227 protein-coding genes, 2 tRNA genes, 1 pseudogene and 2 riboswitches are annotated in these 230,686 nt (G+C 38.3%); of the genes and pseudogenes, 182 read left to right on the top strand and 48 right to left on the bottom strand.

The genetic code is table 11. The features are described from left to right. Positions 1-281: 281 nt before the first annotated feature. Entirely contained in the window at positions 282-590 is a 309-nt protein-coding gene (locus I2E21_RS01150; RefSeq protein ID WP_195410132.1) for an AzlD domain-containing protein, read from the bottom strand. Continuing rightward, a complete protein-coding gene (locus I2E21_RS01145; protein ID WP_022235199.1) occupies positions 580-1,323 on the bottom strand; it encodes an AzlC family ABC transporter permease in 744 nt (247 codons plus the stop codon). Before I2E21_RS01145 ends, I2E21_RS01150 begins: the two co-directional genes overlap by 11 nt. A gap of 318 nt (positions 1,324-1,641) precedes the next feature. Between I2E21_RS01145 and eno the strand changes: the two genes are divergently transcribed. The 5 genes from eno to I2E21_RS01120 all read left to right on the top strand — a co-directional run bounded on the left by eno (position 1,642) and on the right by I2E21_RS01120 (position 7,238). Then, positions 1,642-2,937 carry a phosphopyruvate hydratase gene (gene eno / locus I2E21_RS01140; protein WP_195410131.1) on the top strand — a complete coding sequence of 432 codons (1,296 nt, stop codon included), beginning with the start codon at positions 1,642-1,644 and terminating at the stop codon, positions 2,935-2,937. 727 nt (positions 2,938-3,664) lie between these two features. After that, a complete protein-coding gene (locus tag I2E21_RS01135; protein WP_195410130.1) occupies positions 3,665-3,892 on the top strand; it encodes a DUF3343 domain-containing protein in 228 nt (75 codons plus the stop codon). Further along, on the top strand, positions 3,889-5,043 hold the full coding sequence (locus I2E21_RS01130; RefSeq protein ID WP_195410129.1) for an aminotransferase class V-fold PLP-dependent enzyme: 1,155 nt from the start codon (positions 3,889-3,891) through the stop codon (positions 5,041-5,043). The genes I2E21_RS01135 and I2E21_RS01130 overlap by 4 nt, the downstream gene beginning before the upstream one ends. A 64-nt stretch (positions 5,044-5,107) precedes the next feature. Next, positions 5,108-5,986 (top strand): diadenylate cyclase CdaA, encoded by an 879-nt coding sequence (gene cdaA / locus I2E21_RS01125; protein WP_195410128.1) that lies wholly within the window; start codon positions 5,108-5,110, stop codon positions 5,984-5,986. Continuing rightward, entirely contained in the window at positions 5,973-7,238 is a 1,266-nt protein-coding gene (locus tag I2E21_RS01120; RefSeq protein WP_195410127.1) for a CdaR family protein, read from the top strand. Before cdaA ends, I2E21_RS01120 begins: the two co-directional genes overlap by 14 nt. A gap of 551 nt (positions 7,239-7,789) precedes the next feature. Here the strand turns inward: I2E21_RS01120 and I2E21_RS01115 are convergent. The 4 genes from I2E21_RS01115 to ylxM form a co-directional block, all read right to left on the bottom strand. Beyond that, positions 7,790-8,023 carry a KH domain-containing protein gene (locus I2E21_RS01115; protein ID WP_022235346.1) on the bottom strand — a complete coding sequence of 78 codons (234 nt, stop codon included), beginning with the start codon at positions 8,021-8,023 and terminating at the stop codon, positions 7,790-7,792. A 23-nt stretch (positions 8,024-8,046) separates the two neighbouring features. Next, positions 8,047-8,292: a 30S ribosomal protein S16 gene (gene rpsP, locus I2E21_RS01110; RefSeq protein WP_022235347.1), complete on the bottom strand. Its 246-nt coding sequence runs from the start codon at positions 8,290-8,292 to the stop codon at positions 8,047-8,049. 63 nt (positions 8,293-8,355) lie between these two features. Continuing rightward, the gene (ffh, locus tag I2E21_RS01105) at positions 8,356-9,732 is read right to left on the bottom strand and encodes a signal recognition particle protein (RefSeq protein ID WP_195410126.1); all 1,377 of its coding nucleotides are present in this window, start codon (positions 9,730-9,732) and stop codon (positions 8,356-8,358) included. A 12-nt stretch (positions 9,733-9,744) separates the two neighbouring features. Next, a complete protein-coding gene (ylxM, locus tag I2E21_RS01100; protein WP_195410125.1) occupies positions 9,745-10,095 on the bottom strand; it encodes a YlxM family DNA-binding protein in 351 nt (116 codons plus the stop codon). A 307-nt stretch (positions 10,096-10,402) separates the two neighbouring features. On the opposite strand from ylxM, the gene I2E21_RS01095 reads away from it, so the two are divergent. The 10 genes from I2E21_RS01095 (at position 10,403) to I2E21_RS01050 (ending at position 18,509) form a co-directional block, all read left to right on the top strand. After that, positions 10,403-11,338, top strand: a complete 936-nt coding sequence (locus tag I2E21_RS01095) for a PhoH family protein (protein ID WP_022235350.1) — start codon at positions 10,403-10,405, stop codon at positions 11,336-11,338. Positions 11,339-11,396: 58 nt separating this feature from the next. Then, positions 11,397-11,909 carry an rRNA maturation RNase YbeY gene (gene ybeY, locus I2E21_RS01090; protein ID WP_022235351.1) on the top strand — a complete coding sequence of 171 codons (513 nt, stop codon included), beginning with the start codon at positions 11,397-11,399 and terminating at the stop codon, positions 11,907-11,909. Positions 11,910-11,916: 7 nt separating this feature from the next. After that, entirely contained in the window at positions 11,917-12,417 is a 501-nt protein-coding gene (locus tag I2E21_RS01085; RefSeq protein WP_022235352.1) for a diacylglycerol kinase family protein, read from the top strand. A gap of 41 nt (positions 12,418-12,458) precedes the next feature. After that, positions 12,459-13,367, top strand: a complete 909-nt coding sequence (gene era / locus I2E21_RS01080) for a GTPase Era (protein ID WP_195410124.1) — start codon at positions 12,459-12,461, stop codon at positions 13,365-13,367. Beyond that, on the top strand, positions 13,367-13,852 hold the full coding sequence (locus I2E21_RS01075) for a GNAT family N-acetyltransferase (protein ID WP_117705881.1): 486 nt from the start codon (positions 13,367-13,369) through the stop codon (positions 13,850-13,852). Before era ends, I2E21_RS01075 begins: the two co-directional genes overlap by 1 nt. Before the next feature lie 58 nt (positions 13,853-13,910). Further along, positions 13,911-14,084 carry a hypothetical protein gene (locus I2E21_RS01070; protein WP_022235354.1) on the top strand — a complete coding sequence of 58 codons (174 nt, stop codon included), beginning with the start codon at positions 13,911-13,913 and terminating at the stop codon, positions 14,082-14,084. Continuing rightward, positions 14,035-14,778 (top strand): DNA repair protein RecO, encoded by a 744-nt coding sequence (gene recO / locus I2E21_RS01065; RefSeq protein ID WP_195410123.1) that lies wholly within the window; start codon positions 14,035-14,037, stop codon positions 14,776-14,778. The genes I2E21_RS01070 and recO overlap by 50 nt, the downstream gene beginning before the upstream one ends. A gap of 15 nt (positions 14,779-14,793) precedes the next feature. Continuing rightward, a complete protein-coding gene (locus I2E21_RS01060) occupies positions 14,794-17,154 on the top strand; it encodes an endonuclease MutS2 (protein WP_195410122.1) in 2,361 nt (786 codons plus the stop codon). 128 nt (positions 17,155-17,282) lie between these two features. Then, positions 17,283-18,059 (top strand): Cof-type HAD-IIB family hydrolase, encoded by a 777-nt coding sequence (locus I2E21_RS01055; RefSeq protein WP_195410121.1) that lies wholly within the window; start codon positions 17,283-17,285, stop codon positions 18,057-18,059. A 21-nt stretch (positions 18,060-18,080) separates the two neighbouring features. Then, positions 18,081-18,509: an NUDIX domain-containing protein gene (locus I2E21_RS01050; protein WP_022235358.1), complete on the top strand. Its 429-nt coding sequence runs from the start codon at positions 18,081-18,083 to the stop codon at positions 18,507-18,509. Positions 18,510-18,593: 84 nt separating this feature from the next. Here I2E21_RS01050 and I2E21_RS01045 read toward each other — a convergent pair whose 3' ends face one another. Further along, entirely contained in the window at positions 18,594-20,243 is a 1,650-nt protein-coding gene (locus I2E21_RS01045; protein WP_195410120.1) for a DUF1653 domain-containing protein, read from the bottom strand. A gap of 171 nt (positions 20,244-20,414) precedes the next feature. On the opposite strand from I2E21_RS01045, the gene I2E21_RS01040 reads away from it, so the two are divergent. Further along, the gene (locus I2E21_RS01040; RefSeq protein WP_195410119.1) at positions 20,415-20,897 is read left to right on the top strand and encodes a hypothetical protein; all 483 of its coding nucleotides are present in this window, start codon (positions 20,415-20,417) and stop codon (positions 20,895-20,897) included. Between the two features lie 58 nt (positions 20,898-20,955). On the opposite strand, the gene I2E21_RS01035 is transcribed toward I2E21_RS01040, so the two are convergent. After that, positions 20,956-21,963: a DUF2804 family protein gene (locus I2E21_RS01035; protein WP_195410118.1), complete on the bottom strand. Its 1,008-nt coding sequence runs from the start codon at positions 21,961-21,963 to the stop codon at positions 20,956-20,958. Positions 21,964-22,106: 143 nt separating this feature from the next. Between I2E21_RS01035 and I2E21_RS01030 the strand changes: the two genes are divergently transcribed. From I2E21_RS01030 to I2E21_RS00965, 14 genes are all read left to right on the top strand, one after another. Beyond that, positions 22,107-22,460, top strand: a complete 354-nt coding sequence (locus tag I2E21_RS01030) for a hypothetical protein (RefSeq protein ID WP_195410117.1) — start codon at positions 22,107-22,109, stop codon at positions 22,458-22,460. A 122-nt stretch (positions 22,461-22,582) separates the two neighbouring features. Then, positions 22,583-23,095 (top strand): crossover junction endodeoxyribonuclease RuvC, encoded by a 513-nt coding sequence (ruvC, locus tag I2E21_RS01025; RefSeq protein ID WP_022235363.1) that lies wholly within the window; start codon positions 22,583-22,585, stop codon positions 23,093-23,095. Next, complete coding sequence (ruvA, locus tag I2E21_RS01020; protein ID WP_195410116.1) at positions 23,092-23,682, top strand: Holliday junction branch migration protein RuvA; 591 nt, start codon at positions 23,092-23,094, stop codon at positions 23,680-23,682. Before ruvC ends, ruvA begins: the two co-directional genes overlap by 4 nt. A gap of 3 nt (positions 23,683-23,685) precedes the next feature. Then, positions 23,686-24,777 carry a Holliday junction branch migration DNA helicase RuvB gene (gene ruvB, locus I2E21_RS01015; RefSeq protein WP_186934561.1) on the top strand — a complete coding sequence of 364 codons (1,092 nt, stop codon included), beginning with the start codon at positions 23,686-23,688 and terminating at the stop codon, positions 24,775-24,777. Between the two features lie 41 nt (positions 24,778-24,818). Continuing rightward, positions 24,819-26,168: a phosphoglucosamine mutase gene (glmM, locus tag I2E21_RS01010; protein WP_195410115.1), complete on the top strand. Its 1,350-nt coding sequence runs from the start codon at positions 24,819-24,821 to the stop codon at positions 26,166-26,168. Continuing rightward, entirely contained in the window at positions 26,168-27,031 is an 864-nt protein-coding gene (locus I2E21_RS01005) for a class I SAM-dependent methyltransferase (RefSeq protein ID WP_178586389.1), read from the top strand. The genes glmM and I2E21_RS01005 overlap by 1 nt, the downstream gene beginning before the upstream one ends. A 3-nt stretch (positions 27,032-27,034) precedes the next feature. Next, positions 27,035-27,880 (top strand): energy-coupling factor transporter ATPase, encoded by an 846-nt coding sequence (locus tag I2E21_RS01000; protein ID WP_195410114.1) that lies wholly within the window; start codon positions 27,035-27,037, stop codon positions 27,878-27,880. After that, complete coding sequence (locus I2E21_RS00995) at positions 27,877-28,737, top strand: energy-coupling factor transporter ATPase (protein ID WP_195410113.1); 861 nt, start codon at positions 27,877-27,879, stop codon at positions 28,735-28,737. The genes I2E21_RS01000 and I2E21_RS00995 overlap by 4 nt, the downstream gene beginning before the upstream one ends. After that, a complete protein-coding gene (locus I2E21_RS00990) occupies positions 28,737-29,549 on the top strand; it encodes an energy-coupling factor transporter transmembrane component T (RefSeq protein ID WP_195410112.1) in 813 nt (270 codons plus the stop codon). The genes I2E21_RS00995 and I2E21_RS00990 overlap by 1 nt, the downstream gene beginning before the upstream one ends. Further along, complete coding sequence (truA, locus tag I2E21_RS00985) at positions 29,519-30,286, top strand: tRNA pseudouridine(38-40) synthase TruA (protein ID WP_195410111.1); 768 nt, start codon at positions 29,519-29,521, stop codon at positions 30,284-30,286. Before I2E21_RS00990 ends, truA begins: the two co-directional genes overlap by 31 nt. 30 nt (positions 30,287-30,316) lie before the next feature. Beyond that, positions 30,317-31,666, top strand: a complete 1,350-nt coding sequence (locus tag I2E21_RS00980) for a DUF5711 family protein (protein ID WP_195410110.1) — start codon at positions 30,317-30,319, stop codon at positions 31,664-31,666. A 12-nt stretch (positions 31,667-31,678) separates the two neighbouring features. Beyond that, positions 31,679-32,344: a CvpA family protein gene (locus I2E21_RS00975; RefSeq protein ID WP_195410109.1), complete on the top strand. Its 666-nt coding sequence runs from the start codon at positions 31,679-31,681 to the stop codon at positions 32,342-32,344. A 21-nt stretch (positions 32,345-32,365) separates the two neighbouring features. Beyond that, positions 32,366-32,974, top strand: a complete 609-nt coding sequence (locus tag I2E21_RS00970; protein ID WP_195410108.1) for a CDP-alcohol phosphatidyltransferase family protein — start codon at positions 32,366-32,368, stop codon at positions 32,972-32,974. Positions 32,975-33,141: 167 nt separating this feature from the next. Further along, complete coding sequence (locus tag I2E21_RS00965; RefSeq protein ID WP_186934568.1) at positions 33,142-35,487, top strand: ATP-dependent Clp protease ATP-binding subunit; 2,346 nt, start codon at positions 33,142-33,144, stop codon at positions 35,485-35,487. Between the two features lie 125 nt (positions 35,488-35,612). Here the strand turns inward: I2E21_RS00965 and I2E21_RS00960 are convergent, their stop codons facing one another. Then, positions 35,613-36,989 carry a glycine--tRNA ligase gene (locus I2E21_RS00960; RefSeq protein WP_195410107.1) on the bottom strand — a complete coding sequence of 459 codons (1,377 nt, stop codon included), beginning with the start codon at positions 36,987-36,989 and terminating at the stop codon, positions 35,613-35,615. A 256-nt stretch (positions 36,990-37,245) separates the two neighbouring features. On the opposite strand from I2E21_RS00960, the gene I2E21_RS00955 reads away from it, so the two are divergent. The 4 genes from I2E21_RS00955 to I2E21_RS00935 all read left to right on the top strand — a co-directional run bounded on the left by I2E21_RS00955 (position 37,246) and on the right by I2E21_RS00935 (position 43,554). Then, on the top strand, positions 37,246-39,003 hold the full coding sequence (locus I2E21_RS00955) for a dockerin type I domain-containing protein (RefSeq protein ID WP_195410106.1): 1,758 nt from the start codon (positions 37,246-37,248) through the stop codon (positions 39,001-39,003). Between the two features lie 661 nt (positions 39,004-39,664). Next, the gene (locus I2E21_RS00945) at positions 39,665-39,964 is read left to right on the top strand and encodes a DUF1292 domain-containing protein (protein ID WP_022235377.1); all 300 of its coding nucleotides are present in this window, start codon (positions 39,665-39,667) and stop codon (positions 39,962-39,964) included. 106 nt (positions 39,965-40,070) lie between these two features. Further along, positions 40,071-41,396, top strand: a complete 1,326-nt coding sequence (locus I2E21_RS00940; RefSeq protein WP_195410105.1) for an MATE family efflux transporter — start codon at positions 40,071-40,073, stop codon at positions 41,394-41,396. A 10-nt stretch (positions 41,397-41,406) separates the two neighbouring features. Beyond that, on the top strand, positions 41,407-43,554 hold the full coding sequence (locus I2E21_RS00935; protein ID WP_195410104.1) for a Tex family protein: 2,148 nt from the start codon (positions 41,407-41,409) through the stop codon (positions 43,552-43,554). Between the two features lie 91 nt (positions 43,555-43,645). Here the strand turns inward: I2E21_RS00935 and I2E21_RS00930 are convergent, their stop codons facing one another. Beyond that, positions 43,646-45,589 (bottom strand): leucine-rich repeat protein, encoded by a 1,944-nt coding sequence (locus tag I2E21_RS00930; protein WP_195410103.1) that lies wholly within the window; start codon positions 45,587-45,589, stop codon positions 43,646-43,648. 129 nt (positions 45,590-45,718) lie between these two features. Here I2E21_RS00930 and I2E21_RS00925 point away from each other — a divergent pair, with 129 nt between their 5' ends. Beyond that, positions 45,719-45,931: a helix-turn-helix transcriptional regulator gene (locus I2E21_RS00925; protein WP_186934574.1), complete on the top strand. Its 213-nt coding sequence runs from the start codon at positions 45,719-45,721 to the stop codon at positions 45,929-45,931. 52 nt (positions 45,932-45,983) lie between these two features. Here I2E21_RS00925 and I2E21_RS00920 read toward each other — a convergent pair whose 3' ends face one another. The 3 genes from I2E21_RS00920 to I2E21_RS00910 form a co-directional block, all read right to left on the bottom strand. Continuing rightward, positions 45,984-47,705, bottom strand: a complete 1,722-nt coding sequence (locus I2E21_RS00920; protein ID WP_195410102.1) for a phospho-sugar mutase — start codon at positions 47,703-47,705, stop codon at positions 45,984-45,986. Between the two features lie 220 nt (positions 47,706-47,925). Beyond that, on the bottom strand, positions 47,926-49,083 hold the full coding sequence (locus tag I2E21_RS00915) for an acyltransferase family protein (RefSeq protein WP_195410101.1): 1,158 nt from the start codon (positions 49,081-49,083) through the stop codon (positions 47,926-47,928). A gap of 72 nt (positions 49,084-49,155) precedes the next feature. Then, positions 49,156-50,100, bottom strand: coding sequence for a glycosyltransferase family 2 protein (locus I2E21_RS00910; protein ID WP_195410100.1), 945 nt, complete (start codon positions 50,098-50,100; stop codon positions 49,156-49,158). A gap of 236 nt (positions 50,101-50,336) precedes the next feature. On the opposite strand from I2E21_RS00910, the gene pfkA reads away from it, so the two are divergent. The 4 genes from pfkA (at position 50,337) to I2E21_RS00890 (ending at position 54,133) form a co-directional block, all read left to right on the top strand. Beyond that, positions 50,337-51,305 (top strand): 6-phosphofructokinase, encoded by a 969-nt coding sequence (pfkA, locus tag I2E21_RS00905; protein ID WP_022235384.1) that lies wholly within the window; start codon positions 50,337-50,339, stop codon positions 51,303-51,305. Between the two features lie 99 nt (positions 51,306-51,404). Next, positions 51,405-52,889, top strand: coding sequence for a hypothetical protein (locus tag I2E21_RS00900; protein WP_195410099.1), 1,485 nt, complete (start codon positions 51,405-51,407; stop codon positions 52,887-52,889). Between the two features lie 4 nt (positions 52,890-52,893). After that, positions 52,894-53,700 carry a mechanosensitive ion channel family protein gene (locus tag I2E21_RS00895; RefSeq protein ID WP_195410098.1) on the top strand — a complete coding sequence of 269 codons (807 nt, stop codon included), beginning with the start codon at positions 52,894-52,896 and terminating at the stop codon, positions 53,698-53,700. 82 nt (positions 53,701-53,782) lie between these two features. Then, the gene (locus tag I2E21_RS00890; protein ID WP_195410097.1) at positions 53,783-54,133 is read left to right on the top strand and encodes a hypothetical protein; all 351 of its coding nucleotides are present in this window, start codon (positions 53,783-53,785) and stop codon (positions 54,131-54,133) included. Positions 54,134-54,255: 122 nt separating this feature from the next. On the opposite strand, the gene sigE is transcribed toward I2E21_RS00890, so the two are convergent. From sigE to I2E21_RS00875, 3 genes are all read right to left on the bottom strand, one after another. Then, positions 54,256-54,957 carry an RNA polymerase sporulation sigma factor SigE gene (sigE, locus tag I2E21_RS00885; RefSeq protein ID WP_022235388.1) on the bottom strand — a complete coding sequence of 234 codons (702 nt, stop codon included), beginning with the start codon at positions 54,955-54,957 and terminating at the stop codon, positions 54,256-54,258. A 14-nt stretch (positions 54,958-54,971) separates the two neighbouring features. Next, the gene (locus I2E21_RS00880) at positions 54,972-55,769 is read right to left on the bottom strand and encodes a sigma-E processing peptidase SpoIIGA (protein ID WP_195410096.1); all 798 of its coding nucleotides are present in this window, start codon (positions 55,767-55,769) and stop codon (positions 54,972-54,974) included. A 214-nt stretch (positions 55,770-55,983) separates the two neighbouring features. Further along, positions 55,984-56,856 (bottom strand): DegV family protein, encoded by an 873-nt coding sequence (locus I2E21_RS00875; RefSeq protein WP_022235390.1) that lies wholly within the window; start codon positions 56,854-56,856, stop codon positions 55,984-55,986. Between the two features lie 88 nt (positions 56,857-56,944). On the opposite strand from I2E21_RS00875, the gene I2E21_RS00870 reads away from it, so the two are divergent. From I2E21_RS00870 to tsf, 4 genes are all read left to right on the top strand, one after another. Next, entirely contained in the window at positions 56,945-57,232 is a 288-nt protein-coding gene (locus tag I2E21_RS00870) for a YlmC/YmxH family sporulation protein (protein WP_022235391.1), read from the top strand. A 286-nt stretch (positions 57,233-57,518) separates the two neighbouring features. Continuing rightward, complete coding sequence (locus tag I2E21_RS00865) at positions 57,519-58,340, top strand: hypothetical protein (RefSeq protein WP_195410095.1); 822 nt, start codon at positions 57,519-57,521, stop codon at positions 58,338-58,340. Between the two features lie 179 nt (positions 58,341-58,519). Beyond that, positions 58,520-59,254 (top strand): 30S ribosomal protein S2, encoded by a 735-nt coding sequence (gene rpsB / locus I2E21_RS00860; RefSeq protein ID WP_022235393.1) that lies wholly within the window; start codon positions 58,520-58,522, stop codon positions 59,252-59,254. Between the two features lie 45 nt (positions 59,255-59,299). After that, positions 59,300-60,211: a translation elongation factor Ts gene (gene tsf / locus I2E21_RS00855; protein ID WP_195410094.1), complete on the top strand. Its 912-nt coding sequence runs from the start codon at positions 59,300-59,302 to the stop codon at positions 60,209-60,211. A 396-nt stretch (positions 60,212-60,607) separates the two neighbouring features. Here the strand turns inward: tsf and I2E21_RS00850 are convergent, their stop codons facing one another. The 3 genes from I2E21_RS00850 to I2E21_RS00840 all read right to left on the bottom strand — a co-directional run bounded on the left by I2E21_RS00850 (position 60,608) and on the right by I2E21_RS00840 (position 62,411). Next, on the bottom strand, positions 60,608-61,273 hold the full coding sequence (locus tag I2E21_RS00850; RefSeq protein WP_195410093.1) for a YcxB family protein: 666 nt from the start codon (positions 61,271-61,273) through the stop codon (positions 60,608-60,610). Positions 61,274-61,428: 155 nt separating this feature from the next. Then, a complete protein-coding gene (locus tag I2E21_RS00845) occupies positions 61,429-61,974 on the bottom strand; it encodes an NADH peroxidase (protein ID WP_186934991.1) in 546 nt (181 codons plus the stop codon). 53 nt (positions 61,975-62,027) lie between these two features. Continuing rightward, on the bottom strand, positions 62,028-62,411 hold the full coding sequence (locus I2E21_RS00840; protein ID WP_022235397.1) for a transcriptional repressor: 384 nt from the start codon (positions 62,409-62,411) through the stop codon (positions 62,028-62,030). 126 nt (positions 62,412-62,537) lie between these two features. Between I2E21_RS00840 and I2E21_RS00835 the strand changes: the two genes are divergently transcribed. The 3 genes from I2E21_RS00835 to I2E21_RS00825 are packed head-to-tail and all read left to right on the top strand — an operon-like array spanning position 62,538 to position 64,725. Next, positions 62,538-63,398, top strand: coding sequence for a polysaccharide deacetylase family protein (locus I2E21_RS00835; protein ID WP_195410092.1), 861 nt, complete (start codon positions 62,538-62,540; stop codon positions 63,396-63,398). A 59-nt stretch (positions 63,399-63,457) separates the two neighbouring features. Further along, complete coding sequence (locus I2E21_RS00830) at positions 63,458-64,000, top strand: N-acetylmuramoyl-L-alanine amidase (protein WP_195410091.1); 543 nt, start codon at positions 63,458-63,460, stop codon at positions 63,998-64,000. Between the two features lie 53 nt (positions 64,001-64,053). Continuing rightward, positions 64,054-64,725, top strand: a complete 672-nt coding sequence (locus I2E21_RS00825; RefSeq protein WP_186934589.1) for a lactate utilization protein — start codon at positions 64,054-64,056, stop codon at positions 64,723-64,725. Positions 64,726-64,868: 143 nt separating this feature from the next. Here I2E21_RS00825 and I2E21_RS12395 read toward each other — a convergent pair whose 3' ends face one another. Continuing rightward, a complete protein-coding gene (locus I2E21_RS12395) occupies positions 64,869-65,003 on the bottom strand; it encodes a hypothetical protein (protein WP_022235401.1) in 135 nt (44 codons plus the stop codon). 54 nt (positions 65,004-65,057) lie between these two features. On the opposite strand from I2E21_RS12395, the gene I2E21_RS00820 reads away from it, so the two are divergent. The 6 genes from I2E21_RS00820 (at position 65,058) to I2E21_RS00795 (ending at position 71,592) form a co-directional block, all read left to right on the top strand. Beyond that, positions 65,058-66,380: an RsmF rRNA methyltransferase first C-terminal domain-containing protein gene (locus tag I2E21_RS00820; protein ID WP_195410090.1), complete on the top strand. Its 1,323-nt coding sequence runs from the start codon at positions 65,058-65,060 to the stop codon at positions 66,378-66,380. Continuing rightward, positions 66,380-67,240 carry a 16S rRNA (adenine(1518)-N(6)/adenine(1519)-N(6))-dimethyltransferase RsmA gene (gene rsmA, locus I2E21_RS00815; RefSeq protein WP_195410089.1) on the top strand — a complete coding sequence of 287 codons (861 nt, stop codon included), beginning with the start codon at positions 66,380-66,382 and terminating at the stop codon, positions 67,238-67,240. Before I2E21_RS00820 ends, rsmA begins: the two co-directional genes overlap by 1 nt. Beyond that, on the top strand, positions 67,240-67,485 hold the full coding sequence (locus I2E21_RS00810) for a hypothetical protein (protein ID WP_022235404.1): 246 nt from the start codon (positions 67,240-67,242) through the stop codon (positions 67,483-67,485). Before rsmA ends, I2E21_RS00810 begins: the two co-directional genes overlap by 1 nt. A 200-nt stretch (positions 67,486-67,685) precedes the next feature. Beyond that, the gene (locus I2E21_RS00805) at positions 67,686-70,289 is read left to right on the top strand and encodes a cation-translocating P-type ATPase (protein ID WP_195410088.1); all 2,604 of its coding nucleotides are present in this window, start codon (positions 67,686-67,688) and stop codon (positions 70,287-70,289) included. Between the two features lie 156 nt (positions 70,290-70,445). Beyond that, on the top strand, positions 70,446-70,982 hold the full coding sequence (locus I2E21_RS00800; protein ID WP_022235406.1) for an inorganic diphosphatase: 537 nt from the start codon (positions 70,446-70,448) through the stop codon (positions 70,980-70,982). Between the two features lie 13 nt (positions 70,983-70,995). Beyond that, entirely contained in the window at positions 70,996-71,592 is a 597-nt protein-coding gene (locus I2E21_RS00795) for a sugar O-acetyltransferase (protein ID WP_302192791.1), read from the top strand. Between the two features lie 78 nt (positions 71,593-71,670). Here I2E21_RS00795 and I2E21_RS00790 read toward each other — a convergent pair whose 3' ends face one another. After that, entirely contained in the window at positions 71,671-71,880 is a 210-nt protein-coding gene (locus I2E21_RS00790; protein ID WP_243237668.1) for a hypothetical protein, read from the bottom strand. A gap of 78 nt (positions 71,881-71,958) precedes the next feature. Between I2E21_RS00790 and pgeF the strand changes: the two genes are divergently transcribed. Further along, entirely contained in the window at positions 71,959-72,789 is an 831-nt protein-coding gene (pgeF, locus tag I2E21_RS00785; RefSeq protein ID WP_022235409.1) for a peptidoglycan editing factor PgeF, read from the top strand. Positions 72,790-72,792: 3 nt separating this feature from the next. On the opposite strand, the gene I2E21_RS00780 is transcribed toward pgeF, so the two are convergent. Further along, positions 72,793-73,752: an RluA family pseudouridine synthase gene (locus I2E21_RS00780; RefSeq protein WP_195410087.1), complete on the bottom strand. Its 960-nt coding sequence runs from the start codon at positions 73,750-73,752 to the stop codon at positions 72,793-72,795. Positions 73,753-74,023: 271 nt separating this feature from the next. Between I2E21_RS00780 and spoVM the strand changes: the two genes are divergently transcribed. The 14 genes from spoVM (at position 74,024) to I2E21_RS00710 (ending at position 87,945) form a co-directional block, all read left to right on the top strand. Then, entirely contained in the window at positions 74,024-74,113 is a 90-nt protein-coding gene (spoVM, locus tag I2E21_RS00775) for a stage V sporulation protein SpoVM (RefSeq protein WP_186934596.1), read from the top strand. A 176-nt stretch (positions 74,114-74,289) separates the two neighbouring features. Continuing rightward, the gene (locus tag I2E21_RS00770) at positions 74,290-74,631 is read left to right on the top strand and encodes a dockerin type I repeat-containing protein (protein ID WP_195410086.1); all 342 of its coding nucleotides are present in this window, start codon (positions 74,290-74,292) and stop codon (positions 74,629-74,631) included. 128 nt (positions 74,632-74,759) lie between these two features. Further along, entirely contained in the window at positions 74,760-76,292 is a 1,533-nt protein-coding gene (locus tag I2E21_RS00765; protein ID WP_195410085.1) for an SPOCS domain-containing protein, read from the top strand. Between the two features lie 11 nt (positions 76,293-76,303). Then, positions 76,304-77,782 carry a stage IV sporulation protein A gene (gene spoIVA, locus I2E21_RS00760; protein ID WP_186934598.1) on the top strand — a complete coding sequence of 493 codons (1,479 nt, stop codon included), beginning with the start codon at positions 76,304-76,306 and terminating at the stop codon, positions 77,780-77,782. A gap of 162 nt (positions 77,783-77,944) precedes the next feature. Continuing rightward, complete coding sequence (locus tag I2E21_RS00755; protein ID WP_195410084.1) at positions 77,945-78,391, top strand: OadG family transporter subunit; 447 nt, start codon at positions 77,945-77,947, stop codon at positions 78,389-78,391. 30 nt (positions 78,392-78,421) lie between these two features. After that, positions 78,422-79,660 (top strand): sodium ion-translocating decarboxylase subunit beta, encoded by a 1,239-nt coding sequence (locus tag I2E21_RS00750; protein ID WP_195410083.1) that lies wholly within the window; start codon positions 78,422-78,424, stop codon positions 79,658-79,660. Positions 79,661-79,820: 160 nt separating this feature from the next. Continuing rightward, positions 79,821-80,471: a Wzz/FepE/Etk N-terminal domain-containing protein gene (locus tag I2E21_RS00745; protein ID WP_186934600.1), complete on the top strand. Its 651-nt coding sequence runs from the start codon at positions 79,821-79,823 to the stop codon at positions 80,469-80,471. 13 nt (positions 80,472-80,484) lie between these two features. Further along, the gene (locus I2E21_RS00740) at positions 80,485-81,207 is read left to right on the top strand and encodes a CpsD/CapB family tyrosine-protein kinase (protein WP_022235417.1); all 723 of its coding nucleotides are present in this window, start codon (positions 80,485-80,487) and stop codon (positions 81,205-81,207) included. Positions 81,208-81,393: 186 nt separating this feature from the next. Next, entirely contained in the window at positions 81,394-82,674 is a 1,281-nt protein-coding gene (locus tag I2E21_RS00735; RefSeq protein ID WP_195410082.1) for an aminotransferase class I/II-fold pyridoxal phosphate-dependent enzyme, read from the top strand. 213 nt (positions 82,675-82,887) lie between these two features. Next, a complete protein-coding gene (gene secD, locus I2E21_RS00730) occupies positions 82,888-84,285 on the top strand; it encodes a protein translocase subunit SecD (protein WP_195410081.1) in 1,398 nt (465 codons plus the stop codon). Then, positions 84,278-85,288, top strand: coding sequence for a protein translocase subunit SecF (secF, locus tag I2E21_RS00725; protein ID WP_195410080.1), 1,011 nt, complete (start codon positions 84,278-84,280; stop codon positions 85,286-85,288). Before secD ends, secF begins: the two co-directional genes overlap by 8 nt. A gap of 146 nt (positions 85,289-85,434) precedes the next feature. After that, positions 85,435-86,361: a metal ABC transporter substrate-binding protein gene (locus I2E21_RS00720; RefSeq protein ID WP_195410079.1), complete on the top strand. Its 927-nt coding sequence runs from the start codon at positions 85,435-85,437 to the stop codon at positions 86,359-86,361. Then, the gene (locus I2E21_RS00715) at positions 86,361-87,101 is read left to right on the top strand and encodes an ABC transporter ATP-binding protein (RefSeq protein WP_195410078.1); all 741 of its coding nucleotides are present in this window, start codon (positions 86,361-86,363) and stop codon (positions 87,099-87,101) included. Before I2E21_RS00720 ends, I2E21_RS00715 begins: the two co-directional genes overlap by 1 nt. Before the next feature lie 13 nt (positions 87,102-87,114). Further along, positions 87,115-87,945 (top strand): metal ABC transporter permease, encoded by an 831-nt coding sequence (locus tag I2E21_RS00710; RefSeq protein ID WP_022235423.1) that lies wholly within the window; start codon positions 87,115-87,117, stop codon positions 87,943-87,945. Here the strand turns inward: I2E21_RS00710 and I2E21_RS00705 are convergent, their stop codons facing one another. Together I2E21_RS00705 and I2E21_RS00700 are read right to left on the bottom strand one after the other, a co-directional pair. Beyond that, positions 87,946-88,326, bottom strand: a complete 381-nt coding sequence (locus tag I2E21_RS00705; RefSeq protein ID WP_195410077.1) for a DUF4363 family protein — start codon at positions 88,324-88,326, stop codon at positions 87,946-87,948. Position 88,327: 1 nt separating this feature from the next. Continuing rightward, a complete protein-coding gene (locus I2E21_RS00700; protein ID WP_195410076.1) occupies positions 88,328-88,999 on the bottom strand; it encodes a DUF421 domain-containing protein in 672 nt (223 codons plus the stop codon). A gap of 94 nt (positions 89,000-89,093) precedes the next feature. On the opposite strand from I2E21_RS00700, the gene I2E21_RS00695 reads away from it, so the two are divergent. The 33 genes from I2E21_RS00695 to I2E21_RS00535 all read left to right on the top strand — a co-directional run bounded on the left by I2E21_RS00695 (position 89,094) and on the right by I2E21_RS00535 (position 120,328). Then, positions 89,094-90,563, top strand: a complete 1,470-nt coding sequence (locus I2E21_RS00695) for a spore germination protein (protein WP_195410075.1) — start codon at positions 89,094-89,096, stop codon at positions 90,561-90,563. Further along, a complete protein-coding gene (locus tag I2E21_RS00690) occupies positions 90,553-91,593 on the top strand; it encodes a GerAB/ArcD/ProY family transporter (RefSeq protein WP_195410074.1) in 1,041 nt (346 codons plus the stop codon). The genes I2E21_RS00695 and I2E21_RS00690 overlap by 11 nt, the downstream gene beginning before the upstream one ends. Continuing rightward, positions 91,586-92,161: a hypothetical protein gene (locus I2E21_RS00685; RefSeq protein ID WP_195410073.1), complete on the top strand. Its 576-nt coding sequence runs from the start codon at positions 91,586-91,588 to the stop codon at positions 92,159-92,161. Before I2E21_RS00690 ends, I2E21_RS00685 begins: the two co-directional genes overlap by 8 nt. Before the next feature lie 325 nt (positions 92,162-92,486). Continuing rightward, positions 92,487-93,452 (top strand): HPr(Ser) kinase/phosphatase, encoded by a 966-nt coding sequence (gene hprK, locus I2E21_RS00680; RefSeq protein WP_022235429.1) that lies wholly within the window; start codon positions 92,487-92,489, stop codon positions 93,450-93,452. Positions 93,453-93,467: 15 nt separating this feature from the next. Next, positions 93,468-94,187 carry a phosphatase gene (locus I2E21_RS00675; RefSeq protein ID WP_347708271.1) on the top strand — a complete coding sequence of 240 codons (720 nt, stop codon included), beginning with the start codon at positions 93,468-93,470 and terminating at the stop codon, positions 94,185-94,187. 13 nt (positions 94,188-94,200) lie between these two features. Further along, positions 94,201-95,106, top strand: a complete 906-nt coding sequence (murB, locus tag I2E21_RS00670) for a UDP-N-acetylmuramate dehydrogenase (protein WP_195410072.1) — start codon at positions 94,201-94,203, stop codon at positions 95,104-95,106. Between the two features lie 49 nt (positions 95,107-95,155). Next, a complete protein-coding gene (rapZ, locus tag I2E21_RS00665; protein ID WP_022235432.1) occupies positions 95,156-96,019 on the top strand; it encodes an RNase adapter RapZ in 864 nt (287 codons plus the stop codon). Positions 96,020-96,032: 13 nt separating this feature from the next. Continuing rightward, positions 96,033-96,953, top strand: coding sequence for a DNA-binding protein WhiA (whiA, locus tag I2E21_RS00660; protein ID WP_186934611.1), 921 nt, complete (start codon positions 96,033-96,035; stop codon positions 96,951-96,953). Continuing rightward, the gene (xseB, locus tag I2E21_RS00655; protein ID WP_186934612.1) at positions 96,953-97,174 is read left to right on the top strand and encodes an exodeoxyribonuclease VII small subunit; all 222 of its coding nucleotides are present in this window, start codon (positions 96,953-96,955) and stop codon (positions 97,172-97,174) included. The genes whiA and xseB overlap by 1 nt, the downstream gene beginning before the upstream one ends. After that, on the top strand, positions 97,174-98,046 hold the full coding sequence (locus I2E21_RS00650) for a polyprenyl synthetase family protein (protein ID WP_022235435.1): 873 nt from the start codon (positions 97,174-97,176) through the stop codon (positions 98,044-98,046). Before xseB ends, I2E21_RS00650 begins: the two co-directional genes overlap by 1 nt. A gap of 37 nt (positions 98,047-98,083) precedes the next feature. After that, positions 98,084-99,961: a 1-deoxy-D-xylulose-5-phosphate synthase gene (gene dxs / locus I2E21_RS00645; RefSeq protein WP_195410071.1), complete on the top strand. Its 1,878-nt coding sequence runs from the start codon at positions 98,084-98,086 to the stop codon at positions 99,959-99,961. Beyond that, a complete protein-coding gene (locus I2E21_RS00640) occupies positions 99,961-100,764 on the top strand; it encodes a TlyA family RNA methyltransferase (RefSeq protein WP_195410070.1) in 804 nt (267 codons plus the stop codon). Before dxs ends, I2E21_RS00640 begins: the two co-directional genes overlap by 1 nt. A 42-nt stretch (positions 100,765-100,806) precedes the next feature. Further along, a complete protein-coding gene (locus tag I2E21_RS00635; protein WP_022235438.1) occupies positions 100,807-101,664 on the top strand; it encodes an NAD(+)/NADH kinase in 858 nt (285 codons plus the stop codon). Continuing rightward, positions 101,664-102,110 (top strand): arginine repressor, encoded by a 447-nt coding sequence (gene argR, locus I2E21_RS00630; RefSeq protein ID WP_022235439.1) that lies wholly within the window; start codon positions 101,664-101,666, stop codon positions 102,108-102,110. The genes I2E21_RS00635 and argR overlap by 1 nt, the downstream gene beginning before the upstream one ends. Positions 102,111-102,126: 16 nt before the next feature. Then, positions 102,127-103,800, top strand: a complete 1,674-nt coding sequence (recN, locus tag I2E21_RS00625) for a DNA repair protein RecN (protein WP_195410069.1) — start codon at positions 102,127-102,129, stop codon at positions 103,798-103,800. Positions 103,801-103,835: 35 nt separating this feature from the next. Then, entirely contained in the window at positions 103,836-105,878 is a 2,043-nt protein-coding gene (gene recJ, locus I2E21_RS00620; protein ID WP_195410068.1) for a single-stranded-DNA-specific exonuclease RecJ, read from the top strand. Beyond that, positions 105,878-108,076 (top strand): bifunctional (p)ppGpp synthetase/guanosine-3',5'-bis(diphosphate) 3'-pyrophosphohydrolase, encoded by a 2,199-nt coding sequence (locus I2E21_RS00615; RefSeq protein ID WP_186934616.1) that lies wholly within the window; start codon positions 105,878-105,880, stop codon positions 108,074-108,076. Before recJ ends, I2E21_RS00615 begins: the two co-directional genes overlap by 1 nt. 1 nt (position 108,077) lies before the next feature. Next, complete coding sequence (gene dtd / locus I2E21_RS00610) at positions 108,078-108,533, top strand: D-aminoacyl-tRNA deacylase (RefSeq protein WP_022235443.1); 456 nt, start codon at positions 108,078-108,080, stop codon at positions 108,531-108,533. A gap of 21 nt (positions 108,534-108,554) precedes the next feature. Next, the gene (locus I2E21_RS00605; protein WP_186934617.1) at positions 108,555-109,181 is read left to right on the top strand and encodes an MBL fold metallo-hydrolase; all 627 of its coding nucleotides are present in this window, start codon (positions 108,555-108,557) and stop codon (positions 109,179-109,181) included. Position 109,182: 1 nt separating this feature from the next. Next, the gene (gene hemZ / locus I2E21_RS00600) at positions 109,183-110,622 is read left to right on the top strand and encodes a coproporphyrinogen dehydrogenase HemZ (protein ID WP_195410067.1); all 1,440 of its coding nucleotides are present in this window, start codon (positions 109,183-109,185) and stop codon (positions 110,620-110,622) included. A gap of 69 nt (positions 110,623-110,691) precedes the next feature. Further along, complete coding sequence (locus I2E21_RS00595; protein ID WP_178586454.1) at positions 110,692-111,081, top strand: zinc ribbon domain-containing protein; 390 nt, start codon at positions 110,692-110,694, stop codon at positions 111,079-111,081. 42 nt (positions 111,082-111,123) lie between these two features. Next, positions 111,124-112,920 (top strand): polysaccharide biosynthesis protein, encoded by a 1,797-nt coding sequence (locus I2E21_RS00590; RefSeq protein WP_022235447.1) that lies wholly within the window; start codon positions 111,124-111,126, stop codon positions 112,918-112,920. Positions 112,921-112,998: 78 nt separating this feature from the next. After that, positions 112,999-113,793, top strand: a complete 795-nt coding sequence (gene mazG / locus I2E21_RS00585; RefSeq protein WP_195410066.1) for a nucleoside triphosphate pyrophosphohydrolase — start codon at positions 112,999-113,001, stop codon at positions 113,791-113,793. A 17-nt stretch (positions 113,794-113,810) separates the two neighbouring features. After that, complete coding sequence (locus I2E21_RS00580) at positions 113,811-114,086, top strand: HU family DNA-binding protein (RefSeq protein WP_022235449.1); 276 nt, start codon at positions 113,811-113,813, stop codon at positions 114,084-114,086. A 54-nt stretch (positions 114,087-114,140) separates the two neighbouring features. Further along, the gene (locus I2E21_RS00575; protein ID WP_186934620.1) at positions 114,141-114,383 is read left to right on the top strand and encodes an RNA-binding S4 domain-containing protein; all 243 of its coding nucleotides are present in this window, start codon (positions 114,141-114,143) and stop codon (positions 114,381-114,383) included. A 67-nt stretch (positions 114,384-114,450) separates the two neighbouring features. Further along, complete coding sequence (gene yabP / locus I2E21_RS00570; RefSeq protein ID WP_022235451.1) at positions 114,451-114,723, top strand: sporulation protein YabP; 273 nt, start codon at positions 114,451-114,453, stop codon at positions 114,721-114,723. A 7-nt stretch (positions 114,724-114,730) separates the two neighbouring features. Continuing rightward, entirely contained in the window at positions 114,731-115,231 is a 501-nt protein-coding gene (gene yabQ, locus I2E21_RS00565; protein ID WP_022235452.1) for a spore cortex biosynthesis protein YabQ, read from the top strand. Continuing rightward, positions 115,200-115,568: a septum formation initiator family protein gene (locus I2E21_RS00560; RefSeq protein ID WP_022235453.1), complete on the top strand. Its 369-nt coding sequence runs from the start codon at positions 115,200-115,202 to the stop codon at positions 115,566-115,568. Before yabQ ends, I2E21_RS00560 begins: the two co-directional genes overlap by 32 nt. A 50-nt stretch (positions 115,569-115,618) precedes the next feature. Next, entirely contained in the window at positions 115,619-116,131 is a 513-nt protein-coding gene (locus tag I2E21_RS00555; protein WP_022235454.1) for a S1 RNA-binding domain-containing protein, read from the top strand. Between the two features lie 25 nt (positions 116,132-116,156). Continuing rightward, complete coding sequence (gene raiA / locus I2E21_RS00550) at positions 116,157-116,690, top strand: ribosome-associated translation inhibitor RaiA (protein WP_022235455.1); 534 nt, start codon at positions 116,157-116,159, stop codon at positions 116,688-116,690. A 118-nt stretch (positions 116,691-116,808) separates the two neighbouring features. Further along, a complete protein-coding gene (locus I2E21_RS00545; RefSeq protein ID WP_347708270.1) occupies positions 116,809-117,921 on the top strand; it encodes a class I SAM-dependent RNA methyltransferase in 1,113 nt (370 codons plus the stop codon). A gap of 77 nt (positions 117,922-117,998) precedes the next feature. Continuing rightward, positions 117,999-118,877 carry a DUF5640 domain-containing protein gene (locus I2E21_RS00540; protein ID WP_195410064.1) on the top strand — a complete coding sequence of 293 codons (879 nt, stop codon included), beginning with the start codon at positions 117,999-118,001 and terminating at the stop codon, positions 118,875-118,877. Between the two features lie 155 nt (positions 118,878-119,032). Next, on the top strand, positions 119,033-120,328 hold the full coding sequence (locus tag I2E21_RS00535; protein WP_195410063.1) for a dockerin type I domain-containing protein: 1,296 nt from the start codon (positions 119,033-119,035) through the stop codon (positions 120,326-120,328). A 1-nt stretch (position 120,329) separates the two neighbouring features. Here the strand turns inward: I2E21_RS00535 and I2E21_RS00530 are convergent, their stop codons facing one another. Next, positions 120,330-121,067, bottom strand: coding sequence for a YebC/PmpR family DNA-binding transcriptional regulator (locus I2E21_RS00530; RefSeq protein ID WP_195410062.1), 738 nt, complete (start codon positions 121,065-121,067; stop codon positions 120,330-120,332). A gap of 206 nt (positions 121,068-121,273) precedes the next feature. Here I2E21_RS00530 and I2E21_RS00525 point away from each other — a divergent pair, with 206 nt between their 5' ends. From I2E21_RS00525 to I2E21_RS00450, 16 genes are all read left to right on the top strand, one after another. After that, positions 121,274-122,158, top strand: coding sequence for a YicC/YloC family endoribonuclease (locus I2E21_RS00525; RefSeq protein ID WP_022235460.1), 885 nt, complete (start codon positions 121,274-121,276; stop codon positions 122,156-122,158). Positions 122,159-122,167: 9 nt separating this feature from the next. Beyond that, on the top strand, positions 122,168-122,425 hold the full coding sequence (locus I2E21_RS00520; protein WP_022235461.1) for a DUF370 domain-containing protein: 258 nt from the start codon (positions 122,168-122,170) through the stop codon (positions 122,423-122,425). After that, positions 122,415-122,984 carry a guanylate kinase gene (gene gmk / locus I2E21_RS00515; RefSeq protein WP_022235462.1) on the top strand — a complete coding sequence of 190 codons (570 nt, stop codon included), beginning with the start codon at positions 122,415-122,417 and terminating at the stop codon, positions 122,982-122,984. Before I2E21_RS00520 ends, gmk begins: the two co-directional genes overlap by 11 nt. A gap of 46 nt (positions 122,985-123,030) precedes the next feature. Further along, on the top strand, positions 123,031-123,246 hold the full coding sequence (gene rpoZ, locus I2E21_RS00510; protein ID WP_022235463.1) for a DNA-directed RNA polymerase subunit omega: 216 nt from the start codon (positions 123,031-123,033) through the stop codon (positions 123,244-123,246). Continuing rightward, positions 123,224-125,665, top strand: a complete 2,442-nt coding sequence (gene priA, locus I2E21_RS00505) for a primosomal protein N' (protein WP_195410061.1) — start codon at positions 123,224-123,226, stop codon at positions 125,663-125,665. Before rpoZ ends, priA begins: the two co-directional genes overlap by 23 nt. Positions 125,666-125,677: 12 nt before the next feature. Continuing rightward, the gene (def, locus tag I2E21_RS00500; protein WP_022235465.1) at positions 125,678-126,163 is read left to right on the top strand and encodes a peptide deformylase; all 486 of its coding nucleotides are present in this window, start codon (positions 125,678-125,680) and stop codon (positions 126,161-126,163) included. Positions 126,164-126,177: 14 nt separating this feature from the next. Next, the gene (gene fmt / locus I2E21_RS00495; protein ID WP_195410060.1) at positions 126,178-127,095 is read left to right on the top strand and encodes a methionyl-tRNA formyltransferase; all 918 of its coding nucleotides are present in this window, start codon (positions 126,178-126,180) and stop codon (positions 127,093-127,095) included. Between the two features lie 25 nt (positions 127,096-127,120). After that, the gene (locus tag I2E21_RS00490) at positions 127,121-127,819 is read left to right on the top strand and encodes a zinc metallopeptidase (RefSeq protein WP_022235467.1); all 699 of its coding nucleotides are present in this window, start codon (positions 127,121-127,123) and stop codon (positions 127,817-127,819) included. A gap of 16 nt (positions 127,820-127,835) precedes the next feature. Next, the gene (gene rsmB, locus I2E21_RS00485) at positions 127,836-129,167 is read left to right on the top strand and encodes a 16S rRNA (cytosine(967)-C(5))-methyltransferase RsmB (RefSeq protein ID WP_195410059.1); all 1,332 of its coding nucleotides are present in this window, start codon (positions 127,836-127,838) and stop codon (positions 129,165-129,167) included. A gap of 4 nt (positions 129,168-129,171) precedes the next feature. After that, entirely contained in the window at positions 129,172-130,212 is a 1,041-nt protein-coding gene (gene rlmN / locus I2E21_RS00480) for a 23S rRNA (adenine(2503)-C(2))-methyltransferase RlmN (RefSeq protein WP_195410058.1), read from the top strand. Position 130,213: 1 nt separating this feature from the next. After that, the gene (locus tag I2E21_RS00475) at positions 130,214-130,939 is read left to right on the top strand and encodes a Stp1/IreP family PP2C-type Ser/Thr phosphatase (protein ID WP_022235470.1); all 726 of its coding nucleotides are present in this window, start codon (positions 130,214-130,216) and stop codon (positions 130,937-130,939) included. 20 nt (positions 130,940-130,959) lie between these two features. After that, complete coding sequence (pknB, locus tag I2E21_RS00470; RefSeq protein WP_195410057.1) at positions 130,960-133,056, top strand: Stk1 family PASTA domain-containing Ser/Thr kinase; 2,097 nt, start codon at positions 130,960-130,962, stop codon at positions 133,054-133,056. A gap of 5 nt (positions 133,057-133,061) precedes the next feature. Then, complete coding sequence (rsgA, locus tag I2E21_RS00465; RefSeq protein ID WP_195410056.1) at positions 133,062-133,949, top strand: ribosome small subunit-dependent GTPase A; 888 nt, start codon at positions 133,062-133,064, stop codon at positions 133,947-133,949. Between the two features lie 12 nt (positions 133,950-133,961). Beyond that, the gene (locus tag I2E21_RS00460; protein WP_022235473.1) at positions 133,962-134,591 is read left to right on the top strand and encodes a thiamine diphosphokinase; all 630 of its coding nucleotides are present in this window, start codon (positions 133,962-133,964) and stop codon (positions 134,589-134,591) included. A 53-nt stretch (positions 134,592-134,644) separates the two neighbouring features. Next, positions 134,645-134,720, top strand: a tRNA-Ala gene (locus tag I2E21_RS00455). Between the two features lie 158 nt (positions 134,721-134,878). Then, on the top strand, positions 134,879-136,507 hold the full coding sequence (locus I2E21_RS00450; protein ID WP_195410055.1) for a PASTA domain-containing protein: 1,629 nt from the start codon (positions 134,879-134,881) through the stop codon (positions 136,505-136,507). A 128-nt stretch (positions 136,508-136,635) separates the two neighbouring features. Here I2E21_RS00450 and I2E21_RS00445 read toward each other — a convergent pair whose 3' ends face one another. After that, a complete protein-coding gene (locus I2E21_RS00445; protein WP_195410054.1) occupies positions 136,636-137,304 on the bottom strand; it encodes a helix-turn-helix transcriptional regulator in 669 nt (222 codons plus the stop codon). Positions 137,305-137,376: 72 nt separating this feature from the next. Between I2E21_RS00445 and I2E21_RS00440 the strand changes: the two genes are divergently transcribed. From I2E21_RS00440 to I2E21_RS00420, 5 genes are all read left to right on the top strand, one after another. Further along, complete coding sequence (locus tag I2E21_RS00440; protein WP_186934633.1) at positions 137,377-138,006, top strand: histidine phosphatase family protein; 630 nt, start codon at positions 137,377-137,379, stop codon at positions 138,004-138,006. A 137-nt stretch (positions 138,007-138,143) separates the two neighbouring features. Further along, on the top strand, positions 138,144-139,214 hold the full coding sequence (gene leuB / locus I2E21_RS00435) for a 3-isopropylmalate dehydrogenase (protein WP_186934634.1): 1,071 nt from the start codon (positions 138,144-138,146) through the stop codon (positions 139,212-139,214). Positions 139,215-139,238: 24 nt separating this feature from the next. Next, a complete protein-coding gene (locus tag I2E21_RS00430; protein WP_186934635.1) occupies positions 139,239-139,958 on the top strand; it encodes a CpsB/CapC family capsule biosynthesis tyrosine phosphatase in 720 nt (239 codons plus the stop codon). A 99-nt stretch (positions 139,959-140,057) separates the two neighbouring features. Beyond that, on the top strand, positions 140,058-141,020 hold the full coding sequence (locus I2E21_RS00425; RefSeq protein WP_195410053.1) for an alpha/beta hydrolase: 963 nt from the start codon (positions 140,058-140,060) through the stop codon (positions 141,018-141,020). A 44-nt stretch (positions 141,021-141,064) separates the two neighbouring features. Next, positions 141,065-141,589, top strand: coding sequence for a methylated-DNA--[protein]-cysteine S-methyltransferase (locus I2E21_RS00420; protein ID WP_195410052.1), 525 nt, complete (start codon positions 141,065-141,067; stop codon positions 141,587-141,589). Positions 141,590-141,868: 279 nt separating this feature from the next. On the opposite strand, the gene groL is transcribed toward I2E21_RS00420, so the two are convergent. The 6 genes from groL to I2E21_RS00385 form a co-directional block, all read right to left on the bottom strand. Beyond that, a complete protein-coding gene (gene groL / locus I2E21_RS00415) occupies positions 141,869-143,497 on the bottom strand; it encodes a chaperonin GroEL (protein WP_195410051.1) in 1,629 nt (542 codons plus the stop codon). A 36-nt stretch (positions 143,498-143,533) separates the two neighbouring features. Continuing rightward, positions 143,534-143,818 (bottom strand): co-chaperone GroES, encoded by a 285-nt coding sequence (locus tag I2E21_RS00410; protein WP_022235482.1) that lies wholly within the window; start codon positions 143,816-143,818, stop codon positions 143,534-143,536. Positions 143,819-144,008: 190 nt separating this feature from the next. After that, entirely contained in the window at positions 144,009-145,163 is a 1,155-nt protein-coding gene (locus I2E21_RS00405) for an Mbeg1-like protein (protein ID WP_186934639.1), read from the bottom strand. A gap of 465 nt (positions 145,164-145,628) precedes the next feature. Further along, on the bottom strand, positions 145,629-146,813 hold the full coding sequence (metK, locus tag I2E21_RS00395; RefSeq protein ID WP_195410050.1) for a methionine adenosyltransferase: 1,185 nt from the start codon (positions 146,811-146,813) through the stop codon (positions 145,629-145,631). Between the two features lie 53 nt (positions 146,814-146,866). Continuing rightward, a riboswitch (SAM riboswitch) is annotated at positions 146,867-146,963 on the bottom strand. Positions 146,964-147,061: 98 nt separating this feature from the next. Continuing rightward, the gene (gene nrdD, locus I2E21_RS00390) at positions 147,062-147,361 is read right to left on the bottom strand and encodes an anaerobic ribonucleoside-triphosphate reductase (protein WP_022235485.1); all 300 of its coding nucleotides are present in this window, start codon (positions 147,359-147,361) and stop codon (positions 147,062-147,064) included. A 368-nt stretch (positions 147,362-147,729) separates the two neighbouring features. After that, a complete protein-coding gene (locus I2E21_RS00385) occupies positions 147,730-148,788 on the bottom strand; it encodes a glycoside hydrolase family 25 protein (protein ID WP_195410049.1) in 1,059 nt (352 codons plus the stop codon). Positions 148,789-148,974: 186 nt separating this feature from the next. On the opposite strand from I2E21_RS00385, the gene I2E21_RS00380 reads away from it, so the two are divergent. Further along, positions 148,975-149,505 carry a nitroreductase family protein gene (locus I2E21_RS00380; RefSeq protein WP_022235487.1) on the top strand — a complete coding sequence of 177 codons (531 nt, stop codon included), beginning with the start codon at positions 148,975-148,977 and terminating at the stop codon, positions 149,503-149,505. Between the two features lie 76 nt (positions 149,506-149,581). On the opposite strand, the gene I2E21_RS00375 is transcribed toward I2E21_RS00380, so the two are convergent. The 4 genes from I2E21_RS00375 to ybaK all read right to left on the bottom strand — a co-directional run bounded on the left by I2E21_RS00375 (position 149,582) and on the right by ybaK (position 155,228). Further along, on the bottom strand, positions 149,582-149,893 hold the full coding sequence (locus I2E21_RS00375; protein WP_022235488.1) for a YbjQ family protein: 312 nt from the start codon (positions 149,891-149,893) through the stop codon (positions 149,582-149,584). Positions 149,894-149,908: 15 nt separating this feature from the next. Next, entirely contained in the window at positions 149,909-153,952 is a 4,044-nt protein-coding gene (locus I2E21_RS00370; RefSeq protein WP_195410048.1) for an efflux RND transporter permease subunit, read from the bottom strand. A gap of 75 nt (positions 153,953-154,027) precedes the next feature. Further along, positions 154,028-154,639 carry a TetR family transcriptional regulator gene (locus I2E21_RS00365; RefSeq protein WP_022235490.1) on the bottom strand — a complete coding sequence of 204 codons (612 nt, stop codon included), beginning with the start codon at positions 154,637-154,639 and terminating at the stop codon, positions 154,028-154,030. Positions 154,640-154,751: 112 nt separating this feature from the next. Beyond that, positions 154,752-155,228, bottom strand: coding sequence for a Cys-tRNA(Pro) deacylase (gene ybaK / locus I2E21_RS00360; protein ID WP_195410047.1), 477 nt, complete (start codon positions 155,226-155,228; stop codon positions 154,752-154,754). A gap of 324 nt (positions 155,229-155,552) precedes the next feature. Between ybaK and I2E21_RS00355 the strand changes: the two genes are divergently transcribed. Further along, entirely contained in the window at positions 155,553-155,963 is a 411-nt protein-coding gene (locus I2E21_RS00355) for a BlaI/MecI/CopY family transcriptional regulator (RefSeq protein WP_022235492.1), read from the top strand. 131 nt (positions 155,964-156,094) lie between these two features. Here the strand turns inward: I2E21_RS00355 and hisF are convergent, their stop codons facing one another. Together hisF and hisH are read right to left on the bottom strand one after the other, a co-directional pair. Continuing rightward, the gene (gene hisF, locus I2E21_RS00350) at positions 156,095-156,850 is read right to left on the bottom strand and encodes an imidazole glycerol phosphate synthase subunit HisF (protein WP_022235493.1); all 756 of its coding nucleotides are present in this window, start codon (positions 156,848-156,850) and stop codon (positions 156,095-156,097) included. Positions 156,851-156,861: 11 nt separating this feature from the next. Next, positions 156,862-157,479 (bottom strand): imidazole glycerol phosphate synthase subunit HisH, encoded by a 618-nt coding sequence (hisH, locus tag I2E21_RS00345; RefSeq protein WP_022235494.1) that lies wholly within the window; start codon positions 157,477-157,479, stop codon positions 156,862-156,864. 231 nt (positions 157,480-157,710) lie between these two features. Between hisH and I2E21_RS00340 the strand changes: the two genes are divergently transcribed. From I2E21_RS00340 to I2E21_RS00210, 27 genes are all read left to right on the top strand, one after another. Beyond that, positions 157,711-158,616, top strand: coding sequence for a MurR/RpiR family transcriptional regulator (locus I2E21_RS00340; protein WP_178586192.1), 906 nt, complete (start codon positions 157,711-157,713; stop codon positions 158,614-158,616). Then, complete coding sequence (locus tag I2E21_RS00335; RefSeq protein ID WP_243240563.1) at positions 158,525-159,841, top strand: NAD(P)/FAD-dependent oxidoreductase; 1,317 nt, start codon at positions 158,525-158,527, stop codon at positions 159,839-159,841. Before I2E21_RS00340 ends, I2E21_RS00335 begins: the two co-directional genes overlap by 92 nt. 15 nt (positions 159,842-159,856) lie before the next feature. Beyond that, positions 159,857-160,525, top strand: a complete 669-nt coding sequence (cmk, locus tag I2E21_RS00330) for a (d)CMP kinase (protein ID WP_195410045.1) — start codon at positions 159,857-159,859, stop codon at positions 160,523-160,525. Next, positions 160,525-161,142 (top strand): lysophospholipid acyltransferase family protein, encoded by a 618-nt coding sequence (locus I2E21_RS00325; protein WP_022235498.1) that lies wholly within the window; start codon positions 160,525-160,527, stop codon positions 161,140-161,142. Before cmk ends, I2E21_RS00325 begins: the two co-directional genes overlap by 1 nt. Further along, the gene (locus tag I2E21_RS00320) at positions 161,139-163,112 is read left to right on the top strand and encodes a bifunctional 4-hydroxy-3-methylbut-2-enyl diphosphate reductase/30S ribosomal protein S1 (RefSeq protein WP_195410044.1); all 1,974 of its coding nucleotides are present in this window, start codon (positions 161,139-161,141) and stop codon (positions 163,110-163,112) included. Before I2E21_RS00325 ends, I2E21_RS00320 begins: the two co-directional genes overlap by 4 nt. A gap of 83 nt (positions 163,113-163,195) precedes the next feature. Further along, a complete protein-coding gene (locus I2E21_RS00315) occupies positions 163,196-163,771 on the top strand; it encodes a hypothetical protein (protein WP_022235500.1) in 576 nt (191 codons plus the stop codon). A 70-nt stretch (positions 163,772-163,841) separates the two neighbouring features. Then, complete coding sequence (ligA, locus tag I2E21_RS00310; protein WP_195410043.1) at positions 163,842-165,824, top strand: NAD-dependent DNA ligase LigA; 1,983 nt, start codon at positions 163,842-163,844, stop codon at positions 165,822-165,824. Between the two features lie 226 nt (positions 165,825-166,050). Further along, on the top strand, positions 166,051-167,001 hold the full coding sequence (locus I2E21_RS00305; protein ID WP_195410042.1) for an ATPase, T2SS/T4P/T4SS family: 951 nt from the start codon (positions 166,051-166,053) through the stop codon (positions 166,999-167,001). After that, positions 166,991-167,488: a stage III sporulation protein AB gene (locus I2E21_RS00300; protein ID WP_195410041.1), complete on the top strand. Its 498-nt coding sequence runs from the start codon at positions 166,991-166,993 to the stop codon at positions 167,486-167,488. The genes I2E21_RS00305 and I2E21_RS00300 overlap by 11 nt, the downstream gene beginning before the upstream one ends. A 10-nt stretch (positions 167,489-167,498) precedes the next feature. Beyond that, complete coding sequence (gene spoIIIAC, locus I2E21_RS00295) at positions 167,499-167,693, top strand: stage III sporulation protein AC (protein WP_022235504.1); 195 nt, start codon at positions 167,499-167,501, stop codon at positions 167,691-167,693. A 9-nt stretch (positions 167,694-167,702) separates the two neighbouring features. Beyond that, the gene (locus I2E21_RS00290) at positions 167,703-168,095 is read left to right on the top strand and encodes a SpoIIIAC/SpoIIIAD family protein (RefSeq protein WP_178586477.1); all 393 of its coding nucleotides are present in this window, start codon (positions 167,703-167,705) and stop codon (positions 168,093-168,095) included. Positions 168,096-168,105: 10 nt separating this feature from the next. After that, positions 168,106-169,257 carry a hypothetical protein gene (locus I2E21_RS00285; protein ID WP_186934654.1) on the top strand — a complete coding sequence of 384 codons (1,152 nt, stop codon included), beginning with the start codon at positions 168,106-168,108 and terminating at the stop codon, positions 169,255-169,257. Next, a complete protein-coding gene (locus I2E21_RS00280) occupies positions 169,254-169,727 on the top strand; it encodes a stage III sporulation protein AF (protein WP_022235507.1) in 474 nt (157 codons plus the stop codon). Before I2E21_RS00285 ends, I2E21_RS00280 begins: the two co-directional genes overlap by 4 nt. 12 nt (positions 169,728-169,739) lie before the next feature. Then, the gene (locus I2E21_RS00275; protein ID WP_022235508.1) at positions 169,740-170,189 is read left to right on the top strand and encodes a hypothetical protein; all 450 of its coding nucleotides are present in this window, start codon (positions 169,740-169,742) and stop codon (positions 170,187-170,189) included. A 7-nt stretch (positions 170,190-170,196) separates the two neighbouring features. Continuing rightward, entirely contained in the window at positions 170,197-170,745 is a 549-nt protein-coding gene (locus I2E21_RS00270; protein WP_195410040.1) for a SpoIIIAH-like family protein, read from the top strand. Between the two features lie 68 nt (positions 170,746-170,813). Further along, positions 170,814-171,287 (top strand): transcription antitermination factor NusB, encoded by a 474-nt coding sequence (gene nusB / locus I2E21_RS00265; protein ID WP_022235509.1) that lies wholly within the window; start codon positions 170,814-170,816, stop codon positions 171,285-171,287. After that, on the top strand, positions 171,287-172,225 hold the full coding sequence (locus I2E21_RS00260) for a peptidase M22 (protein ID WP_195410039.1): 939 nt from the start codon (positions 171,287-171,289) through the stop codon (positions 172,223-172,225). The genes nusB and I2E21_RS00260 overlap by 1 nt, the downstream gene beginning before the upstream one ends. A 53-nt stretch (positions 172,226-172,278) precedes the next feature. Further along, positions 172,279-173,493, top strand: coding sequence for an exodeoxyribonuclease VII large subunit (xseA, locus tag I2E21_RS00255; protein WP_195410038.1), 1,215 nt, complete (start codon positions 172,279-172,281; stop codon positions 173,491-173,493). 2 nt (positions 173,494-173,495) lie between these two features. Then, entirely contained in the window at positions 173,496-177,017 is a 3,522-nt protein-coding gene (locus tag I2E21_RS00250; RefSeq protein ID WP_195410037.1) for a DNA polymerase III subunit alpha, read from the top strand. Positions 177,018-177,187: 170 nt separating this feature from the next. Continuing rightward, a complete protein-coding gene (locus I2E21_RS00245) occupies positions 177,188-178,198 on the top strand; it encodes an ABC transporter substrate-binding protein (RefSeq protein ID WP_195410036.1) in 1,011 nt (336 codons plus the stop codon). Between the two features lie 79 nt (positions 178,199-178,277). Further along, positions 178,278-179,258, top strand: a complete 981-nt coding sequence (locus I2E21_RS00240; protein ID WP_195410035.1) for an ABC transporter permease — start codon at positions 178,278-178,280, stop codon at positions 179,256-179,258. After that, a complete protein-coding gene (locus I2E21_RS00235; RefSeq protein ID WP_186934661.1) occupies positions 179,251-180,057 on the top strand; it encodes an ABC transporter ATP-binding protein in 807 nt (268 codons plus the stop codon). Before I2E21_RS00240 ends, I2E21_RS00235 begins: the two co-directional genes overlap by 8 nt. Before the next feature lie 259 nt (positions 180,058-180,316). Continuing rightward, positions 180,317-180,886, top strand: coding sequence for a response regulator (locus I2E21_RS00230; RefSeq protein ID WP_195410034.1), 570 nt, complete (start codon positions 180,317-180,319; stop codon positions 180,884-180,886). A 32-nt stretch (positions 180,887-180,918) separates the two neighbouring features. After that, entirely contained in the window at positions 180,919-181,998 is a 1,080-nt protein-coding gene (locus I2E21_RS00225; RefSeq protein ID WP_186934663.1) for a carbamoyl phosphate synthase small subunit, read from the top strand. 57 nt (positions 181,999-182,055) lie between these two features. Then, the gene (gene carB, locus I2E21_RS00220; RefSeq protein WP_195410033.1) at positions 182,056-186,108 is read left to right on the top strand and encodes a carbamoyl-phosphate synthase large subunit; all 4,053 of its coding nucleotides are present in this window, start codon (positions 182,056-182,058) and stop codon (positions 186,106-186,108) included. 3 nt (positions 186,109-186,111) lie between these two features. Continuing rightward, the gene (locus I2E21_RS00215; protein ID WP_022235519.1) at positions 186,112-187,734 is read left to right on the top strand and encodes a CTP synthase; all 1,623 of its coding nucleotides are present in this window, start codon (positions 186,112-186,114) and stop codon (positions 187,732-187,734) included. Positions 187,735-187,809: 75 nt separating this feature from the next. Then, positions 187,810-188,991 carry an LL-diaminopimelate aminotransferase gene (locus I2E21_RS00210; protein ID WP_195410032.1) on the top strand — a complete coding sequence of 394 codons (1,182 nt, stop codon included), beginning with the start codon at positions 187,810-187,812 and terminating at the stop codon, positions 188,989-188,991. A gap of 466 nt (positions 188,992-189,457) precedes the next feature. Here I2E21_RS00210 and I2E21_RS00205 read toward each other — a convergent pair whose 3' ends face one another. The 3 genes from I2E21_RS00205 to I2E21_RS00195 all read right to left on the bottom strand — a co-directional run bounded on the left by I2E21_RS00205 (position 189,458) and on the right by I2E21_RS00195 (position 191,297). After that, positions 189,458-190,708: a chloride channel protein gene (locus I2E21_RS00205; RefSeq protein ID WP_195410031.1), complete on the bottom strand. Its 1,251-nt coding sequence runs from the start codon at positions 190,706-190,708 to the stop codon at positions 189,458-189,460. Then, entirely contained in the window at positions 190,705-190,983 is a 279-nt protein-coding gene (locus I2E21_RS00200; protein WP_195410030.1) for a hypothetical protein, read from the bottom strand. The genes I2E21_RS00205 and I2E21_RS00200 overlap by 4 nt, the downstream gene beginning before the upstream one ends. 80 nt (positions 190,984-191,063) lie before the next feature. After that, a complete protein-coding gene (locus tag I2E21_RS00195) occupies positions 191,064-191,297 on the bottom strand; it encodes a hypothetical protein (protein WP_195410029.1) in 234 nt (77 codons plus the stop codon). Positions 191,298-192,058: 761 nt separating this feature from the next. Here I2E21_RS00195 and I2E21_RS00190 point away from each other — a divergent pair. The 16 genes and pseudogenes from I2E21_RS00190 to I2E21_RS00120 all read left to right on the top strand — a co-directional run bounded on the left by I2E21_RS00190 (position 192,059) and on the right by I2E21_RS00120 (position 206,538). Then, complete coding sequence (locus tag I2E21_RS00190) at positions 192,059-192,685, top strand: sugar transferase (protein ID WP_195410028.1); 627 nt, start codon at positions 192,059-192,061, stop codon at positions 192,683-192,685. Further along, positions 192,675-193,769 (top strand): glycosyltransferase family 4 protein, encoded by a 1,095-nt coding sequence (locus I2E21_RS00185; protein ID WP_195410027.1) that lies wholly within the window; start codon positions 192,675-192,677, stop codon positions 193,767-193,769. Before I2E21_RS00190 ends, I2E21_RS00185 begins: the two co-directional genes overlap by 11 nt. A 31-nt stretch (positions 193,770-193,800) precedes the next feature. Continuing rightward, on the top strand, positions 193,801-194,892 hold the full coding sequence (locus I2E21_RS00180) for a glycosyltransferase family 1 protein (RefSeq protein ID WP_195410026.1): 1,092 nt from the start codon (positions 193,801-193,803) through the stop codon (positions 194,890-194,892). A 2-nt stretch (positions 194,893-194,894) separates the two neighbouring features. Next, positions 194,895-195,803, top strand: coding sequence for a glycosyltransferase family A protein (locus I2E21_RS00175; RefSeq protein WP_195410025.1), 909 nt, complete (start codon positions 194,895-194,897; stop codon positions 195,801-195,803). 3 nt (positions 195,804-195,806) lie between these two features. Then, on the top strand, positions 195,807-196,937 hold the full coding sequence (locus I2E21_RS00170) for an EpsG family protein (protein WP_195410024.1): 1,131 nt from the start codon (positions 195,807-195,809) through the stop codon (positions 196,935-196,937). Between the two features lie 20 nt (positions 196,938-196,957). Beyond that, entirely contained in the window at positions 196,958-197,497 is a 540-nt protein-coding gene (locus I2E21_RS00165; RefSeq protein ID WP_243240562.1) for a serine acetyltransferase, read from the top strand. Positions 197,498-197,522: 25 nt separating this feature from the next. After that, positions 197,523-198,194: a glycosyltransferase gene (locus I2E21_RS00160; protein WP_195410023.1), complete on the top strand. Its 672-nt coding sequence runs from the start codon at positions 197,523-197,525 to the stop codon at positions 198,192-198,194. Between the two features lie 5 nt (positions 198,195-198,199). Beyond that, a complete protein-coding gene (locus I2E21_RS00155) occupies positions 198,200-198,748 on the top strand; it encodes an acyltransferase (protein WP_195410022.1) in 549 nt (182 codons plus the stop codon). Next, on the top strand, positions 198,745-199,938 hold the full coding sequence (locus tag I2E21_RS00150; protein WP_195410021.1) for a glycosyltransferase: 1,194 nt from the start codon (positions 198,745-198,747) through the stop codon (positions 199,936-199,938). The genes I2E21_RS00155 and I2E21_RS00150 overlap by 4 nt, the downstream gene beginning before the upstream one ends. 20 nt (positions 199,939-199,958) lie before the next feature. After that, positions 199,959-200,969, top strand: coding sequence for a glycosyltransferase (locus tag I2E21_RS00145; protein WP_195410020.1), 1,011 nt, complete (start codon positions 199,959-199,961; stop codon positions 200,967-200,969). A gap of 4 nt (positions 200,970-200,973) precedes the next feature. Beyond that, complete coding sequence (locus I2E21_RS00140; RefSeq protein WP_195410019.1) at positions 200,974-201,951, top strand: glycosyltransferase family 2 protein; 978 nt, start codon at positions 200,974-200,976, stop codon at positions 201,949-201,951. Between the two features lies 1 nt (position 201,952). Beyond that, the gene (locus tag I2E21_RS00135) at positions 201,953-203,113 is read left to right on the top strand and encodes a polysaccharide pyruvyl transferase family protein (RefSeq protein ID WP_195410018.1); all 1,161 of its coding nucleotides are present in this window, start codon (positions 201,953-201,955) and stop codon (positions 203,111-203,113) included. Then, entirely contained in the window at positions 203,106-203,783 is a 678-nt protein-coding gene (locus I2E21_RS00130) for a glycosyltransferase family 2 protein (protein WP_195410017.1), read from the top strand. The genes I2E21_RS00135 and I2E21_RS00130 overlap by 8 nt, the downstream gene beginning before the upstream one ends. Before the next feature lie 184 nt (positions 203,784-203,967). Further along, positions 203,968-205,503: an oligosaccharide flippase family protein gene (locus tag I2E21_RS00125; RefSeq protein WP_195410016.1), complete on the top strand. Its 1,536-nt coding sequence runs from the start codon at positions 203,968-203,970 to the stop codon at positions 205,501-205,503. 47 nt (positions 205,504-205,550) lie between these two features. Continuing rightward, positions 205,551-205,700, top strand: a pseudogene (locus tag I2E21_RS12160) (UDP-glucose 6-dehydrogenase); the annotation flags it as partial. Between the two features lie 31 nt (positions 205,701-205,731). Further along, on the top strand, positions 205,732-206,538 hold the full coding sequence (locus I2E21_RS00120) for a hypothetical protein (RefSeq protein WP_195410015.1): 807 nt from the start codon (positions 205,732-205,734) through the stop codon (positions 206,536-206,538). 844 nt (positions 206,539-207,382) lie between these two features. Here the strand turns inward: I2E21_RS00120 and I2E21_RS00115 are convergent. Further along, positions 207,383-207,458 (bottom strand) — tRNA-Thr (locus I2E21_RS00115). 188 nt (positions 207,459-207,646) lie between these two features. Here I2E21_RS00115 and I2E21_RS00110 point away from each other — a divergent pair. The 3 genes from I2E21_RS00110 to I2E21_RS00100 all read left to right on the top strand — a co-directional run bounded on the left by I2E21_RS00110 (position 207,647) and on the right by I2E21_RS00100 (position 210,917). Then, on the top strand, positions 207,647-208,030 hold the full coding sequence (locus I2E21_RS00110) for a helix-turn-helix domain-containing protein (protein ID WP_022233877.1): 384 nt from the start codon (positions 207,647-207,649) through the stop codon (positions 208,028-208,030). Between the two features lie 219 nt (positions 208,031-208,249). Continuing rightward, positions 208,250-208,513 (top strand): 30S ribosomal protein S15, encoded by a 264-nt coding sequence (gene rpsO / locus I2E21_RS00105; RefSeq protein WP_022233876.1) that lies wholly within the window; start codon positions 208,250-208,252, stop codon positions 208,511-208,513. Between the two features lie 196 nt (positions 208,514-208,709). Continuing rightward, on the top strand, positions 208,710-210,917 hold the full coding sequence (locus I2E21_RS00100; RefSeq protein WP_195410014.1) for a polyribonucleotide nucleotidyltransferase: 2,208 nt from the start codon (positions 208,710-208,712) through the stop codon (positions 210,915-210,917). 175 nt (positions 210,918-211,092) lie between these two features. Here the strand turns inward: I2E21_RS00100 and I2E21_RS00095 are convergent, their stop codons facing one another. Further along, entirely contained in the window at positions 211,093-212,454 is a 1,362-nt protein-coding gene (locus I2E21_RS00095; RefSeq protein ID WP_195410013.1) for a sodium-dependent transporter, read from the bottom strand. Positions 212,455-212,664: 210 nt separating this feature from the next. Between I2E21_RS00095 and I2E21_RS00090 the strand changes: the two genes are divergently transcribed. Continuing rightward, positions 212,665-213,615 (top strand): L-lactate dehydrogenase, encoded by a 951-nt coding sequence (locus I2E21_RS00090; RefSeq protein WP_186934687.1) that lies wholly within the window; start codon positions 212,665-212,667, stop codon positions 213,613-213,615. A 166-nt stretch (positions 213,616-213,781) separates the two neighbouring features. Here I2E21_RS00090 and I2E21_RS00085 read toward each other — a convergent pair whose 3' ends face one another. Then, positions 213,782-214,441, bottom strand: a complete 660-nt coding sequence (locus tag I2E21_RS00085; RefSeq protein ID WP_195410012.1) for a Crp/Fnr family transcriptional regulator — start codon at positions 214,439-214,441, stop codon at positions 213,782-213,784. 88 nt (positions 214,442-214,529) lie between these two features. On the opposite strand from I2E21_RS00085, the gene I2E21_RS00080 reads away from it, so the two are divergent. Then, entirely contained in the window at positions 214,530-215,228 is a 699-nt protein-coding gene (locus I2E21_RS00080; RefSeq protein ID WP_195410011.1) for a 4Fe-4S binding protein, read from the top strand. Positions 215,229-215,386: 158 nt separating this feature from the next. On the opposite strand, the gene spo0A is transcribed toward I2E21_RS00080, so the two are convergent. Further along, positions 215,387-216,157, bottom strand: coding sequence for a sporulation transcription factor Spo0A (spo0A, locus tag I2E21_RS00075; protein WP_022233870.1), 771 nt, complete (start codon positions 216,155-216,157; stop codon positions 215,387-215,389). Positions 216,158-216,306: 149 nt separating this feature from the next. Continuing rightward, on the bottom strand, positions 216,307-217,326 hold the full coding sequence (spoIVB, locus tag I2E21_RS00070) for a SpoIVB peptidase (protein WP_195410010.1): 1,020 nt from the start codon (positions 217,324-217,326) through the stop codon (positions 216,307-216,309). 174 nt (positions 217,327-217,500) lie between these two features. Here spoIVB and I2E21_RS00065 point away from each other — a divergent pair, with 174 nt between their 5' ends. Together I2E21_RS00065 and I2E21_RS00060 are read left to right on the top strand one after the other, a co-directional pair. After that, positions 217,501-219,831 carry an HAD-IC family P-type ATPase gene (locus I2E21_RS00065; RefSeq protein ID WP_195410009.1) on the top strand — a complete coding sequence of 777 codons (2,331 nt, stop codon included), beginning with the start codon at positions 217,501-217,503 and terminating at the stop codon, positions 219,829-219,831. Between the two features lie 16 nt (positions 219,832-219,847). Beyond that, on the top strand, positions 219,848-221,188 hold the full coding sequence (locus I2E21_RS00060) for a CCA tRNA nucleotidyltransferase (protein ID WP_195410008.1): 1,341 nt from the start codon (positions 219,848-219,850) through the stop codon (positions 221,186-221,188). Between the two features lie 57 nt (positions 221,189-221,245). On the opposite strand, the gene I2E21_RS00055 is transcribed toward I2E21_RS00060, so the two are convergent. Then, the gene (locus tag I2E21_RS00055) at positions 221,246-221,851 is read right to left on the bottom strand and encodes a DUF308 domain-containing protein (protein ID WP_195410007.1); all 606 of its coding nucleotides are present in this window, start codon (positions 221,849-221,851) and stop codon (positions 221,246-221,248) included. 15 nt (positions 221,852-221,866) lie between these two features. Continuing rightward, the gene (gene pyrB, locus I2E21_RS00050; protein ID WP_022234149.1) at positions 221,867-222,934 is read right to left on the bottom strand and encodes an aspartate carbamoyltransferase; all 1,068 of its coding nucleotides are present in this window, start codon (positions 222,932-222,934) and stop codon (positions 221,867-221,869) included. Between the two features lie 270 nt (positions 222,935-223,204). On the opposite strand from pyrB, the gene I2E21_RS00045 reads away from it, so the two are divergent. From I2E21_RS00045 to thiC, 9 genes are all read left to right on the top strand, one after another. Continuing rightward, a complete protein-coding gene (locus tag I2E21_RS00045) occupies positions 223,205-223,822 on the top strand; it encodes a PH domain-containing protein (protein WP_186934695.1) in 618 nt (205 codons plus the stop codon). Then, on the top strand, positions 223,815-224,744 hold the full coding sequence (locus I2E21_RS00040) for a PH domain-containing protein (protein WP_195410006.1): 930 nt from the start codon (positions 223,815-223,817) through the stop codon (positions 224,742-224,744). Before I2E21_RS00045 ends, I2E21_RS00040 begins: the two co-directional genes overlap by 8 nt. A 65-nt stretch (positions 224,745-224,809) precedes the next feature. Then, positions 224,810-224,914: riboswitch (TPP riboswitch) on the top strand. A gap of 81 nt (positions 224,915-224,995) precedes the next feature. After that, a complete protein-coding gene (gene thiS, locus I2E21_RS00035) occupies positions 224,996-225,193 on the top strand; it encodes a sulfur carrier protein ThiS (protein ID WP_195410005.1) in 198 nt (65 codons plus the stop codon). A 36-nt stretch (positions 225,194-225,229) separates the two neighbouring features. Beyond that, entirely contained in the window at positions 225,230-226,000 is a 771-nt protein-coding gene (locus I2E21_RS00030) for a thiazole synthase (RefSeq protein WP_195410004.1), read from the top strand. A 10-nt stretch (positions 226,001-226,010) separates the two neighbouring features. Next, positions 226,011-227,168: a 2-iminoacetate synthase ThiH gene (thiH, locus tag I2E21_RS00025; protein ID WP_195410003.1), complete on the top strand. Its 1,158-nt coding sequence runs from the start codon at positions 226,011-226,013 to the stop codon at positions 227,166-227,168. Next, complete coding sequence (locus I2E21_RS00020; protein WP_195410002.1) at positions 227,161-227,760, top strand: thiamine phosphate synthase; 600 nt, start codon at positions 227,161-227,163, stop codon at positions 227,758-227,760. Before thiH ends, I2E21_RS00020 begins: the two co-directional genes overlap by 8 nt. Before the next feature lie 6 nt (positions 227,761-227,766). Continuing rightward, on the top strand, positions 227,767-228,408 hold the full coding sequence (thiE, locus tag I2E21_RS00015) for a thiamine phosphate synthase (protein WP_195410001.1): 642 nt from the start codon (positions 227,767-227,769) through the stop codon (positions 228,406-228,408). Position 228,409: 1 nt separating this feature from the next. Next, positions 228,410-229,201, top strand: a complete 792-nt coding sequence (thiD, locus tag I2E21_RS00010; protein WP_195410000.1) for a bifunctional hydroxymethylpyrimidine kinase/phosphomethylpyrimidine kinase — start codon at positions 228,410-228,412, stop codon at positions 229,199-229,201. A 15-nt stretch (positions 229,202-229,216) separates the two neighbouring features. Then, positions 229,217-230,521 carry a phosphomethylpyrimidine synthase ThiC gene (thiC, locus tag I2E21_RS00005; RefSeq protein ID WP_022234158.1) on the top strand — a complete coding sequence of 435 codons (1,305 nt, stop codon included), beginning with the start codon at positions 229,217-229,219 and terminating at the stop codon, positions 230,519-230,521. The last annotated feature ends 165 nt before the right edge of the window (positions 230,522-230,686 follow it).

Here is a 230,686-nt window from a genome sequence, read left to right as displayed (position 1 = left end):
TATATTACTTCCTTTCATAGTAGGCAAATTGTGTTATAAGTATATATTATACTTATTATCGTAATTTGTCAACAATTAAAGTCGGATTATTAGCGTATAAAAGTATATTTTGTACCAATTTTTTAAAATCATAAAATTACAATTCCTTTATCGAATTAAAGCAGTAAAATTTTATAAAACAACTTCCGTTTTCATTAATTTATGCAAAACGAAAAGGTTTGAAATCTATTTACATTTTTTACCAAAATGCAATTTACAAACTTCAAACCTTCATTTTAAATTCAGCAAATTATAAATTCACAAACAAATACAAGTAAGCAACAGATTACCGATACCTTAAACAGTCCTGCATCAAACCAAGCCGCCACAAGACCTGCCGCAAAGGCTATTGCTCCCGCTATCGGACTTTGCGTAGCATTGATAATTGCGGGAAAAGTCATAACCGAAAGCGTTACATACGGCACATAGTAGAGAAATGATTTTACAAATTGATTTGTGAATTGTTTTTTTACAACGGTCAGAGGCAACACTCTGATTAAAAATGTAACACCTGCCATTATAAATATGTAGATATAAGGATTATGCGACATTTTCACTGCCCTCCTCATCTTTTACAGGGAACAGCAAAGCTGCAGCTGCGGATATAATAACAGTTAAAATTATTGTTCTTGTACCCTCTGAAATCTCGCTTATCACAGGCAGATAAGCAAATGCAAGGCTTGCAATAAAGCTGAAAATAACTATTCCCATAAGAGGTTTATTGCTCTTTGTCGGCGGCACGATAATCGCAAGAAACATTCCGAACAGCGCTACGCTTAACGCACTTACAACTCTAAGCGGCAAAACATTACCCGCTATTGTACCGAGCGCCGTACCTACCGCCCAACAAGGTCCCGCAAAGATTATTGCTCCGTATGTATAATACGGATTTACACTGCCTTTTCTTGATATTGTAATTCCGAAAAATTCATCGGTTATAAAAAAGCCGAGCAACAATCTGTGAATCAGTGAAGTGCCGCTTTTTATTCTCTGACTTAGCGCACAACTCATCAGCAAATATCGTGCATTTGCAATAAGCGTTACTACCGCCATTTCAAAATATGTTGCATCCGCAGCAATAACCGTAAAACCCGAATATTCACCCGCAGACGCATTACATAACAAACTTGCAAGAAAACTTTGAAAAAAGTTAAGTCCTGCATTTTTTGCCGCAATACCTAACGAAAACGACACCGCAAGATAACCGAGTCCAATAGGAACACCGTCACGCAATCCCTCAGCTATAACCTTTCGGTTAGATTTTATTATATTTTTCCTACCCATTTTTTTACTCCGTAACTTTTAATACAAAAACAATCTGTCACATAAAAGACTGTTTTTACTTTTGTTATAATAAACAGCACTGATTATTATAACATATACAAGAATTAAATTAAACTGTAATTTATTAAAATTTATAAAATTGTAAAAAAATACTTGATTTTATTTTGAGTGTAGTATATAATGTATTCAGTTAGTTAAAACTAACCAATTGAATAAATCATGTGGACTTCCTATGAATCCTCTACTTCTATTCGCCGGAGGGCACTGCTGACCTTCCGGAAGGAAGTCTGCGAATAAGATGATAAGGAGATTGTAAAAATGGCTTATTGGGAAATTGAAAAAGTTGTTGGCAGAGAAATTCTTGATTCTCGCGGAAACCCTACTGTAGAAGCAGAGGTTACTCTTATTGACGGTACTGTTTCAAGAGGTACTGCTCCAAGCGGTGCGTCAACAGGTGAGTTCGAGGCTCTTGAGCTTCGTGACGGTGACAAGAGCAGATATCTCGGTAAGGGTGTTTCTAAGGCAGTTGAAAATATTAATACAGTAATTAACGATACTATTACAGGTATGGACGCTTCTGACATTTATGCTGTTGACAAAGCGATGATTGAAGCTGACGGTACAAAAGACAAGTCAAATCTTGGCGCAAATGCTATTCTTGCCGTTTCTATTGCAACTGCAAGAGCAGCAGCTACTGCTCTTGACATTCCGCTTTACAGATTCCTCGGCGGTATTTCAGGCAACAGACTTCCTGTACCTATGATGAATATTCTCAACGGCGGCGCACACGCCGCAAACACTGTTGATGTTCAGGAATTTATGATTATGCCTGTCGGCGCTCCGAGCTTTAAGGAATGTTTGCGCTGGTGTGCAGAGGTTTTCCATGCACTTGCCGCTTTACTTAAATCTAAAGGACTTGCTACTTCTGTTGGCGATGAGGGCGGCTTTGCTCCTGACCTTGCAAGTGACGAGGAGGCTATTCAGTATATTCTTGAGGCTGTTAAAAATGCAGGCTATGAGCCGGGTAAGGACTTTATGATTGCTATGGACGCAGCATCTTCCGAGTGGAAGGGCAGCAAGAAGGGCGAGTATGTTCTTCCAAAGGCAGGCACAAAGTTTACTTCTGCAGAGCTTATTGAGCATTGGAAAAAGCTTGTTGAAAAGTATCCGATTATCTCTATTGAAGATGCTCTTGACGAAGAGGACTGGGAAGGCTGGCAACAGCTTACTAAGGAGCTCGGCGACAAAGTCCAGCTCGTTGGTGACGACCTCTTTGTTACAAATACAGAAAGACTTGCAAAGGGCATTGAGCTTGGTTGCGGTAACTCAATTCTTATTAAACTTAACCAGATCGGTTCGGTTTCAGAAACACTTGAGGCAATCAAGATGGCTCACAAGGCAGGCTATACTGCAATTTCTTCACACCGCAGCGGTGAAACAGCAGATACAACAATCGCTGACCTTGCGGTAGCACTTAACACTTGCCAGATTAAAACAGGTGCTCCAAGCCGTTCAGAGCGTGTTGCAAAGTACAATCAGCTTTTAAGAATTGAGGAAGAGCTTGGCGACAGCGCAGTTTATCCACAGATGAAAGCTTTTAATGTTAAAAAGTAAAATTTTTATCTTGCATTAATAGTAATTAAGAGAGAGCAGGTAGCATGCAGCTGTCTGCTCTCTCTGTTTGTGAGGATTATATGGCAAGAATGTTTTGTTATGTTTAATGCCGAAGAAGTATTTTAAATTGTGGTTTAGCGGAGTGTCGGTTGGGCATTGAAATTTAGCTAACGCTAAATTATCCTCCAAAAAACAAAAAAAGTTTACTCAATTTTTTCAAAAATTGCGGGTTTGGGCAGCGCCCATAAAATCGTCCGATATAACAATTTATCAGGCGCAAACAGCCACGCTGTTTGCGTGTTAAGACTTAGTTTGTTAAAACAGGCGACAGCCATTATAAACAGAAACGCTAAAAACATTGTCAACGCATTGCGTTGACTATGAAAATGAAGTGTATTTCCTTTTGTTGCTCTCGCAAGGGCTTTCGCCTGTTTGTTCAAGCCGCCAAACAGCGAGCTGTTTGGCTATCGTCAGATTGCATAAACGGAAAGTATTTGTGGAGTTTACCCACACCCACGACCTTTGAAAAGGTCGACCAAACTTTTATAATTGCCTTGTGAAGTATTCCGCTAAACCATAATTTAACTGAAATTATTTGTTAATCAAAACATTTTGATCAGCTAAGATTCAAAATATTTGAAACATTATAAGATAACCATATAACAAGAAATTCATATTATATAGCAGGGAGATATTAAAAAATAAGATTTATAAAGTGGTGAATAATATGAAAAAAGCAGTATTTGTTTTAGGTACTTTAACTTATACTCAAAGGGGAAGAGAGGCATTGCGACGGCGTGGAATTCTTACAAAAATTATTCGTACTCCCGTGCAATATCGCAATGGTTCATGCGGTTACAGTTTGTTGGTTATAAACAGAGTCGATGAAAGCGTAGAAATACTAAGGGCAATGAATATACCTGTGCAGGGAGTTTATCCTGCTGATTTAGAATGATTTATTTCGATAACGGTGCAACAACTTTTCCAAAACCAAAATCCGTGGTAAATGCAGTTAATTATGCGATTACAAAAATCGGAGCTAACCCGGGACGAGGCGGCCATAATATGGCTATAAAAGCCTCTGATGTGCTTTTTGAATGCAGAAACAATGCGGCAAAACTCTTTGATATTGAAAATCCCGAAAATGTTATTATCACAAACAATTGCACAACAGCACTTAATACTGTTATAAAAGGAATTTTAAAACCCGGCGATCATGCGGTAATATCATCATACGAGCATAATGCTGTCGTGCGGCCTTTGGAGTATTTAAAAAGTAATGGAGTAGAATACTCTGTTGCCGATGTTGATTATAATGACACAGAAAAGACAATTGGTAATTTCAGAAAAGCTTTTAAAGAGAACACTAAACTTGTAGTGTGCACCCATGCATCAAATGTATTTGGTATAAAATTACCTATTCAACGAATAGCGGCCCTGTGCAAATTAAACGGAATACTTTTTTGCACAGACGCAGCTCAAACTGCAGGTATAATTCCGATTTCGCTAAAAAATTCCGATATAGATTATTTATGTACAGCAGGGCACAAAGGTTTGTACGGTCCTATGGGTACAGGTTTGCTTGTTATTAACAGCGATACTATTCCCGAAAGTCTTATTCAAGGCGGAACAGGCAGCCTTTCTGCACAAGTAAATCAACCCGAAATTTTACCTGACAAATTTGAAAGCGGAACTCATAATTTACTTGGAATAGCGGGACTTAACGAAGGCATAAAATATGTTATGAATAAATCACCGCAAAAAATATTTGACTATGAAATTAGTCTTGCAAAAAATCTTTATGACGGTTTGTCTAAAATTAAAGATATTGAATTATATACATCAAAACCCGATGATGACGGATTTGTACCGGTAGTTTCGTTTAATATAAAAAATACGGACAGCGAAAAAACGGCGCAAATTCTTAATGATAAATTTAATATTGCAGTGCGTGCCGGACTACATTGCGCACCGCTCGCTCATAAATGCTTTGGCACGCTTGAAAAAGGTACTGTTCGTGCAGTTATTTCCTCGTTTTCGACACAGTTTGAAGTTAACTATCTTATTAAATCAGTCAGTCAAATTAATTATTACAAAAGAATGTAAAAAAGGTTGCAATTCAATGCTGTTGTGTGTTAAAATAAAGTAATGAAAAACAGAGGAGGTTAAAATGATGGAATGGATACAAAGCGTATTTGCTGTATTAAAAACCATTGAAATTCGAGATATTATTGATATTCTTGCTATTGCATTCATTATTTTCAGCCTTTTCAAGCTTGTAAAAGAAACCCGTGCGGCTCAGCTTTTAAAAGGTGTTGTTGCACTTCTTATTATATATTTAATATCATCACTTTGCGGATTGATGATGCTTACGACACTTCTCAGAACATTTTTTGAGGCATCAGTTATACTTGTTGCTATTATTTTTCAGCCTGAAATCCGAAAATATTTGGAACAAATGGGTAGAAATAATACTTATAAAAAGTATATAAAACTTATTACTCATCGAGAAAAAAGTGATGAGTGGAAAATGGCTGTTAAAAAATCAATAATAGATGCCGCCGATACAGCTTTGCTGTTTTCACATTCAAAAACAGGTGCATTGCTTGTTTTTGAAAGAGAAACAAAACTTTCCGATATAGCCGCAACAGGCACAATAGTTAATGCAGATACTTCAGTTGCACTTTTCGGAAACATATTTTTTAACAAAGCTCCGCTACACGACGGCGCAAGTATTGTGCGTGACGGTAAACTTTTTGCGGCAGGATGTATATTACCGCTTACAGATAACAAAAATGTTGATATAAATCTTGGAACAAGACACAGAGCAGGACTTGGCATCAGTGAGCAAAGCGATGCTGTGGTTTTGATTGTCAGTGAAGAAACAGGTGTTATTTCGCTCGCAATTAACGGCGTACTTTACCGCAATTTTACACGCGACAGACTTATCGATAAGCTTGAGGCATTGTTACTTGAAAATACTGATGATGATTCGGCAGCTGCCGGTTTACTCCAAAAGATAAGGAGGAAGTCGGATGAAGGAAAATAAAAGCAAAAGATCAAGATTCAGGGCTTTTGTACAGAGTACAAACTTTTTATTTATCGTATCAATTGTAATTTCGCTTGTGATTTGGATTTATATGAGTATAAGTACAGGAAACGATACAAGTTTGACTATTTCGGATATACCTGTTCAGGTTGAATTGTCCGAAGACGCTGTTAATAACGGTCTGCAAGTTTTTTCGGGCAGTGATTATAAAGCCTCACTTACAGTTACAGGTAACAGAGCTGTTGTGGGTTCGTTACAGGCGTCTGATATTACCGTCAAAGCAGCTGCCAACTATGTTGATTCTGCGGGCAATTACACATTGTATCTTAATGCCTCAAAGAATGACCCTTACAGCGATTTTCAGATTTCATCTGCGATAAAACCGTCTACGATTGATGTTTTTATTGATTATCTGCGAGAGGCTACATTTGATATTCAAGAAAATGTTGTTTATAAAGTTGACGACGGTTATTATGCGTCAACCACACTGTCTTCAAAAACCATATATATTACAGGTCCGCAGTCTGAAGTATCTAAGATTTCTAAGGTTGTGGCTGCTGCGAATATAGACGGTACGCTTAATTCGTCACGCAAAGTTAATGCAGATATTATTTTGTACGATGCTGACGGTAAAGAAATTAATACGGATTTACTTTCTCTTGATTTTAAAACTGTGGAGGCTGCGATTTCTGTACTTCCCGAAAAAGAAGTTTCTTTAAAGCCGACATTTACAAACTTACCGTCAGGTTTACAAATTACCGACGATATGATTTCTGTTGAGCCTTCGTCAATACTGCTTGCAGGTACTGACGATGTATTGAATAAGACCGATTCGGTAAATCTTGCACCGATTGATTTTACATCACTTACAAATACAAAATCAATATTTGACCTTGCTGTTGAAATTCCAACCGATTGCAAGAATATCAGTAATACTTCAACTGCTAAGGTAACTCTTGATTTGTCGTCATTGTCAAGCAAAAAGCTGACAGTTGAAAAATTTATGGTACAGGGTCTTGCATCGGGATATTCTGCGGAGGTAACGCAAAAGAATCTTGAGGTTACAGTTTATGGCACAAGCAGTCAGATTGACTCCCTTAGTGCTTCGGATATAACCGCTGTTATTGATGTATCGTCTTCCGACGGTATGAAAGGCTCGGTTTCAATGCCTGTAACATTTAACATTGATAACGGTTCTTCGTGTTGGGTTTCTGGTTCTTATAAAGCAAATCTTACAATTTCAGAATCATAAAAATACCCGTGGCTGTTGCCACGGGTTTATTTTTGCTCATTGTCAAAGGTTGTGGTGAATATGGTTTAGCAAAATGATTTACCAACAATTATAAAAGTTTGGTAGACCTTTTCAAAGGTCGTGGGTATGGGCAAAGCCCACAAATACTTTCCGATTACGCAATCTGACGATAGCCAAACAGCTTGCTGTTTGGCGGCTTTAACAAATAGGCGCAAGCCTTTGCGAAAGCAATAAAAGAAAATACAATTTATTTTCATAGTCAACGCATTGCGTTGACTATGGTTTTAGCGTTTCTGATTACAATGACTGTCGCCTGCTTTAACAAACTTAGTCTTAGCACGCAAACAGCGTAGCTGTTTGCGCCCGACAAATTGTAACATTGGAAGATATTATGGACTCTGCCTAAACCTGCAAGCCTTTTTAAAGGCTTGACTTAAATTTTTAAATTATTCAGTTTAAGCTGTGAGCTAAACCAAAATTTACTACGACTTTTAATAAACAACAAAAAATAAAACCTCCGACAAAAGCCGAAGGTTTTAAAGTTTTAGTTATCAGTCGATTTCAACCATAATCTTTTCTTCGTAACGGATAGCTGCGCTGCGAGCAATTGTGCGGATAGCTTTGGCAATTCTGCCCTGCTTACCGATAATTCTGCCCATATCAGCCTCTGCTACAGAAATGTGATATACGATTGTGCCGTCCTCATTTGGTTCATCGGCAGTAACCTTTACAGCAGACGGATCATCAACAAGACCCTGTGCTATTACAGTAAGTAATTCCTGCATTTTGGTTTCCCTTTCGTGACTGATTATTCAATAATGCCGTTCTTCTTAAGAAGAGCCTTAACTGTGTCAGTTGGCTGAGCACCGTTAGCAATCCACTTCTTAACAGCTTCTGCGTCAACATTGAACTCTGATGGCTTCTTAAGAATATCGTATGTGCCGATTTCTTCAATGAAACGACCGTTTCTTGGATATCTTGAATCTGCTACTACTACTCTGTAAAAAGGTGCTTTCTTTGAACCCATTCTTCTAAGTCTGATTTTAACTGCCATTTTCTTTACCTCCGTAAATGTTATAAATCTATATTCACCAAATTTTATTTGGTTGAATGTGTGTTAGTTTTTTGGAAGATTGCTCATAGGCATTCCGCCAAGACCCGGGAGCTTTTTCATTTTTCTTTTTTTGCCGCCCTTAGTGCCTTTTGTTTTGTTTTTAAGTTGTTTCATCATCTTTTGCATTTGCTCAAGCTGTTTGATAAGTCTGTTGACTTCTTCAACACTTCTGCCTGAACCGGCTGCAATTCTTCTTTTTCTTGAAGGATTGAGCAGGGAAGGATTTGATCTTTCTTCAGGTGTCATCGAAAGTATGATAGCCTGTGTCCAGTCAATCTGTCTGTCATCAATATTTATGTTGTCAAGCTGATTTGCAATGCCGGGGATTTTTGCCAAAATACCTTTTAAAGGGCCCATCTTTTTGATTTGAGCAAACTGATCATTAAGATCATTGAAATCAAACTTATTGCTCATCATCTTTTTAGCCATTTCTTCGGCTTTGTCCTGATCAATCTTGTTTTGAGCGTCTTCAATAAGGGTAAGAACATCACCCATACCGAGAATACGGCTTGCCATACGATCAGGATGGAATACTTCAATATCTTCAAGTTTTTCGCCCGTACCTGCAAATTTAATAGGCTTGCCTGTTACGGCCTTTACCGAAAGTGCTGCACCGCCACGGGTATCACCGTCAAGTTTTGTAAGAATTACACCTGAAATCTCAAGTTTTTCGTTAAATGATTTTGCAACATTAACCGCATCCTGACCTGTCATTGAGTCGATAACGAGTAAAATCTCGTTAGGCTCAACTTCAGCCTTTACATTCTTAAGCTCATCCATAAGCTCTTCGTCAATGTGCAAACGACCTGCGGTATCAAGAATAACGACATCATTGCCGTAGTCTTTGGCGTTTCTGATTGCCTCTTTGGCTGTCTTTACAGGATTTTGAGTACCTCTTTCAAATACAGGCACTCCTGCCTTTGCACCTACAACCTTTAACTGGTCAATAGCGGCAGGTCTGTAAATATCACAAGCGACAAGCAACGGTCTGTGATTCTGATTTTTAAGCATAAGTGCAAGTTTTGCGGCGTGGGTAGTTTTACCTGAACCCTGCAAGCCGCAGAGCATAATTACTGTTGGCGGTTTAGATGCAAACTCAATTCTTGCATTGTCGCCGCCCATAAGTTCTGTAAGCTCTTCGTTTACAATTTTAACAACCATCTGACCCGGAGTAAGGCTTTCCATTACATCCTGACCAACGGCTCTTTCTGTGATTTTTGCGGTAAGTTCTTTAGCTACTTTGTAGTTTACATCAGCCTCGAGCAAAGCAAGTCTGACTTCTCGCATAGCTTCCTTAACATCGTTCTCTGAGAGCTTACCTTTATTCTTTAATTTTTTAAAAGCATTACTTAGCTTTTCTGAAAGTCCTTCAAAAGCCATAAATACACTCCTTCATTCTTTGAGTGTGCCTGCCGTTCGATTGATTTCGAGTGCAAGCTTTTTTGTTATGTCATCAGCAGAGTTTTTATAAATCTGTTCCGAAAGAGATGCGATTTTGTCAAGTCCGTTCTCAAGCTGAACAAATCTTTTAAAAAGTCCGAGCTTTTCTTCGAGTTCAAAAAGCTTTTCTTCACTGCGTTTTATACTGTCACGCACACCCTGACGGGTAATGCCTGTCTGCGCAGCAATCTCTGCAAGCGACAAATCTTCGTTGTAATACAGGTCAATTGCCTGTCTGCATGACGGTTTAAGCAATTCACCGTAGAAATCAAAAAGTAAGGATACTTCTACATTTTTTTCCATAATAAATGCTCCCACCGCTTCAAACTGTGTTTAGGTGTAAAGCTGTTTTCTTTACACTTGTGCTATTATATACTATAAAATACTTTTTGTCAAGTAATTATCAAATATAACTAATTGTAAAAAGTGAAAAAATACAAATAATGCATAAATACCGACTTGTATATTCGTCAAATCTAACAAAATTTAATTTTTTAGTAAAAAAAGCTATATTTAATAAGTTTTTTTATAAATATTGTGTTATAATTTAAATATAAATTTTGTTTATCGAGGGTTTGATTTTACGGAACAAATAATAAGCATTGACAGAATGGAAAATGCCGTTGCACTTTTTGGCAGTTTTGACGAAAATATTAAACTGATTGAAAAAGAATTTACGGTAAAGGTTGTCAGTCGTGACAGCGAGCTTAAAATAGACGGAGAAGCTGAAAATGTATCTAAAGCCGGTAAGGTAATAGACAGCCTTTTACAGCTTATCAACAGAGGAGAAGCGCTTTCCGAGCAGAATGTACGCTATTGTATTTCGCTCGTCAACGAAGGCAGCGAAGATAAGATTGAACAGCTTGCTGGCGACTGTATTTGTATTACTTCAAAAGGTAAACCGATTAAACCTAAAACCATAGGTCAGAAAAAATATTGCACAACTATTGCGAATAACACAATAACTATAGGTGTAGGACCTGCCGGTACAGGTAAGACTTACCTTGCGGTTGCTATGGCAGTAACGGCTTTTCGCAGTAAGATTGTAAACAGAATTATTCTTACAAGACCTGCGGTTGAGGCGGGTGAGAAGTTGGGATTTTTGCCCGGCGATTTGCAAAGCAAAGTTGACCCGTACTTAAGACCTTTATATGACGCTTTGTTTGATATGCTCGGTGCCGAAACCTATCAAAAGTATGTAGAGCGTGGCAATATTGAGGTTGCGCCTCTTGCTTATATGCGAGGCAGAACTCTTGATGACAGCTTTATAATTCTTGATGAGGCGCAGAACACCACTTGCGAGCAGATGAAGATGTTTTTAACAAGACTCGGCTTTAACTCAAAAATGGTAATCACAGGTGATATTACCCAGATCGACTTACCGAGGGGTGCTAAAAGCGGTCTTAAGGATTGTATAAAAATCCTTAAAAATATTGACGGCATAGGTTGCTGCCGCTTTGACGAAAAAGATGTTGTGCGTCATAAACTTGTTCAGGATATTATTAAAGCCTATGCAAAGTATGAGAACACGAGAGATCGTGACTGATAAACAAATTTAATTTATTTTAATAAATTGAAAAATAATACGGAAGGATTTGAGCAAAATGCCAGATAACAAAATCAGAGTAGTAATCACAAACAAACAAAAAGCTGTTAAAATTCCAACAGGTATCCGAATGCTTGTAAGACGCTGCTGTAACGCCGTATTAAAACTTGAAAAATTTGAAGGACCGGCTGAAATCAGCGTAACATTTGTTGATAATGCACAGATTAAGGAGCTTAACAAGCAGTACAGAGATAAAGACATTGAAACTGATGTACTTTCTTTCCCAATGGGTGAAAACGGTGTGTATGACAAAGATATTGAAACAGGCGCACAGATTCTCGGCGATGTTGTAATTTCTATGGAAAAAGCAAGAGATCAGGCTGAGCTTTACGGCCACAGCTTCCAGCGTGAGGTAGGTTATCTTACAGCACACAGTGTACTTCATCTTCTCGGTTATGACCATATTGATAATATGGAGAGAGTTCGTATGCGTGAGAAAGAGGAGCTTATTATGGAACAGCTCGGACTTCCAGCATCTTCAAGCTACATAGTTGATGACGATATGGCTTGATTAAACTATGAAGAAACAGATTTTCGGTTTTAAATGTGCGTTTAAAGGAATTATAAGAACAATAAACAGCGAGTCGCATATGAGATTTCATATTGTGGCAGGAATTTATGTTATGCTGTTTTCAATGTTTTATTCCTTTTCGCCTACGCAATACGCTGTACTTGTTTTGCTGATAACTTCGGTTATGGCGCTTGAAACGGTCAATACTTGCGTAGAGGATTTGTGCGGTCTTGTTGCCGACAGATACGAACCTCTTGTTAAGTTTGCCAAGGATGCGGCTGCCGGAGCAGTGCTTACAGTTGCGTTGGGTGCGGCAGTGATTGCGTGTATATTTTTTCTTGATTTTAATGTAATTAACACTATATTTACCTTTTTTGCCGAAAATTTGCTTTACCTTATATTTCTTTTGATTTCTGCGGTGATTTCAGCATTTTTTGTTGTGCTTGGACCTGTGGGAATTAAAGAAAAATTTATAAAATTAAAAAACAGACATTTAACAAAGGGGTAATGCATTTTGCTTGCCCCTAATTTTTTAAAACGGAGAAATTTATGAATACAAATGATAAATCAGCTTTTATTGCCATAGTCGGCAGACCGAATGTCGGTAAAAGTTCAATATTAAACAGACTTCTCGGCACGAAAATTGCAATTGTGTCAAGCAAACCACAGACTACAAGAAACAGAATTACAGGTGTTCTTACAGAGGGCGAGTATCAGATTGTTTTCTTTGATACACCGGGTATGCACAAGCCGAAAAATTCACTTGGCAAGTATATGGTTCGTTCCGTAAACGAGTCTGTCGGAGGCGTTGACTGCTGTATGCTTGTTGTTGAGGCGGATAAAAGCCCCGTACAGACCGAACTTGACTTTATTGATAAATTTAAGGCTCTCGGTATGCCCGCAATCCTTGTTATCAATAAAATTGATATGATTAAGGATAAAGAAATATTGATGAAACAAATTCTTGAGTACAGCAAACTCTATGATTTTGAGGCTATTGTTCCTGTCAGCGCAAGTGACGGCAACGGTATGAACGAATTGCTTGAAGAGCTTAAAAAGCAGGCAAGCGAGGGTGGTCATTTCTTTGAAGACGATACTCTTACAGACCAACCTGAAAGAGTTATTGCCTCTGAAATTATCAGAGAGAAAATTTTAAGACTTTGCAATGCCGAAATTCCGCACGGTACAGCCGTTGTTATTGAAAAAATGAAAACAAGAGATAACGGCATACTCGACATTGACGCAACAATTTTCTGCGAAAAAGAGTCGCATAAGCGTATTCTTATCGGCAAAAACGGTGCAATGCTAAAGAAAATCAGCACATTTGCAAGACAGGATATGGAAAGATTTTTTGATTGCAAAGTATTTTTGCAGGTGTGGATAAAAGTAAAAGAAGATTGGCGTAATCGTGCCCAGCTTTTGCAGAACTTTGGCTTTGACGAAAGTAATTTTGACTGATGAGCATATATATAAAATTAGCGGATTTTGCAGATTGCCAAAAAATTTGTGATATGCAAAGAATAGCTTTTTATGATATTTTAACAAGGTATCGTGATTATGATACAAACCCTGCTTGTGAAACGGTAGAAGTAATACAGAACAAATTTCGGCAACCTTTTACAAAATATTATTTTATTATGAAAGATGAAGAAATAATAGGTGCTGTAAGGATTGTTGAAATTGATAAAAGCACAAGGCGAATTTCACCTTTGTTTATACTTCCGCAATTTCAAAATTACGGTTATGCACAGCTTGCTATGAAGTGCATTGAGGAAGCTTATAAAAATATCAGTTGCTTTACACTTGATACCATAAAGCAAGAGAAAAAATTGTGCTATTTATATGAAAAGCTCGGATATTTGAGAACAGGCAAAGAAGAACAGCTGCATGATAATATGACTATTGTTTTTTATGAGAAAAAATTCCAAAAAACACAGTTGTAATAATTTTCATAATATAAATTCGTTCATTTGTGAAACACTACAATCGGAGGTGTTTTTTATGGATGAATGGTATATGTGGAATGCATTTTTTACAACAGGCAATGTGCTCGATTATTTAAGGTATAAAAGTATTCAGGATACCAAAGATTTGGGCGCAGATACAATTCTCAGGGAGGAAACCGATGAAATTCCAGACGATGGGGCTGATAGTGAAAGAGCAAAATATAGGTGAACAGGATAAACTCGTTCACGCTCTGACCGCAACCAACGGCATTATCAAGGCTTTTGTCCGTGGCGCTAAAAATATTAAAAATCAAAAGTGTGCGGCTACCTCCTTACTCACATACTCCCGACTTACCGTGTATAAAGGTCGGGAGAGCTACATAATCGGTGATGCGATTCCCGAAAGGATTTTTTCAAAACTTAGGGGAGATGTTGTAAAAACCTGCCTTGCACAGTATTTTTGCGAGCTTGCAATTACAATTTGTCCCCGTGAGCAAAATTCGGAGGAATTTTTGAAATTAATTTTAAATTCCTTATATCTTTTGTCGGAAAATAAGCGTTCGCCACAGCTTATTAAACCGTGCCTTGAAATGCGCCTTGCAAGTCTTGCGGGATATATGCCTGACCTTAGAATGTGCAGAATTTGCGGCGAATATTTGTGTGACAATATGCTTTTTCTTCCCAAAAGCGGTACTATTGAATGTGCGGATTGTCACCGTGAAAACGGAGATATGAAGATTTTGCTAAACCGTTCATCTCTCACGGCTTTAAGGCATACTGTTTATGCCGATGACAATAAACTTTTTTCTTTTGCATTACCTGAAAGCGACCTTGATGTACTTAACGAGGCGAGCGAAAATTATTTAAAATATATGTTTGAAAAGGATTTTTCAACGCTTAATTTTTATAAAACTATAAGTTAATTTAGGTATGATTATATGAACAGACATTATAAAACTCTTGAACTTGACAAGATTTTAAAATTACTTGCGGATCAGACAAGTATTGATGACGCTAAAGAAATGGCGTTGTCGCTTGAACCGCAGTTTGAACTTGAAAAAGTTAAAAAATTGTTAAAACAAACCGATGATGCGGTTGTTTTAAGCGGAAAATACGGCACACCGTCCTTTGGCGGTGCAAAAAATTGTGCAAATGCATTACGCAGAGCAGAGGCGGGCGGCTGTCTTTCTACAGGCGAGCTTTTACAGATTGCCGAAACGCTTAGAATTATCCGTTCCGTAAAGGAATGGCATTCAAAATTTGCATCTACGGAAACTACACTTGACGGATATTTCAGCGGTCTTGTGTCGAATAAATTTCTTGAAGAGAAAATTACAAACGCTATTATAAGCGAGGACGAAATTTCCGATAAAGCAAGTTCAACGCTTGCGGATATACGCAGAAAAATTCGTACAGCATCCTCAAAGGCAAGAGAAGTGCTTGATAAAATTATTCACAGCACACAATATCTTAAGTATTTGCAGGACGCTATCGTAACTCAGCGTGACGGCAGATATGTTGTGCCTGTAAGAAGTGAATGCAGGGGCAATGTTCCGGGACTTGTGCACGATACTTCGGCAAGCGGTGCTACGGTATTTATTGAACCGATGGGCGTTGTGCAGGCAAATAATGATATAAAACTTTTGCGTTCAAAGGAAGATGACGAAATCGAAAGAATTTTGTTTGAGCTTTCCGCAAATGCAGGAGATTTCGCAGACGCAATCATAGCAAGCTACAAAAACCTTGCTATACTTAATTTTGTATTTGCAAAGGCAAACCTTGCGTATAATATGAGAGCCTCAATGCCGATTATGAATGACAGAGGTATTGTAGATTTAAAGCAGGCAAGACACCCGATTATAGATAAAGATAAGGTTGTGCCTGTTGATATTGTTCTCGGAAAGAATTTTGATACACTTGTAATCACAGGCCCTAATACAGGCGGTAAGACCGTTACATTAAAAACTCTCGGTTTGCTCACACTTATGGCTATGTGCGGACTTCTTGTGCCGTGCGCAGACAACAGCGAGCTTTCGGTATTTCGAAGGGTGCTTGTAGATATAGGCGATGAGCAGAGTATTGAGCAGTCGCTGTCTACATTCTCGGCACATATGACAAATATTATTCAGATTATAAAAATCGCAAATGCAGGTTCGCTTGTACTGATAGATGAACTCGGTGCTGGTACCGACCCTGTCGAGGGTGCGGCGCTTGCAATTTCAATTCTTGAAAAATTAAGGGATAAACACGCAAAAATTGCGAGCACTACTCACTATGCAGAGCTTAAGGAATATGCTTTGCGTACCGAGGGCGTAGAAAATGCTTGCTGTGAATTTGATGTTACAACTTTAAGACCGACATACAGACTTTTGATTGGCGTGCCCGGTAAGAGTAATGCTTTTGCAATCACAAAAAGGCTCGGTATGGATGATGAAATTGTTGAGAGAGCAAAAGAACTTGTTTCAAGCGAAAGCCGACAGTTTGAAGATGTTGTCGGTACTCTTGAAAAACGCAGACAAAGCCTTGAAAAGCAGATTGAAAACGCAAACCGCCTCACCGCAAAAGCAAACACAGAAAAGCAAAAGGCGGAAAATGAAATTCGCAGAGCAAAAGAGAATGCCGAGCGTGAAATTGAGAGAGCAAAACAAGAGGCACAGCGCATTATTTCGAGGACAAGAGCGCAGGCTGACGCTTTGGTGGAAGAACTTGATAAGGCACGAAAGGCAAAAGAGATGTCTGCCGAGGCTCGTGCAAAGCTCAAAAAGAATCTCAATACAATGGAAAATAATGCTGACCCTGTTATGAAAAAACAGTCGGACGGCGAAAAGTACAAATTGCCAAGGCCGCTTAAGGTAGGCGACAGTGTGCTTATTTTTGACATTGACAAAAACGCAACCGTACTTGCGCCGCCGACAAAAGACGGAATGGTTCTTGTGCAGGCAGGCATTATAAAAACAAGAGTGAAAATTGATAATCTCCGACTTATTAAAGAGAAAAAGCAACAGCCACCGCAGTATTCCGCAAAAAGAAATGTACACAGTACTCTTGATGTTCGCCCGACTACGGAAGTGGATGTTCGTGGCGAAACCGCCTTTGACGCAATTATGATTGTTGATAAGGCAATCGACAATGCGGTGCTTATGAATATTAACCAACTTACTATTATTCACGGCAAGGGTACAGGCGTATTAAGAAGAGAAATTCAATCATTCCTTAGAACTCATAAAGCCGTCAAAAGTTTTAGACTCGGAGTTTTCGGCGAGGGCGAAAGCGGCGTAACTATTGTTGAGTTGAAATAATGGATTAAAATGCCGAAAACCTAAATTTATGCGAGTTTCCGGCATTTGCTTTATCAAATGACTCTGTTTGTGGGAGAGAGTAATTAATGCAAATGTAATTATTGAGAAGAACGGAAAGGAAAAATGATATGAAGAAATGCAAACTTCTATTATTTGATTTAGACGGAACTTTATTACAGAGTGACAAAACAATGTCAAGTAAAACATTATTAGCTCTAAAAAAATGCAAGGAAAATGATATATTGATAGGTGTCTCTACCTCTAGAAGTGAACAGAATTCTTTAGTGTATTTAAATGAATTAATGCCCGATATTTTAATATCGAGTGGAGGGGCATTGGTAAAATACAAAACAGAATATATTTATAGGGCAGAATTTTCCGAAGAAGAAACGAATGTGATGATTGACATGGCAAGAAATATTTGTGGAAATGATTGCGAAATTACGATAGACACAATAGATGCACATTATTGGAATTATAAAATAGATCCTAAGAAGTTGGATAAGAGCTGGGGAGATAGTATTTATACAGATTTTTCGGATTTTAACGAATGTTCATTGAAAATGTGTGTTGAAATATTTAATCAAGATAAAGCAGATGAATTAGCTCATAGACTCTCTGATTGTGATTGTATTCGTTTCTCTGATGGATTTTGGTACAAGTTCACAAAAAAGAATGTGACGAAAGAAAACGCAATTATAAAGATTACGGAAGTATGTGGATTTAGTATAGATTCAATTATTGTTTTTGGAGATGACTATGCGGATATTGGGATGCTGGAATTATGTGGAATAGGTGTTGCAATGGGGAATGCAATTGACGAAGTGAAAGAGAGAGCTGATATTGTAATTGGTTCAAATGATGAAGATGGTATTGCGGATTTTATTGAGAATGAAATATTATAGATATGTAAATGGAGAGAAAATATGTTGAAAGTAAAATTTTATGATACAGTTAATGATGAACTATTGAGATTTGCAGTAGTAATCTCACAGAGTAACGGCAAGTGGGTATTTTGCAAGCATAAAGAAAGAGATACATATGAAGTACCGGGAGGACATAGAGAAGCCGGTGAGAATATTCTTGAAACTGCTAAAAGAGAATTGCAGGAAGAAACAGGTGCAGTCAGATTTGAGATAAAGCCAATCTGTGTTTATTCAGTAACAGGTAAAACCAGAGTAAATGATACAGGTGAAGAAACGTTTGGACTGCTTTGTTTTGCAGAGATAACAGAGTTTGCGAAAGAATTACATAGTGAAATGGAGAAAGTGGTTCTTATGGACGAATTGCCTGAGAACTGGACATATCCGTTGATACAACCGAAATTGATAGAAAAGTATTTACAGGAAAAATAATTCTATAATATGCAAAAAAGTCAATTTTAAAGCCGACCAATAAGCAATTATAAGCTTGTTGGTCGGCTTAGTTTTTATAAAGTATTAATCAATCGGAGTGAATCTCTGAATTTTTTTGCCGTCTTTTTCAATGATTTCTTTGAACATATCGTAAGGTCTTACCCAAAGTCCGCCGTCATTGTAAAGCGCTTTGTAAACTACGAGTTTTTCTCCTGTTTCGCTGTGCAGAGCAGTACCGATAACTTCATATTCATTTCCCTTGAAATGTCTGTATTTACCCGGCTTTACTTCTGTGTAAAAATGCTGTTCCTCAACCTGTGCATCTGTTGATTCTGTATTTTCGACAGGTTTTGTAATTTCTTCTGTAGAATTATCAGAAAAATCAACTTTAAAGCTGCCGTCGTTTACAACCAAAATTCTTGCAGAATACGGTTTCATATAAAGATTGTAGTAACCGTTTACATCAATAACCTCGTTATCGTTTAAAACATCTGTAAGTTTTGCGTTGCAGCCTGTGTCAAAATCTATCCATTCATCATGGTCTGTAAGGTTGAATGCAACAAATACAGTCTGATTATTTGTCCATCTTTTATAAACGAGCTTTTCGTTCATAATTTTTACATTTGCAAAGTCGCCGTACTTCAAAGCCTCAAGTGCAAGTCTGATTTTGCCGAGTTTTACAATATGGTCAAATAGCTGATAGTTTGGATTCGGAATACTGTCAAGGTCAAGACAAGGACGAAGTTCGTAATCGCTGTGGTTTGTTCTCATACCCTCAATGCCGTATTCACTGCCATAGTAAATTGACGGTACACCCGGCATTGTGTACATAAGGGTATAAACATTATTAAGGTGATTTTTGTCCTTTAATGAGCTTGCAATTCTGTTTACATCGTGGTTATCTACAAAGTTGTAGGTGTAAATGTTTCTGTAAATACCGCCGTTTGCAAACTGACGGTTAAGCGAATGTGCAATTTCAAAATAATTATGGTCGTTGTGGCTTGAATAAATACCCTTGTAACACTCGTAGTTTGTTGCGGAATCAAGGGTTTCACTGTTTGCCCAATGATTGTAGTCGCCGTGTGTAAGTTCACCGTAAAGCCAAAAATCAGGCTTTTTAGATTTGCAGGTATTTCTTAATTTTTTGAAAAATTCTATGTCAATTACATCGGCAGCGTCAAGACGAAGTCCGTCAATGTCAAATTCGTCAATCCAAAATTCAGCCGCACCGAGAAGGTAGTTTACTACATCCTGATTCTGCAAATTGAGTTTAACAAGGTCATAGTGACCTGCCCAACCCTCATATGTGAACGGATCTCCTTTTGGACTTGAACCCCAAAATCCGAGATTTTGGAACCAGCCGCAATACTGTGAATTTTGTAAATTCTGCTGTACATCTTTAAAAGCAAAGAAATCTCTGCCAACATGGTTAAATACACCGTCAAGAATGATTTTGATGCCGTTTTCGTGCAATGTTTTACAAATTTTTTTAAAGGATTCATTATCACCCAAACGACAGTCAACCTTTTTGTAGTCGATTGTATCGTATCCGTGAAAACTGCTTTCAAAAAGCGGATTAAAAACAATGCAGTTAATGCTCATTTTTTTTAAATGAGGAATCCAATCATAAATCTTGTCGAGTCGGTAAACAAGCTGACCGTCATTTTGTTTTGGTGCTCCGCACCAGCCGAGTGGATATATATTGTAAATTACTGATTCGTTAATATAGCTCATAAATAGGCTCCTTTCAGTTCTGTTTTGCAGGACTTTGTACAAAACTGTATTAAGTATATCACAAAATTGTCTATTGTGCAACTGAAAATTATGTGTTATAATTAATTTTACAACAATAAATTGAGGTGTTCGGCACTGTGTGTTTGAATACTCGTATTTCGGAGGATATAAATGCTTAAAATTCCTGAAAACAAAACAAGAAAAAGATTTAGAATTGCACAATGTATTTTTTATGCATTATTAGTTATGTTATGTTCTATGCCGTATATTCAGGGTGCAACTACAGACGGCAAATTTTTCTCTTACTCGGTGCTTGACCTTATGTCATTTATCGGCGGTACTGCAGACGGTACTCTCGGAGATGCATTTTTAAATTATGTAATGTACACTCCTATTTTAATTATTATACCGGTAATCGGATTTTTCTTTTGCCTTTTTGACAGAGAGAGAAACATAAAAAATATAGTATCTTTACTTTGTTGTGCGGCAGGCATTGTGGCCATACTTGCTATTGCAGGTGTTGCAATGAGCCTTGGTGCCATACTTTCAATTCTCATTTATCTTCTTATCTCATTTTTGACAACCATTGCTATAGTTGCACGATTTACAAAAGATTCTTCTGACGACAACAAAAAGCAGAACATAAGAAAATAATTTAAAAAAATTACAGCCTTGATTGTATGTGAAAATACGGTCAAGGCTGTTTTTGTTATTAAAATTCATTAAATACCATATGTGCGGGAATATTGTCAAGTACAAGCGGTGCGTCATAATCGTAACGCTTAAGTTTGCCGAACAATACGCCGAATGTGACGGAAGTGTTGTCCATCTGTGCAACCATAGCTTTATCGCCGATTTTGTTAGGTTTAAATGTTATGTCGACTGCTTCAATTCCGCCTTTAAAGTACCACGGACGGTCAATTCTGCCGTCATTATTTTTTACTTCGATTTTATATAACTTGTGCAATTCTCCGTTAAGGAAAAAGCTGTTCTCACTGCCGTTGCGGTTGTCGCCGACTCTGCTTGCGAGATTAAGCGAAAAACGGTTTTCGCCTCTCATATAATCTGCTGTAAGTCGCTGGTAGCTGTGAAGTCTTGGCTTTGAATAATATGTGCTGTCAATATAAACAGAGGTGTTTTCTTCTTTTAGCGTATATTGTGATTTGCCGACTTTTATTGTGCCGCTTGCGCTGAATACAGGCATAAAGCGTTTGAAATAAAAGTACTTTCTGTCACGCTCAAACGGTGCAACCTGTTCTAAAATATCACCGCTTTTGTCATCTATATTAAATTCAAAACTTAAATCTGCCTTTCCGCCGAAGTCGTAGAAGTTACATTTTACGGTGCGTTCGTTTTTAACCTTTACTACGGCAAATTCAATGCGCTTGTCTGAAAAAACAAGCTGTCCGCTCTCTTTGCTTTCGGGAAGTTCTGTTCTGCCGAGAAGTTGTTTTTTGTAGGCAAAATCGGAAATTACATTGCCGTTTTTTAAATTTGCAAGCGCTATTTTTATGTAAAAATCAAGACCTGAGTTTTCTGTGGAAATATAAAGCGAAACTTCTCCCGTACTTAAAAAATAACTTACGCTTTCTTTTATGTGTTTATTCTGTTTACTTAGTTCTTTGTTAAAATTAAAATAAGGTTTTTTGGCCCAACCGGCACACATTACCTCTCCGTTTTCTTCAAAAATATTTTGTGGCATGGTATATTCATACTGCAAAATTATCCCTCCAAGTTTTTATGTGCATACAAATATACTATATCATAAACAGATAATGCTTTTCAAGAAAAATAACAAATTTGTAAGACGGTTATATAAAATATTTTTTGTAATATATTTTGTAAGAGAAGGGAGAGGTGTTTGTGAAAAAGTTTTTTGCTGTTTTTGTCTGTATAATTTGTTTTATTTTTTGCTCGTGTACTGCCGATACCTCCGGAGAAAGCTACGAGCTTACAAGTGAAAATTGGCACGGCGTGCTTAAAGGTGGTGCGGAGGTGAGTTTGAGCTTTTCTGATAATACCGCCAAACTTACTCTGAAATCGGGTGAGGACGAAATCACAATTGACGGTTTATATGTAATTGATGAAAACAGTTTTATTATATTTAATCAGGAGTTTAAGCAGAGCTACAATTTTGATTATACGGTAAGCGGAGATAAACTTACTCTCAGTTATTGCGGAAATCAAATTGAAATTGAAAAACAGGTCGAAAATTAATTTATATTTTTCAAATTAAAGAGCATTTTTATTGATAATTAGATTGTTTTGTGATATAATGCTAATTATTATGCGGTAGTATAGGCTAAAATGACGATACTGCGATTTTGGGAGGTAGTGCCTTGGTTATTTTCGGGATTGACCCCGGCTATGCAATAGTCGGTTGGGGTGCAATCGGTTTTAAATCAAATACCTATAAGGCACTCGGCTTTGGTGCGGTTGAAACGCAGGCAGGTATGGATTTTAATTACAGACTTGAGTATATTTATGATGAAATCTTTAATGTGCTTAATCGTTGCCGCCCCGATGCGCTTGCAATAGAAAAACTGTATTTTCAAAACAATCAGAAAACGGCAATTATGGTTGCGGAGGCAAGAGGAGTTATTCTGCTTGCCGCACAAAAACTGAAAATACCGATTTACGAATACACGCCGTTGCAGGTAAAAACTGCCGTTACAGGTTACGGCAAGGCAAAAAAGCCGCAGGTTATGGAAATGACACGCAAACTTTTACATTTGTCGGAAGTGCCGAAACCCGATGATACGGCGGATGCACTTGCGATAGCTATTTGCCACGCTCAGGCGGCAGGTTCGGCACTTAGAAGAACGATGTTTGAAAGGAGAATAGGGGAATGATTTATTCGGTAAGAGGAAAACTTATACATACGGAAAATTCTGCGGCAGTAGTTGAGTGCGGCGGAGTAGGTTACCTTTGTCAGACTACAATGAATACCCTAAAAACGCTCAAACTTAATTCCGAGGTAACTCTTTATACCTACCTTAATGTGCGTGAAGATGCAGTCGATTTGTTCGGATTTGCAACTCAAAACGAACTTGCAACCTTTAAAACACTTATAAGCGTAAGCGGAGTCGGTCCTAAAGCGGGACTTTCTGTTTTGTCCGAACTTACCGCAGAACAGGTCGCTATGGCTATAGCGACCGATGATATAAAAACAATTACAAGAGCGCAAGGCATCGGCAAAAAAATTGCCCAGCGCATTATACTTGAACTTAAGGACAAGCTTGCAAAATCAGAACAGACTCAATCGGGCAATGTACAAATGCCGCAGACTGCCGGCGGAAATGTTGCGAAGGCAATAGAGGCACTCGGTGTGCTTGGCTATACACCTGCCGATGTTTCGCCTGTTCTTGCAAATTTTGACGCAGGTTTGCCTGTTGAACAGCTTATAGCAATGACATTAAAACAGATGGGAAGAAATTGATAAATGAGTAAACCGGAGTTTTCGGATGAATTTGACTTTGAAAACAGAATACTTGATACATCAGAAATCCCTGAAGACAATATAGAGGGAGATAATCCTTTGCGTCCGAAAACCCTTTCGGAGTATATCGGACAGGAAACCGCAAAGGAAAATCTTAAGGTTTTTATTGAGGCTGCAAAAATCAGAGGAGAGTCGCTTGACCATGTACTTTTATACGGCCCTCCCGGACTCGGTAAAACAACACTTGCGGGAATTATTGCAAACGAACTCGGAGTTTCTTTAAGAATCACCTCCGGTCCTGCAATAGAAAAACCGGGTGACCTTGCCGCCTTACTTACAAACCTCAATCAGGGCGATGTGCTTTTTATAGATGAAATTCATCGTTTGAGCCGTTCGGTAGAGGAAATACTCTATCCGTCAATGGAAGATTTTTCAATAGATATTATTACGGGTAAGGGTCAGATGGCAGCTTCGTATCACTTGCCTTTGCCTAAATTTACGCTTGTAGGCGCTACAACAAGAGCGGGACAGCTTACAGCGCCCTTGCGTGACCGTTTTGGCGTAATTTTAAGACTTGAATTATACACGCCGCAGGAACTTGCGGAAATTGTAACACGAAGCGCAGGTATTCTTGATATAGAAATCAAACCTGACGGTGCGCTTGAAATTGCGTCACGCTCAAGAGGTACACCACGAATTGCAAACAGACTTTTAAAGCGTGTGCGTGATTTTGCACAGGTTATGTCTGACGGAATTATTACCTGCGATACGGCTCGTCTTGCTCTTGAAAGACTTGAGATAGACGAACTCGGACTTGACAGGAATGACCGACGACTTCTTGAGGCGATACTGAATTTCTATAACGGCGGTCCTGTTGGTGTTGAAACTCTCGCAGCGGCTATCGGCGAGGAAGCAGTAACCATTGAAGATGTTTATGAGCCGTACCTGCTGCAAATCGGTTTTTTAAGCAGAACACCGAGAGGCAGATGTATTACGGCGGCGGCTTGCCGTCACCTCGGATATGATTTTCCGAAAGGTGCTGTAAATGCAATGCCGACACAACCTAATCTTTTTGATAAAAACTCACAAAATTAATAAATACAACTTTAAATACAAAACTTGGAGGAAAAACTATTATGGGAAGACTTTTTGGTACAGACGGCGCAAGAGGCGTGGCTAATACAGAGCTTACAGCCGAGCTTGCAATGAATATAGGCAGAGCAGCCGCAATGGTGCTTGTAAACGATGAAGTTAAGCATCCGACGATTCTTATCGGTAAAGACACAAGACTTTCGGGCGATATGCTTGAGGGTGCGCTTATTGCAGGTCTTTGCTCGGTAGGTGCAAATGTTAAACTTTTAGGTGTAGTTCCTACTCCGGCAGTTGCTTATCTTGTAAAGAAATACAATGCAGATGCAGGTGTAATGATTTCTGCATCTCACAACCCGTTTGAATTTAACGGAATCAAAATTTTCAGTTCAGAGGGATACAAACTCCCTGATGACCTCGAAAACAGAATCGAAGAAATCGTACTTGACCACGCAGTTCCTTATGCGACAGCAAATGACGGCGAAATCGGCAGAGTAGATACTCTTGAGTCTGCAGTTGATGATTATATTAATCATGTTGCAGAGGCTGTCGGCGAAGATTTAAGCGGTATGGAAGTTGCTCTTGACTGCTCAAACGGTTCATCTTCAAGAACCGCCGAAAAGCTTTTTACAAAACTCGGCGTTAAGGTTCATATGCTTTTTGACGAGCCTGACGGTATTAATATCAACAAAGACTGCGGTTCAACCCATACAAAGAAATTACAGGAATATGTAAGCAAAAATAAGCTTAGTGCAGGTCTTGCTTTTGACGGTGATGCAGACAGATGTCTTGCGGTTGACGAAAACGGTAATCTTGTTGACGGTGACTTCCTCATTGCTATTTGTGCAAACGATATGATGAAGAACGGCAAACTTAAAAAGAATACAGCCGTAGGCACTGTTATGACTAATATGGGCTTTTCAAAATTCTGCGAGGCTAACGGCATTGATTTTGTTTCCACAAAGGTCGGCGACCGTTATGTACTTGAGTCAATGCTCCAGAACGGCTATAATATCGGCGGCGAGCAGAGCGGACATATTATTTTCCTCGACCACTCAACAACAGGTGACGGTGAACTTTCGGGTGCTATGCTGCTTTCAATTATGAAACGCACAGGCGAAAAACTAAGCGACCTTGCAAAGATTATGGAGCGTTATCCGCAGGTACTTATCAATGTTAAGGTAAGCAACGAGGGCAAACTTTCTTTCTATACGGATAAGGAAGTTAAAGCGGAAATTAATCGTGTAACGGAAATTCTTGGCGACACAGGCAGAATTTTAGTTCGTGTATCAGGTACGGAACCACTCGTAAGAGTTATGCTTGAGGGCGAAAATCTTGAGCAGATTCAGACTCTTGCAGAAGAGGCAGCACAGGTAGTAAGGGAAAGATTGGCATAATGCGTTTATCTGAAAATTGGAAGGATTATGAGCTTATTGACGCTTCTGACGGAGAGCGACTTGAGCGTTGGGGCAATATTATTTTAATTCGTCCCGATCCGCAGATTATCTGGTCAACAGAAAAGGAAAATCCGCTTTGGTATTCGGCTCACGCACGCTATCACCGCAGCAACAAAGGCGGAGGCAGCTGGGAGCAATACAAAAAAATCCCCGCACAATGGAGTATAAATTACGGCAGTCTTACATTTAACATAAAGCCTATGGGATTTAAACACACGGGTGTTTTTCCCGAACAGGCTGTGAATTGGGACTTTGCCGCAGAAAAAATAAAAAAAGAGGGCAGACCTCTTAAAATATTAAACCTTTTCGGCTACACCGGCTGTGCAACGCTTGCGTGTATGAAAGCAGGTGCAAGCGTATGTCATGTAGACGCTTCAAAAGGTATGGTACAGTGGGCAAAGGAAAACGCTGTATCAAGTAATATTGCCGACAAACCCGTAAGATGGCTTGTTGACGATTGTGCAAAATTCGTTCAGCGTGAAATCAGAAGAGGCAACCGATATGACGGTATCATTATGGATCCGCCGTCATACGGAAGAGGTCCGGGCGGTGAAGTTTGGAAACTTGAGGAACAGCTCTATCCGTTGGTTGAACTTTGCAGACAGGTTATGTCAGATGACCCTGCTTTCTTTATTCTTAATTCCTACACAACAGGTCTTTCGCCTGCGGTTATGGAGTATTTGCTCGGTGTTTTGCTGAAAACAAAATTCGGCGGTAAGGTTTCAAGCAGTGAAATCGGATTGCCTGTAACTGACACAGGACTTGTTCTGCCGTGCGGCTCAACAGCTATCTGGGAGAAGTAATTAATGAAGTTTATCTCTATTCAAAATATATTTTTTTCTTATATGTCCGAAGACGAGGGTCAGCCTATAGTAAATGCAGTTGACGGTGTGTCTTTGGAAATAGAAAAGGGCGAGTTTGTAGCCTTGCTTGGTCATAACGGATGCGGAAAATCAACTGTCGCCAAACATCTGAATGCAATGCTTGTTCCCGACAAAGGAAAAGTATTTGTTGACGGTGACGATACGGCAGATGAAGAAAAAACTCTTGATATTCGTAAAAAGGTAGGTCTTGTACTGCAAAATCCCGACAATCAGCTTGTAGCAAGCGTTGTTGAAGAAGATGTTGCGTTTGGTCCGGAAAACCTCGGAGTTGAACCGTCTGAAATAAGGCGTAGGGTTGATGACGCACTGAAAGCCGTTGATATGTACGATTTCAGAAAAGACGCACCTTACAAACTTTCGGGCGGTCAGAAACAAAGAGTTGCTATTGCAGGCATACTTGCAATGCAGCCTGACTGCATCGTACTTGACGAACCTACCGCAATGCTTGACCCGAACGGCAGAGAAGAGGTTATGTCAACCCTTTTAAAATTGAATAAAGAAAAAGGTATTACCGTTGTGCTTATTACACATTATATGGATGAGGCGGTACTTGCCGACAGAGTAATTGTAATGGACAGCGGTAAGGTGCTCACAGAGGGAATACCCGACAATGTTTTTTCACAGGTTGAACTTTTGAAAAAGCACAGACTTGATGTTCCGCAGGCAACAGAGCTTGTCTACAGACTTATCGGCTGCGGAGCGAAAATTGACAAAATGCCGCTTGACAGTGACGAATGCGTCGATTTGCTTATGGAGGTGTTGAAATGAGTATCCTTGAACTAAAGAATATTTGCTACACCTACGGAGTAGGAACACCTTTTGAAAAAAAGGCGGTTAATGATGTCAGTTTTTCCGTAAATAAGGGCGAGCTTATCGGAATTATCGGTCATACCGGTTCGGGTAAGTCAACGCTTGTGCAAATGCTTAACGGACTTATGAAACCGACAAGCGGTCAGGTTTTGCTTGACGGAGTTGATATATGGGACAAGCCAAAGGAAATTCGTAAAATACGCTTTAAAGTGGGTATGGTTTTTCAGTATCCCGAATATCAGCTTTTTGAAGAAACCGTATATAAAGATATTTCTTTCGGCCCTTTCAACAAAGGACTTTCACAAGAAGAAATTGATAAAGAAGTTCGCAGAGCCGCAAAATTTACGGGCATAAAGGACGAACTTTTGTATAAATCACCTTTTGACTTGTCGGGCGGAGAAAAGCGCAGAGCGGCTATTGCCGGTGTAATAGCAATGGACCCTGATGTACTCGTGCTTGACGAACCGACGGCAGGACTTGACCCGATGGGCAGAGATGTACTTTTAAGTCAGATAGTACGCTATCACAAAGAAAGACAGAACACGGTTCTGCTTGTTTCTCACAGTATGGAGGACATTGCCCGTGTGGCAGACAGAATTGTGGTTATGAATAAATCAAAGCTCGTTATGTTTGACGAAACTCAAAAGGTTTTTGCGAGAGGTGACGAGCTTGAAAAAATAGGTCTGCGTATTCCGCAGATAACAAAAATAATGTCACAGCTCAGAAAAAGGGGAGTAGATGTACCTGAGGGCATACTGACTGTTGATTCAGCGGTTGATTACCTTCTTCCTCTTATAAAAAAGGAGGCAAGGTAATGGTAAGAGATGTAGCTTTCGGTCAGTATTTCCCCGCAAAGAGCCTTATACACAAACTTGACCCACGAGCAAAAATCATTATGCTTATTGCTTTTCTGGCGCTTGTGTTCTGCACATTTAACTATGCCGCTCTTGCCGTTGTGGCAGTATGCACAGCCGCTATAGTTCTTATGAGCGGAGTGCCTGTAAAGTTTTATTTTAAAAGTTTAAAAATTATTATTTTCATAGTAATAGTAACTTCAATATTAAATCTGTTTTACGGTACGGGAGATCCGATATGGCAGTGGGGAATAATTAAAATTACGGTCAACGGAATTAACCGTTCCGTGTTTGTAACGGTTAGAATTATTTGTCTTATTCTCGCAAGCTCTGCACTCACCTTTACAACATCTCCTACAGAGCTTACAGACGCAATCGAAAGATTGATGAAGCCTTTAAATAAAGTACATTTTCCTGTACACGAAATTGCTATGATGATGTCGCTTGCACTGCGATTTGTGCCTACTTTGCTTGAAGAAACCGATAAAATTATGCAGGCGCAGAAAGCAAGAGGAGCAGATCTTGAGGGCGGTAATGTCATTGCACGAATAAAAGCATTGATTCCTATTCTTGTTCCGTTGTTTGTTTCATCGTTCAGAAGAGCGTATGACCTTGCAACAGCTATGGAATGTCGTTGCTATCACGGCGGCGATGGCAGAACAAGAATGAAGAGTATTCATATGGCAAAACGAGATGTTATCGGTTTGATAACAGTTGGACTTGTAATTTGCGGAGTGGTTATATGCAACATATTGATTCCGGCAGCACTTTAAGGAATTTTAAACTTACAATTTCATATGACGGCAGGCAGTTCCACGGTTGGCAGATTCAGAACAACGCAATGACTGTGCAGGAGGCTTTTCAGACTGCATTGTCTAAAATTATCGGTGATGATTTTGATTTAAAAGGGTGCAGCCGTACGGACAGCGGAGTTCACGCAAATATGTACTGTATAAGCCTTAAAACTTCACATCCGATTGCCGATGTAAGGTTAAAAGCGGCATTAAACCGATGGTTGCCGCTTAGTATTGCGGTGCTTGACTGTGAAGAGGCAGACATTGATTTTCACGCAAGATACAGTTGCACAAGCAAGGAATATATTTATAAAATATGGAACACCGAAGTGCGAAATCCGTTTCTTGACGGTTATGCTCTTCATTACAGATATAAGCTTGACGAAGATATGCTTAACAGTGCGGCGCAGGCTTATGTGGGTACTCACGATTTTACTTCTTTTTGCACTCTCGACAGCAGAGAAAAAGGAGATATGACACGAACAGTAAAAGCTTTTTCGGTTACAAGAGAGGGCAATCTTGTAACTATGAAAGTAGAGGCTGACGGATTCCTTTATAATATGGTAAGAATTATGGTCGGTACTCTTTTAAGGATTCAGCAGGGAAAGATACCTGTTGACGGAATTGCGGGTATAATCGAAAAAAAAGACAGAAAATTTGCAGGCCCTACAGCACAGCCCTGTGGTCTGTATCTTAACAGGGTTAATTACGATTAAGGGGTTATTTACCTGAAGGAGTGAACAGAAATGTTTTCCGGTAAATTTGAGAAATCTAAAGATAATTCAAAAACAAAATCAAAACCAAAGTCAAAAGGTCATCGCTTTGCCGAAACAAAAGCAAAAAAGACTGACCGTGATGTTATAAGTTACGAAGATGTACCGCTTGAGGACTATGAACTTGAAAAAACAGAAATGTCGCCTGCGGCAGTCAAGAAAATAATTATTTCCGTATGTGTGGTACTTGCGGCAGGACTTGTAGTATTTGCTTTTGCCAACAGAGACAGACTTTCGCCCGAAAGTATTGCAAACTGGTGGACATACGATGTACTCGGCAATGCGGGTAACGGATATCCCGTAGCTATTACGGGAACAGAGGTTAATACAAATAACTTTGTGCTTTCTGACGGACACATAGCTTATACATCTGACACTTCCTTTGTCACTTTAAATTCATCGGGAAGTGATATATTCAGTACACAGCTTAAGTATTCAAAGCCGATTCTCGTAAGCAACAAAAATATGTTCCTTACATATGACCTCGGCGGCAAAGGATACGAAGTAAATTCGCTTGATAAGCAGCTTTTTGCATCAAATACGGATGATGATATTTACACTGCCGATATTGCATCTAACGGTGTATATGCAATTGTTACCGAGGGCAACGGTTATCTTTCTACACTTTTGGCTTTTAATAAAGATAATAACAGAATTTTCAAATATTCTTTTTCGGAATATTATATTACTTCGGTTACATTAAACAGTAACGGTACAGGCTGTGCCGCAACGGGTATAACTACTGAAAACGGTAAAGTTATTTCCGCAGTATATATGCTCGATTTTTCAAAGCAAGAGCCTGAACAGGTTATAAAAATTGACGGCGATGTAATTATCGCATCAAAATATTTGACCGACAACAGAGTTGCACTTGTGGGCAATACAGCGTCTTATGTTGTAAAAAAAGGCGATGAGAATTTTGTAACAAATTCTTATGAGTCAATGACACTTTCAAATTATTATTTTAATATGGATACATTGACATATGCGGTTGCACTCTCAAGAAGCGGCGACGGCAGAAGTTGCTCGGTTTATACATATGATTCAAACGGCTCTCAAAAATCTAAAATCGATACAGACAGCAAAGCTGACGCCATTTCGGTTTACAAGGACAAAATCGCTTTGCTTGACGGAAATACCGCAAATGTTTACAATACAAAGGGCGATAAAGTATTCGCAACCGAAACGGGCGCAGGTTCTAAAAATATAATTCTTTCTTCCGATACTACAGCTTATGTGCTGAGTGTAAATCAGATAAGATTTATTGAACTTAACAATAATCAGAAAGCAACCGAGAAAGTTGCGACTGATGATAAAGCCTAAAGAGGGGAATTTATGATACTTGACATAATTTTTCTTGCTGTTATAATTATCTTTATTATCAGCGGAGCAATCAGAGGCTTTGCAAGAGCAATTATGAATATAGCTGCGGTTGTAGCATCGGCTATACTCTCAAATTTGCTTTCGGGTGTAATATCAGACTGGATTTTTAATTCTTTCGTCAGAAATGATTTAATAGCAAACCTCAACAATGCGGTAACAAATACAGAAATTTCCGTAAACAGTGCACTCGGCGATTTGCCGGGATGGGTGTCTTCTGTAGTTTCTTTTTTCTGCAACCTGTTTAATTTTGATGAACAAAGACTTGTAGATTGCTTTGTGGGAACGGCATCAACAGCTAAACTTACAGCCGTTCAGGTTACCGATAATTTTGTAAAACCGATTGTAACGGGTATATTCTCATTTTTTATTGCAATAATATTATTTATACTTCTGATAATTATTTTTAAATTGATTATTAAACTTGTAAATAAATTATTTGAATTACCTGTAATAAGTCCGATTAACAGAGTGCTCGGCGGTGTTTTCGGTGCTGCCGAGGGTATAGTTGTTGCTTTAATATGCCTTGCAGTGCTTGCGGTAATAATGGACTTTACAAATTCAACCGCTGTGCTCAATGAGGGAATAAGCGGAGTTGCTTTTTCAATTTTCAAACGCTGAATATAATAAAGGGGAATGAAAATGGACAACGAAAATAAAAAGATAATTAAGCAAAAATCAGATTTATGGACAGTACCGAACATACTTACATATTTGAGATTTGCACTTGTCGTACCGTTTGTTATTTTGTTTTTAAATGAAAAATATTTGGAGTCAGCAATATGTATTGGTTTGTCGGGTATTTCGGATTGTCTTGACGGATTTTTTGCAAGAAAATTAAATCAGGTAACTCAACTCGGAAAGCTGCTTGATCCTATTGCAGATAAAATCACTTTAATTTCGGTTATGTTTTGTATGGCTTTTTATGCGCCTAATGTAATACCGATTCTTGTAGTCTTAATAGCAAAAGATGTGACAATGCTGATTGGCGGTGTTTCTCTTTTAAAAAGGAAAATAACTCCTCCTGCCGCCGAATGGTTTGGTAAACTTGCAACAATAGTTTTTTATTTTGCTGTATGTATAATAGTCTTTTTAAAGGCGGTTATTAATTACGAAAATTTGTTAATAGACGATATTTTACTTTCGATTACAGCTGTTGTTATGCTTTACGCTCTTTACAGATATGCTAAAATATTTATGGCACTTATAAAAGAGGACAAGGCAAAAAAGAAAGAAAAAAGCAAACAATAATCTCATTTTACTAAAAAATTTAGAAAAAACGACAAAAAAGAATTGCAAAATTTTCTGTTATGATATATTATATATGGTAACAGATTTAAATAGTGTTTAATTTTAACGATGTTTAAACTTGCGGTATTGTTTATCGCTTAAATAATTTATGTATAAAGGAGCAGACTATGCTTTGTAGCAGATGCGGAAAACGACCTGCTGTCGTTTTTGTTTCAACAAACAATCCACAGGATGAAGCCACAAAGGGTTATTGCCTTACTTGCGCAAAAGAGCTTGGCATAAAGCCTGTTGAGGACTTAATAAATAAGATGGGAATTTCAGATGATGATCTTGAAAATGTGCAGGATCAGATGGATTCCCTTATGGAGAATATGGGTGAAAACGGCGACCTTTCTCAACTTATGCAGCAGCTTGGTGCAGACAACCTTGCTGAAAGTATGGGCGAGTTAGGCGAAGACGGAGGCAGTGAGGACGATGATTTCTCACACGGCGCACCGACATTCCCGGCTTTCTTCAATAATATTTTCGGTGCTAAAAACGGTGAAAACAATACCGACGGTTCCGCTAAGAGCGGCGGCAAAAAGAAAGAGAAAAAAGATAAAAACAGAAAGCACCTTAACCTTTATTGTGAGGATCTTACCAGAAAGGCAAGAGAGGGCAAAATTGACAATATTGTCGGCAGAGATAAAGAAATTGAGCGTGTTATTCAGATTCTTTCACGCCGTACAAAGAATAACCCTTGTCTTATCGGTGAGCCGGGTGTAGGTAAAACAGCGATTGCAGAGGGGCTTGCTTTAAGAATTGCAGACGGCAATGTTCCGCAGCGCCTTAAGAATAAAGAAATTCATCTTCTTGACCTTGCTTCACTTGTTGCGGGAACACAGTTCAGAGGACAGTTTGAAAGCCGTATTAAAGGACTTGTTGCCGAAGTTAAGGAAAACGGAAATATTATTCTTTTCATTGATGAAGTACATACACTTGTCGGTACAGGTGATAATGAGGGAACAATGAATGCTGCCAATATTCTTAAACCCGCGCTTTCAAGGGGCGAGGTTCAGGTTATCGGCGCAACCACATTTAACGAATACAGAAAATATATTGAAAAAGACTCTGCGCTTGAGAGGCGTTTCCAGCCTGTAAAGGTAGGCGAGCCTACTATTGCGCAGACTGTTGACATTATTGCAGGTGTAAAAGGATATTATGAACAGCATCACCATGTTACTGTTGATAATGAAATTGTACGCAAGACTGTTGTGCTTTCAGAGAGATACATTACAGACAGATTCTTACCTGATAAAGCAATCGACCTTCTTGACGAAAGCTGTGCGTGTGCCGCTCTCCGTAATAAAAATATGGAAAAACACGACAAACTTATTGACGAACAGCAAAAACTTAATTTGCAGAAAGAGGCAATCTCCACTGCTGATGAAATCGACTACGAAAAACTTGCAAATGTAAATACCGCTCTTGCAAGAGTTGATTCTGAACTTTCAAAAATTGACCCTGAAACCCTTGTTTCTAAGGTTACAGAAGAAGATATTGCTACAGTAATCGAATTGTGGACAGGTATCCCTGCATCAAGAATCAGAGAAAACGAACTTGCTAAACTTGCAGGTATTGAAGATGCTCTTAAAAAGAAAATTATCGGTCAGGACGAGGCGGTGGAAGTTCTCGCATCTGCAATTAAACGCAGCAGAGTGCAGATTTCTCCAAGACGCAGACCTGCATCGTTTATTTTCGTAGGTCCTACAGGCGTCGGTAAAACCGAACTTGTAAAGGTACTCAGTCAGGAACTTTTCGATACTCCCGAAACTCTCATACGACTTGATATGTCGGAATTTATGGAGAAACACTCCGTGTCTAAGATTATCGGTTCACCTCCGGGATATGTAGGTTATGACGAGGCAGGACAGGTTACGGAAAAAGTAAGACGCAGACCGTACTCCGTACTTCTTTTCGATGAAATCGAAAAAGCACATCCTGATGTACTCAACATTCTTCTTCAGATTCTCGATGAAGGTAAAGTTACAGATGCGCACGGCAGAGCAGTAAACTTTGAGAATACTGTAATTGTAATGACTTCTAATGCAGGTTCGGCAAATAAAGAGAATGCTCTCGGCTTCGGTAAGTCATCAGAAGAGGCGTCTAAAGAAAAGGTAATGAAGGCTCTTTCAGAGTTTCTTCGCCCAGAGTTTATTGCCCGTGTTGATGAAATCATTGTATTTAACAGCCTTAAGGAAGATGATTTTGTAAAGATAGCCAACCTTATGCTTTCAGAGTATGTTCCTACAATGGAAGAAAAGCACATCAAGTTTAGCTTTGATGAAAAGGCTTGCGAGTACCTTGCAAAAAAATCTTGCAACGGCAGCAGTGGTGCAAGAGATCTTAGAAATACTATCAGAAGAGAAGTAGAAGAAAAGATTGCCAACGCAATGATAGAGGCAGGCTCGGCATCGCTTTCAGCAATTAATATTACATCTGACGGCGAAAGCATTAAACTTGAGTCGGTTTAATAAATTTATTTATAGTTAATAATTAAAGGAGCTGTAAAAAACAGCCTAAATAAAAAATGACTGCATTTCTACCTTTCGGTTATAATGCAGTCGTTTTTTTTATTTGATCTTATTTGCTAAGAAAATCAGAATTTAATTTTTTCTGCAATGTACTCGTTAAGTTTGTCGATAGCAACTCTTTCTTGAGCCATTGTGTCACGATCACGGACTGTCACGCAGCCGTCATCAACTGATTCAAAGTCATATGTGATGCAGAACGGTGTACCGATTTCGTCCTGTCTTCTGTAACGCTTACCGATTGAACCTGCATCATCGTAATCAACCATAAAGTCTTTGGCAAGCATATCATAAACTTCCTGTGCTTTATCGTTGAGCTTTTTAGAAAGAGGAAGAACAGTTGCCTTGAACGGTGCAAGTGCAGGGTGGAGGTGGAGAACAACTCTTGTGTCTTTCTCGTCGATAACTTCTTCATCGTAAGCCTCAACCACAATTGCAAGGAACAGACGCTCAACACCGAGTGACGGTTCAATTACATATGGAATGTACTTTTCATTTGTCTGTGGGTCAAAGTATTCAAGTGACTTGCCGCTTGTGTTCATATGCTGTGTAAGGTCATAGTCGGTTCTGTCAGCAACGCCCCAAAGTTCGCCCCAACCGAATGGGAAGAGGTATTCAAAGTCTGTAGTAGCTTTTGAATAGAAGCAAAGCTCTTCTTTTGCATGGTCACGAAGTCTTAAGTTTTCGGCTTTCATACCAAGTGAGTAGAGCCAGTCACGGCAGAAACCTCTCCAGTATTCAAACCACTCAAGGTCTGTACCCGGCTTGCAGAAGAACTCAAGTTCCATCTGCTCAAATTCACGAACACGGAAAATAAAGTTGCCCGGTGTAATCTCGTTTCTGAAAGACTTACCGATCTGCGCAACGCCGAAAGGTACTTTCTTACGGCTTGTTCTCTGAATGTTTGCAAAGTTTACGAAAATACCCTGTGCAGTTTCCGGACGAAGATAAATTTCGTTTTTGCTGTCCTCTGTAACACCCTGGAATGTTTTAAACATAAGGTTGAACTGACGGATATCTGTAAAGTTGTGCTTACCGCACTGTGGGCAAGGAATTTGCTTTTCTTTAATATATTCAGTCATTTTCTCGTTTGACCAGCCGCTTACATTTGTACCGTCAAAATCTTCGATAAGGTTGTCTGCACGGTGACGGGTTTTACATTCCTTACAATCCATAAGCGGGTCAGAGAAACCGCCGAGGTGACCCGAAGCTACCCATGTCTGCGGATTCATAAGAATTGCAGAGTCAAGCCCTACATTATACTTGTTTTCCTGAACAAACTTTTTAAGCCAAGCCTGCTTGATATTATTCTTGAGAGCCATACCGAGTGGGCCGTAGTCCCATGTGTTTGCAAGTCCGCCGTATATTTCCGAACCCGGATATACAAAGCCTCTGCCTTTACAAAGAGCAACAATTTTGTCCATAGTCTTTTTTGAATTGTCCATATCTGTAACCTCATTTCAAATATTTACAAAATCATATACATAAAATTATACTATTAAATAATACTACAAACTGCCGCTTATGTCAATTAAAATGTGGTAATATACTTTTATTTAGTTGTTAAAATAGTTGTTAAAATAGTTGTTAAAATTTTGATAAAAAATTTATTAATTTATATAAAATACCTTGCATTTCTTTAAAAAATAGTGTATAATAATAATACTCACAAATTTGAGTAAATAAAAGGAGGATTTTCCAATGAGAAAAACAAATAAGGTTCTCAGTCTTACAGTTGCAGGACTTATGGCATTTTCTACATCTGCCGTAACCGCTTTTTCAGTATCAGCAGCTGAAGATGTAACCGAAACAAAAATTTATTTTGAAGTTCCGACCGAGATTTGGGCAGACGCTTTAGTAAAAACAGATGTAAGTAAACTTAAGGTTTACGCTCATACATATGCAATTGCCGGGGATCCTGATTATAAGGAAACGTCATGGCAGACAAAGGGTGAGGTTTGTAAATATGTCAGTGGCAACATCTATTCGTACGATATTGATGCAAAATATAAAAGAACGCTTAAAGATGGTGCGGATTATGTAGCTATTTTCTCAATTGTAGGCGACAAGGGCTATCAGACATGTAATGTAACCATGGGCAAGTCATGCTACGGCGATACAATCGTTGTTACAGGCGAAACATACGAAAACTCTCAAGACTCACAGAAAAAGGACTATAGATCAGTTTGGAAGAGCGAAGCTAATGCCGCTGTTTACGGTCCTAAGCTCGAAATCACATCAACAGGTCGTGTAGTAGGCGAGAGCATTCCTACAAGTATCACAGCTGAAGAAATGGTAGCTCAGTTCCTCCATGACTATGGTGTAAAGAATGCTTCTATCCTTACTCCTGAAAAGGTACAGGAGACTTGTGCAAACGAGTTCATCAATGCAGCTCCTAAGGATGTTTACGATTTATATGTATCTAAGTATGCCGACGAGCTTGCTGATCCTGAAGCATATCCTAACACAGCATCTGCTGAAAAAATTGCTGAATACCTCGGCGTTACACCTGAAGCTGAATCTACATATGTAGTAGCAGGTTCAGAAGAGATTTGTGGTGTTTTATGGAAGGGTAGTCCTGCTGAAGCACCTGAAAATGTAATGACAAAGAATGCTGACGGTACATATACAAAGGTATTTAGCGGAGTTGCTCCTGCTGAAAAGCTCCAGATTAAAGTTGTAGAAAATACAGCTGACGGCGAGCAGAACTGGATTGGCGATGCTACAGGCAATAATATAACATTTGATGTAACAGATACATGTGATGTTACTGTTACATACAACCCATCAACAAGCGAAATTACAGTAACAGGCGATGCAGTAAAGCTTGTTACAGATATTGTAATCACAAGTATGCATGCTGTTGGTAACGGTGATCCTGATGATGAATCATGGTTAAACGGTGCAGCTTGGGATGAGACAGCTAATGAGATGGAGCAGGTTGCAGATAAGGTTTATGAGATTACATATCACAATGTAACTGCGTTTGACAACTACCAGGTTAAGTTCGCAGCTAACGGCACATGGGCTGACAGCTGGGGCGGTGCAGAAGAGAAATTCACACCTGAATCCGGCGTTGCATTTGACGCTGTATACAATGGTGAGAACCTCACTGTAAATGTACCATATGAGCTTGCTGATGTAACACTCAGAATTGACCTTTCAAACTTCAACTATGCTACAAAGGCAGGTGCAGTTGCAACTGTTACTGTTACAGATGCTGTACCTAAGACATATATTGGCGATGTAAACGGCGACGGCAAGATTGATGCTAACGACGTCACAACTCTCCAGATGTTTATTGCTAAATATGCTGATGTAACTGTTAATGAGGCAGTTGCTGATGTTGACGGCAATGGCAAAATCAATGTTCTTGATGTAACTGCTACCCAGAAGTATGTTGCAGGTGGTTTTGACGGAACAGGCAATGCAGGCAAGGTTCTTGAGAATATTGCTTAATCTGCTGATTAAATAAAATAATTTATTAAATTTCAGGCGATGGCTCAGGCTGTCGCCTGTTTTTTTATAAAAAAATAATACATTTAAAATAATCTCTTGATTTAAAGTTAACTTTAAGTTGAAATATAATATTGTAAAAATAAAGTATATTATATCTATCATATTGGTGATACTTATGTCAAAGATTTTAACTGTATATTATTCGCAAATTGTAAAATGAAGATGAAAGAATATCCATAGAAACGATTTCGTAGTAGAATTAACTTACCACACAAAAATCCGAAAGGAATCGTCACTATGGATACACTTAATTTTACACCATCACAAGAAAGGTCAACATTTAATAAGAGAAGAACGATACTATATATCAATCAGGCTTAATATAGACCACCGTTCGGTTTACAAAATAGCAAAAGAACTTCATCGTCCATACAATACAATCAAACAAGAGGTACAGCGTGGAGCGGAGTATTTGCATACAGGAACGAATTTTATGTGTGACGGCGGAGCAACCGCAAGTTATTACTACGGCCCTTTAAAACCGAATAATTGATAAAAACACAGCTGTCAAAAAGATAGCTGCGTTTTTTATATTTTACTTGATTTTATCGGCATTTTAGGCTATACTTTTATTAAATGAAAAAAAGACAGGGTGATATTTTTGGCTGATAAGAATAAATCTGTTCAGAACGAATTTAACGAAGACGGCGCTTTGATTGCTTTGACAGACGAAAACGGCAAAGAAGTTGTTTTTGAAATTCTCGGCGTTGTTGATTATGACAATGATGAATTTGCTGTTTTGATTGAGAACAGCGCAAATGCTGATGAGGTTGTTATTTTCAAGATTCAATCTCTTGATGATGAAAACGAAGAATTTGTCAGCATTGAGGACGAAGAGCTTTTGAATAAGGTTTTTGAGCTTTTTAAAGCTCAGTATGACGGCTATATGAAATTTGAATAATGCCAATTATTAAACAGATTTTTAATAATTGAAAATGTATTGATTCTGACTTGCCAAAAGCCGATTTTTATCTGACTGTTGGCAAGTTTTTTGTATGGAGGTCATTGTGGATTTATTAAAGGACAGTGTAAAAAATTTATATTTCAGGTATCTTTTTCCATCAATGGGCAGTGCTGTTGTAGCGTCTGTATATTTGATGACTGACGCTGTTGTAATAGGCAAAGGAATTGGCGATAACGCACTTGCGGCGCTCAATATGACAACCCCGATAATCAGCTTTATGCTGTCAATCGGTATATTGTTTGGTATTGGCGGCTCGGTGTTATTCAGTGTACATAAGGGTACGGGTGATGACGAAAAAGCAAATAAATGCTTTACCACAGCTTTGCTCGGTGTTTTGACGGCTGCGATAATTATTTGCGTGTTATTTAATATTTTTGACAAGCAAATACTTTCGCTTATGGGTGCAAAAGACGAACTTTTTGATTTGGCTTTTGATTATGTACGGTTTTATTACTATTTTGCAATTCCGAGTGTGTTGGTCAATTTTTGTTCTGCTTTTGTACGAAGTGATAAAGACCCTAACCGTGCCATGATTGCTGTTACAGCCGGCGGAATTGTCAATGTAGTGTTCGACATTGTTCTTGTTTATCCTGCGCAGATGGGAATGGCAGGTGCGGCTATTGCGTCGGTATCGGGTATTACGGTGCAGTTGTTGGTTTGTCTTACTCATTTTCTTTCAAAGAAAAATACAATCAGAATATCTAAACCGATTAAGGTATTAAAAAATACTTTTCAAATTCTAAAAGGCGGTTTGTCAGGATTTATTACCGAACTTTCAAATGCGATTATTATATTTGTATTTAATTTACAATTGTTAAATTATTGCTCAAATGCGGAGCTTGCCGTGTATGGTGTTCTTGCAAACTGTGCAATACTTTTCAATGCTTTGTTTGTGGGTGTAGGTCAGGCTGTACAGCCTGTTTCGGCATTCAACTTTGGTGCAGGGCAGAACGGCAGAATAGCAAAATTGCGTAAATATGCCTACTCAACAGTGCTTATAATGGGCGTTGTTTTTGCATTATCGGGAATACTTTTCCCTGAATTTGTTGCATCGTGCTTTATCGACCTTACAGATGCAACACGAGAGGTAACTAAAACCGCAATGCCGATTTACTTTATTGCGTTCCTTGCAATGGGTGTAAATGTGCTTTCAACCTACTATTTCCAGTCATTGATGAAAGGCGGTTATTCGCTTGCGGTGTCAATGCTTAGAAATATTATTATAAGTTCGGTTTTGCTTATTACATTGCCTATGCTTTTCGGTGGTTTTGCAATATGGTTTGCAATTCCGATTACCGAGGCAGTTGTTGCGGTTATAAGTTTTATATTGCTAATTAAGAATAATAAAGAAATGAAATCAAAAGTATAATGGAGAAAATATGGACTATTCAAAAGTATTATCACAACAGTTTCAAATTAAAGAAGAGTATGCAAATAACATAATTTCTTTGCTTGATGACGGCAATACAATTCCGTTTATTGCCCGCTATCGTAAAGAAATGCACGGCTCAATGGACGACCAGCTTATTCGTGAATTCAGCGAAAAACTTGAGTATCTGCGTTCTCTTGATAAAAGGAGAGAGGAAATTCGCACCCTTATTGACGGTCAGGAAAAACTTACCGACGAAATAAGTCTTGCGCTTGACAAGGCTGAAACTCTAAGCGAGCTTGAAGATATTTACAGACCTTATCGACCAAAGAGAAAGACAAGAGCCTCTGTGGCTAAGGAAAAAGGACTTGAGCCGCTTGCCGAAATTATCCTTAAGCAGGAGAGCAAATGTGACCCTGTTGCTGTGGCAGAGGAGTATGTTGATGAGGAAAAAGGCGTTGCAAATGTTGAAGACGCATTGCAAGGCGCAATGGATATTATTGCGGAAACGGTTTCGGATAATGCGGAAATCAGAAAGCGCATAAGAAACCTTGCGAATGTGAACGGTGTAATTTCTTCCGTTGCCGTAGATGCAGAAAAGGACAGCGTTTACAGACAGTATTACGACTACAAAGAGCCTGTTAAAAAGATTGCCGACCACCGTTTGCTTGCTGTAAACAGGGGCGAGAAAGAGGGCTTTTTAAAAGTCAGCGTTGAAATGGATACCGAAAGACCGCTTAATTCCATTGCAAAGGTTATGATTACCAATCCTGCCTGTGCGTGTGCAGACATTGTAAAAACCGCTTGCGAGGATGCATACACAAGACTTATTTTCCCGTCTATTGAGCGAGAAATCAGAAATGATTTAACGGAAAATGCCTGCGAAAATTCAATGAAAGTTTTTGGTGTAAATCTTCGTCAGCTGCTTATGCAGCCGCCTGTTAAGGGCAAAACTGTACTCGGACTTGACCCGGGCTACCGTACAGGCTGTAAAGTAGCGGTTGTTGACGGCACGGGAAAGGTACTCGACACAGCGGTAATTTATCCTACACATTCAGAGGCAAAGGTCAGAGAATCAAAGCAAAAACTTTTGCAGCTTATTAAAAAGCACAATGTAGATATTATTTCAATCGGCAACGGCACAGCCAGTAAGGAAACCGAAATGTTTGCGGCAGATGCAATCAAAGAGGCTGACCACCCCGTTTATTATATGGTAGTCAGCGAGGCAGGCGCTTCGGTTTATTCGGCATCAAAACTTGCGGCAAAGGAATTACCGCAGCTTGACCTTACACTCAGAAGTGCGGTTTCCATTGCAAGAAGATTACAAGACCCGCTCGCAGAGCTTGTAAAAATTGAACCAAAGGCAATCGGAGTCGGACAGTATCAGCACGATATGCCGCAGAAAAGACTTGGCGAAACACTTGACGGTGTGGTTGAGGGTTGCGTAAACTCTGTAGGCGCCGACCTTAACACAGCATCTCCTGCATTGCTTTCAAGAATTTCAGGTCTTAACAGTACGGTTTGCAATAATATTGTTGCTTATCGTGAGAAAAACGGTGCGTTTACTTCTCGTGCCGAATTAAAGAAAGTTCCAAAGCTCGGACCAAAGGCTTTTGAGCAGTGCGCAGGATTTTTAAGAGTGCCTGAAAGCAAAAATCCACTCGATAACACAGGTGTTCACCCTGAAAGTTATAAAAGTGCAAAAGAGTTGCTTGCACTTCTTGATTATTCGGATAAAGAAATTAAAGCGGGCAAATTTACCGATTTGGCAAACAGAGTTGCGGCAAAGGGAACTAAAAGCCTTGCCGATACACTTAAAATCGGTTTGCCTACTCTTGACGATATTGTAAAGGAGCTTTCAAAGCCAGGCAGAGATCCCCGTGACGAACTGCCTGCACCAATGCTCCGTTCCGATATTCTCGACATCAAAGACTTAAAGCCTGATATGGTACTCAAGGGAACTGTCAGAAATGTAATTGACTTCGGTGCATTTATCGACATCGGTGTTCATCAGGACGGACTTGTTCATATCTCGCAGATTTGCGATAAGTACATTAAGCACCCGTCGGAGGTTCTCAAGGTTGGCGATGTGGTAGATGTAAAAATCATAAGCGTTGACCCCGAAAAGAACAGAATCAGCCTTACAATGCGCTTCTAAGCATAACAAATAAGCCACTTTATCGTATGATAAGGTGGCTTTAATAATTTGCAAACGGCTGTCAAAACAAGTGACAGCCGTTTAAGTTTGGTTATTTAGTTGTGTTTTGTGCAAGGTAGGTTTGCAGCGCTGTAACATCATTAACAGTCAGTTTACCGTCATTGTTCATATCAATACTGTCAAATAATTGCTTGTTTGTTTCGTCAATAAGCGGTGAACCGTCAGTATTCTTGTTGCCTGCAATATGCATTTGCAGGTATGTAACATCTTTAATATTTACGGTACCGTCTTGGTTAGCGTCACCTGTGAGAATTTGCTCGCCCAACGAAATAAATTCAAAACCGTTTTCCTTTGCATATGTTTCGGCGGCAGTGTTTGAATATCCTGTTATTTTAAAATCTCGTATTGAATTCTCTTCGCCGTATTCATAATCTTCTTCATCAAAAATGTTTCCTTGGTAGCCGAATGCATTTTTACCAATTTCTTTAACTTTTGCAGGTATAGCAACCGTATTTAATTTAGGACAATTATAAAAAGCTCTGTTATTAATGTTAACTTCTTTATTAGGTATAGTTACTTCCTGCAAATTTTGACAATCATTAAAAGCGTATTCTCCTATACTTTCAAGACTTGCAGGCAATTCGATTTTCTGAATAATTGTTGATTGAAAAGCACCTTTACCTATTGATGTTACATTATTTGAAATATTAATGTCTGAAAGATTATAACACGCAGAAAAAGCGTAATCTCCGATATGTTTTATATGATTGTCTATGGATACACTTTTTAGTTGCATACAACGGTAAAAAGTACCTTCTTCAATAGTTGTTATTCCTTTTGGAATATGTATTGTTTCGATACCGGATAAATCAAATGCATATCTACCAATATATTCTACACTTTCCGGAATAGATAAACTTTTTAATGAAATTCCTTGAAATGCACTTTCGTCTATATATTTTAAATTGTCAGGTAAATTTAGTTTACTTAATTTGCAATCGTTAAATGAAACTTTAGCTAATTTTGTTACTGTGCTTGGAACAGTATATATGGTATCTTCTTTTCCAAATGGATAGTAAATTAATTCCGTTTTATTTTTATTAAATAATACTCCGTTCTCAGACGAAAAATTTTTATTTGCCTTTGATACTGTTATACTCTTTAGTTTACCATCAATACTAAAGTTTAATAAGGCACAATCACCTATTATCTCGACACTTGCAGGAATTGTTATGCTTTCTAAATTTTCAATTCCACGAAGAGCACTGTCGGCTACAAGTCTTGTACCATCTTTTATAGTAAAATTACCATTTATTTCATTATCGGCGCCAATTAAGCAATTACTGATATAGTATCCGTTATTTACCTTTGAACAAACAGAGAAATCAAAAGCATCTCTGCCAATACTTTTTACACTTGTTGGTATTGAAACATTTTTTAAGTTACTCCATAAATAGAAAGCATTTTCTTTTATGGTCGTTACACCGTCAGGTATAACAATGTTGTTTAAATTACTTGCTCCCATAAAAGCAGTAGATTCAATAATTTTAACACCGTCAGGTATTATATAAGATGTAGCGGAGTTTTCTTTTGGATAAGCAAAAAGTACAGTTTTATCTTTACTGAATAAAACTCCGTTTATAGAGGTATAATTTGAATTGTTTTTGTCAACCTCTATTTTATTAAAGCCACTAAGTTTAAATGCGTTGGGTTTTATATCTGTTATGCTTGCAGGAATATTTAAACTTCCCATACCTGTTTGAACAAACGCACCTTTACCAATAGTTGTAACAGTCAGACCGTTAATTTTTGCCGGAATTGTAATATTTTCTTCTTCACCGATATATCTTGAAATGCAGATTGTATTATCATCAAGCACCTTATATTGATAATTGCCACTTGTTAAAGTTGAATTTACCGACACAACAGCCGTATCATTTCCGACTGTAGCCGCACTTACAGGCAAAATTGAAAATGAACTTGACAATATAAGTGCCGACAGCAGAATTGCTGCAAATTTCTTTGTTTTTCTCATTAATTATACCACTCCTTATGGAAAAAATAATTGTAACAACTGTCAATTGTTTATTTATATTTTAAGACTATTTGTCCTAAATGTCAATAGGTTATAATGTCCTATTTTATAATTGAATCGGTGATAAAAGTGAAACTAAGAATTAAGGACTTGCGTGAAGATCATGACCTAACGCAAAAGCAGATTGCAAATGTACTTATGTGCGACCAATCGTTATATTCAAAATACGAAAGGGGAGAGCGTGAAATTCCGTTGTCCCTGCTTATTGTGCTTGCCGATTTCTATAAAACAAGTCTTGATTATCTTACCTGTCGCACCAATAATCCCAAAATCTTAAAATGAACAGCAAAAGCGGTATCGAAAAATGATACCGCTGAATTTTTATGCTATATTATTACTCAATACCGAGGAGCTTTTTAGATGCGTCTACAAGACTGTCTTTAATGCTTTCTGCATCGTTGAAGTCTTTTCCGACTGCTGTGATATAAGCCTTAATCTTTGGCTCTGTACCGCTCGGACGGATAATAACGCCGTTGTCGCCCTCAAGACTAAATGAAATTACATTTGAAGTCGGGAGGTCAATAGCAGTCTTTTCACCTGTTACTGTGTCAAGCTCATACTTAAGGAGATAGTCGGAAACCTTAACAACCTTTTTGCCGTCAATTTCAGTAGGAATATTCTCTCTGATTTCAGCCATAATGTTGTTCATTTTTTCCATACCTGCCGCACCGTCAAATTCAAATGCAGATGTATGGTTGAGGTAGTAGCCGTACTCCTCATAAAGTGAGTCAATAACCTGTGCAAGTGACTTGCCATGTTTCTTATAGAAAGCAGCCATTTCACAAACAAGCATTGATGCAACTACTGCGTCCTTATCACGAACATAAGTACCTGCAAGGTAGCCGTAGCTCTCTTCAAAGCCGAACACATATCTGTCCTCTTCGCCTTTCTTTTCAAGGTTGAGGATAACTTCACCGATGTACTTAAAACCTGTAAGAACATTTTTAAGTTCACAGCCGTACTTTTCACAAAGCTTGTTGATAAGTTTTGTTGTAACGATTGTCTTAACCAAAACAGGTTTTTCGGGAAGTGTGCCGTTTGCCTTGCGTGAAGAAAGAATATAGTCTGTAAGCATAATGCCGTCTTCATTACCTGAAATAAGGCGGTAGCTGCCGTCGTAATCTTTAACCGCAATACCTACACGGTCTGCGTCAGGGTCTGTTGCAAGAAGAAGGTCAGGCTGTACTTTTTCGCAAAGTTCAATACCTTTTTGGAGAGCCTCTTTGATTTCAGGGTTCGGGTATGGGCAAGTTGTAAAGTTACCGTCCGGGAGCTCCTGCTCTGGGACTACTGTAATTTCCTCAACGCCGATTTCCTTAAGAACTTTTCTTACAAGCTTGTTGCCTGTGCCGTTGAGTGGGGTATAAACTACCTTTAAGCCTGCACCCTCGCAAACGCCCGGGTTTATCTGCTGTTCCATAACTTTTTCAAGGTAGCTGTCATAAACATCATCGGAAACATATTCAATAAGACCGCTCTTAACAGCCTCGTCAAGGTCAGCAATCTTTACATCTTTAAACATATCAAGTTTGCAGATTTCGTCATATACAATACCTGCGGCAACATCTGTCATCTGACAACCGTCTTCGCCGTATGCCTTGTAACCGTTGTACTTAGCAGGGTTGTGGCTTGCTGTAACCATAATACCTGCCTGACACTTGAAGTAACGAACAAGGTATGAAAGTACAGGTGTAGGCTGTAATTCAGATGTGATGTAAACCTTAATGCCGTTGCCTGCAAGAACTCTTGCAGCCTCAAGCATAAAGAGGTCGGCCTTGATTCTGCTGTCATGAGAAATTGCAACAGAACCCTTACCGTACTTCTGGATAATGTAGTTTGCAAGTCCCTGTGTAGCCTGACGAACAACATAGATGTTCATTCTGTTAGTACCTGCACCGATTACACCTCTAAGACCTGCTGTACCAAAGGTGAGAGCCTTGTAAAAGCGATCATAGATCTCGTCCTCGTTGCCCTTTATGCTCTCAAGCTCAGCAATAAGGTCAGCGTCTTCGGTAGCGCTTTCTAACCATTCGTTGTAAAGTTTCATAAAATCCATAAATAACCCCCGAGATATACTTTCACAGCACAAATATTGTGTGTAAAAATGGTATAAATTTATTTATTTTAAAAATTTTCACTATTTAGTATAGCATAATTGCAATGGAAATTCAAGTATATTATTAATGCCCGACTATTTTTTGAAAAGTCGGGCATTAATTGTTAAAAATTTATTTGCTGATAAAAATTAATTGAGAAAATCTGCAAAAATTTGTCGATTAATGTTTAAACTGCTTTGGCTCGTCAATATGCTTTTTGCTAAATTTTTCCTTGCATAAATTGCATATTTTTTTGTAACAGAATTCTATGCCTGCGGCTATCAGATTTATTATGCCTGAGCTTATCAAAGCGCTGACAAACACGCATAAAATCATAAGCGGCATAAACGGAAATCTCGCATAAAAATCGGTTGTGTTTTTATTTAAAAATTCATAGTAGTAAATTGCATCGAAAATAAACGACAGCAGGTAAGTGCCGAGCACCAAATCCGAAATTTTCCAAAGTACAAATTTTGTTTTTACATTAATATTTTCGAGTTTGAGCTTGCTTATTATCAAGAAAATCAGAACAGACATTACATACGGTTCAATACCGTACCAATACACATAGTTTGAAGTTGAAAACGGCATGCCGTAGCATCTGTAAAAATTGAAAGTGCCAAATCCGAAAACGGCAACCACAAGAGCAATTATAAGGTAAATGTTTTTAATTTTTGTGCCGTACTCACGAATGTAGCATCCTGTAAAATAGTAGGTGATAGGATAAATGCCAACCCACCAGCTCGGTATCAGCTTTTGTGTTTCTGTATTTGATGCAGGATTTGCCCACCACTCCAAGGAGTCAAATCTAAACTCATTGAAAAGTGACGGCAAAATGGTAATAGCAATTAATGTGATAAGCAAAATATTCTTTTGCTTGCGGCTGTCAAGATTTTTGTAAATAATATTAAGAAACGGAACAAGCAAAAACAAGCCTATATACATTTCTATGTACCACGAGTAGTTAGCGCCTGTAAAATCTAAAATACCTGTAAAAAAGGTAAGCGGAGTAAGTGTGTAACTTCCGACAATGGATTTATAAATCATACAGGCAATCGCCACAAGAATGTAGACTATTATGGTTTTTCTTATGCCCGAATAGTAACCCTTTTTCAGCGTTTTGTTGCACAAAAGGAAACCCGACAAAATCATAAACAGCGGTACGCAAACAGAACACAATGTGCGCAGAACAGTTGCAAAATACATTACCGCATTATCGTTTGTTGTGTAATAGTAGCCCGAATGGTAAAAGAAATGAATACCGATTACACAAAGCACTGCTATAATTCTAAGAATATCCATATTAGGATTTCTTACTTTTAATTTTTCAAGATTCATTGCTACCCTCTCATTAAATGCCTTTCGCAAATTACGAAAGACATTGACTGTAAATTTAATATAAGTTTTAGTTTAGTCCTCAAGAAATTCCTCAACGATAAATCTCGGACGCCTTTTGACTTCTAAATAAATTTTTCCGATATACTCGCCGATAATACCGATTGCAAGAATTTGAAGTCCGCCGATAGCCCAGATAGAACACAAAATACTTGCCCAGCCGCTAACCGCAAAGCCCATAAAGTAGCTTACAAGGCTGTAAATAATCATAATAATGCTTATGGCAAATACAATTGTGCCAAGACCCGTTATCATTCTTATTGGCTGAATACTTAGAGAAGTAATGCCCTCCCAAGCAAGAGCAAGCATTTTTTTAAGTGGATATTTGCTTTCACCCGCAAGTCTTTCAAAACGCTCGTATGTAACTATATCCGACTTATAGCCGATAAGCGGTACCATACCTCTTAAAAAGATGTTTGTTTCTTTATATTCTGCAAAAGCGTTCAGAGCTCTTTTGCTCATAAGTCTGAAATCGGCATGGTTAAAAATAACTTTTGCACCCATTTTATTAAGGATTTTGTAAAACGCCTCGGCTGTAAATCTCTTGAAAAATGTGTCGGTTTCACGCTTTGAACGCACACCGTAAACAACATCGCAGCCGTTTTCGTATTTTTCAACCATTTCGTCAAATGTGTTGATGTCATCCTGTAAGTCTGCGTCAATTGAAATAACAGCGTCTGCCTTGTCTTTTAATGTAATAAGACCGCAGAGCAGAGCATTTTGATGTCCTCTGTTGCGTGTGAGTTTGATTCCCTGAAATACAGGATTTTCTTTGTGAAGGTCGCTGATAATACTCCAGGTTTTGTCTTTTGAGCCGTCATCTATAAATACAATTTTACTGTCATCGGTAATTTTGCCTTCAAGCATCATTTTACTGAACTTGTCAGAGAGCTTTTGCGCCGAATCTCTTAGTACTTCTTCTTCGTTGTAGCAGGGAATGGCAAGATATAATTTTGTCATATATGATATGCCTCCAAAAATAAATAATATGAAGAATTATCCATCAAATTAATAATACTATTATATAACTTATATAATTTAAAGTCAATAACGCACAAAACCAAGAAAATGTATCTTTACTGATGTAAAAATGCCGCAAAAAAGAAAATTTTAATAAAATAGTAAATTTAGTCTTGTAAAGGGTGAAATATTGTATTATAATTAAGAAGTAAAAAACCTTATGGAGGTATAATCAAATGGCTCAGAAATCAATAGCAGTATTAACAAGTGGCGGTGACGCTCCCGGTATGAATGCCGCTGTAAGAGCAGTAGTTCGTGCAGGTATAAATAAAGGAATGAGAGTTTACGGTGTTTACCGTGGATACAACGGATTACTTAACGGCGATGTTCAGGAAATGAATCTTCGCAGTGTATCTGATATAATCGGTTTTGGCGGTACAATGCTTTACACAGCAAGAAGTGAAGAGTTTGCTACTCCTGCAGGTATTAAGAAAGCAGCGGATTTTTGCAGAAGCATTGATGTATCGGGCGTTGTTGTAATCGGCGGTGACGGTTCTTTCAAGGGTGCTCGTGCTCTTACCAATGCAGGTATTAACTGTATCGGTATTCCTGGTACTATTGATAATGATATTGCTTGTTCGGAATATACAGTAGGCTTTGACACAGCAATGAATACAGCACTTCAGATGGTAGACCGTATTCGTGATACAGCACAGTCACATGACCGTTGTTCAATCGTAGAGGTTATGGGCAGACGCTGCGGTGATATTGCTTTGCAGACAGGTATCGCAACAGGTGCTACGGCTATTCTTGTTCCTGAAATTCCTTACAACATTGAAAGAGATGTTATTCAGAGAATTGTCAACACTCAGAAAACAGGTAAGAAACACTTTATCATTGTTGTTGCCGAGGGTGTAGGTAAGGTTGCTGAGCTTGCTAATTATATAGAAAACAGACTCGGTATTGAAACTCGTGCCACAATTCTCGGTCATGTTCAGCGTGGCGGTTCACCTACACTTCGTGACAGAGTTGTTGCAAGTGAGATGGGATTCAGAGCAGTAGAGTTGCTTGAGAAGAATCTCGGTAACCGTGTAGTAGCAATGAAAGACGGCAAAATCATTGATCTCGACATCAATGAGGCTCTTGATATGCAGCGTGTATTTGATGAAGATCTTTACAAGATTGCTATGACAATTTCTATCTGATAATTTATTCGGATTAATTTAATCGGTATTTAAAATGTCGGGGCGGACTATGTTCGCCCTGACTTTGTATTCTTATTTATTTGAAAGGATTTTCGCCTTATGATAACCTCTCAACAGGAATTGACAAGGGATTTGATTTTTTATTCTGTTTGTGTGTCGGATTTTGAAAAACTTGACTTTAAAAATGACGCACTTGCAGGAGTTCGTGCAAATTATTTTAATTCAAATCATCGTCCGCAAGCAGATGATACGGATATTTCTTTGGACGATGTTTCGTACAAGCTCTCTTACAAAATGAGTAAAAATCAGCCTTTATCTTGGAAAGTAACGAAAAACCTCCGCCCATATCAATCTGTAAAGCGTGAAACAGGCGGAATTTACTGTGTGAGATATTATACAGAAAATGCAACAGTCTATAAAAAGCAATTTTTTGACAGTTCGCATTTATGGATAAGGACGGAATATTTTGACAAAAGCATAGAGGGAGAAAGACTTTGTACTGTTTCTCCTAAAAAAATTGACGGTGTTATCGCAATTGAAAAAATACTTTTCAGCAATAACCATATGGTCGCCGGTGTTACTCTTTTTCCGTCAGACAAAAATCCCGAGAATAACAGCGCCGCACTTGTGTATTCAAATAACGGAATGATTTGGTATGACAGTGCGTTTGCTCCCGCTTCTTTGAATAAAGTCAATGCAAATTATAAGACGAAACACGCTAAACTTATGCTTGATGCAGATAAATTTTTGTTTGATTACAAGCCTGAAAATCCTATAGATTTATCATTGCTTGAATATCTTGACGATACATTTACAGAACCAAAGTCACAGGTTACGGCTTATGACAGAATTGAGAAAATTCTTGAGGAGGCACATAAGAAAAATAAAAATCTGTTCGGTCAGGTTATTGAACATTCGGGTGTCGAAGTAGCAGATGAAGAAACCGATGCTCTCGCACAAACCGATGAAAGCGTTGAAGAAAAAGTTACCGAAAATCACGATGATGAAGTTATCGAACAGGCTGAAAAGTTTGAAAAATCCGACGAAACGGAAAGTAAAGACGATAATAATTTACAAAATACCGTTGTTGAGGAAGGTGATGTTACAATTGCAGAAGAAGAAAGAAAATCTGACGCAGTGGTAAGCACCACTTCGGGCAATTATGAGTATTTTGGTGCGGTTGATGAAAACGGTTTGCGTACAGGCAGAGGAAGAACCGTATCTCCAAGCGGAATTACAGCGTATGACGGTGAATATGCACAAGGTAAGCGTGACGGCTTTGGTGTATTTTACTATAAAAACGGTGATATTAACTATGTCGGCGATTGGAAAGAGAATCAACGCAGCGGCGCAGGTGTAGGATACAGAACTTCTGACGGAACAATGCATATAGGTAAATGGGAGAATAATTCTCCGACAAACTACGGCGCAAGGTTTAATAAAGACGGTACATTTATTGATGTTGCCGATTATGCAAACGGAGTTAAAAACGGAAAATGCATTTCTTTAGACGAGAACGGCAATTTCTATATTTCAATATGGGAAAACGGAAAGAAAATTTCAGAACATATTATTGAATGGTGATAAAATGGGTGATTTTGATTTTATTTCTGCACTAAATTCTTTTAATGAAAAATATTTGCCGAAAATTCTTATTTTTCTGCTTGTATTTGTTGTAGGCAGTTTAATTGTAAAATTACTGTTAAAGCTAATCAGAAAAATTATTGATAAAAGTAAGATTGAGCGTACTGTTATTACATTTTTCTTTTCTATATTAAAAATAGTTTTATATTTGATTGTTGTTATGACAGCGCTCTCTACAATCGGAGTTAATGTTTCTTCAATCATAACTACATTTGCCGCTGCGGCAATTACTGCCGGTCTTGCATTGCAGGAATCACTGGGAAATGTGGCGAGTGGCGTGGTAATTCTTATAAGTAAACCTTTTGTTGCAGGAGATATTCTTGAATTTGAGGGCATAAAAGGATATGTTAGAAGTATTCGTGTTTTTTCAACTCAAATTCATACTTTTGACAATAAAATTGTAAATATTCCAAATTCAAGACTTACCGCAAACAATGTAACAAACTGTACAGGTCAGACAAACCGCAGAATTAATTTGTCATATACTGTAGGCTATGATGATGACATTGACCTTGTTCGTAAGATAATTCTTGACCTTGCAAAGTCAGATGAAAGGGTTTTAAAAGATCCCGAACCAAAGGTATATGTTGATAAATATCTTGACAGCGGTATTCAAATTGTTGCTTGGGTGTGGGTAGAACCCGATGATTATTACGGTGTTTATTATATGATGCAGGAAAATGTACTAAAAGAATTTAAAAAGAACGGAGTAACAATTCCGTATCCGCATATTCAGCTTGTTAAAGAATAAAAATTCATAAAATCAAAACTATTGCTAAAAATAATAGTGCCTTCATTTGAGGACACTATTTTTATTTATTAAGGATGGTTTTATGAAAAAAATAATTGCTGCATTGCTTGCAACCATTGCATTTGCTACGGCACTTACAGGTTGCGGCGGTAATAAGAATAATTCTAAAAATGAAACTTCTACACATAGTTCCGCAACTTCCGAGAATTCCAAAAACGAAGACTCTAAATCAGACGATAAAAACAAAGTCGAGAGTAAAGCCGATTCTATGACAGATGATGCCGAGCGTAACGGCAGAGTTCGTGACGGTGACGGAATTATCGGAAATGAAGAATACGAAAATCGTGACGACGGTTTAACAGACGGTGTTGAAGATTATGTAGAGGGCAGAATGGAAAACGGCTCTACACTTGCTGATGATGCGATTTTTTAATGAAAAACGGGCGTTTTTAAGCGCCCGTTTCATCTTATGGATTATTTATTGAAAAATGAAGAATTATAGTTTAGTGTATAGCTTAATTAAAAATTAAAAATTTAGGTTAAGCTATATAGTCATTATACAGCTTTTTCAAGTTCATGCTTAAGCCTGCGAATAATCTTTTTTTCTAATCGAGAAATATAGGATTGTGATATACCGAGTTTGTCGGCAACCTGTTTTTGTGTATGTTCTTTTCTGCCGTTAAGACCGAATCGCAATTCCATAATCAAACATTCTCTTTGATTAAGTTTTGATACCGCTTGCAGTACAAGCCTTTTTTCAAGTTCATTTTCAATATCTTTATTTACAAGGTCAGGGTCACTTCCTAAAATATCACATAATAACAGTTCGTTGCCGTCCCAATCTGTATTTAACGGTTCATCAATAGATACTTCGTTTTTCAATTGAGAGGATTTTCGCAGAAACATCAGTATTTCATTTTCAATACAGCGTGAAGCATATGTAGCAAGTTTTATGTTTTTTTCAGGTGAAAATGTTTTTACCGCTTTTATAAGCCCTATAGTTCCTATTGAAATCAAATCCTCTGCGCTTGCGCTCGGCGAATCGTATTTCTTGGCAATATATACAACAAGTCTTAAGTTATGGGTAATCAATTCTTCTCTGGCACTGTTGTCACCGTCTGTTATTCTTTGCATTATTTCGGCTTCTTCTGATTTTGTAAGAGGCGGAGGCAGAGTTTCACTTCCGTTAATATAAAATACTTCATCGTCAAAATTAAAAAATAATCTTATTTTTCTTAGAATCTGCATAATGTTCATTGCAATTTCTCCTGTCAGTTATTGATAAGTTCACTTGGTATTATTGCCTTTATATCATCTTTAAAGATGTTTTCGCAAATTCCTATATAAACCGAATTATCCGCTTCCTTTCCGTCAATAATAATGTTGTCGGCACAAAAGCCTTGCAGTATTCCGCTGCCGCCAAGGCTTGTGAACGGAATTAATCTGACCTTTGTTTTGTCGGGAACAAAATCATTAAACACCTCTTTTTCGGCTACGATCACGCTCTTGCCCGAAAACGGCTCTTTTACATTGCAGCCTGTATCAAGTTTTGCGTTAAATATATAGCACCTGTCATTTATTTTTATTTCTATATTATGAATATCTGACTTGTAAACGCTTTTCGTCAGTTTTTTTATAAGTAAAAGAATATAATAGCATACGAGGGTAAGAATTATCAGCAAAACAGGGGAGATGTCAAAGTAAATTACATCATTGTATATTCCCATACCTTTTGGTTTAAAAGCGAGGTATATAAAAATCATAAGTCCGCCAAAAGAAAATGAAAGTGCAAAGAAAATAAGTACCCGCTTTATGTATGTTTTAATTTTGCATTTTCCAAAGGTAATAAAAATTATTAACATAGCGACCGCCAAATCGGTGAGAATATTTAATCCAAACGGCAGTACAGGGAGCAGAGCGGTGAGACTGAAAAGTCCGCCGACAATACTTCCTATTATTACTCTGAAATATTTTATATTTGAACCGATGATTTTCTTTGTCAGCATAAGTAAAAAATAATCTATAAATATGTTTACCGTGATTAGAACATCAATGTAAATATTATTCATAAAAAGCCCCTTTACTATTATTACATACATTCAAAATAATAAATGTCAAATTGTGTATAGGAGGTAAAATATGATTGTCGGTATAATTATAGGTGTATTTATAGGAGGCATTATCGGAGTAAGCGTAATGTGTCTGCTGTATTATCATAATTGAAGAAAATAAAAACGGCTGAGTCTTCGCTTTGAAAACTCAGCCGTATATTTTGCCTGAATATTAAGATTTTAAATTTCTTGTGCCGAGGAAAAGAATAGCAAGCATACCTGAACCTACATGAGAACCGATAACCGGACCTATATCGCAGATAATTGATTTTTTGCACATACCCTTGATTCTTTTTTGAAGTTCAAGAGCACCTTCTTTGTTGTCTGCATGACCTATAAATACAGTCTGCTCTTTCGGGTTTTCAGCGTCACGCTCAAAATGCGAAACAAGAGAATTATACACATTGCTTGCGCCTCTTACTTTACCTACATTAATAAGATGACCTCCTTCATCTACACTTATAAGAGGTTTAATCTGCAAAGCCTTACCGAATGTAGCCGCAACGGCGGAAATTCTGCCGCCTCTCTTAAGATGGTCGAGGTCTTCAACAATGAACCAGTGACAAACCTTGAGTTTAATATCATTTATATACTGTTCAAGCTCTTCGATTGAAACACCTTCTGTGTACTTCTGACCTGCAAGGTAAATAAGCAGGCCAAGTCCGACAGAGTCGCACATAGAATCAATAATAACAATTTTTCTGTCAGAATATTTTTCCTGCAAATCTTTTACAGCCATAAGACAAGTGTTATAAGTTCCGCTAAGACCTGTACAGATACCTGTATAAAGTATATCCTTTCCGGCTTTTAAATACGGTTCAAAATAATTTATAAAATTATTGTAGTTAATTTGGGTCGTTTTTGAGTCAATACCGCTTTTGAGCTTAGAATAAAAGTCATCAAGACTCATCATTCTTGCATCTGCATAGTGGAGGTAAGACTTGTCCTCCATAGTAAATTCCATTGGCAGAATTTCAACATTAATCTCCTTGGCAATTTCAGCAGAAAGGTCACAGGAGGAATCGGTCATAAAAATATAATCCATAAAAACATCTCCTTTGTAGTGTACATTTGTCATATAAGTTTATTCTATCAAATATATATATAAAAGTCAATGAATGGAGGCTTTTTTTATGAATTGCAGACTTACAGATATAAGACATAAGGAAGTAATAAGTGCGTGTGACGGCTGCAGAATAGGTTTTGTGGATGATGTTATAGTAGATACCAAGTGTGCAAAAATAGTGTCGCTTGTTATATTCGGCAGGAGCAGTTTTCTGGGCTTTATAGGTAAATGTGAGGATTATATAATTCCGTGGGAGAAAATTGAACTTATAGGTGAAGATACAATTATCATATCCTGTTCCATGCCGAATCCCGTAAAAAGGTGCAAAAAGCCAAGATTTAAAGAGAAATTTTAAAAAAATTGATTTTCTACCTATTTTGCACAATCCACTAAGAAGTATTCGCTAATTTATGCAAATTAAACAATTATTTGTGCTTATGAGAAAATTAAAATTTGATTGTTACAACAATATAACAAAAGTAACAAAAAATAACAGGGCTGAAAATTTGCATTTTTCAAAAAAATGTGGTTTAATAACAACGAATTGTGTGTTTGATAAAATTTTAACGACTAAAGGAAGTCGCATAAAACACAGCCGAATATTGGTTTTGAATTATGCTAATCACAGGGAGGATAAATTTTTGAGAACAAATAATAAACATACAGAAAATGGCAAAAAACAGGTTACTGCAAAAAAGACAAGCAGAGCACTTAAACCTATTTCTTTTATAAGTGCTATAATACTGGCATCTGCTTGCCTGCTTATTCCTACCACAACACTTGCGCCAAGTGTTGATGCTTATGCTGACAGCAGAGCGGCTGCATACTCCGTTGGCGGTATTGATACTTTCTCACAGTCAATTGCTGAAAACTGTGCGGAAACAGTACCTACGGACACTGCTGACAAAAAAGCAGAGGAAACCACAGCGGCAACCAAATCGACAGAAAAGGCTACCAAGCCTACAACAGCTCCCGCAAAGGAGAACAAAACGGAAACTAAGGCAACTACTAAGCCTGTTGAAGAAAAAGAAGAAGAAACACAGCCTACAGAGAGTGTACAGACTTATCTTGTAAATATTGATAATCCTGACACATCTTATTCTCCGAGCAGGGTAACTCTTTCTGATTATGACAGAGCAAAACTCGAGCGCCTTGTAATGGGTGAGGCAGGTACTATGGGTTATGAGGGATGTGCTCTCGTTGCCCAATCAATCAGAGATGCTATGAACCTTTCCGGTAATACATCTATTGATTACATTATAGATGAATATAAGTACTATGCCCCGACAAACATTGAGCCAAACTCAGATGTTAAAGCAGCGGTTTCTTATATTTTTGACAACAACGGTTCGGCTGTTCAGCACAGAATCATCTGTTTCTACACAGGTGAAAGTAAATGGCACGAAACACAGAATTTCATTATCAGCTGCGGTAATGTAAGGTTTTTTGATCTGGCAGTCTGATACATACAATATGCAAAAAAATCAAGTGTTATTTCAAAAAAACACTTGATTTTTTTGCATTTTATGGTATAATAATATAGCATTTCGCACGTTGGGCTTGTCGGAACGGTGGCAAATTGCTCTTAACCCGATAAAAATCAAGGCCCGGCGGAGGTTTTAACCTAAGGAGGATATTTAAAATGGCAGTAGTTTCAATGAAACAGCTCTTAGAAGCAGGTGTACACTTTGGTCACCAGACAAGAAGATGGAACCCTAAGATGGCTGAATACATCTTCACAGAGCGTAACGGTATTTACATTATTGACCTTCAGAAGAGCGTTAAGAAGCTCGAAGAGGCTTACAACTTTGTTCGTGAGCTTTCAGCAGAAGGCAAGAGCGTACTCTTTGTAGGTACAAAGAAGCAGGCTCAGGATTCAGTTAAAGAAGAGGCTCTCCGTGCAGGCGCTTACTATGTAAACGCAAGATGGCTCGGCGGTATGCTCACAAACTTTGCTACAATCCGCAGAAGAATTGCTCGTTTAAAGCAGCTCCGCACAATGCAGGAGGACGGTACATTTGATCTTCTTCCTAAGAAGGAAGTTATCAAGCTTAACCTTGAGATCGAAAAGCTTGAGAAGTTTATGGGCGGTATTAAGGATATGACTTCAATGCCGGGTGCACTCTTTATTGTTGACCCAAGAAAAGAGAGAATCGCCGTTGCTGAAGCTAAGAAACTCAACATTCCGATTGTTGCTATTGTTGATACAAACTGTGACCCTGATGAAATCGACTATGTTATCCCAGGTAACGATGACGCTATCCGTGCAGTAAAGCTTATTGCAGGTGCTATGGCTGACGCTATCATTGAGGGTAAAGAAGGTCAGATGGGTGCAGCTGCTGTTGAAGAAGAAACAGCAGAAGAGGCAGCTGAATAATTTTATTTATCTTATAATTATATCAATCGAAAGGATGTAATATAAATGGCAGCATTTACAGCTCAGGATGTTAAAACATTAAGAGAAAAAACAGGTTGCGGCATGATGGATTGCAAAAAGGCTCTCACAAATGCCGATGGTGATATGGACAAGGCTATTGACTTCTTAAGAGAACAGGGCCTTGCAAAAGCAGCTAAAAAGGCAAGCAGAATTGCTGCTGAAGGTGTTGCTTATGCAACAACTAATGCAGATGCTTCTGTTGGCGTAGTTATCGAAGTAAACGCTGAAACAGACTTCGTTGCTAAGAACGATTCATTTATGGATTTTGTTAAGGCTTGTGCTCAGACAGTTATCGAGCAGAATCCTGCTGATGTTGATGAGCTTATTACACTTAAGGCAGCAGGCTCAGAGCAGACAGTTGCTGAACTTCTCCAGGAGAAGATTCAGACAATCGGCGAGAACATCAAGATCCGTCGTTTTGAGCGTATGGAAGGTGCTTGCGTAGCTTATGTTCATGCAGGCGGTAAGATTGGCGTTCTTGTAAACTTCACAACTGACATTGCTGTAAACGATGAGTTCATTGCTTACGGTAAGGATGTAGCTATGCAGATTGCAGCTCTCAACACTCCATACCTTACAGAGGCTGATGTTCCGGCTGAAGTTATTGAGCATGAGAAAGAAGTTATGCGTCAGCAGGTTATTAACGAGGGTAAGCCTGAGGCAATTGCTGATAAGATCGTTATGGGTAAGATCGGCAAATTCTATAAGGAGAACTGCCTTGTAGATCAGGAGTTCGTTAAGGACAACAAGCAGACAATTAAGCAGTACACTAACAACACAGCTAAGGCTCTCGGCGGCAACATTGAGATTGCTAAGTTCGTTCGTTTTGAAAAGGGCGAAGGCATTGAGAAGCGTCAGGACGATTTCGCAGCTGAAGTTGCAAGTATGGTTAAATAATTAATTATTTATTAATATTGCATAATTAATCCCACTCAAATTTTTTGAGTGGGATTTTTTGCATTTGGAAATAAAGCAATATAAGTATTTTTAGGTACTTTATCAAATGTTTGTTGGGTAAATTATTGATTATCGCACAGCTTTAGCTAAATAATTAAAAATTTGGTTTGGGTTTGGGCAGTGCCCCTAATATATTCCTATATAACAATGTATCAGGCTCAAACAGCGAGCTGTTCGGCTATCAAGAAATTGTGTAAGAGTAAAGTGTTTGTGGCTTTTCCTACACCCCCACGACCTTTGAAAAAGTCGACCAAACTTTTATAATTGCTTTGCAGTTGTATTAAGTCAAACTATAATTTATTAATGTTACCCCGATTTTTAGAATAGAACCGATTTCTATAAGACAGCAATTATCAAATTAATTACAAACAGAGCGATTGTAAGGAACATAAAAACAAAGGCAACCTTTTTTTGATTAGTAACATTAATAACAACTTTCTTTTTAATATTAGGAGATTTACTGAATATATAAGAAATAAAATCTACATTATTGATGTTGCTTTTAATATCTTTACCTATAATCAAAAACAAATTAAACTGTAATTTTAAAAGAATGTATTTTTCGGTTTCGTAAACGCCCGTAATGCTTGAATAATCAAATTCTCTTGATATATTCTTTGTTACGGTAATAATTTTTTCGCCAAAGTAAGTAGTGTGAGTAATATAATTTTCGCCGGTAGTAAACAAAGCTCTTTTATAGCTGTTTTTGATATTTCTCTGTGTTTTAAAATATATTACTCCCATAAGCAAAACTATTACTGCGGATAATATCAGATATAATTGCATATCATCTGTAGTTTCACTTTGAAAATAATAATTAAAAGATTTTAGTATTAATATTCGTGTTGTTATAAAACCCGTTATGATAAATTCAATTATAAATATTATCACCAATCTTTTATAGCTTACATTGTTAAAGTCTAAATAATCTTGTTCGTTCATTACAATTTTTGATTCAAAATCGTATTTATAATCACTGTAATTAATATTTTCATTATCCATTTTTAACACCTCAATACAATGTTATCATAAAGATAAGTAAAAGTAAATAAAATGTTATAAAACAATCAAATTACAGCTGATTTTTTATAAAAAAATAATAAAAAGGACATCGGTATATGAACAGCCGATGTCCTTTGAGTTTTTAAGATTTAAAATCAGTCAGCAAAATATCTCTTTAAAAGACCTGCAAAGCCTGCACCGTGTCTTGCCTCGTCTTTAGCCATCTCGTGAACTGTATCGTGGATAGCGTCAAGATTTTGAGCCTTTGCTCTCTTAGCAAGATCAAATTTGCCTTCGCAAGCGCCTGCTTCTGCCTCTGCACGCATTTGGAGGTTCTTCTTTGTGCTGTCTGTAATTACTTCACCGAGGAGTTCTGCAAACTTTGCAGCGTGCTCTGCCTCTTCAAAAGCATACTTAGTAAAAGCGGCTGAAATTTCAGGATAACCTTCTCTGTCAGCAACTCTTGCCATTGCAAGGTACATACCTACTTCTGAACATTCACCCTCAAAGTTAGCTCTGAGATCCTTTAAAATATCTTCGCTAACGCCCTGGGCTACGCCAACCTCGTGAACTGTTGCAAAAGACGCGCCCTCTACAACCTCTTTGAATTTGCTTGCAGGAGCTTTACACTGTGGGCAAAACTCCGGAGCTGTAGGTCCTTCATAAACATATCCGCATACTGTACAATACCATTTCATAATTTTTTCTCCTTTATAATAAATATATATTGTTAATTAAATACCGCTGTTCGGTATTAGTTATTACAGCAATCTGAACATTTGCCGTAGTAGATAACAAGTTTGCTCTCAATAGAAAAGCCTTTATTTAAAAGTGCAAGGCTTTCCGACGATTTGCTGCCGTCATCTGCTACATCAATTACCCTGCCGCAACAATTGCACACAAAATGTGTATGTGGGGAAGTGTTACCGTCAATGCGTTCTTCACCGTTTACATTACACACAACGCTTACCTTGCCTTCATTTTTAAATAATGAAATGTTACGGTAAACTGTGCCAAGGCTGAGGTCCGGATAATCGGGCTTAAGCTGTTCGTATATCCAACGGGCACTTGGGTGTGTCGTTGTACTGAGAATTGTGTTGTATATAGCGTTTCTTTTTGAGCTGAAATTTCTTTTCATTGCAACATTTTCTCCAAAAAATTGATAATGATTACTGATTGCAAATATATTATCATAACTTTAAATTATTATATTTACATAAAAGAATAATAAAAATTATTTTTATAAAAAAATTTGGAGGTATTTATGGGTAAAATATACAAAAACAGATTAAAACTGCTTTTAATGTGTCTTACCACAGTAATTCTGTCAATTTTTATACTTGCATCTCTTAGCGGTGCAAGCGAAATTTCGGAAAATGCTATAAAAATGCCGATTATAATGTATCATTCGGTATTAAAGGATAAATCAAGCCAAAATGATTATGTGATTTCACCTGATTTATTTGAAAGCGATTTAAAATATTTTCAGGAAAACGGTTATACAACCGTTACGGTAAATGATTTAATTGACTATGTTTATTCCGATAAAGCCTTACCTGACAAATGTGTGATGCTGACATTTGATGACGGATACTACAATAACTATAAATATGTTTTTCCGTTGTTAAAAAAATACAACGCAAAAGCTGTAATTTCACCCGTTGCAAAGTTCAGTGAAGACTTTACGGCAACAGGTGAAGAAAATGCAAACTACGGTCATCTTTTGAAAAAGAATATTAAAGAAATGTATGTTTCCGGGCTTGTGGAATTTCAGAATCATTCATACAATATGCACACTTTGACGCCAAGAAAGGGAATAGGTAAAAAATATAAGGAAAGTGATGATGAATATAAAACTGCAATTACAAATGATATAAATAAGGCTCAAGAATATATAAAATCTATTACAGGCAACGCACCTACCGCATTTATTTATCCGTTCGGTGAAGAAAGCGGCTCAAGTCTTGAAATTCTTAAAGAGGCAGGCTTTTTATCTACTTTAAATTGTACCGAAAAGCTTAATTATGTAACTAAAAATCCCGAAAGTCTTTATGAACTCGGAAGATTTCGCCGAGATAATGCGGAATCAACCGCACAACTTATGGAAAAAATAAGCAAAAAATAAATTGCGGAATAATATATTGTATGGTGCGTGAGCATTATTTTTATAAAAGGAGAATTATTATGCCAAAGGTATATTTAAGTCCGTCACTTCAGGAGTATAATCCTTATGTTGACGGCGGAAATGAAGAATATTATATGAATCTTGTTGCCGACGCTATTGAGCCGTATTTGCTTGCAAGCGGAATAGAATTTGACAGAAACAGTCCCGAAATGACTTTGTCACAGGCGATAAAGGACTCTAATAATTCGGCAAATGATTTACATCTTGCAGTACACAGTAATGCTGCACCGGAGGGCTCGGCAGGCAGATATACCGGTGCTGACATATATTATTATCCGTCAAGCCTTAACGGAAAAAGGTTCGCTGAAATCTTACAACGAAATTATGAAAACATCTATCCGTATCCTGACGATGTAGATATTATTCCGACCACAAGCCTTGCGGAAGTCCGCAGAACAAAAGCGCCGTCGGCATTGATAGAAGTAGCGTACCACGATAATCCCGAAGAGGCACAGTGGATAAGAGAAAATGTCGGAGCAATCGGAAGAAATCTTGCACAGTCAATTGCGGAGTATTTTGGAGTACCGTTTGCAGAGGCTTGAAATAGACGGCTATATAGTGTATAATTTAACAAAAAGCTAACGGAAGTGTAAGTATGAACGCTTTGAGCAACGAAACTAAACTTAAAATTGAAAAAACAATAAAAAATTTGAAAGCAAACAAGATGGATGCTTATTATTGTGATAACAAAGAAGACGCCTGCAATCTTGTAAAAACTCTTATTAAAAAGGGCGATGTAATATCAAGCGGCGGTTCTGTTACTCTTAAAGAAACAGGAGTGTATGATATTATTACTTCTTCCGATTATAAGTATCTTGACAGAGCGGCAGAGGGAATTACTCCCGAAGAGGTGGAAGAAGTTTATCATAAGACTTTTTCTTCCGATGTTTACTTTGCGAGCAGTAATGCGATTACAGAAAACGGAGAACTGTATAATGTTGACGGCAATTCTAACCGTGTTGCGGCAATTTTATACGGTCCTAAGAGTGTTATACTTGTTTGCGGTTATAATAAAATTGTAAAAAACATTGATGAGGCAATTGACAGAGTAAAGAGAATTGCCGCACCGAGCAATACAATAAGATTGAATATTGAAACTCCATGCGGTAAAACAGGTAAATGTATTACAGCAGACAAAGAGGGCGCAGAACTTTGTTCGGGCTGCAAAAGTGACAGAAGAATTTGCTGTAACTATGTAGTTTGCGCTCAACAAAGACATAAGGACAGAATTAAGGTAATAATTATAGGTGAAAAATACGGATATTGATATATTAAAATTTAATTAAATAACAATAGAATTATTCCACTAATTGTTTTTGTGAATTATTGATTTTAAAAAATATGTACTGTTTAAGGCAAGCCATACCTTTGTTTCTAAAAATATGGCTTGCCGCACAGCTATGAACCCGATTAGTGAAAGTTGTTATTCTGATTCTTGTTCTGGCTGTTCTTCTGGTTTTTATTCTGGTTGTTATTCTGATTTTTGTTCTGATTCTGGTTATTGTTCTGGTTCTGATTGTTATTCTGATTCTGGTTGAAGTTCATATTAGCACCTCCCTCCGATATGCTTATTATTATCGTTTCTAAGGAATTTATACAATGAATATTTTTTTAGATAAAATGAAAGCTCTGCTCGGTGACGAGTTTGACGATTTTTTAAAATTTTATAATTCAAGCGGAGAACATTACAGAGGTTTAAGAGTAAATACTCTGAAATGTTCTGTGGAAAAACTTGAAAAATTACTTGATTTTGATTTAAAATCCGCTCCTTTTTGCAGTGAAAGTTTTTATATTCCGAATGAAATTACTTTGCTCGGTAATAACCCTTTGCATCATGCAGGCGCTTTTTATATACAAGAGCCGTCTGCTTCTTCGGCAGTAACAATGCTTGATGTGCAGGAGGGCGACTATGTACTTGACCTTTGCGCAGCACCGGGCGGCAAGAGTACGCAAATTGCCGCAAAACTCAATTCAAAAGGCTTTTTATGGAGCAATGAAATTGTCAAAAACAGAGCTAATATTCTGCTCTCTAATATTGAAAGAATGGGTATAAGAAATGCCACGGTTTCAAATGCGTATCCCGAGGTGCTTTGTGACAGGCTTGCCGGCTGTTTTGACAAAGTGCTTGTTGACGCTCCTTGCAGCGGTGAGGGAATGTTCAGAAAAGACTCAACTGCCGAAAGCGAGTGGAGTGACGAGCATGTAAAAAGCTGTGCGGAGAGACAGTTAAAAATTTTGAACAGTGCTAAGAATGCGCTTAAAGACGGCGGAGTTATGGTGTATTCCACCTGTACCTTTTCAGTTGAAGAAAATGAGGGCGTTATCGGCAGGTTTTTAGAGGAAAATCCTGATTTTAAACTTGAAGACGCAAATGTAAATTTTGGCAGACCGACGCTTGAATATGCACGAAGAATTTTTCCGATGGACGGCGGTGAGGGACATTTTGCCGCAAGATTGAAAAAATCAGGTGAATTATATAAAAATTCTTTTACGGAAAACAGTAAAAAGAAAATTGACAGTAAAATTTTTGATTTTTACGACAGCCTGTTTATAGGCAGACCGTTTGGTGAAAATATTGAAGTGATAGGCGATAAAATTATTGTTTTGCCGCAGGAATATGTACCGTATGAAAAGCTGCCCGTTTTGCGCAGCGGAATAATTTTGGGACAAATAGTTAAAAACAGAATCGAACCGCATCATTCGGCATTTATGGCGGCAAAAGCAGACGAGTGTGTTTCAAAAGTGGATTTTGATGTAAATTCTGCGGAAATTAAAGCGTTTCTTCACGGCGAAGAAGTTGCCGTTGACAATAATATTAAAGGATACACTGCTGTCTGCGTAAACGGAATTACTGTGGGATTTGGCAAATGCTCAAACGGCAGACTAAAAAATAAATATCCGAAAGGACTTAGACTTTTATAATGAATAACTTATCTGATATAGGAAAAATTAAAGAGATACTTTCAAAACACGGCTTTACATTTTCAAAATCACTTGGTCAGAACTTTCTGATTAATCCGTCTGTATGCCCGAGAATGGCAGAGTACAGCGGTGCAGGCGAGGGTGTAGGTGTAATTGAAGTCGGTCCAGGTATCGGTGTACTTACAAATGAACTTTGTCAGCTTGCCGATAAGGTAGTGGCAGTAGAACTTGATAAAAGACTTCTGCCTGTTCTTGAAGAAACCCTTGGCGAATACGATAACTTAAAAGTAGTAAACGAAGATGTACTTAAACTTGATTTACACAAGCTGATTGCGGAAGAATTTGCGGGAATGAAGGTTGTTGTCTGTGCTAACTTACCTTATTACATAACATCTCCTGTTATTATGAAACTGCTTGAGGAGAGACTGCCGATAGAGGCTATAACCGTAATGGTTCAGAAAGAGGCGGCACAGAGGATTTGTGCGGAAGTCGGTACAAGACAGAGCGGTGCGGTCACTGTGTCTGTAAATTATTATGCCGAGCCTGAAATGCTGTTTGGCGTAAGCGCAGGTTCTTTTATGCCTGCCCCGAAAGTCGATTCGGCAGTAATAAGACTTAATGTAAGAAAAGAGCCGCCTGTAAAGGTTGAGAGTGAAAAACTGTTATTCAATGTAATAAAAGCGGCTTTTTCACAGAGAAGAAAAACTCTTGCAAATTCGCTTAGTTCGGGACTTTCTGTTGAAAAAGGCAAGATAAATGAGCTTTTGATTAATTCGGGAGTAGAAACAAACGCAAGAGCGGAAAAGCTGACTCTTGATGACTTTGCGAATATTACAAACAATTTGCAGGAGATGATGTAATGAAAAAGCAAAAAATGAATGTTCTTTTTAAAATTGCGTTTATTTTACTTATAATATGCGTATTGCTTATATTAGCATCAATTATTATTGCCTATGCTTTTGACAGTGAAAAATGGTCGGCAATTACTTCCGCAAGCGGAGTTTTGCTTGCAACCGTAGGAATAATTCTCGGAATGTTAAGCAAACCTAAGAAAGTAAAGTTAAAAGATGAAAATAAAGAAAAACAGTTGACAAAAACCGAATAATCTGATAGAATAAAACCACTGTAAAGGGGAGTAGTTTGCAGATAATCTGTGGTACAATTCGTCAATCTCATACCTTATGGTATCGGTTGTATCTTAAAAAACGAGACTTTTATTGTATGATAATTGCGTTTGCAATATTTTACAATAAAAGTCTTTTTGTTTGCTTACTTTCTTTTATTAAGAAAAAATATGGAGGAATTATGATGAACTGGTATCAGTTGACCAAAGAACAAGTGCTTGAAAAGCTCGGTGTTACAAAGGACGGACTGAGCTCAAAAAAAGCCGAAGAATTATTGCAAAAAAACGGCGAAAATGTTTTGCAGGAGGGAAAGCGAAAAACCGCTTTGCAAGTGTTTCTCAGTCAGTTTGCGGATTTGCTTGTAATTATTCTTATTATTGCTGCAATTATTTCAATGTTTTCGGGTAATATTGAAAGCACTATAGTAATTTTTGCGGTAATTACACTTAATGCCATTCTCGGTACAGTCCAGCATATTAATGCGGAAAAATCACTTGACAGTTTAAAGTCACTTTCATCTCCGAATGCAAAAGTAATTCGTGACGGACAGAAAATTGAAATTCCGTCAAAAGAAGTGGTTGAGGGTGATATGGTTGTGCTTGAGGCGGGTGACCTTGTAGTAGCTGACGGCAGAATTATGAATAATTATTCTTTACAGGTAAATGAAAGCTCACTTACGGGCGAATCAACTAATGTTGATAAAAACGATGATAACATTACTGCGGAAGTCCCGCTCGCAGACAGAACAAATATGGTATATTCGGGCAGTTTGGTAACCTACGGCAGAGCTATTGTAGCTGTTACAGGCACAGGTATGAATACCGAAATAGGCAAGATTGCAAGCCTTATGAATGCGGCAAAAGAAAAGAAAACTCCTTTGCAGGAGAGCCTTGATAAATTCTCAAGCAAACTTGCGATTATTATTCTTATTATTTCTGCGCTCGTATTCGGTTTAAGCCTTTTAAATCATATGGCAATTATTGATGCGCTTATGTTTGCTGTTGCCCTTGCCGTTGCCGCTATTCCTGAGGCTTTGGGTTCAATTGTTACTATTGTACAGGCAATTGGTACTCAAAAAATGGCTAAGGAAAATGCAGTTATCAAAGATTTGAAAGCGGTTGAAAGCCTCGGTTGTGTATCTGTAATTTGTTCCGACAAAACAGGTACGCTTACTCAAAATAAAATGACTGTTCAGAAAATATATATCAACGGTGAAAGTATTTTTGAAGAAGAACTTGACCTTAATAATCAAAGCCACCGCTATTTACTTTACGATATGGTGCTTAATAACGATTCAAGCATTGTTGACGGAAAGGGAATAGGCGATCCTACAGAGTATGCGTTGCTTGAAACTCTAAGAAAACTCGGATACAACGAAGATGATTTGCGTTCGGGACTTAAAAGACTTGAGGAAGTGCCGTTTGATTCCGACCGTAAGATGATGAGCACAAAGTATAAACTTCACGGTGTGAATCATATATTGACTAAAGGTGCTATTGACGCTATTCTTGACAGATGTGACAGTATTGCGGCAAAGGACGGTGTTCGTCCGATTACTCAAGCCGACAAGGCAGATATACTCAAGCAGAATACAGAGTATTCCGAAAACGGCTTGCGTGTGCTTACTTTTGCTTACAAGGAGTCTGATGAAGAACTCAATGTAAATACGGAGTACGGATATACTTTCTTAGGACTTGTTTCTATGATTGACCCGCCTCGTGAGGAGTCAAAAGCAGCGGTTGCAGATGCTGTCAGAGCAGGTATTAAGCCTGTTATGATAACAGGTGACCATAAGATTACCGCCACTGCCATTGCAAGACAGATTGGTATTTTCAGAGAGGGAGATATTGCCGTAACAGGTATGGAGCTTGACTCAATGAGCGACAGTGAACTTGACCAAAAGATTGAAAAAATATCTGTCTATGCTCGTGTTTCACCCGAAAATAAAATCAGAATTGTTGAGGCTTGGCAGAGAAAGGGCAACATCGTTTCTATGACAGGTGACGGCGTAAATGACGCACCTGCACTCAAAAAAGCCGATATCGGTGTTGCAATGGGCATTACAGGTACAGAGGTATCTAAGGATGCAGCGTCTATGGTACTTCAGGATGACAACTTTGCAACAATTATTAAAGCTGTTGCAAACGGCAGAAATGTTTACAGGAATATTAAAAATGCAATTCTGTTCCTGCTTTCGGGCAATATGGCAGCTATATTTGCGGTAGTTTACGCATCACTTCTTGCTTTGCCTGTGCCTTTTGAGGCAGTTCATCTTCTCTTTATAAATCTTTTAACCGACTCGCTTCCGGCTATTGCTATCGGTATGGAGAAGCCCGAAAAAGATTTACTCTCGCAAAAACCGAGAGATCCTAAACAGGGTATTTTGACTAAAGAATTTTCCGCACTAATGCTTTTGCAGGGTGCACTGATTGCCGTTGTTGTAATGACTGCTTTCTATATAGGTTTGCAGGTTAATGCCGCAACTGCAAGTACAATGGCTTTTGCAACACTTACCCTTGCTCGTTTGTTCCACGGCTTTAACTGTCGCAGTAAGCATTCGATTTTTAAAATCGGTCTTGCCTCAAATGTATATAGCCTGCTTGCTTTTGCGGCAGGTGTAGGACTTCTTGCTTTTGTAATTTTTGTACCGTTTATGCATCCGCTGTTTAAGATTGCGGAACTTACAGGCGCACAAATCGGATTTATTGCTCTGCTTGCTTTTATTCCGACTGTAATTATTCAGATTGCTAAGGTAATTGCTGAAAACATTAAAAAGAGTAAATAAGAGCAAAATCGACCAAACTCAAGCAAAGATATATCTCTTTTAATAAAATAAATTTTATAAACCGCAGTATTGTTGTTAAAATATTATTAAAATTCTTGACAACTAACTGCGGTTTATTTATAATTAAGTTAAATAAATTTGTGAGGTGGCTTTATTATGAATATTTGGCACGATATATCACCAAAAAGGATTACATCAGAAAAATTTTACGCTGTTATTGAGATTTCAAAGGGCGGTAAAAATAAATATGAGCTTGATAAAGAAACAGGTATGTTAAAACTTGACCGTGTGCTTTTTACTTCAACTCATTATCCCGCAAACTACGGCTTTATTCCGAGAACCTATGCAGATGACGGAGATCCGCTTGATGTGCTTGTTCTTTGTTCCGAAACAATACAGCCAATGACACTTGTTGAGTGCAAGCCTATCGGTGTACTCAATATGATTGATAATGACAGCTGTGACGAAAAAATCATTGCCGTTCCTGTTAATGACCCTAACTATTGCGGTTACAATGACATTGCTGACCTTCCTCGTCACTATTTTGACGAAATTCAGCACTTTTTCCAGGTATATAAGAGCCTTGAAAGCGGTAAGGTTACATCTGTAACTGAAACCAACGGTGTTGAGATGGCTAAGGATATTATTAAAAAGTCAATCGACAGCTACATTAAAGATTTCCAGATGGCATAAACAGAGGTATTAAGTGACAGAAAAAGAAAAAATGATTGCCGGCAAGGTATATAATTCTCAAGACAGCGAGCTTGTTGCTGCTTTGAATAAATCTAAGTCGCTTTGCCGTCAATACAATAATCTTGATTTTTCAAATGTTGCCGCTCGTAAGGTTATTATTGATGAACTTTTACAAGAAGAGCATAACGATGGATATTGTGTTTTTACTCCTCCGTTTTGGTGTGACTACGGATTTAATGTAAAAGTGGGTAAGAATTTCTATTCAAACCATAACCTTGTTATACTTGATTGTGCAGAGGTTACTTTTGGCGACAATGTTTTTGTCGGTCCTAACTGCGGATTTTATACTGCAATTCATCCTATTGATGCTCATCAGAGAAATACAGGAATTGAACTTGCAAAACCGATAAAAGTCGGCAGTGATGTTTGGTTTGGCGGCGGCGTAACCGTACTTCCCGGTGTTACTATCGGAAATAATGTTGTAATCGGTGCAGGCTCGGTTGTTGTAAAAGACATTCCGTCAGGCGTTGTAGCGGTCGGCAATCCTTGCAAACCTATCAGAAAAATTACCGAGGCTGACAAGCTTGATTTAGACGATCAGAATATCTAAAAATATTAATGCATAACAAAAGGCTTTCTTGAGTTTTTAAGAAAGCCTTGATATTTTTTTATAAAAATATTAAAATAATTATAGTTTGAAGTCATCTAAGGTGTACTCGTGAAGAGTCGGCGCTGACTGCGGAACACGCATAAGCGGGTCATATTTAAAGCTTTTGCATTTGTCATCAATAATTGTTTTGTTTTTTATGCAATGACAGGTATCGTTTTCATAAACCGAATTTAAGCAGTATGTACAGCTTGGTTTTATGTTTTTGCCGAAAAGCTTTTTCTTCAACATAATATCACCTCATTCTTTAATCATTATAACATTAACAGTTGTCATTTTCAAGCGAAACTACGCATAAGGAGAAGTATAATGAAATTTAATTCAAAAACTATGACTATCCATAATGCGGACAGTGTGCCGTATTTAACATATAATTCTTTATCGGAAATTGATTTTATAAATCATGCTTTTTCCACAAAACTCGGCGGTGCGTCGACGGGTGAGTTTACATCAATGAACTTTGCGTTTAACAGGGGAGATAATCCCGACAGTGTTACTGAAAACTATAAACGCTTTTGCAAAAGTGCGGGATTTGATTATAATACGCTTACGGCTTCTGCTCAAGACCATAATACTTATGTTCGTGCGGTTACAACAGAAAATATTGGAACAGGTATTTATAAGCCGAGAGATATTGAAAGCGTAGACGCACTTATTACAAATCAGAAAGGTGTAACTTTGGTCACTTATTATGCCGATTGTACTCCGCTTTTCTTTGTTGATACAAACAAAAAAGCAATAGGACTTGCTCACGCAGGCTGGAGAGGTACTGTCGGCAGAATAGGCGAAAAGGTTGTGCAAAAAATGACCGAGCTTTACGGAACAAACCCGTCTGATTTAAAATGTGCGATTGGCCCTGCTATTTCCGTGTGCTGTTATGAGGTTGACAAACCTTGTGCCGACCATTTTCTTGCACTTAAAAATGTAAATCCGTCAGATTTTGTTCATCCTAAAGAAAACGGCAAGTATATGGTTGACTTGCTTGAAACCAACAGACAAATTCTTACGGCAGCAGGTGTAAAGCCGGAGAATATCACGGTTTCTGATGTATGTACAAACTGTAACAGCGATTTGTTGTGGAGTCACAGGGCAACCAAAGGGCATAGAGGCACAATGTGTGCGTTTATGTGTATAAAATAATTCTTAAATAGAAATATGCTTATTCTTTGCAAACCATACTTCTTTTACAGAAAATTCTTTGCCGTTAAGATAATTAAGAATACCTGCGTCGGTGTCAAATGAAAATTTAAGTTTATAGCTGTAAAGTGCCTGATACTTAATGTTATCAGGTGCTTTTCTGTTTTTTCCGTATTTAGTATCGCCTACAAGCGGATGACCGATATATGCCATATGCGCTCTTATCTGATGCGTTCTGCCTGTCAGAAGTTCAACTTCCGCAAGACTGTATTTGCCGTTGAAATCAAGAATTTCATATTTTGTTATAATTTCTTTTGAGCCGTCAACCTGTTTACTGAAAACTTTAACTTTATTTTGCGCTTCGTTTTTAATAAGATAATCGTGAAGAATATCGCAATCTTTTTTAGGCTTGCCGTGCAGCAGGCAAAGATAGTATTTTTCAAGTTCTCTTGTTTTGATTTTGGCATTGAGAACCCGCAAACTTTCGGCATTTTTTGCCGCAATTACTATACCTCCCGTGTTTCTGTCAATTCTGTTTGCAAGAGCGGGAGCGAATGCTTTTTCTTCTTTTGGGTTGTATTCGCCCTTATTATAAAGGTAGTGCTGAACTCTTGCCACAAGCGAATCAAAATGGTAACTCTTGTCCTGATGTACGATAATACCGGGCTTTTTGTCAATCAGAATTATGTTCTCATCCTCATATACTATATCAAGTTTGTCGGGCGCTTTTAAAAATTCGTAGTTTTCCTGCTCGCTTTCCTCAAAAAATTCATCTTTTATGTACAGAGTAAGCACATCGCCCTCTTTGAGCATATCTTTTATATCGCACTTTTTGCCGTTTAGTTTAATGTACTTTGTACGGATATATTTATACATAAGCGACTTTGGCATAGTTTTGAATCTTTTTGAAAGGAACTTGTCAAGTCTTTGGTTTGCATCGTTTTTCTTTATATCAATAGTTCTCATTGCTTTCTCCTTAACCTTAATCAATTTAATTTTATATTATTATAAAATTTTTTTCAACCGATTTTTCACACTTTTTAAAAAGCTGTGTAAACTGATACAGGGTGATAAAGTGAATTGCTACTCACACAGGCTAAGGTCGGCTGTATTTTTCGGGCTTGGACTTCTGACTGCAAGTTTACTGCCTTCAGAATGTGTGCTTGTGGTTGCAGCTGCAGCACTTATCGTGGTCAGTCTGACTTGCATACGAAGATAATATGAGAGGAGATTTGCAATGAAAGTTGTACTTATTGAACGACCAAAATTTTTATCGGCAATTTTACGGAAGATTTACGGAATTAAAAAGGTAATAAATCCGCAATAAAACTTTCTTATATGTAAAATAAAATGAAATTTTATTGGTAATCATTAATAACATAATTTAACAAAAGATGTGCATATCAACAAAAAGATATGCACATCTTAATTTATTATTGAGTTCTTTTGGAAAAAATATTATAATAGGACTGAAATTTTATTATGGAGGTTTTGAATTAACACATGAAACTAATCAAGAAAAGCGTAAGCATTCTTCTTTCTTCGATGATGCTTGTTGGTTGTACAGTTACTGCACTTACAGCTAATGCCTCAACAGGCGGTCAGCTTTGCAGTAAGTATGCTACAAACCCTAATGGCAAGGTAGGTATTCAGAAGATTATCACTATTGACGGTAATGTTACTGTAGACGACGTAACATTACTCCAGCTTTACGTTGCCGGTGACAAGTCACTTGACGCTAACGCTCAACTCAAAGCTGATGTAAACAGAGATGGCATTATTGACATTCTCGATTGCACAGAAATTCAGCTTTATGTTGCGGGTAATATTCCAAACCTCGGTTGATATCTGATATAATTTAACAGCTTTTACAGCATCGGATTGATTAATTTCAGTCCGATGCTTTTTTATTGTAATATTTTCATTACCTTTCTAATATATTTTGAGTATAAATATAAAAGGAGAGATAAAATATGGAGTTTAATCAGGATAACCGATCGTTTTGCACAACTGTTGCGGTGCTTGACACGGTTGCCGAACAGCTTGCTGATGTCGATTTAACTTTACCCGATTATTGTCCGGATATCGAAAAAATTTTGAAATGTACTCTTATCCCTAAAATTCAGACAAGAACCTTATCGGGCGGTCAACTGCAAATTGACGGTAACTGTGTTGTTAATGTGCTGTATGTTGACAGTATCAAAAAAAGTATTCGTTGCTGTGAGCAGTCGGTTAATTTTTCTCAAAGCTTTTCTGTTAAAGAAGCGCCTGATAATCCTGTTATATTAACAAGAACAAAGCCCGAGTACATAAACTGTAGGGCATTAAGCCCTCGCAGACTTGTAATGCACGGTGCATTTTCGTTATATGCAAAGGTGCTTTCCTCGGCAAAAACAAGTATCTACTCACCGCCTGTCGAAAATTGTCTTGAAGCACAGCTGATGAATATAAAATGTGCAAGCCTGACTTCTCTTTGCCAAGAACAGTTCAGCGTGGTAGAAGAAGTTTCTGTGGGAGATAAGCCTGTAATTGAATCAATCTTGAGTACCGATATAAGTGTGAATATTACCGATACCAAAGCTGTTACAGGTAAACTTATGGCGAACGGCGAAATCAACTTAAAACTATTATATATAACTGATGTTGAGAGCGGCGAAACAGGAAAACTTGATTACTTATTGCCCTTTAATCAAATTATAGATTGCGAGGGTATCGACGAAAATACAATTAACTGTGTTTCCTGCGATATTATGTCTTATGACATCAGACTTAAGAATGATGTTATGTCAGATAAACCTCTTTTACTGCTTGATTTAAAACTTTGTCTTACAGAAGAAGGCTATGTAATAGCTGACGAAAATGTAGTTACAGACGCATATTCTGTTAAATGTGCAACTCAACCCGCTTTTACACAATTGAATATAGTAAGTGATCTTGCAAAACTTAATGATTCTCATATTGAAAAATCTTCGGTTGCTGTCGATAACGGAAAAATCAGCAAAGTAATAAACATATCATCAAACCAAATTACTGCTGATTATTCTTGCGACGATAAGGGTATAACTGTTTCGGGTAAGGTAAATATTTGTATTCTTGCCGAAAACGAAGATAAAATACCTGTGTTTATTGAACGCAATATAGACTATTCTCATCTTATGACATCAAGCAGTGAGTATAACTGTGCATTGTATGTTGAACCTCGTGTAGCAAGTATAAGCTATCGACTTGCCGATGACAGCACAGTTGAAATCAGGTGTGAAATTAAATTTGCCGTTTCGGCTGCCGCAAAAGAAAATATAAGGGCGGTTTCCGATGTAGAGATATTTGAAGATAAACCCGTAAAGCCCGAAGAGTGTGCACTGACTTTGTACTTTGCGCAAGCGGGGGAGAGTCTGTGGAGTATTGCCAAATCGCATAATACGGCACTTGATAAACTGATTGAAGAAAATTCGGCAGCGGCACAAAATGAGGATATTTCTCGAATGCTGCTTATTCCGAGAGTTTAGGAGGTACAAAAATGGAAGAAAGAAATGTGTATCGTGACATTTCACGCCGAACAGACGGAGATGTGTATATCGGTGTTGTAGGTCCTGTGCGAACAGGTAAGTCAACTTTTATAAAAAAATTTATGGACTCTCTGGTATTGCCGAATATAACGGATGAGGCGGTATATCGCAGAACTCTCGATGAACTTCCGCAGTCGGCATCGGGAAGAACCATAATGACAACCGAGCCTAAATTCATACCGGAAGAATCAGTTGAAGTTGATCTGGGAAACAACACTTCTTTCAGGGTAAGAATGATTGATTGTGTAGGTTATATAGTTGACAGTGCAATCGGCTACAGTGAAGACGAACAGCCGAGAATGGTTAAAACGCCTTGGTTCGATAAGGAAATTCCTTTTGATGACGCTGCCGAAATCGGCACCAAAAAGGTTATTACAGATCATTCGACAATCGGCTTGGTAATAACAACTGACGGTACAATCAGTGATATTGACAGGGAAGACTACATTGAGAGCGAACAGCGGGTTATTAACGAACTGAAAGAGATTAACAAACCTTTTATTGTTTTGCTCAACTCAACCGAACCTGAAAGTGAAAGAGCAAAAAATCTCGCTGCTCAAATGGCGTCAATTTACAATGTGCCTGTAATTCCCGTAAGCTGCATGGAACTTGACGAATTTGAAATTAAGCGTATTCTTGCCCAGCTTTTGTTTGAGTTTCACATAAAAGAAATCAAAGTAGATATTCCTAAATGGCTCGTAATGCTTGATAAAGATCACTGGCTCAAAACCAATATCTTTGACGCAATCAAAAAGAGTGCGGGAAAAATCGAAAAAATCCGTCAGGTTCAGGATATAATGCAGGAACTTGACAACTGCGAATATATTAATTCTACCGAAATAAAAAGTCTTGATTTGGGCAGAGGCTTTGCGACTATCGGAATTAATATTGACAGTAAATTGTTTTATAAGGTACTTTCCGAAGAATCAGGTATTGACATTACCGACGAATGTGCGCTGTTCAGTTGTGTAAAAGAACTTTCCAAAAAGCAGAAAGACTTTGATAAACTTGCGCAGGCTTATGAACAGGTGCAGGAAAACGGTTACGGAATTGTTATGCCGACTATTGAAGAGTTATCGCTTGAAGAGCCTGAAATTATTAAACAGAGCGGAAAGTACGGTATAAGGCTCAAAGCAAGCGCACCGAGTATTCATATGATGAAGATTTATACAAAGACAGAGGTAACTCCGATTGTAGGCTCGGAACAGCAGTCCGAGGAGCTTGTATCTTATCTTTTGAAAGAATTTGAGGAAAATCCGGAAAAAATTTGGGAAAGCAATATCTTTGGCAAATCCGTGCATGAACTTGTCAACGAGGGACTGCACAATAAATTGTATAGAATGCCGTCCGACGCAAGAGCAAAAATAGGTGAAACCATTGAAAAAATTATAAATGACGGTTGCAACGGTCTTATATGTATAATTCTGTAATTGAAATATAATGCTTTAAAATTAAACAAATTATATTTTAAAATATTTAATATGATTAGGTAAACCGCCAAAAATTATTCCCCCCCGTATTTATTATTGAAAATTTTACAGGAATAAAGTATAATAATCCTGTATGAAAATAATAAATATGGGGGTTATTTTATGAATCTTTCCGATGTAGCTTTAGCAGCTCAGACAGCCCAGAAAGAAAGTCTTACGCTTGCTGAAAAAGGCATAACATCCGCAAAGGTTGTTCTCACAGGCTTTGTTGTTGTATTTGTCATGCTTATTCTGTTGATTTTTATTATTAAAATCTTCAGCGCTATTGTTCAGAAGGCTCAAAGTGCCGGCAGCAACAGCAAAAAAGGCAAGAAAAATAAAGATGAAAAACCTGCTGAAAAGCCGGCTGCGGCACCTGCTTCTGTTGTTACCGCAAGCGCAGCAACAGACGGAATTTCAGACGAAGTTGTAGCTGTTATTTCAGCTGCCGTGGCAACAATGTACGGTTCATCTGAAAAAGCACGAATCAAGAGTATTAAAAAGTCATCTGACGGTGGTCGTTCAGCTTGGGCAAAAGCCGGTGTACTTGATAATACCCGCCCATTTTAAGACATATTTTAAGGGAAAGGATGTTATCTAATGGAAATTTTACAAGGCTTTGTAGATGCCGTTGTAGGTATCTTTAACAGTTCAGGCCTTACAACTCTTAACTGGCAGAACTATGTTATGATTGGTGTTTCAATCGTTTTGCTTTATCTTGCTATCAAAAAGCAATATGAGCCGCTCTTGCTTCTTCCTATCGCTTTTGGTATGCTTCTTGTAAACCTTTATCCGAGCATTATGGCTCCTCAGTCAACTGAACTTCTTACCGAGGCTCAGTGTGCGGCACGAGATATTGCAACATCGGGTCACGCCACACAGGTTATTGACGGCGTAACTTATTATGAAAACCCAACATACGGCGGATTGCTTTATTATTTATATCAGGGCGTTAAGCTTGGTATTTACCCACCGCTTATCTTCCTTGGTATTGGTTGTATGACAGACTTTGGTCCGCTTATTTCAAACCCAAAGAGCCTTATCCTCGGTGCTGCCGCTCAGATTGGTATTTTCGTAACATTTACAGGTGCTATCTTCCTCGGCTTTACAGCTAAAGAGGCTGGCGCTATCGGTATTATCGGTGGTGCAGACGGTCCTACCGCTATTTTCGTTACAACAAAGCTCGCACCTCACCTTTTAGGTTCAATTGCGATTGCCGCATATTCATATATGGCGCTCGTTCCTATTATTCAGCCGCCTATTATGAAAGCTCTTACAACAAAGAAAGAGCGTGCTGTAGTTATGGAACAGCTTCGTCCTGTATCTAAACTTGAGAAGATTATGTTCCCTGTAATTGTTGTAATTATCATTGCAATCTTCCTTCCTGACGCTGCTCCGCTCGTTGGTATGCTTATGCTTGGTAACCTCTTTAAGGAATCAGGCGTCGTTGAAAGAATTAACAAGACAGCTCAGAATGAACTTATGAACATTATTACAATCTTCCTTGGTACTACTGTCGGTGCAACTGCATCGGGACAGACATTCCTTACTATTGATACAATCAAGATTATTGTTCTTGGTCTTATCGCATTCTGTATGGGTACTGCATTCGGTGTACTCTTTGGTAAGATTATGTATGTTGCAACAGGTGGCAAGGTAAACCCACTTATCGGTTCAGCAGGTGTATCTGCCGTTCCAATGGCTGCTCGTGTATCACAGAAGGTTGGTCAGCAGGAGAATCCAGGTAACTTCCTCCTTATGCACGCTATGGGTCCTAATGTTGCCGGTGTTATCGGTTCAGCAGTTGCAGCAGGTGTATTGCTCAATGTTGTTGGCTAAAAACAAATATATATAATTTCAATAAAGGAAGTCGTTATGGCTTCCTTTAATTTTATTGTTAATAATTCATTATTAGAATTAATTAGTGCATTTAATGAATTATAATATATATTATTGTATTTTTTATTGTATTTTTATGCTGATTTTGGGAGGTCGAGTAATGCCAACTAATATAACAATTCAGAGAATTTTAGTCATTGTCTTACAGAGAATAAAATTTATTATTCTTTTGACACTTGTATGTATGCTTTCGTTTTTTCTTTATTCTAAGTTTTTTATAACTCCTATGTACAGTACATCTGCTATGCTTTATGTGCAGAACTATAATGCTAAAAGCCAGAGCAATCAGGAAAACGGAAAAATCTTTAGCTCCGATATTTCAGGTTCTGCTTCTCTTGCCGAGGCATACATAGTTTTTCTTAATAATTCGGACAGCATTACTTCGCTTTTTAACGACTGCGATGTTTCAATAACAAACGATTCTTTCTTTATTACGGTTACGGTTTCGGGTTCAGACCCGCAAACATGTGCGAATGTAGCAAATCAGATTTGCGAGACTGCAGGCGATGTTTTTGCCGATCGCTTTGCATACGGACAGATTGGTATTGTAAGATCTGCGCAAGTTCCCAATGCACCGTATGAACCAAACAATCTTAAAAACGCATTGATTGGTTTGGTAATCGGTCTTGTTGCATCTGTGCTTATTTCAATTTTACTTGAACTTATTGACCTTACTGTTAAGCCTGATGACGATTTACAGGAAATGTACGATATTCCTATATTTGCTGAAATACCTGATTTTGGTAATTAAGGGGGGATAGCGTATGAAGTTAAGATTACCTTTTAAAAAGGATTTAAGTAAAAAAAGCAAGTCACAAGTAACTGTCAACAATAAAAATAAATTTGCAATTGTTGAGTCTTACAAAATTGCAAGAACCAATATTATGTTTTCTCTTTCTGCGTCTGAAAAGAAAGCCTTTGCGGTAACAAGTTATTCAAAGGGTGAGGGTAAAAGTACAGTTGCGTCTAACCTTGCAATTTCTTTTTCAAAAATGGAAAGTAAAGTATTGCTTGTTGACTGTGACCTTCGCCGACCTAATGTTCATAATATTTTTAAAATTGATAATACCAAAGGTCTTGCGGATGTAATCGGTAAGATGATTAATTTTGATCAGGCGGTTCAGAAAAATGTTCTTCCCGGACTTGATATTCTCGTTTCGGGTACTATTCCGCCAAACCCGTCGGAACTTATGTGTTCCTCAACATTTATTTCTTTGGTTGAGCAGTTAAAGGAAGAGTATGATTATATCATATTCGATACTCCGCCTATCGGAGTGGTTGCCGATGCACTTCTTCTAAAAGAATTAATTGCAGGCTTTATTGTTGTAGTAAGAGAAAGAGCCACAACTCATGGCGATTTACGAAATCTTACGGAAAGCATTAAGCTTGCCGATTCAAGAGTCCTTGGTATAGTCAAGGTAGGCTGTTCGCAGAACGAGAGAAGAAAAGGCAAGTATTACTACAAATACTATTACAATTATTATTAATTATTTTACAGCTTACGAAAACATATCAATTGTTTTTCGTAAGCTGCTGTTTTATGGTATAAAATTTAGATTTTTAAAATAAAATGCAAGATTTTTAAAAAACACTTGCATTTTTCTTCCTTTTGGATTACAATATAACAGTAATATTTTGTATTTTTTGCAATTTGAATTTAAGGAGAAAGCAAAATGAATTATGTGAATTGTAACAAAGAAGACCTCGAAAAAGAATATGCGGCACTTGTTGCTGAATATGAAGAGGTAAAAGGTAAGGGTTTAAAACTTAATATGGCAAGAGGTAAACCGGGTGAAGATCAGCTTAACCTTTCAAGACCGTTGCTTGATGTAATCAACAGCAGCACTGACTGTATTACAGCACACGGTGCAGATTGCCGTAACTACGGTGAGCTTGCAGGCATTGACGAGTGCAAAAACTTTTTTGCGGAGATTTTTGATGTAGATCCGTCAGATGTAATGGTTGGCGGTAACTCAAGCCTTAATATGATGTTTGATACAATTGCAGGTTTTATGACAAAGCCTGTTGTTGAGGGCTGCAAGCCTTGGTATGAGGTAAAGAACAGAAAATTCCTTTGCCCGGCACCGGGTTATGACCGTCACTTTGCTATTACCGAATATTTTGATTTTGATCTGATTCCTGTTCCGATGACAGAGAATGGCCCTGATATGGATGTTGTTGAAAAACTTGTTGAGAATGACGATTCAATCAAGGGTATTTGGTGTGTTCCTAAGTATTCAAATCCGCTCGGCATTACTTTCAGCGATGAAACAGTTAAGCGTTTTGCCGCTTTAAAGCCTGCCGCAAAGGATTTCAGAATTATGTGGGATAACGCTTACTGTGTTCACGATGTAACAGATACTCCCGATGAACTTTTGAGTCTTATGGCTGAATGCAGAAAAACAGGTAATGTTGATCTTCCTATCATGTTTACATCAACATCAAAGATTACTTTCCCAGGTTCAGGTGTAGCTGCAATGGCTGCTTCCGATAACAATATGAAAGTAATTAAGAACAGATACCAGTATCAGGTTATCAGTTATGATAAGATGAATATGCTCCGTCACGCTCGTTTCTTTGGTGACCTTAACGGTGTTAAAGAGCATATGAAACTGCATAAAGCTGTTCTTAAGCCAAAATTTGAAATTGTTTTGAATGCTCTTGAGTCACAGCTTAAGGAAACAGGTACAGCTGATTGGACAAATCCAAACGGCGGTTATTTTGTAAGTGTAGATGTACTTGAGGGTACAGCAAAAGAGGTTGTTCGTCTTTGTAAAGAAGCAGGCGTTGTACTTACAGGTGCAGGCGCTACTTATCCTTACGGCAACGACCCTAAGGACAGCAACATCAGAATTGCCCCTTCGTTCCCGCCAAACGATGAACTTAAGGAAGCAATGGATGTATTCTGCATTTGCGCTAAACTTGCAGCTTGTGCAAAAATTCTTAATAAATAAGCAATATATTAAACATTAATTTGCTTATTTATCTAAATGCAATGTAAAATTTCCAACTAAAAAGAATTTTTTTATCAAAAATTCCCTTATCCGTTGACTTTTTATCAAAAAAATTATATAATAACTCTGTTATGTCTGTATGTGTGTCTTTCGTAACAGAGTTATTTTTATGAAAGCAACTACAGTCAATTAAAAAATGGAGGTTCCTAAGGCATGAAAAGAATACCAAAGCCTGTATTCTTCATTGTAGCCTTGCTGGTGCTTGCTTTTACATTTACAGCAGTTTTCGGAGTATCCTACTATACAGGTGACAACAAAAACACTGTCGTTAAAGGCATTAGCGATATACGATGGGGAATAGACATCAGGGGCGGTGTTGAAGCAACATTTAAGCCTGCCGGCGATGTTGACGCTACTGATGAGCAGTTAGAATCTGCTAAAGCAATCATTGAGCTTCGTATGGTATCTGACGGTATTACCGACTATGAACTTTACGCTGACTCTTCAAACGACAGAATTATTGTTCGTTTCCCGTGGAAATCTGACGAAAAAGATTTCGACCCTGCAACTGCTATTGAAGAAATATCATCAACAGCAGAGCTTACTTTCAGACCGGGTAAAAGCTATGAAACTACCGAAGTAGGTTCGGACGGCAACCCTGTTTACAAAACTCCTAAAGACGATACAACTGAAATTCTTATGAACGGCTCTTACATAAAGTCGGCGCAGGCAGTTGTAAATCAGGAAGATAACTCATACGCTGTAAGCATTGAGTTTAACGATGAAGGTAAACAGCTTTTTGGCGATATTACAACTAAGTATCTTAAAAAGACAATCTCAATTTGGATGGATGATGTTATGATTTCCGCACCTACTGTAAATGCGGCAATCACAGACGGCAAAGCACAGATTACAGGTGACTTTGACGCTGAATCTGCAACTGCTCTTGCAAACAAGATTAACGCAGGTGCTCTTCCGTTTAAACTTGAAACTGTAAGTTCAAGCAACATCAGCCCGACACTCGGTGAGAATTCACTTACCGCTATGGCTTATGCAGGTGTTATTGCATTTGTGGTTATTGCTGTTATTATGATTGCAATGTACAGACTTACAGGTGTTATCGCAGTTATTTCTCTTGCAGGTCAGATGGGTCTTGCAATTGCGGCTGTATCAGGTTACTTTACAACTATTTCGTCATTCACAATGACACTTCCTGGTATTGCAGGTCTTATTCTTTCAATCGGTATGGGCGTTGACTGTAACGTAATTACAGCAGAGCGTATTAAGGAAGAATTAAAGCAGGGCAGAACTCTTGACGGTGCTCTCGAGCGTGGTACAAAGAATTCACTTTCTGCTATTATCGACGGTAATATGACAGTTATTATTGTATCTGTTATTCTTATGCTTGTATTCGGTCCTTCAAATATTCTCTCAATCATCTTTGGTGAATCAACAACCGGTACAATCTACTCATTCGGTTACACACTCCTTGTTGGTGTAATTGCTAACTTTATTATGGGCGTATTCCTTACCCGTGTAATGCTCAGAAGTATTTCAGGCTTTAAGGTATTCCGCAAAAAAGGCTTGTACGGAGGTGTTAAGAATGGCTAATGAAAGCACAAAATCCGCTAAGGTTAATGGTCAGCTTTCTGTTGAAGAAGTAAGTGAAAAATTCAACGGCGGCAGAAAGATTATTGACTTTACAGGTCACAGCAAAATTTTCTTTGGCATTTCCATCGCAATTATTGTAATCGGTATCATTTGTAACTTCATTTTCGGTACTACACTTGACATACAGTTTTCGGGCGGTGCGTCAGTAAAATACAGTTATTCCACAGATATTTCCGAATCCGAACTTACTGATTTTATTCAGTCACATACAGAGGCAAGAATTACTACTTCTTATTCAACAGATATGGTTGGTAATTCCGGTCATAATGTTGCTGTTCAGTTCTCCGGAAACAAGGCTATTGATACTAACATTCAGTCGACACTTCTTGAAGATCTCAATAAACAGTATCCTGATGCAGGCTTTAAAATTCTTGAGTCGGGTTCTATTGACGCTTCAATGGGCTTTAACTTCCTCTTAAAGTGTCTTACAGCTGTTGCAATCGCAAGTATACTTATGGTTATTTATGTAACACTCAGATTTAAGAAAATCGGCGGTCTTTCAGCCGGTGTTACAGCTCTTATAGCACTTTTCCACGATGTTGTTATGATTTACTTTATGTATGTAATCTTCCGTATGCCGATTGATTCCAACTTCATTGCCGTAGTTCTTATGATTCTCGGTTACTCACTTAACGATACAATCGTTATTTACGACCGTGTTCGTGAAGAACGAAAAGCACTTGGCAGAAAAACAGATGCAGGTATGGTATTTAATCTCAGTGCTACAAAGTCGCTTAAGAGAACAATTATTACTTCTGTAACAACTCTTTCAGCAATCTTGATTGTATATATTGTTGCCTTAGTATATAATATCTCTTCGGTACAGGCTTTTGCACTTCCGATGATTATCGGTATCATTTCAGGTTGTTATTCTTCTATCTGTATTGCAGGTCCTCTTTGGGTACTCTGGCAGAGAAAGAAAAAGAACAGCAAAAAGAAATAATGCGTTTGCTTTAAATTTTATTTAATAATTATGGGCTGCGATATTAATAAATTTCGCAGCCCTGAATTTATATGTGAAAGCATATTATTGTATATTTTATGGTAAAACTATTATGGGGTAATCTTTACTGTAATCAGGGGTGTTATATGAAAAAAATCTTTTCGTTTTTATTGGTAATCATATCAATATGTTCTTTATTACTTTACGGTTGTTCAAGCAATGAGCAAAACAGCAGACAATCCGAAAAATTAAGTATAGTAACTTCTATTTTTCCGTATTACGATTTTGCAAGAAATATTGTCGGCGATAAAGCAGATGTAAAGTTATTGCTTTCACCCGGTAACGAACCGCATCATTACGAACCGTCACCGTCCGACATTGTTGCCATAGAAGAATGTGATATATTTATCTATAACGGCGGTGAAAGTGACGAGTGGGTTGAAAATGTGCTTGACTCGCTTGAAAATAAAAATATTACTGTTTTGAAGATGACCGATTATGTGTCACTTCTTAATGAAAAAAATCCTGACCATACTGACGGTGATGAGGCAGATGAACATATATGGACTTCTGTCAGAAATGCCGAGCAGCTTGTAAAGAAAATATCGGATGTTGTTACGGAAAAGGATAATAAAAATAAATCTGAATATGAAAACAATACAAATCAGTATCTTTTAAGTCTTGATGAACTTGACAAAGAATTTACCGATGTTGTTAATAATAAAAAGCGTGACACTGTTGTATTCGGCGACAGATTTCCGTTTTTGTATTTTATGACCGATTACGGACTTAACTACGAATGTGCGTTTCCGGGCTGCAGCAGTGAAACCGAACCGAGTCTTGAAGTAGTGACAAGACTTATTGATTATGTAAGAGATAATAATATTCCTGTTGTGTTTCACCTTGAAATGTCAAACGGCAAAATTGCGAAGTTGATCGGTGATGATACCGGAGCTGAAATTTTGCAGTTTTCGTCGTGCCATAATATTACAAAAGATGAATTTAATAACGGAGAAGATTATATTTCTGTTATGAAACAAAATTGCAGTGCATTAAAGGAGGCTTTATCTTAATGTCATTAATTGATTTTAATAAGGTAACTATTGGCTATGACGGCAAAAGTGTAATTTCGAATCTTAGTTTTCAGATAAAGCCGAATGAATATGTTTGCATAGTTGGCGAAAACGGTTCAGGTAAGACAACACTTATGAAATGCTTACTTGGACTTATTCCGCCTTTATCGGGTAAGATTACATTCGGTGACGGATTAACTCAAAATGAAATCGGTTATCTTCCGCAAAAGACTGTTTTGCAAAAGGATTTTCCTGCATCGGTTGAAGAAGTTGTGTTATCGGGCTGTCTGAATAAAAAACATACCTTGTTTTATTCAAAAGAACAGAAAAAAACCGCTGAAAAAAATATGGAACTTACAGGAATTACCGATATTCGTAAAAACTGTTTTCGTGAACTTTCGGGTGGTCAGCAACAAAGGGCATTGCTTGCAAGAGCATTGTGTGCAACAACAAAACTTTTGATTCTTGATGAACCTGTTACGGGACTAGACCCTGTTGCAAGTGCTGATATGTATAACCTTGTAAAGAATCTGTATAAAGAGGGAATAACGGTAATTATGGTATCACACGATATTACCGCCGCAGTAAATAACGCAACAAAAATTCTTCATCTTTCAAAAGACAATTACTTTTTCGGCAGTACGCATCAGTATCTTCATTCCGATGTAGGCAAGAAGTTTTTGATTACCGATTGCCCTTGCGATGATTGCAGGCATCACCATATTCATAATTTAGCGTAAAGGAGGCGGTAAGATGTTTGAAACTATTGCTGAAATGTTTTCGTACGGTTTTATTGTAAGAGCTTTTATTGTCGGTACTCTTGTTTCGCTTTGCGCCGCTTTGCTTGGCGTAACTCTTGTGCTGAAACGATATTCTATGATCGGTGACGGCCTTTCCCATGTAGGCTTTGGTGCGCTCGCAATTGCCGCATCGTTAAATCTTGCACCGTTACAGGTTGCGGTTCCGGTTATAATCATTGCCGCATTTTTACTTTTAAGACTTTCGGAAAAAAGTAAAATCCGTGGAGATGCGGCTATCGCCATTATTTCAAGTACAGCGCTTGCAATCGGTGTTGTCTGTGTAAGTATTTCGGGAGTAAATACCGACCTTAATTCTTATTTGTTCGGCAGTATTCTTGCCACAACAAACGCTGATGCTGTAATGTGTGCCGTTCTTGCTTTGATAGTAATTGTGATTTTTGTTTTGTTTTACAATAAGATTTTTGCGGTTACATTCGATGAAACATTTTCAAAGGCTACAGGACTTAAAACAGGTGTTTATAATACTGTAATTGCCTTGCTCACAGCACTTACAATCGTAATCGGTATGAGAATTATGGGTACACTTTTAATTTCGGCTCTTATCATTTTCCCTGCACTTTCTTCAATGAGAGTGTGCAAAAAATTTAAAGCGGTAATTATTTGTTCGGGTGTACTTTCGCTTATTTGTTTCTTCGTTGGAATGTATGCATCTTACACAATGGATACTCCGACGGGAGCAAGCGTAGTAATTGTAAATGCCTTTGTATTTGTAATTTTCTGGCTTATTGAAGTTATTAATACAAGAGTAAGAAAACACAATTAATTATAAAATATTTTCAATTTTAACAAGCTCACTGTCCTTTACGGAGGTGAGCTGTTTTTTTATGCCCGCACTTTCGGCAAGGTAATTGTCGTTGCTCTGTGTAGCGACATATGACCGCATTGCAGATAGGTTTACACTGATTTCATCAACATAATCGTGAATAAGAAGAATATCAAAAATGATTAGATTCTTTTGCCATTTTGATTCCGCAGCTGCAAGCACATCTTTTGCACCGTCATAATTCTCACTTTTAACAAGGCTGTCGGCAGATACAATTTCTTCGTTAAGTTCGTCAATTCTATTTGTAACATAGAACATTTCAAAAATGCCTGTTGCTATTGATAAAATAAAAAAAGCCAATGATATATATATTCTTTTCATATTAATTTTCCTTTGTAATTATTTTATAATTTCCTGCTCCGTCAAGCGTCATAATAAATATATCGTCTATGGCGACATTTTCTTTGTAAAGAATTTTATCTACGGTTTCTTTGCTGTTTTTGCAAAGTCTGAGTGAATTTTGTAAAAGCTGTCCGTCGTTGATTACCACGGTTTCAAGTTTTGTGTCGGGAACTTTAATATCGAGGTTTTCAAGTGTTACCGTGCGCTTTTCGGGCTTTTGCAAAACGCTTATTTTTCCGTTGGTTTCTACGATACAATATTGTACCTCGTCGAGTGAAAAAATATCCTGTTGTCTTAGCTGAATACATAAATCTTCGGTTGACATTCTAAGCCGTTTCATTTCGTTTTGCATCAGTTTTCCGTCCTCTATTACGGTTATGGGCGAACCGCAGATAAGACCTCGGAATTTTCTGTTTTTCAGCATTATTATACTTGCTATTATTTCACAGGCAATAAGAACGAGTACGGGAATTATGCCCGAAAGCAACGGTTGTGAAGTATTTGACATAGGAATTGCCGCAATATCGGATACAATAAGAGTTACTACAAGTTCGCTCGGCTGCATATCGCTTATTTGCCTTTTGCCCATAAGCCGAATTGCAAGAATAACAAATGCATACAAAAGCAGAGTTCTTATAATTGAAATAATCATTTTATCACCGTTACTAATGTTTGCAATAAATGTAATTATATACAAATTTCGGAATAATTGAGATAACTTTGTAAAGCCTAATATTGGTGATAGAATGTATAATTCATTAAAAGAAAATTTATCTTCCCTTAAATCGGCTTTCGCAAATTCCGCCGATTTTACGGTGAGAGATATGATATTAAATTCAGATAATAAAACCACATCCGCAGTAATTACAATAGAGGGAATGTGCAGTAAAGAAGTAATCGCACTTTCTATAATTAATCCGATTTTTGATTTTGATTTTAAAAATGCAGACGGCACACAAATTCTTGATGAAATTCGACTTTCGGTTCTCTCTGCAAGTGAAATTGTGGAATTTGAGAGCTTTGATGAGGCAATAATGTTTTTAACTTCAGGTTTTGCTGTAATTGCTGTTGACGGATGCAGTAAAATGCTTGCAATCGGTGTGCAGGGCTTTTCTTTCAGAGGAGTTACTGAACCCGAGAGCGAAGTGGTACAGCGTGGTTCAAAGGAAGGCTTTACCGAACCTTTGAGAATTAATATGACGCTTATCAGACGAAGAATAAAAAGTCCTGACCTTGTATTTGAAACCGCAACAGTCGGTACAACTTCAAAAACTCAACTCTGTATTTGTTATCTGCAAAATTCGGTGTCTAAAATTATCCTTGATAAAATAAGAAAAAGACTGCAGTCAAGTGACCTTGAAATGGTGCTTGCATCGGGTTATTTATCTGAATATCTTGAGGACAAGGGCACAAAGTCTATATTTTCGGGAGTAGGCGTTTCCGAACGCCCCGACACTGTATGCGGAAAACTTATGGAGGGAAGAGTAGCGATTTTGGTTGACGGTACTCCGACCGCAATTATTATTCCGCATATTTTTGTGGAGGAATTTCAGAGTGTGGACGATTATTCAAACCGCCCGTATTATGCAACCTTTATCAGAATATTAAAGTATATTTCATTTTTTACGGCAATATTTGTACCGGGTATTTATACTGCGTTTGCTCAATTTCATCCCGAGTATTTTCCGAAAGGCTTGCTTTTAAAAGCGTCAACGGCACTTGCGGATACTCCTTTGCCTGTTGCGCTTGAAGTGCTGATAATTATGTTTGTTTATGAAATTATGAGAGAGGCGGGATTGCGGATTCCAAAACCGCTCGGTCACGCCGTCAGCATTGTGGGTGCGCTTGTAATTGGTGAAAGTGCGGTAAATGCAGGGTTTATTGCCTCATCTACCCTTATGATAGTTGCAGTTGCGGCAATCAGCAGTTATGTTACTTCGTCGCTTTATGCACCTATTACAGTGCTTAGATTTGCTTTTGTGGCAGTCGGAGGGATTTTTGGAATGTGGGGGATTGTTCTTATGAGTTGCTTTGTGCTTGCAAATATATGTGCAAAAACTTCTGTCGGTGTTCCGTATATGTCTTCGCTTGCTCCTTTTTCTGTAAGAAGAATGAGAGATGTTTTTGTGCGTGCGGATTGGAAAAGATTATCCCGACATACAATAAGAGTTCAAAAGTTTGCACAAACAAAGGAGAGTGACTCTGATGAAGGGTAAGATAACCCAGGTATATGCAGGGCTGTTTGCCTTTTTTGTTTTTATATTTTTGGGGGTAAAATATAATTATCTCGGCACACTTCCTTTGTGGGCGGTTGTTCTTGAAATTTTATTTATGGCGGTTGTACTCGCAGTGCTTATGCTGCCGTCTTACATTCTCCATAAGTCAACAGGCTGTGATGTGTTTAATGTGTTTTTAAATAAAAGCTCATTGACAAAAATTACATTTTCTTCTCTTTATTGTATATTGTTTGTATTTGCAAGCGTGCGATTTCTTTCACTGTATGTTGATATTCTTATTACTGCGCTGAACTCGAATGCAAACAGGTTTGTGCTTGCCGTCGGAATACTTTTTGTATGTGCATACAGTGCGTACAAAGGTGTGTTTACCGCATCAAGATGTGCTCTTATCGGTTCGGTTGTTACGGCAATTTTTATAATAATATTTCTGCTTGGCAATATTTCTGATGTAGAATTAAGCAATCTTTATCGCAGTAACAGTACAGATGATTTTTTTGCCGCACTTTTTTCTTTGCTGCCTGTTTGTGTGTTGCCTGTAATTTTTTCTGTAATATCGGGAAGTTTCAGTCAAAGTAAATCCGCTTTTGTATGGTTTCTTGTAATTGCCTTTGTAAGCAGTGCTGTGCTTGTGTTTTTTATGAATACAGTTCTTGCTGATTATGCAGACGGCAGGGAGTTTCCGTATTTCATACTTGCCCAAAATGCCTCGTTCGGACAAATGACGAGTTTTGATTTTCTTTATATGATTTGTATTTCTTTTTGCTCTTTTATAATTGTTTCACTGCTTTTATGCTGTATAAATGAGAGTACAGGTGTAAAGAAAAGAGGAAAAAATACCTTTATATTTACATCGTTGATTTTTGTAATGTATATATGTACCGAGGTTTTTCCGAAAGCAAAGGAGCTTGTGCAGAATGATATTATTTTTGCAGTTATGTGTGCCATATACGCAGTTGTATTACCGATTTATGCTTTGTTCAGATTGAAAGGAGGCAAACAGGGTGATTAAAAAAGTTTTGGCATTAATGCTTGTTTTAAGCAGTGTATTTTTGTGCGGTTGCGACAACAGTAAAAGGATAGATAAAGCTGTTATTATTGAGTGCATTATAGTTGATAAAAGCGATTACAAATTTATTTATATTTCTGATGAAGAAAAAAGTGAAACTGTCAAAATCGAAGAAGAAAGCCTTGAAAAAGCGCTCAAAACTTTAAAAACCGAGCATAAACCCGAAATTGTACTTTCTAAGCTTGAGCTTATAGCATTTGCGGAAAATGTTGACAGCGAAAAATATTACTCTGCATTACAGTATATAAAGAATAATTATGCGGTATCACCGTCGGTATATACAGCGGTATGCAGTAATGACATTTTAAAATTGCTTGATGAACCGAAAACGCTTGAAAAATGTACTGAACAAATAATGATTTTAGAGAAAAAAGATACCGACATTTCATCAACTCTATTAAAAATGAACAACAACCTTAATAAATCTAAGAAATCATTGCTATATTTACCTCATATTAGTAAAAATAACGGGGTTACAGGCGAAAAAGTTGAAATTATGATAAAAAAATGAAAAATAATTCATAAAAAGACTTTATACTATAAGCGTTTTGTTGTATAATAATTGATGTATAGAATGGAAAGGCTATATACTTTGGGCAAAACTTTTGAATATATTTACCAAAGTAATTTGTGATAATGTAATTAAATTGAGAATAAAATACTTTAATATAACTTTGTAAACATAAGTCTGTGCAATGAGTAAACATAAGTTGCGGACAGCATAGTCAAAAAATTATTTTTAAAGCAGATTTTTTAAAATCTCGGTTCAATATCATTATTACTGATACAAAGCCTTTCACGAGCATATATTTTAATTATTGAACGGCGGTGGATTTATGGCTAGTGATTTTTCGGTTGCATTATCAAAAATGACTGAAGATTTAGATTTGCAAAAGGTTTATATTGCTGAAAATTTTGAAGAAATCAAAGTTTCAACATTTGAAGTAAATCGTCCGGGACTTGAGCTTACAGGATATTTTGACTTTTTCGACAGCAGCCGACTGCTTCTTTTTGGTACAACAGAGTTTTCGTATCTCTCTCGTTTCGGCTCGGAGGCTCAAAAAATGGTTATTGACTCAATATTGAGCTTTGGCCCGCCTGCGATTATCATTTCAAGAAATATCGAACCACCTATAGCTATGATGGAAAGTGCAAAAACACATAAGGTGTCAATTTTGCGCTCGGCAGAAACAACATCACAGGTTACAGCGGCACTTTTCCAATATCTTAACAAAGAACTTGCACCTCGAATTACAAGACACGGTGTTCTTGTGGAAGTTTACGGTGAGGGTTGTCTGCTGCTCGGTGACAGCGGTGTAGGTAAGAGCGAAACCGCTATTGAACTTATTAAGCGTGGACACCGTCTTGTTGCCGATGACGCAGTGGAAATCCGAAAAACCTCCACTCACACGCTTATGGGACAGTCACCTGAAAATATCCGACATTTTATTGAACTTAGAGGTATCGGTATTATTAATGCAAGACAGCTTTTCGGTATGGGTTCGGTAAAGATTACGGAAAAAATAGATATTGTTATCAATCTTGAAATTTGGGACAACACCAAGGTTTACGACAGAATGGGACTTGATAATCAGTATATGGATATTTTGGGCGTTGAAGTGCCGACCTTGACCATACCTGTAAAGCCGGGCAGAAACCTTGCCGTTATTATTGAGGTTGCGGCCATGAACAACCGTCAGAAAAAGCTCGGTTATAATGCCGCACAGGAGCTTTTGAGCGCACTCGGTATGGATTTTGATATGTCGCAGACAGAGAAAGTCATCGTTGACAAGTGGGAGTAATAACGGGGTGAGCAAGTGAAATTAGTTGCCGATATGCATACACATTCAATAGCGTCTACACACGCTTATGCCACTATAACGGAAATGGCACAGGAGGCGCACGCTCTCGGACTTTTTGCCATTGCAATCACTGACCATGCAAGAACTATGCCGGGAGCACCGGGTCCGTTCTATTTTGAATCTCTTGCTATTTTACCCGCATACATAAAGGGAGTAAGAGTGCTGCACGGAATAGAGGCTAATATATGCGATTACAACGGTAATCTTGATGTTGAGCCGCAGCTACAGGATAATCTTGAATGGGTGGTAGCTTCACTTCACACTTTAACTATTGAGGGCGAGGCAACTGTTGAAAAATGTACACAGGCTTACCTCGGTCTTGCAAAAAATCCTAATGTAAATGTCGTTGGTCACAGTGGCAGTGAGTATTTTAAGTATGACTACGAAAAAGTCATTCCGCAGCTTGCTAAAGAGGGCAAACTTATTGAAATTAACGATTCCGCATTCAGATATAAAAAGAGTTGCGCCTCAAATTGTACGCAGATTGCAAAACTTTGTAAAAAATACAAAGCAAGAATTTGCGTGGATACCGATTCGCACTATACCCATACCCTTGGCAGAGGCACCGAAACTCTGAAAATGCTTGAAGATATAGATTTTCCGCAGGAGCTTATTGTTAATGCGAACGAAGAAACCCTGAAAGCATACTTTAAGGAGAAAAATATTTATTATTAACTGGAGTAATTCGATGAATAATATTGAAAATATATATAAATTTGCAGACAGTCTTGCTTGTGAAACAAAGCTTAACGAGCCGATGAAAAAACACACAAGTTTTAAAATCGGCGGCAATGCGGCAGTTTACATAAAGGTTGACAGTCTAAGTAAGCTTTGCAAATTTGTAAGAGAATGTAAACTTACAGATACAAAATATTTCTTGCTTGGTAACGGCAGTAATATACTTGTAGACGATAATGGCATGGATTGCGCTGTTATTAAACTTGACGGCGATTTCAAAGAGATAAGAATGATAGACAGCGAAACCGTTTATTGCGGCGCAGGCGCTACACTTGCTGCTCTTTGTAAATTTGCGCTTAACAACAGTCTTTCCGGACTTGAGTTTGCGTGGGGAATTCCGGGCTCTGTAGGCGGTGCGGCATTTATGAATGCGGGCGCTTACGGCGGAGAAATGAAAGATGTTGTCGTGTCGGTAAATCATATTACAGATGACGGCGCTATCGGCAGAATTGATAAAGAAAATCTTGAATTCGGCTATCGCACAAGTGTTTACCGTAATAATAACTGCATAATCACAGGCATTACACTCAAACTTAAGAGTGATAATCCCGATGATATTCGTCACAGAATGGACGATTTTATGAGCAGACGAATTGATAAACAGCCGCTTGAATTTCCGAGTGCGGGCAGTGTTTTCAAGCGACCCGAGGGAAATTACGCAGGTGCTTTGATAGAACAGTGCGGATTTAAAGGTAAGGGTGTCGGCGGTGCCGAAGTATCGGAAAAACACGCAGGCTTTATTATTAATAAAAGCAATGCCACTGCTAAAGATGTAAAAGAGCTTATTTCTCAAATTCAGACAACTGTTAAAAAAGAAACAGGTTATGATCTTGAATGTGAATTGATAATGCTTTGAAAATAATTATTTATGCAATAATTAAGGCGTAATAGAGGAAGTTGATATTATGGAATTTGTAATTATTTCGGGTATGTCGGGCGCAGGCAAAACAAGTGCGCTGCACATTATGGAGGATATAGGATACTACTGTGTTGACAATATCCCCACCTCACTTTTGCAGACATTATACAAACTTTGCAAAGATTCTTCGGACAAAGCAATGAAAAGAGTTGCGGTTGTGGTTGATGTCAGAGGCAACGGTGATTATGAGGTTATGTACGACGACCTTGAAAACTTCAAGAAAAATAACGAGGGCGTAAGTATTCTTTATATTGACGCAAAAGTCGACAGCCTTATTGTGCGTTATAAAGAAACAAGAAGAAGACATCCGCTTACCGAAAGACTTAAGGACGGCTCTGTTGCCGCCGCCGTAAAGGAAGAGCAAAGATTGCTTGTTCCCGTAAAAACACTTGCCGATTACAGTATTGATACGACATTTATGTCAATTAAACAGCTTAGAGAACGCATTATTTCGATGTTTCTTGAGAACAGCTCCAACAGTATTATGATTACTTTTATGTCTTTTGGATTTAAGTACGGTATTCCGCTTGAATCTGATTTGATTATAGATGTTCGTTGTTTGCCGAATCCGTTTTATATTGCGGAACTTAAGGAACATACGGGACTTGAAAAATGTATTCAGGACTATGTGCTTGACAGTGAAGAAACACAGGAATTTGTAAAAAGACTTATTGACTGGCTTGACTATTCATTGCCTTTGTATCTTAAAGAAGGCAAAAGCGAGCTTGTAGTCGGCATAGGCTGTACAGGCGGCAAACACCGCAGTGTTACAATTGCGGAATTGCTTGATAACTATTTTATGGAAAAAGGTTACAAGTGCATTGTACAGCACAGAGATGTAAAAAAATAACGAGGTGTAAATAGTGTCGTTTTCCTCCGAAGTTAAAAAGGAGCTTTGCTCTGTTAATGCTGTAGATACCGAACAAAAAAAGGCAGAGCTTTACGGCCTACTTATTTTCTCTAAGGTATTTAAAAAAGATAAAATTGTTCTTACAACCGAAAACAGTGATGTTTCTAAAAAAGTGACGGATTTGCTTGAAGAACTTTATATGCCGATTATCGAAAAAGAAACCACTTTGCGTGTCAGAACCACAGAGCATCACCTTTCTAAAATTTCACTTATAAATGCCGATGACTGTTTAAGAATTTTTGATGATTACGGTCATCACGACAATGATATATCGCTAAGAGTAAACAGAGCCAATATAAGCAGTGACGAACTTGTGGCGGCTTTTTTACGAGGAGCTTTTGAGGGCTGCGGTTCGGTGTCTGACCCAATGAAAAGTTACCACGCCGAGTTTTGTGTGCCGCATAAAAATCTTTCGGTCGATTTGTGTAAAATTCTTTCGGAAATACCCGAATGTGATTTTACGCCGAAAACAGTTGTGCGCAACGGCAGTTATGTTGTCTATTTTAAAGGCAGTGAGCAAATTTGTGATTTGCTTACATACATAGGCGCAACAAATTGTGCTATGGAAATTATGGGTACAAAGGCTGTAAAACAGGTGCGCAATAACATTAACAGGCGCATAAACAGTGAGGTTGCCAATATAACCAAAATTGCGTCAGCTTCGGCAAAGCAGCTTGCGGCGATACAAAAAATCAAAGATAAAAAGGGAATAGAGTCTTTGCCCGACGATTTAAGAGAAATAGCCGTGTTAAGACTTGAAAATCCCGAAATGTCGCTGAGAGATTTGGGACAAAACCTTTCTGTGCCGATAAGCCGCAGCGGCGCAAACCACAGAATGAACAGATTACTTGAATATGCAGAGGATCTTGAATAATGAATAAAAAATTAACTTTTGAACAAGCTGACGCTAAACTTGACGAGGTTGTGGCTAAACTTGAAAATTCACAACTTCCGCTCAAAGAAAGTGTTGATTGCTACACAGAGGCTTGCGAATTACTTGCTTTTTGTATGCAGGAACTTTCGGAAAGCAAAGGCAAAATTGAAGATATTAATACAAAGTTAAATAATATTTGTACTACAGACGGTGATGAATAATGACTGATTATATAAAACAAACCGAACAGGCTCTTTATGATTATTTGCCTGACTTAAATTGCAGAGAAAAAGAACTTATCGAGTCTATGAAATACAGCCTTGAGGCAGGCGGAAAAAGAGTAAGACCTAATCTTGTATTCAGTTTTAACGAACTTTGCAATGGCAAGACCGAGGCTGCGGTACCTTTTGCTTGTGCGGTTGAGATGATACACACATATTCGCTTATTCACGATGATCTGCCTTGTATGGATAATGACGATATGCGCAGAGGCAAACCGTCAAATCATAAGGTGTACGGTGAAGATATTGCTTTGCTTGCGGGAGATGCATTGCAGTCGCTCGCTTTTGAAATTATGACAAGCGACAAGGCAATCAGCCAAAGCTCGGCTGCTGCGTGTTGTAAAGCTGTAAATACCCTTGCGGCTTATTGCGGTGCAAGAGGTATGGTAGGCGGTCAGGTTATTGACCTTATTAATGAAAATAAGTCAGCACCGATTGAAGTGTTGAGAGAAATGGATTATAAAAAAACAGCTTGTCTTATAAAGGCGGCTTGTGAGCTTGGATGTATTTCTGCGAATGCTGATGATAAACTTATAAAATCAGCATCTGAATACGGCGAGTGTATAGGTATTGCTTTCCAGATCCAGGACGATATTCTTGATGTTACTTCCACTGACGAAGAACTCGGAAAACCTGTAGGCAGTGACAACGAAAACGCTAAGTCAACATATGTGTCGCTTCTCGGTATAGAAAAGTGCAGAGAACTTGTTGCTGAACTTACAGATAAGGCAAAAACGGCCCTTAATGCTTTTGACGGTGATACAACGGCTTTGTGCGATTTTGCGGATTACCTTGCAAGCCGTAAAAAATAATTTATAGTGAAAATGAAAAAGGATAAGGAGGGAGAAAATGGGTGACTATGAGTTACTGTCAAAAATAAAATCGCCTGCCGATGTAAAAAGACTTGATGAAAAAGATTTGGCGAAATTATGCAGTGAAATACGAGAAAAATTGATTGAAACCGTATCGCTCAACGGCGGTCACCTTTCTCCGAATTTAGGCGTTGTGGAACTTACCGTGGCACTCCACAGAACTTTTAATTTGCCCAAAGACAGCATTGTATGGGATGTGGGACATCAGAGTTATACTCATAAATTGCTTACGGGAAGATTTGATGATTTTTATACATTGCGCCAAAAAGGCGGCATTTCGGGTTTTCCTAAACGCAGTGAAAGCAAGTATGATGATTTTAATACAGGCCACAGCAGTACATCTATTTCTGCGGCATACGGTATTGCAAGAGCAAAGATGTTAAGCGGAGATCAGAGCCATACGGTTGCCGTAATCGGTGACGGCTCATTTACGGGCGGACTTGCTTTTGAGGCAATGAACAATGCCGGACGATTCAAAAAGAATTTTATTGTTATTCTTAATGACAATAAAATGTCAATTTCTAAAAATGTCGGTGCTTTTCCGAGATATCTTACCACAGTAAGAATACAGCCGTGGTATATAAGAGTAAAGAAAAATACGGAAAAAGTGCTTTCTAAAATTCCTCTGTTCGGCAGACCGATAAGCGCATTTTTAAGAAGAAGTAAGTCAAAAATTAAAAATCTTGTGTACAAAAACACTTTGTTTGATTGCTTTGGCTTTACATATATCGGTCCTATTGACGGTCACGATATACCGGAACTCGAAAATGCACTTTCAGCCGCAAAGAAAATCAATTCACCCGTACTTTTGCATGTTGTTACTAAGAAAGGCAAGGGATATTTACCTGCTGAAGAAAATCCGGGCACTTTCCACGGAATCGGCAAATTCGATATTGATTCGGGCGAACCTATATCTTCTCATAAAGGTTTTTCTGCTGAATTTGGTAACACACTTTGTGAACTTGCGGAAAAAGATAAAAAAATCTGTGCTATTACCGCCGCAATGGCAAAGGGAACAGGACTTGAGAAATTTTCTATCTATCATAAAGAGAGATTTTTTGATGTCGGAATTGCGGAAGAACACGCCGTGACTTTTGCGTGCGGACTTGCCTCAAAGGGTATGCGTCCTGTATTTGCGGTTTATTCGACATTTTTACAGAGGTCATATGACCAGATTATACACGATGCGGCAATGAGTGGACTGCACATTGTTCTTGCTATTGACAGAGCGGGAATTGTCGGTGATGACGGCGAAACACATCAGGGCGTATTTGATGTATCTATGCTTAATTCAATTCCGAATGTCACAATTTTTTCTCCGACATATTTTGACGGACTGAAATGTGCGCTTAATTCCGCAATTTATGTTTGCAACAATGTTGCCGCTGTAAGATACCCTCGTGGCGGTGAACTTTATAAGCCCGATGATTTTGGCGAAGAAAGCATTACTTATGATGTTTACGGCAACAAAGATTGCGGCAAGCTGATTATCACTTACGGCAGATTATTCTCTTATGCCTGCAAAGCAAAAGAAATGCTTGCGGAAAAAGGCATAGAAGTTTGTATTTTAAAACTTTGTAAAATCAAACCGATTGACCCGTCGGCATTTGATTTTGCAACCGAATTTAATACGGTGTGGTTTTTTGAAGAGGGAATAAAAACAGGCAGTGTTGCCAGAAATTTCGGTGATGCTTTGCTTGCAAGACAGTTTAACGGCTGTTATCATATAAAAACCATTGGCGATAAATTTGTAAAACAGATGTCGGTATCCGAGGCTTTGCATATGCTCAAACTCGATGCAGAGGGTATGGCTGATGTAGTCTTGGAAGACCTTGACAGGATTGGAAACAGATAATGAAAAAAAGACTTGATATACTCGTATATGAAAACGGATTTACTGACAGCCGTGAAAAGGCAAAAGCTGTAATTATGGCAGGTCAGGTATATGTGGATAACCAGAAAGCCGACAAATGCGGTCAGAGCTATGACGAAAACTGCAAAATTGAAGTGCGTGGTTCAACTCAAAAATATGTAAGCCGTGGCGGACTGAAACTTGAAAAAGCTATAAATAATTTTGATTTTGACTTAAACGGAAAAATCACTATGGATATAGGTGCTTCGACAGGCGGATTTACCGACTGTATGCTGCAAAACGGCGCAAAGAAAGTTTATTCCATTGATGTAGGTTACGGTCAGCTTGCGTGGAAACTCAGAAACGATGAAAGGGTTGTAAACCTTGAACGCACAAATATGAGAAAGGTTACAAGGGAGCAAGTGCCTGATGAAATTGACTTTTTCTCGGTTGATGTATCTTTCATTTCGCTTAAATTGATTTTGCCCGTGGCAAGACAGCTTATGGCTGAGAACGCTCAGGCTGTTTGCCTTATAAAACCGCAGTTTGAGGCAGGCAGAGAAAAGGTAGGAAAAAAAGGCGTGGTAAGAGATCCTGCCGTACACATTGAGGTTGTGCAGAATATTTTTAATTTCTGCCTTGAAAACGGCTTTGATGTTTTAAATCTTGATTATTCACCGATCAAAGGTCCGGAGGGCAATATAGAGTATCTCATTCACTTGAGAAAGAGTGATGACCCTAAGTCATATACAGAGATTACTCCTGAAGAACTTGTCAAAAATTCTCATAGTCAGCTTGATAAATAAGCAATAAGATATTATTGCCTGTACAAGAAAGGAAGGGCAGTTATGAAAATAGCTGTAGTGGTTAATCTCAGCAAGGAAAAAGCAATTTCCTGTGCAAAAGAGATAGCAATACTTTTTCTTGGAGAAAACGCTGATGTAGTTATGCTCAGCGAATGTAAACCTTTTTATAAAGGAATAAATATAAGTTATGTCGATACCATTGACGAGCTTTTCGGCTGTTGCGATGCGGCGGTTACGGCGGGCGGTGACGGTACTATTATTCATGCCGCAAAATATGCTGCGGTAAATAATGTTCCGCTTATAGGCGTAAATGTAGGCAGGCTCGGCTTTGCCGCAGACCTTGAACCCGATGATATCGGCAGATTAAAAAAACTTGTAAATAAAGAATATACAACAGAAAAAAGAATACTTCTTGATGTCGAGGTAAACAAAGACGGTGAAACAAAGCATTATCTTGCGGTAAATGACGCTGTAATTGCAAGAGGTCAGTTTTCAAAAATAATTGATATTAATTTGTATCTGGATGATGAATGGATTGCAAAATACAGAGCCGACGGTTTGCTTTTTGCTACCCCTACAGGTTCAACGGCTTATTCTCTTTCGGCAGGCGGTCCTATAGTTGCACCGCAGACGGACTGCATTATTGCCACTCCTGTCTGTCCTCATTCATTACATTCACGCTCGGTCTTGTTTGACGGCAGTGCAAGTCTTGCGGTTACGGTTCAAATTCCTGCCGATTGCTGCTGCTTACTTACTGTTGACGGCGAAAAAAATGTTGATATTCTTTCGGAAGATACAGTCAAAATCAAAAAATCAGAGCTTTGTCTTGAGCTTATTTCGTTGAGAAAGCGTAATTTCTTTAAGCTGCTTAACGAAAAGCTGAAAGAGAGGGAAATGTAATGAAATCAGGACGACACGCAAGAATACTTGAGCTTATTTCAGAACAGTCTATAGAAACTCAAGACGATCTTCTTAATTGCCTTAAGCGTGACGGTTACAAGGCTACGCAGGCGACAATTTCAAGAGATATAAAAGACCTTCGCCTTGTAAAGGCACTTGATTCAGACGGAAAATACCGTTATATGTCACCCGCAAAAAATCAAAATGAAAAAAAATCAAGTCTTAAGTCAATGTTTTCCACAGCCGTAAATTCTATAGACGCGGCTCAAAACATTGTTGTTATAAGAACTATGGTAGGTATGGCACAGGCGGTTTGTACTTCGCTTGATTCACTTGACCACTCGGAAATTGTAGGAACTATTGCAGGCGACGATACTATTTTTGTTGCTTGCCGTACCGTAAATGATGCAGTTAATCTTACCGAGGAGCTTAAAAAGCTGCTCTGAACAGGGATGATGTTATATGCTTACAACTTTATATATAGAAAATATAGCGGTTATCGAAAAAACTTCAATTGACTTTTCGCAGGGACTTAATGTACTTACAGGTGAAACCGGTGCAGGTAAAAGTATTATTATAGATTCAATCAACGCTATTATGGGACAGCGTACTTCAAAAGAACTTGTGCGTACCGGTGCAAAAACAGCGCTTGTAACCGCACAGTTTGATGATGTAAACGATACCGTAAAAGCAAAGCTTGCGGAACTTGGATACAACAATGAAGATGACGATACTTTAATATTGCAGCGTACGATTTCCGCAACGGGAAAAAGCAGTTGTAAAATCAACGCAAGACCTGCGAGTGTTACTGTATTAAAAGAGGTTGCGAAAAATCTTATTAATATTCACGGTCAGCACGAAAGTTACGAACTTTTTTCGCCTGATACACATATAGATTATATCGACAGCTTTGGCGAATTAAAAAAGGAGCTTGAAGATTACCGAGAAAAATATAAAAAGTATAAGGCACTGAAAAAGCAGCTTAACGAGGCTAATTCAGATGAGTCTGCAAGATTGCACGAAATTGATTTGCTTACATATCAGACGACAGAGCTTTTCAATGCCGATGTTCAGCCCGATGAGATAGAACAGCTTGAAAACGAACGCATTATTCTGATGAATTCCGAAAAGATTTTTACTCTGCTTAATGATTCGAGAGAACTTCTTGACGGAGATGAAAGAACCACAGGCGGTATTGAGGCTGTTGAAAGTGCGATGAATTATATTCAGAGAGCGGCGTCACTCAATGCGGATTATGAAAGTATTTCCGAGAGCATCACGGATGTTTATTATAATCTGAGAGATTGTATAGAGTCGATTTCCGATGCCGCCGATTCGGTTGAAAGCGATCCGCAAAGGCTTGAAGAAATTGATGAAAGACTTGATTTGTTAAATCGTCTTACAAGAAAGTACGGCTGCGAATGTAATGAATTACCTGCACTTGCCGAAAAAATGCAAACAAGACTTGAAGAGCTTTTAAGCTATGATAAGAACAGAGATCAGCTTGAGGCTGACTATAAAGAATCCGAATACTATGCAAGGGTTTCCGCACAAAAATTAAGTTCAATACGAAAAAAGACGGCAAAAGTATTTTCTGAACGAGTGCGTGAAGAAATGAGCTTTTTAAATATGCCGAATGTTCAGATAGTAACTCAATTTGAAAATACAGACTTTTACGAAAAAGGAACAGACAAGGTAGAATTTCTTATTTCCGCAAACCCCGGCGAACCGCCAAGACCGGTTGCAAAGATTGCCTCGGGCGGTGAGCTTTCGAGAATGATGCTTGCAATAAAGACAGTGCTTGCAAGCACAGAAGATATAGATACTTTGATTTTTGATGAGGTCGATACAGGTATTTCGGGCTCAGCCGCTCAAAAGGTCGGATTAAAACTCAAAGAAGTTTCAAAAAGCAGTCAGGTGCTCTGCGTAACACATCAGGCACAGCTTGCGGCGCTTGCCGACGCTCATTATCTTATAAGCAAACAGGTCGAGGACGGCAGAACATTTACGCAGGTAAAGTTGCTTGACTTTGACGGCAGAAAGCATGAGCTTGCAAGAATAATAGGTGGCGTAAATATTACAGACGCAGCACTTGCACATGCCGAATCAATGCTTAAAGAGAGTGAAATTTTGTAAGCGGCAGTTAAAAGGTAATTAAGGAGAATGGCATTTTGAAGAATTGGATAGTATCCGAAATCAACAAGGATGAAGCAAAAAGAATACAAACAGAATACGGATTACCTCCAATACTTGCAATGTTGTTGCAGATCAGAGGCATTACAAAAAGAGAGAAAATCGAGGATTTTTTGCAGAACGACAGCGTTATTGCATCACCTTTTGAAATTAAAGATATGAAAAAAGGTGCTGACAGAATTTTATCTGCAATTGACAATGATGAGCTTATATGCGTTTACGGAGATTACGATGCGGACGGCGTCACTTCTACGGCACTTTTGTACTCTTATCTTGAAACGGTCGGTGCAAACGCTATGTACTATATTCCGTCAAGAGAAACAGAAGGTTACGGAATGAATAAAGGCGCAATCGATATTCTCGCTGAAAAGGGAGTAAAGTTGATTGTTACCGTCGATAACGGAATCGCCGCTGTGGAAGAAATTGATTACGCAAACTCTCTCGGTATTGACACTGTAATTACTGATCACCACCAACCGACGGGAAAAATACCCAATGCTGTTGCGGTAATCGATATGCATCAATCCGACTGCCCGAGTAAGTACAAAATGCTTTCGGGTGTCGGTGTAGCCTTTAAATTGGTTATGGCGCTTGAGGGCGAAAACTGCGATGTATCGTCCCTGCTTGACAATTACTCTGACCTGCTCTGTATAGGAACAGTCGGAGATATTGTGGAATTAAAAAGCGAAAACAGAGTGTTTGTCAAGCGTGGACTTGTTAATATTCAGGAAAGCGACAGAGCAGGTATTAATGCTCTTATTGAAACCGCAGGAATTGCCGGCAAAAAGATTACTTCGGGCAATGTATCGTTTACACTTGTTCCGAGAATAAATGCAGTCGGCAGGCTCGGCTTTTCGGGAAAATCGGTTTCACTGCTGCTGACCGATGATGAAAACGAGGCAATGAGTATTGCAAAACAGCTTAATGAAGATAACAACGAGCGTAAGGAAATCGGAAAAAATATATTAATGAAGATTGACGAAATGGTCAAAGCAAATCCTCATATTACAAATGACCGTGTGCTTGTTATCGACGGCGAGGGTTGGCATCAGGGTGTTATCGGAATCGTGGCGGCAAAGGTCAAAGAATTTTTCGGTAAGCCTACTGTGATTATTTCGCGTGACGGAGAAGAGGCAAAGGGCTCGGGCAGAAGTGTTGAGGGATTTTCCCTTTGTGATGCGGTTTTTGCCTGCTCGGATTTACTTACCCATTTCGGCGGTCACCCTATGGCGGCAGGACTTTCACTAAAAAGCAAAAATATTGAATTGTTCCGCCAAAGAATTAACGAATATGCCCTTAAGCAGGAAAATATGCCGTTTAATGCGTGTAATATTGACTGCAGGTTAAATCCTGCTTTAATAAGCGTTCAGCTTGTTGAACCGCTTGCGTATCTTGCTCCTTACGGTGCGGGTAATCCTACACCGCTTGTCGGGTTGTATAAAATGACTCTTTCACAGATTACTCCGCTGTCACAAAATAAGCATTTAAGGCTGCAGTTTAAACGCAATAATTCGACAGTATCGGTTATGAATTTCTTTACCACGCAACAGGAATTTCCTTATAAAGTAGGAGATGTACTTGACCTTGCGGTTACGCTCGATATAAACGAATTTAACGGTCAACGCAATGTTTCCATAATATTAAAGGAAATAAAACCGTCAGTGCTTGATACCAAAGACTTCTTGCAAAGTCAGAGAAACTACGAAGATTTTAAACTCGGTTTAAATCTTACAAATGCGCAAATAACCGATCTTTTGCCTACTCGTGAAGATTTTGCAATACTATATGTATTCTTAAGAAAATCGGGAGGCTATGCCTATCCTATCGAAACGCTTGTACATAAACTTGATTATAAATTGTCTATCGGAAAAATCAGGATTATTCTTGACGCAATGAGCGAACTGTCGCTTATTGAGGTGATTGAAGGAATAAACAGCGCACAAATCAGAGTTTCCGAAGTGTCGCAAAAGGTTGATCTTAATTCAGCCGATACGGTTATAAAATTGAGGGGGATGCAGTAATGAGTAAATATTCAGGAATAGCACATTATCAGGATTTCAACGAGCTTGTAAAGTTGCTTGGCCAGTCAAACAGTACATATGATATTGACAAAATTACAAAAGCATACAAGTTTGCCGAAAAGGCTCATGGCGACCAAAGAAGAGTGTCGGGCATTCCTTATATTCTGCACCCGACTTCCGTTGCCTGTATTCTTGCCGAACTCGGTATGGATACAGACGCAATCTGCGCCGCACTTCTTCACGATGTTGTTGAGGATACTCCTACAACGCTTGAGGAAGTTGAAAAACTTTTCGGTGCGGATGTTGCAAGGCTGATTGACGGTGTTACCAAGATTTCAAAAATCGCTTTTTCTTCAAGAGAGCAAAGACAGGCAGAAAACATCAGAAAAATGCTTATTGCAATGGCAAACGACATCAGAGTAATTATTATTAAACTTGCCGACCGTTTGCATAATATGCGTACAATAAGCTGTATGCCTGAGCAGAGCAGAAGAGATAAGGCTCACGAAAATATGCAGGTATATGCTCCTATTGCTCACCGCCTCGGTATCAAAACAATAAAAGACGAGCTTGAGGATTTGTCTTTGCAGTACCTTGACCCGATTGGTTACAAGGAGATTGAAGATGCTATCAGCCTTTCGGAAAACGACCGTGACAAGTTTATTGAATCTATAAAAAATCAAATTCTTGAAAAAACAAATAATATAATAAAAAATGTTTACATAAGCGGCAGAGTAAAGAGTGTTTACAGTATTTACCGCAAAACATTTATGCAGGGCAAAACGATTGACCAAATTTTTGATGTCTTTGCAGTGCGTGTAATTGTAGATACCGTATCGGATTGTTATAATGTACTCGGCGTAGTTCATGATATTTTTAAACCTATTCCGAACCGTTTTAAAGATTATATTTCTATGCCTAAGCCGAATATGTATCAGTCATTGCACACAACCGTACTTGACAAGAGAGCCATTCCTTTTGAAGTTCAGATAAGAACATGGGAAATGCACTACACCGCCGAATACGGTATCGCAGCGCACTGGAAGTATAAACTCGGTATGGGTGCGGGCGGAAAAGGCGAAAGTACCCGCCTTGCCGAAAACATCGAGAAAGTCAAAAATATGATTCTCGATCAGCTTGAAGCCGAAGATGTAACGGATATTGCAAAGAATATCAGAAATGACTTTGAAGAAAACGATGTTTATGTATTTACACCAAAGGGCGATGTAATGGTTATACCGAACGGTTCAACCCCTATTGACCTCGCCTATATTATTCATACACAGGTAGGACACCGAATGGTCGGCGCTAAAGTAAACGGAAAAATCGTGCCGATTGACTATAAATTAAAAACGGGTGAAATCTGCGAGATTATTACTCAAAAAGAAGAGCATCCTAATAAAGCATGGATAGATATTTGTAAGACTGCTTCTGCAAAGTCAAAAATTCGTCAGTGGTATAAGCACGAAAAGCGTGACGAAAACATTGCCGAAGGTAAGCAGATGCTTGAAAAAGAATTTAAGCGCAACGGCATTAATCTTTCCGATGAAGAGTTTGTTGAGTTTATTGAAAAAATGCTTATGAAAAAGCAGTATGTAACCCTCGACGATGTTTATGCCGCAATCGGTTACGGCGGTATTCAGCTTTGGAAAGTTATGCCGAGAATTAAGGAAGAATACCAGAAAACCTATGCCGCAGATATAGAAAAAATCGAAGTTCCGCAAGCTCCCCGTAAAAAGCCAAAGGCATCTTCGGGCGTTGTAATTGAGGGTACAGACGATGTTCTGGTTAAGTTCTCAAATTGTTGTAATCCTTTGCCGGGCGATGAGATTATAGGTTATATTACGAGAGGTTACGGAGTATCAATCCATAAGAGGGAATGTACAAATGTTCCTAAGGATCTTAATGACTGCGAAGAACCTGAAAGATGGGTAAGCTGTTATTGGGAAGACAAGGCAGGAGAGGCATTCCGTAGTACATTGCAGATTATTGCTACCGACAGAACAGGACTTCTTGCAGATGTAACAATCAAACTTTCAAATATGCACATCTTTATTCATTCTCTTAATTCAAGAGAAGTCGGCGACGGCAAAGCTATGGTAACCGCTACTATTGATGTTACAGGTAAAAATCACCTTAAAGGTGTAATTTCAAAACTTTCTGACATCAGCGGAATTATTGAGATTAAGAGGTTATAATATGAAAGCAATATTACAGAGAGTTACTTTTGCGGAAGTAAAGGTTGACGGCAATACAGTCGGTAAGATTGACAACGGATTTTTAATTCTGCTCGGTGTTGCGGAGGGCGATACCGAAAAAGAGGCAGACGCACTTTCGTCAAAGATTGCAACTTTGCGAGTATTTACCGACGAAAACGATAAAATGAATCTGTCGCTTGCGGATATTGACGGTGAAGTGCTTGTTATTTCAAATTTTACGCTTTATGCAGATTGTTCGCACGGCAGACGACCAAATTTTATGAAAGCCGCCAAACCAGATATTGCAGAGCCTTTATATGAATATTTTTGTAAAAAGATGCTCGACAACGGTGTTCGTAAGGCAGAAAAGGGAATATTCGGTGCCGATATGAAAGTATCTTTGCTTAATGACGGCCCTGTTACCATTGATATTGACACCCGTGATTTAAAATATTAACAATACAAGCAGGTAATGAAAATGATAGATTATAAAATTTTTAATGTTACCGATTTGGCTACAAATTGCGTATATCTTATTGACAAGGAAACAGGCTGTAACGCAGTTGTGGACCCCGGTGCAAAGTCAGATAAACTTATTGAACAGATAAATGCAGACGGCGGAAAACTCACCTACATTTTGCTTACTCACGGTCATTATGACCACATAACATTCGCAAAACAGCTTGCGGATATGTTTGGTGCAATGATTATAACAGGTAAAGCAAATGCAGAGTTTCTTTCCGATTCAACACTTAATCTTACCGCTTTCCATAATATAAACCTTGAGCCGTTTAAAGCAGATGTTTATCTTGAGGACGGCGATACCTTTATGATTGGCGAAACTAAGGTGAAGTATATCAGCACACCCGGGCATACAAAGGGCTGCGGATGCTATATAACAGATAAACTTTTGATTTGCGGTGATACATTGTTTTGCGAATCATACGGCAGAACCGATTTACCGACAGGCAATAACAACGATATGGTAAACTCTATTAAAAAGCTAAAGCAGCTTGAGGGTGACTATATCGTAATCCCGGGTCACGGCCCGACATCCACTCTCGAGCACGAGAAAAAATATAATCCTTTAATGAGCAGGGTTTGATATGAATTTATATGTAATTAATCATGGCTTTCACTATGAACTTGAAAATGTGGCAAGATTGTTTTTTCCTAATGAAAAAATAACGGTTGTGCGTGAATGCGAGCGTAAGGAAGAGCCGTATATATATACCAAAATGTCAGATAAACTGACAGTTGAGGTAAAGGCAGGAGATTTTAATAAATCTCTGAATACTGAAAATACAGGCGAAGATAATGAAAAGGAACTTTCGCTTGCACAGATGCTTTATAAACTTTTGTGTGAATTTACAGGCATAAATCAACCTTGGGGTTTGCTTACGGGTGTTCGTCCTATAAAACTTTTTAGGAATGTTTCAAATGAGCAGGGCTTTGAAAAGGCTAAAGAAATATTTGCAAATGACTACTATGTAAGTCCAGAAAAACTCAACCTTGCCGTAATGACGGAGGAAAACGAAAGAAAAATCATTGAGCTTTCCAAGCCCGATTCTTTCAGTTTATATGTGGGTGTTCCTTTTTGCCCGTCAAGATGCAGTTATTGTTCGTTTGTAATGTCATCTATAGAAAGAGCAAAAAAACTTGTAGACCCGTATGCCGATTTACTTTGCGAGGAGATTAAACTTACAGCCGAAATCGCCAATAAACTCGGACTAAGACTTGAAACCGTGTATTTTGGCGGCGGCACACCGACTACTCTTTCGGCAGAACAGCTTTCAAAGGTAATCGGTACTGTAAACGGTAATTTCAATATGTCAGCTTGCAGAGAATTTACGGTTGAGGCAGGCAGACCCGATACAATTACTGCCGAAAAGTTAAAGGCTTTAAAAGAAAATAATGTTGACAGAATAAGCATAAATCCACAGACATTAAATGACGATGTTCTGCGTGAGATAGGCAGAAAACATACTGTACAGCAGTTTTTTGACGCTTTTGCTCTTGCAAGAAAATGCGGTTTTACAAATATAAATACCGACCTTATCGCAGGTTTGCCGACAGATACTTACGAAAGTTTTAAAAAGTCGGTTGACGGTATTCTTGCACTTGACGCCGAATGTATTACAGTGCACACTCTTAGTATGAAACGCAGTTCCACACTTACCGAAAAAGGTGTTACGATTGACAGAGAGGGCGCAGAAACCACAAGAAAAATGCTCGAATATAATCAAAATGAACTTTTGAAAAAGAATTACATTCCGTATTATCTGTACAGACAGAGCAGAATGGCAGGCAACCTTGAAAATGTCGGTTGGTCTAAAAAAGGCTATGAAAGTCTTTACAATGTTTATGTTATGGACGAAACCCATACAATTCTCGGCTGCGGTTCGGGTGCTGTTACCAAACTCAAGAGAAATAATCCCGACTATCTCGAACGCATATTTAACTTTAAGTATCCGTATGAATATATTGACAGATTTGAGGAAATGATAAAAAGAAAAAATGCAATTTCGGCATTTTATACACAATAAATTTGTTGCTAATCCCGTGCAATAATGCTATAATAGCACAGATATATTATATAGAAAGGTATGACTGATATGGGAAAATTCGACGGTATTTTAGACGATGTTATTGTAAATGCAAAGGCAGCGGCGTCTGTTGTTTCTAAAAAAGCATCTGATGTTTATGACAATTCAAAGCAAAAAATTGTTGCGGCTGAAATCAGAGCGGAAATTAACACCAAACTTAAAGAACTTGGTGCGCTCACTTATAAAAGTGTGGTACACGGTACTGATTTGTCAGACAAAATCAAAGAAAAATCCGCTGAAATTACAGAACTTAAAGAAAATCTTGATCTTATCAACGATAGCATTTCAGCAACAAAAAGTGTTACTTATTGCCCTGAATGCGGAAGTGATGTTCCTGAAAATTCAAAGTTCTGCAACAGCTGCGGCGCAAAGCTTGATGAAGATAAAGCACAGCTTTAATATTTGATTTTATTTTGATAATTTGGTAATGGGTGATTTAATTTGTCTAAAAAATACAATGCGATAAGTAATGCGGAGGAAAATATTTCTCATTCCTTTTTAAAAGGTGCAGCAATACTTACGCTGAGTATGGTTGTTGTAAAAATCATCGGACTTCTTGACCAGGTACTTCTTACAAACATTTACTCTATGTTTGGCGAAGAATACGCTACAATGGGTTCGGGTCTTTTCAGCAACGCATACGAAATTTTTGTTGTTATATTTACGGTTGCTACAGGAGGACTTCCTATTGCAATTTCCAGACTTGTATCAGAGAGTATAGCTCAAAAAAGATACAAGGATGTCAAGCTGATACATAAGGTATCAATTCCGTTTTTTTCAATAGTCGGCATTGTGTCATTTATGATAATGATTGCAGGCAGTTTTATTTATGTAAGAATAATTGATTCTCCGTATTCGATTTATGCAATGCTTTGCCTTGCTCCGACTATTCTTTTCGGCTGTCTTGTTTCTATTTACAGAGGCTATTTTGAGGGACAGAGAAATATGTTCCCGACTGCAATCTCTGAAATAATCGAGTCAGGCGTAAAACTTATTCTTGGTCTTACTTTTGCATACCTCGTTATGAAATTCGGTATGGACCAATATAATGCTACAGGAGAGTTCCTTTGGTTTACTTTTGAATCGCAGTATGACGCAATGAATACAATTCTTGCGTTTTCCGTAGCAGGTGCTATCTGCGGTATTTCTTCGGGCAGCTTTATGGCTTTTGTATTCTTATTGCTCCGCTTTAAAATCGGCGGTGACGGAATACCCGAAGAATATTACGAAAATTCTCTTGATGCACGCACAAAGAGAGAAACTTTTATACTTATGGTAAAAACTGCCGTGCCCACAGCAATGGGTGCTTTCATAATGAGTATGGGTTCGCTTATTGACCAGATTATTATTCAGCGTGTACTCAAAGAACTTGCGGTAACTAATCCACAGGCACTTATTGACCAGTACGGCAAATACGGTTTTACCGAATCAATTGTAAACGACCCTATTACAATTCACACTAAACTTTGGGGTTGTTATGCGGCAGCACTTAAACTTATGCAGCTTGTAACTGCGGTTACACAGGTATTCGGTTCAAGTGCCATGCCTAATGTTACAAGTGCATGGACAAAGGGCGACAAGAAAGTCCTTAAAACTTCAATGGAAACTGTATTCGGTATGACAATGATATTTACTCTTCCGATGGGTATAGGTCTTTGTGTTCTTGCACATCCGATTATGTCATTTATTTATACAAGTGAGTCTATTGCCGCTATCGGCGGTAATGTACTTATGCTTATGGGACTTACAACTATTTTTGCGGCTATTGAAACACCTATTTGCAGTATGCTGCAGGGCATAGGCAGAACAGATCTTCCTATGAAGTTGTATGCGTTCGGTATGGTTGTAAAAATCGGTATTACATGGATGTTTGTAAGTATTCCTTCCATCAATATTCAGGGCGCAACGGCAGGCTCGCTTATCGGTTACTTCTTGTCTTGTGTTGTAGGCATTTATCTGCTTATTAAACATTCAAAAATAAGAATAAACTTCTATACTACTACAATCAAGCCTTTAATCGGTGCAGTAGCAAGCGGATTGACTGCTTATCTTGTAAATGCAGGCGTACTTATGGTTGCTCCGCACAGAGTTGCGACAATCTGCGCAATTATTGCTGCAATCATCGTTTACATCTTTGTTTTGTTAATATTGCGTACTTTTACTGCCACAGTAATAGAATTTTTGCCAAAAGGGGAAAAAATTGCAAAACTACTTGCAAAATTCCATCTTATTGGGTAAAATATTAATTAAGATTGCGAATTTTTACTACTTGCGACATATTGCATAGTAAAGCTTTTGCCTGAGAGGAAGTTTGAAATGGATTTTAAAGAAAAGTCGGAATACAAATTTGAAGATTTAGTTAAAATTGTAAAAATTCTCCGTGCTCCGGGCGGTTGTCCGTGGGACAGAGAACAGACTCACAAATCTATCCGTTCAAACTTCATTGAAGAAACCTATGAGGCTGTTGAGGCTATTGATACAGAGGATAATGACCTTTTAAAGGAAGAACTCGGAGATGTGCTCTTACAGGTCGCTCTTCATTCTGAAATTGAAAGCGAAAAAGGTACATTTAATATTGACGATGTATGTGACGGAGTTTGCAAAAAACTTATTATCCGTCATCCGCATGTATTTGGCAATGTAAATGCCGATACTACCGAACAGGTGCTCAAAAATTGGGATGCTATAAAGATGCAGACCAAAGAGCAGAAAACTCAAACACAGGCAATGGAAAGCGTTTCTAAGGCTTTGCCTTCACTTATGAGAAGTTCAAAGGTTCAGCAGAAAGCCGCAAAGGTCGGTTTTGACTGGAGCAATGCGGAAGATGCACTCGCTAAACTTTATGAAGAATGCGATGAACTTAAAGAGGCTGTCTCAAAGGGTGATACCGATAATCAGTATGAAGAGCTCGGAGATGTTCTTTTCTCTGCGGTAAATGTTGCAAGACTGTTAAAGATTGACAGTGAACACGCTCTTTACGATGCGTGCGACAAGTTTATAGGTCGTTTTTCAAAAGTTGAAGCGCTTGCAAAAGAGCGTGGAATTGATATGAAAAGCGCAACTTTGTCAGAGCTTGATTCCCTTTGGGATGAAGTAAAAATAAAAGAATAATTTGGAGGTCCATTGATATGAACAAAACAGAACTTATTTCAGCTGTTGCTGAGCAGAGCGGTCTTACTAAGAAAGATGCAGAAAAGGCAGTTACAGCAGTTATTGATACAATTATCGACTCTGTTGCCAAAGACGAGAAGGTACAGATTGCAGGCTTTGGTACATTTGAGCAGCGCCAGAGAAAGGCAAGAACAGGCAGCGACCCAAGAACAGGTAATCCAATTGAAATCGCAGCATCTAAGGTTCCGGCTTTCAAGGCAGGCAAGGTATTTAAGGATACTGTAAATCAGTAATTGATTTTTCGGAGTCGGCGTTTGTCGGCTCCTTTTTTTGTCGGAGGTGAAACAATGCGACTTGATAAATATTTAAAAGTTTCAAGACTTATTAAACGCAGAACTATTGCTAACGAGGCTTGCGACGCAGGTAAAGTAAGCGTGAACGGTAAAGAAGCGAGAGCGTCATACGATGTAAAAGTCGGAGATGTAATCGAAATTACTCTCGGTTCAAGAAGTGTCAAAGTAAAGGTTACAGCCGTAAAGGAAGTTGTCCGTAAAGAGGAAGCCGATACAATGTATGAGGCTGTAGTTTAATTGAAAATGTAATATTTTTGTTTTAATCTCCGTATAAATTAAGTAGCATTTATACGGAGGTATTTTTATGAGTGAAATTCCAAAAGGAAAAAATCATACTCTTATGCTTGATGCACGAGGTAAACTTATGCTTACGGGTGCGGAAGATGTAAGCGGCTTTAACGAAGAAACGGTGTCTGTACTTACCTCGTGCGGCAGATTGATTATTAAGGGAGAACGACTGCATATTGACAAATTGAATCTTGAATCGGGTGAAGTGTCAATTGACGGAAAAATAAATGCTATGCAGTATATAGGCAATGATAATTCCCGCTCAAGACTTTCTAAACTTTTTAAATAGGTGAGCTATGGAAATTGATTTTTATATTCAATCTCAAGCTTTTTTATATTCGCTTTTATTCGGTGTAGGGCTTGGAATGTTGTACGGCGTATTTAAGTTTATAAGAGTAGCGTTTTTAAGTACCAAAACCGCAGTTATTATTGCCGATATAATTTTTATGCTTATTGCAAGTATTGCGCTGTTTTTATATTCACTTGCAATGCTGTACGGATATGTCAGAATTTATATTGTATTCGGTGCTTTGTGCGGCTTTTTGGCATACAGGTTTTCGCTTGGAAAACTCATTTCAAGGATATATTGCCCAATAATAAATGCGATTAATGTTATAATCCAAAAAATTAAAACAAAATTTAAAAAAATTACAAAAAAACTATTGAAAAGCAGCAACAATATATTGTATAATATGAGTAAGAAAATAGATACATTTAGAAATAAACGAATAGGTTTATCGGTAAGAAAAAAGGTTAAGGCGAGTAATGAAAAAGGAAAAGAAAAAACCGCAGATTAATCCTGAAAGTAAAGCCGAAAATACAACTATAAAGGAAATTGAACCTAAAAAGAAAAAACGAGGAAGATATGTACTTTTATATCTCGCAATTATCGGATTTGCTTTTTACGCAGTTATCACTATAGTTAATCAAAATATTCAGATAGCCGACAAAAGAGCTGAACTTGATGAGATTAATAAGCAGATTAATGTGGTTGAAATCCAGACCAGATATTTGGATAAAGTTAAAGGCTACACAGGCGACCAGCTTAAAGAATACATTGAGAAAATAGCCAAAAACGAAATGGGTTATGTTAGCGAAGGCGAAAGAATTTTCTATAATGTTTCGGGCGAATAGCTCTTGTAAAGTCAAAGGGTAGAATATAAATTAAGGGGTAAATAATTTTTATGGCAATTGAAGTCGGTATGATTTTAGAAGGTAAGGTTTCGGGTATAACAAAGTTTGGTGCATTTGTCGATTTACCCGATTCACAGACAGGTATGGTACATATTTCAGAGGTAGCACATACCTATATTAATGAAATTGGTGATTATGTTAAGGTAGGACAGACTGTAAAGGTAAAGGTTCTTGCCCTCAATAACGGCAAAATCAGCCTTTCTATGAAACAGGCAGTTCCGCAGGAGCGTAAGCCAAGAAATAACGACAGAGGTGACAGACCTGAAAGAGGCGACAGAAACAACCGCCGCCAGGGTACACCAAGACAGCCGTACAAACCTGCACCACCCGTTAAGTCACCGGGAAATTATGAGTGGCAGGCTTCAAAAAAGAATACCCCCACAAGCTTTGAGGATATGATGTCTAAGTTTAAACAGACAAGCGAAGACAAAATTTCTGACCTCAAGCGTGGTGGTGAAAGCCGCAGCTACAGCCGCAGAGGCAACGGCAACGGCAGAAAATAAATTACCTGAAAAGGGAGGCACAATTATGAAATATACTTACACAGCAAGAAAGGTAACACTCAGAGATAACTTTAAAGAAAGAGCTGAAAAAAAGCTTGATAAATTCGGAAAACTTTTTTCTGAGAATGCCACAGTAAACATAGTTGTCACCCTCGAAAAGAACCGTCAGACTGTTGAAGTTACAATCAGAGATAACGGTCTTGTTCTTCGTGCTGAGAGCACAATGCCTGAAATGAATGACGCCCTTGATAAAGTTGTTGACATTCTCGGCCGTCAGATTCGTAAAAACAAGACTAAGCTCGAAAAGAAGATTAAGAGCGGGAGCATTGATGATTTCGTAAGTCTAAGTCCGGAAATTAACGAGGCTGAAGACGATGACTACAAGATCATGCGTAAAAAGCATATTATTATTAAACCTATTACCGTTGACGAGGCTATTCTTGAGATGAATATGGTAAACCATAACTTCTTTATGTTCAAGAATGCCGACACTGATGAAATCAATGTGGTTTATAAGCGTGAAAACGGTGATTACGGTCTTTTGGAGCCAACTGTCTAAGGCCTGTAATTAAGCATGCAGGATTTTAATTAATTTTGTATGCTAATATAAATTAAAAATACTGATAAGGGTATCGGTTATTCCGATACCCTTTTTTAAGGAATAAGGAGTGAATTCGGTGCTTAAGTTTTCCGCACCTTGTATTTTCGGTCTTGAGGGACTGTGTGCAAATGAATTTAAATTTTTAGGTTTAAAAAATGTTGAGGCTCATAACGGAAAGGTAACCTTTGAGGGCGATTTTTCAGATATGGCAAAGGCAAATATCAATTCAAGATATGCCGAAAGAATACAGATTTTGCTTGCAGAGTTTGAGGCGGTAAGTTTTGAAGAACTGTTTGAAGGTGTCAAATCAGTCGCTTGGGAAGATTTTATAGGTGTTAACGACGCTTTTCCTGTAAAAGGAAGATGCCTTAGCTCAAAACTGATGAGTGTTCCTGATTGTCAGAAAATTATCAAAAAAGCTGTTGTAACAAGACTTTCCGAAAAATATATGCTGCCTTGGCTTGAGGAAAGCGGCCCGCTGCACCAAATTCAGTTCCTTATTATGAATGATAAGGTCAGCGTTATGCTTGATACTTCGGGCGCAGGACTTCACAAGCGTGGATACCGTGCCGAATCAAACGAAGCACCGATAAAAGAAACTCTTGCCGCTGCAATGGCTGATTTGTCAAGGGTAAGAGGTAATCATTTTGTTGTTGACCCTATGTGCGGCAGCGGTACTATTCTTATAGAGGCGGCTTTAAAAGCAATGAAAATAGCACCGGGAATCAATCGTTATTTTGCAGCCGAAAAATGGAATTGCGTTCCGTCAGATGTATGGAAAGAGCAAAGAGAAATTGCAAAAGCAAATGAAAAGCGTGATTGCGATTTCCGTGCCGAGGGATATGACATTGACGAACTTGCACTTGAAGTAGCAAAAAAGAACGCAAAACTTGCAGGTGTTGCTGACAGAATTACATTTGCTAAGCGTGATATAAAGGATTTTGAGCTTAACGAAGGTTTTATGACAGTGATAACTAATCCGCCTTACGGAGAAAGATTGCTTGATGTAAAATCAGCAGAAGAACTTTACAAGATAATGGGTGAAAAATTTAAAAGAACACAAGGTAAAAGTTACACAATAATTACTCCTGACGATGACTTTGAAAAAATCTTTGGAAGAAAAGCCGATAAGCGCAGAAAATTGTATAACGGCACTTTAAAATGCCAACTTTATATGTATTTTAAGTGAAACCTAAGTGAAGTTGTTGATTTATTTTTAAAAATGTAGTATGATAATTTAGATATATTATTTTAGGAGGCATTCTTTTGGAAGAGAATAAAGATTTTTTTGCCGAAACAGAGAACACTCAGACTTCGGCAGAAACAAATAATGATGCTGCAGAGACCCCTGATGAAGTTAAAGGCACAATAAATGTAATTGCCGGAGAGGACGGTCCTACAGCGGTATTTACAGCCGATTCAACTCCTGCGAAAAAGAAAACAATTCAGACCCCGATTATTATTGCGGGCGTAATAGTTTTAGCTTTTATTGCTGCATTTTTCGTATTTACTTCATTCTTCAATTCAAGTATTGTTGGTACATGGGTACTTGTAGAGGACAGTAACGGCGCTACTTATGATGAGGCTGGCGACGGTATTACATATTACACACTTGATAAAGATGGCAACATTACAGTTTCTGTCGGTACAATTACTCAAAAATCAACTTATACAACAACAAGCGAAAACGGTACTGATTATGTAAACTCAACTAATGTTTTCTCGGGTTCATACACAATTTCAGGTAATATCTTCACAGGAAGAACATTTAAGCTTACAGTAGACGGTGTTGAAAAACCTTATATTTTCAAGAGCGCAACTGTTAAAAAACCTGAACTTAAAGTTCCTGACACATTCAAAAAGAGCGATAAATTAACAGGTAATTGGAACATTCCTTCTTATGATATTACTTATACATTTAATGCTGACGGTACTTTTATCGCCGATATGTACGGTTCAATCACATATGAGGGTGTTTATACCTACGATAATGAAAAAATAACAGTAACATACTATGCAGATTCAGAAGCAACAATTGATATTCCGTATGCGTTTGACGGAAACGATACACTTGTTATGAACGGTATGGGATATTACAGAATGAACGATGACGGCTCGCTTGTAGCTACACCGGATCGGGCTTAAAATTAAATAACAAATATAATAGGCAACACTGCTTTTTGCGGTGTTGCCTATCGTCATTTTAGGAATAAGTTATTTTATTTCACAAGGAGGGAAAGGGTATTAAAAAGTTTATTTATGCTGTTTTGACTATTGTTATAATGTTTTTTGTCGCAAATATGTCTGCAATTGCGGTTGAAAAATACAATTTTAATACTTTTTCAAATTGTGAAGAAGTTTATTTTGATGCTGATGATAACGGTGCGTTTGCTTTTGCGTACAACGGAAAAACTGTTTATACTCAAAGTTTTGTACCTACAATAAAGTCATACAGCTTTACCGTTGATGGTGGATTTGTAGGAGTACCTTTCATTGATAAAGATACTGTTTGTGCAGTATATATGACAAATGATTTTAAGTACCGTATAGTGCGTATTAATTGTTTTGACGGCAGAGTTAGTTATGTAAATTCCAATGCTTTAGATGACTTTAATTATACCGATATTTCAATTTGCAATAACAGGCTTTATGTTATGAAAACGGACGAAGTGTATTGTTATGTTTCGGCATATGATTTTAACGGAAAGCATTTGTCTGATTACAGATTCAGCGAAAAGAATGTGAATGCCATTACAACTAATAACGGCAGTGCATATGTTTTTCTTTATGACGGTTCCGTATACAGACTTGATGAAAACAAAGCCGAATATTGCACGAGAGTGCGTGATTGCTCGGATTTTTATAACAGCGGTGCGGGATTTTTGTCTGACAGCAGAGGATATATTTATTCGTTAAACGAAAATAAAGAATATACAAATATGTATAATTGTACAAATCCGTTTTCTGTAAGTAATGAGAGTATTTATTACTACAGATCGGGTTCTGTATATCGCACTTCTCTTAATAACAGCAGCATTACAAAGTATGAAATAAACCGAAATACCGGAAAAATTCTATATGCGTGCGGAAAAGTCGTTGCAATTACAGATGATTATTCTACTGCAACGATTATCGGTAATTCCGATTTTAAAAATATTGATTTTAATACAAATTCAGATACCAAACCGCAATCAAATAATTTCACAGATAAAAATGACGGTAATTCAAATGCGAATTTCTCCGATTATATTTTTACTGATGACGGCTTTATTTGCAATATAAAAAGCGGAACAACAGCAGCACAGCTTAAAAAGAATTGTCCGCCGATAACTTCTGTAACCGATAAAAACGGAAATAATTTGAGCGGTAAATTGAGAACAGGTGCAGTTGTAGCCACAAAAGAAACAAGCTACACTGTTGTTGTACTCGGTGATGTAACAGGTACGGGAACGGTTAGCTCAAATGATTATAAATTGCTTATGAAAACATTGACAGGTGAGAAAGAGATTTTTGGAGCATACAAAAAAGCCGCCGATTATAACCTCGACGGCTCTGTTGATAATAAGGATTTAGTTTTGATAGCACAGAGAAGATAAATCAGTCTTCCATTTCCCAGTTGTGCCAAACATTCTGAATGTCATCGTTGTCCTCAAACATATCAAGCATTTTCTGCATCTTTGTTTTATTATCCTCGTCATCAATCTTTGTGTATGTGCTCGGTACCATTTCGAGTTCGGCAGAAACGAATGTATAACCTGCTTTTTCAAGGTCATCTCTTACTGCGCTGAAATCTTCAGGCTCGGTGTAAATTGTAAATACATCTTCGTCAGCCTCAAAATCAGATGCGCCGTACTCAAGTGCGTCGCTCATAACAGTGTCTTCGTCCTTATCAAGGTCTTCACGCTCAATTACAAGTACGCCTTTCTTTGTAAACATAAAGCTTACGCAACCCTGAGTACCCATATTACCGCCGAACTTATCAAAGTAATGTCTTACTTCACCTGCTGTTCTGTTACGGTTGTCTGTAAGAGCCTCAACGATTACCGCAACACCGTTAGGACCGTATCCTTCGTATGTAACTGCCTCATAGTTTGCACCGTCACCGCCGCTGGCAGCCTTTTTGATAATACGCTCAATGTTGTCGTTAGGAACATTGTTAGCCTTTGCTTTAGCAATACAATCCTTAAGCTTTGAGTTTACGCTCGGATCAGCACTGCCGCCCTCACGGATAGCAACGATAAGCTCTCTGCCTATCTTGGTAAAAACCTTAGCTCTTGCAGCATCGTTTTTACCTTTTTTCTGTTTAATGGTACTCCATTTGTTATGTCCTGACATAAAATCATTCCTTTTTAATAAAATACTACATCCTTATTAGTATATCATATACTTATATCTGATGTAAACTAAAAAAGTTATTACAGTTTTGTAACAATCTCTTTGCTATATGAATTATAGTGTGGTATAATGTATTTAAATAAAAACAGATTTTATAAATTAAGTTTTGAAATATAAGAATTTATAATATGAAAGGAAGTTTACCAATGATAAAATCAATGACAGGCTTTGGCAGATGTCGCACTGTTTTGCATGGCAGAGAAATCAGTGTTGAGATAAAAAGCGTAAATCATCGTTTTTTTGAATTTTCCTGCAGAACTCCAAAGGGCTACGGTTTTCTTGACGATAAACTCAAGGCTCTTGTAAATTCAAGAGTATCCCGCGGTAAGATTGATATGTTTGTTACAGTAGGCGCTGCAGAAGACACACCTGCCGAGGTAAAAATTAATCATTCTCTTGTTTCGGGTTATATTAATGCAATGAAAGAGATTTCGGAAACTTACGGAATCGAAAATGATGTTACGGTTACGGCTATCTCTCGTTTTCCCGATGTATATACGGTTTCAAAAGCACCTGAAAATGAAGAAGAAATCACAGCGGATGTACTTGAGGCAGCAAATACGGCTATTGACGGATTTATTGCAATGCGTGAGGCTGAGGGCGAAAAAATGAAAGCCGATATTCTTGGCAGAGCGGAAGTTATACTTGCTACCGTTGATGAGATTGACGAGCGTTCACCGCAAACGGTAAAAGAATACGAAGAGCGTTTGCTTGACAGAATTAACCGCACTTTGCAGGATTACAATATCAATATTGACGAGCAGAGAGTGCTTACCGAAGTAGCTGTTTTTGCCGATAAAGTAGCTGTTGCCGAAGAAACCGTAAGACTTAGAAGTCACTTTGCACAGCTTTCAAAGATAATGGAATCGCAGACTCCGATCGGCAGAGAAATAGACTTTATTATTCAGGAAATGAACCGAGAGGCGAACACAATCGGTTCAAAGGTTCAGGACGCCGAAATTGCCCATAAGGTTGTAAAAATCAAGAGCGAAATTGAAAAAATGCGTGAGCAGATTCAGAATATTGAGTAAGGAGAAATTATGAAACTTATCAATATCGGATTTGGCAATCTTGTAAATTCTGATAAACTTATTGCCGTTGTTGCACCCGATGCGGCACCCGTAAAGAGAATTGTGCAGGATGCAAAATCAAAAGGAATGCTTGTTGACGCCACTTGCGGAAGAAAGTGCAAGGCGGTACTTGTAACGGAAGACGACCACATTGTGTTGTCCGCCATCTCCGCAGAGGCTATTCATAACAGAACAGTTGAAAGCGAGGAACAAAAGGATGAACAGTAAGTCTAAGGGTAAGCTCGTGCTTTACACAGGTTCTTCCGGTGTAGGCAAGGGCACAATTATGGCAGAGCTTTTAAAGCGCAATCCCAATATTCGCCTTTCGGTATCAAATACCACAAGAAAACCTCGAAAAGGTGAAATTGACGGAGTGCATTATAATTTTGTTACTAAGGAACAGTTTGAAAAACTTATAGAAGAAAACGGTTTTCTTGAGTATGCAAAGTATTGTGACAATTACTACGGCACACCTAAAAAACAGGTAGAAGATTTACTCAATCAGGGCTATGATGTATTCCTTGAAATTGAGGTTCAGGGAGGACTTCAAATTCTTGAAAAATATCCTGATGTGTTAAGTATTTTTATTCTTCCTACTTCTATAGATTCGCTTTCACGCAGACTTCACCGCAGAGGAACCGAAGATGAAAAAACCATCGCTAAGCGACTTGCAGAGGCGGAGCATGAGATGTCATTTAAGAACAGATATAAGTACAATGTTGTGAACGATGACCTCGACACAGCGGTAAACGAAGTTCTTGATATTTTAGAAAAAGAGAGTAAATAACCGATTTTTTCGGAAAATATATTATGATAATGATAGGAGATTAATTATGCATAAGGTTAATGTTGACGAATTATTCGCAGGTAAGCAAAGTAAGTATGCACTCGTTGTAGGTGTTGCAAAGAGAGCAAGAGAGATTACAGCAGAGCAGGAAGAAAGCGGTGAGGTTACAGACGACAAGCCTGTTCTCATTGCTATTGATGAAATCAAAAATCACGAAATAGGCATTTTAGAGCCTGACGATGATGAACTCCAGAATAGCTGAAATTGCTGTTGAAAAAGCAGCGTATTCCTTTGACAAGGCATTTGACTATGTGATTCCCGCTTCTATGCTTGACAAGGCGGCAGCGGGAACACGGGTTCTTGTGCCTTTCGGCAGAGGAAATCGTAAAAGGCAGGGGATAATAACCGCTGTTCATCAGGGTGAAAGCAAAGGCTTGAAGTCTGTTATTTCCGTACTTGATGATGAGCCTGTTTTAAACGATGAAATGCTTAAAACAGCCGCTTTTATGAAATCTCATTACTTTTGCACCTTTTATGAGGCTGTAAAAACAATGTTGCCTGCAGGTATTAACTACAAAGTTACTACTATGTACGGTGCAAAAGATGAAAGCGAGTTTTCCTTTGACGAACTTACGGACGAGGAAAAACGAGTTTATAATTACCTTTTTTCTAAGCGAAAAGCAGTAAAAAGCGAAGTATTGCTTGATGCTTTCGGTTACAGTACAACAGAACCTTTTGAACTCCTTGTTCAAAAAGGGGTGTTGTATAAGTCGGACGAGATTTTTCGCAAGGTTAATGACGCCGTAATGAAAATGGCGGCGGTTACTCCCGAAGTTGATATATCGGGAGTAAAACTTACCGAAAAGCAGAAAAATGTGTTTGAACTTATTGAAATGGCAGGTGCAATTTCGGTAAAAGAGGTTTGCTATTTTACAGGAGTTACCGCCGCCGTTGTGGATGCGCTTTGTAAAAAAGGACTGATATACTTTTTTGATGAAGAAGTATTCAGAATTGAAAATCGACAAAAAGACAGCTCTTTGAAAGAAATTGTGCTTTCCGAAGAACAGCAGTCTGCTTGCGATTCTCTTTACAATGAATATGATTCGCCTTTTCCGAGCGTAAGTTTGCTTTACGGAGTTACGGGTTCGGGAAAGACAAGTGTATTTATCAAACTGATTGAAAAAGTAATTGATGATGGTAAGGGCATTATTGTTATGGTACCTGAAATCTCGCTTACTCCGCAGTTTGTATCGCAGTTTGCCAAAAGGTTTGGCGATAAGATTGCGGTTTTTCACAGTGCGCTTTCACTCGGCGAAAGACTTGATGAGTACAAAAGAGTAAAACAAGGTCTTGCACAAATTGTAATAGGTACACGCAGTGCTGTGTTTGCGCCTTTTGATAAGGTCGGACTGATTATTATGGACGAAGAGCAGGAATACAGCTACAAGTCCGAAAGCTCTCCACGCTACCATGCAAGAGAGATTGCTAAGTTCCGTTGCTCGTACAACAATGCTTTGCTTGTACTTAGCTCGGCTACACCGAGTATAGAAACCTATTACTATGCACAGACAGGCAGATATTCGCTTAACACGCTTTCTGCACGATACGGTAAAGCCGTGCTGCCGGAGGTTGTTGTTGCGGATATGGGGGAAGAACTGAAAAACGGCAATACAAGCGGTTTTTCTGATGTTCTCCTGCAAAATATTGCGTATAATATTGAGCATAAAAAGCAGTCGATACTTTTGCTTAACCGCCGTGGTTACAATACTTTTGTTACTTGCAGAGCGTGCGGAGAGGCTGTGACTTGCCCGAATTGCTCAATTTCTCTTACTTACCACAGTGCAAATAACCGATTAATGTGCCATTATTGCGGCTATTCTGTGCCTTACACAGATGAATGTCCCGTATGTCACAGTCACAGACTTACTTTTGGCGGAACGGGCACACAGAGAGCGGAAAAAGATATTTCCGATATTTTTCCCGAGGCAAGGATTTTAAGAATGGATACCGATGCCACTTCGTCGAAATCTTCGTATGAAAAAATGATTTCAGCTTTTGCTGACGGTGAATATGATATTCTTGTGGGTACACAGATGGTTGCAAAGGGACTTAATTTTCCAAATGTGACTTTGGTTGGTGTGCTTAATGCCGACCATATGCTTTATGCCGATGATTACCGCAGTTATGAGCGTTCTTTTTCACTGCTCACACAGGTAGTCGGAAGAAGCGGCAGAGGCAATGACAAGGGTATGGCTGTTATTCAGACATTCACACCCGAAAATCTGATAATTTCAATGGCATCAAGACAGGATTACAATACCTTTTATTCGAACGAAATAAAGGTACGCAAGGCAATGCTGTATCCGCCGTTTGCCGATATATGCCTTGTAGGCTTTGTATCGCAGAACAGAGAAGATGCCTTTAAAGGTGCGAGAAAGTTCCTTGAACTCTTTACAGAAGAGGCAAAGAAAAATTATCCGAATATGCCGTTGCGAATATTAGGGCCTACACCTGCATTGGTGGTAAAAATAAGTAATAAATACAGGTTTAAAATTATTATAAAATGTAAAAACAATTCCGAGTTTCGTGCCCTGCTTTCAAAGATTCTTTGTGAGTTTGGCAAGAGTAAGGAATTTTCGGGCGTTACGGCTTATGCCGATATGAACGCTCTTGTATGTTAAGGAAGTGTGAATATGGCTATTAGGCAAATTGTAAAAGAGGGCGACAGCGTTCTCACAAAGCACTGCCGTGAGGTTGTTAAATTTGATGACAGACTCGCACAGCTTATAGATGATATGACAGAAACCTTGCACGACTCGGGCGGCGTAGGTCTTGCCGCACCGCAGGTTGGCATTATCCGCAGAGTTGTTGTTATTGATGTAAGTAAAGAACAAAATCAGGTTATCGAGCTTGTAAACCCTGTTATAATTGAATCAAGCGGCGAGCAGGAGGGTCTTGAGGGCTGTCTTTCTTGCCCGGGTGAATGGGGTATTACAAAGCGTCCTAACTATGTTAAAGTGAAGGCTTTTGACAGACACGGCAATGAATTTACGATTGACGGTGAAGAATTGCTTGCAAGAGCTTTTTGTCATGAGCTTGACCATCTTGACGGTATTCTTTTTAAACAGAAAGCAAGCAAGATGCTTACTCCTGAAGAATACGAAGAAATGTTTGGCTGATTTGAGGGTTAATTATGAATATAATTTATATGGGCACTCCTGATTTTGCGGTGCCTGCACTCAAAAAATTATACGAAAGCAAGCATACGGTGCAGGCTGTGTTTACACAACCTGACAAGCCAAAGGGCAGAAAAATGGTGCTTACTCCTCCTGATGTAAAGGTATGTGCGCAGGAACTTAACATTCCCGTATATCAGCCGACAACCTTTAAATCGGAAGAACCTCTTGAAATAATAAAAAAATATAATCCCGATGTAATCGTAGTTGCGGCCTATGGTAAACTTTTACCGAAGGCAGTGCTTGAAAGCGCAAAGTACGGCTGTATCAATATCCACGGTTCACTTTTGCCGAAATACAGAGGCGCGGCACCTATTCAGCAGTCGGTTCTTAACGGCGACAAAGTAACAGGTGTGACAGCTATGCAAATGGCAGAGGGACTTGACACAGGCGATATATTGACAGTAATTGAAACAAAAATCGGCGAAAATGAAACATCCGGAGAGCTTTTTGACAGACTTAGTATACTCGGTGGAGAGTTAATTATTAAAACTCTTGAAATGCTTGAGAACGGAGAAATTAAGCCTGTAAAGCAGGATGAAAGCAAGGCTACGCATACATCAAAGATTGATAAGTCGTTTTGCCCGATTGATTTTACAAAATCAGCCTACGAAGTGCATAATAAAGTCCGTGGACTTAATCCCTGGCCGATTGCGACTGCCGAACTTAACGGAAAAAAACTGAAAATTTATTCTACAAAAGTATGCGAAAAAAGCGGAAAAGCGGGCACGATAATCAGCATAAAGCCGTTGATTGTTGCTTGCGGCAGCGGTTCGGTCGAAATTATAGAGTTGCAGCCTGAGGGCAAAAAGCGTATGCCGTCAGCGGCTTTTCTTGCAGGTCATAAATTAAATATCGGTGACAGCTTTAACTGATATAGGTATATAAAGGAGAATTTTTATGTTTTATGGTTTTGACTGGACATATGTTGTGTTTATTCTTCCTTGCGTAATTATTTCACTTATATGTCAAATTAATGTTTCATCAACTTTTTCAAAATATTCTCAAATGAGAAATTCAAGAAATATGACAGGCGCACAAGCTGCCGAATTTGTTTTAAGACAAAACGGCGTCTACGGAGTGCGTATTGAAAGGGTAGCGGGAAATCTTACTGACCACTTTGACCCGAGAACTAATGTAATCAGACTTTCAGACAGTGTTTATAATGCAAATACCGTAGCAGCCGTAGGCGTTGCTTGTCATGAGGCAGGTCACGCTGTTCAGCACGCACAGAATTATTTACCGAATAAAATTCGTTCGGCAATTCTTCCGATGGCGAATATCGGTTCAAAATTAAGTTGGTTTTTGATTATATTGGGACTTTGTTTTTCCGCAAAAATCGGTTTTGTTATGTTGTATATCGGTATAGCTTTATTCGGATTTTCCGTACTTTTTACAATTGCAACTCTTCCCGTTGAGTTTAATGCTTCTAAAAGAGCGCTTGAAACTATCAAAAACGGAAATTTGCTTTACGGTGAAGAATACACGGGTGCGAAACGCACTTTGCAGGCAGCCGCTATGACCTATGTTGCATCTGCTCTTACGGCAATTTTACAGCTTTTAAGATTGCTTATAATAGCGAATAACAGAAGAAGATAAGAAAAGAGATTTTTAAATGGCTAATTCACGCAAAACTGCATTTAAAGTATTATTAAAAATTGAACAGGACGGAGCATATTCCAATATAGCACTCAATAACGCAGTAAAGGAAAGTGAGCTTTCGCCGCTTGATGCGGCTTTTACATCTGCGCTTGTTTACGGTGTGCTTGAGCGTAAAATCACTCTTGATTACATCATTAAACAATACTCTAAAATTCCGTTAAGGAAAATTGAGTTAAAGACAAAAATTATTCTCCGCCTCGGACTTTTGCAAATGGCTTTTATGGATAAAATTCCCGAAAGCGCCGCTGTTAACGAAAGTGTAAAACTTGCCAAACAGCAAAAACTGCAAAAATCCTCCGGTTTTATAAATGCAATTCTGCGCAGTTTTGCGAGAGATAATTGTAAAATAAAATATCCCGATATAAAAAATAAGGCAGAGTATTACTCGGTAAAATATTCCTGCCCGCAAATGCTTGTTAAATTATGGATAAATTCCTACGGCGAGGATAACGCAAGGGGGATTTTAGAAAATCTTAGCGGCAGACCGAATATTTACGCAAGAGTTAATACGCTGAAAACAAATACAGACGAACTTATAAGTGTGCTTGCCGATGATAAGGTAAAGGCTGAAAAAGTTGATTTTCCGAGTAATGCGGTAAAAATAGCAGATACGGGTTCAATCGAAAGATTGAAAGCCTACAAAGGCGGTTTACTGCATATTCAAGATTTGTCGTCCCAGCTTTGCGCATACTTTCTTTCTGCCGAAAAAGGACAGACCGTGCTTGATATTTGTTCGGCACCGGGCGGCAAAACTTTTACAATCGCCGAGTATATGCAAAACAGCGGAAAAATAACGGCTTGCGATATGTACAAGCATAAGCTGAAACTTATAGAAAAAGGCGCAAAAAGACTGGGTATCAATATTATTGAAACCTGCCTGCGTGACGGTGCGTCTGCCGATAAGGAATTGCCGTCGGCAGACAGAATACTTTGCGATGTGCCGTGCAGCGGACTCGGAGTGCTTTCAAGAAAGCCGGAAATTCGCTATAAAGATGACCTTATAGATACAGACCTTGCTGATATTCAGTATAAAATACTTTGCGAAAGCGCAAAATATCTAAAAAAAGGCGGAAAACTTGTATATTCGACCTGTACGCTGAATCCGCAGGAAAACAATAAAAATACAGCAAAATTTCTTGCCGAGCACAATGATTTTGAGGGAGTTAAACTTGAACTGCCTCCTGAACTTAAAAGAGCATTTGACGAAAAACCGTATGAAATAACACTTATGCCGCACACTTTTGACGGCGACGGTTTTTACATAGCTGTACTTACAAGGAGGTAATCTTTTGAGCTTAATTGATATTAAATCTCTTGACCTAAATGAGCTTACCGACTTTGTAACCGAGAACGGTTTTGAAAAGTTCAGAGCAAAACAAATATACCAATGGCTTAACAAAAATGTCACTTCTTTTGATGAAATGCTGAATATTCCTTTGAAAATCAAGGACTTTTTAAAAAGAAGTTGTTACATTTCTGTTGCAAATATTGAAAAAAAACTAATTTCAAGGTATGATAAGACAGTAAAGTATCTTTTTTCGTTCAATGACGGTGAATGTGTAGAGTCCGTTGTTATGAATTATAAACACGGATACTCAATTTGCATTTCCACACAAGTGGGCTGCAAAATGGGCTGTACTTTTTGTGCAACCGGCAAAAGCGGTTTTTCAAGGAGTTTGACTCCGTCCGAAATGCTCAATCAGATTGAATCCGCACAAAAAGATTTGAATATCAGGATATCGAATATTGTCCTTATGGGAATGGGCGAACCGCTCGACAATTTTGAAAATGTGGTAAAGTTCTTAAGACTTGTATCCGATGACAACGGTCTTAATATCGGTATGCGCCACATCACAATTTCCACTTGCGGTATTGTACCTAAAATTTATGAGCTTGCAAAGCTGCACTTCGGCATTACGCTTTCCGTGTCATTACACGCTCCTAACGATACCGTAAGGCAAAAGACTATGCCTATTGCTAAGCGATATTCTATGGATGAACTCTTAAAGGCTTGTAAAGATTATTTTGATATTACAGGCAGACGGGTTACTTTTGAATACTCTATGATAAGCGGTGTAAATGATTTTGACAGGGACGCTTACGAGCTTGCGGACAGACTTGCCGATATGAACTGTCATGTAAATCTCATTCCGGTAAACACCGTTGACGGAACAGGATACAAAAAGAGCAGTATGGAAAGGCAACAGGCCTTTGTAAATATACTTGGTCGAAAACATATTACGGCGACAGTCAGGAGAACCCTTGGAAGTGACATTAACGCTTCCTGCGGTCAGCTCAGACGAAATCATACTAACGAAGGAGGAAAATAACTTGGAAGTCTTTAGCAAAAGTGACATTGGCTTAGTTCGTTCACAAAATCAGGACGATTGCCGCTTCGGAGTTATTTCTCCCAGCTGTGCTTGGGCAGTAGTCTGTGACGGAATGGGAGGTGCCAACGGCGGCAACATAGCGAGTGCAACAGCTGTGGAATACATAAGCTCCAAAATAACCGATTTATACAAGGACGATATGACCAAAGAACAAATCGGCGAGCTTATAGCAGAAATTGTTGTAAACGCAAATATGAAAATATATGAACTTTCTTTGAAAGATCCCGAACTTACGGGAATGGGTACAACCTGCGAGTTTGTTTTTGTAAAGGATACCACGGTTCATATTGTCCATGTTGGCGACAGCCGTACCTATGCAATAAGGGGCGGCAAAATCAAACAGCTTACTGAGGATCACTCTGTTGTACAGGAAATGGTGCGCAGAGGTGAGCTTACCTATGAACAGGCACAGAATCATCCCAATAAGAATTTTATAACAAGAGCACTCGGAATAAAACCGTCTGTAAGGCTTGACTATATAGAGGCAAACTTTATTTACGGTGATGTTCTTTTAATATGCACAGACGGACTTTCCAATTGCATTACAACAGGCGATATGGTTAAAATTTGCCACGAAAACAGGGGCGAGGATCTTATTAATAAGCTTGTTGACAAGGCAAAGGAAGGCGGCGGAACCGATAATATTACCGCCACGGTTATTTATTGAGAAACGGAGAGTGAAATAAATTGGATAAATATATCGGCAAAAGACTTGATGGCCGTTATGAAATTCATGAGCTTATCGGCGTTGGCGGTATGGCTAATGTATATCGCTGTACCGATACTCTTGATGACCGTGAAGTTGCCATTAAGATTTTAAAAGATGAATACCTCAATAACGAGGAATTTATCCGTCGTTTTAAAAATGAATCAAAGGCTATCGCAACACTTTCACACCCTAATATTGTTAAGGTGTATGATGTCAGCTTCGGTGATATGATTCAGTATATTGTAATGGAATACATTGACGGCATTACACTTAAAGAATACTTTGATCAGCAGGGTATCATTGAGTGGAAAGAGGCTTTGTATCTCACAAGTCAGGTTCTTAAGGCTTTACAGCATGCGCACGAGCATGGCATTGTCCACCGTGACATAAAGCCACAGAATATTATGCTTTTACAGGACGGCACAATCAAGGTTACAGACTTTGGTATTGCCCGTTTTTCCGACAAAGCTACACGCACAATGACAGAACACGCAATTGGTTCGGTTCATTACATTTCACCGGAGCAGGCGAGAGGTGAGGCAACAGACGGCAAGTCTGACATCTACTCGGTCGGTGTTATGCTTTATGAAATGCTCACAGGTAAACTTCCTTTTGACGCAGACAGTGCAGTTTCAGTAGCTCTTATGCAGTTACAGTCAACTCCTAAGCGCCCGAGAGAGCTTAATCCCACTATTCCTATCGGACTTGAGCAGATTACAATGAAGGCTATGGAAAAGAATCCTGCCGACAGATATAATTCTGCCGCTGAAATGCTCAACGATATGGAGCGTTTCAGACTTAATCCGTCTATTGTATTTGATTATTCAAAATTTGTTGATAATCAGCCTACAAAGTTTGTTACTTCACTTAAAGATACAAAAACAAACAGTACAAAGTTTGATAAGGCTGTTGCAAAACCGGAGGAAACTCCAGAACCTGAAATCGAAACCGCAGATGAGGAACAGAAGATTGAACACAAGCCGTCTTATTATGCAATCAAGGGTATTATAATTTCTGCCGTAGTTGTGGTTGCCGTATTTGTAGGTCTTGCAATTTTCAGAGGATGTTCGACTTCACAGGCTAAAGATGTTGAAATACCGAATTTTGTCGGTAAAACTTTGGCAGAGGCCAATGCCGACAACAAAGACAATTTTAACTTTGTTGTGGAGAGCAAGTATGACGCTTCAAAAGAGCTTGGTGTAATTCTTGAACAGGAGCCTGCCGCTGATTCAAAACTTGTAAAATCAGGCTCACAGATTACTCTTAAAGTAAACGGAACAGATACAAATGCTTCGGTTCCTTATGTTCTTAATTATTCCGAAAAAGACGCATCTGCAATTATTGAGGAAAAGAGCCTTGTTCCAAAGATAATCTATGTTGAAAACACTAAAACTCCTAAGGGATATGTTGCAGAAGTATTCCCTAAGGCAGGTGTTCATACAAATATCGGTTCTACCGTTTATATTTACATTGCAAACGGCGAGAGAGATGAAAAGGTAACTATTCCGTCTGTATCCGGACTTTTACTTTCAGAGGCTAAAACAAAACTTGTTGATGCAGGTCTTACTGTAGAAACAGTTTACGATGACGAAAGTAAAGAGGCAAAAGACACAGTTCTTTCACAGTCACCGTTGCAGTACGGTAAGGTAGATAAAGGTACTGTTGTAACCCTTACTGTAAGTTCGGGTAAGGGTGATGTGGCTACAGTAAATGTATATGTAGATTTACCTACAAATGCTACTGAATCGGTTGAGATGACTGTAATTGTAGACGGTGTTGTTGATACTAAGTATTCAAAAACACTTGTGCCGCAGTACAATAAGACCTGTACTCTTGAATTTACGGGTTCGGGTACTTCAAACATTGTGGTACAGCTTGACGGTCAGGTTTACCGTGAATATTCAATTAATTATTCAACACTTGTTGTAACACAAACAGCTACTCACGAGTATGCTGTACCTACAACCGCACCTGTTGAAACACAGCCTGCATATACAGAGCCGCCTGTTACAGAGCCGCCATACACACCGGTTCAGCCAACAGATGCAACCGAACCTTCCGAGGCATCGCTTTAATTGATATGAGCAGTAACGAAGGATTATTGATGAAAGTGCTCGGCGGTTTTTACTATGTCGAGTGCGACAATCAAATATATGAATGTAAAGCAAGAGGAAGTTTCCGCAAGAGCGGAAATTCTCCTCTTGTTGGCGACAGGGTGAAAATTTCTGTTCAGAAAGAGGGCTTTGCATCTCTTGACGAAATCCTGCCGAGAAAAAATAAATTAAAGCGACCGCCGCTTGCTAATATTGATATTCTCGTAATCGTTTGTTCGACAGTTTCACCAAGTCCGAATTATGCGGTTATAGATAAAATGACCGCCGCTGCGATTAACAGCAATATGCAGCCTGTAATTGTCATTTCAAAAGATGATATTGAAAGCGGTGAAAAGGTTGCCGATATTTACAAAAATGCGGGATTTGAAGTTTTTTGTACTTCTCCGCAAAAGACAGATGAAGCAGAGAGATTAAAGGCCTTACTTATGGGCAAAGCTTCTGCTTTTACAGGCAACAGCGGTGTGGGTAAGTCAACCTTGTTAAATATGCTTTTTCCTAACCTAAGCCTTGCAACAGGTGAAATAAGCGATAAACTCGGACGAGGCAGACATACTACAAGAGCAGTTGAACTGTTTAATCTTGACGGCTGTTATATCGCAGACACACCCGGATTTTCAACCGTTGATTTGCAGAGATACGAAATTATTGATAAAGACGAACTTCAATATTGCTTTCCCGAATTTAAAGAGTATCTCGGAGAATGTATGTTTACTTCGTGTTCTCATACTTGCGAAAAAGGCTGCAGAGTTTTGCAGGCACTTGCTGACGGAGATATTGAGAAAACCCGTCACAACAGTTATGTCGCTATGTACAATGAGGTAAAAGATATTAAAAAGTGGCAGTTAAAAAAGTAAAGGGGAATTAAAATGCGTTGTACGATAATTGCGGGCTCGCCTGAAGCGGATATAGATTTTATATCGGAACAGGTTAAGGACTGCAATTATCTTATTTGTGCCGATAAGGGCTATGAATATGCAAAAAAAGCAGGTGCAAAGCCTAACCTTATAGTCGGTGATTTTGATTCGTACAGCGGTAATTTACCCGATGATTGCGAAGTAATCAAACTCAATTCACATAAAGATGATACAGACCTTTTGCATTGCATAGAGGTTGCACTGTCCCGTGGATATGATGATTTTGTTATCCTTGCCGCAACAGGCGGAAGATTTGATCATACCTTTGCAAATATTTCTGTTCTTATGTATCTTGATAAAAAAGGTGCAAGCGGAATAATCGTTTCCGACAAAGAGATTATTCGCTTTTTGAAAATGGGCGAATATAATTTTGACGGAAATAAAGGAAAAACTTTTTCAGTCTTTCCTTTTGCCTGTGACAGTGTGAATGTATCTTATATAGGTGCCGAGTATTCGGCGGAGAATCTTATTTTAACTGCGGAAGAAGCAATGGGCATTTCAAATATTTTTATTTCTGACAGAGCAAATGTAAAAATAAATTACGGAAATGCAATAATTATTATTAATCAGTTCATAAATTAAATTTAATTTACAAAAACATTATATAGTATGCGGTAATTTTTAAACACCAATATGGGGGTATAGCTCAGTTGGGAGAGTGTCTGACTGGCAGTCAGAAGGTCATGGGTTCAAGCCCCATTATCTCCACCACTTAGTTTTATAAAGAGATGTCATTGTTATATAAACGGTTGTAATAACAAAATTGTAATTATAATGACACTCATTAGTCTTGAAAAGAATTATAACCTTATGATATAATATATTAGTATCATTTCGTTTTGTGTTATTCTATTTGGAGTTGAATTTTTATGTCATTATGTATGGGTTGTATGCAGGAACTTAACGGTAGTGTAATCTGCCCGAACTGCCATTTTGATAATTCAGAAGTTCAGTCGGCACCTTTTCTGCCTTTCGGCACAGAGCTTGCAGGCAGATATGTAACAGGTACCGGACTTGAAACTAACGGTGAATCAACACGCTATATTGCTTTTGACAAGCAGACGGGCGATGTTGTAATTGTATCTGAATTTTTACCGATCGGTCTTTTTTCAAGAGATGAAGGACAGACTGAATTAAAAGTTAATTACGATGACAGACTTGCTTTTAATAAACTTAGAGATGAGTTTATTTCATATTTTCGTATTATTTCAGAATTAAAAGATCTTTCGGCACTTACAAATATTGTTGATGTTTTTGAAGAAAACAATACAGCATATGCTATTGAAGAAAAAGAGGACCTTATTCCTTTTGAAGAATATATTGAGCGCAGCAATGGTCATCTTGACTGGGATATTGCAAGACCGCTCTTTATGCCCGTAATTTCGGCACTTGAGGCTCTTCATAAGCGTGGTGTCGGTCATTATGCGGTAGCGCCTAAAAATCTGTTTATTACTGCTTCGGGTAAAATCAGAATGGCAGGCTATGCTACGGAAAATGAGCGTAAGCGTGGTACAGCGCTTAAATCTCAATTGTTTTCAGGCGCAGCAGCACCCGAACAGTATGAAGATAATTTTCCGCTTGATGATATTACGGATATTTACGGACTTTGTTCTACACTTTTCTATGCACTTACAGGTCATCTTCCAAAGAGTGCAGTTGAGCGTTTAAAAGACAGCAGACTTCTTATGAGCACATCTACTGTAAAGAGTTTGCCTCCTCATGTTGTATCTGCACTTGCAAACGGTTTACAGGTTCAGCGTGAGAACAGAATTACAGATTTTGACGAGCTTCGTTCTCAACTTTCCGTTGCACATACCGCAAAGGCTATTCAGGACGAAATTTCGAGAACAGCAAGTATGAATATTACAAAGGAGCAGTCACGCCGTAATAACGGTATGTCGCATGCTTCCATTGTTACTATTTCTGTTGCAATTACAGTTCTTGTACTTGGTGTTGCCGGTGTATTTTGGCTTATGCAGAATCCGCTTGCAGGATTATTCTCGGGTAATACTGATGCCACTGCAGCGTCTACATCAAGCACGGAATGGACAGGTCCTGTTGTTCCTAACTATGTCGGAATGAAGTACGAAGATGTTGTAAAGGCTGCGGCTTCCGATGACAGCGTTGTGGTTTACAGAGATTACAATGATGCTTACAGCGATAAATATGCCGACGGTGTTGTAATGGAACAGTATCCTCCGGCAGGTTCTAAAGTAGAGCAGGAAGACGGTATTACAGTTTCTGTAACAGTCAGTCTTGGTGCTCAGATGCGTGAACTTCCTGCAATTCAGGGTAATAAAATTGATGAGGCTGCGCAGTCGCTTGCAGATGCGGGACTTCTTGCTACAGCTGAATATCAGTACAGTGATACAGTAGCGGAAAACAGAGTTATCGGCTACAAAAATCATGTTGCAGGCGATACTCTTGAAAGCGGTTCTAACATTATAATTATTGTAAGTAAGGGCAGACAGCAGACTACAACTCAAGCAACTTCCTGATATTAAAGCTAAAAATAATGGCTGAATCAATTGTATATTGACTCAGCCATTTTGATTTAAGAATTTAAAATTTATATTACAAATCAATTTGCAAAACCATAATTATCCGACTTTTTACAAAGAACCGTTTATTTAAACTTGCTTTTTACGCTTTTTTCCGCATTCCTTACCAATGTAAAAAGTGAAGCAGTACCTTTTTCAAAATATCTTGAAAGCAAATCGGGTGAAAGAGCAATTGATGTATTTTCGGTCTTACTTTCGATTATAGCGTCAATCATAGCAAGGTCGAGCGTCATAGCTGCGCTGCAAAGACTTCTGTACTTGCTTTTGTTCAGCGTAAATAAATCCTGCGGGTTGCTTTCTTCACACGAATATACCGAACGAAATGCCTGATACTGGGCATTCATAAGATAGTTGCTTACAGCGTTTGTCAGCTTTTTGTTTCCGAGTTTATCGAGTATATCGAAAGTAACGGCGCTTGTATTCATTACAACTTTTTTGTTAATCATAGCGACCATATTGCTGCCCGGCTCAGCTGTCGGAATCTCCGCATCGGGTATATTGACAGGCTGTGCCTGCTGACCGTTTCTGTTCGGTGTTCTGCCAAGCAAATAATCACAAGACACATCGTAATATTCGGCGGTTTTTACGAGAAAATCAAGTCCGCATTCTCTTATTCCTTTTTCGTAATGAGAGAGCAGCGCCTGGGAAATACCCAAGTCCGCCGCTACCTGCTTTTGGCTTAATCTGCGTTCTCTTCGCAGCATTGAAATTATCATAGGAAAATCACTGTTCATTGAAAGCACCTCTTTTATACGAACAGTATAATATATTAATTACAATTTGTAAATACCATAGGAGTTACAATTATGAAATCTTATATTATTCACTTTCTTCGCCACGGAAGTATAGACGAAACTTTATCGGGCAAGTACATAGGCACTACTGATGTTCCGCTTTCGGATAAAGGAAAAACAGAACTTAGAAAACTTGATTACGAATATCGTTATCCGGGTGCACAGGCAGTGTTTACAAGTCCGTTAAAGCGTTGTACACAGACTTGCAAAATTCTTTATCCGGAGCAAAATCCGCTTGTCATCGCCAATCTTTCGGAATGTAATTTTGGCGAATGGGAGGGAAAAACCGCAAATGATTTAAACGAAGATGAAGATTTCCAAAAATGGCTTGCGGGTGACCCCTCGGTAAAACCCCCGAGAGGTGAGAGCAATGCCGATTTCACACGCAGAATCTGCAAAATGTTTGAAAGCATTGTTGAGGGACTTATCAAAACAGGCACAACAGAAAGCGTTATTGTCACACACGGCGGCGTTATAATGACTTTGCTTGCAGTGTACGGAATGCCACAGGCAAAGCCTTTTGAATGGGTTATGGACAACGGTTTCGGCTACTCCGTAAGAATTACACCACAGCTTTGGCAGAGAGATAAGATTATGGAGGTATTCTCGGTAATTCCCGAAAAAAAGGATATTGAAGATTAATTTTTAAAATAGTACGAATTGTAGCGCAGTTTACAATCTTTTGCGAAAGATTGTGCAATAATGTAATATAAAGGTGTAATAAAATCATTTATTTATGCCTATACTGACAAATATATTAACTCAAAGGAGATATTAATATGGCAGACTACAAAATCGTTTTGTTAAAAGGTGACGGTATCGGTCCTGAAATCGTAAACCAGGCTGTTAAGGTACTCGACAAAGCAAGCGAAAAGTTTAATTTTACAGTAGAATATGACGAGGCACTCCTCGGCGGTTGTGCTATTGACGCAACAGGAGTTCCGCTCCCTGATGAAACAGTTGCTAAATGTAAGGCAGCAGACAGTGTGCTTTTAGGCGCAGTAGGCGGTCCTAAGTGGGATAATCAGCCGGGTAATAATCGTCCCGAAGCAGGTCTTCTCGGCATCAGAGGAGCACTCGGACTTTTTGCAAACCTTCGTCCTGCTGTTATTTTTGAACCTCTTAAGAAAGCATCTCCGATTAAAGATGAAATCATCGGCGGTTCACTCGATATTATGATCGTTCGTGAACTCACCGGCGGTATTTACTTTGGTAAGAGAGGCAGAACAGAAGTTGACGGTCAGCCTGCCGCATGGGATACAGAACAGTATTCCGTACCGGAAGTAGAGAGAATTGCAAGAGTAGCTTTTGACCTTGCTATGAAGAGAAATAAAAAGCTCACAAGCGTTGATAAGGCAAATGTACTTGAGTCATCAAGACTTTGGAGAGAAACAGTAACAAGAATTTCTAAGGAATATCCCGAAGTTGAGCTTAACTATATGTATGTTGACAACTGTGCTATGCAGCTTGTAAGAAACCCGGGTCAGTTTGATGTTATTGTTACTTCAAATATCTTTGGCGATATTCTTTCTGATGAGGCGTCAATGATCAGCGGTTCAATCGGTATGCTCGCATCTGCAAGCCTTTCAGAGAGCAAGAGTGGTCTTTACGAGCCAATCCACGGTTCAGCTCCTGACATTGCAGGTCTTGGTATCGCAAACCCGCTTGCAACAATTCTTTCTGTTGCAATGATGCTCCGTTATTCACTTGATCAGCCAAAGGCAGCAGACGCTATTGAGGCAGCAGTTACCAAAGTTCTTGAGAATAACCGTACACCGGATATTTACGAAGAGGGTACAAACAAGGTTACTTGTGAGCAGATGGGCGACCTCGTATGTGAGGCACTTTAATATCTAACAGAATGGAGGAGTAAAATGCAGTTGTACGATATGCACTCGCATATACTTCCTGGAATTGATGACGGAGCGCCAAGCGTAGAAAAAAGCCTTGTTATATTAAATGAACTAAAAAAACAAGGCGTAACAAATGTTTGTCTTACTCCTCATTTTTATACAAATGAAATCAGTGCAGAGGATTTTGCCGCACAAAGACAGCATGCGATTGATAAACTTATGCCGCATATTCCTGACGGTATGAAAGTTGTTGTTGGTGCGGAAGTTTATGTCACTCGATATATGTTTAACGGAGATGACTTTTCCTGCGCTTGTTACGGCAACTCCAATTACATACTTACCGAGTTTGCTTACACATCGCAGTTTTCAAGTCACACTATGGAGTATTTTGTAAAACTTACAGAGAATTACAATATGATTCCTGTTCTTACTCATGTTGAAAGATACCCTGCTTTAATCAACGATCCGTCTATTATCGGTGAGCTTAAGGATATGGGTGTAATTATCCAGACCAACACCAATTCTTATACCAAAAAAGCGTCGTTTTTCTCAAAACTTAAGCTTATAAAGCTTATAAAAGGCGGATATATTGATGTTATCGGCAGTGATGCACATTCATTGACCCATAATGACCCACGCACATTTACAGAGGCTTTGGACTTTATTTCTGCAAAATGCGGACAAAGCACAGTAAGAAAAATGATGAGCAACGCGGAAGAAATCTTCAACAGCGCACTTTGATAACAATAAAGGATGTACTTTTTCGGTACATCCTTTTAATTTTATACTAAAATCTTTCAGGTACGGATATACTATTAAGAGCAGTAAAAACCTTGCCTTATGAAATGGGGAATAGCCGTGCTTGAGATTTTAGTGGGAATATTGTTGTTTGTTGTACTTCTCGTGGTTTGCAGTGTGCTTGTGTCTGAATATCTGTTTAAAATGATTATTTACAGGCAAAAAAAGAGCAGTTGTCAAAAGGACATTGATGCCGTAGCAAGCTGGTACAGGCATTATCCGATTGCAAAAACAGGCAGATTATGGCTTGAAAATATTCCATATATTAATGTTTATATAAAGTCTTTTGACGGATTACGATTATACGGCGCTTTGCTTGAAAACGAAAAATTTTCCGATAAAATTATTATTTGTGTTCACGGCTTTACAGGCAGCGGTAAAAAGGATTTCGCAAGCCTTGCCCGTACTTATTATTTAAACGGGTATAATGTACTTCTTGTGGATAACAGGGCACACGGGCAAAGTGAGGGCAAATATGTAGGCTTTGGAGTGCTTGACAGATTAGATCTGCGCAATTGGGTGAAATATACTGTAAATCGTTTCGGCAGTAATATAAAAATATTTTTGCACGGTATATCTATGGGCGGAGCAACTGTACTTATGGCAAGCAGTATTATGCCAAAAAATGTGCGTGGCATTATTGCAGACTGCGGATTTACAAGCGTAGACGAAATTTTTGAGTATGTACTGAAAAGAGATTATCATCTTCCGAGATTCCCTATCATTTATCTTACAAATATTATGTCAAAAATTCGTGCCGGATACGGATATAAAGATGTTAATACCGCTGCGGAAATTGCAAAATCGGATATTCCTGTTTTATTTATCCACGGAGAAAATGACGAATTTGTACCGCTTTGGATGACTATGAAAAATTATTCTTACTGCAAAGCATATAAAGAGCTTTATATAGTGAAAGATTCCGAACATGCCGAGTCGCATTACATTGATAAAAAAGCCTATGAAAGCCGTATGCTTGCATTTGTTGATAAGTTAAGTAAATAAGCCGATAAGCAGGATAAAACTGTTTATCGGCACAGGAGAATATTATGCACTACATAAATCATTATAATTCACCGCTTGGAAAAATTACTTTTGCAAGCAACGGAAAAGAACTTACGGGATTATGGTTTGATGGGCAAAAATATTTTGCCTCTACGCTTACTAAAGAATATGAGCAAAAAAATCTGCCTGTTTTTGAACAGACAGCAAAATGGCTTGATATTTATTTTAGCGGAAAAAATCCCGATTTTACGCCGCCTTTGTTTTTATCGTCAACTTCGTTTCGTAATGAAGTTTGGAAAATACTTTTGACTATACCGTACGGTAAAATAATGACATACGGTGAGATAGCTAAACTTATGGCTGAAAACAGGGGAGTAGAGAAGATGTCTGCACAGTCTGTGGGTGGCGCAGTGGGACATAATCCTATTTCAATCATTGTTCCGTGCCACAGGGTAGTAGGTACGGACGGAAGTTTGACAGGCTATGCGGGTGGTGTTGATATTAAAGAAAAACTTTTAAAATTTGAAAATGTCGATATGTCTAAGTTGTTTATGCCTAAAAGTAAATAGTTTGAAAAATTTAAGCTACAAAACTTTTTAATAAACTTTTGCCATTGTGTTCAAGCAGCAAAACAGGAAAATATTTGTGGGCTTTGCCCACACCCTCAATCTTTGAAAAGTTCGACCAAACTTTTATAATTGCTTGACTTATGTGTTTCGCTAAACCGTATTTATTCTAATTTTTATAAAGAACCGTTTAAGTATGTTTAATTATAAACATAAAAAATCTGCCATACCAAATCAGGTATGGCAGATGAATTTTTAAGGGATTTTATAAGGAGCTTTAAATTAGTACATACCGCCCATATCAGGAGCAGCAGGAGCAGCAGGAGCTGCAGGCTCTTTAATATCTGCAACGAGTGACTCTGTTGTGAGTACCATTGCAGCAACAGAAGATGCGTTCTGGAGAGCAGAACGAGTAACCTTTGTCGGGTCAACGATACCTGCCTCAATCATATCTGTGTATTCCTCTGTAAGAGCGTTAAAGCCGTAACCAACCTTGTTAGCTTTCTTGATGTTTTCGCAGATTACGCTGCCCTCAAGACCTGCATTTGCGGCAATCTGACGGAGCGGCTCTTCAAGAGCTTTAAGAACAATCTTAGCGCCTGTCTTAGCATCGCCCTCAAGTGTATCAACAAAAGCGGAAACAGCAGGAATAGCGTTCATACAAGCGATACCGCCGCCTGCTACGATACCCTCTTCAACAGCAGCCTTAGTAGCGGCAAGAGCATCTTCAATTCTGAGTTTCTTTTCTTTCATTTCAATTTCGGTAGCAGCACCGACTTTGATTACTGCAACGCCGCCTGCGAGTTTAGCAAGACGTTCCTGAAGTTTTTCACGGTCAAAATCAGATGTTGTTGTTTCAATCTGCTGACGAATCTGTGCAACTCTGCCCTTAATAGCGTCCTTGTCGCCTGCACCGTCAACAATGATTGTGTTCTCTTTCTCAACCTTTACCTGACGAGCAGTACCAAGCTGATCCATTGTTGTATCTTTAAGCTCAAGACCTAAGTCTGATGTAATTACTGTACCGCCTGTAAGTGTTGCGATATCCTGTAACATTTCTTTTCTTCTGTCGCCAAAGCCCGGTGCCTTAACAGCAACACAAGTAAATGTACCTCTTAACTTGTTGAGTACGAGAGTTGTAAGAGCTTCGCCCTCTACATCTTCGGCAATGATAAGGAGTTTTCTGCCTGACTGAACAATCTGCTCAAGAATCGGGAGAATTTCCTGTGTATTTGAAATTTTCTTATCTGTAATAAGAATGTATGGGTTGTCAAGTTCTGCAACCATCTTGTCTGTATCTGTTACCATATAAGGAGCAATGTAACCACGGTCAAACATCATACCTTCTACAACTTCGCTGTAAGTTTCGGCTGTCTTTGACTCTTCAACTGTGATAACACCGTCTGTTGTAACCTTTTCCATAGCCTCGGCAATGAGCTTACCGATGAACTCATCCTGTGAAGAAACTGTAGCAACTCTTGCAATATCGTCAGAACCCGAAACCTGCTTGCTGTTGTCAGAAACAGCCTTTACCGCAACATTGATAGCGTCTGCAATACCTTTCTTAAGAACCATTGGGTTTGCGCCTGCTGTTACATTCTTCATACCCTCTCTGATAAGAGCCTGAGCAAGAAGTGTAGCTGTTGTTGTACCGTCACCTGCAACATCGTTTGTTTTGATTGAAACTTCCTTAACAAGCTGTGCGCCCATATTCTCGAATGGGTCGTCAAGCTCAATTTCCTTAGCAATTGTTACACCGTCGTTTGTGATGAGCGGAGCGCCGTACTTTTTGTCAAGTACAACATTTCTGCCCTTAGGACCGAGTGTGATTTTAACTGTATCAGCAAGCTGGTCAATACCTCTCATAAGAGATTTTCTTGCTTCTTCACCATAAGCAATTTGTTTAGCCATAATTAATTACCTCCAAAATATATCAAATAAAAATAATTATTCTACTGTTGCAAGAATATCTGACTGACGAACGATTGTGTACTCTTCACCGTCAATCTTAACTTCTGTGCCTGCATACTTGCTTGCGATTACTTTGTCGCCGACATTTACATACATCTTAACTTCGTTGCCGTCTACAACACCGCCGGGGCCTACTGCAACTACTCTTGCAAACTGTGGCTTTTCCTGTGCGGCAGATGAAAGAATGATACCGCTCTTTGTTTTTTCTTCGGCTTCTTCAACCTGTAATACTACTCTGTCAAGTAATGGTTTAATACTCATAATATAAATCCTCCTAAAAAGTTTATGTGTTATTTCGGTTAGCACTCTGTATCTTTGAGTGCTAATTATATTTTATACCATTTTTTAGAAATGTCAAGAGAAATTTGACTAAATTTGACCTTTAATTTATAAACAATTAAATTTATTTGTACAGCACTGTATTATAATTCGTATATAGAACTAAAATAACTTAAACAAGCCCTTTTTTCTTTAGTTTACCTTTAGGTTCGGGTTTATTTATTTCATAGCCGTTTTTAATGGAAAGTTTTGCAAGCAATGCAATTCCGTCCGTAAGAGCCTTTTTAGATTCATTGTCTATCTTATTAAATGCTTTAATCATAGTCGGTATATTTTTTATGCCTGCCTTTCGTATGTCGTCAAAGGTGATTTTACCGCCTTCTGCCATAATTTGAAATACAGAGTCTATGATTTGTTTTTTCTGTTCGGTTGTAAGTCCGTCAATAAGCTCTTTCATATTTTTTTCGGCAAATTTAATACTCTTGGTATCTTCATCAAGGTGTACAAAGTGTGTGCCTACTACATTCCAACTGAAAGCATCGTGCTGCCAGAAAGAATGACTTGCGCTTTTTACTATTATATAATCTTCATCATGCTCAAGTAACATACCCACAAATGATGACTGCGGAACAAAGGTAGTGATTCTGTCGGCAATTTCTTTGTGCTGCTCACTTTCTATGAATTCCTTTGAAAAACCCGGACCGTCGTTGTTATATACAGCTATTATTCTGTCTTTGATTTCAGGAAAAGTATTTACAGCGGAATAGATTGCGAGATTTCCGCCTTTGGAGTGACCTCCGAGGTATATTTCGCTGTTTGGATATTTGTTTGCAACCATACTCAGATATGCCGCTGCGTTAAGCTGTGAGGGAATATTGTCGGTTATGGCAATCATACAATCTTCTTTCCAACCGTTGAGCGTATTGTCTGTGCCACGGTAAGCGATAAATAATTTATCTGTATCAAAATGAAAAGTGCAAGCGCCGAATTGCATTGGATTATCTTCGCAGTCATATGCCGCAAAATCCGATACATATATATTTTTTAACCTGTTGCTTTTAGCTGATTCGGATAATAACTTGGTTATTTCCTTGCCGACTGTGTTGTAAAAATCTTTAAATACATAGTAATCTTTAAAAACAACATCACGCTTTTCTTTAAAATAAAGTTTATTTATGTCGGAAAGCGGAAGCTGTGATTTTTCTGTATATCCCGAAAAATCAAGATAAACAAGCTCTGAAAATATAAGAGCGTCAACTTCGTTTAAAGGTGAAATATCAAAACCTAAATCGCCACGCCATTTTAAATAGTTTATAAGATTATTCATAACCCACCTCGCAATATATTAATAATTAAATTTTATAAAATTTGCACTTAAAAAGCAATATAATTCACATAAAATTCAGAAAGCCCACTGCAAAATATGCAATGGGCAATTTTAAGTTTATTTTTGCTGTGCTCGTCTTAAAATGTCAGGTAAAGAATTGAATATTACCTGTATATTTAATATTACTTTATCTTCACCGAATTTTTTTGTTTTTAAAACCGTTCACAAGCATACCTGCCGCAGTCTCGGCAAAGAGGTCGCAGATAAATATTTTAAAATCATCTGCAACGGATATATTGTTTTGAATTTCGCAATTGTTTACAACTTTCTTTTATAATCTAAATAATTATAAAAGTTTGGTCAACCTTTTATAATTTTTTGACTTAAGGATAGAACCGACAAATTATAAAAAACCGCTCTCCTAAGAATTTTTTAGAAGAGCGGTTTGTGTATTTGTTTTAATAATTATTCGTTAATAGCTTTAACGAGAGCCTGTACTTTGTCTGTCTTTTCCCAAGCAACGCCGAGTTCTTCTCTGCCCATATGACCGTAAGCGGCAAGCGGACGATACTTTGTTTCTTTAAGCTTTAACTGCTCAATAATAGAATTCGGACGGCAGTCAAATACCTTTTCCACAGCGTCTGAAAGCTGTTCATTGGTGTAGCTTGATGAACCGAAAGCGTCAACCATAATAGAAACAGGCTTTGCAACGCCGATTGCATATGCAAGCTGAACCTCGCACTTATCGGCAAGACCTGCGGCAACAATATTCTTTGCGATGTATCTTGCGTAGTAAGCGGCACTTCTGTCAACCTTTGTCGGGTCTTTACCGCTGAATGCACCGCCGCCGTGACGAGAAAATCCGCCGTAGGTATCAACTATAATCTTTCTGCCTGTAAGACCTGAATCGCCTACAGGGCCGCCGATTACAAATCTGCCTGTCGGGTTGATGAAATATTTTGTGTTTTCGTCTAAAAGCTCGGCAGGAATGATTGGCTTTACTACATATTCAACCATATCTTTTCTGATCTGCTCCAGTGTAACCTTTTCATCGTGCTGTGTAGATACAACAACGGTGTCTACCCTTACAGGTGTGTCACCCTCATACTCAACGGTAACCTGTGTTTTACCGTCAGGACGAAGGTAGGAGAGAGTGCCGTCTTTTCTTACTGCTGTAAGCTGCTTTGCAAGCTTATGTGCAAGTGAAATAGCAAGCGGCATAAGCTCTTTGGTTTCGTTGCAGGCATAACCGAACATCATACCCTGGTCGCCGGCACCAATCTGATTGTTGGCGTCATTTTCGCCGTCTTTAAGCTCGTAGCTTTCGTTTACGCCCATTGCAATATCAGGGCTCTGCTGGTCAATAGAAGTGAGTACAGCGCAAGTATTGCCGTTAAAACCGCAGTCCTGATTATCGTAGCCAATGTCGTTTATTACATCTCTTGCGATACTTGCAATGTCAACATAGCAGTCTGTAGAAATTTCGCCCATAACATGAACTACACCTGTTGTAGCGGTTACCTCGCAGGCAACATGAGCGTTTTTATCCTGTTCGAGAATAGCGTCAAGAACAGCGTCGGAAATCTGGTCGCAAACTTTGTCGGGATGTCCCTCTGTTACTGACTCAGAAGTGAAAAAATGTTTTGCCATTATAATTCTCCTTTGCAAAAAATAAGCACCTTTCAGCCGAAAGGTGCTATTAAGACTCATCTTTCGGTAAATACCGCAGGATTTGGCACCTTGCAAATGCAGGTTGCCGGACTTCACAGGGCCTGTTCCCTCAGTCGCTCTTGATAAGATAAATATTAACTTATTGTTTTAATTATATACCGTTATATCGACAAAAGTCAACAAGAAATAACAGGTATATTATAAAATCGGATAATCAAACAAAAAAATTATGCGATTTCATCAACGGAACAACATTCTGTACAAGGTACGCTGTGTTTTACTCTGTCCTCAACCTCGGCACGCTTTGCATTGTTAAAGCGGTCTACCGTACCTACAAGATAGCCTGTGATTCTGCGGATTCTTTCAAACGGAACAGAATCGTAATCGTATTTAACATCAACATAGTCGCCGTCAACTGTGAGTTCAACATTCTTGATATATTTATCCGGATTTGCCTCTCTAAGCTGTGTTGTGTATGCCTCAATTTCCTTTTTGCTGAGCTTTCCGCCCTTTACATTTACTGTCATAATAAATCCTTCCCTTTCGTAATTTCATAATCCTCTTTAATGTATAATGTAACTTTTAATTCTTTAAAAGCATATATCTTGTAGAGTAAATCTATTATAGCACAACATCTTGTTGTATGCAATATTAAAATAGGAATTATTCGCACAAATAAAAGTAAGTATTTTTGTTTATTTTTACAGTTGACAAATATATAAAAGCAAAGAGGACAAATGTTTTGCCCTCAAATAACAATTTTTATGAGTTTAATTTCCCGATTTGTAATTGTATATGAATATTTTAGGTATATGAATATTTTAGGTATATGAATATTTTAGCACAAAATTTTTTATTTCAAGCAAATAAGGCGATGCTTCCACCGCCTTATATATTATTCGAGCACCAATAAAACTCTGTCTATGTTGTTACCAAAAAGTCCTGCGTAGCCGTCCTGACCGTTTGAAGTTTGGTCGTCGTGCTGCCAGTCAAAATACTCTTTGCTTATTGCCGAAACTTTATATTTTGCAACAAGATATTTGTTAAGACTTTCGGCAATACTCTGCGGTGTGGTGTAATACACTCTGATTGCGTCAATTTTACTGCCGTTGCCCGCATAACCGTTTTCTAAATCGTCAATGTCATATCCGCTGACTTTCGGCAGCCACCCGCTTTTAGTGTGAACCTGATACCACACCTTGCCTTCACTTACTTTTATTGCAATATCCGTAATTGCTTTGCCTTTTAAACCTGCGTAATCTTCAAGATTTTTTACTTCGGGCAGCCAAACACCGTCACAGCGCACTCTGTAGAAAATATCCGGTTTGGTTATTTTTCCTTTGCCTTTATCGTCTTCTTTTTTGCTGTTGAAAACGCTTTCGTTAAATATGATGTTCGTATCAATATTTTTGCCGTAACCGCTTACCCTGCCTGTTGAACTGTTCTGCCATATATCACAGTTTAATTCATTTACGGAGTTATATTGCGCAAGCCAGATACTGTACTTTTTCTTTAATTTAGCGTAATCGAGATAATTATTAAACCAATTCAGATTAGCATATACACCTGCTCTGTAGTTACTTTTCTTAATCGTTTCGCAAAAGCGTTCCGCAATTTCTGTAAGTTTTGCTTTGCCGAGTTTAGTTTGTGAATTATCTTCCAAATCATAATAAATCGGCATATCAAGAGATTTGTTATTAATGCATTCAAGGCAAGCCTTTGCCTCTTTTTCTGCATCGCCGACGCTGTCTGCGTAACTGTACCAGTACACACCAATCATCATATTTTCGCTTTTTGCGTTTTTGTAATGACTTTCAAACATACTGTCTTTCTGACTTGATTCTCTGCCGTAGCCTGCTCTTATAATGACAGCTTTTATACCGTCGTTTTTCATTTTGTTAAAATTAATGCCTTGCTGAAATTCTGAAATATCAACACAGCTTACTTTTGCCATAAAATCATCCTTTCAAATAGATAAAGTTTACTTTAGTATAATATTAAAAATAATACCAAAAGTTAAACTTTTCATTTACAGTGCTTAAAGTGCAAAAATTGCAGAAATTAGGCTAATTTTATTGTAAAAAATTTTATTTTGTGCTAATATTACCTTATAAAATAAAATGAAATCGGAGGTATTATGATGGAATTATCAAAAGTAACGGAAACTCGCAGAAGCGTAAGAGAATACATAAATAAACCTGTTGAAACAGAAAAGTTAAGAGAGATGATTGCGGCGGCTCAACTTGCACCGTCATGGAAAAACTCGCAGGTATCACGCTACTATGTGGTAACAGGCGAAAAACTTGCAGATGTTAAGAATGCATTGTCGCCTTACAATCAGAAAAATGTTGCAGACGCTCCCGCACTTATTGTTACCGCAATTGTGCTTAATCGTTCCGGATACGAAAAGGACGGTACACAGACAAACGAACTAGGCAACGGTTGGGGATTTTACGACTGCGGTTTGCAGAGTATGAATCTTTTGCTTAAGGCAACAGAACTTGGACTTTCAACTCTTGTAATGGGTATAAGAGATAACGAAAAAATCAAGGAAGTTTTGAATATTCCCGAAACCGAGGCGGTAGTAAGCGTAATCGGAGTAGGCTACAGCAATGCAGAGCCTGCAATGCCAAAGCGTAAGGCTATTGAGGATATTGCAAAGTTCTTTTAATTTAATATAGCAAAGCGTAAAGTAAAAACCTGTACAGCAGTTGCCGTACAGGTTTTTTTGTTAAGGTTTTACAGTTTTAAATAAATTTAACTGCTGTGCCGTAAGCAAGCACTTCGGCAGCCTGCTGCATAACAGAAGCTGATGTGTAACGAACGCATACAATAGCGTCCGCCCCCATTCTTGCAGCCATATCAATCATACGCTGAGTGGCAATATCTCTCGCCTTGTTCATCATTTCAGTGTATGATTTAAGCTCGCCGCCAACCATAGTCTTAAAGCTCTGTCCCATATCGCTGAACATATGCTTCGACTGAATTGTGTTGCCTTGCACAAGACCGAGTGTGGCAAGGTTTCTGCCTGAAATTGTTTCTGTAGTAGTAAGTATCATAATTTTTCTCCTCAATTAAATATCTATTTCCTCAAGGTCGCTTTCGCTAACTTTGCGAAGTTCTTTTTTGCTTAAAATATCGTAAATTACAGGAACAATATAAAGAGTCATAATTGTTGCGTAAAGCAAACCGCCGATACATACAATAGCGATAGGCTGCATAATCTCTGAACCTGTGCCTATACCGAGCGCCATTGTTGAAAGTCCGAGAACGGTTGTGATTGCCGTAATAAGGATAGGCCTCATTCTTGTTTTGCCTGCCTCTACAATTGCCTCTCGTCTTTCTTTGCCCTCAAGTCTTAGGTTGTTGATGTAGTCAACAAGTACAATACCGTTGTTTACGATAATACCGCAGAGCATTACAAAACCGAGCAATGCCACAACGCTGACATCAAAACCTGTAATAAGCAATCCGAGAAATCCTCCCGTAAATGCAAGAGGAATTGTAAACATAATGATAAACGGTGACTTAAGGCTCTGGAATTGAGCAACCATAATAAGGTAAATAAGAATTACGCCCAAAAGCATCATAAGCAGCATTTGATTTACAGCCTCCATGGTGCTCTCGTTTGAACCCGAGTATTCAATACTGCAGCCGTCAGGAAGTTTATAATCATCAAATAAAGCTTTTGCCTTGTTTGAAACATCGGTGTTTGTATAACCGTCTTTTAAAGTACCGCTGACTGTAATATAACGCTTTTGGTCACTTCTTGTGATTGAATTCATTGATTCGGAATCTGAAATCTCGGCAACTTCGGAGAGTTTTGTGGTCTTTTCGTTGCCTTCTTTGTCTGTATAAGTGAGTTTAATATCCTTGATATTGTTCTTTGTAACATCGCTGTTTTCGTCTTTGATTACAACCACATCAAGGTCTTTGCCGCTGTTTGTAAGGGTAGAAGATGTAGTTTCCGAGGTGATTGCGGCGGCAATCTGCTGATATACCTGTGCAACCGTAAGTGACTTTTTGGCAGCCTTTGTTTTATCGACAGTTACCTTGATTTCGCCCGAAGTAGCGCCGATACCGTTATCGGTTTCGTCAATACCGTCAACCGCAGCAAGTTTTTCCGCCATATCTTTTGCGGTATTCTGCAAAGTTTTGAGGTCGTCACCGTAAAGCTTGATTGATACACCGTCATCACCGAGCATAGCTGACATTGAGCTTGAAGAAGAACTGCCGCTTACAACCACATCTCCGTCAATACTTTGAAGTTCTGCTTCAATTTCTTTGCTGATACTTTCGCTGTTCTTTACTTTGTCGCCTTTGAATACTGCATATGCCATAACAGAACCTTTGTCTGCATCGGAAGAAGATACAGAGCCTGTAAGACCCATAAGGCTTGTTGTTGAACCTGTCATAACACCAACAGTTTCAAATTCGTCATACTCGGAAAGAGTGTCGAGTAGGTTTTGTGCGGCATCAATGGTATCATCCATAGTAGCCGAGTCGTCAAGGCTGACTGTTACGGAAAGCTCCGTGCTTGCCATATTCGGCATAAAACTGAAGCCTCTTGCCACAGCACCGAACATACTGCCAAAGAGAAGTACAACTGCAGCGATAAGTGCGATTGCTCTGTGCTTTAATACAAAACGAATAGATTTTTCGTAGCCGCCGAGCATTTTATCAAACATTCCGTGCTTAACAGGTTTAACCTTTCTTAGCATACGCTGACCCATAGCAGGCACAAGCGTAAGGGCAACAATAAGGCTTGCAAGCAGGGAATAGGTGATAGTAAGCGCCATATCCATAAATATCTGACGGGTAAGACCCTCTATGAATACGATAGGGAAGAATACGCAAATTGTTGTAAGTGTAGACGATGCAATTGCGCCCGCAACCTGTTTAGCACCGTTTAAAGCGGCTTTTACAGGCGGCACACCCAAATTGCGCAGTCGGTAAATATTTTCGATAACTACAACCGAGTTGTCGACAAGCATACCTACGCCGATTGCAAGTCCCGACAGCGAAATCATATTGAGAGTAACACCGCTGAAATACATCAGCACAAGTGCAAAAATAACGCTGATAGGAATTGAAAGCGCAACAATGAGGGTTGGTTTAATATCTCTTAAGAAAAGGTAGAGAATTATAATTGCAAGTACAGCACCCATAAGAAGATTCTGTAAAACGCTGTTTATAATAATATCTATGTAGTCGCCCTGGTCCATAAGGGTGGTAAAGTGCAGACCTTCGTTTTCCTGTGTAAGAGAGTTGAGCTTTTTGGCTATATTTTCGGAAACAGTAGCGGTTGCGGCATCACTCTGCTTTGAAAAACTGAATACAACGCCGGAGTTTCCGTTAATCTTTGTGAATACCTCGTCCGAATCGTCAGCTATAAATACATCTGCAACATCGCTTAGTTTTACAACGCCGATACCGTCAATTCCCGTGTCAAAAAGAGCAAGCGACTGCATTTCTTTATCGCCGTCTATTTTGTCGCCGACACGCACAAGATATTTAATATTTTCGTCATCACTTACATATCCTGCCGGCATTGAGAAATTTTGTGCCGTAAGAATATTTGAAACATTGCTTATTGTAACAGTGTTTGTCATATCGGCGGCTTTTTTGGCTTTATCTTTTTGGTCGGAGAGTTCATCACTTGCGGATTTTAATTCTTCTTGAGCGGAATTAAGCTGGGTTAATGCACTGTTTACTTCACTTTGCTTTGTGTTTAGCGCAGAAAGTCCGCCCGAAAGCTGATATGCCGCAAGAGATTGCTGTTTTTCTATCTCTGAAAGTGCCTGATTTACAGATACGGTATTGTTGTCAAGACCTTTTACAGCGGCTGCAATTTGTGTAATACCGCCGTCTACTTGAGATATTTTATCCGCAATTTCCGCTATTGTATCATCAAGTTTTTCCTCTGTGGTGTCAAGTCCTTTTAATGCCTCAACTGTTTGAGTTATTGCTTTATCTACATTTGTAAGAGCATTTTTTGCATTATTAAGTCTTTCTTCAAGCTCTTCTTTCGGAAAACCGTATTTATCAAGTTCTTCATCTATTTTAGCAAGGATTGCTCTTACCTGTGCAAGCTGCTCGTCTGTAAGATCGGGGTTTGCAAGTTTGCTAAGCGCATCTTTGTAGTCGTTGTATATTTTTTCAAAAGTTTCTATCTGTTGTGTAAGCTGTACTTTTTCGTCCTGCAAACTGTCAAGTTTTTCTTTTATCTGTGTTAATGTTTGGTAGGCGATTGTCAAAGTTTGCTTGGTTGCAGTAAGCGACTGCTGTTGGTCAAGCAACTGCATTTTTGCATTCAAAATTTCAGTGTAACCGCTTTGTGCCTTACCTTGGGCGTCAGCAAGCTGTTTTGCAACTTCTTCCTGTTGAGAATTTAAGTCATTTATTGACTGCTCAATGGTATCACTGCCTTGCTCCGCTTTAGAAATATTGTCCTGCAATTCTTTCTTTGCATCGGAAATTTTCTTTTCCGCATCGCCGAATTTGTCATTGAGAGCGTCATTGATTTTTGCGTTGAGAGCGTCAATCTTGGTTTGAGAAATAATAACATTTTCCTTTTGAGTTACAATACCTTTTGTAGATACAGAGGCTACACCGTCAATTCCCTCAAGCTGATTTTTCAGTTCGTTGTTTACATAGTCGGAAATTTGCACTGTATCGTAACCGTCGTAATCAACCGCAACCATAGCTACAGGCATCATATTAGGGTTAATTTTCATAAGGTACGGACTGCCTACACCGTCAGGCCATGCATCTTTGATAGTGTCAAGATTGCCTCTCATATCAACGGTAGCGGTGTCCATATTTGTACCGTCCTCAAACTCAAGTGTCAATATTGAATAGTTGTCAGATGAGGTGGAGGTGATGGTTTTTACGCCGTCAATGGTTGAGAGTGACTGTTCAAGAGGTTTTGTTACCACCGATTCAACTGTTTCCGGAGTTTGTCCCGGATAGGTTGTAAGGATTATTGCATACGGAAAATCCATATTAGGCAGTAAGTCAGGCGTCATTTTAAATACCGACACTATACCCAATACAATTACCACAATAACCGCCACAAAAATTGTCATCGGCTTTTTTACACTTAGTTTTGGCAGCATATCATTCCTCTTTCATTGATTATTTCGATTATTTCCATAAAATTACTGTTTAATAAATTTATTTATTACCTAATATCACTTGACTGCGCCTTGTTTAATTATGTCGATTTTTTTGATAAGGCGTTCACGCACTTCTTCACGGTCACTGCCTGCGACAAAAACATCGAAAATTGCATTTTTAAGCACTTGTGTAAGAATTTCTATGAGGCATTTAACGCTTTCGTTATCCTGAAATTTCAGATTTTGTCTGTCCACCATAGTGTAAATCTCGTTGTTGGTGAGTGCCATATTAAAGCGATTTTTCAGATATTCGCTCACAAGGTCATCGTTTGCTTTAAAGCTGTCAACAATATTTCTCATAATTTTCATTGTTTGCTTTTGACTGCTGTAATCGCCAAAATAATCAAACATTTTAATGTACATAACAAAAAGGTCGCCGCATGAAAGTTTTAAAATTTCTTTGGCTTTGTTGCTTGATTCTTCAAACATAGTTTTAGTGATAATTTCTATCAAATCTACCTTGTCGTCAAAATACTGATAAAAACTGCCTCGGGAAATTTCAGCGGTCTTTATAATTCTGTTTATAGAAACCTTTTCGTTAGGCCGTTCCATAAACTCTTTTATGACAGCGTCGGTAATACGCTTTCTTTTTTCGTACGGAAGATTGTAAAATGTTTTTTTAATCATACCTATTACCTCCTGATGTGACAGGTTATCATATTTGCTATAATTTTAGCATTATATAAATCCTTAGTCAATAAAGGTAACACAAATGTTATGTGAAGTTTTTGTGTACAAACTACTTAATAATGTCAGCACATTTTCCTTTTGTGAATTCAATTAAAGTTTGAGGGTCAAGGTCAATCTGATAACCGATTTTTCCCGCACTTACAATAATGTTCGGATTGTTAAGGCAGCTTTCGTGGAAAACGGTAGGGTATTGCTTTTTCATTCCGATAGGTGAGCAGCCTCCTCGAATGTAGCCTGTTACTTTTAAAATATCTTTTACATGAATCATCTCAACGGATTTTTCGCCAACTGATTTTGCGGCTTTTTTAAGGTCGAGTTCCGCCGCAACGGGAACAACAAATACAAAGTAGCTGCCGCTTACGCCTTTTGTGACAAGCGTTTTGAATACACATTCGGGATTTTGCCCCAAAAGTTTGGCAACGCTTATGCCGTCAACAGCGTCTTTTCCGTGCGGATATTCGTGTGCTGTATAATCTATTTTTGCTTTTTCGAGAATACGCATTACATTAGTTTTAAATTCTGACATAACAGCCTCCAAATTACAAATATATAATAATGATTATAATGTTTAATAATATACACATATAATTTTATTGTGGAAATTTGTGTATGTCAAGTATTGTTATAAATTAGACATAAAACTGTGTTTTTGCTCAAAATTTTAAAAATATTGATAGATATATATTGACTTAATTACTGCAATAAAGTACAATAGATTAAAAATAAATTGTATATTTTTCGTTTTTTCGCATTTATTGGGTATGTTTAATTGATAATTGCCACAGCACAAGGCTTTGGCTTAAAGAATTTTGCGGTATATATAAAGAAAATTACGGAAGGATGATTGGCAATGCTGACTAAAAGCGAAGAAGAGATTATGAATTTATTATGGGAGGTGGGCGAGCCTCTGGCAAGTTCTGAGATTGTAAGCAAATCTGTAAACAGAACATGGCGCAAAAGTTACATTAACCTTTTAATCAATTCATTGCTTAACAAGCAAATGATTGAGGTTGTGGGTGTAAAACAGATGACAAAGAATTATGCCCGCACTTTTCAGCCTACAATGTCAAAGTACGCTTATTCCGTAAAGCGGATTTTTTCTCAAAAAGGTTTTAAAGAAGAGAATATTCCCGACCTTTTTGCCGAGATAATCGCAAATACGGAAAATCCTCAAATTCTTGAAAAAATGCAAAGTCAGCTTGACGAAAGAAAGCGAGAACTTGCATCGGATAAGAATAACCGTGACAGTTACAGTGCATAATTAAAAAGTAAAAATTATTATTACAATTGCCGCCTCAGAGCGGCTTTTGTATTATAGATTTATAGATTATCGGGTATAAAAATTACAGCCATCAAACTTATTTTAGTCTGATGGCTGTTTGCTCTTTGATGTTAAAGTCTTACAGGAATATTTTTTTCGTTAAGATATTTTTTTAATGTGGGAATCGGAATTTCGCCGAAATGGAAGAGAGAGGCTGCGAGGACTGCGTCTGCTTTGCCCTCTGTGAATGCGTCATAGAAATGCTCAAGAGCGCCTGCGCCGCCACTGGCGATTACGGGAATTGAAACTTTTTCCGAGATTGCTCTTGTAAGTGCGATGTCATAGCCTTTTTTCTGTCCGTCCTCGTCCATACTTGTAAGCAGAATTTCGCCTGCGCCGAGCTGTTCACATTTTACAGCCCATTCAACCGCATCAAGGCCTACAGGAGTTCTTCCTCCGTTCACATAAACTTCCCAACCGTTTTCTTTTCGCTTTGCGTCAATGGCGGCAACTACGCACTGACTGCCGAATTTATAAGCCGCCTCGCTGATAAGTTCAGGTCGATGAACGGCAGCGGAATTAACGGAAACTTTGTCTGCGCCTGCTCTTAAAAGTAAATTGAAATCATCAACACTTCTTATACCGCCGCCTACGGTGAACGGAATGAAAATTGAATTTGCTACTTTTTCAACCATATCAATTGTAATATTTCTTGAATCGCTTGAAGCTGTAATGTCGAGAAATACAAGCTCGTCTGCGCCTTCTTTATCGTATTGCTTTGCACATTCCACGGGGTCGCCCGCATCTACAAGATTAACAAAGCTCATACCTTTTACAACTCTGCCGTTTTTTACATCAAGGCAGGGGATAATTCTTTTTGCATACATATCTTTTCTCCTTACTTTCCGTTTACCATATCGGCAAAGTTTTTAAGAATTTTTAATCCGACTTCACCGCTTTTTTCGGGATGAAATTGCGTTGCGGAAACATTTTCCCATTCGATTGCCGCATCAATTTGAACTCCGTAGTTTGTCCTTGCGGCAACAATTTCAGGGTTCTTTGCCGTTAAAAAGTATGAGTGAACAAAATATACATAGGCATTGTCTTCTATACCTTTAAAAATGCCGTCCTTTTTTACAATATCAAGACTGTTCCAACCTATATGCGGTATCTTTAAGCCTGTATCGGCAGGAATTTTTGTTATGCTGCCGTCAAAAACAGATAAGCCTTTTTTATTAGGGCTTTCTTCGCTTTCGGGAAAAAGCAACTGCAATCCAAGGCAAATACCTAAGAAATGCTTTTTTGTCTTTATAAAATCAAGTACGGTGTCTTTAATGCCGTAGCTTTCCATGGTGTCCATTGTATCTCCGAATGAGCCTACGCCCGGCAAAACGGCACCGTCTGCCTTTAAAATCATATCTTTATCTCTTGTAACAACACAGTCACAGCCGATATATTTCAAAGCCTTGTTTACGCTCTGAATATTTCCTGCGCCGTAGTCAATTATAGCAATCATAATCTGTCCTCCCGATTACATTTCAGCATAGTAGTATATTAGCATATTTGCTCGCTTTTTGCAAGAAAAACAGTGCGATAATTCATTATTTCAAAAAATAAAAAATTAACCTGTTTTTCGGTTGAATTAAAATAACTTGTGTGCTACAATTAAATATGTATGTAAAATTAAGAAAAATCCTGCGTTTGCAGGTTGCTCATAATTACAGAATTTTTAAAAGAAGGTTATTTGATGATCACTCATTTATTGACAAGAATAGATTTGAGTATGCACTCGCTTTCAAAAGGTCAAAAGCGAATTGCACTTTATATAGAGGAGCATTATGACAAAGCGGCTTTTATGACTGCCTCAAAGCTCGGCGAAACCGTCGGCGTTTCGGAAAGTACGGTTGTAAGATTTGCCACAGAGCTTGGCTATGACGGCTACCCAAAGCTGCAGAAAGCCATGCAGGAAATGATAAGGGATAAGCTCACTTCTGTTCAGCGAATTGAGGTTACTTCAAGCAGAATCGGCAATGACGATGTTTTAAACAGCGTGCTGAATCAGGATATTGATAAAATCCGCAGAACCATTGAAGAAACCTCGCACGAGGATTTTGAAAGGGCTGTAGACAAAATCTGCAATGCCGACAGAATTTATATTTTCGGTGTTCGATCCACCGCTGCAATCGCAAGTTTTTTAGGCTATTATTTTGAGCTTATTTTTGATAATGTCAGAGTTATTGACTCAACAAGCCACACAACCACATACGAAAGAATTTTCAGAATGACCGACAAGGATGTTATGATCGGAATTTCTTTTCCACGATACAGCACAATGGCGGTTGACGCTATGAACTATGCTCGTTCGCAGGGTGCTCACGCTATTGCAATTACCGACAGTATGGTGTCGCCTCTTGTAAAATCAGCCGACTCTGTGCTTATTGCAAGAAGCGATATGGCGTCAATAGTCGATTCGCTTGTAGCCCCGTTAAGCCTTATAAATGCGCTTATTGTTGCGACTGTTCTTAAAAAGAAAGACGAAGTATCCGAAAACTTCCGCAGACTTGAAACCGTATGGAACAGAGAGGGAGTTTACGCAAGCGGAGAGAAGGACGAGGAAGAAACGACGGAAGCGGGAAAGAAGAATGGAAAGTAAAAAGGTAGTTGTGGTCGGCGCAGGTGCGGCGGGTCTTATGGCTGCATCGGCAGCGGCAATGTACGGCGCAAGCGTAACATTAATAGAAAAAAACAAGCGTGTCGGCAGAAAAATTATGATTACGGGCAAAGGCAGATGTAATGTTTGCAATAACTGCGATGTCGAAACTTTTATAAGAAATGTTCCTACAAACGGAAAATTTCTTTATTCGGCAATCAACAAATTAACTCCCGAAGACACTGTTGCGTTCTTTGAGGGACTTGGACTTTCTCTTAAAACAGAGCGTGGCAACAGGGTTTTTCCGCAGTCCGACAAAGCTGTTGATGTGGTTGATACATTGTATAACTATGTAAAAAACTGCGGCTGTAAAATTGTGGAAGACACCGCCGAAGAACTTTTGCTTGAAAACGGTGAGGCAGTCGGAGTTAAGTGTAAGAACAAAACATATTATGCGGACAGTGTGATTATATGCTGTGGCGGTAAAAGCTATCCTCTCACAGGTTCTACAGGTGACGGATACACTCTCGCAAAGCAGGCGGGACATACAATAGTACCGCTAAAACCGTCGCTTGTTCCGCTCGAAAGCAAAAATCTCGACTGTAAATCAATGCAGGGCCTTGCACTTAAAAATGTGGGTCTTAAGATTGTTGATACACAGAGCGGTAAAACGGTTTACGATGATTTCGGAGAAATGCTGTTTACTCATTTCGGTATGAGCGGTCCTATGGTACTCTCCGCAAGCTCACATATCCGTGATATTTCGGACGGCAGATACAATGCCGTAATCGACATAAAGCCGGCGCTTACCCACGAACAGCTTGAAAAGCGACTTCAGCGTGATTTTGACGAAAATCACAACAAAGATGTTTCAAATTCATTTACAAAGCTGTTGCCAAAAAAGCTCGTTGTGCCTGTTCTCAAAAGGTGGGGAGTACCCTTTGAGAAAAAGTGCAACTCAATTACCAAAGAGGAGCGCAGACGACTTTGCGAACTTTTAAAGGCTTTTACCGTAGAAATCAGCGGTTTTCGTCCTATTGAAGAGGCAATTATTACTTCGGGCGGCGTAAAAACCTCTGAAATCAATCCCAAAACTATGGAAAGCCGACTTGTAAAGGGACTTTACTTTGCAGGCGAAGTAATAGATTGTGATGCCTATACGGGCGGCTTTAACTTACAGATAGCATGGAGTACAGGTAATCTTGCAGGCGAAAGAGCCGCTTATTAAGAAAGGAAGAATAAAATGTCTGTTGCAATAGCACTCGATGGTCCTGCAGGTGCAGGTAAATCCACTATAGCAAAAAGAGCAGCGAAAGCTCTTGATTATATATATATTGATACGGGCGCTCTTTACCGCACAATCGGTCTTAGCGCAATGAGAAGAAATATTGAGCCTGTCGAATCAAAAGAAGTGAGTGATATGCTTTCGAAAATTAAGGTTGAAATTGCCTTTAACGATAAAATGGAGCAGATAGTTTTGCTTGACGGCGAAGATGTTTCTTCACTTATCAGAACTCCCGAAGTATCTATGACAGCGTCAAAAATTTCCGCAATTCCCGAAGTAAGAGCGTATTTGCTTGATTTGCAGAGAGATATGGCAAAGAAAAATAATGTGATTATGGACGGCAGAGATATCGGTACGGTTGTTCTTCCCGATGCAAAAGTAAAAATCTTTCTTACCGCATCTCCCGAGGCAAGAGCCGAAAGACGATACAAAGAACTTTTGGAAAAGGGAATGAATGTCAGCTATGACGATGTTCTCAAAGATGTAAACGAGCGGGATTACAACGATTCTCACCGCAAAACCGCTCCGCTCAAGCCTGCCGAGGGTTGTGTGTTTGTAGATACTACAGAACTTGATTTTGAACAGTCGGTAGATAAAATAATTTCCGTTATAAAGGAGAATGTTTAATGGGACAGTCTAAGGTGCTTTACAGAGTCGGTCAGGCGGTTTGCCGTCCGATTATGAAAGTGTTTTACAGATATAAATTTATAAATAACAACTCTATTCCGCATGAGGGAGCATATATAATTGCAAGCAATCATATGTCGTTTTCTGACCCTGTGCTTTTAGGTCTCGGTCAAAGGCGCAGACTTTTCTTTATGGCAAAACAGGAACTTTTTAAAAACAAGTTTTTTGCAGGATTAATCCGTGCACTCGGTGCGTTTCCCGTTGAGCGTGGCGCAGGTGACGGCAAAGCTATAAAAACAGGTGAAGACCTCATAAAAGAGGGCAATGTAATGACTATCTTTATTGAGGGAGGCAGAACAAAGACAGGCGAATTTATGCGTCCGAGAAGCGGCTGCGCACTTGTTGCTCAACAAATGCAGGTGCCTGTTATTCCTGCGTGCATCACAATTACGGGTAATCCGAAGTACCGCTTTGCAAAGAGAGTAATTCATTTCGGCGATCCGCTTACTCCGCAGCAGCTCGGACTTACACCCGACGGTGACAGACGACAGCTTAAAAATGCCACAAATATGATTATGGACGAAATCAAGAAGATGAGGGAGCAGGACAGAAAATGAGCATAACCGTTGCAAAATCTGCCGGCTTTTGCTTTGGCGTAAACAGAGCAATAAATATTGTGAACAGTTTGCTTGACAAGAATGTAAAAGTATCTACTCTCGGACCTATCATTCATAATATGGAAGTCGTAAACGAACTTGGAAGCCGTGGCTGTAAAGCGGTTGATAATATTGACGAGGTAGAAAAAGACGCTACTCTTGTTATCCGTTCTCACGGTGTTCCAAAATATGTTATTGACAAATTAGATGAAAATGGTGTAAAATATGAAGATGCAACATGTCCTTTTGTTAAGAAGATACACAATATAGTGGCAAATCCCGACAACAAGGACGGCATAGTTTTAATCGCAGGCAACAGCGTTCACCCCGAGGTTGAGGGCATTATAGGTCATTGCAGCACCGAATGTCACACCTTTAAAAACAGTGAAGAAATTGACGAGATTTACAATATTGTTCTAAAAAAGAATAATAAACAGGTTTTTGTTGTCGCACAGACCACATTTGACACAAAAGAATGGAAAAAGTGTGTAAAAAAGATTAAAAAACTATGTACAAATGCAAAAATATTTGATACAATATGTAATGCAACGTCAGTTAGACAGACCGAAGCTGACTTACTTGCGGCTCAATCCGATTTTATGGTAGTAATAGGCGACAGGCACAGCTCAAACACGGGCAAGCTTTTTGATATATGCAAAAGGCAGTGCGATAACACAGTTCTTATTGAAACAGCGGATGAGCTTGATGCTTTACAAGTCAGCGTTGCTGAAAAAATTGGCGTTACTGCCGGTGCATCTACTCCGGCAAGGATAATAAAGGAGGTACTGGATACAATGAGTGAAATTAAATCCGGTGTAACAAATGGTGAAGAATCTTTTGAGGCATTGCTTGAGGAATCCCTCAAAAACTTAAATACAAATGAGAGGGTAATGGGTACAGTGCTCAGCATTGCGCCTAACGAGGTTCAGGTTGATGTCGGCAGAAAGCAGACAGGCTTTATTCCTGCCAGTGAGCTTTCTAACGATCCTAACGCTAAGCCGGAGGATATCGTAAAGGTTGGCGACAAGATCGAGCTTCTTATTATGAAGACAAATGATCAGGAAGGCACAATTATGCTTTCTAAGCGCAGAGTAGACGCAGCTAAGGGCTGGGAAATTCTTGAGTCTAAGGTTGACTCACAGGAAGTTCTTACAGGTAAGGTTACAGAGGCTGTTAAGGGCGGTGTAATCGTTATCTACAACGATGTAAGAGTATTTATTCCTGCTTCGCAGGCAACTGCTACTCGTGACGAGAGCCTTGAGGATCTCGTAGGTAAAGAAGTACAGTTCAGACTTATTGAGGTTTCACAGCGTGGCAGAAGAAAGAGAGCTATCGGCTCAATCAGAAGCGTACTTAAGGAGCAGAGAGCTGCTCAGCGTGAGGAGTTCTGGAAGAACTGCGAAATTGGTAAGAAGTACACAGGTGTTGTTAAGTCACTTACAAGCTACGGTGCATTTGTTGACCTTGGCGGTGTATTTGGTATGATCCACATTTCAGAGCTTTCTTGGACACACATTAAGCACCCAAGTGAGGTTGTAAATGTTGGCGATACTGTAGAAGTATATGTAAAGGACATCAACGAGGAAACAAAGAAGATTTCTCTCGGCTTTAAGAACGCTGACGAGAATCCATGGGAGATCCTCAAGAACCAGTATCCGGTGGGCACAGTTGTTAAGGCTACAATCGTTGGTCTTACATCATTCGGTGCTTTTGCAAACATCATCCCGGGTATTGACGGTCTTATCCACATTTCTCAGATTGCTAACAAGAGAATTGAAAAGCCCGCAGATGTACTTTCAGTTGGCGAAACAGTAGAAGCTAAGATTACTGCTATTGACTTCGACAAGAAGCGTGTAAGCCTTTCAATGCGTGCACTCCTTCCTGAGGACGAGCAGGCTCCTGCTGAGGCTACTGAAGAGGTTGCTGAATAATTTGTTATTAAACAGGGCATTCCATTATAGGGATGCCCTGTTGTTCTATTTTATATAATAAACCGCAAAAGGAGCGATAAAAAATGACTCCAAAAGAAGAATTTATTGAGATTTATACAAAGTACATAACACGCAACGGTGCAGAAGAATTACTTGAATGGCTCAAGCGCACAGACTTTTTTACTGCTCCTGCAAGTACGAAATATCATTGTGCTTGCGAGGGCGGACTTGTAATGCACTCTGTCAGCGTGTTTAATACAATGATGGAAAAGCATTATGACGAAGAAACCGATAATATTGAAAGTTTTGCAATATGCGGACTTCTGCACGATTTATGCAAGGCGCAGTTTTACAAGGTTTCGTCAAGAAATGTAAAAAACGAGCAGACAGGCGTATGGGAAAAAGTGCCTTATTATGCAATTGACGACCAATTCCCGTACGGTCACGGCGAAAAATCGGTTTTTCTTATTGAGCGCAAAATGCACTTAAAGATTGATGAGGCAATGGCAATCCGTTGGCATATGGGAGAGTTTGGTGATAAAAACAGCAATTCAATTTCTCTTGCATACGAGCGTTATCCGCTTGCCGTAAAGCTCCACCTTGCAGACCTTGAATCAACATATTTGAAAGAAAAGGGCACTTCGGCCGTAAACAAGTAATTTTCACTTTTGCTTTATTTTTGGCATATAATACCGCTTGTTTTATGGAATGTTAAATAAGGATGATTTTATGGATATAATTTTGGCAGAACAAAGAATAAAAGAGCTTACAAAGACGATTGAGTATCACAATAATCGTTATTATAATCTCGATAATCCCGAAATTTCCGATTACGATTATGATATGCTTTTGCGTGAGCTTGAAAACCTTGAAAACGATTTTCCTACACTCAAGTCACCGCTTTCGCCGACAAATAAAGTAGGCGGCGAGCGTGGAGAAAAATTCTCTCCCGTAACTCACACAGTGCCGATGGAAAGTTTGCACGACAGCTTTTCTCACTCGGAATTGTTTGATTTTGACAGAAGAGTGCGTGAGGTTGCTCCGAGTGTAAAATATGTTGTTGAGCCAAAATTTGACGGTCTTTCCGTATCTTGCGAGTATCGCAACGGTGTATTTGTTCGAGGCTCGACAAGGGGTGACGGAACAGTCGGTGAAGATGTTACGGATAATCTTATGACAATACGCTCACTCCCGAAAAAGATTGAAAATGCGCCTGAATTTTTAGAGGTGCGTGGCGAAGTTTATATGTCTTTTGACAGCTTTAACGAACTTGTCAAGGAACAGGAAGATAACGAAGAAAAGCCGTTTAAAAATCCGAGAAATGCCGCCGCAGGCTCATTAAGGCAAAAAAATTCTAAGATTACCGCAAAGCGCAAACTTGATATTTTTGTATTTAATATCCAACAAATCGAGGGCGTTGAAATTACAAGTCATCATCAGGGTTTGGATTACCTTACCGAGCTTGGATTTCCGACTGCGTTTTATAATATTTTCGAGGATATGCAAGAGGCTGTTGAAGAAATTGAGCGTATAGGAAATATGCGAGGTACATTTGATTATGCGATTGACGGTGCGGTTGTAAAGGTTGATGATTTTGCAACAAGAGAATTATTGGGCAGTACCGCAAAATATCCGAAATGGGCGGAGGCATATAAATATCCGCCCGAAGAAAAGGCGACAAAATTGCTTGAAGTTGAAATAAATGTCGGCAGAACAGGCGTGCTTACTCCTGTCGGAATTTTTGAACCTGTATTTCTTGCAGGTACGACAGTAAGCCGTGCAACGCTCCACAACAAAGATTTTATAGATGAAAAAGGTATTTGCGTAGGTGATACGGTAATTATCCGTAAAGCCGGAGAGATTATTCCGGAGGTTCTTTCTGTAAAAGAACACGGCGAAAATGCGGTGCCTTTTGAGTTTCCGAAACTTTGCCCGTCCTGTCACACTCCTGTTGTGCGTGACGAAAACGAGGCTGCTATTCGCTGTACAAACACCGATTGCCCTGCCCAGCTTATGCGCCATCTTATCCATTTTGTAGGCAGAGATGCTATGGATATTGACGGTCTCGGACCTGCTGTGCTTGAACAGCTTGTGAATGAGGGACTGATAAAATCTCCTGCCGACCTTTACAGATTAACGGTTGACAGCATAACCGCCCTTGACAGAAAAGCCGAAAAATCTGCGCAAAATCTTATTAATTCAATTGAAAAATCAAAACACAATGAATTATATCGCCTTGTTTTTGCACTTGGCATCAGAAATATAGGTCTTAAAGCCGCAAAACTTTTATGCGAAAATTTTGCGAATATTGATGACCTTATGAATGCAAAAACAGAGGATATTTCCGCAATAGAGGGCTTTGGCCTGATTATGGCGGAAAGCGTAGTGAATTATTTTTCTGCCGAAAGCACAAAAAATCTGATTGACGAACTGAAAGAACTCGGACTTGAAATGAAACCGTCCGAACAGAAGAAAAAGGGCGGAATTCTTGAGGGCAAAACCTTTGTTCTTACAGGCACTCTGCCGACTATGAAAAGAAGTGAGGCAGGCAAACTGATTGAGCAGAACGGCGGAAAAACAAGCTCTTCCGTATCTAAAAAAACCGACTATGTGCTTGCGGGCGAAGACGCCGGAAGTAAACTGACAAAAGCACAGCAACTCGGTATTGCAATTATTTCGGAAGAAGAATTATTAAATATGCTTGCTGAATGAATTTAATAAGAAATGCGCTAACCTAAAAATAAATTAACTATAGCTATTATCACGGGGACTGCACTGTCCGCAAAATATATGACTATAACACAAAGGACTATCTTACATAAGTAGGATAGTTTTTTGTTTTTGCTTACAATCTATCATTCAAAAAATATTTAAACCTTGTTCTTTTTATGTGCTTGTCTGCATACATATTAACAAAGCCAAGGAAAGGACGATAAAAATGACAAGTCTTAATAATGAGGGCAGGTTTGTACTTGCCATACGCTCGCTAAGTCAGAATATTTATCAGAGAATTTTACCGCTGTCGCAAAAATTCTGCGATACTGCGCAGGAAATAAGATTGCGTGTAAACAGACCTGTAGCGGTTGTTTGCCCGGATACTACATATTTTCTTACGGAAAAGGGCGGGCTTACCAACACTATACTTGACGGCTCAATGCTCACAGTCAGCCGTGGCGACCTTACGGATACTTTTCACAACATTTGCAATTACTCGGTATATTCAAAACAAAGTGAAATTATAAACGGCTTTGTTTCAATGCACGGCGGTCACAGAGCGGGTATCTGCGGTACGGCAATTTGTGAGGGTGACAAGGTAATAAATATCCGTGATATTTCGTCAATTAACATCAGAATTGCAAGAGAGCATAAAGAGTGTTCAAGAGCTGTTATTGACACTCTTAATCCCGACTTTGGCGGCGTGCTTATTTGCGGTGCGCCATGCACGGGCAAAACCACGCTCTTAAGGGATATGGCAAGAATACTCTCGACCGAATACGGCAAGAGAATTTCTTTGATTGACGAAAGGGGAGAACTTGCGGGCACTTCCTCGGGTATCCTGCAAAATGACATCGGACTTTGTGATGTGTTTGACCTTTACGATAAGCCGAGCGGAATTATTCAGGCTATACGCAGTATGTCGCCCGATATTATTGTTTGCGACGAAATCGGTACGCAGAGAGATATTGACGCTGTGGAATATTCCGTGAATTCGGGTGTATCTTTTATTTCTACCTTGCATTGTTCAAGCGTTGACGAACTTAGAAGAAAAGATAATATCCGTAAACTCGTTTCCTGCGGCGGCTTTAAAACCCTTGTTTTCCTTGATAACAGAGCGTCTGCCGGCAGAGTGAGCAAGATTATGAGAGTCGGTGATGTATTTGGTAATTAAAATTATCGGCTGTATCTTGCTTGTGAGCGCAACAACTCTTATGGGATTTAAAAAAGCCCAACGGCTGTACAAACGCAGAGATTTTATAAAAGACTTTTTGGTTTTCCTTGATACTCTTGCGACAAATATTCGCTACAGTACAGATGAACTTTCGATTATTTTTTCCAAAAGCGAAGACAGATTCGGAAAAGCAATATACGGTGCGTACGAAAAATACGACGGTACATTTTTTAAAAAATGGAAAAATGCGGTAGCGGATATTTCCGACGGTTACGCTTTAAAGCACGAGGATAAACAGCTTTTATGCTCATTCGGAGAAAAACTCGGCATAACCGATGTAGAGGGACAGCTCAAACATATTGAGCTTTACAAAGGGCTTGCGAACGCTCATCTTGATGACAGTAAAAATGAAATAAAACAAAAATCACGGCTTTACAAAACTATGGGATTTTTTGTCGGCACGGCAGCCGCACTTGTTATAATCTGAAAGGATAGCTATGGATGTTGAACTGATTTTTAAAATAGCTGCAATCGGTATAATTGTAGCCGTGTTGTGTCAGGTGCTCATACGCAGCGGCAGAGAAGAACAGGCAATGCTTACGACGCTTGCGGGTCTTATAGTTGTGCTTACTCTGATTGTCACGCAGATAAGCGCCTTGTTTAACACGATAAAGCAGTTATTCGGCTTTTAGGAATAAAGTATGAATATTATTACTATAGCCGCTGTCGCAATTGTATCTGCAATTTCTGCCGTAGCAATAAAAAAGCATAACGGTGAAATCTCGCTTATGCTTTCAATTGCCTGCGGAGTAATATTGCTTACAGCCGTAATTTCGTTTGCGGCTACGATTTTGCAGACGGTAAATAAAATTGCGGCAGCGTCTGATATGAATATTGAGTATATAAAAATATTGCTCAAGGTAATAGGAATATGCATTGTAACAGAGCTTGCCGTCAGTGTATGTAAGGAGTCGGGACAGCAGGCAATAGCAACAAATGTTACGCTTGCAGGTAAAATATTGATTATGGTAACATCACTTCCGCTTTATACGGAAATTTTAAATACAGTGGTGTCACTTGTAGAAAACTCCTGAAGGAGTGTTGATGTTGAAAAAAACAGCGGTGTTTTTAGTTGTGATTGCGGTTGTTTTTCTGTCGCAGATTACTGTATTTGCAGCCGATACAACAGCCAAAACCGAAAGTACAACAAATGATATTAACAGCATTTACGATACCTCTGCTTTATATGACAGCCTGTCTGACGATGTAAAGCAGAGCCTTGAAAATATAGGGATAAACGGCATAGACAGCAATGAGCTTTCGCAGATTTCGTTCGGAGAAGTTGTGAATGAAATTGTAAAACTTGCGGGCGAAAACAGCGCAGGGCCGTTAAAAGCGGTAATCTCGCTTACCGCACTCTTGCTTATATGCTCGCTTTTATCTTCGTACAAAAATTCGCTTTCAAGTGAACTTTCCTCCTCACTTGGCATAGCAGCCGTACTGTGTGCTACCTGTACGGCTGCACTCCCCGTAATTGAAGTAATTTCAGATATGTCAACGGTAGTAAAAACGGCATCAAGTTTTATGCTTGCATTTGTGCCTGTAATGGTTATGATTATGTCGAGCACGGGACACGCCGTAAGCGGTGCGTCATATTACGCAATGATGATCGGCGCAGGAGAGGGAGTGGGACAACTAAGCTCAAAGGTAATAGTTCCTTTTCTTAATATGTTTCTCGGTGTATCAGTAACGGCAAGCGTATGCTCGGAATCAAAACTTACGGGTATAACTTCAATAATTTCAAAAGCCGTAAAATGGGTACTCGGGTTTGTTATGACTGTATTTACAGCCGTACTTTCTTTTAAGCAGATGATAACAACCTCGGTTGACGATGTTTCTACACGAGCCGTGCGATTTACTTTAAATTCATTTATTCCGATAGTAGGCTCAGCACTTTCAGATGCATACAAAACCGTACAGGGTAGTGTAAACTTGCTTAAATCGGGACTTGGAATTTTTGTTATAGTATCTATTGCTTTTGTGTTTCTGCCTATAATACTTAACAGCCTTTTGTGGATATTTACTTTATCGGCAGGAAAGTTACTTGCGGAGATACTCGGCATAAATCAGGTAAAAGATTTGCTTGAGGGTGTCGGTACCGTGCTTTCAACCTTGCTTGCAATTGTATTGTGCATTATGTCGGTTTACATAATTTCAACTGCACTTGTGCTTTTGATGGGAGGCGGCGGAATATGAGCGGTATGATTTCTGCGGTTATAACAGTTTGTGCCGGTGCTCTTATTTGCAGTCTGCTGTCGGCATTTGTACCCGAGGGTACTACCAAAAAAACCGTTGCCCTTGTAATCGGTGCGTTTATGGTATGCTGTCTTATTTCGCCGATAACCTCGGCAATTTCTTCTATAGATTTTGATGCCGAACCTGTTGATTACAGCGAAGATCAAGTTTCCACTTCCGACGAAGCCTACGCAAATGTTGTGATTAAACAGGCACAACAAAATCTTGAACAAAGCCTTACCGACCTGCTTGCTCAAAACAACATAAAAATATCCGAATGTAAAATCGTACTTGCAAAATCGCAGTCAAACAGCATAATTATCGGTGACATCAGCATATATATGAGTAATGAATATAAAAGCCGGAAAGATAAAATCGGCTCAATTGTTTTTGAAAGCTTCGGAGCATATCCGAGAATAACTTTTATTTAAGGGTGCAAAGCTATGGAAGAAAAAACAAACGGAATAAAAAAGCTGTTTGAAAGTGACAAAGCAAGAAAAATTATAGTAATTATCGGTATTATCGGAATAGCACTTATTTTTATTTCTTCAATTTCGGGAATTAATACCGATAAAAAAACGGAAACCGAGGGCTTTTCGGTTACTACCTACAGCACGGAGATTGAAAGCGATTTGCAAAAAATCCTTTCAAGTATCAGCGGCTGCGGAGAAACAAAGGTGCTTCTTACCATAGAAAACTCGGTCGAATATGTATATCTTGAGGACAGTACCACCAAGACAAAGGAAATTCAGCCTGTTATCCGCGGTGTGCTTGTTGTATGCGAGGGCGGAGATGATCCCGTCGTAACACAAACGGTCACACAAGCGGTAACAAGGGCACTGGATATTTCATCGGCAAAGGTATGTGTTACAAAATTAACAGAACGAAGGTAGAGGTATTATGAAAATTCAGAAGAAACATATTGTAATGACATCACTTGTACTTGCTCTGGCAACGGCGGTTTACATAAACTATCAGATTTCGCAGGCTCGTACAACTTCACCTGCAAAGGAGCTGGGGGCAGCGTCATATGTAAATGCAACAGTCGGGGAAACAGCAACCTCCGACGAGGCGGCAGCGGCAATGGCACTATCGAAAGAGCAGCAGGATTTCTTTGCATCCGAACGCACTAAAAGGCAGAACACGCAAGACAAGGTAATTGACGATGCGGAGGAGATACTCGATTCCGACTCGAGTTCAGACACGGAGCTTACCGAGGCGCAAGAAAATGTAGAGCGAATCATCAGCTTTTTTACAACGCAGGATACCATAGAAACCATTGTGAAAGCGAAAGGCTTTTCCGATTGCCTTTGCTGTATAACCGATATGGGTGTAACCGTTATAGTTCCGGAAAACGAGCTTAACGAAAATACCGTTTTGTCAATATACGATGCCGTAACAACGCACTATGAAATTGCAAGTGACGCAATATCTGTTGTAGGTGCGTGAATATAGTTTACAATCAAAATTTTATGTGATATAATTATCCTGATAATTTATTGTAAAGTTGGGATAATATGTCTGAAGAGATAAATGTAACTTCTCAGGAAGTAACAGAAGAAAATGAAAACGAAGCAGTACAGATTAAACTTACACGCTCCGAACAGCGTGAGCAGGTATTTATGCTTTTATTTTCAAAGTCATTTACAAACACATCTGTCGACAATATGGTGCAGGACAGCTCGGAACTCTTTATGGGCGGAGTAAGCGCACTTGCACAGGCAGAAGTTGAGGGTATTGTATCGGCTAAAGAAGAACTTGACGAGATTATTTCACGCTATCTAAAAAAAGGATGGACTCTTTCAAGAATTTCAAAGCCGTCGCTTGCAATCCTTGAACTTGCAGTGTATGAAATCAAGTATCTTGACAATGTTCCCGCAAGCGTAGCAATCAACGAGGCGGTAGAACTTGCAAAGAAGTACACTATTGACGAGAGCGGATTTGTCAACGGAATATTAGGCTCATTTGTAAGAGATAACGGAGAAAAGTAATGAGCCTTTTCCTTGGTATAGATACCTCTAACTACACAACTTCGGTTGCGGTATATAACAGCGAAAACGGCGAAATGCTGCAGCGAAAGCAGCTTTTGCCCGTAAAACAGGGACAGCTTGGCTTAAGACAGAGCGATGCGGTTTTTCATCACACACAACAGCTTCACACTCTTGTTGAGGACATTGCAAAGGAAGTTGACTTGTCGGGTGTGTCTGCATTAGGCGTATCAACACGCCCCCGTCCGGTTGACGGCTCATATATGCCGTGCTTTACGGTTGGAGAAAACACAGCAAGAATTATATCGGCAGTGATAAAAAAGCCTCTCCTGACATTTTCACATCAGGAGGGGCATATTGCCGCAGCACTGTTTTCAGCCGCAAGAGAAGATTTGTTTGAAAAAGAATTTTTAGCATTTCATATAAGCGGAGGCACAACGGAGGCGGTGCTCGCAAAGGGCAGTACAAGCTCGTTTGCCGTTAAAGAGGCTGCAAAAACACTTGACTTAAATGCCGGACAGGCAGTTGACAGAGTGGGGCTTATGCTCGGTTTAAAATTTCCGTGCGGTCAGCAGCTTGAACAGCTTGCGCTTAATAATACAGAAAAATTCAAAGTTCGTCCTACTCTCAAGGGCGCTGATTGCTGTTTGAGCGGACTTGAAAATCAGTGTAAAAAAATGCTTGATAACGGCGAAAGCAAAGAAAAAATCGCTGCTTTTTGCATTGCTTTTATTCAGGCTACGCTTGAAAAAATGACTGAAAAATTGCTCGAGCAATTCGGCAATTTGCCTGTGATTTTTGCGGGCGGAGTAATGTCAAATTCCATTATAAGAAATGCTCTGACCGAGAAATTCGGCGCTACATTTGCAAAACCCGAATATTCTGCCGATAACGCAGCGGGTATTGCGTATTTGGCATATAAGAAATATACGGAAATCTAAGACGATTATAAGTGTAAAAATATTAAAATACTTCATCAGCGGGAGGTAAAGAGATGTATTCACCGCAGATTCAAAAGCCGAGAGTGCTTTCTGTTTCACAAATAAATTTTTATATAAAGTCAATTATCGAGAATGACGGCAGTTTGCAGTTTGTGCTTGTAACAGGTGAAATCTCTAATCTTACCGTGCACCAACGCAGCGGTCATATTTACCTTTCGCTTAAAGACAGCAATTCAGTTATAAGTGCCGTTATGTTTGCAGGCAACGCAAGACGACTTAAGTTCCGCATTGAAAACGGAATGAAAGTAATTTGTCGTGGCAGAATTTCTGTATATGAGCCGAGCGGCAGGTATCAGCTTTATATTGAAGATATGCAGCCAGACGGTGTGGGTGCGCTTACGCTTGCGTTTGAACAGCTTAAAAAGAGCCTTGCTCAAAAAGGACTGTTTGACAATGCACATAAAAAGCCGCTGCCTAAATTTCCTAAAACAATCGGCGTCATAACTTCTCCCACGGGTGCGGCGGTTCAGGATATAACGAATATTATCAGACGAAGATTTCCGAGTGCGGATATAGTGCTCGCACCTGTGCTTGTTCAGGGAGAAAGTGCGCCCGAGCAGCTTGTGCGTGCCGTAAATAAATTCAGTGCAAGCAAGATTGCCGATGTGATTATCATAGGCAGAGGCGGCGGTTCTGCCGAAGACTTATGGGCGTTTAATGACGAACAACTTGCATATGCTGTCTATAATTGCGAAACTCCCATAATTTCGGGTGTGGGACACGAAACAGATTTTACTGTCTGTGACTTTGTCGCCGATGTTCGTGCCTCTACTCCGTCTGCTGCGGCAGAACTTGCCGTACCCGACAGGCAGGAGCTTATGTCTTACTATTTTAAGCAAAAGCAATATATATCAGCTATGCTTGACAGAAAGATAAAAACGGCGCAGTTAAGACTTGAAAATCAGCAGAGAAGAATGTCTGCGTCATCGCCGAAGCTCAAAGCGGAACAGCTTGAAAAACAGCTTTCGGCAAAGAGCGAAAAGCTGACACGGTTTATGAATATTTATATTTCTGATAAAGAAAATAAACTTATTGCCGCAAAGGGCAAACTTGACGGTTTGAATCCGCTTAATGTATTGAATCGTGGTTATGCAATCGCCGAAAAGGACGAAAAAATCATTACCTCATCAAAACAGCTTAAAAACGGCGACGATTTCACTGTTATTTTGAGTGACGGTAAAATAAACGCAAAGGTATGTGGTGAATAACTATGGCTTTTACACATCTTCATAATCATACCGAATACAGCTTGCTTGACGGAGCAAGCAGAATAAACAAACTTGTGGAAACGGCAAAGGAAAAGGGACAAACCGCTCTTGCCATTACCGACCACGGTGTAATGTACGGCGTCATTGACTTTTACCGAGCCTGTAAAAAGCAGGGGATAAAGCCTGTTATCGGCTGTGAAGTTTATGTTGCGCCGCACTCTCGTTTTGACAAAACTTCGGCGTATGAAAAGTATTATCATATGGTGCTGCTTTGCGAAAATAACGAGGGCTATCAAAATTTAATTAAACTTGTTTCAAAAGGTTTTACCGAGGGCTTTTATTCAAAGCCGAGAATTGACGATGAGCTTTTGAAAGAATATCACAAGGGCCTAATCTGCCTTTCTGCCTGTCTTGCCGGTGAAATTCCGCAGAATCTGCTTGACGGAAACTATGACGGAGCAAAGCAGAAGGCTCTTTTTTATCAATCGCTTTTCGGTAAGGATAACTTTTTTATAGAACTTCAGGACCACGGCATAGAGGAGCAAAAACGAATTAATCCGCAGCTTATTCGCATTGCCGAAGAAATCGGTGCCGAACTTGTGGTTACAAACGACAGCCATTATATAGATAAAAAGGACAGCTTTACGCACAGTATTTTGCTTTGTATCCAGACCAATAAGACGGTAAATGATGTGGACAGAATGGAGTTTAAAACGAGCGAGTTTTACCTTAAAACAGAGGAAGAAATGCGCTCGCTCTTTCCAAATCTGCCGCAGGCATATGATAATACACAGAAAATTGCCGACCGCTGTAATGTTGAGTTTGAGTTCGGCGTGCGTAAACTGCCACGATTTGATGTGCCGAATAATGAAGATCATTACGAGTATTTTCGCCGAAAATGCTATGAGGGTCTTTACAGACATTACGGAGAAAATCCCGATAAGTCTTTGATTGACCGACTTGAATACGAACTTGCAACTGTTTCAAAAATGGGCTTTGTCGATTATTACCTTATCGTAAATGATTTTGTACAGTATGCAAAGAGTGAAAAAATCCCTGTCGGACCCGGCAGAGGTTCGGGTGCAGGTTCGCTTTGCGCCTATTGCATAGGAATTACAGCGATAGATCCGATCAAGTATAATCTTCTTTTTGAAAGATTTTTAAACCCTGAGCGTGTAAGTATGCCCGACTTTGATGTCGATTTCTGTACCGAGCGCCGAGGAGAAGTAATTGACTATGTAGTGCGTAAATACGGCACGGACAGAGTTGCGCAGATTATATCATTCGGTACTATGGCGGCAAGAGGCGCTATAAGAGATGTCGGCAGAGTGCTTGCAATTCCGTATGCCACGGTTGACTCGGTTGCCAAACTTGTACCTATGGAATTAAAGGTTACTATAGATTCCGCACTCAAGGCAAGTCCCGAATTAAGACATCGCTATGAAGAGGACGAACAGACAAAGAAATTGCTTGACATTGCAAAGAGCATTGAGGGAATGCCAAGACACGCTACAATGCACGCCGCAGGTGTAGTGATTACCGACCGTCCCGTATCTGATTATGTTCCGCTTTCAAAAAATGATGACAATGTGGTAACACAGTTTACCATGACCACACTTGAGGAGCTCGGTTTGCTCAAAATGGACTTTCTCGGACTTCGCAATCTTACGGTAATTGACTATGCGGATAAACAGATACGAAAAAATCATCCCGAGTACAATCCCGATAATATAAACGATAAAGACGAAAAAGTTTTTGCTATGATTTCTCAAGGCAATACGGAGGGTGTGTTTCAGTTTGAAAGCCAGGGTATGAAAAATGTTCTTATGCGACTAAAGCCCGATTCGATCGAGGATTTAATCGCCGTGGTTTCGCTTTATCGACCCGGACCTATGGACAGTATTCCCCGTTACATCGACTGCCGCCACAATCCATCGCACATTACCTATAAGCACCCGTTATTAAAGCCTATACTTGAGGTTACCTACGGCTGTATTGTCTATCAGGAACAGGTAATGCAGATTTTAAGAGTGCTTGCAGGTTTCAGTCTTGGCAGAGCGGATATTGTTCGCCGTGCCATGAGTAAAAAGAAAGCCGCAGAAATGGCAAAGCAAAGAGAGATTTTTCTTCACGGCATTACAGATGAAAACGGCAAAGTAATTGTTGACGGTTGTATTCGCAGAGGTATTGACGAGAAAATCGCCAATTCAATTTATGACGAAATCGAAAGTTTTGCTTCTTACGCTTTCAATAAGTCACACGCAGCGGCATATTCTATGATTTCATACAAAACCGCATATTTAAAATGTCATTATCCGCAGGAGTATATGGCGGCATTGCTCACAAGTGTGCTTGATAACCAAAACAAACTTGCAGCATATATAGGCGAATGTCAGCGGCTTGGAATAAAAGTTTTGCCTCCGAGTGTAAACGAAAGCGATCTCGGCTTTACTGTCAGCGGTAACAATATACGCTACGGATTGCTTGCAATCAAAAATCTCGGCAGAGCTTTTATTGATCAGATAATTAAAGAGCGCAGATTAAAGCCTTATACAAGCCTTTACGATTTTTGTAAAAGACTTTGCGGCAAAAATATGAACAGCCGTGCTATAGAAAGTCTTATAAAGTGCGGTGCGCTTGACGGACTTGGTGCTAACCGCAGACAACTGCTTGCAATAAGCAAAACCGTGCTTGACGATGTTGAATATGAGGCTAAAAAGAATCAAGGCGGACAGCTTTCGTTTTTTGATATGGGTGATGACAGTACAAAGGCTACATCAGAGCCCCAACTGCCTGATTTGAAAGAATTTTCGACTGATGAGCTTTTGAGAATGGAAAAGGAAATAGCAGGCATATACCTAAGCGGCCACCCTGCCGATAATTACAACCTTTATTCCGAGAGAATGAAAGCCGACAGAATAGGCGAAATTATAAATGACGAAACAGGACACTATCCCGACGGCAAGAAAGTGCTGATTGTAGGTATTATTTCCAAAGTGAAAACTCAACTTACCAAAAGCAACAAACTTATGGCTTTTATAAATGTAGAAGATAAGTACGGCATAATGGAAGCGGTTGTTTTTCCGAATGTGTATGAAAAAAGCACTATTCTTTTAAATGAAAACATACCCGTTATTATAAAAGGCACATTGAATTTTAAAGAAAACGAAGAACCGAAAATAATTTGCGACAGCATTGCAAAAGCCTTTAATAATGAGGAATGTAAAAATATGTCTGCCGCAAATTACGAACAAAACAGGGCAGCGGCAGAACATAAAAGCACATATCAAAAGCCTTATGTACCGCAGGCACTTTATTTGAGAATTGATGACCTTAATACGGATATGTACCGTCGAGCAAAGAGAGTTACGGATATTTTCGACGGCAGAACACCGATTATTTTTTATCTTACCGATTCAAAACGCAAGGTAAAAGCCCCTGCAAATATGTGGGTGAGCCTTAATGATGTTATGATAAAAGAGCTTAAACATCAGCTTGGTGATGAAAATGTAGCGGTAAAATAAACAAATTCTTTATAAAATCACTATCGAAAACATATAAATTCACCTTTTAGCTATTGCAAAATTCGTTTAATAGGTATATAATACTATATATGATATTCACTTTAACGCATAAAAACTTTAAAGCATATGTTTGTTTAAGTACTAAAGTGAAAACGGGAGGACGAATTTTTATGAAAATGACAAAAAGAATTTTGGCAACCGCAACAGCAGCGCTTACAGTAACAGCTGCACTCGCAGGCTGTACAGGCGGTACTTCATCAACAACTTCAAAAGCTGCTCCTTCACAGGCAGATGCAAACAAAGTATATAATATCGGTATTTGTCAGCTTGTTCAGCATGAGGCTCTTGACGCCGCAACTAAGGGCTTTAAAGACACTCTTACTGAAAAACTCGGCGCAGACAAGGTTAAGTTTGACGAGCAGAACGCACAGGGCGATTCGGCTACTTGCGCTACAATCTGTAACCAGTTTGTTTCTTCAAATTATGACCTTATTCTCGGTAACGGTACTGCGGCTCTTCAGGCTGCATACACGGCAACACCGTCTATTCCTATTCTCGGTACTTCGATTACAGACTATGGCACAGCTCTTGATATGGCAGAGTGGACAGGCGTTTCGGGTATGAATGTATCCGGTACAACAGACCTTGCTCCGCTTGACAAGCAGGCTGATATGCTCAAGGAACTTTTCCCTGACGCTAAAACAATCGGTATTCTCTATTGCTCGGCAGAGGCTAACTCAAAATATCAGAGCGATACAATCACACCTTTCTTTGAGAGTGCGGGCTACACTGTAAAGACATATTCATTTGCAGATTCAAACGATGTTGCGGCTGTAGCAAAGACAGCTTGTGACGAAAACGATGTTCTTTACATTCCTACAGATAACACAGCGGCTTCAAATACAGGTATTATCGACAATACGGCTACAGCTGCAAAAACTCCTATCATCGCAGGTGAAGAGGGTATTTGTAAGGGCTGCGGTGTTGCAACACTTTCTATCAGCTACTATGAACTTGGTCAGAAAACAGGCGAGATGGCTTATGATATTCTTGTAAACGGTGCCGATATAACTTCTTTGAAAGTTGAGTCAGCTCCTAATGTTACCAAGAAATATGTAAAGAGCCGTTGCGATGCTTACGGAATTAAAATTCCTGACGATTATGAGGCTATTGAGGAGTAATAATCCTTAATTTATAAATTAAAAAACGGTGGGGTGCCGTGAAAGCGACACCCCAATCTTTTATGTATTGGTGGTTTTTATGGAATTTTTAGCAGAATACTTCGGTTCTCTTAATCCTGCAAACTTTCTTGCGGCTTTGCCGGGTAATATTGCGCAGGGTATTATCTGGGGACTTATGGGTCTTGGTGTTTTTATTACCTACAAACTTTTGAATTTTGCCGACCTTAGCGTTGACGGTTCTTTTGCAACAGGCGGTGCGGTTACCGCTGTTATGCTTATTAACGGCTGTTCTGTATGGGTAGCGCTTATAGTTGCTATTCTTGCGGGCATTGCGGCAGGTCTTATAACGGGACTTTTACATACTTTGCTCGGTATTCCCGATATTCTTGCAGGTATTCTTACGCAGATTGCGCTTTATTCAATCAACTTGAACATTATGGGAAGGTCAAATCTTCCTATCAGCTACAGAAACTATGCGCTTGTAATTTCCGCAAGCGATATTAATTTATCAATTATCATCGCCCTCGGAATTGCGGCTATTGTTATTGCGGCTATGTATTGGTATTTCGGAACAGAACAGGGCTCTACAATCCGTTCAACAGGTTCAAACCCTGCTATGAGTAAGGCACAGGGCATTAATATCAATGTCGCAAAAGTAATTGCACTTGCGCTTTCAAACGGTCTTGTTGCTCTTGCAGGCTCACTTTTTGCACAGTACCAGGGCTTTGCAGACATCAATATGGGCAGAGGTGCTATCGTAATCGGTCTTGCCGCAGTTATTATCGGTGAAGTCCTCGGCGAGGCTATCTTCCGTAAGCGTATGAACTTTGTTGTAAAAATGCTCTTCGTTATTGTGGGCGGTATTCTTTATTATATTGCAATGGGTATTGTTCTTTGGCTCAAGATGCCGACAGACGATACAAAGCTCTTCACAGCAATTATAGTTGCAATCTTCCTTGCAGTACCTTATTTACAAAAGAAGAGTAAAACCTCCTTTAAAAAGGTAGCTAAAATGAATTTAAAGGCTAACAAGGCAAACGGAGGCAGTGAAAATGCTTGATATTATTAATATTCACAAAACCTTTAATAAAGGCACAATAAATGAGAAGGTTGCACTTGACGGTGTAACACTTCACTTAAACGAAGGCGATTTCTGTACAATAATCGGCGGCAACGGTGCGGGTAAGTCAACTACACTTAATGCCGTTGCCGGTGTATGGCCTGTTGACAGCGGTCAGATTCTTATTGACGGCGTAGATGTAACGGGACTTCCCGAGCATAAAAGGGCAAAGTATCTCGGCAGAGTTTTCCAAGACCCTATGACAGGTACTGTTGCCGATATGGAAATTTTGGAAAACCTTGCCCTTGCGGCAAGAAGAGGCAAGAAAAGAGGTCTTAGCTGGGGCGTTAAGAAATCCGAAAAAGAAGAATACAGAACACTTTTAAAGCAGTTTGAACTCGGTCTTGAGGACAGAATGACATCAAAGGTAGGTCTTCTTTCGGGCGGACAGCGTCAGGCAATCACCCTTTTAATGGCTACAATCAATAAGCCTAAACTTTTGCTTCTTGACGAGCATACAGCGGCGCTTGACCCTAAGACTGCGGCAAAGGTGCTTGAACTGAGCGATAAGATTATTGCCGAAAATAACCTTACAGCCCTTATGGTTACACATAATATGCACGATGCGATTGTGCACGGTAACCGCCTTATTATGATGGGCAACGGAAAGGTTATACTTGATATTTCAGGTGAAGAAAAGAAAAAACTCACCGTTGACGACCTCTTGCAGAAGTTTGAAAAGGCGAGCGGTTCTAAACTTGAAAATGACAGAATGCTTTTGAGCAAAGGCGAAAAATAAGATTTTGTTTTTGTCAAATTTGATTAAAATTTTATTTCACAGCAACGGGGCTGTTTCATCTTCACAAATGAAACAGCCTTTTTGTAAATACTTTATAATTTTCATCATTTTTTAATTTTTATGTAACTATTTTGCGATACAAGAATTGTAATTGTCGAAATCAATAAAAAAATATATTATAATTCCTTTATGTAAATTAGAATACTCCGAAATCTTGTAAAATATGATGTTGAAGATAAGTGACTGAGGTGATAAGGTTATGAAAAAAGCTTTAATTATTTCTCACTCTGTGCAAAGTGCCGAGGCTCTTTCACAGCTGCTTAAAATTGAGTATTTTACGCAGATTTCTATTGCTGATAATTCTAAAACAGCAAAAAAACTTGTTGAGAACGATGAGTTTGACCTTATCTGTATTAATGCACCTCTTGCAGAGGAAAGCGGTATTGAGCTTTCCATGCATTTTGCGAGAGTAACCCGTTCAAGCGTGGTTATTATTGTTCCTCAAAAAAACGCAGACGATGTAAACGATGCTTTGACCGAGCACGGTGTGCTTGTAATAGCCAAACCTATTAATAAGCATTTGTTTCATCACTATTTGCAGTTTACGGAATGTTTCAGAATGAGAATGTTGACCGTAAACGAGGAAAATGAAAAGCTCCGCCATATTGTGGAGGATATGAAGATAATAAACAGAGCCAAGCTTCTGCTTATTACCTGCCTTAATATGACAGAACAGGAAGCGCATCGCTACCTTGAAAAACAGGCGATGGATATGAGAATGAGCAAAATGCAGATTGCAATGCAGGTTATTAAAACTTACGAAAACTAATTATGCAAAATTTCTGAAAGGAATGTGTGTTTATGAGCCGTAAAGCATATTTGATACTTGAAAACGGAACTGTTTTTGAGGGCAAATCATTTGGTGCAGAAAAAGAAACTATGGGAGAATTGGTTTTTACTACAGCTATGACCGGTTATCTTGAAACACTCACCGACCCTTCTTATTTCGGTCAGGTGGTTATTCAGACTTTCCCTTTAATCGGTAACTATGGTGTAATTCCCTCTGATTTCGAGAGCAAAGTGCCCTCACTCAGAGGTTATATTGTAAGAGAATGGTGCCAAGCTCCCTCTAACTTCCGTTGTGAGGGCGATCTTGACACCTTTTTAAAAGAGTCGGATATTCCGGGCATCTATGGACTCGACACCAGAGCGCTTACAAGAATTGTTCGTGAGTATGGTGTGCTTAACTGCAAAATCGCTTATTCGGGCGAAGTTACCGAAGAAGAGCTTGCAGAGATTAAGGCTTATAAAATCGAACAGGCTGTAGAGAGCACAACAATCAGCGAAAAAGAAGAATTCAAAGCTGAAAACGGCGACCTCAATGTTGTTCTTATGGATTTCGGTGCAAAGCACAACATAGGCAGAGAGCTTGTTAAGCGTGGCTGCAATGTTACGGTAGTACCTGCTCATACAACAGCAGAGCAGATTAAAGCTATGAATCCTGACGGCATTATGCTTTCAAACGGTCCGGGAGATCCATCAGACAACACTGCAATTATTGCCGAGCTTAAAAAGCTTTGCGAATATAAAATTCCTACATTCGGTATCTGCTTAGGACATCAGCTTTTGGCACTTAGCCAGGGCGCTAAGACAGAAAAACTTAAATACGGCCACAGAGGAGCTAACCAACCTGCAAAAGAGGTTGAGACAGGCAGAGTTTACATTACTTCACAGAACCACGGCTATGCTGTTGTAAGCGACAGTATGCCTGAAAATGCTGTAGAGAGTTTTGTAAACGGCAATGATGATACTTGTGAGGGTGTTAAGTATACAAATATGCCTGCTTTCTCTGTTCAGTTCCACCCGGAGGCTTGCGGCGGTCCGCACGACACAGCGTTTTTGTTTGACCGTTTCATTGATTTGATGAAAAACAACAAATAAAACTATCCATAATTTATATACGAATTTGATTTTTAAATAAGGATAAGGAATGATTTTATGCCACTTAAAAGCAACATTAAAAGAGTTATGGTAATCGGTTCGGGTCCGATTGTAATCGGTCAGGCTGCTGAATTTGACTACGCAGGCACACAGGCTTGCCGTGCGCTTAAGGAAGAGGGACTTGAGGTTATTCTCGTAAACTCTAACCCTGCTACCATTATGACAGATAATGCAATGGCTGATAAAATTTATATCGAGCCGCTTACACTTGAAACAGTTAAAAGAATTATTAAAAAAGAGCGTCCCGACAGCCTTCTTTCCACACTCGGCGGTCAGACAGGTCTTACACTTTCTATGCAGCTTGCAAAGGAAGGTTTCCTCGATAAATACGGAGTTCAGCTCCTCGGCGCTAATCCCGAAACAATTGACAAGGCAGAGGACAGACAGATGTTCAAGGACACAATGCTCGAAATCGGACAGCCTGTTATTCCGTCACTCGTTGTAAACGATGTTGAGTCTGCAGTAAAATTTGCAGATGAAATCGGCTACCCTGTAATTATTCGTCCTGCATTTACACTCGGCGGTACAGGCGGCGGTATCGTAAATGATGAGGAAGAATTAAGAGAGATTACTTCAAACGGTCTTGAGCTTTCACCGATTACACAGGTTCTTGTAGAGAAATGTATTTCGGGTTGGAAAGAAATAGAGTTTGAGGTAATGCGTGACAGCGACGGCAATGTTATTACTGTCTGCTCAATGGAGAACTTTGACCCTGTCGGCGTACATACAGGCGACAGTATCGTTATTGCTCCTACCGTTACTCTTGCAGATAAAGAGTATCAGATGCTCAGAAGTGCGGCGCTCGATATTATCTCTGCCTTAAAGGTAGAGGGTGGCTGTAACTGCCAGTTCGCACTTAATCCGGAAACATTTGATTATGCCGTAATCGAGGTAAACCCAAGAGTTTCCCGTTCATCTGCTCTTGCGTCAAAGGCAACAGGTTATCCTATTGCAAAGGTAGCGGCTAAGATTGCTATCGGTTACACACTTAATGAAATCAAGAATGCCGTAACGGGTACAACATACGCTTGCTTTGAGCCTGCTCTCGACTATGTTGTAGTTAAATTCCCAAAATGGCCGTTCGATAAATTTGTATATGCAAACCGCACACTCGGTACTCAGATGAAAGCAACAGGCGAGGTTATGGCTATTGCTCCTACATTTGAGCAGGCTATTATGAAGGCTGTAAGAGGTGCAGAGATTTCTCACGATACACTCGATGATAAGGAATTTGCTCAACTTTCAAATGCGTCTGTTTACGACAGATTAAGCGTTTGCGATGATAAGAGAATTTTCTGCGTATATGAGGCACTCAAGAGAGGCATTACTGTAGAGCAGATTCACGAAGTTACACTTATTGACGAGTGGTTCTTGGAGAAACTCAAGAATATCATTGCTGTTGAGAATGAGCTTAAAAACAGCGAGCTTACAGATGACCTCTACTACAGAGCAAAGAGAATGGGATTCCTTAACAGAACTATTGAGGCTATTACAGGTAAGAAATGCGAAAAGAACCTTTTGCCTGTATATAAAATGGTTGATACCTGCGCCGCTGAATTTGAGGCACAGACACCTTACTTCTACTCAACCTTTGATAAGGAAAACGAGGCAGAAGAGTTTATTAAAAATAATAAATCAGATAAAAAGACAGTAATCGTATTCGGTTCAGGCCCTATCAGAATCGGTCAGGGTATCGAATTTGACTATGCGTCGGTTCACTGCGTATGGGCACTTAAAAAGGCAGGCTATGATGTTGTTATCGTAAACAACAACCCTGAAACCGTATCTACCGACTTCGACACTGCCGACAGACTTTACTTTGAGCCGCTTACAACAGAAGATGTTATGGGTATCATCAATACAGAAAAGCCATACGGTGTTGTAGTAGCATTCGGCGGTCAGACAGCTATCAAACTTACAAAGCATATGAGCGACTGCGGTGTTAATATTCTCGGTACTTCATATGATGCCATTGATATGGCAGAGGACAGAGAGCGTTTTGACGAACTCCTTGAGAAATACCACATTAAGCGTCCGAGAGGCGTAACGGTTATGACAACCGATGAGGCTCTTGAGGTTGCCGAAACAATCGGCTATCCTGTACTTCTCCGTCCGTCTTATGTACTTGGCGGTCAGAATATGATTATCGCATTTAACGAGGCTGATGTTAAGGAGTATATGGCTATTATTCTTGCACAGAATATAGAGAACCCAATCCTTATTGATAAATACTTACAGGGTACAGAGCTTGAAGTTGACGCTATATGTGACGGTGAGGATATTCTCATTCCGGGTATTATGGAGCATATTGAGAGAGCCGGTATCCATTCCGGTGACTCAATCGCTGTATATCCTGCTTGGAATATTTCTGACAAGATGACACAGACAATCATTGAAAGTTCTAAGAACCTTGCTATTGAGTTACAGACAAAGGGCCTTGTAAATATTCAGTACCTTATCTATAACGATGAGCTTTATGTAATTGAGGTAAATCCCCGTTCATCAAGAACAATTCCTTATATCAGTAAGGTTACAGGCGTACCTATGGTTGACCTCGCTACAAGAGCAATGCTCGGCGAAAAGCTCAAGGATATGGGTTACGGCACAGGTCTTTACAGAAAGAGCCCTTACATTGCAGTAAAAGTTCCGGTATTCAGCTTTGAAAAGCTTATCAATGTTGATAACCACCTCGGACCTGAAATGAAGTCAACAGGTGAAGTTCTCGGTGTTGCAGGTACTCTTGAAGAGGCTCTTTATAAGGGACTTATCGGTGCAGGTTACAAGATGAAGAAAAACGGCGGTGTATTTATTACTGTTCGTAATTCCGATAAGGCAGAAATCGGCGAAATTGCCAAGAAGTATTATGACCTCGGCTTTAAGATTTATGCTACAGAGGGTACAGCAGCCGTACTTAAGAAATACGGTATTGACGCTGTTGCCGTAAAGAAGATTCACGAGTGCAAGACAGACAACACACTCACACTTATTGAGTCGGGTAAGATTCAGTATGTAATTTCAACTTCCGCAAAGGGCAGAATTCCGTCAAGAGATTCTGTTAAAATCCGCAGAAAGACAGTTGAGAGAAACATTCCTTGTCTTACAGCTCTTGATACCGCAAACGCACTTGCGGATTGCCTTAAGAGCCATTATTCACAGCACAGTACAGAGCTTATAGATATTAACCATATGAGGGATGAAAAAGAAATGCTTAAATTTACAAAGATGCAGGGCATCGGTAATGACTATATTTATTTCAGCACTTTTGATCAGGAAATCAACAATCCGGAGGCTCTCTCTGTAAGACTTTCAGACAGACACTTCGGTATCGGCGGCGATGGTATTATTCTTGTTTGCCCATCTAAGGTTGCTGACGCTAAGATGAAGATGTACAACCTTGACGGTTCAGAGGGTAAGATGTGCGGTAACGGTATCCGTTGCGTGGGTAAGTTCCTCTATGACCACGGTATGGTTGATTACAAGGAGAAAGACGAAATCACAATTGAAACTCTTTCAGGTATCAAGAGCCTTAAGGCTTACACAACCAACGGTGAGGTAACAAGCCTTAGAGTAGATATGGGCAAGGCAATTCTTGATCCAAAGGAAATCCCTGTTGCTATGAATAAGGACAAGATTGTAAACGAGCCTGTTACAATCGGCGACAAGGAATACAACATTACCTGCGTATCTATGGGTAATCCACACTGCGTTGTATTTATGGATGACATTGACAATCTTGACATTGAAAAGATTGGTCCTATGTTTGAAAACGATAAACTCTTCCCGGAGAGAGTTAATACAGAATTTGTTACAGTTCTTGACGACCATACAATCAAGATGAGAGTATGGGAGAGAGGTTCAGGCGAAACATGGGCTTGCGGTACAGGCGCTTGTGCGGTAGCTGTTGCGGCTTGTGAAAACGGCTTCTGCAAAAAGGGCGACGATATTAAAATCAAGCTCAAGGGCGGTGACCTTGTCATCAATTACACAGACGAAACCGTATATATGACAGGTAACGCCGAAAAAGTATTTGAAGGAGAGATTGAGGTATAATTTATGGCTAATCATACTGAAAAAAAAGCTAAAAAATATATATTTGTAACAGGCGGCGTAGTATCCGGTCTTGGTAAGGGTATTACAGCAGCTTCTCTCGGCAGACTCCTTAAGGCAAGAGGCCTTAAGGTAGTCGCTCAAAAACTTGATCCGTACATCAATGTTGACCCAGGTACAATGAGCCCGTATCAGCACGGTGAGGTTTATGTAACTGAGGACGGCGCAGAAACCGACCTCGACCTCGGTCACTATGAGCGTTTTATTGACGAAGACCTCAACAAGTATTCAAATCTTACAACAGGTAAGGTTTATTCAAATGTACTTGAAAAAGAGCGTCACGGCGATTACCTCGGCAAAACAGTACAGGTAATCCCACACATTACAAATGAAATTAAGTCTTTTATTTACAATGTAGGTGAAAAGACTGACGCCGATATTGTAATTACGGAAATCGGCGGTACAGTAGGCGACATTGAAAGCCAGCCTTTCCTTGAGTCAATCCGTCAGGTTTCGCTTGAAGTCGGCAGAGAAAACAGTATTTTCATTCATGTTACACTTGTTCCGTACATTAAGGGCAGTGAAGAGCATAAATCAAAGCCGACACAGCATTCGGTTAAGGAACTCCGTTCACTCGGTATCAACCCTGATATTATTGTTCTTCGTTGTGACGAACCGCTTGAAGAGAGTATCTTTAAGAAAATTGCTTTGTTCTGTAATGTAAAGCCTGACTGTGTAATTGAGAACATTACACTTCCGACTCTTTATCAGGCACCGCTTATGCTTGAAGAGAGCAACTTCTCAAATGTTGTTTGCCGTGAACTTAACATAGCTACAGACAAAACACCTGACCTTACAGAGTGGAAAGAAATGCTTGAAAGAATCAATAACCGTTCAAAGAAATGCAAAATTGCTCTTTGCGGTAAATATGTTGCACTTCACGACGCATACCTTTCAGTAGCCGAGGCACTTCGTCACGCAGGTTACGAAAATTCCGCTGATGTTGAAATCAAGTGGGTTGACTGTGAGCTTATCACAAAGTATTCGGCAGATGACCTTTTAGGCGATGTTGACGGTATTCTTGTTCCGGGCGGCTTTGGCAACAGAGGTGTTGAAGGTAAGGTAATGGCTGCAAAATATGCTCGTGAGCACGATATTCCGTACCTCGGTATCTGCCTTGGTATGCAGACAGCAGTAATTGAATTTGCTAAGCATGTACTCGGATATGAGGATGCAAACAGCGGTGAGTTTGCTCCGGAGGGCAAGCACAATGTAATCGACCTTATGCCTGAACAGCTCGGTATTGAAGATATGGGCGGTACAATGCGCCTCGGTGCTTATCCTTGCGTTATCAAGAAAGGCTCAATTATGGAAAGAGCTTACGGTAAGCCTGAAGTACAGGAGCGCCACCGTCATCGTTATGAATTTAATAATGATTACAGAGAAGAAATTGAAAAGGCAGGTATGATTATTACAGGTACATCACCTAACGGTATGCTTGTTGAGGCAGTTGAAATTCCTGCCAATAAGTTCTACATCGGTGTTCAGTATCACCCTGAATTTAAGTCCCGTCCTAACAGAGCACATCCGCTTTTCAGAGAGTTTATTAAGGCTTCGCTTGATAAGTGATTTTGGAATTTTCTTGGTTTTGGCAATTATTTGTCACTAACCTTTTGCCCATATATCAGAAAAGGATTGATAATAATGCAGATTAACAGAAATTTTGACAACCTCGTGCCAAACTATCTTTTTGCAGAGGTTGCATCAAGAACAAATAAGTATATGCAGGAACACCCTGACAAGAAGGTAATTAAGCTCGGTATCGGCGATGTAACACTTCCGCTTGCTCCTGTTGTAATTGAGGCTATGAAAAAGGGCGCAGAAGACCTTGCACATAAGGATACATTCAAGGGTTATCCTGACTATGAGGGTTACGCTTTCCTCAGAGAGGCAATCTCTAACTACTATGCAGGTTTTGGCGTAACAGTTGGCGCAAACGAAGTCTTTGTATCAGACGGTGCAAAGTCAGACTGCGGCAACATTGGCGATATTTTCGGCAAGGATAATGTTGTACTCGTTACAGACCCTGTTTACCCTGTATATGTTGACTCAAACATTATGGCAGGCAGAAAGATTGTTTATGCTAACTCAAACCGTGAGAATAACTTTGCGGCTCTTCCTGATGAGAATGTAAAGGCTGACATCATCTATCTCTGTTCACCTAATAACCCAACAGGTTCAGCCTATACAGCTGACGAGTTAAAGCAGTGGGTTGACTATGCAATCAAGAATGACGCTATCATTCTCTATGATGCAGCATATGAGGCATTTATTACAGAGGATCTCCCTCGTTCAATTTTCGCAATTGAGGGTGCAAGAAAGTGCGCAATTGAGATGTGCTCACTTTCAAAGACAGCAGGCTTTACAGGTACAAGATGCGGCTACACAATCATTCCGAGAGAGCTTGAGCGTGACGGTCACAACATCTACAATACTTGGTATCGCCGTCAGGCAACTAAGTTTAACGGCGTTTCTTGGCCTGTACAGTGTGCAGCTGCCGCTGTATTCAGTGAAGAGGGTCAGAAGCAGATTAAGGAGAATATTTCTTACTACCAGGATAATGCAAAAATTATCTCATCAGCTATGGATGAACTCGGCATTTATTATACAGGCGGTAAGAACTCACCGTATATTTGGCTCAAGTGCCCTAATGATATGGGCAGCTGGGAATTCTTTGACCTCCTTCTTAACGAGGCTAATGTAGTAGGTACTCCGGGTGAGGGCTTTGGTAAGAACGGTGCAGGTTACTTCCGTCTTACTTCATTCGGTGACAGAGAAAACACAATTGAGGCAGTTGAAAGAATTAAGAAGTTACTTTCTAAGTAATTTTATTTCTGCCAAAGTATAGTGATTATTTGAATTTTAAAGGTGCTGTAAAAGAACAGCCCAAATAAAAAATGACTGCATTCTAACCGAAAGGTAGGAATGCAGTCATTTTTCTGTAATGGAATATCTTTGAGTTTGACTTGTCCGTTTTCATAAATATATACACTGCCTCTGCAATAAGGGCATCGGATTGACTGCGTTGACCTTACGCTCTCCAAAAACAGTACGCTTTTATCTTTATTATGGCTGACTCCTATATGTGTTCCTTGAAATCCTTTACTTTAAAATTCGACTTTGATGTCATCTAAAAAGAGCATAGGTTTCTCTCCTCCGTTGTTTGTCTTGTCAACTACAATTCCGGAGCTTCCTATGCTCTTTTTCAATATTTACTTTTGATTATCCACATTTTTCCGTGATGATGGAAAAAAGGAATCAAATTTTTGAAGTTTTGATTCCTTTTTGCTATTTATTTGTTTTGATGTTTATTTTTATTTAATACTTTCCCTACCACCAAACTGCTCAAAAAAGCCGCAAGCAAAATCCATGGAAGAATTCTTGCATCGAAGCAGAGTAGGAGAAGTACGGTTACTGCAAGAGGTTTTCGCATTGTAACACCGAGAAGTGCGGCGGTAATTACTGCTGCGCAAAATGCGGTATCAAGTCCCATAAGTAGGGCTACACCAAAGCCGATGCTCACTCCGCAGAAAATAACGGGGAAGAAATGACCGCCTTTCCATCCTGATTTAATGCAAACATTTGTTATTACAAGTTTTAATAATCCTGAAATTATCAGTATCCACGGCGCAAATTCTCCAATTCCGTTATTTATCTCGTTAATGCTGTCTTCACCCGAAAACATCACAAGCGGAAGGTATGTACCGAAAATTCCAAGAATAATTCCGCCGAGTGTGGTGCTTATTATTATTCCTAAACTGCTCTGAATTTTATCAAATAAAATTTTGAGCAGTTTTTCTGATATTATAAATAAAAGTCCAGCTAAAGTGCCGAGAAGTGCAAGAGGAATACCCCATAGTCTTTCAGTATTTGTAATGTTGTATTCGCCTATTCTCGGTAATCCCATACTGCCGCCGAAAGCTTGATTCAGTAAAAATATTGTTCCTGTTGCAAACAGCACAGCTACGATATTTGAAATTAATTTGCCTGTGCGTATATCGGTTGCTTTGTCTTGGGTATCTAATTGTTCTTCATTTGCTGCGGCAAGACCGAAAAGCGGTGCATAAAAAATAGCTGTTAATGTGGCGCTCACACCTGTTTGCATAAGTTCGGGTATCTTACTTTGTGCATTCTTCATATGATTGCCTGCCCAGTAACAAAGTCCGACAATAACTCCTGTAAGTCCTGCTTCCGGTCCGATACTGCCGCCGAAAAGCAGTGGAATAAGTGCGGAAATACAAAGCAACAGCACTTTATTGTACGGATAAAATTTATCTCGCTTAACTTTTTTCATTACTTCTTCAAGCTCGTCGGGGACTGCTTTTGAGATTTTTTGATATATTCCAAGCAGTATTCCGCCGATTGTACAAACTGCAAGAGGATAATATGTAAAATTAATATATGATGGAACAGTTTCCCATATAAAGCTGATTCCAAGGCTTATTAATTTAAGAAATAGCCATACTATACAGGCTATTACCGCACCGCTGAACCCGCAAAAAAGATAATAGATGAAATTGTTGGCAAGTGTACTTTTTTTCATATGTTGCCCTCCGTATTAAAATTATATGATTTCTTTTGAGTGTTGTAATACGCAATTGTGTCTATATTGTCAAGTATAAATTGTTGGACATTGCTGTCATATAAAACGACTTTATATGAACCGTACATCCTCAAGCGTTCCTGTGTTGTGATGCCGAGTTGAATACCGTTTTCAGTTGGGATTTTATGATTTTTACCGTTTTCGTCTGCAAAATATTCAAGCATATTAATTTTTATAAGCCAATTAGTTATGCTTGTTGTTTTAATTCCTTTCATTTCCTCTGTATCAATCAAATTGTTAAGCTTTTTGGTAATTTCGGTAACTGTAATTGGGTTATCATCAAAAACATAATCTGCTAATTGCTGCGGTGTAACAGAAAAGGAAATTTTATTGTTTTTCTTTTTTGCGGATTGTTGTTATTTTCAATTAAATTTCTAAGTACATCGGAAACATAAAAAAGACATCTTGAAATATGTATATTATTTATAGTATCGTTTTCTGACGCCAATTCATTGGTTATTGGATTTATTCCGTTGGCGAGTTTGTCAAGATATGATTTTGCTTTTAAAAGTTTTTCGCTTTCGTTCAAGTTAATCACCTGCTGCAGCTTTTATTGGGTAGTATGTATTTAAAATTATACCATATTGATATAGAATATTGCAATAAATTAGAGAAAAATATCGAAAATTTAGCTAATATGTTATATTTAAGTGCTGAAAGAAACTTTGTCGTGAAACTATATAATAGCTATTATTGGTGATGAAAGTGCAATTCAGCCTAAGTGTTTTGTTTATTAGGTCGAGAGATGTATTGCAAATTGAGATAAGCAAATATTTAAACATAATTATATTTTATTAGATAACTATGATAAAACGGTTGCCGAGATCGGATAGTGGTATAGACTATGATTTATAGCATTTATATAAGATTTTTATATCGCAATAATTTAATATAATATAAAATAATATTGTATATGATATGACCCCTAAAAATAATAAAAAATTTTAAAAGCACTCTATGATTTGCAGAACTCCTGATTGGTTGGTATTTGTTTTCACTCTCTCAGGGGCAAGGATTGCTGCTGTTTTTGCAAATAAAGCTGAACCCAAAATTTTGTGTACTATAATCAAATTTAATTGTAGGTTTTCTTGCAAATTAACAATGATTTTGTAAAAAAATGCAAAATAGTCAAATTTGTATTGGTTAATATGCATATATTAAGGAAAAATGACAATTTATTAGTAATATTAATCTTAAATAAGCTATTTTGTTGATATATTGAACTTTATGTGATATAATTATGAAAAAGTGTAGTGTGTAAATGTGTGCATATATTAAGAGGTATTAATTATGAACAGAGAAAAAACAATTTACAATAGAATAATTAAGAGAATTTTAGATGTTATATGCTCTTTTATGGCAATTGTATTTCTCTCAATAGTTTATTTACCGATTTGTGTAGTTATAAAATGTACAAGTAAAGGCCCGATTTTCTTTAAGCAAAAGAGAATCGGAATAAATAAAAAATATTTTAATATACTTAAATTCAGAACAATGAGAATTGATACTCCGAAAGATTGTCCTACTCATTTGTTAAAAAATCCGGAACAATATATCACTAAAGTTGGCAAATTTCTAAGAAAAACAAGTTTAGATGAATTGCCGCAAATTTTTAATATATTTAAAGGTGATATGAGTGTTATAGGACCTAGACCTGCACTGTGGAATCAAGATGATTTAATAGCTGAAAGAGATGAATATAACATTAATAATTTAACCCCAGGGTTGACCGGTTGGGCTCAGATTAACGGAAGAGATGAACTTCCTATACCTGAAAAAGTACAGATGGACAAGGTTTATTATGATAATTTGAGCTTTGCGTTTGATGTTAAGTGTTTGTTTATGACAGTTGTCAGCGTATTTAAACATGAGGGAGTAGTAGAAGGCGGAACAGGAGCTATGAGTGATGAGCAATAAGAAAAAGAAAATTTTGATTCTGACTAACCATTCATATATGCTTTATCGTTTCAGGAAAGAGTTAATTGAAGAGTTGATGAAGAATAATGAGGTAATATTAAGTATGCCTTTTGTCGGTCATCATGAAGATTTTATGAATATGGGTTTGTACTGTATAGAAACAAAAATGGAGCGAAGAGGTATAAATCCTTTTACCGATCTTTCTTTAATGAATTTTTATAAGAAAATGCTAAAAGAAGAAAAACCCGATTTAGTTATAACATATTCAATTAAGCCTAATATTTATGGTGGACTAATGTGTTCTAAGCTAAAAATTCCTTTTTATGCTAATGTTCAGGGCTTAGGAACAGCTTTTCAAACAAAAGGTCTTGCCCAATTTGTTACTTTATTGTATAAAACCGCTTTTAAAAAAGTACAAACTGTATTTTTTGAAAATCAGGTTAATGCTGATGAATTTACAAGCAGAAAAATCATACAACCTGAAAAAGAAACCGTATTAAACGGTGCAGGCATAAATTTAGAAATATATAATTACCAACCATATCCGCATAATAAACCGCCAAGATTTTTATATCTTGGCAGAATTATGAAAGAAAAGGGTATGGATGAACTTTTTGAGGCATCGGAGAAACTGCACAATAACGGCGAGAAATTTATTCTGGATTTAGTTGGCTTTTTTGAAGATGAGTATAAAGAAAAAGTTGACCGACTTGTTGAGAAAGGCATTGTTGCATTTCACGGCTTCCAGGAAGAACCTCGACCTTATTATGCAAAAGCAGACTGTGTAGTGATGCCCAGTTATCATGAGGGAATGAGTAATGTCAATCTTGAGGCTTCTGCTACCGGCAGACCGGTAATTACCACAAATATTCCCGGATGCAGAGAATCTGTGGAAGACGGAATTACAGGCTGGCTGTGTGAATCGAAAAATGCAGATAATCTTTACGAAAAGATGAAAATGTTTTTAAATACAAATATTACTACTCGTGAAGAAATGGGAAAGAAAGCTCGTAAAAAAATGGAAAAAGAGTTTGACAAAAATTCGATTGTGAAACAAACTATAGCCGCATTAGATTTAAATTAAATGTTTAATATAGATTGTTGGAAGGATTAGTATGATAAGAGTATTACAAATTGTAACATATATGGGCAGAGGCGGTCTTGAAACTATGATAATGAACTATTATAGAAATATTGATCGCAATAAAGTTCAGTTTGACTTTCTTGTTCATCGTCAGGAAGAAGCTGATTATGATAAAGAAATAGTTGCTTTGGGCGGTAAAATTTATCATATGCCAATGTTAAATCCTTTTTCAAAATCTTATTTTAATGCTTTGGATTCATTTTTTAAAGAACATAAATATGATATTGTACATTGTCATTTAGATTGTATGAGCGCATACCCTTTAAAAATAGCCCAAAAAAATGGTGTAAGAGTTAGGATTGCTCATTCACACAATAAAAGTCAAGATAAAAATTTAAAATATCCGATTAAATTATATTCTAAGAGATTAATTCCAAAGTACGCTACACATTTGCTTTCTTGTGGAAAAGAGGCAGGCGATTGGATGTTTAACGGAAAGCCGTATACAATTTTAAATAATGCAATAGATGCCCAATCTTATCGTTTCGATAAACAAATTCGTGAAGAAATGAGAGAACAACTTGGCTTTAACCAAGAAGATTTTGTTATCGGCCATGTAGGCAGATTTAATCCTCAAAAAAATCATAATTTTATAATTGATGTATTTAATTTTGTGCATAAAAAGAATGCAGCGGCGAAACTGGTGCTTGTTGGTACAGGCGATGGACAGAAAGCAATTAAAGAAAAAGTAGAATCTCTTGCATTATCTGATAGTGTTTTATTTTTAGGTAACCGAACCGATGTAAATAAAATTTTACAGGCTATGGATGTATTTCTTTTTCCGTCACTTTACGAGGGTTTGCCGCTTTCTATAATTGAAGCTCAAGCTGCCGGATTACCATGCGTTATATCCGATAATGTTCCACCGGAGTGTATAAAAACAGATAGAGTTTTTCATTATAGTTTAGAAAAACCTTTAGATTTTTGGGCGAATAAAATAATAGAGGCTGCAAAAATTGAGAAAAATGATACATATGATGAAATTGTAGCTTCTGGATTTGATATTAAAAATAATGCAAATAAACTGCAAAACTTTTACACTTCGTTTTGTTATGGAGAATGAAAATGGCAACTTTAACTGTATTTACACCATTATATAATAGAATAAATACTTTAAAAAGAACTTATGAAAGTTTAAAAAGACAAACATCTAAGGATTTTGTTTGGCTGATTATTGATGACGGTTCTACTGATAATCCATATGAGATTATAAAGGAATGGATTAAAATTAATAATGGCTTTGAAATAAAGTATGTTTACAAAGAAAATGGCGGAATGCATACAGCGCATAATACGGCATACGAAAATATTGATACCGAACTTAATGTTTGTGTAGATTCGGATGATTATATGCCGGATAATGCGGTGCAATTGATTATTGATTGTTGGAATAAAAACAAAAATAAAGGTTATGCCGGTATAATTGCACTCGATTTTGCCGATTCAACAAAAAAAGTAATTGGCAAAGAATTGCCAACAGACAAAGAAAGCACAACCCTTATGGGGTATTATAATAATGGTGGCTTTGGTGATAAAAAACTAATTTACAGTACAGATATAATAAAACAAACGCCTCCGTATCCTGTGTTTGATAATGAGAAATATGTTGCACTTGCATATAAGTATCATCTGATTGATGAAAAATATGAATTAAAAATACTTAATGAATGTGTTTGTATTGTTGATTATCAAATGGACGGTTCGAGTACAAATATGTACAGACAATATGTAAGGAATCCAAAAGGATTTGCTTTTTGGAGAAAAGAACAAATGAAACACAGTATAAATACCAAACAAAAGATAAAGGCTTGTATTCACTATGTTTCAAGTTCTTTAATAGCTAAAAATAAACACTTTATAAAAGAATCACCGGAAAAGTTTTTAACAGTATTAAGCGTTCCGCTTGGATTTCTGTTAAAGATAATCGTTGTAAAAAAATCAAAATCTTCTTATATGAAGGTTGAAGGGATTTAGTTAATGAATGTATTTGTATATACAACAGTATTAGTATTAATATTGTTTTATGTTGGCAGAAAACCGCTTGATAAAAATTTTACAATTGAAACCGAAAAGACTAAGATAAGAGATACAAATACATTGTTTTTTATTTTAGGAACATTGTTATTAGTGTATGTAACAGGACAAAGATTTGATTTTGGTGATACTATAGCATATTGGGAAATCTTTACTAAAGCTATGCCGATTGATGAGTGCATATCCTCCTTTTCAATTGGAAACGAATGGCTGTTTCAGTTTTATATGTCGTTCATACATACTTATATATCTACTGACCCGAGAGTTTTTATTGAAATTACTTCATTAATAACTATTTTCCCTTTAATGTATTTTTTATATAATTATAGCGGTGATTTAAAATTTGCTTTTTATATTTTTATAATGTCCGGCTGTTGGGAACATTCAATGAATGGACTGAGACAGTATTTGGCTACTGCAATAATAGTTGCGGGATTTCAACTTTTAGCGAACAGAAAATGGTATTTGTTTTTACCGTTAGTATTTATTGTTGCTCAAATACATACATCGGCATATATTATTTTGCTTTTGTATTTTATAACAAATACAGAAGCTTGCGGTAAAGTGACAAAATTTATTTTAGTTTTTTCAATATTAATTGTAATTACATCCCCATTGACAGGAGGATTTGTTGATAACCTGTTATCGGGATCGGATTATGGTGATAGATATTCCGGACAAGAATGGAATTACAGCATAAATATCTTCAGAGTATTGGTAAGTGTTGTGCCGATTGTTTTAGCTTTTTTCAATAAAGATCTAATGAAAAATAAATATAAATATTACAACACTGTATTTAATATGGCTCTGTTTTTCACTGTATTTACAATGGCAGGAGTGTTTTCATCTGTGTATGCCAGATTTAATATATATTTCGAAGTATTTTCTGTATTGCTATTGGTATGGAATGTTAACGAGATGGTAGTTAATTCAAAAATTCCGTGGATAAAAAATGCGGCATATATCTGCTATACATTATATTTTATATATCAAATCGTATTTACTTATGGTATGGGATGGCATACTAATTACCAATTTTTTACTAACAGCTATGGACAAGTATCTTGGATATAAATTTTTAAAAGGTGCAGCTTATGAATGAGATTTTTAAATATGATTACTATAGAATGACAGGTAATAGCTATTCTTTTTCTTTTAAAGCTAAATTTAGTTTATTTTTATATCATCAACTTAAATTTATGTATTTATGGAGAAAATTAAAAGTAAAAAATAACTGTATTAACAGAGCAAGATTATATAGATTGACTAAAAAATATGGTTTAGAAATTTCACTGTCAGCCACAATTGGAAAAGGGTTATATTTAGGGCATCCATACAATATTACTGTGGCATCAGATGTTATAATCGGTGATAATGTTAATTTACATAAAGGATGTACTATAGGCAGAGAAAATAGAGGAGATAGAGCAGGTGTTCCTAAAATTGGTAATAATGTGTCGGTTGGTATAAATTCTACTATTGTCGGTAAAGTCAATATAGGAAATGATGTTATGATTGCACCAAACAGCTTTATTAATTTTGATGTACCTGATCATTCGGTAGTATTGGGAAATCCTGCAAAAATTCATTCAAAGGAATATGCTACAAAATGTTATGTGAACTTTTTAGTTTAGTGTTTTAATACAAATGGAGAATAAAATGATACCTAAAAAAATACATTATTGTTGGTTTGGCAGAGGAGAGAAATCCAAAAAAATCAAAAAATGCATTGAAAGTTGGAGAAAATATTGTCCGGACTATGAAATTGTCGAATGGAATGAAGATAACTTTGATGTGTATCAAAACGCTTATACTAAATATTGCTATGATAATAAGAAATATGCGTTTTTGAGCGATTATGCCAGATTGTTGATTGTATATTATGAAGGCGGTATCTATTATGATACTGATGTTGAGGTAATAAAACCAATTAACGATTTATTAAAAAATAAAGCTTTTGTTGGCTTTGAAGTTAATGAATATATTAATACCGGTATTGGCTTTGGAGCAGAGAAAGACAGTTCTGCAATAAAATTAATGATAAATGAATATGATAAACTTTTGGATGGAAAAAGCGGTACAGTAGGTTGTCCTATTTTAAATACAGAAGCTATAAAAAAATTAGGATTGCAGCTTAATGGAAAAACTCAATATTTAAATGGTATAACCGTATATGCTTCGGACTATTTTAATCCTTATGATGCTCCCACAGGAATATTAGAAAAAACAAGTAATACTTATTCGATTCATTGGTTTTCAGCTTCTTGGATGAGTAAAAATAAAAGGTTAAGATGTGCTATTATGAAACCAATACATAGAATGTTAAGGTAAATTAGATGAAACCATATTTAAAAGTAATTATTAATAAAATTAAATTAACTTATATAAAAGTTATTAAATGTAAACAATTAAAACTATTCGGATATCAATTGTTTTCGTATAATTCAAAGCTTTTGTTTTCAAAAAAATCCAGTGTTTATTTAGGTGATAAAATTATTAATGACGGTCGTATTACAATAATTGTAGATGACAATGCAAAATTAATAATCGGTAATAATGTTTATTTTAATGAAAATAATATGATTAGTGTTAAATCATCTGTGGAAATAGGTGATGGATGCCAGTTTGGTCCAAATGTGAAGATTTTTGATAATAATCATATGTTTACTTCTAATGAAGGAGTGCTGCCGTTACATAAATCATCACCAATAAAAATTGGTAAAAAATGTTGGATTTCCTCTGATGTTATTATTTTAAAAGGGGTGTCTATAGGCGATAATTGCGTAATAGGTGCCGGGTGTATTATTAAGGACGATATACCGTCTAAATCTATAGTAACATTGCAAAATAATTTGAAAATAAGACATATTGAGGATAAAGCATGAAAAAAAGAATTCTTTTTACTATGCCTTCTATGTTTATGGGAGGCGCAGAGAGAAGTTTATTGGGATTACTCGACGCTATTGATTATAATAAGTATGATGTTGAACTTTTTTTATATAGACACGAAGGAGAATTTTTAGAATTTATTAATCCTAAAGTGACAATTATACCGGAAATAAATAAATATAAAACATTTGATGTTCCTATAGTTGGTTTAATAAAAAGTAAATTGTATTTATTTGGCATTTCGAGGATTATAAGCAAAATATTTTTAAAATTACATTGTTTACTGTCTAAAGAAAAAGAGGGAGTATGGATGCATATGCAATATACTTCTCGTTTTTTACAGTGGATTTTACCTAATATACCCGGTGAATATGATTGTGCTATCTCTTTTTTGGGCGTTCCTGATGTTTTGGTTAACAAAATTAATGCTAAAACAAAAATCGCCTGGATTCATACAGACTATGATACACTAAATCCATCAAGAAGATATGATAGATTAGTTTATTCAAAGATAGATTATATCGCAAATGTGTCAGATGATTGTACAAGAAAATTTTTGAAATATTATCCGGAATTTATTTCTAAGTCAATAACAATAGAGAATATCTTAAGTTCTAAATTTTTGGAATTTCAATCAAAAGAAAAAATAACGGATTTTAAAGAAAATTCAATTATAATACTCTCAATCGGTAGATTTTGTGAAGCTAAAAATTTTGATAATGTCCCTGCAATATGTAAACTTATACTAGAAAAAGGGTTAAATATAAAATGGTATTTAATTGGTTATGGCACAGATGAGGAAATTATCAGAAGTAAAATAAAAGAATTTGATATGGAAGATAATGTTATTATTCTTGGCAAAAAAATAAATCCATATCCATACATAAAAAATTGTGATTTATATGTACAGCCGTCAAGATATGAGGGAAAAGCTGTAACTGTTCGTGAAGCTCAAATGCTTTGCAAACCGGTTGTTATTACAAAATTTGCTACATCATCAAGTCAATTGAAAGACGGTTATGATGGTATTATAGTTCCTATGTATAATCAAGGATGTGCAGATGGCATAGCAAAGTTATTAAATAATAAAGTACTTATGCAACAGCTTTCTGAAAATTGTGCTGAAAATGATTATTCAAATTCTCAAGAAATAAATAAAATATATGAAATTATTGAAAATAGTTAATTATGTGTTAGGATATTTTTATGAATAAAGTTAAAGTTAGTGTTGTAGTTCCTGTATACAAAGTTGAAAAATATTTAGAGAGATGTGTTAATTCTATTATTAAGCAATCTCTCAGTGAACTTGAAATAATTTTAGTAGATGATGGTTCTCCTGATAATTGCGGAATAATGTGCGATTCATTTGCTGATAAAGATAATAGAATTAAAGTTGTACATAAAGCAAATGGTGGTTTAAGCAGTGCAAGAAATGCAGGCTTGAAGATAGCTACAGGTGAATATATAGGTTTTGTGGACTCTGATGATGATATTGAAACTGATATGTATGAAAAAATGTATAATGCAGCGCTTAAATATAAAGTTGACTTTGTTATGTGCGATTATCAAAGAATTAATAGTAACAGTACTAATTTCAACAAAACACTTGATATTGATTCCGGCTTTTATGATAAAGAAAAAATCAGAAGCGATATTTTTCCTGCGTTGATTATGGGAAGTAATATTGACTATGGACCATTACTTTCGGTTTGCCTTTGTCTATATAAGCGTCAGTTTTTGACTGATAATTCTATTACTTTCGCAAATGATGTAAAATGGTCAGAAGATAATTTGTTTAGTGCTATTGTCGGATATAAATGTAATAGCTTTTATTATTTAAAAACCGAATATTTATATCATTATTATTCCAATCCGGGAACTATCACAACTTCATATAGAGCGGGAGCATGGAATGTTTACTGCAAAATGAATGAGTATTTACATAATTTTTTTGATCAAATTTCTGATTATGATTTTTCTGAACAACTTAAAATCCATATGATATATTATGCATGTAATTGTTTAGGTATGGCTTCTAAGTTGTCTGAAGAAGATGCTTTATATGAAATGAATATGATATTAAATTCACAAGAGTTAAAAACAGCTTTTAAAAATTTGCACTTATCAGATATTTCCATAAAATTAAGATTTCAATTATATCTAATGAATCATAAGAAAACCAAAGTATTATATAAAATATATAATAAAAAAGGATGAAAAAATGACTTTACTTTCGATTATTATGCCTGTATATAATAAAGAAGAATATATAGACAGGGCTATACAATCAATTATCGGTCAAAATTTTAAAGAATGGGAATTAATAATTGTAGATGACGGTTCAATAGATAAGTCGCTTAGCTTATGTAAAAAGTATGAAAATGAAAAAATAAAAGTTATAAGTATTGAAAATAACGGTGTTTCTAATGCAAGAAACATTGGTTTGAATATGTCTTGTGGCGATTTTGTAACTTTTATTGATGCTGATGATTATGTAGCAAGTGATTATTTGGAAAATTTGTATCAGCCACAGTATGATTTTATAATTTCAGGTTTATCAAAAGTAAGTAAGAACAGTGAACTGATAGATACAATTAAACCTCTTAACAATGGTGTAATCAAAATAGATGATATATGTAAAAATTTTTATAAAGAACAGATGGACACCGGTATTTATGGATTTGTGGCAGGTAAATGTATTAGAAAAAGTATTATAACTGATAATAGTATTTCATTTGACAAAAGTATAAACTTATCAGAGGATTATGATTTTTTTCTTAAAATTTATAATAAATTAGATAGTATACTATTTTTAGATTATTCCGGATATTTTTATTTAATCGGTACAGACAATTCCGCCATTGGTATGTCTGATAAAAAAATTGATTTTATAAAGCAAATTGAAATACAAAATAAAACAAGAACTTTTTTGGAAAATCACAACTCTTTTGGAGAAAATGAAAAAAATCTATATATGAAAAGAGTTGCCGGATACATATACACAATATTAATTAATTGTAACTGTAATTCATATAAATCATATTTATTTGATTATAAACGATTAAAAAATACTATCCAAAGAGTTAATCCCAAAGAAGTAAATTCAATATTAATAAAAGTTATTTTATGTTTATATAATAAAAACAAATATAGTCTTATTTTTATCTTATTAAAAATAAGAAGAAAACTGGGTAGATAATATGAAAGTAGTAATGTATGTCCATGGCGGGAGTAAAAACCATGGTTGTGAAGCTATAGTAAGATCGACTGCACAATTGCTTAAATTAGATTTAAATCAATCTATACTTTTGTCATATAATTGCAGTGAAGATCTTCAGTATGGTTTAGATTCTGTTGTACAATTGCGACAGGAGATAAATACAATTAATCGAAAGTCTTTAGATTTTGTTAAAGCATATTTTATGCAGAAAATTTTTAATAAATCTATTTATATGGACGCTTTACTTCATAAGCAATCAATTAATCAAATTAATAATATGGATATTGGTTTATTTGTAGGAGGAGATAATTATTGCTACTCTGATGCAGAAGTGTATCCTATTGTGAATAACTTAATAAGAAAAAAAGTCAAAAAACTTGTGCTGTGGGGTACATCTGTTGAACCTTCTGTATTAGAAAATAATAGAATAAGAAAAGACATTAAAAAATTCGATTTAATTATTGCAAGAGAAAGTATATCTTATAATGCTATAAAGCAAGTAAATCCTAATACAATATTATTGCCTGATCCCGCATTTTTTCTTAATATTGAAAAGACAGAGTTACCCAAAAACTTTGTAAAAGGTAACACAATAGGTATTAATATCAGTCCGATGATTTTAGATTATGAAAAGAACCGTGGAAAAACATTTGAAAACTATGAATGTTTAATTGATTATATCATTGAACAAACTGATTATAATATTGCATTAATTCCGCATGTAATATGGGATTCTAATGATGATAGAAAAGTATTGCAACAATTATATAAAAAAATATCAGACAAAAATAGAATTTCTATTGTAGATGATCATAATTGTAGGCAGCAAAAATATATTATAAGTCAATGTGCTTATTTTATTGGTGCCAGAACGCATTCAACCATTGCTGCGTATTCTACCGGCGTACCAACTTTAGTTGTAGGATATTCTGTGAAAGCAAAAGGAATTGCTAAAGATTTGTTTGGTACATATGATAATTATGTTATTCCTGTGCAGGATTTGAATCAGAAAAACAATTTATTAAATTCTTTTTTATGGCTTGAAAAAAATACAGATAAAATAAAAATTACATTAAACGATAAGATTAAAGAGTATTCTGAACTTAAAGAAGAGTACTCGAAAGGATTAATTAATGGTTAAAACAGAAAACTGCGAAGCTCTTGTGTCTGTTATAATACCCGTTTATAATGTTGAAAATAATATTGCATATTGTATAGAATCAGTATTAAGACAAACATATAAAAATCTTGAAATATTGATTATAGATGATGGTTCAACTGATAACAGTTACAATATATGTAAAAAGTATGCTAATACCGATAATCGAATAAAAGTAATACATCAAGAAAATCATGGTATTTCATATGTTCGTAATTTCGGAGTAAAATTAGCTAAAGGTAATTACATATTCTGGATAGATAGTGATGATTATATAAAAGAAAATATAATTGAAAAGCTGTATGAAAATTTAATTAAATGTGACGCATATATTTCTATATGCGATTTTATAAAAGGCAGTGAAACAGACTATATATTTCAAGATAGTAATGATATTGCCGTTGAGTGTTTTGATAATAAAAGAGGGTTAGAATTAATTTATAAAAATGATCATTATTCTTTTATTATGGCTGCCTCTTGGGCTAAGCTTATTAAAAAGGATTTATATAACGGATTACAATATCCTGACGGTAAAATTTTTGAAGATATTTATATGAGTCATCATCTAATTAATAAATGTAAGAAAATTGTATTTACAAATGAAGTGATGTACTATTATTATCAGTGGCCGGAAAGCATTCTCGGAAAATAATTCAGTTATGGAGTATGAGCTTAATTCAATGCTGCTTTTGAATATAAGACAGTTTTAAATAAATTATATTATGGTGAAACATATCCACTGAATCGTAAAAAGCTAATTAAGTAAATACAGAAAAGTGGCAGAAAAACTAATCCATTAAAGATATTTTTTAACTCGGTATTAAGGAGACTGCATAATGAAAGTTAATCAACTTCGTGTGGGTACGTTACTATCGTATGTCAATCTTGCAATAGGTAGTATTATACCTATGATATATACCCCAATTATGTTAAGAATACTTGGTCAAGCTGAGTATGGCTTATACAGTTTGTCAAACTCTATTGTTGGATATTTATCATTATTGAATTTTGGATTTGGCAGTACAATTATTAGATATATATGTAAGTATAGAGCCGAAGGCAAGAAAGAACAAGTAAGAAGCATATTTGGTTTATTTTTGATAATATACGGGATAGTATCTGTTTTAGTAATTATCGGCGGATTTATATTAATGTTATGTACTGATTCATGTTTTTCTAAGGGTCTTACGCAACAGGAAGTAGATAAACTTAAAATATTGATTGTTATGATGGCATTTAACACAGCCATTGCCTTTCCAATTAGTGTTTTTTCATCAATTATTACTGCATATGAAAGATTCATATTTAGAAGAGTTATTGATATTTTTTCTACAGTTTTAGCTCCAGTTGCTAACATTATACTATTATATTGTGGATTTGGCTCAATCGGTATGACATTCTCAGGACTCTTACTTAATTTTATTGCCTGCCCTGTCAATATATACTATTGCTTTAAGGTTTTAAAAATAATACCAAAATTTGTACGATTTGAAAGTGTATTTATTAAAGAACTGCTCGTATTTTCAGTGTACATGTTTATAGGAACTTTGGTAGATATGCTGTTTTGGACCACAGATAAGGTTATTTTAGGTGCGTTGGTAGGAACTGCAGTTGTTGCAATTTATAATGTTGGCTCGACATTTAATAATATATTGATGCAGTTGTCGCAAGCTGTATCCGGTGTAATTGGTCCTAAAATCAATTCAATGGTTACTTTGGATGGAGAAAATACTCAAGCTTTGTCCGAGGTTTTTATTAGAGTCGGAAGATTACAGTATCTTTTGTTGGCATTAGTAGTTTCGGGTTTTATAGCTTTAGGTCACCCATTTTTAATTATGTGGGCAGGTGAAAATTATGGAGAATCTTACTATATAGCACTGGTAACAATGATACCTTTGGTAATTCCGTATATTCAAAATACCGGACTAACAATTGTAATAGCTCAAAATAAGCATAAATTTCGTTCTTTGGTTTATTTAGCAATAGCCATATTAAATGCAGTATCCACATATTTTATAGTACCTTATTTGGGTGGTATCGGAGCTGCACTGTGTTCTTGTGTATCCTATATTTTAGGTCAAGGAATAATAATGAATATATATTATTACAAAGTTACTAAAATCAATATTCCTTTGTTTTGGAAGAATATTTTATGTATGTCATGGATTCCTACACTATTATGTGTAATGACATTTATAGTGTCAAATTTTGTGAATTTTTATTCCTGGAGTGTATTTTTATTTACTGCTTTGATATATGTAGTATTATATTCAGTTGGTAGTTGGTTCTTCTCCATGAATGATTATGAGAAGGATGTTATTCGTGTGCCAATTAATAACCTGCTGAATAAATTAAAAAAGCGAAAGGCGTAATTAAAATGAAAATAGCCGTAGCCGGAACATGATATGTTGGCTTATCTATTGCCACTTTGCTTGCTCAACACAATAAAGTTATTGCTGTTGATATTATTCCAAAAAAAGTTAAACTGATCAATGACATATTATCTCCGATAAAAGATGAATATATTAAAAAATATTTTAAGAAAGAAAACTTAAATCTATATGCTACCTTTTATTAATAACATTCATAGCGCAAAATCTATGAAAATTAATGTTGGTTTTGGCAGGAGTACAGCACAAAAGGCGGTTAGCTCTGCAAATAAACATTATCTTGATTGGAGTAAAGAGCATAACATAAATAGCATTAAAACTCTTGCAGATTATTATAATGTGAAGTATAATGATAGTAAGCAGTATGCACTTCTTCAGGAATATGTTAAAGCTGTTAATAAAGGTGATATTTCTCCTTTGATAGGTTTTGATTTATATGAAATTAAAGCCAAAGAAATTAAAGATGAGCTTGTTGGTCTGAAAATTAGTAATGACATAAATTATGAAATAACAGACTTCTCTACGCATTTTATTGACAGAGTGTTAGGTCAAACCTCAACAAGTCACGAAGGAATGCGATTAGGTACAACCATAGAGCAACTTAAAGATAGTATTGCCAATCCCCGAAAAATTTCAGAACCGTTTTTTAAAAATATGAAAAAGAATGGTGAGGAATATCTGGATGAAAGCATAAATATTACTGGTAAAAGTTGTTCTTTCATATATAGCACAAAAGACAAATTGGCTGTTCAAGCTACATCATTCGGAGAGGATATTATGATTATAATAAATGATAAAAATAAAAAATTTGTTAAAAATCACATTCCAAAAGCAGATGAAATATTAAACTCAGCTTCAGTAAGAGATGCTCTTGAGGCTTTTTCGGATTGGCTTGATATGAATCCTGATTGTTGGGATGAAAATGGTTATGACTATAGTGACTTGGGAAGACAAGCTCAAAAAGTATATGATGATATATTGTACGATAATGTTTATGCTAATAAATCAAATGCATAAAATTGTCTTATATCGCATTTTAATTAAAAATGTAAAGTTACACCACTAATCAATTAAAATGCAAATCAAACGATTTTAAACGGCATTTAAAGGAGCTGTAAAAAACAGCCCAAATAAAAAACGACTGCATTCTAACCGAAAGGTAGGAATGCAGTCATTTTTGTGATATAATTTACTATCAACGAAAAGCCATATCAACAAGGTACATAAAACTAAAAAGTTTTCTACATTAAAGGTGCTTGGTTTTGCACCTTTTCGAGTTATGCCCAAATTTTAAACATTTTTAACATTCTTTATATTTTCATATCATATTTTTATACAATTTCAAGAATGCAAGCAAAAAAAATCACCGAGGCTCACTTTTTCGTGAATCTCGGCTTTTTGATATGCTGCTTTTTACAGCACCTATCGTCAGATTGCATAAACGGAAAGTATTTGTGGGCTTTGCCCACACCCACAACCTTTGAAAAGGTCGACCAAACTTTTACAATTGCTTGATGAAATAGTTTTCTAAACCATAATTTACCAAAACTTGTGATAAATAACCGTTTTAACGAAAATTGTTATGGGTATGTGTTACTACACCTTAATTTTACGGCATAATTTAGTATTATTTAGATGTAAACGGTTATTTTGCATTTGATTTAAAATCAACCTTGTATTAAAAACATAAAGAATATAAGCATATAAAATCAGTGACTTGCTTAGTTAATAGAAGTAGGTGAGGGGTTTTTACTGTATTTGCATATTATAATACAGTTAAAAGCAATGTTTTACGGGAAACAGGCAAAAAGAAAAACCGCACACAAGCCTTAAAAAATGGCTTGGTTATGCGGTTTATTTGTGGAGCTGGTGAACGGACTTGAACCGTCGACCTACTGATTACGAATCAGTTGCGCTACCAACTGCGCCACACCAGCAAATCGTGACTAACAATGTCTATTATACAACGAATATTTGAAAATTTCAAGACTTATTTTGGGAACAATATGGTAATAATTTACAGTGATTTATATTCACTTTTGTGGAATTATTATAAACTTTGTATTATAATTGTTGTAATAGTTAAAATATATATCAAGCATTTATATACAAAGGGTGTGTAGAATTGGCTAAATACGAAGGAAAAAACAGTTCTTTTGCATTAAGACTAAAACAACATCGTGAACTTTGCAGACTTACACAGCAGCAGGTTGCCGATATTTTGAATATTAACAGAACAACCTATACAAAGTACGAAACAGGTGTGTCCGAGCCGAGCCATGAAGTTTTAAGAAAAATTGTTTCTATTTTCGGCACGGATTATAACACTTTGCTTGGTAACGGAAGTTCTTTCTTACCGATAGTTCAGGATCCTGACGATACTTTGAAACTGTATAATCTTTCAAATGACGAAAAAAAGCTTTTGATTGCTTACAGAGCAATGTCCGACGAAAATAAAGCGGATACACTTAATAAGATGAAAGAAAAATTGGGAATTGTTAATAAGTGATTTCGGATAGCATGGGGTTAATTTTGGATTAATAAATGTAATAAAATCACGCATAAAATGAACATAAAAATTTGTAAAAATCCTTTACATTTATTATCCTTTGTGTTATAATCAACTTGTTGACCGCTGCCTCGGAACAAGGGTTAAGCCGATAATTCGGATTTTCACAGCCTTACTCTGGGACGGTTGGCTAAAATTTTTACAAAGGTGGAAACGCAAATGTTAAAAGAAGAAAAGCAGGCTATCATGGCCGAGTACGCTACTCACGAAGGCGACACAGGTTCTCCTGAGGTACAGATTGCTCTCCTTACAAAGAGAATTAATGACCTTACAGAGCACCTCAAGGTTCATAAGAAAGACCATCACAGCAGAAGAGGTCTTCTTAAGATGGTTGGTCAGAGAAGAAGCCTTCTCAACTACCTCATTAAGGTAGACATTGAGAGATACCGTTCTATTATTGCAAGACTTGGTATCCGTAAGTAATTTTGCAAATCAGGGCAAGCGCAAGCTTGCCCTAAATTCCGTTTTTGCGTAAATTTTCTCAGCTGTATTTTAGCGGTAAAACGGGTAAAAAATCTGTAAAATTTTATTGTTTTTATCGGTTTTATTGCTAAAACAGCGTGAAAATCCGCAAGATGTTTATTACAGAAATCGTATGATTTCAGAAAGGATTTTTACAATGAATAGATTAATGACATTCGACAAATACAGAGTGTTTGAAACAGAATTTGCCGGCAGGCCTTTAAAGGTTGAAACAGGTAAAATGACACAGCTTGCCAACGGTGCTTGTCTTGTACATTACGGTGATACAACAGTTCATGTTGCTGTTACCGCATCTCCAAAGCCGAGAGAGGGCGTTGACTTTTTCCCGCTTTCAGTTGACTATGAAGAGAAGATGTATGCCGTAGGTAAGATTCCGGGTGCCTATCTCAAGAGGGAAGGCAGACCGTCTGAAAAGGCTATCCTTACAAGCCGTGTAATTGACCGTCCGATCCGTCCGCTTTTTGACAAGAGCATGAGAAACGATGTTTCTATCGTTTGTACCGTAATGAGCGTTGACTTGGACTGCTCACCTGAAATTACAGCTATGATAGGTGCGTCAATCGCTATTTCAATTTCTGATGTTCCGTGGAACGGCCCTATTTCAGGTTGTTCTGTAGGTATGATTGACGGCGAGTACATCATCAACCCGACAGAGGCACAGAGAGCGGTTTCTAAGATGGCTACTACCGTTGCGTCAACAAGCACAAGAATTGCTATGATTGAGGCAGGTGCAGACTGCGTTACAGATGATGAGATGTACAATGCCATTATGGCAGGTCACGAGGCTAACCAGAAGATTATTAAGTTTATTGAGGGCATCAAGGCTGAAATCGGCAAGCCTAAGTTTGAGTTTGCAAGTCTTGAGCCTGACCACGATATGTTTGAGGCTATCAAGGCATTTGCAGAGGAAGATGTAAAGGTTGCTCTTGACACCGATGACAAGACAGTTCGTGACGAGAGATTAAAGCCTATTTACGAGGCTGTTCACGCAAAATTTGATGAGATTTATCCTGACAGTGAAGCGCTTATTGACGAGTGCCTTTACAAGACACAGAAGTTTATCGTTCGTCGTTGGCTGCTTGACGAGCAGAAGCGTGTTGACGGCAGAGGTATGGATGATATTCGTCCGCTCGCAGCAGAAGTTTCTGTACTTCCGAGAGTTCACGGTTCGGGTTTGTTTACAAGAGGACAGACACAGGTTCTTACAATCGCTACTCTCGGCCCTGTATCTGACAAGCAGTTGCTTGACGGTATTGACGGCGAAACAGAGAAGCGTTACATTCACCACTATAACTTCCCGAGCTATTCAGTAGGCGAAACAAAGCCAAGCAGAGGTCCGGGCAGAAGAGAAATCGGTCACGGCGCACTTGCAGAGCGTGCTCTCGTTCCTGTAATTCCGCCTGTTGAAGAGTTCCCATATGCATTAAGACTTGTATCAGAGGTTCTTTCTTCAAACGGCTCAACCTCACAGGGTTCAATCTGCGGTTCTACACTTGCACTTATGGATGCCGGTGTTCCGATTAAAGCTCCTGTTGCAGGTATTTCTTGCGGTCTTATTACAGAGGGCGAGCGTTGGATGACAATGGTTGACATTCAGGGCCTTGAGGACTTCTTTGGCGATATGGACTTTAAGGTAGCAGGTACAAAAGACGGCATTACAGCTATTCAGATGGACCTTAAAATCAGCGGTCTTACACCTGAAATGATTAAAGAGGCTCTTGCAAAGACACATAAGGCTCGTAACTATATTCTCGATGAGGTTATGCTCAAGGCTATTGCAGAGCCGAGAAAAGAACTTTCTCCGTATGCTCCTAAGATGTACACAACTACAATTCCTGCCGAGAAAATCAGCGAGGTTATCGGTAAGAGCGGTAAGGTTATCAAGGAAATTCAGGCTGAATGTGAAGTTAAAGTTGACATTGAAGAAGACGGCGATTACGGTAAGGTATTCGTATCGGGTATTGATGCTGACAAATGCAACAGAGCTATTGAGATTATCAAGACTATCGCTATTGATCCGGAGCCGGGTGCTATGTACCTCGGTAAGGTAACAAGACTTATGGACTTCGGTGCATTTGTAGAGATTGCTCCGGGCAGAGAGGGTCTTGTACACATTTCACAGCTTGATGTAAAGCGTGTAGACAAGGTTACTGATGTAGTAAATGTAGGCGATGTTATCCGTGTTAAGGTAATGGAAATCGACGATAAGGGCAGACTTAACCTTTCCCGTCGTCAGGTTCTCATAGATGTTGACGGTCTTACTCCTGAAAACGATGTAGATACAGAGAGAAAGCCACGCCCACGCAGACCTTTTAATGAGAGAAGAAACAACAACAGAAGATAAATTCTGCTGAAAAAGCAGTGAAACACTCCGCTTTGGATTGCCAAGGCGGAGTGTTTGTTTTAATTATTTAGCCTCAAATACGCTAAACCATAAATTATTAATATTTTTGAATTAAAAAAATAAAACGAAAAGCTCATTGGTTTTGCAAATAATCTAAAACCGATGAGCTTTAAATTTATCCCTGCGGAATAAATCCTGAAATAAATACAATCAATACAAGAACAGGTAATACATATTTTATATACGGTTTAAAAAATCTTGGAAATTTGATACCCTCGCCCTGATTACACTCATTCAAATAGCCGTCAAATCCCCAACCAAATTTTGTTGAACAGAAGAGCGAATACAAGAATGCACCTACAGGAAGAAGAATATTGCTTACAGCAAAGTCCTCAATATCAAGTACGCCTTTGCCTAAAATATTGAATCCGCTTAAAAGATTAAATCCAAAAATGCAAGGCAGACAGCCTATAAGCATAATTATTGCATTTATAATTACGGATTTTGTGCGGCTCATATTGAACATATCAATACAGAACGAAATCAGATTTTCAAACACCGCAATTACGGTTGAGAAACACGCAAAGGTCATAAACATAAAGAACAGCGTGCCCCAAATTCTGCCGCCCGCCATATTTACAAATACATTCGGCAGTGTAACAAATATAAGAGCAGGACCTTGATTCGGCTCAACTCCGTATGAAAAACAGGCAGGGAAGATGATAAGTCCTGCGGTGATAGCGACAAAAGTATCAAGTATGCAAATTTTAATTGATTCGCTCGGCAAAGTTTTTTCTCTTGTCATATAACTGCCTAAAATTTCCATAGAAGCAATGCCAAGGCTTAGTGTAAAGAATGCCTGGCTCATTGCTGATGTAATTATATGTCCGATTCCGATTGACTGCACTTTTTCTAAATCAGGAACAAGGTAAAACTTTATGCCCTCGGCAGCACCCGATAAAGTAAGACTGTTTATCGCAAGAATAACAATCAGCGCAAGCAATAAAATCATCATAACCTTGCTGACTTTTTCAATTCCGTTTTGTATGCCTTTGCTGCACACAAAAAATCCTGCAATAGCCATAACAGCCATCCATATTATCATCTCAACAGGATTAGACATCAGATTTGAAAATACATTGCCGACCTGTTCCGCCGTCATTCCGCTTTCAAATGTACCCGTTGCAAATTTGAAAAAGTAGCTTAGCATCCAACCCGATACAGGTGTGTAGTACATCATAAGCAGATAGCAGCCGAGTATGCAGAACCAACCGTGAATGTGCCACTTGCTTTTTGGTTTTTCAAGTTTTTTGTATGCGAGTACGGCACTTTTTTTACTTGCTCTGCCGATTGCAAGTTCCATAGTCAGCACGGGTATGCCCATAATTACGAGGAACAGCAGGTAAAGGAGTACAAATATTCCGCCGCCGTTCTGACCTGTAACATAAGGAAATCGCCATACATTGCCGATACCGATTGCACAGCCTGCGCTGACAAGTATAAATCCGAGTTTGGATTTAAAATTTTCTCTTTCCATAAATAATCTCCTAAAAGGCAAAATACATTATAATTATATAAAATATTAATATACATTGTCAAGCAATTTAAAAATAAAGTATATAAAATAAGAATTATTATTATTTTGCTTGATTTTTCCAAAATATGTGATATAATAAAGTAAAATAAGTAGTGATTACTAAGTTATCTGATTTAGCGTAATAGAAACTTTATTTTAGGGGGTTAAACAATGGATAAAGTTAATTTAAGAAAAATCGCAATAATAGGTTGCGGATTTGTAGGTTCGGCATCGGCTTTTGCGTTAATGCAGAGCAAAATGTTTTCGGAAATCGTGTTGATTGACGCAGACAAAGATAAGGCAGAGGGCGAGGCTATGGATATAAGCCACGGTATTCCTTTTGTCGGAAATATGAAAATCTATGCAGGTAGCTATGACGATATAGTTGATGCTTCAATTATTGTAATTACTGCCGGTGCGGGACAAAAGCCGGGTGAAACAAGACTTGACCTGGTACATAAGAATGTCGGAATTTTTAAGAGTATTATTCCTGAAATTGCAAAAAGAAAATGCCGCGGCATATTGCTTGTGGTTGCAAACCCTGTTGATATTCTTACATATACGGCTCTTAAACTTTCGGGTTTTGAGGAGAACAGGGTTATCGGTTCGGGTACGGTGCTTGATACCGCAAGACTTAAATGTCAGCTCGGTGAGCATTTGTCGGTTGACAGTCAGAGTGTGCACGCATATATTATAGGTGAGCACGGTGACAGCGAAATTGCCGTATGGAGCAGTGCAAATGTTTCGGGTATTCCGCTTGATGATTTCTGTGAGATGAGAGGTCACTATAATCACGATAAATCGCAGGAAAATATCGCAGAAAAGGTTAAAAACAGTGCCTATGAAATAATTGCGAAAAAGCGTGCTACATATTACGGTGTTGCTATGGCGGTAAAGAGAATTTGCGAGGCAATTATCCGTGACGAAAAATCCATACTTCCTATTTCTTCACTGATGCACGGCGAGTTTGGTATTGACGATGTAGTGCTTAGTATGCCGTCGATTGTGGGTGCAAACGGTATTGAAACTAAAGTTCCGATTTCTCTTAGCGAGGACGAAGAAATCAATCTTAAGAAATCTGCCGATACTTTGCGCAGTATTCTTGATGATTGCGAAATTTAAAAGCAGAGTAAAAGGTGGCTGAAAACTCAGTCACCTTTTTGCTTTTATATTTAATTGTGCAATAAGTTGTAATGAATTTTTATGATAGTATGATAATTATGGGATAGCGTAGTGTTTCGTTATGCAATTAAAAAATTTCCCAATACTATAAATCCCAAATAACCTCTTACAAATCAGTTCCTGTATCAAGCAAAACAAAATGATTTTTTCTGTAGTCTAAAATACCGTCTGATTTCATTTTGCTAAGTTCTTTAGAAAGAGCACTGCGGTCGAGATTTAAGTAATCTGCCATCTGCTGACGGTCAAACGGTATTTCAAAGTCTGTGGAATCGGCTTTTACCGATTCTTCCGACAGATAGGCAAGAACTCTTGTACGCACTGCTTTTGATGAAGTGCAAAAAATTCTTCGTGAAAGAGCAAGATTTTTTTGAGCCGAAAGCATAAGCAGACTGTTCATAAATTTCGGGTACCACGGCTGATTGCTGTTTTCCGGTTTAAGAGCGTTTTTTAAATTTATAAATAAAATTTCGCAACATTCGGCGCATACAACATCGACCATCATCGGAGTTTGCGAAAGGGCATAGGTTTCCGCAAAAATTTCTCCTTCATTTGCATAACTGATTATACTTTTATTGCCCCATATATCAATGTTCTCTATAATGACATTTCCCGAGAGCACAATTCCTACGCTGTCTATAACATCTCCCATATGATAAATATGTGTGTTTTTGGCATAAATGCGTTTTTTCATAAATTTACTCTTGTTCATTTGAGTAATTTCCTGTTCGGACATATTTTTAAATAAAAGTATATCACAAAATTTCATAAAAGCCTCATTTCGTTGCTATAACAACATAATTTCTTTTCTGATTATATTATAATTTATTTGCAAAATCAATACGGAGGTATTTAAGATGATAAGAAGAATTATAAATATAGATGAAGAAAAGTGTAACGGTTGCGGTGCTTGTGCAAATGCCTGTCACGAGGGTGCGATTACAATGGTAAACGGTAAGGCTAAACTTTTGCGTGATGATTATTGCGACGGACTCGGTGACTGTCTGCCAACCTGCCCTACGGGTGCGATTTCTTTTGTTGAGCGTGAGGCTCTCGCATATGATGAAGAGGCGGTAAAAGCCAATATGAAGAAAAAGTCAGAAGCATTCGGCGGCTGCCCCGGACACAGACTGCAGACATTTAACAGAGAAAGCTCTAAAAATACTGCTTTTGCGGAAGACGTAAAAATGCCGTCACACCTTGGTCAGTGGCCGTGTCAGATAAAACTTGTGCCTGTAAACGCTCCGTACTTTGACGGCGCAAAGCTGCTTATTGCCGCCGACTGCACAGCATATGCTTATGCGCAGATGCACAATGATTTTATGCGTGGAAAAATTACACTCATAGGCTGCCCTAAACTTGACGATATCGATTACAGCGAAAAACTTGAAAGTATAATTGCAAATAACAATATTTGGAGCGTAACCGTAGTTCGTATGGAAGTACCGTGCTGCGGAGGTCTTGAGTACGCTGTAAAAAGAGCGTTGCAAAACAGCGGAAAGTTTATACCGTGGCAGGTTGTTACAATTTCCACTGACGGTAAAATTTTAGATTAAATAATAAATTTCAACTAAAGCCTTTACATTTGTAGAGGCTTTTTTATGTAGGCGGGGGAGTGCGGATTTCGATTAAATTTAAAAAAGAATATTCACGGAATAAAACGGTATAATATTTTCAAGGACTGCCCATTCGGACAGCCCTTGAGTAAAATTTATCAGCTTGCGTTTTTAATCTGTAATCTTAACTTATCAGAAATCATAGCAATAAATTCGCTGTTGGTTGGCTTGCCTCTGTCGTTGTGGATAGTGTAGCCGAAGTAGGAATTAAGCACATCAACATCTCCTCTGTCCCAAGCAACTTCAATTGCATGGCGAATTGCTCTTTCAACTCTGGATGATGTGGTTTCGTATTTCTTTGCTACAGACGGATATAATTGTTTTGTAACCGCATTGATTATTTCGGGATGTTCAACCGACATAATAATTGAATCCCTTAAATAGTGATAGCCTTTGATATGAGCGGGAACGCCGATTTCGTGCAAAATTTCAGTTACTTTAAGCTCAATGCCGAATGCGTCAAAAGTTACGGGATTTCCGATGAAACTTTCTTTACTGCGCTTTGTCATATTTACAATATTCTGACAAAGTTCTGAAATGTCATACGGCTTGAGTACAAAATAAGACGCTCCCGAATTCATAACCTGCTGTTCGAGAATTGCGTTGTGGAATGATGAGAATACTATGAAAAGCGGAGCTTTAAGTTTATCTCGTCTTACACTGCGCATTACGCCTATTGCGTCGAGTCTGGTCATAAATGAATCCATAAGGACTACATCCGGCTGTTCTGCCTTAATGCGGTTCAACAGTTCTTCTCCGTCTTTTGAGCAGAAAGCAGGCGTAATGTTGTAATTTTCCATTGTTGCATTGCTTTCCTGCGAAAATTCGGATGCTTCTTCTGTGATGATGAGTTTGATTGCTTTTTCCATTGATTATTTCCCCCAGTAATTTTTCTATGAGATTATATTACCATAAAATGGTAATTTTGGCAATACTTTCCAAGCAAAAAAATTCAATAAATAATAAAATTTTTTTGGTTAAAATAATTAACTGCCAAAAATCAACGGATTTAGCTAAATTATTTGTAATTTTGCATCATATTACCAACATATATTCCGTAACCCTCGTTAGTGGAGTTTACAAAAACATGGGTAACAGCGCCTACAAGTTTACCGTCCATAACAATAGGACTGCCGCTCATACCCTGAACAATACCGCCTGCTTTATCAAGTAATTCTTCATCGGTTACTTTAAGCGTAAAACTTTCGGCAGAGTTTGTGTTTCTGCTTATGCTTGTAATTTCAATGCTGTATGCTTTCGGCGTATTGCCCTCAAGAGTGGTATAAACAGTCGCTTTACCCGTTTTCAGTTCGGATTCTTTTGCAACTTCAAGTTTTTCTTTATTTTCTGTAAGCGAAGTATCAAATGTGCCGTATATTCCGATGTCGCAGTTATCGGTAATTTTTCCTATAACTTTGTCGGAGAAATATCCGTTAAGACTGCCGGGGGAGCCGTTTGTGCTTTTTGTTACACTGCTTATTTCCGCTATAACCGCTTCACCCGAGGCAAGCGGCATAAGCGTGTAAGTGTCGCAGTCGCAAATGCCGTGACCAAGACCCGCAAAGTAATTTTCGCTTTTGTCATAATAGGTTACAGTGCCTATGCCTGCACTACTGTCACGCACCCAAGCGCCTATGAGATAATTGCCGGCCGTGTTTTTTATAGGAGCTATCTCTTTTGTAAGCGTTTTGTTGTCACGCTCAAAGGTTACTTCAAGGGTATTTCCGTCTGAATTAAGCGTAGCTTCACGCAATGTTTCATTGCTTGTAATTTTAGTACCGTTAATTTCCTTTATAATATCGCTTTCTTTAAGTCCGCCTTTTTTTGCGGGACAAACATATTTACTGCCGTCAAAATAACTTTCGAGTTCTACTATCATAACACCGTCCGAATACATTTTAAGTCCGAACGGTTCACCGCCGAGATAAACATATTCCGGCAGTTCTCCGCTGTTGCAGGGAATAGCAGTGGCAGAAAGTGAAATAATAGCTGTAAGGGCAACTGATAAAAATTTATTAAAAAATTTAAAAAAAATCAAAAAAATCACCCACTTTCCGTTGCCATTCTTAGTTTTTGCATTTATAATATAAGAAAACAGGATTTTTTATTATTAAAAATTTTTTTGGAAGATAAAAAGTAATTAAAGCAGCTTGTAAGTCAAAAATGTTATTATTTTTATAAATTAAAAAATTTTACATTGAAAGGAATTAGAATGGATACTAATTTAAAAGGACTTACTTCGCAAGAGGTAAGTCGCAGAGTAGCGGAAGGTAAGATAAATATTACCTCAAATTTAAAAACAAAATCAATCGGCAGAATATTCAGAGATAACATTTGTACTTTGTTTAACGCAATCAATGTTGTGTTGCTTGCGGCGCTTGCGTTTGTCGGCTCTTACAAAAATATGCTTTTTATCGGCATTATGATTGCCAACACAACAATCGGTATAGTGCAGGAAATTCGTTCAAAGAAAAGTGTAGATAAACTGACTATCCTTTCCGAAAAGAAAGTTACTGTCGTGCGTGACGGCAGAGAGTGTGAAATAAGCAGAGATGAAATTGTACAGGACGATGTGGTTGTTCTTTCCAGAGGCTCGCAGATTCCCGCCGACTGTATTGTGTGTGAGGGCGAATGCAAGGTAAATGAAAGCCTGCTTACAGGCGAATCGGATCTTATAGAAAAAAAGGTCGGTGACGAACTGCTTTCGGGCAGTTTTATCAGTCTTGGCAAATGTTACGCAAAGGCAAACAAAGTCGGCGCAGAAAGCTATGCGGCAAAAATTAACGATGAGGCAAAGTACATAAAGAAAGTTAATTCGGAAATTTTGCGTTCCTTTAATTTTATTATAAAAATATGTACTTTTATTCTTTTTCCCGTAGGCATCGCTTTCTTTATAAGACAGTTTGGTATCAATGACGGCGATTTGCAGGCTACTGTTGTAAGTACGGTTGCGGCTTTGCTCGGTATGATTCCTAAGGGTATGATTTTGCTTACAAGTTCCGTGCTCGCTGTTTCTATTATACGATTGACACGGAAAAAGGTGCTTGTGCAGGAGATGTATTGCATAGAAACTCTCGCAAGGGTTGATGTACTCTGCCTTGACAAAACGGGCACTCTCACTACCGATGAGATGAATGTTACTGATGTTATCACTATGTGTAATAAGGAAGAAATCGGCACGGCGCTTGCCTCAATCGCAAAATATTCCGACGACAAAAACGCAACTTTGCTTGCAATTGAAAAGTACGCAAAAGGACAAAAGCATATCGGCTGTAAAAAATTCTATCCGTTCTCGTCCGAAACCAAGTGGTCGGGCGGCGATTTTGATAACGGTAAATCCTATGTAATGGGTGCCGCTGAATTTATATTTAAGGATAAGAATAAGTATAAAGAGGTATTTGATACCATTGAAAGCATTAACGATACGGTAAGAATTATTGTTCTTGCCTCTTCCGAAAAGTCGCTCGGTAACGGTTTGCCCGACGATATTACTCCGCTTGCCGTTGTTCTTATTAAAGATAAACTCCGTGAAAATGTAAACGATACCATAAATTATTTTAAAGAACAGGGAGTGGCACTTAAGGTTATTTCGGGCGACAGTGTAAAAACCGTTCAGAATATCGCAAAAGATACGGGAATAACAGGTGCGGAAAACGCAATTGATATGACTACTGTAAAAACACAGGAAGAACTTGAAAAAGCGGCGGAAAATTGCAGTGTGTTCGGCAGAGTTACTCCTCAACAGAAAAAACAGCTTGTAATTGCGCTTAAGAAAAAAGGTCATTCTGTTGCTATGACGGGCGACGGTGTAAACGATGTGCTTGCATTAAAAGAGGCAGACTGTTCAATCGCAATGGCGGCAGGAAGTGACGCCGCAAGAAATGTGTCACAGCTTGTGCTCGTTAATAATGATTTTGCATCAATGCCGGGTGTTGTGGCAGAGGGCAGACGAACAATCAATAACCTTGAACGCAGTTCGGCTTTGTATATTGTAAAAACAATTTATACAATCATACTTTCGGTATTCTTCATATTCTTTCATATGCCATATCCATTTGAGCCTATTCATTTTTCACTTGTCGGTGCTCTTACGGTAGGTTTGCCGTCCTTTGTGCTTGCTTTGCAGCCTAATAAAAACCGAATTAAAGGTAATTTTACCTACAATATAATTGCAAGAGCGGTGCCCGCTGCATTCTGTACCGTTCTCAATATCATAGGTATGGCTGTTATTACGAAGTTTACAACGCTTGCACCTGACGAGTATTCTACAATATGTGTATATATGACGGCATTGTGTGCTTATATGCTCATTTTAAGACTTTCATATCCGTTTAATGCATTGAGAATTGCTATGCTTACTGTGTCGGCGGTCGGCATTGTGCTCGGTTGTGTATTCTTTGCCGGATTCTTCTCGCTTGTATGGCTTTCGGTTGACGGACTTATTTTGTTCGGTTTGCTGTCGGCATTTACAATTGTATTATTCAATCTTCTTTATAATTATGCCGAAAAGCTGATTGAGAAAAATAAAAACAAATATAAATAAGAAAGGGGTTGAAAGTGTGAAAATTAAATTACCGACCGATGTCAGAATGATAATTGACAGATTTGAGAAAAACGGTTTTTCCGCATATGCGGTGGGCGGCTGTGTGCGTGATTCTTTACTGCAAAAAGAGCCAAATGATTGGGATATTTGTACCGATGCTTTGCCGCAGGATATTCTTCGCCTTTTTTCTGATTTTCATACTTTCGACACCGGAATAAAGCACGGTACTGTGTCTGTAGTGATAAATTCTTCCGTGTATGAAATTACAACTTTTCGCATTGACGGAGAGTATTTCGATAATCGTCACCCCGAAAAGGTAGAATTTACGGATGATTTGGTTACGGATTTGTCACGCAGAGATTTTACCGTAAACGCTATGGCTTACAGTGACCGTACAGGTCTTGTAGATCCGTTTGACGGCGCATACGACCTTGAGCTTATGGCGGTGCGCTGTGTAGGTAATCCCGTTGAGCGCTTTACCGAGGACGCATTGCGTATTATGCGTGCTCTGCGCTTTGCCTCGTGCTATAATATGGCGATAGAAAAGCATACCGCCAATGCAATTTTTGAATGTAAAAAACTTTTGAATAATATTGCCGCCGAACGCATAACCGCCGAGTTCAACAAACTTGTATGCGGAGAAAACTGTGAGTACATAATGCGCAGGTTTAAAGATGTGTTTGCGGTATTTTTGCCCGAAATATCAATTATGTTTGGGTACGACCAACATACCAAACATCATAACAAAACGCTTTGGAGGCACACCACCTGTGCAATGACAAATATCGACCCGACTCCGCTTTTGCGAATTACCATGCTTTTTCATGATTTGGGCAAACCTATGGCCTGCAAGCGTGACCCTGACGGCACGGCTCATTTTAAGGGCCATCCAAAATTCAGCGCAGTAATGGCAGAGCAAATACTTGAGCGACTTAAGTATCCACGGGATTTTATAGACGATTGCGTAACGCTGATTGCGTTTCATGATGTAAGGTTTACAGGCAGTAAACCGCAGATAAAACGAGTAATGAACAAAATCGGTGAAACTGATATGCGCAGACTTTTAAAGGTGCAGTATGCCGATTTAACGGCACAATCTATGTACCTTAGAGATGAAAAAATGAGCAAGTATAATCTTGCCTGTGCCGCATTTGAAGAAGTTCTAAAGGAAAAGGATTGTTTTACGCTGAAACAGCTTGATATTAACGGTCACGATTTGATAAAAACAGGAATTACCGACGGCAAACAAATCGGAAATATTCTTGATAAATTGCTCGGTATGGTGATTGACGAAAAAATCGAAAATAAAAACTCAATCCTTATGCAGAAAGCAAAAGAATTGAGCGGAATAGATTAATTATATCGCAAACAAAAACCGCAGATAAGTGTCGGCTTATCTGCGGTTAAATTATTTTTAATCATCATCATACTCGTTATCGGGAGTAATGTTTATCATTTTAGATTCGTTTGAAATTTTCTTTGCATAGTGCCCGATTGTAGCGATAAGTGTAAGTCCAGAAATGCCCTCATATACAAGAGCGATGCCTAAAATAATCATAATTATATCCGCAAAGAAACCGGGGAAGATAATTGTTGTAATCACAAAAATTATAATAAGTGCGGAAACCACAAAACTTATCCACCAATATTTTACTCCGAGCGACTTTAACTGAAACGACCTTTTAATATCAATGGTACTGTCAACGATAATCAAAATACCGATTATTGCGAATATCATTCCTAAAATCGACTGCGGAGAAATCAAGAAGAAAACTCCGAATGCGGTAGCCGCAATGCCGACAATCATTTCAAAGCCGAAAGACGCTTGTTTTGAAGTGAAATATGTTATGAGATTAAACAGTCCGTAAACCGTTAGCGCACCGCCGAGCGTATAGCAAAGCGCAATGCTTACCTTGTCGGGATAAAAAATCATAACAAAGCCGAGTACGATATAGGCAAGAGCCGAGATAATGGCGGTAGAAATTGCCTTGCCGTATTTTTTGCTTTTGTTTTTGCTCATTAATCAATCACCTCATCAGTCAATGCGCTTGTCGCAGTAGTCGCACATCTGCATACCGAGTTTTAAGTATGAACGATTCGGCAGGTATTCTTCCCGTGCGGTAATGCATCTCGGATTTGTACAGCGTTTGTCTATAACAGAGATTTCTCTGTCCTTAAGCATAAAGTCGTCATCCTGTAAAAGCAGGAGAATAAGTGCCATTCTGCCGTACATACCGTAGAGTGCCTGCTTAAAGTACAGGGCACGGGGGTCGTCGTCTATGTCAACCGTGATTTCGTTTACTCTTGGCAGCGGATGAAGAATGATCATATCTTCCTTGGCTTTTGCAAGTTTCTCTTTGTCAAGAACAAATACATACTTCTGCTTTTCGTATTCCTCTTTGCTTGCAAAGCGTTCCTGCTGTATTCTTGTCATATAAAGTACATCAAGGTCGGAAATAGAACTTGCAAGGTCATTTGAAAATTCATATTTACAGTTGTTCTTTTCAAGAATATCAATAATGTAAAGCGGTACTTGTAATTCTTTTGTAGAAATAAGCACAAATGAATTGTTATCGTACTGCGAAAGTGCCTTTATGAGTGAATGTACGGTTCTGCCGTTTAATAGGTCGCCGCAGATACCGATTTTTAGGTTATCAAGTCTGCCTTTTTCGCAGCTTAAAGTAACTATATCGGCAAGAGTTTGTGTAGGGTGAAGATGTCCGCCGTCGCCGCAGTTGATAAACGGAACGCCTGCATACATAGACGCAGCCATTGCAGAACCCTCTACAGGGTGGCGCATTGCGATAATGTCGGCATAGCCGCCTACAATTGTCATGGTATCTTTAAGACTTTCACCTTTGGCAACGGAAGAATTGAGCGGATTGTCAAAACCGATTGTTCTGCCGCCGAGCTTTAGCATTGCAGTCTGAAAAGACATTTGAGTTCTTGTGCTCGGCTCGTAGAAAAGCGTGGCAAGAATTTTGCCGTCGCAGGCGTGTCTGTAATCAGCAGGATTTTCCATAATTTTTTTAGCTTTTTTAATCAGCATATCAAGCTGTTTTTTCGACATTGCGTCAAGGTCAATAAGATTTTTATTAGCCATTAAAAACACTACCTTTATAATTTTTTTCTATTTTATCAAAAATATACAAGGTTTTAATATCAATAAAGAAAAATAACATTTAAATTTACATTTACCGACAACCGTATATTACATATTTTGTTAAGATTACATTACATTTGCCGAATAAACTTATTTTTTATACTTTTTATTCAAAAATATTCTTTTGACTTTTGCAAAATTATGTATTATAATAAGATGAAATATACAACAAATAGACAAAATTTTACTGTTACACAGAGGGTATTGATTTTGAATTACGATTATACTTTGACCGATACTTTAAAAATGGCAGTCGGCAGTCAGACAGTTTTGCGAAAAGGAAAACCAGAGAGAAAATGTGCGGTATTGCAAAGATTTTTTAATCCTATGCTGATTTTTTCTTTGCTGATTTCGGTTTATGTTTTGATTGCGTATATAAACGGCGATGCACCTCTTACGCCTAAAGCACCGATGTTTCTCGGAGAACCTGCCGATGAATTTAAATACGCATTCAGATTTTACCTGTTTATCTTTTTGAATATACTGCCGACAATTTTGTATGTAATCGGTTTTGCCTTTTCCGTGAGGCAGTATAAAAATGCCGAGTATGCAATAACCGACTGCGGAGTGTTTCTTACAAAAGGCTTGTTTTCAAAAAAGCTGTATTATAAGCCGTACAGAGAGATTTACGATATTCAGATTAGGAAAGAAATTTCTGACATCTTGTGTAAGACGGGTACCGTGACTTTAAGTTTTGAGTTTCCCGAACAGAAAATAGGAAGTCTGACGCCCGTAAATATGGCTCCGCTTAAAATAAAAAATATTTCAGATTATATGGAAGTCTATAAATTGTTACAGGAAAATGTGAGGAGAACAAATTATGTATGATGATTACAAGGTAAGCGATGACTTAAAAAATATGATGAATAACGAACGAATTGTGTGGTCGGGCAGACCTAAGAAGTCGTGCTTTGTGCTTGAGTGTATTTTTAACCCAATGCTTATTTTTGCTTTCATTTGGTTTATGTTTGACTTTATGTTTATAAGTCAAATTTTCTCAAGTGACCTTTCTGAGTTAGACTCAAGCGTATGGATGTTTGTCGGCTTTTTCGCTCTTCATTTAATGCCTGTATGGATATATCTCGGCGGTGTTATTTTTTCTTTCAGAAAGCTGAAAAATACGGAATATGCCATTACCGATAAAGGCATTTACAGTACAAACGGCTGTTTTTCCAAACAGTATAATTTTAAGCCTTTTACAGACCTTTCGCATGTGTATATTCACAGAGGTATTTTTGACCAGTGGCTCGGAGTAGGCGATGTTATTTCCGAATGTCATCATTACGCCGCTGTTCGTTCGAATAGCAGACATTCTGATAATTTTACTATTTCCGATATTCCCGATTATGTTGAAGTTTGCAATATTATAAAAAAGTATCAGACAGATATTTATGCCGATACACAATTCCCAAACGATTACAGACCGCAGTCTAACCACGGTTACAACACAAATTATTATCCGAACGGCGGAGTAAATCCAAATAATTTTTACGGACAGAACAGCAATCCGAACGCTTACTACAATAACCAGCGCAACGCATATTATAATCAAAACAATGCGCAAAATTACAACAGAAATTATAATGCAAATCCTCAAAACTTCAATTCCGATTACAGCAGTAATCCCGGCTTTACAGGTGAAAACTGCGATACACACGACGGTTATGAAGTGAATGCAGGCAGTAATAATTACGACAGTTGGGATAATCCCAAGGCTAAAAAAGAGAAAGACAGTTGGGATAAGCAGTAATAATTTGTCGGATTTTTTATAAATTTGTTTTGACATTTCATTAATTTGGTACTATAATAAAGAAAACAATACAAAACGGGAGCCGAGTGGCTGAGAGGAAATGAATTGACATTTCGACCGTAAACCTGATTTGGATAATGCCAACGGAGGGACTTTGCAGCGTAAGTTTGCTATAGGCTTACGGTAAATATTTTACATACAAAGTGCGTCGGTTCGGCGCACTTTATTTTTTGCTTTTCGGAGGTGAAGTTATGATAAGAATAAACGGAGTTGATATTGATAAAATTGAAATTTCACTTATGCAGTACCTTGAAGGAAATTCAATTTCACCGCAGAGAATTGCGGTTGAGCTTAACGAGGAAATTCTGCCGAAGGCAAATTACGCCGCTACTGTTCTCAAAGACGGAGATGTAGTAGAAATCGTAAATTTTGTCGGCGGCGGTTGTTGAGTTTTTCCGCATTAAATTATAAAGGAGATAATAATAATGAAAAATGATAAGCTGATTTTAGGCGGACACGAATTTAATTCCCGATTTATTCTCGGTTCGGGTAAGTATTCGCTTGACCTTATAAAAGCGGCAGTTGAAAATGCAGGCGCAGAGATTATTACTCTTGCATTAAGACGAGCTGTAACAGGCAAGGTTGCAAATATTCTTGACTATATTCCTAAGAATGTTACTCTTTTGCCCAATACCTCGGGTGCAAGAAATGCCGATGAGGCTGTAAGAATTGCAAGACTTGCAAGAGAGGCAGGCTGCGGCGACTTTATTAAAATTGAGGTAATCAGAGATTCAAAGTACCTTTTGCCCGACAATTATGAAACAATAAAGGCAACCGAGGCACTTGCCAAAGAGGGCTTTATCGTACTTCCGTATATGTATCCGGACCTTAATGTGGCAAGAAGTTTAAGAGATGCGGGTGCTGCCGCAATTATGCCGCTCGGCTCTCCGATAGGTTCAAACAAGGGAATAGCTACAAAGGAATTTATTAAAATCATCATCAACGAAATAGACTTGCCTGTTATTGTTGACGCAGGTATTGGCAGACCGTCGCAGGCTTGCGAGGCTATGGAAATGGGTGCGGCGGCTGTAATGAGCAATACCGCCATTGCAACTGCAGGTGATATTCCTATGATGGCAAACGCATTTAAAAAGGCGATTGAGGCAGGCAGACAGGCTTACCTTTCAGGTCTTGGCAGAGTAATTGAGAACGGTGCGTCTGCATCATCACCTCTTACGGGATTTCTTGAAAGTTGAGGCGTGAACAATGGAAGAAAGAATTGACCATATGAAATATCTGCCCGATATGGAGCAGATTGATTCTGATATACCCGACAGAGTAATTGCAGAAATGAACGGATATGACCCGTCGATTTATACCGAAAACGATGTAAGACGGGCACTTGAGCACGACGAAAAAACTGTTGACGATTTTAAGGCTTTGCTTTCGCCTGCGGCATTACCTTTGCTTGAAGAAATCGCAGAGGCTGCGAGAGCAGAAACCAAAAAGCATTTCGGCAATTCCGTAAATATGTTTACACCGCTTTACATTTCAAATTATTGTGAGAATTACTGTATTTACTGCGGTTTTAACTGTCACAATAAAATTCACCGTGCAAAGCTGAACGCAGAGGAAATCGAGCACGAAATGCAGGCAATTGCAAAGACAGGCTTGCAGGAAATACTTATTCTGACAGGCGAAAGCAAAAAAATGTCGGATGTTAAGTATATCGGCGAGGCTTGCAAAATTGCGAGAAAGTATTTTAAAGTCGTAGGACTTGAAGTATATCCGATGAACAGCGACGAGTACCGTTATGTGCACGAATGCGGTGCCGACTATGTAACCGTTTTTCAGGAAACCTATAATTCCGATAAATACGAAACGCTCCACCTTGCGGGTCATAAGAGAATTTTCCCGTACAGAGTAAATACTCAAGAAAGAGCTTTGATGGGCGGTATGCGTGGCGTAGGTTTTGCGGCGCTTTTAGGACTTAGCGACTTCCGTAAAGACGCACTTGCCACAGGTATGCACGCTTATCTTATTCAAAGAAAGTATCCGCACGCAGAAATTGCTTTTTCCTGCCCAAGATTAAGACCGATTATCAATAACGATAAAATCAATCCGAAAGATGTACACGAACCGCAGCTTTTGCAGGTTATTTGTGCGTACAGATTGTTTATGCCATTTGCAAGCATTACCATTTCCACAAGAGAATGTCAGCGCTTCCGTGACAATGTGGTTGACATTGCGGCAACTAAGATTTCCGCAGGCGTAGATGTCGGCATTGGCGGTCACGACGGTGAAAGAGAGAAAAAGGGCGATGAGCAGTTTGAAATTTCAGACAGCAGAAATGTTGACGAGGTTTACAAGGCTCTCACAGACAAGGGCTTACAGCCCGTTATGAGCGATTACATCTATGTGTAATGTAGTAAGCGTGACGGCAAAACCGCTTTGCAAAGATGATTTTTTACAGAAAATACAAAAAATATCCGATTCCGATACACAATATATAATTCTTAGGGAGAAATATCTTTCCGAACAGGAATACTTCAATCTTGCAAAAAATGTGCTTTCGGTTTGTGACAAAGACAAATTGATTATACATAATTTTCCCGAAACCGCTGTAAAACTCGGTGTTAAAAAAATTCATCTGCCTTTCGGTGCGTTTAAAGATTTAAAGGGCAGAGAGGATTTTGATTTGCTCGGAACTTCCGTACACAGTACGGAGGACGCAATATTTGCCGAAGAAAACGGAGCGGATTACATTACGGCGGGTAATATTTTTGAAACCGACTGCAAAAAAGGACTAAAGGGTAAAGGTGTAAATTTTTTGCGGAATGTGTGTGACAGTGTAAATATTCCCGTCTACGCAATAGGCGGCATAAATGCTGATACCGCAAAAGAATTAAAATCCGTAAACAGAAAGAATTTTGCCGGTGTATGCGTTATGTCACTTCTTATGCAGAGTGAAAATATAAATGAAGAAGTTATGAAAATTAAGCGTGAATTGGGGTGATATAGCGTGAAATTTGACAAAAATATGCTTGCGTTATATGCGATTACAGACAGAAAATGCATAGGCGACCGTGGACTTGAGTACAGCGTTGAGCAGGCTTTATCGGGCGGCGCAACAATGATTCAGTTAAGAGATAAGGAAGTCGATTTTGATACGCTCTGTAAAGAGGCAGACACTCTGCTTAAAATTTGCCAAAAGTATAACGCACCGTTGATCATTAACGATAACGCAGATGTTGTAATAAAGACAGGTGCTGACGGTGTGCACCTCGGTCAGAATGATATGGAGCTTGCCAAGGCGAGAGAAATCCTCGGTAAAGATAAAATAATCGGCGGCTCGGCACGCACAATTGAACTTGCCAAAAAAGCAGAGCAGAGCGGAGCGGATTACATAGGCAGCGGTGCGGTGTTCGGCACACTTACAAAGGCAGACGCAAAATACCTCGGTACAGAAAATCTTAAGAAAATATGCGGCGCTGTCGGTATTCCTGTTGTGGCAATCGGCGGTGTAAGCGCAGATAATATACCGCAGCTTGAAAATTGCGGTATAAGCGGCGTTGCCGTGGTGAGTGCGATTTTTGGCGCTGACAATATCTGTTCCGCCGCACAAAAATTAAGAAAACTTGCAGACATAATTTACGGAGGTTAGTTTGAAAACTGTATTGACAATAGCCGGCAGCGACTGCTCGGGAGGAGCGGGAATACAGGCTGATATAAAAACAATAACAATGCACTATTGCTATGCAATGAGCGTCATTACCGCCCTTACGGCGCAAAACACAACGGGCGTATACGGTATTGAGCAGACGAGCGACGAGTTTATAGCAAATCAGCTTGACTGTGTGTTTACCGATATTTTTCCCGACGCAGTAAAAATAGGTATGGTTTACGGCAATAATTCCGCAAAAGTAATTGCCGACAAGCTCAATTTTTACAAAGCAAAAAATATTGTGACCGACCCTGTAATGGTATCTACCAGCGGCAGCAGGCTCATAAGTGAGCAGGGACTTGAAAATCTGAAAAAATATCTTTTGCCGATTTCCGCACTTGCCACTCCGAATGTACCCGAGGCTGCAATTTTGAGCGGAATTAATATCAAAAATTTACAGAATATGCAAAATGCCGCTAAAATAATTTCCGATAAATACGGCTGTGCCGTACTCTGTAAGGGCGGTCATTTAGAGGATTGCAGTGATGATTTGCTTTACTCTGACGGCGAGTTTTATACTTACCCCTCGGTAAGAATTGACAATCCCAATACTCACGGCACCGGATGTACGGTTTCAAGCGCAATAGCAAGCAATCTTGCGAAAGGCTTTGAAATTTCTCAAGCCGTTGAGAACGCAAAGGCGTATGTAACAAAAGCAATCGGCGTAAAACTTGACCTCGGCACAGGCAGAGGACCGCTGATGCATAACTATATTTTACAAAATTTTAAATGAAAAGGCAGATGAAATATGAGAGAATATTCAACACAGATGGAGGCTGCAAGAAAGGGAATTGTAACAAAGGAACTTGAAATCGTAGCTAAAAAAGAAAGAATGACAGTAGAAGAACTTATGCCGCTCGTAGCAGAGGGCAAGGTGGCAATTTGTGCAAATAAAAACCATAAGTGCATTGACCCCGAGGGCGTAGGCTCAATGCTAAAAACAAAAATAAATGTAAACCTCGGTATTTCAAGAGATTGCAAAGATTATGATATTGAAATGGAAAAGGTTATGCAGGCTGTAAATATGGGCGCTCACGCAATTATGGACCTTTCGTCGCACGGCAACACAATTCCTTTCCGCAGAAAGCTTACAAGCGAATGCCCGGCAATGATTGGTACTGTACCTGTTTACGATTCCGTTATTCATTATCAGCGTGACCTTGATACACTTACAGCACAAGATTTTATTGATGTTGTAAGACTTCACGCACAGGACGGTGTGGACTTTGTAACACTCCACTGCGGTATTACGAGAAAGACTATTGAGCAGATTAAAAAGCATAAGAGAAAGATGAACATAGTTTCCCGTGGCGGTTCACTTGTGTTTGCCTGGATGTGTATGACAGGCAACGAAAACCCGTTTTATGAGTATTACGATGAAATCCTCGACATCTGCCGTGAGTACGATGTAACAATTTCTCTCGGTGACGCTTGCCGTCCGGGTTGCCTTGCAGACGCTTCCGATGTTTGTCAGATTGAGGAGCTTGTGCGCCTTGGCGAGCTTACAAAAAGAGCATGGGCAAAAGATGTTCAGGTAATGGTAGAGGGTCCGGGTCATATGCCGATGGACCAGATAGAGGCTAATATGAAGATTCAGCAGACAATCTGCTGCGGTGCTCCGTTCTATGTTTTAGGTCCGTTGGTGACAGATATTGCCCCGGGTTATGACCATATTACTTCCGCAATCGGCGGTGCTATTGCCGCTGCTTCGGGTGCCGCATTCCTTTGTTATGTAACTCCTGCCGAGCATTTGGCTTTACCGAATGTTGACGATGTAAAGCAGGGAATTATTGCCTCTAAAATTGCGGCGCACGCAGCCGATATTGCAAAAGGTGTGCGCGGCGCAAGAGAAATTGACGACAAAATGGCAGACGCAAGAAGAAAGCTTGATTGGGAGGCTCAATGGGATTGTGCCATTGACCCCGAAACCGCAAGAAAAATCCGTGATGACCGCAAACCCGAGCACGAAGATACTTGCTCAATGTGCGGTAAATTCTGCGCAGTAAGAAGTATGAACAAGGCTCTCAACGGCGAGCATATCGACATTCTTTAATTAACAAGTTTCATTTTTATACCTGTATTTCAAAATTGCACCTTGCTTGCTGACCCGACCCCCAAAAGTTAGACCTAAAAAATCTAATTTTGGAGGTCGGTATTTTTATGTCAAAATACAGTTATGAATTCAAGAAGAAGGTAGTAATGGACTACATAAATGGAA

This window comes from Ruminococcus sp. BSD2780120874_150323_B10 (assembly GCF_015553695.1).
Taxonomy (GTDB): Bacteria; Bacillota; Clostridia; order Oscillospirales; family Acutalibacteraceae; genus Ruminococcoides; species Ruminococcoides intestinale_A.
This window is presented reverse-complemented; position numbering and strand designations above follow the sequence as displayed.

What these genes read in the sequence shown, in the direction of transcription:
- I2E21_RS01150 (WP_195410132.1), bottom strand. Translation starts at nt 590, where the DNA reads ATGTCGCATAATCCTTATATCTACATATTTATAATGGCAGGTGTTACA.
- I2E21_RS01145 (WP_022235199.1), bottom strand. Translation starts at nt 1,323, where the DNA reads ATGGGTAGGAAAAATATAATAAAATCTAACCGAAAGGTTATAGCTGAG.
- eno (WP_195410131.1), top strand. Translation starts at nt 1,642, where the DNA reads ATGGCTTATTGGGAAATTGAAAAAGTTGTTGGCAGAGAAATTCTTGAT.
- I2E21_RS01135 (WP_195410130.1), top strand. Translation starts at nt 3,665, where the DNA reads ATGAAAAAAGCAGTATTTGTTTTAGGTACTTTAACTTATACTCAAAGG.
- I2E21_RS01130 (WP_195410129.1), top strand. Translation starts at nt 3,889, where the DNA reads ATGATTTATTTCGATAACGGTGCAACAACTTTTCCAAAACCAAAATCC.
- cdaA (WP_195410128.1), top strand. Translation starts at nt 5,108, where the DNA reads ATGATGGAATGGATACAAAGCGTATTTGCTGTATTAAAAACCATTGAA.
- I2E21_RS01120 (WP_195410127.1), top strand. Translation starts at nt 5,973, where the DNA reads ATGAAGGAAAATAAAAGCAAAAGATCAAGATTCAGGGCTTTTGTACAG.
- I2E21_RS01115 (WP_022235346.1), bottom strand. Translation starts at nt 8,023, where the DNA reads ATGCAGGAATTACTTACTGTAATAGCACAGGGTCTTGTTGATGATCCG.
- rpsP (WP_022235347.1), bottom strand. Translation starts at nt 8,292, where the DNA reads ATGGCAGTTAAAATCAGACTTAGAAGAATGGGTTCAAAGAAAGCACCT.
- ffh (WP_195410126.1), bottom strand. Translation starts at nt 9,732, where the DNA reads ATGGCTTTTGAAGGACTTTCAGAAAAGCTAAGTAATGCTTTTAAAAAA.
- ylxM (WP_195410125.1), bottom strand. Translation starts at nt 10,095, where the DNA reads ATGGAAAAAAATGTAGAAGTATCCTTACTTTTTGATTTCTACGGTGAA.
- I2E21_RS01095 (WP_022235350.1), top strand. Translation starts at nt 10,403, where the DNA reads ATGGAAAATGCCGTTGCACTTTTTGGCAGTTTTGACGAAAATATTAAA.
- ybeY (WP_022235351.1), top strand. Translation starts at nt 11,397, where the DNA reads ATGCCAGATAACAAAATCAGAGTAGTAATCACAAACAAACAAAAAGCT.
- I2E21_RS01085 (WP_022235352.1), top strand. Translation starts at nt 11,917, where the DNA reads ATGAAGAAACAGATTTTCGGTTTTAAATGTGCGTTTAAAGGAATTATA.
- era (WP_195410124.1), top strand. Translation starts at nt 12,459, where the DNA reads ATGAATACAAATGATAAATCAGCTTTTATTGCCATAGTCGGCAGACCG.
- I2E21_RS01075 (WP_117705881.1), top strand. Translation starts at nt 13,367, where the DNA reads ATGAGCATATATATAAAATTAGCGGATTTTGCAGATTGCCAAAAAATT.
- I2E21_RS01070 (WP_022235354.1), top strand. Translation starts at nt 13,911, where the DNA reads ATGGATGAATGGTATATGTGGAATGCATTTTTTACAACAGGCAATGTG.
- recO (WP_195410123.1), top strand. Translation starts at nt 14,035, where the DNA reads ATGAAATTCCAGACGATGGGGCTGATAGTGAAAGAGCAAAATATAGGT.
- I2E21_RS01060 (WP_195410122.1), top strand. Translation starts at nt 14,794, where the DNA reads ATGAACAGACATTATAAAACTCTTGAACTTGACAAGATTTTAAAATTA.
- I2E21_RS01055 (WP_195410121.1), top strand. Translation starts at nt 17,283, where the DNA reads ATGAAGAAATGCAAACTTCTATTATTTGATTTAGACGGAACTTTATTA.
- I2E21_RS01050 (WP_022235358.1), top strand. Translation starts at nt 18,081, where the DNA reads ATGTTGAAAGTAAAATTTTATGATACAGTTAATGATGAACTATTGAGA.
- I2E21_RS01045 (WP_195410120.1), bottom strand. Translation starts at nt 20,243, where the DNA reads ATGAGCTATATTAACGAATCAGTAATTTACAATATATATCCACTCGGC.
- I2E21_RS01040 (WP_195410119.1), top strand. Translation starts at nt 20,415, where the DNA reads ATGCTTAAAATTCCTGAAAACAAAACAAGAAAAAGATTTAGAATTGCA.
- ruvA (WP_195410116.1), top strand. Translation starts at nt 23,092, where the DNA reads ATGATTTATTCGGTAAGAGGAAAACTTATACATACGGAAAATTCTGCG.
- ruvB (WP_186934561.1), top strand. Translation starts at nt 23,686, where the DNA reads ATGAGTAAACCGGAGTTTTCGGATGAATTTGACTTTGAAAACAGAATA.
- glmM (WP_195410115.1), top strand. Translation starts at nt 24,819, where the DNA reads ATGGGAAGACTTTTTGGTACAGACGGCGCAAGAGGCGTGGCTAATACA.
- I2E21_RS01005 (WP_178586389.1), top strand. Translation starts at nt 26,168, where the DNA reads ATGCGTTTATCTGAAAATTGGAAGGATTATGAGCTTATTGACGCTTCT.
- I2E21_RS01000 (WP_195410114.1), top strand. Translation starts at nt 27,035, where the DNA reads ATGAAGTTTATCTCTATTCAAAATATATTTTTTTCTTATATGTCCGAA.
- I2E21_RS00995 (WP_195410113.1), top strand. Translation starts at nt 27,877, where the DNA reads ATGAGTATCCTTGAACTAAAGAATATTTGCTACACCTACGGAGTAGGA.
- I2E21_RS00990 (WP_195410112.1), top strand. Translation starts at nt 28,737, where the DNA reads ATGGTAAGAGATGTAGCTTTCGGTCAGTATTTCCCCGCAAAGAGCCTT.
- truA (WP_195410111.1), top strand. Translation starts at nt 29,519, where the DNA reads ATGCAACATATTGATTCCGGCAGCACTTTAAGGAATTTTAAACTTACA.
- I2E21_RS00980 (WP_195410110.1), top strand. Translation starts at nt 30,317, where the DNA reads ATGTTTTCCGGTAAATTTGAGAAATCTAAAGATAATTCAAAAACAAAA.
- I2E21_RS00975 (WP_195410109.1), top strand. Translation starts at nt 31,679, where the DNA reads ATGATACTTGACATAATTTTTCTTGCTGTTATAATTATCTTTATTATC.
- I2E21_RS00970 (WP_195410108.1), top strand. Translation starts at nt 32,366, where the DNA reads ATGGACAACGAAAATAAAAAGATAATTAAGCAAAAATCAGATTTATGG.
- I2E21_RS00965 (WP_186934568.1), top strand. Translation starts at nt 33,142, where the DNA reads ATGCTTTGTAGCAGATGCGGAAAACGACCTGCTGTCGTTTTTGTTTCA.
- I2E21_RS00960 (WP_195410107.1), bottom strand. Translation starts at nt 36,989, where the DNA reads ATGGACAATTCAAAAAAGACTATGGACAAAATTGTTGCTCTTTGTAAA.
- I2E21_RS00955 (WP_195410106.1), top strand. Translation starts at nt 37,246, where the DNA reads ATGAGAAAAACAAATAAGGTTCTCAGTCTTACAGTTGCAGGACTTATG.
- I2E21_RS00935 (WP_195410104.1), top strand. Translation starts at nt 41,407, where the DNA reads ATGGACTATTCAAAAGTATTATCACAACAGTTTCAAATTAAAGAAGAG.
- I2E21_RS00930 (WP_195410103.1), bottom strand. Translation starts at nt 45,589, where the DNA reads ATGAGAAAAACAAAGAAATTTGCAGCAATTCTGCTGTCGGCACTTATA.
- I2E21_RS00920 (WP_195410102.1), bottom strand. Translation starts at nt 47,705, where the DNA reads ATGGATTTTATGAAACTTTACAACGAATGGTTAGAAAGCGCTACCGAA.
- I2E21_RS00915 (WP_195410101.1), bottom strand. Translation starts at nt 49,083, where the DNA reads ATGAATCTTGAAAAATTAAAAGTAAGAAATCCTAATATGGATATTCTT.
- I2E21_RS00910 (WP_195410100.1), bottom strand. Translation starts at nt 50,100, where the DNA reads ATGACAAAATTATATCTTGCCATTCCCTGCTACAACGAAGAAGAAGTA.
- pfkA (WP_022235384.1), top strand. Translation starts at nt 50,337, where the DNA reads ATGGCTCAGAAATCAATAGCAGTATTAACAAGTGGCGGTGACGCTCCC.
- I2E21_RS00900 (WP_195410099.1), top strand. Translation starts at nt 51,405, where the DNA reads ATGATAACCTCTCAACAGGAATTGACAAGGGATTTGATTTTTTATTCT.
- I2E21_RS00895 (WP_195410098.1), top strand. Translation starts at nt 52,894, where the DNA reads ATGGGTGATTTTGATTTTATTTCTGCACTAAATTCTTTTAATGAAAAA.
- I2E21_RS00890 (WP_195410097.1), top strand. Translation starts at nt 53,783, where the DNA reads ATGAAAAAAATAATTGCTGCATTGCTTGCAACCATTGCATTTGCTACG.
- sigE (WP_022235388.1), bottom strand. Translation starts at nt 54,957, where the DNA reads ATGAACATTATGCAGATTCTAAGAAAAATAAGATTATTTTTTAATTTT.
- I2E21_RS00880 (WP_195410096.1), bottom strand. Translation starts at nt 55,769, where the DNA reads ATGAATAATATTTACATTGATGTTCTAATCACGGTAAACATATTTATA.
- I2E21_RS00875 (WP_022235390.1), bottom strand. Translation starts at nt 56,856, where the DNA reads ATGGATTATATTTTTATGACCGATTCCTCCTGTGACCTTTCTGCTGAA.
- I2E21_RS00870 (WP_022235391.1), top strand. Translation starts at nt 56,945, where the DNA reads ATGAATTGCAGACTTACAGATATAAGACATAAGGAAGTAATAAGTGCG.
- rpsB (WP_022235393.1), top strand. Translation starts at nt 58,520, where the DNA reads ATGGCAGTAGTTTCAATGAAACAGCTCTTAGAAGCAGGTGTACACTTT.
- tsf (WP_195410094.1), top strand. Translation starts at nt 59,300, where the DNA reads ATGGCAGCATTTACAGCTCAGGATGTTAAAACATTAAGAGAAAAAACA.
- I2E21_RS00850 (WP_195410093.1), bottom strand. Translation starts at nt 61,273, where the DNA reads ATGGATAATGAAAATATTAATTACAGTGATTATAAATACGATTTTGAA.
- I2E21_RS00840 (WP_022235397.1), bottom strand. Translation starts at nt 62,411, where the DNA reads ATGAAAAGAAATTTCAGCTCAAAAAGAAACGCTATATACAACACAATT.
- I2E21_RS00835 (WP_195410092.1), top strand. Translation starts at nt 62,538, where the DNA reads ATGGGTAAAATATACAAAAACAGATTAAAACTGCTTTTAATGTGTCTT.
- I2E21_RS00830 (WP_195410091.1), top strand. Translation starts at nt 63,458, where the DNA reads ATGCCAAAGGTATATTTAAGTCCGTCACTTCAGGAGTATAATCCTTAT.
- I2E21_RS00825 (WP_186934589.1), top strand. Translation starts at nt 64,054, where the DNA reads ATGAACGCTTTGAGCAACGAAACTAAACTTAAAATTGAAAAAACAATA.
- I2E21_RS12395 (WP_022235401.1), bottom strand. Translation starts at nt 65,003, where the DNA reads ATGAACTTCAACCAGAATCAGAATAACAATCAGAACCAGAACAATAAC.
- I2E21_RS00820 (WP_195410090.1), top strand. Translation starts at nt 65,058, where the DNA reads ATGAATATTTTTTTAGATAAAATGAAAGCTCTGCTCGGTGACGAGTTT.
- rsmA (WP_195410089.1), top strand. Translation starts at nt 66,380, where the DNA reads ATGAATAACTTATCTGATATAGGAAAAATTAAAGAGATACTTTCAAAA.
- I2E21_RS00810 (WP_022235404.1), top strand. Translation starts at nt 67,240, where the DNA reads ATGAAAAAGCAAAAAATGAATGTTCTTTTTAAAATTGCGTTTATTTTA.
- I2E21_RS00805 (WP_195410088.1), top strand. Translation starts at nt 67,686, where the DNA reads ATGATGAACTGGTATCAGTTGACCAAAGAACAAGTGCTTGAAAAGCTC.
- I2E21_RS00800 (WP_022235406.1), top strand. Translation starts at nt 70,446, where the DNA reads ATGAATATTTGGCACGATATATCACCAAAAAGGATTACATCAGAAAAA.
- I2E21_RS00790 (WP_243237668.1), bottom strand. Translation starts at nt 71,880, where the DNA reads ATGTTGAAGAAAAAGCTTTTCGGCAAAAACATAAAACCAAGCTGTACA.
- pgeF (WP_022235409.1), top strand. Translation starts at nt 71,959, where the DNA reads ATGAAATTTAATTCAAAAACTATGACTATCCATAATGCGGACAGTGTG.
- I2E21_RS00780 (WP_195410087.1), bottom strand. Translation starts at nt 73,752, where the DNA reads ATGAGAACTATTGATATAAAGAAAAACGATGCAAACCAAAGACTTGAC.
- spoVM (WP_186934596.1), top strand. Translation starts at nt 74,024, where the DNA reads ATGAAAGTTGTACTTATTGAACGACCAAAATTTTTATCGGCAATTTTA.
- I2E21_RS00770 (WP_195410086.1), top strand. Translation starts at nt 74,290, where the DNA reads ATGAAACTAATCAAGAAAAGCGTAAGCATTCTTCTTTCTTCGATGATG.
- I2E21_RS00765 (WP_195410085.1), top strand. Translation starts at nt 74,760, where the DNA reads ATGGAGTTTAATCAGGATAACCGATCGTTTTGCACAACTGTTGCGGTG.
- spoIVA (WP_186934598.1), top strand. Translation starts at nt 76,304, where the DNA reads ATGGAAGAAAGAAATGTGTATCGTGACATTTCACGCCGAACAGACGGA.
- I2E21_RS00755 (WP_195410084.1), top strand. Translation starts at nt 77,945, where the DNA reads ATGAATCTTTCCGATGTAGCTTTAGCAGCTCAGACAGCCCAGAAAGAA.
- I2E21_RS00750 (WP_195410083.1), top strand. Translation starts at nt 78,422, where the DNA reads ATGGAAATTTTACAAGGCTTTGTAGATGCCGTTGTAGGTATCTTTAAC.
- I2E21_RS00745 (WP_186934600.1), top strand. Translation starts at nt 79,821, where the DNA reads ATGCCAACTAATATAACAATTCAGAGAATTTTAGTCATTGTCTTACAG.
- I2E21_RS00740 (WP_022235417.1), top strand. Translation starts at nt 80,485, where the DNA reads ATGAAGTTAAGATTACCTTTTAAAAAGGATTTAAGTAAAAAAAGCAAG.
- I2E21_RS00735 (WP_195410082.1), top strand. Translation starts at nt 81,394, where the DNA reads ATGAATTATGTGAATTGTAACAAAGAAGACCTCGAAAAAGAATATGCG.
- secD (WP_195410081.1), top strand. Translation starts at nt 82,888, where the DNA reads ATGAAAAGAATACCAAAGCCTGTATTCTTCATTGTAGCCTTGCTGGTG.
- secF (WP_195410080.1), top strand. Translation starts at nt 84,278, where the DNA reads ATGGCTAATGAAAGCACAAAATCCGCTAAGGTTAATGGTCAGCTTTCT.
- I2E21_RS00720 (WP_195410079.1), top strand. Translation starts at nt 85,435, where the DNA reads ATGAAAAAAATCTTTTCGTTTTTATTGGTAATCATATCAATATGTTCT.
- I2E21_RS00715 (WP_195410078.1), top strand. Translation starts at nt 86,361, where the DNA reads ATGTCATTAATTGATTTTAATAAGGTAACTATTGGCTATGACGGCAAA.
- I2E21_RS00710 (WP_022235423.1), top strand. Translation starts at nt 87,115, where the DNA reads ATGTTTGAAACTATTGCTGAAATGTTTTCGTACGGTTTTATTGTAAGA.
- I2E21_RS00705 (WP_195410077.1), bottom strand. Translation starts at nt 88,326, where the DNA reads ATGAAAAGAATATATATATCATTGGCTTTTTTTATTTTATCAATAGCA.
- I2E21_RS00700 (WP_195410076.1), bottom strand. Translation starts at nt 88,999, where the DNA reads ATGATTATTTCAATTATAAGAACTCTGCTTTTGTATGCATTTGTTATT.
- I2E21_RS00695 (WP_195410075.1), top strand. Translation starts at nt 89,094, where the DNA reads ATGTATAATTCATTAAAAGAAAATTTATCTTCCCTTAAATCGGCTTTC.
- I2E21_RS00690 (WP_195410074.1), top strand. Translation starts at nt 90,553, where the DNA reads ATGAAGGGTAAGATAACCCAGGTATATGCAGGGCTGTTTGCCTTTTTT.
- hprK (WP_022235429.1), top strand. Translation starts at nt 92,487, where the DNA reads ATGGCTAGTGATTTTTCGGTTGCATTATCAAAAATGACTGAAGATTTA.
- murB (WP_195410072.1), top strand. Translation starts at nt 94,201, where the DNA reads ATGAATAATATTGAAAATATATATAAATTTGCAGACAGTCTTGCTTGT.
- rapZ (WP_022235432.1), top strand. Translation starts at nt 95,156, where the DNA reads ATGGAATTTGTAATTATTTCGGGTATGTCGGGCGCAGGCAAAACAAGT.
- xseB (WP_186934612.1), top strand. Translation starts at nt 96,953, where the DNA reads ATGAATAAAAAATTAACTTTTGAACAAGCTGACGCTAAACTTGACGAG.
- I2E21_RS00650 (WP_022235435.1), top strand. Translation starts at nt 97,174, where the DNA reads ATGACTGATTATATAAAACAAACCGAACAGGCTCTTTATGATTATTTG.
- dxs (WP_195410071.1), top strand. Translation starts at nt 98,084, where the DNA reads ATGGGTGACTATGAGTTACTGTCAAAAATAAAATCGCCTGCCGATGTA.
- I2E21_RS00640 (WP_195410070.1), top strand. Translation starts at nt 99,961, where the DNA reads ATGAAAAAAAGACTTGATATACTCGTATATGAAAACGGATTTACTGAC.
- I2E21_RS00635 (WP_022235438.1), top strand. Translation starts at nt 100,807, where the DNA reads ATGAAAATAGCTGTAGTGGTTAATCTCAGCAAGGAAAAAGCAATTTCC.
- argR (WP_022235439.1), top strand. Translation starts at nt 101,664, where the DNA reads ATGAAATCAGGACGACACGCAAGAATACTTGAGCTTATTTCAGAACAG.
- recN (WP_195410069.1), top strand. Translation starts at nt 102,127, where the DNA reads ATGCTTACAACTTTATATATAGAAAATATAGCGGTTATCGAAAAAACT.
- I2E21_RS00615 (WP_186934616.1), top strand. Translation starts at nt 105,878, where the DNA reads ATGAGTAAATATTCAGGAATAGCACATTATCAGGATTTCAACGAGCTT.
- dtd (WP_022235443.1), top strand. Translation starts at nt 108,078, where the DNA reads ATGAAAGCAATATTACAGAGAGTTACTTTTGCGGAAGTAAAGGTTGAC.
- I2E21_RS00605 (WP_186934617.1), top strand. Translation starts at nt 108,555, where the DNA reads ATGATAGATTATAAAATTTTTAATGTTACCGATTTGGCTACAAATTGC.
- hemZ (WP_195410067.1), top strand. Translation starts at nt 109,183, where the DNA reads ATGAATTTATATGTAATTAATCATGGCTTTCACTATGAACTTGAAAAT.
- I2E21_RS00595 (WP_178586454.1), top strand. Translation starts at nt 110,692, where the DNA reads ATGGGAAAATTCGACGGTATTTTAGACGATGTTATTGTAAATGCAAAG.
- mazG (WP_195410066.1), top strand. Translation starts at nt 112,999, where the DNA reads ATGGATTTTAAAGAAAAGTCGGAATACAAATTTGAAGATTTAGTTAAA.
- I2E21_RS00580 (WP_022235449.1), top strand. Translation starts at nt 113,811, where the DNA reads ATGAACAAAACAGAACTTATTTCAGCTGTTGCTGAGCAGAGCGGTCTT.
- I2E21_RS00575 (WP_186934620.1), top strand. Translation starts at nt 114,141, where the DNA reads ATGCGACTTGATAAATATTTAAAAGTTTCAAGACTTATTAAACGCAGA.
- yabP (WP_022235451.1), top strand. Translation starts at nt 114,451, where the DNA reads ATGAGTGAAATTCCAAAAGGAAAAAATCATACTCTTATGCTTGATGCA.
- yabQ (WP_022235452.1), top strand. Translation starts at nt 114,731, where the DNA reads ATGGAAATTGATTTTTATATTCAATCTCAAGCTTTTTTATATTCGCTT.
- I2E21_RS00560 (WP_022235453.1), top strand. Translation starts at nt 115,200, where the DNA reads ATGAAAAAGGAAAAGAAAAAACCGCAGATTAATCCTGAAAGTAAAGCC.
- I2E21_RS00555 (WP_022235454.1), top strand. Translation starts at nt 115,619, where the DNA reads ATGGCAATTGAAGTCGGTATGATTTTAGAAGGTAAGGTTTCGGGTATA.
- raiA (WP_022235455.1), top strand. Translation starts at nt 116,157, where the DNA reads ATGAAATATACTTACACAGCAAGAAAGGTAACACTCAGAGATAACTTT.
- I2E21_RS00535 (WP_195410063.1), top strand. Translation starts at nt 119,033, where the DNA reads ATGTCTGCAATTGCGGTTGAAAAATACAATTTTAATACTTTTTCAAAT.
- I2E21_RS00530 (WP_195410062.1), bottom strand. Translation starts at nt 121,067, where the DNA reads ATGTCAGGACATAACAAATGGAGTACCATTAAACAGAAAAAAGGTAAA.
- I2E21_RS00525 (WP_022235460.1), top strand. Translation starts at nt 121,274, where the DNA reads ATGATAAAATCAATGACAGGCTTTGGCAGATGTCGCACTGTTTTGCAT.
- I2E21_RS00520 (WP_022235461.1), top strand. Translation starts at nt 122,168, where the DNA reads ATGAAACTTATCAATATCGGATTTGGCAATCTTGTAAATTCTGATAAA.
- gmk (WP_022235462.1), top strand. Translation starts at nt 122,415, where the DNA reads ATGAACAGTAAGTCTAAGGGTAAGCTCGTGCTTTACACAGGTTCTTCC.
- rpoZ (WP_022235463.1), top strand. Translation starts at nt 123,031, where the DNA reads ATGCATAAGGTTAATGTTGACGAATTATTCGCAGGTAAGCAAAGTAAG.
- priA (WP_195410061.1), top strand. Translation starts at nt 123,224, where the DNA reads ATGATGAACTCCAGAATAGCTGAAATTGCTGTTGAAAAAGCAGCGTAT.
- def (WP_022235465.1), top strand. Translation starts at nt 125,678, where the DNA reads ATGGCTATTAGGCAAATTGTAAAAGAGGGCGACAGCGTTCTCACAAAG.
- fmt (WP_195410060.1), top strand. Translation starts at nt 126,178, where the DNA reads ATGAATATAATTTATATGGGCACTCCTGATTTTGCGGTGCCTGCACTC.
- I2E21_RS00490 (WP_022235467.1), top strand. Translation starts at nt 127,121, where the DNA reads ATGTTTTATGGTTTTGACTGGACATATGTTGTGTTTATTCTTCCTTGC.
- rsmB (WP_195410059.1), top strand. Translation starts at nt 127,836, where the DNA reads ATGGCTAATTCACGCAAAACTGCATTTAAAGTATTATTAAAAATTGAA.
- rsgA (WP_195410056.1), top strand. Translation starts at nt 133,062, where the DNA reads ATGAGCAGTAACGAAGGATTATTGATGAAAGTGCTCGGCGGTTTTTAC.
- I2E21_RS00460 (WP_022235473.1), top strand. Translation starts at nt 133,962, where the DNA reads ATGCGTTGTACGATAATTGCGGGCTCGCCTGAAGCGGATATAGATTTT.
- I2E21_RS00450 (WP_195410055.1), top strand. Translation starts at nt 134,879, where the DNA reads ATGTCATTATGTATGGGTTGTATGCAGGAACTTAACGGTAGTGTAATC.
- I2E21_RS00445 (WP_195410054.1), bottom strand. Translation starts at nt 137,304, where the DNA reads ATGAACAGTGATTTTCCTATGATAATTTCAATGCTGCGAAGAGAACGC.
- I2E21_RS00440 (WP_186934633.1), top strand. Translation starts at nt 137,377, where the DNA reads ATGAAATCTTATATTATTCACTTTCTTCGCCACGGAAGTATAGACGAA.
- leuB (WP_186934634.1), top strand. Translation starts at nt 138,144, where the DNA reads ATGGCAGACTACAAAATCGTTTTGTTAAAAGGTGACGGTATCGGTCCT.
- I2E21_RS00430 (WP_186934635.1), top strand. Translation starts at nt 139,239, where the DNA reads ATGCAGTTGTACGATATGCACTCGCATATACTTCCTGGAATTGATGAC.
- I2E21_RS00425 (WP_195410053.1), top strand. Translation starts at nt 140,058, where the DNA reads ATGAAATGGGGAATAGCCGTGCTTGAGATTTTAGTGGGAATATTGTTG.
- I2E21_RS00420 (WP_195410052.1), top strand. Translation starts at nt 141,065, where the DNA reads ATGCACTACATAAATCATTATAATTCACCGCTTGGAAAAATTACTTTT.
- groL (WP_195410051.1), bottom strand. Translation starts at nt 143,497, where the DNA reads ATGGCTAAACAAATTGCTTATGGTGAAGAAGCAAGAAAATCTCTTATG.
- I2E21_RS00410 (WP_022235482.1), bottom strand. Translation starts at nt 143,818, where the DNA reads ATGAGTATTAAACCATTACTTGACAGAGTAGTATTACAGGTTGAAGAA.
- I2E21_RS00405 (WP_186934639.1), bottom strand. Translation starts at nt 145,163, where the DNA reads ATGAATAATCTTATAAACTATTTAAAATGGCGTGGCGATTTAGGTTTT.
- metK (WP_195410050.1), bottom strand. Translation starts at nt 146,813, where the DNA reads ATGGCAAAACATTTTTTCACTTCTGAGTCAGTAACAGAGGGACATCCC.
- nrdD (WP_022235485.1), bottom strand. Translation starts at nt 147,361, where the DNA reads ATGACAGTAAATGTAAAGGGCGGAAAGCTCAGCAAAAAGGAAATTGAG.
- I2E21_RS00385 (WP_195410049.1), bottom strand. Translation starts at nt 148,788, where the DNA reads ATGGCAAAAGTAAGCTGTGTTGATATTTCAGAATTTCAGCAAGGCATT.
- I2E21_RS00380 (WP_022235487.1), top strand. Translation starts at nt 148,975, where the DNA reads ATGGAATTATCAAAAGTAACGGAAACTCGCAGAAGCGTAAGAGAATAC.
- I2E21_RS00375 (WP_022235488.1), bottom strand. Translation starts at nt 149,893, where the DNA reads ATGATACTTACTACTACAGAAACAATTTCAGGCAGAAACCTTGCCACA.
- I2E21_RS00370 (WP_195410048.1), bottom strand. Translation starts at nt 153,952, where the DNA reads ATGCTGCCAAAACTAAGTGTAAAAAAGCCGATGACAATTTTTGTGGCG.
- I2E21_RS00365 (WP_022235490.1), bottom strand. Translation starts at nt 154,639, where the DNA reads ATGATTAAAAAAACATTTTACAATCTTCCGTACGAAAAAAGAAAGCGT.
- ybaK (WP_195410047.1), bottom strand. Translation starts at nt 155,228, where the DNA reads ATGTCAGAATTTAAAACTAATGTAATGCGTATTCTCGAAAAAGCAAAA.
- I2E21_RS00355 (WP_022235492.1), top strand. Translation starts at nt 155,553, where the DNA reads ATGCTGACTAAAAGCGAAGAAGAGATTATGAATTTATTATGGGAGGTG.
- hisF (WP_022235493.1), bottom strand. Translation starts at nt 156,850, where the DNA reads ATGTATGCAAAAAGAATTATCCCCTGCCTTGATGTAAAAAACGGCAGA.
- hisH (WP_022235494.1), bottom strand. Translation starts at nt 157,479, where the DNA reads ATGATTGCTATAATTGACTACGGCGCAGGAAATATTCAGAGCGTAAAC.
- I2E21_RS00340 (WP_178586192.1), top strand. Translation starts at nt 157,711, where the DNA reads ATGATCACTCATTTATTGACAAGAATAGATTTGAGTATGCACTCGCTT.
- cmk (WP_195410045.1), top strand. Translation starts at nt 159,857, where the DNA reads ATGTCTGTTGCAATAGCACTCGATGGTCCTGCAGGTGCAGGTAAATCC.
- I2E21_RS00325 (WP_022235498.1), top strand. Translation starts at nt 160,525, where the DNA reads ATGGGACAGTCTAAGGTGCTTTACAGAGTCGGTCAGGCGGTTTGCCGT.
- I2E21_RS00320 (WP_195410044.1), top strand. Translation starts at nt 161,139, where the DNA reads ATGAGCATAACCGTTGCAAAATCTGCCGGCTTTTGCTTTGGCGTAAAC.
- I2E21_RS00315 (WP_022235500.1), top strand. Translation starts at nt 163,196, where the DNA reads ATGACTCCAAAAGAAGAATTTATTGAGATTTATACAAAGTACATAACA.
- ligA (WP_195410043.1), top strand. Translation starts at nt 163,842, where the DNA reads ATGGATATAATTTTGGCAGAACAAAGAATAAAAGAGCTTACAAAGACG.
- I2E21_RS00305 (WP_195410042.1), top strand. Translation starts at nt 166,051, where the DNA reads ATGACAAGTCTTAATAATGAGGGCAGGTTTGTACTTGCCATACGCTCG.
- spoIIIAC (WP_022235504.1), top strand. Translation starts at nt 167,499, where the DNA reads ATGGATGTTGAACTGATTTTTAAAATAGCTGCAATCGGTATAATTGTA.
- I2E21_RS00290 (WP_178586477.1), top strand. Translation starts at nt 167,703, where the DNA reads ATGAATATTATTACTATAGCCGCTGTCGCAATTGTATCTGCAATTTCT.
- I2E21_RS00285 (WP_186934654.1), top strand. Translation starts at nt 168,106, where the DNA reads ATGTTGAAAAAAACAGCGGTGTTTTTAGTTGTGATTGCGGTTGTTTTT.
- I2E21_RS00280 (WP_022235507.1), top strand. Translation starts at nt 169,254, where the DNA reads ATGAGCGGTATGATTTCTGCGGTTATAACAGTTTGTGCCGGTGCTCTT.
- I2E21_RS00275 (WP_022235508.1), top strand. Translation starts at nt 169,740, where the DNA reads ATGGAAGAAAAAACAAACGGAATAAAAAAGCTGTTTGAAAGTGACAAA.
- I2E21_RS00270 (WP_195410040.1), top strand. Translation starts at nt 170,197, where the DNA reads ATGAAAATTCAGAAGAAACATATTGTAATGACATCACTTGTACTTGCT.
- nusB (WP_022235509.1), top strand. Translation starts at nt 170,814, where the DNA reads ATGTCTGAAGAGATAAATGTAACTTCTCAGGAAGTAACAGAAGAAAAT.
- I2E21_RS00260 (WP_195410039.1), top strand. Translation starts at nt 171,287, where the DNA reads ATGAGCCTTTTCCTTGGTATAGATACCTCTAACTACACAACTTCGGTT.
- xseA (WP_195410038.1), top strand. Translation starts at nt 172,279, where the DNA reads ATGTATTCACCGCAGATTCAAAAGCCGAGAGTGCTTTCTGTTTCACAA.
- I2E21_RS00250 (WP_195410037.1), top strand. Translation starts at nt 173,496, where the DNA reads ATGGCTTTTACACATCTTCATAATCATACCGAATACAGCTTGCTTGAC.
- I2E21_RS00245 (WP_195410036.1), top strand. Translation starts at nt 177,188, where the DNA reads ATGAAAATGACAAAAAGAATTTTGGCAACCGCAACAGCAGCGCTTACA.
- I2E21_RS00240 (WP_195410035.1), top strand. Translation starts at nt 178,278, where the DNA reads ATGGAATTTTTAGCAGAATACTTCGGTTCTCTTAATCCTGCAAACTTT.
- I2E21_RS00235 (WP_186934661.1), top strand. Translation starts at nt 179,251, where the DNA reads ATGCTTGATATTATTAATATTCACAAAACCTTTAATAAAGGCACAATA.
- I2E21_RS00230 (WP_195410034.1), top strand. Translation starts at nt 180,317, where the DNA reads ATGAAAAAAGCTTTAATTATTTCTCACTCTGTGCAAAGTGCCGAGGCT.
- I2E21_RS00225 (WP_186934663.1), top strand. Translation starts at nt 180,919, where the DNA reads ATGAGCCGTAAAGCATATTTGATACTTGAAAACGGAACTGTTTTTGAG.
- carB (WP_195410033.1), top strand. Translation starts at nt 182,056, where the DNA reads ATGCCACTTAAAAGCAACATTAAAAGAGTTATGGTAATCGGTTCGGGT.
- I2E21_RS00215 (WP_022235519.1), top strand. Translation starts at nt 186,112, where the DNA reads ATGGCTAATCATACTGAAAAAAAAGCTAAAAAATATATATTTGTAACA.
- I2E21_RS00210 (WP_195410032.1), top strand. Translation starts at nt 187,810, where the DNA reads ATGCAGATTAACAGAAATTTTGACAACCTCGTGCCAAACTATCTTTTT.
- I2E21_RS00205 (WP_195410031.1), bottom strand. Translation starts at nt 190,708, where the DNA reads ATGAAAAAAAGTACACTTGCCAACAATTTCATCTATTATCTTTTTTGC.
- I2E21_RS00200 (WP_195410030.1), bottom strand. Translation starts at nt 190,983, where the DNA reads ATGAAAGGAATTAAAACAACAAGCATAACTAATTGGCTTATAAAAATT.
- I2E21_RS00190 (WP_195410028.1), top strand. Translation starts at nt 192,059, where the DNA reads ATGAACAGAGAAAAAACAATTTACAATAGAATAATTAAGAGAATTTTA.
- I2E21_RS00185 (WP_195410027.1), top strand. Translation starts at nt 192,675, where the DNA reads ATGAGCAATAAGAAAAAGAAAATTTTGATTCTGACTAACCATTCATAT.
- I2E21_RS00180 (WP_195410026.1), top strand. Translation starts at nt 193,801, where the DNA reads ATGATAAGAGTATTACAAATTGTAACATATATGGGCAGAGGCGGTCTT.
- I2E21_RS00175 (WP_195410025.1), top strand. Translation starts at nt 194,895, where the DNA reads ATGGCAACTTTAACTGTATTTACACCATTATATAATAGAATAAATACT.
- I2E21_RS00170 (WP_195410024.1), top strand. Translation starts at nt 195,807, where the DNA reads ATGAATGTATTTGTATATACAACAGTATTAGTATTAATATTGTTTTAT.
- I2E21_RS00165 (WP_243240562.1), top strand. Translation starts at nt 196,958, where the DNA reads ATGAATGAGATTTTTAAATATGATTACTATAGAATGACAGGTAATAGC.
- I2E21_RS00160 (WP_195410023.1), top strand. Translation starts at nt 197,523, where the DNA reads ATGATACCTAAAAAAATACATTATTGTTGGTTTGGCAGAGGAGAGAAA.
- I2E21_RS00155 (WP_195410022.1), top strand. Translation starts at nt 198,200, where the DNA reads ATGAAACCATATTTAAAAGTAATTATTAATAAAATTAAATTAACTTAT.
- I2E21_RS00150 (WP_195410021.1), top strand. Translation starts at nt 198,745, where the DNA reads ATGAAAAAAAGAATTCTTTTTACTATGCCTTCTATGTTTATGGGAGGC.
- I2E21_RS00145 (WP_195410020.1), top strand. Translation starts at nt 199,959, where the DNA reads ATGAATAAAGTTAAAGTTAGTGTTGTAGTTCCTGTATACAAAGTTGAA.
- I2E21_RS00140 (WP_195410019.1), top strand. Translation starts at nt 200,974, where the DNA reads ATGACTTTACTTTCGATTATTATGCCTGTATATAATAAAGAAGAATAT.
- I2E21_RS00135 (WP_195410018.1), top strand. Translation starts at nt 201,953, where the DNA reads ATGAAAGTAGTAATGTATGTCCATGGCGGGAGTAAAAACCATGGTTGT.
- I2E21_RS00130 (WP_195410017.1), top strand. Translation starts at nt 203,106, where the DNA reads ATGGTTAAAACAGAAAACTGCGAAGCTCTTGTGTCTGTTATAATACCC.
- I2E21_RS00125 (WP_195410016.1), top strand. Translation starts at nt 203,968, where the DNA reads ATGAAAGTTAATCAACTTCGTGTGGGTACGTTACTATCGTATGTCAAT.
- I2E21_RS00120 (WP_195410015.1), top strand. Translation starts at nt 205,732, where the DNA reads ATGAAAATTAATGTTGGTTTTGGCAGGAGTACAGCACAAAAGGCGGTT.
- rpsO (WP_022233876.1), top strand. Translation starts at nt 208,250, where the DNA reads ATGTTAAAAGAAGAAAAGCAGGCTATCATGGCCGAGTACGCTACTCAC.
- I2E21_RS00100 (WP_195410014.1), top strand. Translation starts at nt 208,710, where the DNA reads ATGAATAGATTAATGACATTCGACAAATACAGAGTGTTTGAAACAGAA.
- I2E21_RS00095 (WP_195410013.1), bottom strand. Translation starts at nt 212,454, where the DNA reads ATGGAAAGAGAAAATTTTAAATCCAAACTCGGATTTATACTTGTCAGC.
- I2E21_RS00090 (WP_186934687.1), top strand. Translation starts at nt 212,665, where the DNA reads ATGGATAAAGTTAATTTAAGAAAAATCGCAATAATAGGTTGCGGATTT.
- I2E21_RS00085 (WP_195410012.1), bottom strand. Translation starts at nt 214,441, where the DNA reads ATGAAATTTTGTGATATACTTTTATTTAAAAATATGTCCGAACAGGAA.
- I2E21_RS00080 (WP_195410011.1), top strand. Translation starts at nt 214,530, where the DNA reads ATGATAAGAAGAATTATAAATATAGATGAAGAAAAGTGTAACGGTTGC.
- spo0A (WP_022233870.1), bottom strand. Translation starts at nt 216,157, where the DNA reads ATGGAAAAAGCAATCAAACTCATCATCACAGAAGAAGCATCCGAATTT.
- I2E21_RS00065 (WP_195410009.1), top strand. Translation starts at nt 217,501, where the DNA reads ATGGATACTAATTTAAAAGGACTTACTTCGCAAGAGGTAAGTCGCAGA.
- I2E21_RS00055 (WP_195410007.1), bottom strand. Translation starts at nt 221,851, where the DNA reads ATGAGCAAAAACAAAAGCAAAAAATACGGCAAGGCAATTTCTACCGCC.
- pyrB (WP_022234149.1), bottom strand. Translation starts at nt 222,934, where the DNA reads ATGGCTAATAAAAATCTTATTGACCTTGACGCAATGTCGAAAAAACAG.
- I2E21_RS00040 (WP_195410006.1), top strand. Translation starts at nt 223,815, where the DNA reads ATGTATGATGATTACAAGGTAAGCGATGACTTAAAAAATATGATGAAT.
- thiS (WP_195410005.1), top strand. Translation starts at nt 224,996, where the DNA reads ATGATAAGAATAAACGGAGTTGATATTGATAAAATTGAAATTTCACTT.
- I2E21_RS00030 (WP_195410004.1), top strand. Translation starts at nt 225,230, where the DNA reads ATGAAAAATGATAAGCTGATTTTAGGCGGACACGAATTTAATTCCCGA.
- thiH (WP_195410003.1), top strand. Translation starts at nt 226,011, where the DNA reads ATGGAAGAAAGAATTGACCATATGAAATATCTGCCCGATATGGAGCAG.
- I2E21_RS00020 (WP_195410002.1), top strand. Translation starts at nt 227,161, where the DNA reads ATGTGTAATGTAGTAAGCGTGACGGCAAAACCGCTTTGCAAAGATGAT.
- thiC (WP_022234158.1), top strand. Translation starts at nt 229,217, where the DNA reads ATGAGAGAATATTCAACACAGATGGAGGCTGCAAGAAAGGGAATTGTA.